Annotated in this window: 131 protein-coding genes, 6 tRNA genes and 1 other RNA gene; 48 read left to right on the top strand and 90 right to left on the bottom strand. The window is 36.0% G+C overall.

The annotated features are described in order from the left end of the window. The 9 genes from E0946_RS02040 to E0946_RS02000 form a co-directional block, all read right to left on the bottom strand. Positions 1-860: dihydrolipoyl dehydrogenase family protein (locus tag E0946_RS02040; RefSeq protein WP_133200813.1), on the bottom strand; the 860-nt coding region annotated here is incomplete at its 3' end. Between the two features lie 11 nt (positions 861-871). Next, a complete protein-coding gene (gene rpoN / locus E0946_RS02035; RefSeq protein ID WP_133200796.1) occupies positions 872-2,329 on the bottom strand; it encodes an RNA polymerase factor sigma-54 in 1,458 nt (485 codons plus the stop codon). After that, a complete protein-coding gene (gene lptB / locus E0946_RS02030) occupies positions 2,326-3,075 on the bottom strand; it encodes an LPS export ABC transporter ATP-binding protein (protein ID WP_133200795.1) in 750 nt (249 codons plus the stop codon). The genes rpoN and lptB overlap by 4 nt, the downstream gene beginning before the upstream one ends. 32 nt (positions 3,076-3,107) lie before the next feature. Continuing rightward, the gene (locus E0946_RS02025; protein WP_133200794.1) at positions 3,108-4,190 is read right to left on the bottom strand and encodes a hypothetical protein; all 1,083 of its coding nucleotides are present in this window, start codon (positions 4,188-4,190) and stop codon (positions 3,108-3,110) included. Further along, complete coding sequence (gene lptC / locus E0946_RS02020) at positions 4,162-4,734, bottom strand: LPS export ABC transporter periplasmic protein LptC (RefSeq protein ID WP_133200793.1); 573 nt, start codon at positions 4,732-4,734, stop codon at positions 4,162-4,164. Before lptC ends, E0946_RS02025 begins: the two co-directional genes overlap by 29 nt. After that, positions 4,694-5,251 carry a KdsC family phosphatase gene (locus tag E0946_RS02015; protein WP_133200792.1) on the bottom strand — a complete coding sequence of 186 codons (558 nt, stop codon included), beginning with the start codon at positions 5,249-5,251 and terminating at the stop codon, positions 4,694-4,696. The genes lptC and E0946_RS02015 overlap by 41 nt, the downstream gene beginning before the upstream one ends. Beyond that, positions 5,248-6,051, bottom strand: a complete 804-nt coding sequence (gene kdsA / locus E0946_RS02010) for a 3-deoxy-8-phosphooctulonate synthase (RefSeq protein WP_133200791.1) — start codon at positions 6,049-6,051, stop codon at positions 5,248-5,250. The genes E0946_RS02015 and kdsA overlap by 4 nt, the downstream gene beginning before the upstream one ends. An 8-nt stretch (positions 6,052-6,059) precedes the next feature. Beyond that, a complete protein-coding gene (gene metK, locus E0946_RS02005; RefSeq protein WP_133200790.1) occupies positions 6,060-7,232 on the bottom strand; it encodes a methionine adenosyltransferase in 1,173 nt (390 codons plus the stop codon). A gap of 168 nt (positions 7,233-7,400) precedes the next feature. After that, positions 7,401-7,476: transfer RNA gene (locus E0946_RS02000), tRNA-Lys, on the bottom strand. Positions 7,477-8,061: 585 nt separating this feature from the next. Between E0946_RS02000 and E0946_RS01995 the strand changes: the two genes are divergently transcribed. From E0946_RS01995 to E0946_RS01975, 5 genes are all read left to right on the top strand, one after another. Further along, positions 8,062-9,138: a YihY/virulence factor BrkB family protein gene (locus tag E0946_RS01995; RefSeq protein ID WP_165942055.1), complete on the top strand. Its 1,077-nt coding sequence runs from the start codon at positions 8,062-8,064 to the stop codon at positions 9,136-9,138. Continuing rightward, the gene (purH, locus tag E0946_RS01990) at positions 9,135-10,682 is read left to right on the top strand and encodes a bifunctional phosphoribosylaminoimidazolecarboxamide formyltransferase/IMP cyclohydrolase (protein WP_133200788.1); all 1,548 of its coding nucleotides are present in this window, start codon (positions 9,135-9,137) and stop codon (positions 10,680-10,682) included. Before E0946_RS01995 ends, purH begins: the two co-directional genes overlap by 4 nt. Positions 10,683-10,730: 48 nt before the next feature. Further along, positions 10,731-10,825: transfer RNA gene (locus E0946_RS01985), tRNA-Ser, on the top strand. Positions 10,826-10,877: 52 nt separating this feature from the next. After that, entirely contained in the window at positions 10,878-12,584 is a 1,707-nt protein-coding gene (sppA, locus tag E0946_RS01980) for a signal peptide peptidase SppA (RefSeq protein WP_133200787.1), read from the top strand. A 6-nt stretch (positions 12,585-12,590) separates the two neighbouring features. After that, positions 12,591-14,147, top strand: coding sequence for an Rne/Rng family ribonuclease (locus E0946_RS01975; protein WP_133200786.1), 1,557 nt, complete (start codon positions 12,591-12,593; stop codon positions 14,145-14,147). A 22-nt stretch (positions 14,148-14,169) separates the two neighbouring features. On the opposite strand, the gene E0946_RS01970 is transcribed toward E0946_RS01975, so the two are convergent. The 5 genes from E0946_RS01970 to efp form a co-directional block, all read right to left on the bottom strand. Continuing rightward, positions 14,170-18,342 carry a S8 family serine peptidase gene (locus tag E0946_RS01970; protein WP_133200785.1) on the bottom strand — a complete coding sequence of 1,391 codons (4,173 nt, stop codon included), beginning with the start codon at positions 18,340-18,342 and terminating at the stop codon, positions 14,170-14,172. 11 nt (positions 18,343-18,353) lie between these two features. Continuing rightward, a complete protein-coding gene (locus E0946_RS01965) occupies positions 18,354-19,262 on the bottom strand; it encodes a PorV/PorQ family protein (protein ID WP_207930809.1) in 909 nt (302 codons plus the stop codon). An 11-nt stretch (positions 19,263-19,273) separates the two neighbouring features. After that, a complete protein-coding gene (locus E0946_RS01960; protein ID WP_133200783.1) occupies positions 19,274-22,381 on the bottom strand; it encodes an immune inhibitor A domain-containing protein in 3,108 nt (1,035 codons plus the stop codon). Between the two features lie 174 nt (positions 22,382-22,555). After that, entirely contained in the window at positions 22,556-22,765 is a 210-nt protein-coding gene (locus tag E0946_RS01955) for a hypothetical protein (protein ID WP_133200782.1), read from the bottom strand. A gap of 44 nt (positions 22,766-22,809) precedes the next feature. Further along, entirely contained in the window at positions 22,810-23,373 is a 564-nt protein-coding gene (efp, locus tag E0946_RS01950) for an elongation factor P (protein WP_133200781.1), read from the bottom strand. Positions 23,374-23,823: 450 nt separating this feature from the next. Between efp and E0946_RS01945 the strand changes: the two genes are divergently transcribed. The 18 genes from E0946_RS01945 (at position 23,824) to E0946_RS01860 (ending at position 39,552) form a co-directional block, all read left to right on the top strand. Continuing rightward, positions 23,824-24,945, top strand: coding sequence for a hypothetical protein (locus E0946_RS01945; RefSeq protein WP_133200780.1), 1,122 nt, complete (start codon positions 23,824-23,826; stop codon positions 24,943-24,945). A 264-nt stretch (positions 24,946-25,209) separates the two neighbouring features. After that, positions 25,210-26,550: a ribosome biogenesis GTPase Der gene (gene der, locus E0946_RS01940; RefSeq protein ID WP_133200779.1), complete on the top strand. Its 1,341-nt coding sequence runs from the start codon at positions 25,210-25,212 to the stop codon at positions 26,548-26,550. Next, entirely contained in the window at positions 26,547-27,203 is a 657-nt protein-coding gene (gene plsY, locus E0946_RS01935; RefSeq protein WP_133200778.1) for a glycerol-3-phosphate 1-O-acyltransferase PlsY, read from the top strand. Before der ends, plsY begins: the two co-directional genes overlap by 4 nt. A gap of 3 nt (positions 27,204-27,206) precedes the next feature. After that, positions 27,207-28,577, top strand: a complete 1,371-nt coding sequence (purF, locus tag E0946_RS01930; RefSeq protein ID WP_133200777.1) for an amidophosphoribosyltransferase — start codon at positions 27,207-27,209, stop codon at positions 28,575-28,577. Continuing rightward, positions 28,574-29,539, top strand: coding sequence for a D-glycero-beta-D-manno-heptose-7-phosphate kinase (gene rfaE1 / locus E0946_RS01925; protein ID WP_133200776.1), 966 nt, complete (start codon positions 28,574-28,576; stop codon positions 29,537-29,539). Before purF ends, rfaE1 begins: the two co-directional genes overlap by 4 nt. Then, positions 29,532-30,047 (top strand): D-glycero-beta-D-manno-heptose 1-phosphate adenylyltransferase, encoded by a 516-nt coding sequence (rfaE2, locus tag E0946_RS01920; RefSeq protein WP_133200812.1) that lies wholly within the window; start codon positions 29,532-29,534, stop codon positions 30,045-30,047. The genes rfaE1 and rfaE2 overlap by 8 nt, the downstream gene beginning before the upstream one ends. Beyond that, positions 30,040-30,462, top strand: a complete 423-nt coding sequence (locus tag E0946_RS01915; protein WP_133200775.1) for a SoxR reducing system RseC family protein — start codon at positions 30,040-30,042, stop codon at positions 30,460-30,462. Before rfaE2 ends, E0946_RS01915 begins: the two co-directional genes overlap by 8 nt. Then, positions 30,459-30,818, top strand: a complete 360-nt coding sequence (folB, locus tag E0946_RS01910) for a dihydroneopterin aldolase (RefSeq protein ID WP_133200774.1) — start codon at positions 30,459-30,461, stop codon at positions 30,816-30,818. The genes E0946_RS01915 and folB overlap by 4 nt, the downstream gene beginning before the upstream one ends. After that, the gene (folK, locus tag E0946_RS01905) at positions 30,815-31,282 is read left to right on the top strand and encodes a 2-amino-4-hydroxy-6-hydroxymethyldihydropteridine diphosphokinase (RefSeq protein WP_133200773.1); all 468 of its coding nucleotides are present in this window, start codon (positions 30,815-30,817) and stop codon (positions 31,280-31,282) included. Before folB ends, folK begins: the two co-directional genes overlap by 4 nt. Before the next feature lie 3 nt (positions 31,283-31,285). Continuing rightward, entirely contained in the window at positions 31,286-32,314 is a 1,029-nt protein-coding gene (locus E0946_RS01900) for a bifunctional UDP-N-acetylglucosamine diphosphorylase/glucosamine-1-phosphate N-acetyltransferase GlmU (RefSeq protein WP_133200772.1), read from the top strand. Beyond that, on the top strand, positions 32,307-32,810 hold the full coding sequence (locus E0946_RS01895; protein ID WP_133200771.1) for an HIT family protein: 504 nt from the start codon (positions 32,307-32,309) through the stop codon (positions 32,808-32,810). The genes E0946_RS01900 and E0946_RS01895 overlap by 8 nt, the downstream gene beginning before the upstream one ends. A gap of 10 nt (positions 32,811-32,820) precedes the next feature. Further along, complete coding sequence (locus E0946_RS01890) at positions 32,821-33,261, top strand: LytR C-terminal domain-containing protein (RefSeq protein WP_133200770.1); 441 nt, start codon at positions 32,821-32,823, stop codon at positions 33,259-33,261. Between the two features lie 13 nt (positions 33,262-33,274). Continuing rightward, positions 33,275-33,628, top strand: a complete 354-nt coding sequence (gene rsfS / locus E0946_RS01885; protein WP_243713704.1) for a ribosome silencing factor — start codon at positions 33,275-33,277, stop codon at positions 33,626-33,628. Beyond that, positions 33,625-35,277, top strand: a complete 1,653-nt coding sequence (gene argS, locus E0946_RS01880; protein WP_133200768.1) for an arginine--tRNA ligase — start codon at positions 33,625-33,627, stop codon at positions 35,275-35,277. Before rsfS ends, argS begins: the two co-directional genes overlap by 4 nt. A gap of 7 nt (positions 35,278-35,284) precedes the next feature. Further along, complete coding sequence (rimI, locus tag E0946_RS01875) at positions 35,285-35,737, top strand: ribosomal protein S18-alanine N-acetyltransferase (protein ID WP_133200767.1); 453 nt, start codon at positions 35,285-35,287, stop codon at positions 35,735-35,737. Then, positions 35,712-37,322 carry an L-aspartate oxidase gene (nadB, locus tag E0946_RS01870; RefSeq protein WP_133200766.1) on the top strand — a complete coding sequence of 537 codons (1,611 nt, stop codon included), beginning with the start codon at positions 35,712-35,714 and terminating at the stop codon, positions 37,320-37,322. The genes rimI and nadB overlap by 26 nt, the downstream gene beginning before the upstream one ends. 9 nt (positions 37,323-37,331) lie before the next feature. Beyond that, positions 37,332-37,964 (top strand): dTMP kinase, encoded by a 633-nt coding sequence (gene tmk, locus E0946_RS01865; protein WP_243713702.1) that lies wholly within the window; start codon positions 37,332-37,334, stop codon positions 37,962-37,964. After that, positions 37,954-39,552, top strand: coding sequence for a S41 family peptidase (locus E0946_RS01860; RefSeq protein WP_133200764.1), 1,599 nt, complete (start codon positions 37,954-37,956; stop codon positions 39,550-39,552). Before tmk ends, E0946_RS01860 begins: the two co-directional genes overlap by 11 nt. Before the next feature lie 121 nt (positions 39,553-39,673). Here E0946_RS01860 and E0946_RS01855 read toward each other — a convergent pair whose 3' ends face one another. Continuing rightward, the gene (locus tag E0946_RS01855; protein WP_133200763.1) at positions 39,674-40,321 is read right to left on the bottom strand and encodes a DUF2238 domain-containing protein; all 648 of its coding nucleotides are present in this window, start codon (positions 40,319-40,321) and stop codon (positions 39,674-39,676) included. A 720-nt stretch (positions 40,322-41,041) separates the two neighbouring features. Continuing rightward, the gene (locus E0946_RS01850; RefSeq protein WP_133200762.1) at positions 41,042-43,522 is read right to left on the bottom strand and encodes a hypothetical protein; all 2,481 of its coding nucleotides are present in this window, start codon (positions 43,520-43,522) and stop codon (positions 41,042-41,044) included. A 415-nt stretch (positions 43,523-43,937) separates the two neighbouring features. Here E0946_RS01850 and E0946_RS01845 point away from each other — a divergent pair, with 415 nt between their 5' ends. The 4 genes from E0946_RS01845 to E0946_RS01830 are packed head-to-tail and all read left to right on the top strand — an operon-like array spanning position 43,938 to position 48,769. Continuing rightward, positions 43,938-45,206 carry a M18 family aminopeptidase gene (locus E0946_RS01845; RefSeq protein ID WP_133200761.1) on the top strand — a complete coding sequence of 423 codons (1,269 nt, stop codon included), beginning with the start codon at positions 43,938-43,940 and terminating at the stop codon, positions 45,204-45,206. 19 nt (positions 45,207-45,225) lie between these two features. Beyond that, entirely contained in the window at positions 45,226-46,476 is a 1,251-nt protein-coding gene (locus E0946_RS01840; RefSeq protein WP_133200760.1) for a DUF1015 domain-containing protein, read from the top strand. After that, complete coding sequence (rimO, locus tag E0946_RS01835) at positions 46,473-47,780, top strand: 30S ribosomal protein S12 methylthiotransferase RimO (RefSeq protein WP_133200759.1); 1,308 nt, start codon at positions 46,473-46,475, stop codon at positions 47,778-47,780. The genes E0946_RS01840 and rimO overlap by 4 nt, the downstream gene beginning before the upstream one ends. Then, entirely contained in the window at positions 47,777-48,769 is a 993-nt protein-coding gene (locus E0946_RS01830) for a tryptophan--tRNA ligase (RefSeq protein WP_133200758.1), read from the top strand. Before rimO ends, E0946_RS01830 begins: the two co-directional genes overlap by 4 nt. A 45-nt stretch (positions 48,770-48,814) precedes the next feature. Here E0946_RS01830 and E0946_RS01825 read toward each other — a convergent pair whose 3' ends face one another. The 12 genes from E0946_RS01825 to E0946_RS01775 form a co-directional block, all read right to left on the bottom strand. Continuing rightward, a complete protein-coding gene (locus tag E0946_RS01825) occupies positions 48,815-50,515 on the bottom strand; it encodes a Na/Pi cotransporter family protein (RefSeq protein WP_133200757.1) in 1,701 nt (566 codons plus the stop codon). Between the two features lie 62 nt (positions 50,516-50,577). After that, positions 50,578-51,228: a BUD32 family EKC/KEOPS complex subunit gene (locus E0946_RS01820; RefSeq protein ID WP_133200756.1), complete on the bottom strand. Its 651-nt coding sequence runs from the start codon at positions 51,226-51,228 to the stop codon at positions 50,578-50,580. Continuing rightward, positions 51,225-52,049, bottom strand: coding sequence for an SMP-30/gluconolactonase/LRE family protein (locus E0946_RS01815; RefSeq protein ID WP_165942054.1), 825 nt, complete (start codon positions 52,047-52,049; stop codon positions 51,225-51,227). The genes E0946_RS01820 and E0946_RS01815 overlap by 4 nt, the downstream gene beginning before the upstream one ends. Positions 52,050-52,057: 8 nt before the next feature. After that, positions 52,058-53,440: a cysteine--tRNA ligase gene (cysS, locus tag E0946_RS01810; protein WP_133200754.1), complete on the bottom strand. Its 1,383-nt coding sequence runs from the start codon at positions 53,438-53,440 to the stop codon at positions 52,058-52,060. Positions 53,441-53,449: 9 nt separating this feature from the next. Next, on the bottom strand, positions 53,450-57,319 hold the full coding sequence (gene porU, locus E0946_RS01805; protein ID WP_133200753.1) for a type IX secretion system sortase PorU: 3,870 nt from the start codon (positions 57,317-57,319) through the stop codon (positions 53,450-53,452). Further along, positions 57,316-57,471, bottom strand: coding sequence for a hypothetical protein (locus E0946_RS07205; RefSeq protein ID WP_165942053.1), 156 nt, complete (start codon positions 57,469-57,471; stop codon positions 57,316-57,318). The genes porU and E0946_RS07205 overlap by 4 nt, the downstream gene beginning before the upstream one ends. A gap of 14 nt (positions 57,472-57,485) precedes the next feature. Beyond that, positions 57,486-57,950: a 23S rRNA (pseudouridine(1915)-N(3))-methyltransferase RlmH gene (locus E0946_RS01800; protein ID WP_133200752.1), complete on the bottom strand. Its 465-nt coding sequence runs from the start codon at positions 57,948-57,950 to the stop codon at positions 57,486-57,488. Continuing rightward, positions 57,947-58,849 (bottom strand): phosphate acyltransferase, encoded by a 903-nt coding sequence (locus E0946_RS01795; RefSeq protein ID WP_133200751.1) that lies wholly within the window; start codon positions 58,847-58,849, stop codon positions 57,947-57,949. The genes E0946_RS01800 and E0946_RS01795 overlap by 4 nt, the downstream gene beginning before the upstream one ends. Before the next feature lie 36 nt (positions 58,850-58,885). Beyond that, on the bottom strand, positions 58,886-59,761 hold the full coding sequence (locus E0946_RS01790) for a sigma-70 family RNA polymerase sigma factor (protein WP_133200750.1): 876 nt from the start codon (positions 59,759-59,761) through the stop codon (positions 58,886-58,888). Positions 59,762-59,772: 11 nt separating this feature from the next. Next, on the bottom strand, positions 59,773-61,014 hold the full coding sequence (locus E0946_RS01785; RefSeq protein ID WP_243713698.1) for a LysM peptidoglycan-binding domain-containing protein: 1,242 nt from the start codon (positions 61,012-61,014) through the stop codon (positions 59,773-59,775). Further along, on the bottom strand, positions 60,995-61,264 hold the full coding sequence (locus E0946_RS01780) for an acylphosphatase (RefSeq protein ID WP_133200749.1): 270 nt from the start codon (positions 61,262-61,264) through the stop codon (positions 60,995-60,997). The genes E0946_RS01785 and E0946_RS01780 overlap by 20 nt, the downstream gene beginning before the upstream one ends. 247 nt (positions 61,265-61,511) lie before the next feature. Next, positions 61,512-64,409 (bottom strand): M20/M25/M40 family metallo-hydrolase, encoded by a 2,898-nt coding sequence (locus E0946_RS01775; RefSeq protein ID WP_133200748.1) that lies wholly within the window; start codon positions 64,407-64,409, stop codon positions 61,512-61,514. A 188-nt stretch (positions 64,410-64,597) separates the two neighbouring features. On the opposite strand from E0946_RS01775, the gene E0946_RS01770 reads away from it, so the two are divergent. Next, a complete protein-coding gene (locus E0946_RS01770) occupies positions 64,598-65,716 on the top strand; it encodes a PDZ domain-containing protein (protein ID WP_165942052.1) in 1,119 nt (372 codons plus the stop codon). A gap of 349 nt (positions 65,717-66,065) precedes the next feature. Next, on the top strand, positions 66,066-66,275 hold the full coding sequence (locus E0946_RS01765) for a hypothetical protein (protein ID WP_133200746.1): 210 nt from the start codon (positions 66,066-66,068) through the stop codon (positions 66,273-66,275). Between the two features lie 97 nt (positions 66,276-66,372). On the opposite strand, the gene E0946_RS01760 is transcribed toward E0946_RS01765, so the two are convergent. From E0946_RS01760 to E0946_RS07435, 27 genes are all read right to left on the bottom strand, one after another. Next, complete coding sequence (locus tag E0946_RS01760; RefSeq protein WP_133200745.1) at positions 66,373-67,431, bottom strand: glycosyltransferase family 4 protein; 1,059 nt, start codon at positions 67,429-67,431, stop codon at positions 66,373-66,375. 19 nt (positions 67,432-67,450) lie between these two features. Further along, the gene (locus E0946_RS01755) at positions 67,451-68,764 is read right to left on the bottom strand and encodes a glycosyltransferase family 4 protein (RefSeq protein ID WP_133200744.1); all 1,314 of its coding nucleotides are present in this window, start codon (positions 68,762-68,764) and stop codon (positions 67,451-67,453) included. Then, positions 68,764-69,510 carry a class I SAM-dependent methyltransferase gene (locus tag E0946_RS01750; protein ID WP_133200743.1) on the bottom strand — a complete coding sequence of 249 codons (747 nt, stop codon included), beginning with the start codon at positions 69,508-69,510 and terminating at the stop codon, positions 68,764-68,766. Before E0946_RS01750 ends, E0946_RS01755 begins: the two co-directional genes overlap by 1 nt. Further along, positions 69,511-70,977 carry an oligosaccharide flippase family protein gene (locus tag E0946_RS01745; RefSeq protein WP_133200742.1) on the bottom strand — a complete coding sequence of 489 codons (1,467 nt, stop codon included), beginning with the start codon at positions 70,975-70,977 and terminating at the stop codon, positions 69,511-69,513. 44 nt (positions 70,978-71,021) lie between these two features. Continuing rightward, positions 71,022-72,389 (bottom strand): exodeoxyribonuclease VII large subunit, encoded by a 1,368-nt coding sequence (xseA, locus tag E0946_RS01740; protein WP_133200741.1) that lies wholly within the window; start codon positions 72,387-72,389, stop codon positions 71,022-71,024. Between the two features lie 47 nt (positions 72,390-72,436). Further along, positions 72,437-75,430 carry a CapA family protein gene (locus E0946_RS01735; protein ID WP_133200740.1) on the bottom strand — a complete coding sequence of 998 codons (2,994 nt, stop codon included), beginning with the start codon at positions 75,428-75,430 and terminating at the stop codon, positions 72,437-72,439. Positions 75,431-75,486: 56 nt separating this feature from the next. Further along, positions 75,487-76,053 carry an indolepyruvate oxidoreductase subunit beta gene (locus E0946_RS01730; RefSeq protein ID WP_133200739.1) on the bottom strand — a complete coding sequence of 189 codons (567 nt, stop codon included), beginning with the start codon at positions 76,051-76,053 and terminating at the stop codon, positions 75,487-75,489. Continuing rightward, positions 76,050-77,657, bottom strand: a complete 1,608-nt coding sequence (locus tag E0946_RS01725; RefSeq protein WP_133200738.1) for a thiamine pyrophosphate-dependent enzyme — start codon at positions 77,655-77,657, stop codon at positions 76,050-76,052. Before E0946_RS01725 ends, E0946_RS01730 begins: the two co-directional genes overlap by 4 nt. 272 nt (positions 77,658-77,929) lie before the next feature. Then, positions 77,930-78,550, bottom strand: a complete 621-nt coding sequence (locus E0946_RS01720; protein WP_133200737.1) for a ribonuclease HII — start codon at positions 78,548-78,550, stop codon at positions 77,930-77,932. Then, complete coding sequence (locus E0946_RS01715) at positions 78,547-80,022, bottom strand: class I SAM-dependent DNA methyltransferase (RefSeq protein WP_133200736.1); 1,476 nt, start codon at positions 80,020-80,022, stop codon at positions 78,547-78,549. Before E0946_RS01715 ends, E0946_RS01720 begins: the two co-directional genes overlap by 4 nt. Positions 80,023-80,028: 6 nt before the next feature. Beyond that, on the bottom strand, positions 80,029-80,820 hold the full coding sequence (pyrE, locus tag E0946_RS01710; RefSeq protein ID WP_133200735.1) for an orotate phosphoribosyltransferase: 792 nt from the start codon (positions 80,818-80,820) through the stop codon (positions 80,029-80,031). A gap of 15 nt (positions 80,821-80,835) precedes the next feature. Continuing rightward, entirely contained in the window at positions 80,836-81,672 is an 837-nt protein-coding gene (locus E0946_RS01705) for a M55 family metallopeptidase (protein ID WP_133200734.1), read from the bottom strand. Between the two features lie 3 nt (positions 81,673-81,675). Continuing rightward, a complete protein-coding gene (locus E0946_RS01700) occupies positions 81,676-82,602 on the bottom strand; it encodes a pseudouridine-5'-phosphate glycosidase (RefSeq protein WP_133200733.1) in 927 nt (308 codons plus the stop codon). Positions 82,603-82,690: 88 nt separating this feature from the next. Then, a complete protein-coding gene (locus tag E0946_RS01695; RefSeq protein WP_243713697.1) occupies positions 82,691-83,203 on the bottom strand; it encodes a septal ring lytic transglycosylase RlpA family protein in 513 nt (170 codons plus the stop codon). A gap of 565 nt (positions 83,204-83,768) precedes the next feature. Continuing rightward, positions 83,769-84,419, bottom strand: a complete 651-nt coding sequence (locus E0946_RS01690) for an SdpI family protein (protein WP_133200731.1) — start codon at positions 84,417-84,419, stop codon at positions 83,769-83,771. Positions 84,420-84,463: 44 nt separating this feature from the next. After that, complete coding sequence (locus E0946_RS01685) at positions 84,464-86,368, bottom strand: SpoIIE family protein phosphatase (RefSeq protein ID WP_133200730.1); 1,905 nt, start codon at positions 86,366-86,368, stop codon at positions 84,464-84,466. Beyond that, positions 86,365-87,381, bottom strand: coding sequence for an ABC transporter substrate-binding protein (locus E0946_RS01680; RefSeq protein ID WP_207930808.1), 1,017 nt, complete (start codon positions 87,379-87,381; stop codon positions 86,365-86,367). Before E0946_RS01680 ends, E0946_RS01685 begins: the two co-directional genes overlap by 4 nt. A 166-nt stretch (positions 87,382-87,547) precedes the next feature. Continuing rightward, positions 87,548-89,164, bottom strand: coding sequence for a CTP synthase (locus E0946_RS01675; protein ID WP_133200728.1), 1,617 nt, complete (start codon positions 89,162-89,164; stop codon positions 87,548-87,550). Between the two features lie 100 nt (positions 89,165-89,264). After that, a complete protein-coding gene (locus tag E0946_RS01670) occupies positions 89,265-90,509 on the bottom strand; it encodes an aspartate aminotransferase family protein (protein ID WP_133200727.1) in 1,245 nt (414 codons plus the stop codon). A 12-nt stretch (positions 90,510-90,521) separates the two neighbouring features. Continuing rightward, the gene (locus tag E0946_RS01665; protein WP_133200726.1) at positions 90,522-91,718 is read right to left on the bottom strand and encodes an acetyl-CoA C-acetyltransferase; all 1,197 of its coding nucleotides are present in this window, start codon (positions 91,716-91,718) and stop codon (positions 90,522-90,524) included. A gap of 156 nt (positions 91,719-91,874) precedes the next feature. Then, positions 91,875-93,248 (bottom strand): phosphoglucosamine mutase, encoded by a 1,374-nt coding sequence (gene glmM / locus E0946_RS01660; RefSeq protein WP_133200725.1) that lies wholly within the window; start codon positions 93,246-93,248, stop codon positions 91,875-91,877. 6 nt (positions 93,249-93,254) lie between these two features. Next, positions 93,255-95,042 carry a peptidylprolyl isomerase gene (locus tag E0946_RS01655; RefSeq protein WP_133200724.1) on the bottom strand — a complete coding sequence of 596 codons (1,788 nt, stop codon included), beginning with the start codon at positions 95,040-95,042 and terminating at the stop codon, positions 93,255-93,257. A gap of 75 nt (positions 95,043-95,117) precedes the next feature. Then, entirely contained in the window at positions 95,118-96,206 is a 1,089-nt protein-coding gene (gene lptG / locus E0946_RS01650) for an LPS export ABC transporter permease LptG (protein WP_133200723.1), read from the bottom strand. A 9-nt stretch (positions 96,207-96,215) separates the two neighbouring features. Next, positions 96,216-97,544 carry an LptF/LptG family permease gene (locus E0946_RS01645; RefSeq protein ID WP_133200722.1) on the bottom strand — a complete coding sequence of 443 codons (1,329 nt, stop codon included), beginning with the start codon at positions 97,542-97,544 and terminating at the stop codon, positions 96,216-96,218. Then, the gene (gene ligA / locus E0946_RS01640; protein WP_133200721.1) at positions 97,541-99,529 is read right to left on the bottom strand and encodes an NAD-dependent DNA ligase LigA; all 1,989 of its coding nucleotides are present in this window, start codon (positions 99,527-99,529) and stop codon (positions 97,541-97,543) included. The genes E0946_RS01645 and ligA overlap by 4 nt, the downstream gene beginning before the upstream one ends. Then, positions 99,526-100,323 (bottom strand): nitrilase-related carbon-nitrogen hydrolase, encoded by a 798-nt coding sequence (locus E0946_RS01635; protein ID WP_133200720.1) that lies wholly within the window; start codon positions 100,321-100,323, stop codon positions 99,526-99,528. The genes ligA and E0946_RS01635 overlap by 4 nt, the downstream gene beginning before the upstream one ends. Continuing rightward, positions 100,313-100,447, bottom strand: coding sequence for a hypothetical protein (locus tag E0946_RS07435; protein ID WP_277997827.1), 135 nt, complete (start codon positions 100,445-100,447; stop codon positions 100,313-100,315). The genes E0946_RS01635 and E0946_RS07435 overlap by 11 nt, the downstream gene beginning before the upstream one ends. A gap of 604 nt (positions 100,448-101,051) precedes the next feature. On the opposite strand from E0946_RS07435, the gene trxB reads away from it, so the two are divergent. The 3 genes from trxB to E0946_RS01620 are packed head-to-tail and all read left to right on the top strand — an operon-like array spanning position 101,052 to position 105,592. After that, positions 101,052-101,996: a thioredoxin-disulfide reductase gene (gene trxB, locus E0946_RS01630; protein WP_133200719.1), complete on the top strand. Its 945-nt coding sequence runs from the start codon at positions 101,052-101,054 to the stop codon at positions 101,994-101,996. Next, positions 101,997-104,597, top strand: coding sequence for an alanine--tRNA ligase (gene alaS, locus E0946_RS01625; protein WP_133200718.1), 2,601 nt, complete (start codon positions 101,997-101,999; stop codon positions 104,595-104,597). Further along, positions 104,597-105,592, top strand: a complete 996-nt coding sequence (locus E0946_RS01620) for a glycosyltransferase family 9 protein (RefSeq protein ID WP_133200717.1) — start codon at positions 104,597-104,599, stop codon at positions 105,590-105,592. The genes alaS and E0946_RS01620 overlap by 1 nt, the downstream gene beginning before the upstream one ends. 30 nt (positions 105,593-105,622) lie before the next feature. Here the strand turns inward: E0946_RS01620 and E0946_RS01615 are convergent, their stop codons facing one another. The 29 genes from E0946_RS01615 to E0946_RS01475 form a co-directional block, all read right to left on the bottom strand. After that, positions 105,623-106,285, bottom strand: coding sequence for a hypothetical protein (locus E0946_RS01615; RefSeq protein WP_133200716.1), 663 nt, complete (start codon positions 106,283-106,285; stop codon positions 105,623-105,625). Further along, the gene (locus E0946_RS01610) at positions 106,285-106,935 is read right to left on the bottom strand and encodes a hypothetical protein (protein WP_133200715.1); all 651 of its coding nucleotides are present in this window, start codon (positions 106,933-106,935) and stop codon (positions 106,285-106,287) included. Before E0946_RS01610 ends, E0946_RS01615 begins: the two co-directional genes overlap by 1 nt. A gap of 4 nt (positions 106,936-106,939) precedes the next feature. Continuing rightward, positions 106,940-107,938, bottom strand: coding sequence for a hypothetical protein (locus E0946_RS01605; protein ID WP_133200714.1), 999 nt, complete (start codon positions 107,936-107,938; stop codon positions 106,940-106,942). A 16-nt stretch (positions 107,939-107,954) separates the two neighbouring features. Beyond that, positions 107,955-110,981: a T9SS type A sorting domain-containing protein gene (locus E0946_RS01600; RefSeq protein ID WP_243713695.1), complete on the bottom strand. Its 3,027-nt coding sequence runs from the start codon at positions 110,979-110,981 to the stop codon at positions 107,955-107,957. A 185-nt stretch (positions 110,982-111,166) separates the two neighbouring features. Next, a complete protein-coding gene (locus E0946_RS01595; protein WP_243713694.1) occupies positions 111,167-112,204 on the bottom strand; it encodes a PorV/PorQ family protein in 1,038 nt (345 codons plus the stop codon). A 173-nt stretch (positions 112,205-112,377) separates the two neighbouring features. Further along, positions 112,378-112,465 (bottom strand) — tRNA-Leu (locus tag E0946_RS01590). 99 nt (positions 112,466-112,564) lie between these two features. Beyond that, positions 112,565-113,845, bottom strand: coding sequence for an ABC transporter substrate-binding protein (locus tag E0946_RS01585; RefSeq protein ID WP_133200712.1), 1,281 nt, complete (start codon positions 113,843-113,845; stop codon positions 112,565-112,567). Positions 113,846-113,930: 85 nt separating this feature from the next. Continuing rightward, positions 113,931-114,473 carry a dihydrofolate reductase gene (locus tag E0946_RS01580; RefSeq protein WP_133200711.1) on the bottom strand — a complete coding sequence of 181 codons (543 nt, stop codon included), beginning with the start codon at positions 114,471-114,473 and terminating at the stop codon, positions 113,931-113,933. Positions 114,474-114,476: 3 nt separating this feature from the next. Continuing rightward, entirely contained in the window at positions 114,477-115,841 is a 1,365-nt protein-coding gene (locus E0946_RS01575; protein WP_133200710.1) for a UTP--glucose-1-phosphate uridylyltransferase, read from the bottom strand. Between the two features lie 20 nt (positions 115,842-115,861). After that, the gene (locus E0946_RS01570; protein ID WP_133200709.1) at positions 115,862-117,874 is read right to left on the bottom strand and encodes a urocanate hydratase; all 2,013 of its coding nucleotides are present in this window, start codon (positions 117,872-117,874) and stop codon (positions 115,862-115,864) included. Between the two features lie 631 nt (positions 117,875-118,505). Beyond that, the gene (locus E0946_RS01565) at positions 118,506-120,905 is read right to left on the bottom strand and encodes a hypothetical protein (protein ID WP_243713692.1); all 2,400 of its coding nucleotides are present in this window, start codon (positions 120,903-120,905) and stop codon (positions 118,506-118,508) included. A 33-nt stretch (positions 120,906-120,938) separates the two neighbouring features. Next, complete coding sequence (locus E0946_RS01560; RefSeq protein ID WP_133200708.1) at positions 120,939-121,847, bottom strand: bifunctional 5,10-methylenetetrahydrofolate dehydrogenase/5,10-methenyltetrahydrofolate cyclohydrolase; 909 nt, start codon at positions 121,845-121,847, stop codon at positions 120,939-120,941. Positions 121,848-121,849: 2 nt separating this feature from the next. Next, positions 121,850-122,665, bottom strand: a complete 816-nt coding sequence (locus E0946_RS01555; protein ID WP_243713690.1) for a TIGR00282 family metallophosphoesterase — start codon at positions 122,663-122,665, stop codon at positions 121,850-121,852. Continuing rightward, complete coding sequence (gene rny / locus E0946_RS01550; protein ID WP_133200707.1) at positions 122,662-124,230, bottom strand: ribonuclease Y; 1,569 nt, start codon at positions 124,228-124,230, stop codon at positions 122,662-122,664. Before rny ends, E0946_RS01555 begins: the two co-directional genes overlap by 4 nt. A 49-nt stretch (positions 124,231-124,279) precedes the next feature. After that, positions 124,280-124,452: non-coding RNA, 6S RNA (gene ssrS, locus E0946_RS01545), on the bottom strand. Positions 124,453-124,454: 2 nt separating this feature from the next. After that, entirely contained in the window at positions 124,455-124,724 is a 270-nt protein-coding gene (locus E0946_RS01540) for a cell division protein ZapA (RefSeq protein ID WP_133200706.1), read from the bottom strand. 5 nt (positions 124,725-124,729) lie between these two features. Then, positions 124,730-125,053 (bottom strand): hypothetical protein, encoded by a 324-nt coding sequence (locus tag E0946_RS01535; protein ID WP_133200705.1) that lies wholly within the window; start codon positions 125,051-125,053, stop codon positions 124,730-124,732. Positions 125,054-125,059: 6 nt separating this feature from the next. Further along, positions 125,060-127,582 carry a phenylalanine--tRNA ligase subunit beta gene (pheT, locus tag E0946_RS01530; RefSeq protein WP_133200704.1) on the bottom strand — a complete coding sequence of 841 codons (2,523 nt, stop codon included), beginning with the start codon at positions 127,580-127,582 and terminating at the stop codon, positions 125,060-125,062. Then, positions 127,579-128,613: a phenylalanine--tRNA ligase subunit alpha gene (gene pheS, locus E0946_RS01525; protein ID WP_133200807.1), complete on the bottom strand. Its 1,035-nt coding sequence runs from the start codon at positions 128,611-128,613 to the stop codon at positions 127,579-127,581. Before pheS ends, pheT begins: the two co-directional genes overlap by 4 nt. Before the next feature lie 30 nt (positions 128,614-128,643). Further along, entirely contained in the window at positions 128,644-128,997 is a 354-nt protein-coding gene (rplT, locus tag E0946_RS01520; RefSeq protein WP_133200703.1) for a 50S ribosomal protein L20, read from the bottom strand. A gap of 12 nt (positions 128,998-129,009) precedes the next feature. Beyond that, entirely contained in the window at positions 129,010-129,204 is a 195-nt protein-coding gene (gene rpmI, locus E0946_RS01515) for a 50S ribosomal protein L35 (protein ID WP_133200702.1), read from the bottom strand. A gap of 46 nt (positions 129,205-129,250) precedes the next feature. Further along, entirely contained in the window at positions 129,251-129,916 is a 666-nt protein-coding gene (infC, locus tag E0946_RS01510; RefSeq protein WP_420885479.1) for a translation initiation factor IF-3, read from the bottom strand. A 411-nt stretch (positions 129,917-130,327) separates the two neighbouring features. After that, on the bottom strand, positions 130,328-131,815 hold the full coding sequence (locus E0946_RS01505) for a hypothetical protein (protein ID WP_133200701.1): 1,488 nt from the start codon (positions 131,813-131,815) through the stop codon (positions 130,328-130,330). Between the two features lie 11 nt (positions 131,816-131,826). Continuing rightward, positions 131,827-132,381, bottom strand: coding sequence for a biopolymer transporter ExbD (locus E0946_RS01500; RefSeq protein ID WP_133200700.1), 555 nt, complete (start codon positions 132,379-132,381; stop codon positions 131,827-131,829). Then, positions 132,378-132,923: a biopolymer transporter ExbD gene (locus E0946_RS01495; protein WP_133200699.1), complete on the bottom strand. Its 546-nt coding sequence runs from the start codon at positions 132,921-132,923 to the stop codon at positions 132,378-132,380. Before E0946_RS01495 ends, E0946_RS01500 begins: the two co-directional genes overlap by 4 nt. Before the next feature lie 4 nt (positions 132,924-132,927). Beyond that, the gene (locus E0946_RS01490; protein WP_133200698.1) at positions 132,928-133,707 is read right to left on the bottom strand and encodes a MotA/TolQ/ExbB proton channel family protein; all 780 of its coding nucleotides are present in this window, start codon (positions 133,705-133,707) and stop codon (positions 132,928-132,930) included. Next, positions 133,704-134,000, bottom strand: a complete 297-nt coding sequence (locus E0946_RS01485) for a hypothetical protein (protein ID WP_133200697.1) — start codon at positions 133,998-134,000, stop codon at positions 133,704-133,706. The genes E0946_RS01490 and E0946_RS01485 overlap by 4 nt, the downstream gene beginning before the upstream one ends. A gap of 3 nt (positions 134,001-134,003) precedes the next feature. After that, positions 134,004-139,895 carry a tetratricopeptide repeat protein gene (locus tag E0946_RS01480; RefSeq protein WP_133200696.1) on the bottom strand — a complete coding sequence of 1,964 codons (5,892 nt, stop codon included), beginning with the start codon at positions 139,893-139,895 and terminating at the stop codon, positions 134,004-134,006. A gap of 117 nt (positions 139,896-140,012) precedes the next feature. Beyond that, positions 140,013-141,068 carry a YjbH domain-containing protein gene (locus E0946_RS01475; protein ID WP_133200695.1) on the bottom strand — a complete coding sequence of 352 codons (1,056 nt, stop codon included), beginning with the start codon at positions 141,066-141,068 and terminating at the stop codon, positions 140,013-140,015. A gap of 86 nt (positions 141,069-141,154) precedes the next feature. On the opposite strand from E0946_RS01475, the gene E0946_RS01470 reads away from it, so the two are divergent. The 5 genes from E0946_RS01470 to E0946_RS01450 all read left to right on the top strand — a co-directional run bounded on the left by E0946_RS01470 (position 141,155) and on the right by E0946_RS01450 (position 144,479). After that, positions 141,155-141,535: a YraN family protein gene (locus E0946_RS01470; RefSeq protein WP_133200694.1), complete on the top strand. Its 381-nt coding sequence runs from the start codon at positions 141,155-141,157 to the stop codon at positions 141,533-141,535. A gap of 338 nt (positions 141,536-141,873) precedes the next feature. After that, on the top strand, positions 141,874-142,077 hold the full coding sequence (locus tag E0946_RS01465) for a 4Fe-4S dicluster domain-containing protein (protein ID WP_133200693.1): 204 nt from the start codon (positions 141,874-141,876) through the stop codon (positions 142,075-142,077). An 8-nt stretch (positions 142,078-142,085) separates the two neighbouring features. Further along, the gene (locus tag E0946_RS01460; RefSeq protein ID WP_133200805.1) at positions 142,086-143,165 is read left to right on the top strand and encodes a 3-methyl-2-oxobutanoate dehydrogenase subunit VorB; all 1,080 of its coding nucleotides are present in this window, start codon (positions 142,086-142,088) and stop codon (positions 143,163-143,165) included. Positions 143,166-143,175: 10 nt separating this feature from the next. Beyond that, a complete protein-coding gene (locus E0946_RS01455; RefSeq protein ID WP_133200804.1) occupies positions 143,176-143,925 on the top strand; it encodes a thiamine pyrophosphate-dependent enzyme in 750 nt (249 codons plus the stop codon). Next, complete coding sequence (locus tag E0946_RS01450) at positions 143,925-144,479, top strand: 2-oxoacid:acceptor oxidoreductase family protein (protein WP_133200692.1); 555 nt, start codon at positions 143,925-143,927, stop codon at positions 144,477-144,479. Before E0946_RS01455 ends, E0946_RS01450 begins: the two co-directional genes overlap by 1 nt. Before the next feature lie 73 nt (positions 144,480-144,552). Here the strand turns inward: E0946_RS01450 and E0946_RS01445 are convergent, their stop codons facing one another. Beyond that, complete coding sequence (locus E0946_RS01445; RefSeq protein ID WP_133200691.1) at positions 144,553-146,985, bottom strand: sodium-translocating pyrophosphatase; 2,433 nt, start codon at positions 146,983-146,985, stop codon at positions 144,553-144,555. A 302-nt stretch (positions 146,986-147,287) separates the two neighbouring features. Between E0946_RS01445 and prfB the strand changes: the two genes are divergently transcribed. The 4 genes from prfB to E0946_RS01425 all read left to right on the top strand — a co-directional run bounded on the left by prfB (position 147,288) and on the right by E0946_RS01425 (position 151,682). Then, positions 147,288-148,401, top strand: a protein-coding gene (gene prfB / locus E0946_RS01440) for a peptide chain release factor 2 (protein WP_243713689.1) whose coding sequence is annotated in 2 segments (ribosomal slippage) — positions 147,288-147,359 and positions 147,361-148,401 — 1,113 coding nt in all. Because the reading frame shifts where the segments join, the coding sequence is not laid out codon by codon here. Between the two features lie 7 nt (positions 148,402-148,408). Beyond that, positions 148,409-149,152, top strand: coding sequence for an isoprenyl transferase (locus E0946_RS01435; protein ID WP_243713688.1), 744 nt, complete (start codon positions 148,409-148,411; stop codon positions 149,150-149,152). After that, positions 149,149-149,937, top strand: a complete 789-nt coding sequence (locus E0946_RS01430; RefSeq protein WP_133200689.1) for a phosphatidate cytidylyltransferase — start codon at positions 149,149-149,151, stop codon at positions 149,935-149,937. Before E0946_RS01435 ends, E0946_RS01430 begins: the two co-directional genes overlap by 4 nt. A 14-nt stretch (positions 149,938-149,951) precedes the next feature. Beyond that, entirely contained in the window at positions 149,952-151,682 is a 1,731-nt protein-coding gene (locus E0946_RS01425; RefSeq protein WP_243713686.1) for a chitobiase/beta-hexosaminidase C-terminal domain-containing protein, read from the top strand. Between the two features lie 366 nt (positions 151,683-152,048). On the opposite strand, the gene E0946_RS01420 is transcribed toward E0946_RS01425, so the two are convergent. From E0946_RS01420 to E0946_RS01400, 5 genes are all read right to left on the bottom strand, one after another. Continuing rightward, positions 152,049-154,184, bottom strand: coding sequence for an aldehyde ferredoxin oxidoreductase family protein (locus tag E0946_RS01420; protein ID WP_133200688.1), 2,136 nt, complete (start codon positions 154,182-154,184; stop codon positions 152,049-152,051). A 2-nt stretch (positions 154,185-154,186) separates the two neighbouring features. Further along, positions 154,187-154,582 carry a 4Fe-4S binding protein gene (locus E0946_RS01415; protein ID WP_133200687.1) on the bottom strand — a complete coding sequence of 132 codons (396 nt, stop codon included), beginning with the start codon at positions 154,580-154,582 and terminating at the stop codon, positions 154,187-154,189. A gap of 58 nt (positions 154,583-154,640) precedes the next feature. Next, on the bottom strand, positions 154,641-156,542 hold the full coding sequence (locus tag E0946_RS01410; protein ID WP_133200686.1) for a transketolase: 1,902 nt from the start codon (positions 156,540-156,542) through the stop codon (positions 154,641-154,643). 66 nt (positions 156,543-156,608) lie between these two features. After that, a tRNA-Ala gene (locus tag E0946_RS01405) sits at positions 156,609-156,684 on the bottom strand. Between the two features lie 361 nt (positions 156,685-157,045). Then, on the bottom strand, positions 157,046-159,169 hold the full coding sequence (locus tag E0946_RS01400) for a DOMON domain-containing protein (protein ID WP_133200685.1): 2,124 nt from the start codon (positions 159,167-159,169) through the stop codon (positions 157,046-157,048). A 473-nt stretch (positions 159,170-159,642) separates the two neighbouring features. Between E0946_RS01400 and E0946_RS01395 the strand changes: the two genes are divergently transcribed. The 7 genes from E0946_RS01395 to E0946_RS01365 all read left to right on the top strand — a co-directional run. Continuing rightward, a tRNA-Pro gene (locus E0946_RS01395) sits at positions 159,643-159,720 on the top strand. Between the two features lie 15 nt (positions 159,721-159,735). Continuing rightward, positions 159,736-159,811, top strand: a tRNA-Val gene (locus E0946_RS01390). A gap of 29 nt (positions 159,812-159,840) precedes the next feature. Next, positions 159,841-160,812 (top strand): NAD-dependent epimerase/dehydratase family protein, encoded by a 972-nt coding sequence (locus E0946_RS01385; protein WP_165942050.1) that lies wholly within the window; start codon positions 159,841-159,843, stop codon positions 160,810-160,812. Then, positions 160,809-162,749, top strand: a complete 1,941-nt coding sequence (locus tag E0946_RS01380; RefSeq protein ID WP_207930807.1) for a hypothetical protein — start codon at positions 160,809-160,811, stop codon at positions 162,747-162,749. Before E0946_RS01385 ends, E0946_RS01380 begins: the two co-directional genes overlap by 4 nt. Beyond that, positions 162,746-163,405, top strand: coding sequence for an HAD family hydrolase (locus tag E0946_RS01375; protein WP_133200683.1), 660 nt, complete (start codon positions 162,746-162,748; stop codon positions 163,403-163,405). Before E0946_RS01380 ends, E0946_RS01375 begins: the two co-directional genes overlap by 4 nt. Next, the gene (locus tag E0946_RS01370; RefSeq protein ID WP_133200682.1) at positions 163,402-164,088 is read left to right on the top strand and encodes a hypothetical protein; all 687 of its coding nucleotides are present in this window, start codon (positions 163,402-163,404) and stop codon (positions 164,086-164,088) included. The genes E0946_RS01375 and E0946_RS01370 overlap by 4 nt, the downstream gene beginning before the upstream one ends. Positions 164,089-164,537: 449 nt before the next feature. Next, a partial coding sequence (locus tag E0946_RS01365) for an autotransporter outer membrane beta-barrel domain-containing protein (RefSeq protein WP_133200681.1) occupies positions 164,538-167,427 on the top strand: 2,890 nt, incomplete at its 3' end.

The raw sequence follows: 167,427 nt of genomic DNA, 5'->3' as shown, positions 1-167,427 counted from the left end.
ATAGCATTATGTTCAGTTTCCAGTTCCATTTGATTCCAATCAAGATTACAATTAGGGATGCGTCCAACACTTAGCAATACTTTATCTACCGTAAGAGTTGAGCCATTAGAAAGAGAGAGTTGCTGTCTCTGTGCAATTTCTTTAATATTTTCCACAGCGGTAGAAGTGTAAATCTTTATCCCGGCTTTTTTTAATGCTACCGTAAGTCTTTTGGATATCTCTTCATCTTCACTGGGAAGAATACGAGGAAGAAACTCTATAATAGAGGTTTGCACTCCAAAACTATTCATTATAGAAGCAAATTCACAACCAATAACCCCACCTCCAACTATGGCTAAGGATTCAGGTAAGGTTGAAAGATTGAGCATACCAGTTGACGATAAGATATTAACTTCATCTATGGCTATATTAGGTAAGGATTTTGGAAGTGAACCTGTGGCAATGACTACATATTGTGTTTCTATTTGTTCGCCCTTAGCTGTCTGGATTAAATATTTGTCATTCTCTAAGCTAATGGTTATGGCTCTATCTTTTAAAATGGGAATATTGCGTTTTCGGAAAATAAGCTCTATTCCATTTACCAGTTGTTCTACGATAGCATTTTTTCGGTTGAATACCTGTTCATAATCCAGTTCTGGTTTATAGGAAGGGAGACCATAATTTGAAGCAGAGCTCATTTCATAGTATAGCTCTGCACTTTTAACTAAGGCTTTTGTTGGAATGCAACCGCGATTTAGACAGACACCTCCAACTCTTTCTTCTTCAATCAGGAGGCATTCAATCCCATATTGATTTAACCTTATGGCTGTTTCATATCCTCCGGGTCCTCCACCAATTATAGTAACCTTAAATTCAGACAAGAGTTTCTCCTTTACATCCTGCGTAAACGACTATTTAGAATACCCAGTTCAAATCTATATTTAGCTACAATTCTTCGGGAAATAATTAACCCTTCCTTTTTAAGAAGATTAACTAATTCCTGGTCACTAAGAGGGTGTTTCTTATCTTCATTCTCTACCATCTTGCAAATAAAAGATTTAATCTGCTGACGAGAAATGTTTTCATTGCGAGTATCAATTCCAGCCGTGCTGGAGAAAAAGTCCTTCAAAGCATAAATTCCGTAAGGAGTTTCTGCATATTTATGTTTTACCACTCTGGATATAGTGGATTCATTAACTGAAAGCTCTCGTGCTATAACAGAATAGGTTAGAGGTTGAATTATACCTGTCCCATTATAGAAAAAATCGGATTGATACTTGATGATTGCCTTAGTAACTCGTTCCAAAGTGCGGGTTCGCATATAGATGCTCTTAATGAGAAATTTAGCACTATTTATCCGTTCTCTCACGAATTTAAGAGTTTCTTTATCCAGAAAACCATGTGCCATTAACTTAAGATAATGTGGACTGATGATTATATTAGGGCTTATATGGTCATTGATAATTACCTCAAAGTCGTCATCTATTCTTTTTATGGTAATATCGGGAACTATATAGGCAGTATTAGGAGTGAGAATTCGCAAACCTGGTTTAGGGTCAAGTTTAGCTATCACATCTCGCCAGAATAAGATACAATCCTCAGAAACGCCATAATAGGAGGCTATTTTTTGAAAACGACGATGAATTAAATTTTCAAATTGGTCAGTGCATAAACCTACAAGGATACTATTCTGGCGTTCTTCTTCAGATAATTGAGCTAACAGGCATTCACTGATATTGCGAGAAGTAATACCCTTGGGAGGTAATTGTAGTACTATGTTATGTATGACCTTTGCTCTTTCTGGAGAAATACCATAAGCTCTGGCAGCTCTTTCCAAATTAAATTCGGGAGATAGGTATCCATAACTATCGCAGTTATCAAGCATTTCGGCTACAAAATCTATCTCATTATCAGGCAAGGATAGAGGATAAAGTTGTTGCATAAATTGCTCAATGCCACTTTCTTCATAAATTAATAAAGCTTCACCTTTATCTTTTTCCGGTTTAGAAGAAGAACCTTCATAGTTTTGATGATATTCATTCCATTGGTCCAAAATTTCAGTTAGTTCCTTAGCTTCACTTATGGTCTGTCCCCATTCAAATGAACTATCTGTATCATCCAGGTTTTTCTGACTTTCTTCAGGAACAAATGTCATAGGGGTCTCTTCTAAATCTTCTTCTTCTTTTTCATCACGGAGTTCCAACAATGGATTGTTAACCAGCTCTTGTTTAATATAATTTTCCAGTTCCAGGATGGGAAGAGTGAGCATTTTCAAAGATTGTAGCATCTTTGGCTTTAAAGCAAGCTCCTGTTTTTCCTGCATTGATATGTTCTGATTAAAACTATTCATTGTCGGGACTCAAAAGGATTAGTTAAAAACCTATCTCCTAAATATAATTTTTTTGCTTTTTCATCATTTATCAGCTCCCATGAGGAACCGGATACTATAATTTTTCCTTCAAATATAATATAAGCACGGTTCACTATTTTCAAAGTCTCAAATACATTGTGGTCGGTGACCATTATTCCGATATTCTTATCTCTCAATTTAGCAATAATATCCTGAATATCTGCCACGGTGATAGGGTCAACGCCAGCAAAAGGTTCATCCATAAAGATGAATGTTGGATTAGTTAGCAAAGAGCGAGTAATCTCCAGTTTACGTCTCTCACCTCCAGAAAGAGTGTAAGCTTTTTGTTTGGCAAGAGGCGTTAGATTAAGTTCTGCTAAAGCTTCTTCCAGTTTTCTTTTTTGTTCCTGTTTACTTATCTTCAAAGTCTGCAATATAGCCAGTATATTCTCTTCTACGGTAAGTTTAGAAAAAATTGAAGGTGTCTGCGCTAGGTATCCCAGACCAAGTCTGGCACGACGATACATAGGAAGATGCGTTATATCTTTATTATCCAGCAGAACTTTTCCTTCATTAGGTTTGGTTAAGCCGAGAATCATATAAAAGGTTGTAGTTTTACCAGCTCCATTAGGACCGAGAATACCAACTACTTCTCCCTGTTGCATTTCCATACTGAGGTCGTTGACTACCTTGCGTTTTCCGTATATCTTTGCCAAGTGCTGGGCTTGAATTTTGTGAATTTCCATAAATTAACCCTTAGATGAATCTATTCTGTCTGTCAAGATTTGTTTTGGAATTTGTAGATACCCTTGATGTTCATATTCATCTTCATATAATCAAGTTTATTCTCTGGAGTAAACTGAACCTCCAGATAATCACCAGTGGCTGTGTTATCAAAGTAATCGTTTTTATCTGTCTTTTGACGAATATAGCGATATTGAACTGCTCTTTCAGCATTGAAAGAACGGATTTGGTTCTCTTCAAATCCAATATCAATATAATCTGCTACCACCCAGTTAAATTTAGGTCCCATTGCTTCTTCAGAAAATTCTACTCTACAGGAATCAACGAGTTCAGCTCTATTCAATTTTCTTTCTTTAAAATATAGATAAAATTCACCCGCTTCAGCTTTTGCATAATCAGAATGGAATTCTGGCATTCCCGTGAAGACAGCTTTATCTTCTTTTAAGAAATAGAGCAGAAAATCACTGACGGTTCGGTAATCACGGGTTTGAGCCTGGACATTGAAAGTTGCCACTAATTTCCGTTCTTTTTCAAAGTATTCCATCTTATCAGCATTCACATAAAGAGTATCTTCCTGAGCTGTGATTATTCTGGGTTTCTCAATCATATAAGCATAACCTTCATTTCTATCCCAAAAAGCGTAACCACAAAATATGGAAACATTCTCTTCTTTATCATAGGCAGAGACATTTTCCCATACAGTAATTTGATTATATTTTTGGTTATAGATAGCATAATTGGAACGAAACCACCGAAAAGCACTGCCTTTTTGGTTCTCTTCAATATAGATTTTTCCACCTGCATTAAGTTCATCGGGAATGCGATAGTAGGTTAAACTATCAGCAAACAGGGTTAAAGAATCATTATTAACCTTAACATTACCATCCAGACGGGCTATCTTTTGCAGATTGAAAATAGTGGCACGATCACTGTGAAATTCAGTCTTACCATAGAAGAAATGGACTTTACCTTCAAGACGCATTACCTGTTCATCCTGAACTTTAGTTAGATATAATTTATCTGAATGAATCACTCGTAAAGGCTCTGATTTTTGTGCCCAGATAGGAAGCAGAATTAAAAGCAGAACACTACCAATTAAGAAATTCTTTTTCTTCACATAAACCTTCTGCGGAGATACTATCCATTTCAGTTGGATAAATACTTAAATTTGTTCGGAGATTTCTTCCTCGTAATATATTTCCTGCTCTGACGAGCATAACTGTGTCCGGTGCAACTATGACATCGCTATTTCGGTCCCAAATCATACGATTGGTGTAGATGCTTCCTTCAGCTGAAATTAGCTTAACATTCCCATGTGCCATGATCATATTTCTGGCTTCATCTACAATTGTGCTATCTGCTTTTAAAAAAGAAGTTCCACCCGTTTTCTTGTCCAGAGCTTGAATTTCTACTTTATATGCATTCAGAATGCGGCGGTCGTAATAACGATCTATTCTTTCCGCATTTAAAATATAAGCGATTTTATTTTGTTCGTATTCGGTAAGAGTCACATTTGTGCTCGTCTCATCTGGAATCCCACGTTTCATTGATTCCGTTTGAATATCCAGTTTACTTTTTCCACAAGCACTAAGTGCTAATAGAGAGCATAAAAGGATTAACTCAACTGATAGAATTAAGATAGGAGAGCAATGCTTGCTCATAGATTCCTTGATTGGTAAGCAGTAGTTCAATGCATTCTCTAACTGCTCCTCTTCCACCACTATGTTGGGTAATAATATCACAAAAAGCTTTAACATCTTCACAGGTATCAGCTGGACAAACAGAGATGGCAGACCTTAGCATCAAAGGAAGGTCATTAAAATCATCGCCCATCATCAGTAGATTATCAAAGTCCAATCCAAGTTCCTGAAGTAACTGATTAATTTTATCCAGCTTTTTCAAGACTCCCTGGAAAAGAAAGTCTATCTTCAGGTCCTGGCAACGACGCTCTAAAAGAGGTGAATTTCTGCCGGTAATAACAGCGGTTTTAATATCAGTATGTTTTAAAATATTAAAACCCATACCATCATGAGCATCAAAATTTTTACTTTCATTGCCAGCACTATCGTAAATAATTCTTCCATCAGTGAGCACACCATCGCAATCAAAGACCATTAGTTTAATCTTTGTCCAGTCTAAAGAAGGTTTCAAAGGTTTTTGTATATTAATAAAATTCATTCGTTATCCTTTAAATGAGCTATTTTTAAACATTCCTTAATCAGAGGAGCAAGCATATTTAACCTCAACATACTTGCCGCATCACTCAAAGCTTGTTCTGGCTCAGGATGTGTTTCTATAAAAAGTCCCTGCACTTTACCTGTAGCTATGGCTGCTTTTGCCATCATAGGTGCAAATTCTGGATTGCCACCTGATACCTTACCAGCTGAGGGTAATTGGAGAGAATGCGTTACATCATAGACCACAGGATAGCCCAAAGAGTGCATAATACTGAAGCTGCGAAAATCTACTACCAGATTATGATAGCCAAAACAAGTTCCTCGTTCAGTGAGCAGTATTTGTTGATTATTTCCGGCTTTTAGTGCAGTTTGTTGCATATCTTCAGGAGCCATAAATTGCCCCTTTTTAATATTGATGATTTTTCCTGTAGCAGCTGTAGCTTGTATAAGTTCAGTTTGACGACAGAGAAAAGCTGGAATTTGCAGGATATCACAGATCTGAGCTGCTGCTTCAACTTCAATTCTTTCATGAACATCGGTTAATACAGGAAGATGGAATTCACTCTTTATATGTTCCAGAGAGCGTAAACCTTCTTCTTCACCCGGTCCCATATAGGAATCAACTGAACTTCTATTTGCTTTTTTATAAGAAGCTTTAAATACCACGATAATGCCAGTTTCTTCTTGCAGTTGAACTAAAGTTTCTGCCACTTTATGCATAACTGTATCGTTTTCTACCACACAAGGACCTGCAATTAAGAAGAAAGCTGGTGTGGTCTTAAGCTTTTGATATAAGTCCATTATCCTGCCTATTTTAATTCTTTGACCCTTTCCCAGGTAAAGTTTTCATCATCACGACCAAAATGACCATAGGAAGCAGTAGGGAAAAATATAGGTTTTCTTAAATCAAGATACTCTATTATCCCTTTTACTGTCAAGGGAAAACTCTTACGAATAAGGGATTCCAGTTCTTTTTCACTCATCTTACCGGTTCCGAAAGTATCCACCATCAAAGATACAGGTTCGGCTTCACCAATTATAAAACTAAATTGTAGCAAACATTCTTCTGCTAAACCAGAGGCGACAATACTTTTTGCTATATGTCTTGCCATATAGGAAGCACTACGGTCAACTTTGGTGGCATCTTTACCTGAAAAGGCTCCACCTCCATGTTGTGCCCATCCACCATAAGTATCAACTATGATTTTTCTTCCAGTAAGTCCTGTATCTGCAGCAGGACCACCGTCTTCCCATTCATTCAAAGGATTAATTTTCACCTGATAATTATTAGCTTGAAAAGTGCTGCAAGTATCGTTTTCCATTTCTTCTATGGTAGGTTTAATAACCAGTTGATTTATGGCTCGTTTCATTTCTTCAAATTCTGATTTGCTGATATGTTTATGATGAGTTGAGATAACAACAGTTTCCACTGAGACGGGTTTTCTACCACAAAAACGCATACTGACCTGGGATTTAGCATCAGGTAGGAGATAGGGGATAGTTCCATTTTTGCGAAGCTCTGCCAGATTTTGTAATAGCTTATGTGCCATTGCAATTGGGGCAGGCATATAGTGTCTGGTTTGAGTGCAGGCATAACCGAACATCAAACCCTGATCACCAGCCCCTTCATTTTCTCTTAATGCTGTTTCCTGGGAATGGAGATAGTTATTGATCTCACAATTATCATCAAAACCAATGCCAGGATGGATATAGCCAATGTTTCTAATTACATTACGTACGATAGGTTCTATATCCAGACTCAAGTTACCTGGAGAAGATATTTCTCCTGAAAGAATTACTCTATTTTCAGTGCATAGCGTCTCACAAGCTACTCGCGAGCTGGGATGCTCTTTCAAATAAGCATCCAGTATAGCATCTGATATCTGGTCACAGACCTTATCTGGATGACCTTCTGACACTGATTCAGAAGTAAACACATACTCATTTTTCTCACACGGTTTGTTCTCATGTAAGGCAGTCATTCATTTCTCCTTTATTAACTTACAGAATATATTTCCTGTTTCAAGATGCAGCTATGCTTCACTTTGTTTTTATATATAAAAAAATCCGGCTGCTAAAGCCGGATAAAATGCCGCACTTTAGCACATTTTGCCGCGGAGCAAAGGGCAAATCACCGCATCTAAAAATTTTGGTACATCTCCGGGGATTCGAACCCCGGACCCACTGATTAAGAGTCAGTTGCTCTACCAGCTGAGCTAGAGATGCATTTCTATACATATAAATTTTTATAATCCCCTTTGTCAAGCAAAAAAACTCCATTTTTTGATGACCTAAACTGTAGTCTAAGAATCCGATAATTGCTTCATTTTAGGTTTCTTTGTTTGTTATTAATTCGTAAACATTAACCTTCTAATAATAGGGGAACCGATGTCCAACTTATGTCCAGCTCATGTCCAGCTCATGTCCAGCTTATGTCCGAAATGGGACATAAGTTACCTGATAACATTACATAATGTCAACTTTAAGAATTGGGAATAAGAAATAACATATATGTATAATTGGGAAAATCCTTAACTTATTGATTAGAAATAAGGTTACTAAAATAAATGAGAGAAAAAAGAGGTGACAAAAGTTTTGAATTTAATGATTTTATTCTTGTTTTTTCTTATTGACAATTAGATAATGAGCTTTGAAATTGTATTAATTGGAAAAGTCTTATGAAATTATCTATCATTATAGCTGATTGTATTGAAGCTCAAAAACTTAATAGATTTAAGTGGTTGTTGCAAAGTAATTGTGAAAAGGATATTGTTGTATGAAATCAAGATTTAGTCTATTTAAGGAATGAAAATGGAAGAGAAAGAGAAAAAAGGCTTTTTCCAAACTATCTGGTTGCTTATAATTGGTATATTCAAGACCGCAAAATATGATATAGCAGTATTCTGGAAATATATAAGTAATTCTCAATGGCGAAAACGATTATGGGCAGATTTAACTAATTTCGTCAAATCATTTTATCAAATTCTTATGAAAGAAAGAGTATTAAGAGAAGCAGGAGCGCTAACTTATATAACTATTATGGGATTTGTACCAGTAGTGGTGTTCCTTATTTTCCTTGCGCCTACTCTACCTTTCCTGGATTTAAAAGAGAAAATATTCTCTTTAATCTCAGAAAATCTTATACCAAGTGCAGCTTTACAGGTGCAGAATATAATTCAGAATATGTTGGAAAATAAAGCAGGATTCAATATCATCAACTTTATAGTTATAGCAGTTTCCTCATATTCCTTATTTATAGTTATCAGGGATTCTTTTGACCGGATACTGAGACTTGAATTCAGAACTAAACCAGGGTTAATTAGTCAAATCATAAAGTTTTTAGGTACATTGATTCTGGGATTGCTTATTATGATTGTGCTTTTATCAACCTCGTCTATTCCAATTATATCTGGAATTTTAAAACTTCCTGTATTCAAATGGTTTAGTTTTTTAATACCTTTTTTGATGCAATATATTATTTTATTACTACTATATAGTTTGATGCCTTCAGTAACAGTTAAAGCAACTTCATTGGTTAGGGGTGCTTTTTGGGCTGCAATTATATGGCTAATTGCCAGAAGTGGATTTGATTTCTATATCTATAACTTAACCACCTATCCTGAAAGGTATGGTGCAGTCTCTGCTTTACCTATCTTTTTGCTCTGGATATATGTGAACTGGGTCATTATAATGAGTGGAATGGTGATGGTTTCAGTATATGAAAACAGGAAAAATGGTAAAGAACCAACAGAGAGTCCTCAGCAGATGGTTAGAGTTACGGTTGAAATGTATACTAATAGCAAATTAAATAAGCGTATAGAAAAACTCTTAGCCACAGAGGAATTGAAGAATATAGTTCAACAAGTAGATAATGATGAGGATAAATGAATAAATATGCTTTGCTTTCCGTTTCGGACCGTCGGAACATTGAAAAACTTGCTGCTGCCTTGAATGAACTGGGTTATGCTATTTTAGCAACGAAGGGGACATCCAATTATCTGGATAATATAGGGATTAATAACATAGAAATTGCTCGGTTAACACGGTTTCCTGAGATTCTCAATGGAAGAGTGAAAACGCTTCATCCCCGTATTTTCGCTGGAATTCTGGCAGATAGAGAAAATTTAGAACATATGAAAACTCTGGAAGAACTTGGAATTGATTGTATAGATTTAGTTGCAGTAAATCTGTATCCTTTTGCTGAAACCTGGTCTCGGGAAGGAGTAACTCATTCCGAACTAATTGAAAATATTGATATTGGAGGACCTTCTTTAATCCGTGCAGCAGCAAAAAACTACAAGAGTGTAATGGTCTTAACCGATCCTCAAGATTATGAATCTGTCTTAGCATATTTGCAGAATAATAAAGAAGTTCCTTTGGAATTGAGAATTCATCTGGCTCATAAGGCATTTGAGTATGTGTCCCATTATGATACAATAATAGCAGAATATTTTAAATCGCTGGATTCTTTTAAAGAATACTCACCGAATATACCTTCATATTATAGTATATCTTGTAAGCTGGAACAGCCTTTGCGGTATGGAGAAAATCCGCATCAAATGGCTGGTTTTTATCTTTCTCATCAATCTCCATTAGAGGTTTTATCAGGTAAGGAACTATCTTTTAATAATCATCAAGATATTGATGCTACTCTTAGAGGTTTGAGATTATTTGAACAACCAGCAGTTATTATTACCAAACATTGTAATCCCTGCGGAATTGGTGTAGATTCTGATTTGGCTCTTGCCTATGAAAAAGCTTATAAAAGCGATACCGATTCTCCATATGGTGGAATCGTAGGAGTAAATCGTTCCCTGGATATAAAGACAGCTGAATTAATAAATCGGGTCTTTACAGAAATCATAATAGCACCTGATTATGATACCGGAGTCCTGGAATTTCTTAAAAAGAAAAAGAATAGGAGAGTCATTAAATATAATCCAGAACTTTTAAACAAATTTTCAGAACCCTGGGAATTGAAATGCTTAACCTATGGATGGTTGCTTCAATCCTGGGATTTGGTACAGGAAAATCCTGAAGAATGGGAAGTAGTTTCAGAACAAAAACCAGAAAAGGATGAATGGGAAGCCCTTATATTCGCCTGGAAAGTTGTCTCCTTACTTCGTTCCAATGCTATTGCCATTACAGGTAAAGACCGGGTTTATGGGTTAGGTGCAGGACAAACCAGCAGGATTGATTCCACTCATCTTGCTCTCTGGAAAGCACAACGCTATGGACATAATCTTAGTGGTGCTGTCTGTGCTTCAGATGGATTCTTTCCTTTTCGTGATTCCGTAGATGAATTACATAAGTATGGAATTAAAGCAATCATAGAGCCAGGTGGTTCTAAATCGGATAATGAAGTTATTGAAGCCTGTAATGAATATGGGATAACCTTAGTTTTAACGGGTTATCGTCATTTCAAGCATTGATTTTTATTTGACAGAAAGGATGGCAAAAAAAATTATATCACCGAAAGCGGAGATGTGTCCGAGCTGGCTGAAGGAGCACGATTGGAAATCGTGTATATGTGCACAAACGCATATCCTGGGTTCGAATCCCAGCATCTCCGCCAGAATTTTTTATAGATATCCCAATTTTTTGGTAAATAGAGAGGAGCTTTATAGATGAAAAAAAATAGTGGAATTTATATTGGATGTGGTGTCATTGTTTTAATTCTGGCAGTTGCATTTTTAGCAGGATATTTTATTGGGTTTGCTCCCCAAGGAAAAAATGTTGCCCAAGGATCCTGGCTTGTTCTGGATTTAAGTGGACAGGTTACGGATTATTCTATCCTTCAGAGTTCCAATTTCCTGGGATATAATCCCTTAAGTGTTACAGATATCTGTTATAGGATACGAAAAGCTGCAGACGATAACAAAATCAAGGGCATCCTGATTAAACCTAATTTGCTACAGACTAATTATGCTAATCTAAATGAAATAGATGCAGCATTGCAAGATTTTAAGAAGAGTCATAAACCTGTGATTGCTCATGGTGAAGTCCTTGCTCAAAAAGATTATCTTCTTTGTGCGATGGCAGATAAAATCTTTATAGACCCTTCTGCTTCTGCTGGAATTGTGCTGGAAGGTGTTGCCAGTAATGTTCTCTTTTATAAAGATGCGCTTAAGAAACTTGGCATAAAGATGCATGTAATGCAGGAAGGTGAATTTAAAGGAGCAGCAGAACCCTATACTCAAAACTCTTTAAGTCCAGGCACAGAAGAAAATTTAAGGAAAGTTCTAAAAAGTCGCTATGAACTTATACAACAAGAAATATCAAAAATGCGCAGTATGAAAATAGATACAGTGCAAAATATCTATGAAAACAGACCAGATTTAACCATTGACGCTCAAGAAGCTATAAAATATGGTTTAATTGATGAAGCTGCCACCTGGGAAGAACTCCAGAAAAAATATGATATTACAGATAAATACCAGATTTCTATCTCTGATTATAAATCTGGCACAGAAGCTTCTATTTCTTCAGACAAAATTGCCGTGGTTTATCTTAGCGGTAATATCACTCCTTCAATTAATTATAATAATCCCAATGTGATAAGTTTAAATAGTGTAGATAGGATTTTGGATAAATTAGCTGATGATAAGACAGTTAAAGCAGTCGTTTTACGAATTAATAGTCCAGGAGGTTCAGCTCTTGAATCAGAATTGATTTATCAGCGAATCAAAGCATTTGAAAAACCAGTGGTTGTATCTATGGGAGGAATGGCTGCATCTGGAGGATATTATATAAGTTGTGCCAGTGATTATATAATTGCAGATCCCCAGACAATTACAGGTTCTATAGGAGTGGTAATGGCTCTTCCCGAAGCAGAAGAGCTGGGTAATAAGATAGGTATAGAAAGTCAAACTATAAGCTATGGGAAATTTGCTGGAGCAGGTAATATTTTAGAAAAGACTGATCCTGAACTCCTGGCTTCTTTGAAAAGAGAATCTGCTAGCGTATATGCCGAATTTAAACAAAGAGTGATGGACAGTCGTAAAATTGGTGCTGATAAAATTGATTTAGTAGCAGAAGGAAGAGTCTTTTCTGCTTCTGATGCTAAAGGTAATGGTCTAATTGATGATATAGGCAATCTTCAGTTTGCAATAACTAAGGCTGCTGACTTGGCAAAAATTACTAAATATGGGGTTGAATCATATCCTAAAAAGGTTACTATATGGGATTTGTTCCGTCAAGGTAATTGGTTACAGACCAGTTCAGCTAAAGCTATAAATAAAGAATCCAATGCTATTGAACCGATAGAAGATTATCTAAAAAAGACCTTACAGACCAATCAATGGCTATATTTTTGTCCCTATAAGCTGGATTAATGAAATATGAATCAATCAAGAAGCCACAAAACAGAACATAGTTATTCTAAAAGAGATAAATACATAACCGAAATCATCGTTAATGTGCATCCTCTGGAAAAGAGAGTGGCAGTTTTAGAAGATGGTAGATTAGTAGAACTCTTTGTAGAACGTAAAGATAAACAGAATATTGTTGGAAATATTTACAAAGGTATTGTAAAGGATGTGCTTCCGGGAATGGGGGCTGCCTTTATTGATATAGGTCTGGAAAGGACAGCTTTTTTACATTATTCAGATATAGTTATGGATTTTCTTGATATTTATGAAAATGAAACTCCTCATCCCAGACTTAACCCTAAGGATTCTTCTCAGATTGGCAATCTACTTAAACCAGGTCAGGAAATTGTAGTACAGGTTCATAAAGGTCCTCTTGGTTCTAAAGGAGCAAGACTTACGGGTCAAATTTCTGTTCCGGGTAAATATTTAGTGCTCTTTCCCAATAAACATAAGATTGCTATCTCTCGTAAAATCTACAATCCGAATGAACGTTATCGTATCCGAAATATTATCAGCAACTTCAAAGATCCCAATTTTGGCTTAATAGTTAGAACGGAAGCTGAAGGTTGTGAAGAAGATGAATTACGCACCGAATATGAAGCTCTTTTAAAGACCTGGAAACTGATTGAAAAGAAAATACGCTATCATAAAGCACCGGTCTGTGTCTTTGAAGAAAATGCTCTGGAGAATTATCTGATTAGAGACCTTTTTGGCGAGAATGTTGACCGTCTGGTGATTGATGATAAAGCCTTCGCCAAAAGTATAATCCATCAAATGGAAGATATATCTCCAGAATTGATTCATAATATAGAGATATATAAAGAAGATACCCCTATCTTTGATGCCTGGGGTATTGAAAAAAAGATTGAAACCATATTCCATTCACGAATATATCTTCCCAGTGGAGGAAATATTAAGATAGAGCAAACTGAAGCTCTGGTCGCTGTAGATATTAATACTGGTAGCTTTACAGGAAAAACAAATTATGAGGAAACCATTAAAAAGACCAACCTGGAAGCTGCAGCAGAAATAGCACGTCAAATAAGACTTCGGGACTTAAGTGGTGTAATTATTATAGATTTTATTGATATGGCAAATGAACAAAATAAACAAGAAGTTCTGGAAATGCTAAGAAAAAACCTTAGAAGAGACCGAGCTAAAAACAAGGTCTATAATTTTACTGAACTGGGTCTGGTGGAAATGACACGGAAAAGAATGAGAACTTCGCTTATCGCTAATTTTTCAGATCCCTGTCCACTCTGTCATGGAAGTGGACGCATTGTTTCCAAAGACACTATGTTAATGCGTATTTATAGATGGTTAAATCGATCAGAATATTTTATTAAAGATAGGAAATTGCGTATCATTGTTCATCCTGAGTTATTAGAACATATACAGAATAATTACGAATATTTTACCGCTTACAAGGACCAAATAGAAATAGTTTCCGACCCAGAAATGCGTACTGACCAGTTTAAAGTTCTACTTTTGCCCGATTTAGAAGATATAACCGCCAAATTCAGCTAATCTGTGAGCTTAATCTTAACCTTTATTTTATGATTGCTATTTTACCCCTGGCAATATTGCCCCCCATTTCTACTACATAGAAATATATACCGGAAGAGACTAACTTTCCATCGTTGTTCTTTAAATCCCATATCCAATCTATATTATTAATTTCTGGATTAAAAGGACCTATGGCAGAACTACGAACAAGATTACCTGAACTATCATAAATTTTTATATGACCTCTCTTACCTGCAGGGAAATTAAGGATGTGACATTGTAAGTCATTAAATCTTACGGGATTGGGATAAACTACCAGATTCTTTAAATCATGATTATTACTCATATAAAAACGAGTGGTAGAATATTGTGGTATAATAGGATTACCTGCCAAATCCCTAACATTACGCACCACTATTTGATAGGGTGAGGAACCAAATTTTAATTTATGAGACAGAGAGACCTGAACCCGGTCATCTAAATGAGAAACTGATACTATACTGTTGTCCGGGTCATTGGAATGACAGATTAGAGTATAGTTATGCAATTGTTCGGGACTGGGATTGTCCGGAGCTAATGATTCGCTGAAAGTAATTTCCACCGTCTTTTGGTCATTTAAAACTACTGCTCCGGTAACCTTAGGTGGTTCAGTATCAGCAATCCAATAGAATTCATATTGATTTTCAGCCAGAGGAATATTATAAGCACTAAGCATAGTTCCCAGAGTAAGTAAAAATGGTTCACTTGTTTCAGGAAAGATCTGGCTGAATTGCAGCTGAACTCCATAGTAATAATTGATATAATTCACTGAAGAAGGATGCGACATCCCTTTATCTACTGTGTAAAGAGAAGGATTACAGATAGAGGTTGCCATTGGCTGATCAAACATTACTCGCAATCTATTAGGACCTATCATAGTAACACTTTCAATATGGGGGACAGGATAGGGAATAACGGTTTGCCAGATAGTTGGAGCACTTTCTGAAGGTGTAAAATTAGAATTATAAGCGGTAATAGCATATTGATAGGTGCAACCTTCTTCCACATTTAAATCAATATAGGAATTCCCTGTAACATTATCCAAAATATATATCTGATTGTTTTCTTCTTTTCTGTAGATTCTATAATAATCAGCACCATTGTTTATCCAACTTAATTGAACTGAGGATTCATTTAGAGGTCTGGCAATAAAATTAATGGGTGTTGGTGGTCCTGTATAGGGTGCATCTTGAGTCCATACAACGGAAATAAGGGAGTCCTTTTCAACTTCATAATTTGTTAAAAAGAACGATTGATTAGGATGATCTATATAAGCAAGAATGGAATAGGTATTGTAACTATTCCCATAAAATTGAGGCTGGAATTTACTATCTTGATATTTAACTATGTATAAATTAGGTGAGATAGCTAAAATAATTTCATCTTTCCCATCATTATCCAGGTCTGCTGCTTGAATAGCATTTTTAGAAGCCACTTGATTGAACATTATGGAGCCCATAGAAGTATAGTTATTATTGGACACATTTTTAAAACCTTCAAAATACCAAAAATTGAGGTTGGGGTCAAGTTTATCCGTATAATATCCACCTATGAAGAAATCCTGCCTTCCGTTGCCATCAAAATCGCCACTGGTAAGATAATAAGTGTTTCCAACAGGCATCTTTTGGGTCCAGGTTAGTTCTGCAAAATTATCGTTGCGAATCTCATAAATCATTACATCACCATCAGTATCAGCTACTAAGATATCCGGATAGCTATCATTATCAAAGTTCTTAACAATGATGGTAGGGACAAAAGCATTGTAAGATGTAGTTGAACTGGTATTATGCAAAGTGTTTTTGGGGACAAAGATGTTTCCTGATCGTTTATATGCCTGAATAACTCTTTCTGTGGGAAGAGTTTTAACCAATAGAAGATCATCTATACCATCATTAGAATAATCAGCTATGGTGCCTCCATCTATAGAACGGTCTTCCCAAAGGGCAATATTAGGATACGAACTATTTTGACTTTCTAAGACGGTGGCGGTGCCATATTTTAAGGTTAAAAGTTCTTGTCCAATATTGTTAGTATTTCCTGCACCAAGGAGCCAGAAAGAATCACCAAAAGAATGGCTTACTATATGTCCTCCAGCTTCAGGTTGATAAGCATAAACCGGTCCATAACCTGTTTTGGGTAAGTCCATAGCAATATATTCTTTTATACCATCACCATTATAATCATAGCTATAATTCAGGGGAACTTTTGGTCCTCCTAAAGGACTATAGATATACCCATAATTTGGTATGAGCTCATAATGTATATTCAGAAAGCCATTATACCAATCAGATAGGAAGGTTAAGTTACTTACATTAGTAGCTTTAACCTGAATGTCTATTTGCCCCTCAGGTAGAGTTTCAGGTAAAGACCATATTTGTAAAGTATCCAGCATAGCTCCATAGCTGTGATAATGAGTTCCGTTTGAAGCTATTATATCAAGTTCAGAGCGTACTGGTTCATTAAATACTGCAATAATATAATATCTTAAGTTTTGTTTATCATAACGAGTGAATTGTTGCAAGGAGTTTTCTTTCATTTGTGGAGGTGAAGGGTCATAAATAACTGTCCGGAAAAAGTTATATTTACTTCCGTTTATTGCTTCATATTGCACCCGGATAATATACTCTCCTTCAGCAAATGATTCTGGTATATAAAAATGAGCTAAAACTCCATTTTGTACAGGTTGGGTGTGGAATTTTGGATAGTTATGATGGGTTTCCACATCATACCAATCCAGAAGCGAAGGAACAGATTTGTTGGAATACATAACAGAATAGCGGAAGAAATTGTTACCCTGGACTGTGCCTATAATATCAAAGCTTTCTGTTAAACCGCTCTGGTCCAGAGGAGAGTCAATATAAACAAGCGGAGGTGCTGTGTTTTCCAGAAGCCTTTTAGCGTTTAATAAGCCATGTCCATAATATTGATCAAAGCCCGGGGCACCTAAATCATCAGTGGCAGTTAAAAGACGTGAACGAACTTCACTTGGACTGAGTCCAGGATGTAATGATAATAATAAAGCAGCTGCACCTGAAACAAAGGGTGCAGACATAGAGGTTCCGCTTTGTTCATAATACTGATTTCCCGGGTCAAGTTTATAAGTGCTCAACACCATTTCACCAGGAGCAACGAGGTCTAAATCAGGTCCATAACTGGAAAATCCAGCCAGAGTGCGTGTTCTATTGATAGCACCAACGGAGATAGCAGTGGAAAGTTTAGCTGGATAGCTTATATAAGGTCCAGGATCATTTCCTGCGGATGCTACTAAAGTTACTCCTCTGGAATAAGCATAAGCACAAGCATCTCCTATTATCGGAGAGTAATTAGGGTCACCCCAGCTCATATTGATAACATTACATCCATTATCAGCAGCATAAATTAGAGCAGCTGCAGCATCGTCATCCTGTAAATAGCCTTGACCATCAACTGTCAGGAAACCTGATCTAACTATCATCAATTTAATATTCCAGTTAACTCCACAGATTCCTACTCCATTATTTCCTACACCTCCAATAATTCCAGCTACGGCAGTGCCATGAAAGTTTTCATCTTCCACATTATTATCAGGATTAAGGTAATCTCCAATAGCGATATCAGCTAATTCAGGAGCATCAACGAAATCCCAGCCATAAATATCATCAATATATCCATTATTATCATCATCTATACCGTTATCGGGAATCTCTCTTGTGTTTACCCAGATATTAGCAGCAAGGTCAGGATGGTTAATTAAACATCCTGAATCAACAATTCCAACGACCACTGTAGAACTGCCCGTGCAATAATCCCAGGCTTGAGGATTAGAAATTATGGTATGGTATTGACGAGGGAATAGGGGGTCATTTGGTATGGTGTGAAAAGTTGATAAATAGTTTGGTTGAATATACTCAATTCCAGCAAACTTTATCTTACCTTCTTTCAAATCCTTCCAGTTTGGTTCTTGTTCAAGATTAGCAAAGAAATACTGGTTATTAGGCATTCCTTTAATTGGTCTTAAATTATATGCTCCTAAAGTGCTGAGCCAGTTGTCAAAAGAAGTTATACCAGTTTGGTCAGATTTTATATTCAGTGGCTGACTGGTTTTGAAAATAAGCTGTCCCGGAGTATATTCCAGAGCAGATAAAACAGTTAAACTGATTAAAAAGAAAAAGAGGAAGGGAATATAGCATTTTCGCATAAGTATGCCACTTAAAAGTGATAGGAAAGACCAAAAGAATGAACATTGTTCAGATGGTCAGAAAAAGAACCCCAGCCATAATCTATACTGAGGTTTTTCCAGTTCAATCCCAGACCAGCAGTAAGATTTTCTGCATCATAATTGATTTTATAACCTATTCTAAGAGCCAGGAGTCTTTGAAATAACTCAATTTCGGAACTTACTGCGGCTTTCCAATTTTCATCCACTGCTTTTATTCCACTGAGTTCAAATGTAATATCTGTATTTTGATAATTTATACTTTTACTCAAGTCCATCTCTAAACTTGGAGCAAAAAGGGTGCGCTCTTCATCCATAGCACTGGAAATGCCTAAATTACGGACAGATAAATTAAATTGTGTTCCTGCAATTGGAGTTAACCAGGTAACACCGAGGTCGGTATGTAGTCCGAGACTGGAATCAGTATCCAGTTTTTCATAAGCTATTCCCACATTCACACCAGCATATATAGAAGGGGTTAATCGCTTAGCATAATTACCAAGAAGGTCTATATCTAAGGGAGAATAATATCCTATCAACATTCCATTGTCATCGCGGAGTTCTAAGTCACCATAATCCAGGCTACGAAATGCTAATCCAAAATGACTCTTACGATTAGACCAGGAATAGTAAAGATTATCACAGGAGGTATCAGCTAACCAGATGATATGGCTTGCACCAATGCTTTTATGAGCTTCTATGGTTGACGAGGCAGGTTGACGCAGAAAAGAAGCTAATTCCGAAGAGCTACTTATTCCTCTACCAGCCTGAGAAAGTGAAATTGGATTGGTGCTAATATCCAAGAATTGATAGCCATATTTTCCTGCATTATGATGTATATCCGCATTAAGGAATACGGAAAATAGCATTATCAGTGAAAGTATTAAAGCTACTTTATGCACAGAAAACTCCTTCATTTTTCCACCGCAAATTTAATTTGTTTAGTATCTCTATATCCAGAAATCACTGCGATATAGACCCCATTATGTAACCTATCTTCGGGGAAATCTATCAATTCACGATTACGAAGATAAGCTCGGGCATAAGCTTTTTGAGAGTAGACCAGGCTTCCATTAATGTCAAAGATTTTGATTTCAATAGGGGTATCCTGACTGGTCATTACATTGAGGGTAAGTTTATTACCAAAAAGGGGTTTCAAGGGATTAGGATAAATATAAACTTCACCTGGAACAAAGAGCTCAGTGGTCTGAAACTGATTTGAGAGAAATGAATCATCACGACTGGAGTGTCTTTGCAGATTTCCATACTCTGTTAACCATCCACTGGAGAAGTTTTCCAAGACTGCATCAGGAAGTAAGGTACGATAAATAGTTCCATTATCGGAAGCCACCCAAGCATAGATATTCCCATCTGAAGCCTTACCAAAGAAAGGTAAATTACGACTACGATTACCAAAAGACACAGGAAATCCTTTTTTGACCCGAAAATTTTCTTCCCAGCATATCAATCTATTATTGCTAAAAGAACCAAGTAATTCATTCTTCCCATCATTATCTAAATCTAACACCACTGCTCCTGCGTTAGAAGCTAAGCTATCAGAAGCAGGTAAAAAGACTGATATCGGACTCATTCGGGAACCTGAATGGTCTATAATAGCGAATCCTTCATCTGAAGTAATTATCAAATCCAAACTACCATTTATGTCCCAATCGGCAATAGTTAAAGGAGCGGTAGTATGCATATTATGGATGTAGGGGAAACCGGGTAGCAAATTTAATTCATTATCAAAGACATAGATAGAATTAGTAAATTGAACAATCAGTTCACCTGCTCTATTTATGCTTTTAGGTTGCAGGGGTGCCTTGAAAATGGCTACTAAGGTGGAATCTATAGGAAGATTTAATTGTTTTTCTTCCCATTCAGTATTAATTAAATCATAATTCCAGATAGAATAAGAGCTTCCCTTTTTGTTCAAGACATAAAGGTTGTTCCTGAAAAGAATCATATTAGCGACCACGGGAAAGTCAAATTGTGTCACTTGTTGAAGCTCATCTTCTATCTTATTATAGCTAAATATATAACTTTTAGTGTTATCATTATCATTGAGGGCAAAATAAAGCTTATCTCCGTCGGAAACAGGATGGGTTGCCCAATTGCATCCAGGAAAGTTTCCTATAAATCTTTTATCACTATTACTTAGTTTATAGAGTCGGGCTAAACTTTGATATTGCATTGGAAGGTAAAATGAAGAACCATCCCAAACATAGTTTTGGGTTACCGGTTGCAATGCAAGAGGAAAACCTGGCATAAGAGTTTCATTTTTCCACATATAAAGCAAGCCATTGGGCATAGGATAGAAAATCTCAGTTTCTGAATCACCATCAAAATCTACCATACAAGCATTGATAGGATTATCACCTTCATAATTAGCATAAAGTTTCCAGCCAAAGCTAACGGAAAAATACATAACATTGCCACTATTGCTTATATCATAAACTTCAAGTGGGACACCACCATAATAGCTTTCTGCTGCTGGTAAAGAAAGCAATCCATTATGGAATCTATTGCCAAAATAATCATTGTTACCATTGCGGAAACTATCATAGGGACTGCCATATTTATAAAGACTATAATTAGCAGTATCCAGATGCTCTATTCCATCAGCTTCTTCTAAATCCACACCTTTATGAGCTGAATCAGCATTTACGCTATTCAAATCAAAATTAGGTGTGAAGTTTTGAGCTATTACATTTTCATCTATGTGCCAGATTAGCAATCCCGAACCATCCACAGGAATGTTCATCCCTGAAGGAATAGGACCTCCTAAACCTGGTAACATAAAATCCCATTCACTGCCTTTATATCTATTTTTCATAAAATTGAAATAAGGAAGAAGAGGATAATTTTCGTAATAATCTTGCTCACCTTCTGGAAGGAGAGGGAAAGAATAACTGGGAAGTCCAGTATAAGGGTCAGTGCTTCCATCGGGATTTTGTTGTCTATTCTCTATCAGGAAATATTCTCTGCTGGATATAGGGAGTTTGTATAATCTATTTGCAGAAGGATTGTGATTCAAAAAATAATCTACCGGAACATTTTCAGTATCAGTCGTAATTGTAATTACAGGTTCCCAATCTAAGTATAATCTGCACCAGGGATCAAGTTGAGCTGGAACATAACCATTTGCATTCCAGATACCCGTACCCATTAAACCCCAGTTTCCTATACCTTGGGAAGCTCCATTAGAGGAATCAGTATCAAAAAGAGAAGGTAAACCTAAAATATGTCCAAATTGATGTGCAAGAACACCATAAATGCTAAAAATATATGATTCGGCATTAGGTTCTCCTTCAGCTGGGAAATAATCCTGAAATTCATTCTCCGGTAATATCACAATGTTCTTTAAATGTACACCATCAGCTAACCAGCCTTGATAATTGTCATTATCGGGGTCAAACCAGGATTGTAGTCGCTTACGAGTTAAAAAGGTAGACCAGATTTCTCCAGTTCTTATTCCATTTATGTCTGATTCCTGTCCAGCTCCAGCATGAAAAATTATAAGTCCATCATAAAGACTGAAGTCTATTTCTGGATCAGCCATCTGTAAAAGTGTCTGAGTAAATTCATTTAAGTTTACATCAATATTATCTGCAGTATCTCTTCCATAGTAAGACATATTTTCGGGTAAAGTAAATACTGAAGGATGGAGAGTGTAATTTAGCTCATAATTTCCATGAGATGCATCAGCATAAAAATCGCTTAAATGGAGCATCCAGCGATCAAAAAAAGCATCATTATGTGCCAGATTATCGGGCCAGGAAGGATTATTTATAAAATGAACATCCTGAAATTGCACTCTAAGAACCAGAATATTATGTGGTAAGGTCTTGGAATCTAATCTATTAGGGGAGGTAAAATTTGTAGGTAATTCAATTTTTGTGGGAGTATAAGCAGCAGGTATATCCTTATATAAGGGATGAGGTGGGACCATAGCTTCTACATAAACGGATAAGGTAATAACCAGGACCAGGCATATAATTCTTATGGGTTGAAAGTGCATAGTTGGACTTCCTGCTAAAAATCTATAAAGAAAAAAAACCGCTAAAATTCAGTTAAACACTATTCTTACTTTTGATTCTTTAAAAGAAATCAATGATTTTTAGTCAACAAAAAACCCGTTCTACCATGTAGATGTAAGATAGTAACGGGTTTGCTCAAAAGGGCATTTTTTTAATTAAAGCTTTTTTCCTGCTAACAGGTCGTTCTCATTGCACTTGCAGACTCTGATATACTCATATTTTGGAGACCAAGAACCACTACCTTTTTTCTTGTTAGTTACTATTTTAAGCTTTTTTAATTCAGTGTTACAAACTGGGCAGATAACCTTTCCTTCACTGGAAGTCTCATGTGCCAGTTTTGCTGCAAAAGATTTTGCTTTTCCCATTTTTTCCTCTTTTACCCTGAAATTTAAGGGTTTATATCTTTATTTTAATTCGCTCTTTCAATATAGCTGAGAGTGCGTGTATCTATTTTAACCTTATCACCTGCTTCTATGAAGAAGGGGACGGTCAAACGTAAACCTGTTTCCGTGTAGGCAATCTTGCCACTTCCAGAAGCAGTATTACCTTTTACATTAGGTTCACATTCTGTGATAGTCTGAATAACTGTAACTGGTAATTCTATACCAAGAATTTTACCTGAGGGAGTAAGTAACAGGCTTACTTCCATATTTTCTACTAATAACTTATCTTGTTCACCAACTAAACTCGCATCAACTGGTATTTGCTCGTATGTTTCTGTGTCCATCATTATATAGAAATCACCATCTCGGTAAAGATATTCCATTTTTCTACGTTCCACACGAACTTCATTAAAAGTATCACTTTCGCGCCAGGTATTTTCTATAACTTTTCCGGTCCGAACATTTTTCAGTTTACTACGCATAAAAGCGGGACCTTTACCCGGCTTTACATGCAGAAATTCAACAACTTCCCAGAGGTCATCTTTGAATTCTATAATCATTCCATTGCGGATATCAGCCATCGTAGCCATAAATATTCCTTGTATTTATTGTTTCTGAAATATCCAAAAAATTAATCTCCCTTTATTTGACAAGGATTTTCTTTCTAATTGTAAATTATAAAAGCATTATTTGTTTATCTTCTTACCAAATCATATCTAAGCTTTTTTAAATTCTATATTTATCCCTATGTCCAGATTATTTTTTGCCTCCCCAATCCCTTGCTCTAATTGAAAAGATTATACCTAATAAATCTTAAGCTTATGTCCAATTTCGGACATAAGTTGGACATAAGCTGGACATAAGCTGGACATAAGCTACCCATCAAGGCGTAGGAAAAAAAATCCTGAATGAAGAGAAAATAAGGATAAAAAATGCATATTTTTCAGTCTAAATCGGGTAACTTTCTTAATTTCTGCTTGACGAAATATTGATTTAAGTTTAATTTATAATAAAGTTTATATAATAAAGGATGTAAAAATATGTCTATAACCTTAAAAACAGTCCAGGACAAGAAAGACCTTAAAAGATTTGTTTATCTACCCGAGAAATTAAATGCTCATAGACCAGAATGGGTGCCTCCAATTTATTCTGATGATATGCGAGTACTTGATCCCAAAAGAAATCCAGCTCACCGCTATTGTGATAGTGTCTTGCTTCTTGCTTATGATGGTGAAGAATTAATCGGAAGGATAGCGGGAATTATCAATCATAGATACAATGATTATGCAAACACGAAGACAGCTCGTTTTAGTTTCTTTGAAGCTCCAGACCGCTTGGAAGTAAGCAAAACTATGCTGGATTATGTAGAAAATTGGGCAAGAGATAAGGGAATGCAAAAGATTGTTGGTCCTCAAGGTTTTACGGAAGAAGATTCAGAAGGCTTTATTTATGAAGGTTATAATGAGACTCCCACTCTGGGATGCATCCAAAATCTACCTTATGTTAATGAGCATATGGAAAAGCTTGGTTATGGAAAAGAAGTAGACTGGTTCGTCTATAAAGTAGAAGTAAAGAAAGCAATGACAGAGACTTATGCCAGGCTTTTTGAGAGGGCAAGCCGAAATCCCAATTTTCACCTGTTGGAATTTACCAAAAAGAAACAACTTAAACCCTATGTTCGTCCTATTTTTGATTTGATGAATGAGGCTTTTATGGTTCTTTATGGTTACACTCCTCTGGATGAAGCAGAAATTCAATCTATGGCAGACCGTTATATGCCTCTTCTGGACCCTCGCTTTATAAAAGCGGTGGAAACAACAGATAAACAAATCATAGGTTTTATTGTTTCTATACCCAATATGAGTGAAGGTATCAAAAAGGCAAAAGGACGCATTATTCCTTTCGGTATTTTCTATATGATGCAATCGGCAAAGAAAAGTAAACAACTGGATAATTACCTGGGTGCAGTTAAAGAAGAATATCGGGGTAAGGGAGTGGATGTTTTGCTTGGCTATTCTCAATTAAAATCAGCCTATGAAGCTGGTTTTGAAATTATTGACTCTCATCATGTGCTGGAAGATAACATCAAAATGCGTGCTGAAAACGAAAGAGTTGGCGGAGTTATTTATAAAAAATATAGACTTTATTCAAAGCAATTATGACTTGATTTGCCATTATCAGGTGAAATTTGTTCTATAATTTAGGCACTCTTCAAGAGCGTAATACATTATTAGTTATAGTTTTAAAAAGATGAATTTTTAGACAGTGAATGGGTAAAAAATAGATTAAATGAAGAGTAAGCTTTAGCAGTATAAGAATAATAGAGAGAAATGATTTGATATTTAGAAAATGAACCAATCGTCCATTGACAAAATAGTCTTAAAGAAAAGACTGGTATCAAAAGTAAGCAGGAAGTTCACTATTTAATGAGAAAATATATAGTTTCCATCGTGGGGCGTCCAAATGTAGGTAAGTCCACACTATTTAATAGTCTATGTCGTAAGAGATCGGCTATTGTAGATGCAGAAGTGGGTGTAACTCGTGACCGTAAATATGAAGATGTTGAATGGAATGGTAAAGTCTTCAAATTGGTTGATACTGGAGGTATCGTCTTTGATGATAAAGAAGAGTTGACCAAAAAAATTCGGCATCAAGCACTTCTTGCTATAGACGAATCCGATTTAATTATATTTCTGGTAGATGCACAAACTGGAACCACAGATATAGATAAAGCCATTGCCAAATTGTTATATCCCCATAGAGATAAGGTTATGCTGGTTGCTAATAAGGTGGATAATGAAAAATATGAATGGGAACTCTATGATTTTCTACAGTTAGGTCTGGGTGAACCCTTTCCCGTTGCTGCAATTAAAGGTAGAAATATAGGAAACTTCCTGGATGAGGTTTTAAAACATATTCCTGAAACTCAATCTTTAAGCGAAACTCAAGAATCTGGACCAACCAGAATTGCCGTTGTAGGAAAACCCAATGTAGGAAAATCTTCTATCGTAAATCTTCTTTTAGGTAAAGAAAGGCAGATTGTAACAGATATTCCAGGAACTACCAGAGATTCAGTAGATAGCTATTTTCGCTATTATGGCAAAGAATATGTTCTGGTTGATACAGCTGGTCTAAGACGCAAAACTAAAGTTGATTATGGAGTGGAATATTTTAGTGTTATGCGAGCTATTGAAGCTGTTGACCGTTCTGATGTAGTGGTCCTTGTTCTTGCAGCTGATGAAGAAATCTCAGAACAAGAAGTAAAAATTGCTTCCTATGCTCGCAGGAAAATGAAAGAAATTATAGTTGTATTTAATAAATGGGATTTAGTAGAAAAGGATAACAAAACGACAGGTAAATATGTTGCAGAGCTCTATCGGAAAATGCCTTTTTTGCAATTCGCTCCAGTGCTTTTTATTTCTGCAAAAACTGGTCAAAGAATAAATCGGATAATGGAAACAGTTGTAAAGATAGAACAAGAAAGTGAAAAACGAATTCCGACCAGTGAATTAAATCGTTTTATAGAAACCGTAGTAGAAAAATATCCTCCCACGCATCGTTCCGGGAAAGAAGTTAAAATTTATTATGTGACACAAGCAGGAGTAAAACCTCCCACTTTTGTGTTTTTTTGCAAAAGACCTGCTCTGGTGACAGAAAACTATCGTCGCTATCTCAACAATCAAATCCGAGAAATGTTCTCTTTTGAAGGAGTAAGCATTAAGCTTATCTTCAAAGGAAAAACTGAAGATGAAAGGATGGCAGAATGAATTTAACCTTACTCTGGATAATCCTTTGTATTTGTGCCTATCTTATCGGCAGTATACCATTTGGCTATATAATCGGGATGATTTTCCATCATCAGGATATACGTAAAGGTGGAAGTGGAAATATCGGTGCCACTAATGCCTTAAGACTTTACGGAGCTCTTTCTGGCATTGCAGTTTTGATTTTAGATTTTCTAAAAGGTTTTATAGTTGCCTGGTTGCTATATAAAGTTGTTCCAGATAAATTTGGTTATTTGATTGGTGATAAACCATTAAATGCCTTTATTTTTAACCTTCCAGCTTTGATGGTCATTTTAGGGCATATGTATTCTGTATTTCTTGGCTTTAAAGGTGGAAAAGGAGTTTCCACTGCTCTGGGTGTGTTTATCTACATAGCTACTATCCCAATGTTATTATCTTTAGTGGTATTTTTAATCGTCGTGGCAATTACTCGCTATGTTTCTTTAGGCTCTATAGTGACAGCATTTTCCTTTTTTATCATAGATTTTCTCTGGAATATATTGGTAATTAAAGATTACACTTTTCCCTGGTTTCAGTTAACGGTGGTATTATTGATAATATATAAGCATTATCCGAATATTCTTCGGTTACTGGAACACCAGGAAACTAAAATAAGCTTTAAAAAAGGTCAATAATAAATGTGTGGAATTATCGGAATCTATGGCAATCCAGAAGCAGCTCGTATGGCAGCTCTGGGAATGTTTGCCGAACAACATAGAGGACAGGAAAGTTGTGGTTTAGCCGTTAGTGATGGTAAAGTTATTCACTTATATAAAAGTATGGGACTGGTAAAAGAAGTATTTACCGATGAAGTACTTAAAACTTTACCAGGTTATATTGCTGTCGGTCATGTTCGTTATCCAACTAAGGGTGCAGCTACCAAATTCAATACTCAACCTCATCTGGTAGAAACGCTATTTGGTCCCAGCTATGCTCTTGCCAGTAATGGAGATTTGGTTAATTATGACCAGATACGAGCCAGATTAGAAGCTGAAAATGTATATTTTAACAGCGATAATGACGGTGAACTATTAGTAAAATATCTTGCCTGGCAGATTATAGCTAAAAATAAAGATGTCGTTGAAGCTATCCGTTGTCTGATGAAAGATATCAAAGGTGCTTATTCCTGTGTGTTTTGTACCAGGAAAGAACTTTATATGTTTCGTGACCCACTTTCAATCCGACCTATGATATGGGGTAAAAATATCAATGGAGATGTAGTGGTAGCTTCGGAAAGTTGTGTTCTGGATATTTTGGATGTCAATGGAAGAAGTGAAGTTCCCGCTGCTGGAATTATTGAAGTTAATGCTGATGGAGTAAAAGTTATAGGGAATAATCCTGCTCAATACAGGCAGCAAAATCATCATAGCTATTGTGTGTTTGAGCATATCTACTTTTCTCGTCCAGATAGCTATCATTTTGGAGAAAATGTCTTTGAAGTTAGAGAAGATATAGGGCGCAAATTAGCTGAACAGGATAAAGGTCTGGAAGCTGATTGTGTTGTTCCAGTTCCTGATTCGGCAAATTTTATGGCAGTAGGTTATTCAGCAGCCAGCGGAATTCCGCTATCTTTAGGCCTTATCCGTAATCACTATATTGGCAGAACTTTTATCAAACCAGAACAAACTATCCGGGATGAGAGTGTTCGTCAGAAATTTAATGTATTGCCCAATTTCTTTAAAGGGAAAAAAGTTGTACTCGTGGATGATTCCATTGTGCGTGGAACGACGATTAGAAAGATAGTGAGAATGATAAAATTAGCAGGAGCAGAAGAGATTCATCTTAGAATAGGTAGCCCTGCTATCTGTTATTCCTGCTATTATGGCATTGATACTCCTCATAGAGAAGAACTTGCGGCTAATCGTTATTCGCTGGAAGAAATAAAAGAAAGAATTGGGGTTAATAGCTTAAAATATCTTGATATGAACTCTTTGCGAGAATGTTTAAAAGAACCAGATGAATATTGTTATGCTTGTTTTGATGGAAAATATCCTCTGGAGAAAGAATGATAGCTGAAATTATTAAAAACTTTCAAGGGGAAAGAGTTCTCGTTTTAGGTGATGTAATGTTGGACCATTATGTCTGGGGTGAAGTGGAACGTATCTCTCCTGAAGCTCCTGTTCCTGTCCTGGAAGTGCAAAAAGAAGAATTTCGTTTAGGTGGAGCTGCCAATGTGGCTCTTAATATCAAAACTCTTGGTGGAGAACCAATACTTTTAGGTGTCATTGGAAAAGATACTGCGGCAAATGACCTTATCCGACTTTTAACTGAAAAAGATATAGATACTGATAAATTGGTTATAGATTCCTCTCGTTCTACTACTTTGAAAACTCGTATTGGAGCAATCAATCAGCAAATTGTCCGTATTGACTATGAGACCAAAACAGATATTAATCTGGAGACAATGCGAAAGCTTTTAACCAATCTGGAAGGTCTGATAAATAACTGTGATGCTATGATTATAGAAGATTATAATAAGGGTTTGCTAACCGAGAAAGTAATTGAAGAAGCTCTCAGATATGCCAAAGAAAAGAATATCCCTGTAGCAGTTGACCCTAAACAGAAGAATTTTATGGCTTATAAAGGGGTGGATATCTTTAAACCCAACTATAAAGAGTTACAAACTATTAGCGGAAAGATATTTGAAAATGAAGAAGAATTCATTCAAACTGCCCGTGATTTTAAGCTGAGAATGAATATTAAAAACTTGATTGTCACGCGAGGTGCTCTGGGAATGTATGTTTTTGAAGGTAGAGGTGCACATATTCATCTTCCTACTTGTGCCCGAGAAGTATATGATGTCTCAGGTGCAGGTGACACCGTTATTAGTGTCCTGACCCTAGCTTATATTAGCGGTGCTGATATATATTCAGCAGCTGATATTGCCAATCATGCAGCTGGAGTTGTTTGTGGTATTAAGGGAACTGCCAGCATTACCAAAGAACAATTACTATCAAGTTACAATGATTAAAGATAAAATAAAAAACTGGGAAGAAGCAGCTCTTCTATGCGACAATTTTCGTTCGCAAGATAAAAAAGTAGTCTTTACCAATGGATGTTTTGATATCTTGCATTCTGGTCATATCCAGTATCTGGAACAGGCAAAGGCTCTTGGTGATATCTTAGTTCTCGGTTTAAATAGTGATGATAGTGTTCGTAGAATTAAAAGAGCACCACGTCCTATCGTATCAGAAAAGGATAGAGCTTTTGTGGTGGCTGCACTGCAATGTGTTGACTTGGTAGTTATTTTTGAGCAGGATACACCTTATGAACTTATTCGTTTGCTTAAACCAGATATTCTGGTTAAAGGTGGTGACTGGAAAACTGAAGATATAGTGGGTGCAGATATTGTGCAAGCATATGGGGGAAAAGTTCTCAGTTTACCATATCGTTCAGGTATTTCAACTACTGAATTATTCCGCAAGATTGCAGAGGCTTTTGCTGATATTACAATGAAGGATAATGGAAACTATGAATAATGAAAAAGGTCAATATCCACAGGAAGATGTGGGAACTGTCATTGAAGTAGAAGGGAAAAAAGTGCGAGTGGAAGTTGTGCGAAGTGGAGGTTGTAAAACTTGTTCAATGCAAAGCTTTTGTTTCGGACGCAACACTCCTGCAGTTTTTGATGTGGAAAGTGAACTTGAGCTAAAACCAGGAGATAGAGTTGAACTGGAAATAGCTCCTGCTTCAAGAATTATATCCTCACTACTGGTCTTCGGTTTACCCATTCTTTGTCTCTTTCTCGGATATTTGATTGGTAGTATCTGGTTGGATGAACTTGCCTCTATAGGTATTGCTTTCGCTGCCACAGCTTTAAGTTATATTATCTTAAAATTGATAGACCGTAAATTTGGGAAAAAGGTGCAAGTACGCATTGGAAGAAAATTATGATTATTAGATTGAATGATATGGTATTTTATGGATATCATGGTGTGAATGATGAGGAAAGAAAGCTGGGACAGCGTTTTATCGTTAATCTGGAAATGCAAACTCATCCTGAAACAGATTCTGTGATTAAGCGATTGGAAGATACGGTTGATTACACTAAAGTGTATGCAGAAATCCGGGAAATTATGGAATCTCGTCAATTCCTTCTCCTGGAAAATTGTGCTAATATCGTAGCAGATAAGCTTCTGACTGATTTTCCTCTGATCTGGAAATTGAAATTATGCATTCAAAAACCATCTGTTCCTATTCAAGGAATTTTAAAAAGTGTGGAAGTTGAAGTGCAAAGGACTCGTGAATGATTGCTTATCTTTGTCTGGGTTCTAATCTAAATAATCCTGAAACTCAGGTTCAGCAAGCTCTTCAAAAGCTTAGAGAGGACCCTAATATCTGCATTTTGAAAAGCTCTCCTTTAATCCAGACAAAACCAGTAGGTAATTTAAATCAACCTGATTTTTACAATCAGGTTATAGAGGTGGAAACATCTTATTCTTCGAATGAGCTTTTACAAAAAGCTTTAAATCTGGAAAATCAGATGGGACGTGTTAGATCTGAACATTGGGGTCCAAGAATAATAGATATTGACATTTTACTTTATGAAGATGAGGTAAAACATACCCAAGATTTGATTCTACCTCATCCAGAGATGACTAAGAGAAAATTTGTGTTGGAACTTTTGTGTTCTATCGCACCAGATTTGATTCATCCAGTTTTACATAAAAGTATAGCCAACCTTTTGAAAGACATAGAAAAAAAGGAAGATTAAGCAATGTCTAACTTATCAGCTATAATTCTTGCTGCGGGTAAAGGCACAAGAATGAAATCTGAACGAGCTAAAGTCACTTTTAGCTTTGCTGAAAAACCTATAATTCAGAGGGTAGTTAATACCGCCTTAAAAGCTAATTGTTCCAAAATCTTTGTGGTAGTAGGTTATCAAAAAGACAGCGTTATTGCCTGTCTGGAAGAAGACCCTCGTTTAATCTTTGTGGAACAACCTGAACAGTTAGGTACTGGTCATGCCGTTATGATGGTTGAACCAGTTTTTCAAGAAAGAGAAGATGATGTTTTTATTATCTGTGGTGATGTGCCACTTTTAAAACCAGAGACATTACAGAAACTGTATAATGAGCATTCTTCCTCTAAAGCTTCTTGTACTATTCTAACCTCTATTATGGATGATCCAGGAAGTTATGGACGTATTTTAAGAAATGCTTCTGGTGAGATAACTGGCATTGTAGAGTTTAAAGATGCAACTGAAGAACAGAGAGCTATTAAAGAATGGAATACTGGAATTTACTGTTTCCAAGCTGGTGATATGTTTGATGCACTTAAACAAACTTCCAGTGTCAATAATCAGAACGAGTATTATCTCACCGATGTGGTGTCTGTTCTTGCCAAACAAGGTAAGAAAATATCCTCCGTTATTTTAGATAATCCCATAGAAGTTGCTGGTGTTAACTCTCAAGAACAATTAGCTGAATTAGAAGATTTATTTATTGCGGAAATTCGCAAACATTGGTTGAATAATGGTGTGGTAATTCATAATCCACGAACTGTTTATATTGGCGAGGAGGTTGATATAGAACCAGATGTAGAGATTGGGCAAAACTCAATTATAAGAGGGAAAAGTGAACTAAGGAAAGGGGCTTATATTGGACCAAACTGTTACATTGAAGATACCGTTCTCTGTGATAGCAGTTTCCTGGAAGGATATAATGTCCTGATTAGTGCTCACATTCCAGAAGGGCATATTCTTGAATTTGGCGAAAGAACAATTGAAGATATTGACTATGAATAAAGAATTTTTATACTCTCCCTGGCGTTTAAATTATATTGAAGGAGAAAAAACGGATGACTGTATCCTGTGTCGTTATCAGGAAATGGATAAAGACGAGGAAAATCTAATTGTCTATCGCGGAAAACATTGCTATGTAATGTTAAATCGCTATCCATATAACAACGGTCATATAATGTTAGTGCCATATTTACATCTTAAATCTCTTCATGAGTTGCCTAAAGAGGTTATTGAGGATTTAGGCTCTCTTTGTCAGCTCAGCGAAAAGGTGTTGATTGCCGCTTATAATTGTGAAGGTATCAATGTAGGTATAAATTTAGGGAGAGCTGCTGGAGCAGGAATTGATGAACATCTCCATATTCATATGGTTCCTCGCTGGATTGGAGATAGCAATTTTATGAGTGTTATTGGAGGGCAGAGAGTGATTCCCGAAGCTTTTGAAAAAAGCTGGCAAAGATTGCATCAAGAATTTATATATCAGCTTCAATTGAAGAAGTAGGGCATTAGGTTTGACAGCAAAGCGCTCCTCAAATAAATGGTTTCCAAGTAAAAGCTTGCTCTGGGTTCTTATTGTAGTCTTGACAGGAGTTCTGATTACCTTAATATACATAAGATTCATCTCTCCTAAGAGTGATTTTCAGGACCTGGATGAGAAGAATTTACCTGCTATTAAAGTGATTATCAAAAATGGATGCGGAATAGAAAACCTGGCAACAGACTATGCTAATTATATTCGTAACAAGAATATAGAAGTAATCAGGGTTGCTGATACACCTCATCCAATTTATAATAAATCATTGATTGAAATGAAAAAAGAAGACTGGCAAGATTTGAAAAGGTTACAAAAAATGACAGGTATTCAACGCTATACTTTAGCGGTTGATTCAGAAAGTGAAGCTCCTTTTATCATCATATTAGGAGCTGATTATGATACCTTTATGAAACGCTAAAAAGGAGAAGATTTTGGCGGATAATATAAAGTTAACAGATGTCTTAAACTGGCTTAACGAAAAGCAAGCAGAACATATTGCAGTATATGATGTGGCAAATAACTGTAGTTACACAGATTTTATTGTGGTATGTAATGGTTCAGCTGATTTACACAATAAGGCCATTGCCAATCATATCTTACTGATGGCAAAAAAGAGCAAATATCAAATTTTGGGTAAAGCCGGTTTAGAATATGGTCAATGGATATTGGTGGATTTTGGAGATGTGATAGTGCACATTTTCCGCCAGGAAAAAAGAGAATATTATGATATTGACCAGCTGTTTTCAGAACTTACAGAACCAATTAAGGAAGAGAAAGATTTATGATAAAGAAACAAATTGCTGATAATGTGCTGGAAGCATTAGATAATCTGGGATTAAAACACACCAAAGAATTTTCTGTGGAAGTACCTAACAATCCAGATTTTGGTGATTATTCAACTAATGCTGCTTTAATGTTAGCAAAAGAGAATCAACTTGCTCCCAAACAGATGGCAGAAAAGCTGGCTAAAGAGCTACGCAAGAATAAGCAATTCAAAAGTGTAGAAATTGCTGGACCAGGTTTTATTAATTTCCGCATAGCTCCTTCTCTTTATCAAAAAGTGCTATGGGATATCCACAGACAAGGAAAGAATTTTGGCTCTTCAGATTATGGTAAGGGCGAAAAAGTCCTTATTGAATTTGTTAGTGCCAATCCTACAGGTCCTTTAAATATTGTTAGTGCTCGGGCAGCAGCTTTTGGTGATACTCTTTATCGTCTTATGAAAAAAGTAGGTTATGAAGCTGCTCGGGAATATTATGTAAATGATGCAGGAAACCAGGTGGATATTCTGGCTGAAAGTTTAGAACTTCGTTTAAGAGAGATTCAGGGTGAAAACATTGGAGAATTTCCTTACGAAGCTTATCATGGAGAATATGTTAAGCACTTGGCTCATAAGCTTAATGCAGCTGAAGGTGTGCGGATTTTTGTGATGCCTGAAAAAGAGCGAACTGAACATCTTAAAGAATTTGCTCTCCGCGAAATTTTGGAAATGCAGCGTCAAAGTCTGGAAAAATTTGATGTCCATTTTGATAATTGGGTCTCGGAAAGAACCTTACGCCAGGAAGGAGTGGTAGAAGAGGTGCTAAGCTATTTGACTGAAGCTAACTGCACTTATGAAAAAGATGATGCTATATGGTTCTCTTCAACTAAATTTGGTGATGATAAAGACCGCGTGTTAATGAAAAGTGATGGCTCTATCACCTATTTTGTTCCTGACCTTGCTTATCATTTAACCAAAATTCAAAGAGGATATACTAAACTAATTGATATTTTTGGACCTGACCATTATGGCTATGTACCACGTCTTAAAGCAGCATTTAGAGCTCTAAATTATGATGAGAATATGCTGGAAATCATCTTTCTTCAGCAGGTTAATCTGTATGAAAATGGGGAACGGGTAAAAATGAGTAAGCGAGCTGGGAAAATAGTGACAATGGATGATTTAATCTCTCTTGTAGGTAAAGATGCAGCTCGTTATTTCTTTATTGCTCGTAAAGCCAGTGCTCATCTAAACTTTGATTTAGACTTAGCTTTGCAAAAAAATAATGAAAATCCAGTCTATTATTGTCAATATGCACATGCACGTATTTGTTCCATTCTCAGAAAAGCTCGTCAGGAAAACATATATCCGAACTACTTTAAAAATGAACTAATTCGGAAACTTGTCCGTCCTGAAGAATTAGACCTTATCAAGAAAATGGCTGATTTCCCTGAACTTTTGATAAACATTGTAGATAAAAGAGAACCTCATCTACTGGCTAATTACACTCATGAACTTTGTGCTCTCTTTCATCATTTTTACAATCATTATCGGGTCATAAATCCCAAAAGAATAGAGCTTTCTCAAGCAAGACTTTTGCTAATTGAGACAGTGAAACATACTCTTGAGATTTGTCTGGACTTAATGGGCATCAGTGCTCCTGAAAAAATGTAAATAGAAAATGCGAGTAATTCGTCTTATGCAAGATTCGGACCTTGATGAAGTTATCCGCATTGAAAACCAGGTTTTTCATCCTCCTTGGCCCAAAGAAGCTTTTATGGAAGCTCCTTGCACTTATTCCTGGGTAATCTGTGAAGATGAAGTCTTGCAAGGATATATAGTTTATCACACGGTTCTGGATGAAGGAGTTATCCTTAATTTTGCTATTGATCCGAAATTCCAGTATCAGGGACTGGGCACTTATTTATTGAAAGAAACTTTGAATTATTTAATAGATAACGGAATCCGAATGTTTTTTCTGGATGTTCGGACTTCCAATATGGTTGCTCAAGACTTATATAAGAAATTTGATTTCCATCCCATCGGGAAAAGAAAAAATTACTATAGTGAACCGATTGAGGATGCTATCGTAATGGTGAAATACATAGATGAACGGAACAACGAAAATATATGATTATCTGGTAATTGGTAGCGGCATTGCTGGTCTAACATATGCTCTTCAAGTTTCACGCTGGGGTAAGGTTGCTATTATTACCAAGAAGAGTTTATTTGATTGTAATACCGACTATGCTCAAGGTGGGATAGCTGCTGTTCTGGACCCTCAGGATTCCTTTGAAAAACATATTGAAGATACTTATAAAGCAGGAGCTGAACTCGGGAAAAAGAAAGTTATTCAACAGATTATTATGGAAGGTCCAAAACTTATTCAATATTTGATTGACCTGGGGACAGATTTTACGCGTAAAGATGAGACCTATGATAATTGTTTGGAGAACCTTTCTCTTACAATGGAGGGTGGTCACACTTTTCGCCGTATTGCTTATGCAGAAGATTCTACTGGTCATCAAATAATGGAAACTTTAACCAAGCGTTGTCGCGAAAACCCTAATATAGACATTTATGAATATCATATTGCCATAGACCTTATAACACAGCATCACATTGTTCAGGATGATGGCTTCATTCCAGGAATTACCTGCTGGGGTGCTTATATTATGGATGATGCCACCAAAGAGATAAGCATCTTCAAAGCTCGTAAAACTATGCTTGCGACTGGAGGTGCTGCTCGCATTTACGCTCATAATACCAATCCAGATGTTGCAACTGGTGATGGGATGGCTATGGCAAGATTAGCTGGAGCACGTCTGGCTAATATGGAATTTGTCCAATTTCATCCCACCGCGTTTTGGTCTCCTACTGGTGATACTTTTCTCATTAGCGAAGCTTTGAGAGGAGAAGGTGCTATTCTACGTTTACAAGACGGGAGCACTTTTATGGAAAAGTATCATCCTCAAGGTAATTTAGCACCCAGAGATGTAGTTTCCAGAGCAATTGATGCGGAATTAAAAAAGCGCGGAGAGAAATTCTGCTATCTGGATGCCACAAGTATTCCTGCTGAAATATTACATAAGCATTTTCCCCATATTGATAGCCGATTAAAAAGTTATGGTATAGATTTTACTAAAGACCCTATTCCAGTTTTTCCCGCAGCTCATTTCTTTTGCGGAGGGGTGTTAGCTACTATTGATGGTATAACCGATATTAAGAATTTATTTGCTGCCGGAGAAGTTGCCTGTACAGGACTTCATGGTGCGAATCGTCTGGCATCTAATTCTCTACTGGAAGCTTTAGTTATTGGCTGGAGAGCAGGAAATCATCCTTCCAATCTGGAAGAAGTGACCTTCCCAGAAATTCTTCCCTGGAAACAAATGGAGGAGTTCAATGAGCACGAATGGGTGGTCATATCACATAATCGCGAGATTATTGGGACCATTATGGATGGCTATGTAGGTATCCGTCGTTCAAGGCGTTTATTAAAATATGCCTTATCTCGTATGGAAAATATATACAACGAGGTTAACAATTTCTATCAACATAATGCAGTGCGGAGAGAAGTGGTGGAAACTCGTAATATGGCAGTTATTGCCATTGCTGTTATCCGTAGTGCATTGATGCGTAAGGAAAGCCGGGGTGCACATTTTCTTATAGATGCCCCTGTGCCAAATGATGAACTTTACAAGATAGACACTATAATTTAAATGGAATTTATGAAAGGAATATTTATCACTTTTGAAGGTATTGAAGGAAGCGGAAAGAGCACGCAGACAACTTTGCTTTGTGCTGCCTTAGAAAATCTTCATTATAAGGTTTTTCGCACTCACGAACCTGGAGGTCCTCCTATTGCTGAGGAAATTAGAGAGCTCTTACTTAATACTAAGAATAAGGAAATGCTACCTGAAACAGAACTTCTTCTTTATTCTGCAAGCCGTGCTCAACATACTGGTGAATGGATTTTACCCGCTTTAAAAGATGGTAAAATTGTCGTATGTGACCGTTATTACGATTCCACCTTTGCCTATCAAGGTGCAGCAAGGTCTTTAGATATGGAGTTTATTCGGATTCTTACTGATTTTGCTACCTATCATACTAATCCAGATTTAACTTTTCTTTTGGACTTATCTGTGGAAGAAGGCAGAAAAAGAATAAAAAACCGCTATCCAGACCGTTTAGAAAGTGAAAAAGACGAGTTTCATCAATGTGTGCGTAATCAATATCTGGCTCTGGCAAGGGAATATCCAGAAAGATTCGTTGTTCTGGATGGTTCTCTGCCTAAAGAGACCATTCATAATATGGTGTTAACCAAAGTTTTAGACTATATAGGAGCTCAATGTGAATTATAAAAAACAACGCCGGGCAATTATTACCATTGTTGTTGTATGGATTCTTTCAGCAACAATGCTATTTACTGCTACCAGTCTTTTTGCTCAGAATAAATCATCTGGTAGCGATCTCTATTCTCAATTGGGTCTGTTTAGTGAGGTTCTGCAAAAGCTAAAGCAAAATTATGTAACTGAGCTTAAAGATGAGGAATTGATTAAGGCAGCCATTAATGGTATGCTCAGTTCCACTGATCCTCATACTACTTATTTTCCTAAAGAAGAGTTTGAAGAATTTACCACTTCTACTAAAGGCTCTTTTGGTGGACTGGGTATTCAGATAGATAAAATAGGGGATTATATAACAGTTATTTCACCGATTGAGGGAACTCCTGCTTATAGGATGGGTATTACTACGGGTGATAGAATTATTAAAGTAGATGATATCAGTCTTATTGGTGCAAGCACAGATGAAGCGATTAAACATATGCGAGGTGAAGTAGGGACAACAGTTACTATTACTATCAGTCGTCCTGGAGTGGAAAAACCGCTGGAATTTACACTTACTCGTGAAGTCATTAAAATAAAGAGTATTCCTTACTATTTTAAACTGGATAATGGAGCGGGATACATCCGTATCAGTCAATTTAATGAAAATACTGTCCAAGAACTTAGAACTGCTTTGAACTCTCTGGAAAATGAAGGAATAAGAGCTCTGATTATTGACTTACGCTGGAATCCAGGGGGATTATTAGACCAGGCAGTAGATACGGTTAATGAATTTATTGGACCCAATAAACTGGTAGTGGAAACTAAAGGAAGAATTCCAACTTCTAATCGTCAATATTTCACCCGTTACAACACTAAATCTCGTAATTATCCTATTATTGTGCTGGTAAATGAAGCTTCCGCAAGTGCTTCCGAAATCTTTGCTGGGTCTATGCAAGATTGGGATAAAGGATTAGTTATAGGTAAGCCTACTTTTGGCAAAGGAAGCGTGCAACAATTGATTCCTTTGATGAATGGCGGAGGTCTTAAAGTTACTACTGCCTATTATTATATTAAATCTGGTCGCTGTATCCATAAGAATATAAATGATAAGATTCTCTTAGGTAAAGAAGTAACCGAAAAAGACCAGGAAGCCGAAAAGGAAAAGAACCTACAGCAAGTGTATTATACCGTTAACAAGAGAATCGTTTATGGTGGCGGAGGTATCACTCCTGATTTTGAAGTTGATGCTGATTTAATGACCAATTTTGGTATGGAATTGCGCCGTCAAAATGCTTTCTTCAATTTTGCCGTGGATTATATGGTGGAACATCAACATAAACTGGATAAAAACTTTGTTGTGACAGACGAGCTTATGAATCGGTTTCTGAATTATGTTGAAGATAAAGGTATATCCTACACGCAGGCTGATTTGGATAGCACCGATACCTATATCCGGACTATGCTTAAATCAGAACTCATTCGTAATGTCTATGGTGATACGGAAGCATATAAAGCCAGTATCAACCTGGATAAACAACTCCAGACCGCTATCAATCTTTTAAATAAATACCAGTCTATGGATGCTCTCTTTGATTATGCTGCCACCCAGAATAAGAGATAGTTGAACTTAACTCATTTATGAAATAGCAAAAAAGAAGATATTGTCATTTCTTCATAAGCTACTGAAATTCTGCAAAATCTGACAATATCTTCTTTTTCTTTTTGACCTAAAAAAAGAAAAATTATTCTATTCCCTTTTCTTCCTTCAAGTTCACCTTTTTATTGTTCATCCTTAATAAAATTCCCAGACCTATTTTAACTGCATAAAATGCGAGAAGAGACATAGCACCATCAATTAATAAATCTTCCATCGTATCTAAAACTCCCAGACGAGTATCTTTTATTCCATATATTATCTCAAGAGAACGAGACCTTTGCATATCAGTCTTAAAAAGAGAATCTATTAAGAATTCCACAATTTCCCATAATGCTCCCGCGGTTATGGCAAAACAGAGAGTGAACCAAGCGATAAAAGAAGGGGTTAAAACTGGTTCTCCTATATCATAACCGCTCTGAGAATATATTAAAAGAAAGCCTATGCCTGCAGTAGTGAGTGATGAACCACAGTGTAATATAAATTCAAAATGAGGGATAGATGCTATTGGTGGATAGACAATGGGGAAATAAATCATTATTAACAGAATTATTTGTACGAATAGGGGGATACGGAGTTGATTTTGCTTTCCCACAGCAATGGGAACAAAGAAAAATAAAAGGGTTATGGCAGAAAGTCCTGCTAATTCCCAAGCTACACTATGAAGATGATAACCTGTACCCAGAGCTGCTAATAGAATTGCTATATGTTGCCATTGCTTTGTTCTATTATTCATATTTGTCTCATCCTTAGCCATCTCTATCATCCATCATTTTTTTTTAATTTTCTTTTTAAACAATAATCAAATTTTTGTCAAGACAATCTCCTGCAGTCTATAACTTTCAGCCTTACTTTTTCTTTATAATACCAATAATTATCTTCCATAATTATATTTTATCGTCAGTATTTTTAATATCTTTGATCATGCCTCCCTCCTTCCTTTATCTTAGCCATTTCTTGAGAAAAGTAATAGGAAAGAGCCAAGGGAGAGCTAAGAGAGAACTGTAGTAGCATGTCCTGAAAAAGATTACCTAAATCAGGTATAATGGTGAGGTGAAATAGCAAATAGTAAGATATAAAAACTTCATTAACGAGTGCAAATTACCGTATATGGATGACTGGGTTAAGCATATTATATTTAGGATAATAAAATTATAGGATAGATAACAATAATATAAACTTGCAAATATCAATTTCATCATAGGATGATAACCTAAGTCTTTTTATAAAAAAAGTGCTGCTATTCAACTTATTAAAATAGCAGCACTTAAATCTAAGAGTTTATATTTAGTAGTAGTTAATACATTACAACATAACCTTGTTTATTCTACCCTAACGGGTAATCTATCTAAACATTGCTAACTACACTGAATAATATATAGTTACGCATTCTCTGAGAGCACTTCCTGCTTTTAAAAAATAAAAGATAGGTGAATTACCAAAGGTAATTTCAACCTTATTTTTTAGGAGGAAGTGTAGAAGCATTAACTTTAGAATGTTTGTCGGTAGCTTTAATACTCCACCCTTTTACCGTGTCAAAATGCAGGACTGTAACATCCCATAAATCGCCACTATCGGATAAGTAACCATAATAATTTACTGGATTTTGCTCTCCTTTCCTGATTACTACCACACTGTTTGTGCCAATGGCATTTTCACTGTCATGATCACTGTAATAGTGCACTTGCACCAAATAATCTCCTGGAATAACAGATGGAGTGGTAATATTTTCAGGACCGTAACCATTTACATCATCAACATCAAGTGATAAGCCACTTGCAGTTTGACGATGTGCCCAATAACATCTTTCACCATTAGGGTCAGTAACCCAGAGGTCTACATCCGTTCCATAAGTATCCCAAGTTAGAGTGCAATGTAAAGCCATTAAAGGAACCTGCGAAGAGAAAGACATTGTATTTTCAGCTACCAGAGCTCCAGAAACAGCTATAACATATACTGTATGTTGAACTTCCTCGTTGGACCCGGTTAATACTATTTCTTGAGAGAAATTGCCATTATTCAAATTGAGGTCAAAAGTATGCTCGCTGTCATTATCCAGAATGAGCAATGCAGTTGTTAATTGAGGATTGGCTATTTTTCCGTTGATATTAACAATCCTGTTAGTTACCACATTAGAGATTTCATTAATGGTTACATAGAAATCTATAGGAAGCTCTATAGTATCAGTAATAAGTACATTATCATTGTTTTGATTTTGTGTTGTAAATTGATATTGTAGAGTAAGTTGATTTTGGCTTAGTTCTTTATTGATAGTAATAGGAACGCTTACCGGTAAGGTTTGTCCAGCCTCAATAGTTACATTAGAGGGATTAAAAGAGGAAGAAAAACCAACGGAAGTTACTATAGCTTGATAGCCAGTCAAACTTGTTGTTCCTGTATTAGTAACGAAGAGTTTTATAGTGGCTCTTTCTCCTGGATTGAGTTTATTATCAATAAAGTTTTCATCTTCAATTTCCCAATTATCAATAACCAGTTTACCACCAGAAGAAGCGACAGTAATACTTCTGGATTTATGATTACCCATATTATCGGAAATTTCTACAGCAATGGTATATTCCTTTTCTTCTGTGGGAGTGAAGGTTAGATCCGTGCCATTAGCTTTAAAACCTGTATAAGCACCACCTGAAACCGTCCATTGAAAATTGAGAGCCTGTCCAATTGTGCTAACGCAAGTGGTGTGTGCATGTACGGGTTGATTAACGGTTATGCAACCTTCAACGACAGTTAAATCTTCAATTATGATTGCATTCTCAGCAAGTTTCAGAAGATTTGTGGCAACTTGTGTCAAACCAGCTTGAGCGATTTGCAAGTTATCATAGACACCACGAATGAAATCTTGAGCCAGAGCAATAACCTGATACTCACTTTCAGGCAGCTGTAGTTGTAGATTTTGAGGTGCATTCATAATGATAGTAATACGAGGATTATCTTCAGGCATATCAGACCTTGAAATAATTAAAGTTTTTCCTGTTTCAATGGGAGGATTTCCGGTTTCGGAAGAATTGATGTCTACTGTAAGTGTTCCACAATCTTGAGGAGTTTCACCTTCTTCCATCATCTGATCCAGAATTTCATTATTCCATTCACCAACATTTCCACCATAAGCATCTCCCACAGCTTTAACTCCGGTTTCTCCAAGTTCCTTTGCTGTCTCAGCAGTTGCTGCCCTTTCATCATCGCTCCATAACATAACCCCAGAGCGAGTTTGCATTTTGATTGGGTCTTCATCACTTAAATTAAGATAGGCATTGGCTTTTTCCTGAGGTGTTGAACCTGGTAAATCATCATAAGGAATAGTGTAATTGCAATCTTCAGGGGAAGTGGTAGGATTCCAGTTTAAAATCATTTCACGGATTTTAGCGTCACGAGCATTATTACGTTTTTGAATGGTTTCTGCCCATCCAGAAAGTAATGGTATACCAGATTCGGGATCATTTAAAACCTGACGGATACTTTGTTTACCACTTAAAACTCTCCAGCCAGAACGAACCATTCTCCCACCAGAGACGACCGTATCCTTTGCTTTATTATAGATACCTTTTGCCACATTGGATAACAATCCTTTACTTTCTCCATAAGGTACGATGGAATCCTCTGCCCGAGCTAAAACAGCAAAATGATCGGAAATAACATTACACTGATTGTAATATTCATCTACCATACCGTCAATTTGACTGAAGTCATACCGATTTTTTGACTTATTCCCTAAATTTAAAATGGCATTTTGTATTCCAACCATTGTGCCATCATGCGATTCAAGAGTGGAAGTTAAATCTGATTGATACTGCCAGTAATTATTTAGAGAAGTTACAATGTCAGTGTTAATCGGTTGATGATCCGCATCATCTTTCTGACAAGCAGCAAAGATAAATAAAAACATACAAAATAAGATGACAAAGAAATGTTTTGTTTTCATCGTCCTCAACTCCTTAATATGTTTAAATAATTTTGTGATTAAATAGATACCGTGAGAATTGCTATACTATTATTTTTTACAATCCATAAATGAATGTAGAGTAAGATATAGACAAAATCTTAGCAGTACTATTATTCACATTATTGCCCATATAAAACTTTATTAATATATGTCAATTTAAAAAATTAGGGGAATAATCTTGAAGACTTTCTTCATCTACTGATTTCTTTAGAATTCCTTTTATTTTCAATAACCGCAGTTCTAAGGATAATGTGATTCAGGTAGCTTTAATTAAATGTTTTACTCAAAAACTGAGAGCAAAAGTTAGCAAGCTCATTACCAGATTTAATTTCTTTGACAGGTTTTAGGGTATAAAATAAGAAGGCTTTAATAAAAGAAATCTGGAGTTGAAAGGATGAATAACCAAATTTTGGATTTTCTGGACTTTCTTAATGGTTCACCCACTTCAATACAAGCGTCTCACGAAATAGTTAAAAGGCTGGAGGAAAGTGGTTTTAAAGCTTTAAAAGAAGAAGAACAATGGGCACTTCAAGTTGGTGGTAAATATTATGTTTGTCGTGATACCAGTGTTGTAGCTTTCACTTTAGGAAGCAAAAATCTTCTGGATACTGGATATAAAATTGGAGCAGCCCACATAGATAGTCCCAGTTTAAAGATAAAACCAGAAAGTCTGAAGACAGAAAATGGTATTACCCGTGTTTCCGTAGAAGTCTACGGAGGTCCTATAATCGGTTCCTGGATTGATCGTAGTTTAAGTATTGCGGGGAAAATTGCAATTAAGCAAGAAGATAATCTTAGATTTTTACCAGTAAATTTGAAACAACCCGTAGCAGTTATACCCAATGCTGCACTTCATCTTAATAGAGAGATAAATAAGGGTTTTGAATATAATAAGCAGATTCATCTGCAAGCGATATTACAGAGTAAAGAAAGTGAAAAAAATTCCTTGATGGAAGCTTTAGCTAAAGCTGCAGTAGTGTCTGTGGAAAATATTTCTGGCAGTGAACTCTTTCTTTATGATTTTGAGCCTGCAGAGATTTGTGGTTTAGACCAGAGCTTAATAATGAGTGCCAGATTGGATAATTTAGGAATGACTCATTCAATAATGAGTGCAATTCGTGAAGTAGATAATTCTGAGAGCACCTGTGTAGCCGCTTTATTTGACAATGAAGAAATCGGTTCAGAAACCAGACAGGGAGCGGATTCTTCTTTTCTGGAAAATGTATTGGAAAGAATAGCCTTAAACATAGGATTTTCTCGGGAAGAATATTTGAGGATATTAAGTAAGTCATTTCTTATCTCTGGTGATATGGCACATTCCTATCATCCATCTTATCCTGAGAAGTACGATCCAAGTTATGCTCCTGTAATGAATGGAGGACCGGTAATAAAATGGAATGCGAATTATAATTATGCTACTAATCTGGAAAGCAGTCAAAGATTTAAAAGACTCTGTGAAATAGCAGAAGTTCCCTGTCAGACCTATATTATACGCAGTGATTTATTATGTGGTAGCACCGTAGGACATATTATATCTTCTCGTCTGGGTATTCCTGTGGTTGATGTTGGTAATCCTCTCTGGGCTATGCATTCAGTTCGTGAAACAGTAGGTGTGGAAGACCACATAAATATGATAAAAGTTTTAAAAGTGTATTATCAATAAAATATATAGGAGAATCATAATGGCGACTTTCAAACCTTTCAAGGCAGTTCGTCCCTTGCCTGAATACGCATCTGAAATAGCTTCTTTGCCGTATGATGTAATGGATTCGGATGAGGCAAGAATTGAAGCACAAAAACATCCCTTGAGTTTCATTCGGGTGGAAAAACCAGAAGTAGATTTACCACCAGAAATTGACCTTTATGATCCAGCAGTTTATGCTAAAGCGCGCGAGAATCTCTATCGTTATCTGCAAGAAGGCTATATGAAACAAGATGAAAAGCCTATGTATTATGTTTATAGAGAGATTATGAATGGGAGAGAACAAAATGGCTTGGTAGGATTGGTTTCAGTGGATGAATATATGTCTGGTGTGATAAAAAGACATGAGCTGACCAGAGAAGATAAAGAACAAGACCGTATTCGTCATATAGATGCCTGTAATGCCCATTCATCCCCAGTGTTTCTAACTTATAAGCATCAAGATTCTATCAATGAAGTAGTAGAAAGAGTGAAAAAAAACCATGCCCCCGAATATGACTTCGTAGCTGATGATGGTATAAGTCACTCTCTATGGTTAATTGATAATCCAGAAGATATTGAAGTCATTCAAAAAAGTTTTGCCGCACTGGATTGTTTGTATGTAGCAGATGGACATCATCGTACCGCTTCAGCTGCTAAAGTTGGTCTATTACGTCGTCAGCAACATCCAGATTATACAGGTGAAGAAGAGTTTAATTTCTTTATGGCTGTTATTGTTCCAGATAATCAGCTCAAGATTTACGATTATAACAGAATAGTGCGTGATTTAAATAATCATACGGTAGAAACCTTTCTGCATTTAGTAGAAGACAAGTTTGAAGTGACAAAATTACCAGCTGTGAGAGTTTTTAGACCAACTCATAAGCATGAGATAGGTATGTATCTTGCCCATTCCTGGTACTGTCTTAGACCTCGTTATGGCACCTGGGATGCCAGCAATCCTGTAGCTTCTCTGGATGTTTCTATCCTACAAAATAATTTATTACATCCCATTTTAGGTATAGTGGATCCGAGAAGAGATAAACGCATAGATTTTGTAGGTGGCATAAGAGGATTGGAGGAATTGGTTAGAAGAGTCAATAGCGGAAAAGAAGCAGTAGCTTTTGTTATGTATCCCACCTCAGTAGATGAACTAATGAGGATAGCTGATGCGGGAGAAATTATGCCCCCCAAATCAACCTGGTTTGAACCCAAACTGCGTTCAGGCCTTTTTATCCATTTACTGGAATGAAATCTTATTATATAGTAAGCTTAGGCTGTTCCAAGAATCTGGTAGATAGTGAGATATTTGCTAATATTCTGGAAAAGGCAGGTTATCAACTCTGGGATGAAAGTGAACCTATAGACCTGGTTTTAGTCAATACCTGTTCCTTCATTGAATCAGCTTTAAAAGAAGGAGAACAAGTTCTTTCAGAATTGGTTGAAATGAAAAGAGAAGGTAAGATTAAAAAACTTGTAGTTACAGGTTGTTTGATGAATAGAGGTTTAGGGGAATTTGAAGAAGCTTTTCCTGAGGTTGATAGCTGGATTGGACTGAAAGATGTTGCTGCTATGGAAACTTTGCTGGGGCTTACATCTCAGGCAAAATATCAAAGAACTTCAATTGATGAAGTTTATTATCGCTATTTACTTATAAGTGATGGCTGTTCCAATCACTGCACTTATTGCACTATTCCTTCTATTCGGGGTGAGATGAAAAGCATTCCTATAGAAGTATTGGTGGAAGAAGCAAGAGAATTAGCAGATGAAGACAATAAACATTATTCCGAACTAATTGTTATTGCTCAGGATACAGCAAATTATGGTATGGACCTCTATGGCTATAAAGCTTTGCCAGAATTGCTGGAAGAGCTAATAAAACTTAATAAATATAAGTGGATTAGAGTGCTATATATGCATCCTGACCATTTTGAGACTTCCTGGCTGGAGCTCTGGGAAAAATATCCAGAGCTCTTGCCCTATTTTGAGATTCCTATTCAGCATATTTCTGACCCAATCTTAAAAGCTATGGGAAGAAAAAAAGGGTCTACTGAATTAAAAGAAATGTTTAATAAGATAAAAGATAAGCTTCCTCAATCTGTTCTTAGAACTACCTTAATGATAGGATTTCCAGGTGAATCAAGACAGGATTTTGAGTTGCTAAAGAATTTTGTTAATTCAACTCCTTTTCTTTATCTGGGAATCTTTCCTTATTCCAGAGAAGAAGGTACTCCTGCAGCCCAAATGGACCATCAAATTCTCCCCAGAACCATACGGACTCGTTATAATCAATTAGTAAAGCTGCAGCAACAATCTCTGGAAGAAATTATGGGAAGCTATATTGGTGAGATTTTGGAAGTTTTAATAGAAGATTATGCAGATGATATTGAAGAAGCTAATTATATTGGAAGAACCTGGTTTCAAGCACCTGATATAGATGGATTGACATTTGTTAAAGGAGAAAATCTGGAATTAGGTAAAATCTATCCTATAAAATTGATAGATATAATAGGAACGGATTTATTTGGAGAAGTGATTAAGGAAGGAGTAAAATGAAAGTTGCACTAACTGGAATAAAACCAACGGGTGTGCCACATATAGGAAATTATGTGGGTGCTATTCGTCCAGCTTTAGAACTGGCTAAGACTTGTAAAGCCAGATATTTTATAGCTGATTACCATGCTTTGAATGCCTGTAAAGACCCAGAGGAAATCAGAAAAATGACCCTGGAAATTGCCGCTGCCTGGTTAGCCTGTGGCTTAAACCCGGAGAAGGTGCTTTTTTATAAACAATCGCTGGTCCCACAAACTTTTGAGTTAATGGTTATTTTAATGGCATTCACTCCTAAGGGTTTGATGAATCGTGCTCATGCTTATAAAGCAATGGTGCAAGCCAATCTTGAAAGTGGAAAGGATTCTGATGACGGTGTCAATATGGGACTCTATACTTATCCCGTATTGATGGCAGCAGATATACTTTTATTTGATACGGATTATGTACCTGTTGGCAGTGATCAGTTTCAGCATATAGAAATGGCTCAGGATATTGCTCAAAGTTTTAATTATAATTATGGTAAGGAATATTTAAAGATACCTCAAGCAATTGCCAGAGAGGAAACTAAAACCCTTTTAGGATTAGATGGACGCAAGATGTCTAAAAGTTATGGAAATACTATTCCAATGTTTGCTTCGGAAGAAGAACTTTATAAGCTGGTGATGAGAATTAAAACAAACTCTCAAACAGTAGAAGAACCTAAAGACCCAGAAACCTGCACTATTTTTGCGATTTATCGTAATTTTGCCACTCCAGACCAAACGGAATCATTGCGTAGACGCTATCTCGCTGGAGGTATGAGCTGGAAAGAAGCAAAAGAAGAGCTATTTAATGTTTTGAATGCTCATCTAACACCTTTAAGAGAGAGGTATAATGAACTTATCTCTCAACCCGATGATATAAAAAGAATTCTGGAAGAAGGATCCGCCCGTGCCAGAGAATTGGCTGCTAAAAAGATAAAAGAATTGCGACAGGTTATAGGAGTAGATTAAATTGAATCACCTATTCCAAATTAATTTAAGATAATAGGAAGGGGACTAATCGTCATCTAATTCACCCTTGTTGATTTCCCAGAGTTCATCATTATGGATATTGTAAGTAAAATCGTGACTTCCAGCTTTGACCAGATTCTTTAATTTATCGGCAATTCGCTCCATGGTATCTATAAAATCAATAGTATGTAAACCATTAATGGCATCACATTCTCCACTTTGAATACAATTCATAATGTGTTCACGGAGAGAATTATGAGTCTCGTTAATTCTGCCTTCTAATTCAATAATTTTAAAGATGTAAACAGGCTTCAGCTCTTCCAGATATTCAATGCAGTATTCTAACATTTCCATAACTTTGCGATAAAGGTCACCTATCATTTTTTTCAGGTCATCAGATATGTTGTTATTATGAGAAGGAATTTCTTGATTAAGAATACGATTAGCTTCTTCAGTTAAATCACCTGCTTTTTCTATGTCATTAACAGTATGAAGTAGAGCAGGGATTTTTTGAATAATAACTTCGGAATTGGTGCGTTCATTAACCGCAACAAGATAGCGAGTAATCTCTTTTTGCAGATTATCAATAGCAGATTCAATTCTGTGGATACTTTCTTGTTTCTTGTAGTTTTTATCCTTGAATGCTTCATAAGAGGTTCTTAATTCAAGTCTAACTAAACGAAGCATCTCTCTCATTTCTTTTAAACATTGTTCAATAGCAAGGTAAGAATCATCAATCAAATGATAATCAAGAAATTTTGGTTCTCCCATAGAAATAGTCTCTTCCGGACCCTGGGGTATTATTTTTTGAGCAATTTTAACTAATAGTCCAGAAAAAGGTAGCAAAATTAAAGCATTAAAGACATTAAAGAATGTGTGAGCATTAGCAATATGACGCGCCACATTTTGATGAGCATAAACATTACCGGGTGTAATCAAATTTATAAATCTGTTAAAATAACCTAAATAAGTGAGAATGGCAAAGAATACTGAACCAAAAACATTAAAAAGAGTATGAATTAAAGCCACTCTTTTAGAAGTAGAGCTGGAAGTTAAAACTGCTAACCAAGCAGTTATAGTTGTTCCTATATTACTTCCATAAACCAGATATAAGGCTCCATCAAAAGAAATCAAATTTGTATTGGCAAGTACTAGAATAATACCTACAGCAGCAGAAGAACTCTGAACAATCATAGTAAAAATCATTCCTGCCAAAATAGCAAGCAAAGGATAATCCGCAGCTTGAGCAAGAATATTCCGAGCAAAGAGAGAATTTTTTAAGTCAATAACGGAATTACTCATTACATTTAGACCTACAAAGAGCAATCCAAAACCGAGAATGATTAAACTCCAGTATTCCATTTTACGACTTTTTTTGAAAAATAGACCGAAAACCCCAAGAATAACAAAGAAATAGGCAATGTCTCCAATATTAAAGGCAATCAGTTGTGCAGTAACAGTAGTACCAATATTTGCTCCTATTATTACGCCTACTGCTTGTTGAAGACTCATTATTCCAGCATTAACCATCCCTATGAGCATAACTGTGGTAGCAGAGCTGCTTTGAATAATAGCTGTTACACCAAGTCCTACCAGCAATCCTTTAAAAGGTGTGCCAGTAATTCTTTTCAGGATTTGACGCATCTTCTTTCCAGCTACAGCCTGAAGATTATCGCTCAACATACTTATGCCATATAGGAAAAGTGCGAGTCCGCCAACCAGGTTCAAAACATCTATAAAAGTCATTTTTTCAATTCCCTTTTCAATTGATTTAAAGAATATATGATGGCGAATTTATTTATTTGCATTTAATTGGAACTTAAGGAATTAAATAGATTGGATAGATAGTTAACATTTAGATTAAACTGTTCTTCTTCCAGATGGTGCAAGGAATGTCCAAAAGAAGAACGTCTTTGATTAAAACGCATCAAACTACGAGTTAGCGCATCCTTCCATATTTTAGCATTAAGCGGGATGTGAATTTGATAGCGAGAGATAAATTTATCTACCAAACTTCTTAATTTGTCAGAAGAGAATTCAGCACACCAGAAAAGCAGTAAGTGAGTAATGTCATCTTCTGCGACCGAGGTACGAGATTCAGAAAAGTCTATTAACCAAATTTGATTCCCGGAATAAAGAATATTGGAAGGTTGATTATCCCAATGGCAGAGATAGAGGTTATCAGTTCTCATTGCCTTATGGAAATTGCCCAAGGTATCTGCTAAAAGGTCTATTATTTCAGTTTGCGGCTGCACATTCAAGTAAGGTTTTCCTTCCACATATTCAATTTCAATCCATTTAGGTTCCTCAGAGCAAAGAAGTTTTGGGACCATTGGAAGTCCTTTTTCATACACTTTAAATTCCTTCCAATAGCTATCTGCTGAAGAAAAATACTTGATAACAGACTTATCTCTAAGTTCTATACTGGTAGTAGAAATGCGAGAAATTCTATTTATCAATCAGCCTTAAACCGTTTTATTTCATTATCCTCAAAAAGAGGGACCAGAATCTCATTGGTAGGAAGATGATAATAGATATCTGCAGGAGCTTTCAAATCTTTTTGCCAGATGATAGTGCGATTCTGTTCCTGTGGAATCATAAAGATACATTTTTCTCCCCAGGAGCTGTAATATATCCTGCCCAAATCATCAATAGCAATTCCATCCAGATTATCATAAAGTGTTTCTTTGAAAATACTAAATGTCTTAGTATCAATGTTAAAAGCAAGAATAGGAGAAGCAGGTTTAAAACAGACGATGAACATCTGACGACGAGGACCATCAAAGACTATGCCATTTGGTTTAGTCATAAGAGGAGAGATGAAACTATTTATTTCTTTGGTATGCGGATTGACGATGAATAATTTATTAGCTCCAGTATCAGTGCAATAAAGCAAACCTTCTTTATCACATTCAATATCATTTAGCATTTTTGAACCGGGTATAGTAATACTTTCTACAATCTTTGCCCCTTTTACATCTATGATCTGGATTACTGTGTTATCTGCAACATAAAGAGTGTCTGTCCTGAACTTAATTCCCCGGGGACTGGATAATCCTTCATTAATCAGGACTTCGTATTGATTAAAATCTGTAGTATAAAGGATTTTTCCATTACCCGTATTGGAAATTAAAAATCTTAAACCGGTTTCATCCCAGGCAATGCTTTCAGGATTATTTAATGAAGGTGGTTGAATCACACTGATTAGAAAATAAATAGCTATTATTATTACTATAGCTACAATCACTATAGTTATAGTCTTCTTTTTGCTTTTTACCACAATTCCTCCTAACTTTTTAAAGTCCAAATACAACCTTCAGGAGTATCTTTTATCTCAATACCTAAACTATTTAAATCGTTACGGATTTTATCTGCCAGAACCCAGTTTTTTTCTTTACGAGCCTGTTCTCTATAGTTAATTAATAATTGAATCAATTCTTGAGAGAGATCAGGAAGTGTTTCTTTTAATCTTTGGCTTAAGTTTTGGAAAAAGCCCAGGACTTTTCCTAATTTGACCAGCATAAGAGCAGCTTGTTCTCGTTCAGAACGAGTAAGACTTATATTTTTGCATTGATGAGTAAGTTCAAAAAGTACAGCTACTGCCTTTGCAGTATTCATATCATCATCCATTGCCTGGATAAAAGCTTGCTCCTGATCAGCACAAGAACCATCAGGTTGGGCTTCAATATTTAAATAGTCCACACTTTTTAAAGCTGAATAGAAGTTATTTACCGCTCGTTCTGATTCTTCTATGATTTCTTTATTAAAATCTATGGGTGAATGATAATGCTTAGAAAGGAAAAAGAAACGAATAGCCTCAGCACTGTATTGACGAAGGATGTCTCGTGTTGTGAAGAAATTATTCAGGCTCTTGCTCATTTTTTCACCTTCAATATTGAGAAAGCCATTGTATAACCAATAGTTAGCTAAAGGTTTTCCGGACATTGCCAGAGCTTGAGCAAGCTCGTTTTCATGGTGAGGAAATAAAAGGTCTATTCCTCCTCCGTGGATATCAAATGTTTCTCCCAGATATTTTCTGCTCATAACAACGCATTCAGTATGCCAGCCTGGACGTCCTTTACCCCAAGGACTTTCCCAGAAAGGTTCACCAGGTTTACTGCGTTTCCATAAAGCAAAATCAGTCGGGTGTTTTTTTAAAGTATTTTCTTCTACTCGTGCTCCTGGGATTAAATCTTCCATCTTTTTACCAGAAAGCATACCATATTCAGGAAGTGCAGTAGTATCAAAATAGACATCACCCTCAATTTCATAAGCAAAGCCTTTTTGAATCTGGAGTTGGATAGCATCAATAATATCTGGAATAACTTCTGTAGCTCTGGGTTGATAGCTCGGAGGATTAATCCCTAAGGCTGCACAATCTTCCTGAAAAGCTTGGATATACTTAACCGTAAATTCATTAAAGGGTATCCCTTCTTCTTGAGCACCAATTATTATCTTATCATCTATATCGGTAATATTTTGCACATAGATAACCTTATAACCACGGAATTCAAGATAGCGTCGTAGCACATCAAAAGTGATGAAAGCACGAGCATTTCCAATATGAAAGTAGTTATAAACCGTAGGACCGCAAGCATACATCTTAACTTCACCAGGATTTATAGGTGTAAATTCTTCCTTTTGACGCTTTAACTGATTATAAAATTGCATAGTGTACCTTTAATGATATATTACAAGTTTTTCTATTTTTTCTGCTTTTTCCTTTCCATCTTTAGCTCGGATTTTAACAAAATAGGTGTTATTAGCCAATTTATCACCTTTGTTATCTCTTCCATCCCAGGGAATAGAATTGAATCCTTGCCTGCCCATAGTTTTCATACTATAAATTTTCTTTCCGGATATAGTATATATATCAATGGTAAGTTCACAATCACGAGGAAGCATAAAAGTGAAGTTGGTGGTAGATTTCATAGGATTAGGGTAGATTAAAAATCGTTCTATATAAAGCTCTGCCACTTTTCGCACTTGGAAATGGGTGGTAGCAACAGCAGGAAGATTGAAATTATCAAAGGCAATAATCTGTAAGGAATGTACACCTTCACTTAAGCCAGATAAAGGATAGGTTAAAATGCCTTGAGTGAATGAATCTGTATCATAACGGAAATAATTTGTCACTGAAACAGGTTGTAGGGAATTATCCAAAATCAATAAGATATTATGTCCGGCACTACCTGTAACATTTATTCCATTACTATCAGAAATTCTGGCATAGAGAATAGGATCGGTTCCCACTATATCACCTGGTCTAAAATCCATACTATCCAGATAAATTTCTATATGAGGAGCATCAGGATTATTAGCTGAGACAGCCTCATCACTTAGCTGAAGAGGATAATAATAATTAGTGTAACTTTGTTTTGAGTTTGGATCCCAAAAATAGGACACAATTAAACCACTGTTTCCTGTTGTAACATCATCAGGGACGATAAAACCACTTTGATAAAAACCTGTATTAACAGTGGAACTTCCCACAAAAAGAGGAGCACCTCTATGACTGATAATAGTTTGAGGATCTAAGTTGTAAACTAACTTATTATTGAAAACCTTAACTTCAGCTATACCATTAGAGGTACTGGGAGAAAAACTTCCGGTAAAACGGACTTTTTGCCGTGCATATAAAATCCCTTGGTTTTCTTTTGTTTGATAATTATCTGGGTCAAAAATGGTTAAGATACTGTCCCGGACAGGTGGGACAATGTGAAGCAAAGGGTCGCCCAATAAAACATAGAGTGCATCATTTATAGTACTTTGAGTATAGGCAGTTTTTGCTGCCATAATGGAATATCCTAAGGGATTACGTTTGTTAGCCAAATAGTCTAATATAAAAGTAGTGAGTCCAACATTACTTCCAGCAGCACTCATTCTGGTTGCACCTAACGAGGCAATAGCTCCAAGATTATTAAGAAGCACTGTTTTTTGTCCAAGGCTTTCATATCCCCAGTAATCAAATTTAGAAACTTCACAGGAAGCAGCAATAAAGAAAGTAAGTTTGCCCGGATTATTAAACCTTCCCATATCGGTTGCACCATTGAAATAATCTTCCGCTCCGAGTTGGTCATGACCTCCATGTCCCACATATAACCAGACAAGTCTTCCCTCATTAATAGCAGCCATCATATCATCACGAGCTTTTGGTTTGTTCTGAAATTCATCATATTCATATTCCCAGCCGAAGATTTTATCAATCAAGATACTGGGATGGATGGTATTTGATAGTGTTTCTGTCTGCTGAGTATGATAATTTTCATAATAAGGTTCACTACCGTTATAAAGGTCATCTGCCACAAATACCATTGAATTTTTCCACCAACCACCAACTGGATTTTCAACATAAGAGCTAAAATTAGAGAACATAATATTAATTTCATTTAGATTAGTAACGGGATATCTACCAATAGCAAGCTCAGGATTATAAGTTTGAGTTAACATAACGAAGAAATCGTCGGAAGTTGAATTATCTCGCTGATAAACTATCATTTTATTTTTTGATTGGGCTTGGCCAGAGAAATTACGCCAATCAATAGTTCCCAAACCCAGTAAGGTTACAGAAGTAATACGAGGAGTGGGATAGTTCTGGAATACATAACTTAAAAACAATCTAATGGCTTCTGGATCTGGATGACCACTATTGAATTGATTAAAGATATCGCTTTGTCTTACAACCTTGCTTCGTTTATTAAAGTAAAGATTATATTTATCTGCTAAGGTTTGTGCCTGGTTTATAAATTCATCTGGAGTTATAATAATATTATCCACCTGTCCTGGATTAGATACCAAATCAACTGGTTCAATAAATTGAACTTTTGCAGGTAAATAATATTCTTCATTAGTAAGAATAAATTTAGTTGCTGTATTACCGGAGGCTATATAATAGTATGAACCAGCGATGTTTTTAACTGGAACAAGAGAGGCTTCATTAAAACTATTTATCTGATATACAGTAAAATTAGTGCTACTGAAAACATTATATCGGACCGGAACTTCATATTCGTTTTCTAACTGATTTACGATAGTTTGTTTGCCAGCATATTTAACAATATTGCGGGTGTATTTCACATTAATCCAATCTAAGAATATATTATCTGTTTTATCACGATGTACTCTTATTCGGATAGTATTTGCTCCAGGGACGAAATAAGGAACGGATTTTTGAAAGACATATTCATTCAAACCTTGCCAGCTAAATATATAGGAATTTGCAGAAGAAGGAATGACATTACCATTTACATAAACGCTTATATTATGAGTGGCTATATAGTTTACAGATTCTTGTCGCAATGAAAAACTTAGAATTCCATTATCATTAGTGGATAAATCTGGAAGTTCTATTGTAAAATCATAATCAGCAGTAACCTTACCTGCTAACAATGTCATATACCAATCAAAACCTATGGTTTCTCTCCTCAACTTTTCGGTTTCCAGGCGAACATTATCAACAAAGGTTGAAGTTTGTGTGTTCCAGGTTTGAAGCTCGGGCAAAGTGGCAATACGTAAAGGGTCAGTATTGAATTCTCCTCCGAAGGTCAACCAGTAAACGCAATTTCCTGAATAAGGATTGTAATAAGTGTCTTTATTAGATTGAAGAATTTGATTTTTCTCCACTCCATCTCTGGTAGTGCCATAAAATAAGATATAATCCTGGGCATCATATCTGCCATCTTCTTCTCCAATTACCTGGATTGGAATTTCCTGGAAAGGATTGCCAGGACTATTGATAGCAAAAGGTAAAAGAACGCCACTATTGCTAAAAAGTCTAAAACTACGAGGATCAATATCGGATAGGGGAAAGCCAGTTAATTGTGAGGGAGCAATTTTAAAGATACCTTCTCTATCTGTTTCAATCTTCCACCAGTAATCCGAACGAGAAAATTCTGCATATTCAACCTTAGCAGGAGTTATATATTGCCAGTTTTTAGCCTGTTCTGGATTGATTATCTGAGAAAGGAATAAGTCAGTTAAATCATCACTTTCCATTATACTTCGGAAACTTGTATTTCCGAGAATCTCTATTTTGATTATCGCTTGATCGGTTATTTCCAGATTATAATTTCCGTCGTAGGAAAAGGGATGTATTTCTAAGGGGCAAAAACCAATGCCTCTATAAGTGGTGGGATTAAGTAAATTCAGTAAGGGATTATTAGATTTACTTAATTGATAAAGCTGTTCATTGAGGGTATATTGATAAGAAGAGACATCCTTCTCCATCACCACTTCTGGAACTGGCATTATTCTCTTTTCTAATTTAACTGAATGATGACGGGAACTTAGTAAAGTCACCTGAATAGAACCTGAAGGCGGAATAGCTATCTTGGTTTCTTCATAGGCAAGCATAGGTGCACCTGGTTCCATACTGTAATTCATATTTGATGTAACCAGGTAAACGAAATCATTTTGTTTTGCAAAAGAATATTCGCCGAGGTTATATTCAACAATGATTTGTTCTTGCTTGGTTTCTAAAACCCTAAAAGAGGCATTGGCTACCTGTACAGCCAACAGAAAGCAAAGGATGAGCAGAGTGGTTTTTTTCATTGTTCTTTCTTTTGTTTAAATACTATATTTAAAATTATGATAAGGGCATAGAATACACCCATAAAAATGAAAATTCCTGCCATACCTTCAACCAGTATTCCAAGAGAATATTTGAAGTTTTCTACTACGGTGACTAAAGCGGTGAATGTCATTCTTGCCTCTCAAGTTAATAATGATAGGGTCTATTATGGTTTATCATCTCTGCTCTATAGAGCTGTTCTAATAAAATCAATCTTACCATTTCATGGGTAAAAGTCATTGCAGACAATTTAAGAGAGTAATTAGAAATTTCTTTGATACTTTGATGAGTTCCATAAGTTCCCCCTATAATGAAGACTATTTTCTTGTTTTCCGATAGGTTGGCAAGGAAATTGGCAAATTCTAATGAAGTTTGTTCTTCTCCCTGTTCATCCAGCAAAATAACATAATCATCTGAATTAATTCTTTTCAGACATTTAGAAGCTTCTTTTGCCTTTACCATATCTTGGGAATCAGCATTAAGAATACTCACTGAGGGAATCTCTTCCACTTCTATCTTCAAATATGGTTCCAGACGGGTGATATACATTTGTATTCCTTGCTGGATCCACTTTTCTTTGGTTTTTCCAATTTGTAGTATCTTTATCTTCACTCTTGCATACAGGTTAAAGCCATTGCCATACAGAGCATTTTCAATTCGCCTGGATCTGCTCGGGAAGGTATAAGAATTGGTGCTTTAGTGCCGACTATAACATGGGCAACTCTATATCCACAGTAATAAGTGAGTAACTTACCAAATATATTTCCCGCTTCTATATTAGGAACAATAAACACATCAGCATTTCCTGCTACTGGTGATACTATTCCTTTTATTTTTGCAGCTTCAAGGCTTACAGCATTATCAAAGGCTAAGGGTCCTTCCACAATACAACCAGTAATCTGGTTTCTTTTATTCATCTGTGAAATTATTGCAGCATCAATGGTTGACTGCATTTTAGGATTAACTGTTTCAACAGCAGCTAAGAGAGCTACTTTTGGCTGAGATGAACCCATACAGTGAGCGACTTCAACAGCATTTTTTACGATTGCTATCTTTTCTTCTATATTTGGAGCTATGTTTACTCCACCATCGCTTAATAATTTCACTCCCTCAGGATGCTCATAAGCAAGCACATCTGATATAACAGGACTGATACGAAGTCCCTTTTCTTTATCTAAAACACAGTGTAATAAAAGTCCTGAATCAGTTTTTCCTTTAAGAATAATATCCCCTTTCCCTTCATTAACCAATTGTACACTCATTTCAGCAGCTTTTACTAAGTCACTTCCTACATCAACTATTTCAAAACTATAGTGGTGATTAGGGTCTAACTTGTCCAACAAAGAAAGAATCATGGATTTATCGCCTACCAGTAAGCAGTCTGCCAGATTTTCTTCTTGAGCCATAATCGCTGCTTGTAGAACTGATTCCGTTTGGGCAGCTGCAATAATAACAGTGCCTCGTCTTTTAGCTTTAACGCTTGCTACCATTTCATTGAAGTTTTTAAACATATACTTGTTCCTATTCTTGCTTAGACTTTAGAGTTTTTAATAGCTATATTTTTCCAGAAATTCATCTACCAGCTTATCTTCTTCAGGTTGTAATTCAGCTAATATTTTTTTCAGAGCTTCTTTCTGGATTTGGCGCACTCTCTCTCGTGAAAGTCCCATAGTTTCAGCGATTTGGGCAAAATTGCGGGTTTCATGATTCTCATTTAAACCATAGTAGGTTCTAATGATATCAGCTTCTCGCTTGTCCAATTTCTTTATAGCATTCTCAATTTTATTTTGTAACCGTTCACGACTGTATATTTCTTGAGGGTCTACCAATCCTTCATCTTTGATTAAATCACGAGTTGTAAATTCCTGAAAATCACCATTTTGCAAAAGCTCATCGTAAGAAGTGGTCTCAACAATTTGGTCTTTTAGCTGCTCAATAGATTTTTCCGGTAGATTCATTCTTTCGCTAAGTTCTATGATGGAGGGGGTTTCTCCTGTTTCAGAATAGATTCGGTCTTCAGTGGCTTTAACGCGATGGGCGGAACTTGATTTTCCCATAGGAACGCGAATAAGAGAACTTTTTTCAGAAACTGCCTGCATAATTCTTTGTCTAATCCACCAGATGGCATAGGAGATGAGTTTTATGTCCTGGTCAGGGTCAAATTTTTCAATGGCTTTGAGTAAACCTATATTGCCCTCACTGATTAGTTCAGAAAGTGAAAGTCCTCTATTCTGGTACTGAGAAGCTATTTTTACCACAAATTTCAGATTAGCCTGCATCAATTTGTTAATGGCTTCTTGATCACCTTCTCGTGCACGCAGAGCTAATTCGTGCTCTTCTTCACGACTGAGTGTTGTAAATTTGGATATCTCTTTCAGGTAATTCTGAAGAGCTTTATCCGCAAAAACATTTTCCCTATTCATAAACTCCTATTCTATTTTTTAAAAGGAAGCACCTTACGTGGATTGATAGCATTGCCTTTGACACGATATTCAAAGTGCAGATGAGATCCAGTGGCATTGCCAGTTGCTCCCATAGTTGCTATCTGTTGACCTTGTACGACATTATCTCCTTCTCGAACTAAATTTATCTCATTATGGGCATAAACAGTCATAATAAAATCAGGATGTTCTACAATAACCACATTTCCGTAACCATTTTGTCTTCCAGCAAAGAGAACTACACCATCCATTGCAGCATAGATTGGAGTGCCAGTTTTATTGGCTATATCAATTCCTTTATGAGGTCTGCCACGTCTTAATCCAAACTCAGAGGAGACATATCCTTCTGCGGGCACTATACAGTTAGTGTTAATTTGTTCACTTTTTAATGATCCAGAACTTGAGGGTAACTTGAGTTCTTCCTCTTCCTCTTCTTCCAGAGTTCTTGGTTTTCCCACTAACCATATTTTCTGCCCCACAGAAAGTTTATCCGATTTTAGATTATTCAAAGCCTTTAATTCTTCCACTGTCATTCCATTTTCTCTGGCTATTTTATATAAAGTATCTTTTTTCTGGACAACATAGATTTTTTCAATAATTAAAGAATCCGGGTCTTCGGGAGCACTGGTTTCTATTTTGGGTGCATCTAAAGTTGTCTTTTTCTGATACAAGGAGGGATCCTTAATAAAAAGTCTATCTCCTTCTTTTATGGTATGAGATTCATTTTCAAAGTTATTCCATTTTAATAAATCTGCAAGTTTAATCTTATTATTAAGAGCGATACGATAAAGATTATCACCTTTCCGCACTTTATAGTAATAATCTTCAGGAAAGACGATAGATTCTTTATCCACTAATTCTGCCTTTTGTATTATCGGAGTGGTTGGAGAATCTTTATCCTGAATAGTGCTAAGGGAAGGTTTAGCTGGGATAATTGCTGGCACTTCAGGAGTTTTAGTTTTTTCCTCCTCTTTTATTTTAAGTACCTGACCTTCATGAATGATATTTCCCTTAAGCCCATTTAATTTCTGAATCTGTTCAATAGGTACATCATATTTTTTACTTAAGCTATAAAGGGTGTCCTTGGGTTGGACTTTATGTGTGATATATTCGGCTGATAAAATAAAAGGTAATAAAAGAAAGAGCAGGAAAAGAGTCATTTTTCCTGGTGGTCTTATATCTAAAAACTTATCTTTCTCTTCTCTATCTGATCGCTTATAGTATTTGAAAATCATTATACATTACCGTATCTTCCTGTTCTGTAATTTCGAGTTCACGAACATCTATGAATCGGTTAGCATTACGAAGTAGTTCGCAAAATCGGTTCAAGCTTTCCTGGTCTCCCGTGGCTTCTATCAAAACACTACCATCATATAGGTTTCTAACATATCCAGTAATTCCACAGCGTCTGGCACAGGTCTGAGCATAGTGTCTAAATCCTACTCCTTGAACTCTACCCCGTGCAATTATCTTCCAGGAATGCATAATCAACTCCTTTCAAAGATATAACTTTCTATTTCCCCTAAGGATATTTGTCAAGCATTCATTTCTTCTCAGGTAATTTATCTATTTGAAATACAATATATTATACCAATAGTTTCCAAATTCCATAAATATGTTTTAGCACACCTTCTATTATAATTTGCCTTTGAATAAAGAATATTGCCTTAATATCTGGTAAGCTACTCAGAAATTGGAACCTGGGATTATACTAAGGATTACCTAATATCCTTTATTTAATCATAATTACCTTTCTTATGCTATTCTTTTTGCCCTGACTTGCTTTTATACTATAGATACCGCTACTAACTGTTTTACCATTATCATCTGTGCCATCCCATTCATAGATAAGGGAATTTGGACTGTAGCCTTTATAGATAGTCTTAACCAGTTGACCTCTTAAATTATAAACTTCCACTTTAACAGGTTGGTCTGCGTTTAACCATTCTATTCGGAAAGAAGTCTTTTCTCCAAAGGGATTAGGATAATTGGCAAAGATAAGGATTTTATTGTCCCCAGTTAAATTAGTGCTTATACCAGGTTCATTAAAACAATCATGGAAGCTATATTCCAATAAGCTTTGAGCCCCAGTTTTGTTCATATTGTAAAGAGGGAAACTTAAGACTATTACTTTACCATTCTGATTAGGATTATAGATGCCCACAGTGCTTCCATTTAAAGAGCCCTGAGGAGTTTCTGAATCATAATCGGAACCGTATAAGTAAATAGCTTTAGCATAAGGAGAAGGTTCTATGCTTTCAACCTGATAAATATGTCCGTTAAAGGAACTGATAGTTTTTTCCGGGTCTACTTCCAGAGAAGGGAAATCTTCAAAACAGGGTATAGCGTATTTGAATCTGGCTGTGTTTGAATAATCCGATTCACTAATTCCAATATTCTGATAAATGAAAGTATCGGAATTAAAATAGTTGGGATAAGAAGAGTTCAAAGCAAAGGCTAAAGTAGGATGATAGACACTAAAGAAAAGATTACCTCCATAATCTATATATTTCTTCAAATCATCTTGAATGAAATAAGGATAGTCCATACTGGCAAGGTCATTACCATACCATAGGATAGATGAATAAATTCCGATGTCAGCTAAAGTCAAAGTTTTTGAGAGTTCGTTTAAATCCAGTTGATGTGTTTCAAAATTTTGCATAATATCGGCATAGAAGATATCTGTTTGTTCATCAGAAGGTTGGAAGGGATTATTACCGCTCATATTTTCTGTTTCATCTACAATGAGAATCCCTTTATTTAAAGTAACCGGGCGAGTTTTTATGGCTGAAGTAAATTCACTTCTATTGCCATCCTGGTCTATAGCGCAGAGTCGGTAGTAATAATAATTTTCAGAGCCTATCACATCTCTATCCAGAAAGCTATTTTGAGTAAGTAAACCACCAATTTGAATACCTAATTCTCCTTCAGTTTGAGAGCGATATAGATTATAGCCAGCCAGGTCTAATTCCAGATTTTCATTCCAGGATAAAGAAACTGCACGAAATATAGGTTCAACTTTAAGATTCTCAGGAGTTAGTGGAATTAAATTAGGAGTTCCCGTGGCAACTATTATAAAGCTTTCTAACCCATTAAAATCTACACTGGAGACTCCTACATAATACATTTGCCCTTCCGTCAAATTTTCCAATCTATAAGAAGTTTGGGTTGTAGAAATAGGTTCGTTCCATTGTCCTAAAACAGTTGAATAATAAAGGTTATAATGGTCTAACACAGGTTCATAAGGACTTTCCCAGGTGACAAGTAAGGAAGAACCATTTCCGGTATCCCGAACTACTAAATTTATGGGTGCTATGGGGATTTCAGAAAATCTTACAGCAGAAGCCGTGGATGCCTTAATTACTTCAGCACAGTAATCTGAATTAATATGTTGTGTCAGATCGTTGATGGTATGATAATAAGGAGAAAAATCAAATTCCGAAAAATAAAGGACATTATAACCCTTTTGCCAGAAGGAATAGCTATCACTATTAGAGGGATTTACTGAGTAATTGTAATAAACTTGTAAATCAGTATACTGTTCAATTAATTGCAGAGCATAATTGGTATAATTTTCTGAGCCATCATAGGGATTTAAGATTACTCGGAAAAAGGAAGGGTCATTATTATTGCTAATCATATCATGATTAATCATCAAACGGATATTTTCATTGTTATTACGGGCAGTTAAAGCATAATATTTAGAACCCCAAAGACCAAATTCTTCTGCAGCAAAAGTAACAAAACGGATAGAACATCTGGGTTGATAACCACTTTGCATAATAACCCGGGCAATTTCAAGAGTTCCTCCAGAACCGCTGGCATTATCATCTGCTCCGGGAGCAAATACAAATGGATTTTCACTTGGACCGTAGGTGATAGAATCGTGGTGTCCTCCTATAATTATATATTGTTCAGGATATAGAGAGCCTGGAATGGTTGCTACCACATTATACTGGTCAGTATCGTTCCAGAGGAAAGATTGTAATTGCACATCATTTATTCCGAAGCTGATAAATCTATTTTTTATCCATTCTGCGACCTGAAACCTGTTATCAGCCAGGGCAAAGCGAGTCTGAAAATCCTGCAAACACTGGATATTATAAAGAATAGAATCCGCATCTACCAAAGATATAATTTGAGCTATATCAGTTCTAAAAGTTTCTCTTTTTTCGGGTAACAACTTAATATCAGAAAATATTATCGGTTCTGGACCTAAATGAGTAAAGGGATGTTTAATTGTTTCTCGGAGTATTATCTCATCCAGGGAACTCTGAATTAGATAAGCAGAGCGCAAGTTAAGAAGTATTGTTCCTACAGATGAAGGCAAAGAAAAAGACTCCTCTGGGATTTTTGAAACTAAGTATAAATTTGGTAAAATAGAGATATCCCCAATTTTTAAGGCACCAGGGAAATCTTTTGCTTTATCTGATTCAATTATAATCGCATATTCACTATCATAATGTAGAATCTGAACACCCTGTTGAGAAAGCTGATGCATTGCTTCATAAGTAGAGAGAGAGGTGTAGCGGTTCATTATTTGCTGGACGGGAATGGCTAAAATTGAGGGTAAAGCCATCAAACTACTCGCCAGTAGTAGTGTGGCTAAAAAGATAACCCATTTTTTCATTTTTATTTCCTTGTATATATAAGATTTTACTTTAGATTATAAACTTTAGGATATGATTAGTTTTGATTATAGAAAAGTTTTTCCAGAAATCTGGCAAGGAATTTCTTAATCATAATTGTTCTTGACTTTAATAATCCGAATTTTTATCAAGATTTTAATATATGGACATTATGAAAGAGGTAAAAATTATGAAAATTAGATTAGTATCACTTGTGATAATCTCGGTATTGTTTAGCGTTTTGACGGCTGAAAATCCACAGAATATCAATCTGGAAATGAAAATGATAGGCTTATCCGATGTTCCATCCGAGGAAGAGGTATATTTTGGAGTTTATATTCAAGACCTGGATTATCCAACTGCTCAAGCACTTGGATATAATGAACTTTATGGCATTCTGATAACTAAAGTGGAAAAAGGTTCACCTGCTTGGAATATAGGGATTAGAAAGAATGATATTTTAATGGAAATTAACGGATATCCTATTTTTAATGTTAAAGAATTTGAAAGTATTAAAAAACTTTTACACCCCGGAGATGTTATATGGCTTCATATCTGGAGAGATGGAAATATATTTGATATTACAATGAAAGTACAGGGAAGAACGAAAGAGAAAAGTGATGCCAAAAAACAACCTAAAAGTAAGGAAAGTTATCCAGTTGGTTGGGGTGGTGGAAGCTGGATACCTTACTGGGTAGTTTTTCCTGTTGATGATGTCAATGAACTAATTGCTCATATAGGTGAACCGACAGGAGATAAGACCTTCGCAAATAATGCTATTAGTGAAGATGGGGTATTTATGAGTGGAGGTGGAGGTAAAATAAACATAGGAAAAGGATTTTTCCTGGGTGGGGTTGGTGCAAGCTATAGCTTTTCCGATAGTGATGCGAGCACGCATTCTAAAATTAAATATAACCTTTCCTTTGGTGGAATAACTCTGGACAAACGATATGCTTTTAATAGAAAACTGATTGGTTCTTTGGGCATTATGCTTGGCTCAGGAGGTCATCAAGTGGAATATTCTGCTCTGGCAAATACCGATTTCAATTGGCCCGAGATTTCTTCAAGTGGAAGTTTCAATGTAAAAGTCTCACGGGAATATTTTATGATTCAACCCCGGGCAGAAATGCTAATAAGACTTTTACCCTGGCTTGCTATTCAAACGGAAGTCGGGTATATGTACGGCATCCCAACTCATAGTGGATGGAAAATGCAAGCTACTACAGGAGATATTTATAGCATTGATAATTCACCAGATACACCTTTTCATAGTTTGACCATTAGCGTTGGTCCCTGGTTTGGCTTTTAAGAAAATAACCTGTCATTGGATTATATAGCTTATAATTGTGGAATGATATAACTAAATGTGAAAGTTAGGTTTATGTTTGGGGAATATTGAGCAGACGAATATTAGGATTTTTTATTATTATAATATTTTTATATAACAGAATATAGCGTGTTTTAAAGCATAAAAAATGGACATTTTATGCTGTTATTTATTGTTTTAATGGGGGAATACAGTTTCCAGACTCTTAATTGCCTATCCCTTAGCACTTTCTTATCTAAAGAGCTAAGAGAGAGGCAAGGGAGAAATAGTAAATTCTTAGAAATCCGACGCAATTTTTTAAGTTATTTATTTTCAATAGGATGTATAAGATATGCCTAAAATAGAAAATAAAGGTAATCTAAAAGAATTAAAAGTTTTGGCAAGAAATGACTCTCTAAAAATACTATGCAATATGTCCAGAAATCCAGCTACCCCGGTCTGTACTATTGGTTTTTGGAAAAGATATGACTCGCCATCTGAGGATTTAGTTTTAAAACATAAGTGCGATGAAGATTATCTTTTGCCTGAAGTTAATTTTTAAGAAGTTGGTTTTTGCGGACATAAAGATGTGTGAAATAAAATTATATAATTAATGAAATTATAATTAAAAATAATATATTTGACATATGTATATTATATTAATAGCGATTTAATAAATTCAATAGTTTTTCTTTGCGTAGCTGCAAGTTAAAGCGATTTTGTATACTTTCAGATATTTCCTTTCTATCCGCATCAGTTTCAAGGGCAGAATCTAATGCTTTTTCCAGTTCTCGGGAGTCTCTATGGTCAATGATATAGCCATATTTATCTATGATAGTGGGAATTCCTGCCACATTTGAACCTACAGGAATGCAACCCGCCAGCATAGCTTCCATAAGAGAATTGGGCATTCCTTCGGATATAGAAGGTTGAGCATAAACAGAACTTAGTTCTAAAAGGCTAATGAATTCCTTTTGAGGTAGATATGGATAGATAGTGATATTGGGTAAATGTTCAAAGTGATAGATTTTATTCAATTCAGGCAACCATTTTTTATCAATTCCCACAAAGACAAAACTCATATCTGGTCTTCTTTGAGCTATTTCAGTTAATAAATCAAAACCTTTATTATAAAAATCTTGAAAACGAGGTGTAGAACCTGCAGTTACCACCTGTCTAAGTCTCTGTTCGGATATAATTGCAGGAGGAGAAATAGATACTGCATTAAAAATGACAGAAGCAGGAGTTTTCAATCCAGGGATTAAATTGTAGATTCCATCTTTATGTCCTTCAGGTTTATAATAGGTGTTATTTGAAGAAAGAAGAGCAATATGATTGGAAATAATATGAGTACAGTTTTTTAAGGCTATTTTGGCACACCATCCACGAAATCTGGAACAGTAAACTCCCATTTCCAGTTCGGGATACTTAACAGCATCATAACCACCGATAAAGATATAACTGGGGATTTTTTTCCATTTAGATAACAAAACAAGAGGTGCTGAATGATAATCTGCAAACCAGATGAGCACTTTTTGATAGCTATGGTCAAAAATAAGCGTTATTAATGCCCTTACTATCATTTGAAAATATCTTTTTCTGGATACATCTTGTTGCAAATAGATAGTCTTAACTTCATAAGCACTTTTTAGTATTTCTTCATCTACTTTCATAAAAGAAGAATGCGTGGGAAGTAGCAAAAGCACTTTGTTTTTCATAGTATTACGCTAATTCAATTTAATCTAAGTTATTCATTTTATCTGGATTAATTTTATTTAAAGTCTGATCAAAGACTCCGGCAAGTTTACGAGTTAACTCACGACGTTCAAAGCTACGAATATAATCCCAATCTGGCATAACTGATAGTTTTTCTTCTTGCCATAGATTATATAAATTCACTAATGAGTTAGCAATATCAACAGGATTCTCATTATCCGCGATAAAAGATAGCCCACTTGGTCTAAGGATATTTGCTGCCATACCTTGCGGATTAATAACTGCCCAAATAGGTTTTCCACTTCTCATATACTCAAATATTTTTCCGGTTGAAATAGCATCACTTTTTGGTCCTGCACCAATAAATAACCAGAGAACATCTGCTTGACTCATCACTTCCGGCACTTGAGAATGATTAAGATAGGGTTGAAGTTTCACTATCTTCTCAAGGATTTGGTTATTTTCATAGCCTTTAAAAACAAAAGAGCGATAGTTCGGTCCAAATATATGAATGCTTATCTTCTCGGGATTGATTTTTCCTTGTTCAACTAAATCAATTAAAACCTTCCATACCATTGCAGGTTGACGACGTCCATATAAACTTCCTATATAAACAATCTGAAGCTTATCTTTTTCTGTCTCACGAGGTGGAAAATCTTTCTGGAAATCCTTCTCATCATAACCATTGGTGATAACGACAAAGTGTTCTGGACTCATCTCAGAATGAATGGAAAGGAAATTATCCTTAATGGCTTCATTGGCTACAATAACTTTATCAGATTTAGTCAGGACCTGATGTTCCAACTGGAGTTCATACTGTTTAAAAGATTCTGGAGGAGGATTATCCAAGCGACTTTGTCCCTGACTCCAGTCATCTCTAAAATCTGTAATAACAGGCAGATGGTAATTTTTCTTGAGCCATAAGACATTTAACATTAGAGAAAAAGGAGGACCAGAAATGAAGATGAGGTCTATTTTTTGTCGTTTCATTATGCTTGATATCTTGCGATGTAGAAAAGGTAAACTGATAATATCTTCATCAGGTTTGAATATATGATAATTTAGCCAGTTTACTACTTGAGGTAAGTTCAAGCCCCAGAAAATCTTAAATAACCAGCGGGCATCCAAAGTAAAGAAATGTTCTATCTTCTGTTCTGGGGATAATTCTTTTAAAAGACTGTAATCTTTAGGTTGCTTTATTAGTTTAGGATTAGGTGTCAAAACAATGCTATTCCAGCCAAATTCAGGTAGATAACGAGTGAATTTTACTCCTCTATGAACTCCAGAACCACCTACTGGAGGGTAATAAAAGACGATATAAAGCACTGTTTTCATTATATATTATCTTTTTTCTGATAAAGAGTATAAAGCCAGTAAGGATGAGGATGAGAAAAAATCAAGTTCATTCCGTTAACCATTCTGGTTAAAAGATTGCTCTTATGCAGAAATTCCGTGCTTCCACATTGAGGGCATTTTTGACCTTCGGAAGGCAGAAACCACTGTCCCTGTTTATGCAAAATGGATAAAAGAAACGGATGAATATTGCGTTCCATCGGTCCAAAAATGTGATATTCTAAATGTATAAAATCAGGTGTAAGAAGATTATCCAGTTTTGATAGGTCAAAAGATTGAAGATGGCTGTAAACATTCTCAGAGAAACCGCATATAGCGCAACGATAGAACTTCTTTTCCAACTGCTCTTTATAAGGAATTCCAATAATTAAATACTTTTTGCTAACTCTTTTGATTTCTTGAATGCCTTTCTGCAAGTTAATATTATCTAAATGTTCCAGCACTTCATTACAGCAAACCAGATCAAAAGAGTTATCAGGGAAAGGAATAGCATCAATGGAAGCACAGATTTTGGCACATTGCACATATTGCAAAGCGATAGCTGAAGGGTCAAGTGCTGTAACTTCATAATCTTCGGCTAATTCATTGGTAATAATACCATTGCCACATCCTACATCCAGGATAGTTTTCACATCTTCAGGAATCATTTTCTTGATACAAGCTAAACGCTCTAAAGAACGACCTTCACTATCATAATGTTTCCAGGTATGTTCAGAGTAGTAATCCATCTATTTAGTTCCCAATAGCTTCAATTTTGCTTGATTTAAAAGCTGTTTTATGTAATGAATGTCATAGGGAAGAATAGCATTTAAAGCCTTGCCACTTAAAAAATAGGCTATTATAAAAACTATTAAAGCTACTATCTGAAAAATCCAGCTCTTCCCGAATATCCAGAGCACAGAAAGACTTATCAAAGCTGAAATGGTGACAGCTAAAGCCGTTTTACCTATTGCAGGTAAGGGGAAAAGTTCAGTCAGACTGAGTTTTAGACTGTTTTTTATCCAGTAAAGATATATTGCTACTGAAATCCAGCTTACAATTACTGTAGATATAGCAGCTCCAATCATTCCTATTAACTTAACTAAAATAACGTTTAGCACCAGATTCATACTCAGGGTTATGATAGAATTAATCATTATGTACTTAGTCTTCTTCAAAGCCATAAAGATAATCCCATAAGTGGCTATCCGAAGTGGTAAATTAATGAGATACACTTGAAAAATAGGAGCTGAAGCTTTATAAGTGCTGGAATAAAGCAAAGTTATTAATGGTTCAGCAAAAATAAGTCCTAAAGCACAAAGAGGGAAAATAATAAGCGCATTCTTTCTCACTGAAGCCCGATAAATAGTATATATCTGATCTGGCTCACTGCTAATATTAGGAAGTAGGATAGCATTCACGGAATTATTAAGAATAGAAATTAGAGGAAGTTCCATTGCACCAATAGAAAAGATAGCATACGCAGCCGGAGTAAAAAATCCGGAAACGACAAATTTATCCAGCTGAACAGAAAGCATACCTATAATTGAAGCCAAACCAAGAGGTAAAGAATACTTAAATATTTCTCTATAAAAATCGGGATCAAAGGTAACCTTAGTGAAATATCTTCCCAAATTATATTGAGCATAACCCCATTGCAGCAAAGCAGAAAACATCACTCCCAGGACAATATAATGAAGATTTCTGGTGATTAAAGCGGTTCCTAAAATGAAAATAAAATCACAAGCTACACTGATTAAAGTGAAAGTAGCAGTCTTTTTGGGTTGCTTCAATCCCAGCATAATCTGAGAGTAGATTTGAGTGATGAACATAAATAGGGGATAGACAGCAAAGATAATGAGTAGTATATTCAGCTGAGGATTATGGAATATGCGAGCAATAAAGCCTCTAAGCAGAAAAATTGCCAGCCCAAATACAAAAGCCAGCAGAGTGATAAGATTGACAGTGCGAGTTATAAACTCTTTTTTGCTGTCTATATGTTCCAGCTTAGGCAGAAAATAAAGAACGCTTTGAGGGATGCCAAGCAGTAAAAGAGTGGAAAAGGTGGAATAAATTAGAAAAAGCTGACGATAAGAACCAAGCTCTACAGGAAGAAGGATGCGGGCTAAAACTATTCCGATAATAGCCTTAAAGCCAAAACGAATATATTCTGCTGTGGTTAGCATTCCTGCTTGTTTACTGCGGTCTTCGGTCATATTAAGATTTCGTTTTTAGCAGAAAAGGAATTCAAATTCATAATTTACTGTTCTAAACTGGAATTACCATTATCCAGTTCGGGATGGATATCCTGCACCTTAACCTCAGCTGAGCCATCCTTCATTCTCAAAGAGAGCTCTTCTTCAAGAGTTAGTTCTTGTACAGAAGTGACGATATGTTCACCTTTTTGTACCAGAGCATATCCCTTTTCCAGCATATGTTTTGGTGATACACTTTCCAGCTGAAGCTCAAGCATTGAAATTCTATTTTCCGTTTCCTTGAATTTCTTTGCCATCTCTGAGGGAAGAGTTAAGGTCATTTCATCCAGATTTTGCTGATATTGATGCAGTTTACTTTGTAAAAGATATTGCATAGTGTGAAAAGCTTCTCTTTGCTGCTGATTGTTTCTATGAAGCTGTTGTTGCATTAGGGACGCTAAATTAAGAAATTCTATAGAAGCCTGGTCAATTCTTTTTTTATAGTTTTGCCAGATGGCTCTGGGATGAAGAGAAGTTAAAGCTAATCTCAATTCATTAATCTGATTGCGGGTAATATATATCTTATTTTTGATGCTATTGGTCAGTCTTTCTTCTAATGCTTTGAGATAGTTAATGATATCCACCCGATTGGGGACCACTAATTCTGCTGCTGCAGAAGGAGTGGGAGCTCTTAAATCTGCTACAAAATCCGCAATAGTAAAATCTATTTCATGGCCTACAGCGGATATAATAGGAATTTCGGAATCATAGATAGCTCTGGCTAATTGTTCATCATTGAAGCAGAAAAGCTCTTCTTGAGAACCACCTCCCCGAGCAAGAATTATTACATCAACCTTCTCTTTTTCATTAAAATATTTTATACCTTGAATTAAAGTGGGAGGAGCTTCTTCACCTTGAACTAAGGCAGGAAATACAATAACTTCCACAGGATAACGGCGTCTTAAAATATTTAAGATGTCCTGTAAAGCAGCTCCTGCGGGAGAAGTGACAATTCCTATCCGCTGAGGAAATTTTGGTAGGGGCTTTTTATGTGCTTCTTCAAATAGACCTTCCGCTTGTAATTTCTTCTTTAAAAGCTCAAATTGTCTGGCTAAATCTCCCTTTCCTGCCAGTTGCATTGAGTAAACATTAAGATTGTAAGTGCTGCCTTTTTCATAAATAGTGAGCTTACCATAGCATATCACTTCCATACCTTCTTCAGGTTCAAAATCAAGATAGATATTGGAACCACGAAAGAAAGTGCAACGCAAAGTGGCATTTGCATCTTTTAAGCTAAAATATATATGACCGGAAGGATGACGAGTGTAATTACTTATTTCGCCACGCACATAAAGTGGTTCAATCTGAGATTCAATCACTTGCTTCAAATGCGAAGTTACTTCCGAGACACTGAAAACTATTAATTCATCCATAAATAGCCATCAATTAAGCTTTATAGTATTTGTCAATTATAGAGGCTTCAATGTAAAAGTAAGACTTTTTTCACCGTAGTGTTTCCACCCTGTTCCAGTCTAATAAAATACACTCCAGATGATACTCTCTTTTCCTTAAAATCTTTTCCATTCCATATTAATTGATTCTTTCTTTCCGGGAGTATGTCATTGACGAGAGTTTTAACCTTTTGTCCTCTCATATTATATACTTCCAGCTTGATTTTTCCTTTATCTTGCACCTGGAATTCTATTGTAGTCTCATCTTTAAAAGGATTGGGAAATAAGGAAAGAGGATTATTCTGGCTATATTTAGTCTCTGTTCTATAGGGGAATCTCTCATAAAGCAGTTCAATGAAACTAACGGTTATGGATTTAGGATTTTCTTGAGTTCTTATCTGCATCCAGTAATAGTTGTTTGGATTGGCAATAAAGTTATGAGGGTCAAAAGCTGTCCAGGGAGTCCATTCTATCAGACCAACCTCATCAAAAAGAGCATAAGCAATTCCAGAACTTGGGCTACTGCAAGTTAAACTGATATCATAATACCAGGCATTTGAAGGGATGTTTAATTCCTTATAATAAAAAGTCCAATCTGTAGTTCGATTGATATTGGTGGTTAGGTATTCATTTCCTATAAATCCACTTGTCCGATTTGAGTAATAGCTGATAATGATATTAGCGTTGATGGCGTTGGAAGTCTTTATCCAGCCGTGTAATGTGTATTTTTTAGTATTGTCATACCATTTACATCTTCTTTTTATGGTAGCAGTAACAGTTTGATTAGCAGAAGGGGATAATTTAGCACTTCTGACACCGTCAAAAACATCAGTTAGAGAAAATTCTGGTACCTCCCACAAGCTGCAACCTTCATCTTCAAAGTTTCCATACCAGATAGTCTCCGCTCCCAATCTATATTCCGATTCCAGACAGGGAGTTATATTATTTATCTTACTAATACTTCCAAAGCGAGGTAATTTAAAAGGAGAACTTAGATTACTCTGTCCTGAGACTGGATTTAAAAACATATTAAATGAATAAGGATGAGAGGTAGCTAAGATAGAATTATCATCCATTATCACAGAGGCAGAAATATCATTGTAATCAACCCGTAATTTAGTGTTTAATTCTGTGCTTCGCATAGCCAGGTAATCCAGGATATATTTACCCAGTTGACCTCTTGCTGGTTTAGGAATATAATTATCAATAAAAACAGGTTTAATCAGGAAGTTGGAGAATCCTTCTCTACTGGCATCAGCATAGAAAATCATTGAAGGCATAGTTTCTGGATAGTTAAGATCAAAAGCAAAATTGCCAAGAGAATGAACAATGACCTTTCCTTGATAGATCTCTATTCCTTGTATGATATGGGGATGATGAACAATAACTAAATCTGCACCTGAATCAATCGCAAAATGACGAATAGCTATATCCCACATATGAGGAACATCCGTTTTAGGACAGTAATCTTCATCTTCATTATCTTCCAGGAAAGGATTGGATTTATCATAATTGCTTCCCGGAGCTAAAGAGTATTCACTTCCCGCATGAAATTCCATTATCTTCAGGTCTGCCACATTTTGCACCGCATTAAGTTGCTGAATAATATAATAAGGTGTCATATAAGCAATACCGGGTTTATTATATCCTGCATTTAAGTAAGGTTGGGCATTGTTATATTGTCCTGTTCTATCACTACTGGCAAGAAAAGCTATATTTAGTCCATTGCGATTAATAAAAGCAGGAGTGTAGGCATCGTAGGAATTTATCCCCGCACCACTATAGATTATTCCATTCGTGGAAAGATTACCCAGCATTTGATTAAGACCTGTCCAACCATAATCCATAGTATGATTATTGGCAAGACACACCTTATCAATTCCTGCATAAACCAGACCACTCACATTAGCAGGATTTCCTCTATAGACAACACTTTTAGTGGGATGTGGAGTACCTTGATTGGTTAAAACTACTTCCAGATTAGCTACGGTAATATCTGCTGCATCACCTAATATGGATTTAGTAGGTTGGAAAATAGCATTCACTCCCTGAGTAGGAATAATTCCTCCTGGTCCTTCATAACCCCGTGCGAGCATTATATCACCGACAAAATTTATTCTCAAAGGAAGTGTATCCGGTCCAGGGTCAACATTGACCAGACAGGAAGCTAAACCCCATTTATTGGTATCATCAATCACCTTCAAAGTGGCACGATAAGGATGATTATCGGTGACTGTATAAATGTGAAAAGGATTGGGATTTTGACTGCTAAGACTATCTCCAAAATCCCATTGGTAAGTAAAAGAATAGCTATCTGGGTCTATCACTTGAGAAGAAAATTGCACTCCTACATCGCGAGTTCCTTGTTTTTCAGCTCCCTGAAAAGTAATTTGATATGAGATAGTAACGGAAGGAGGGATTCCTATATCTTCTGTGATGTTAAGAATTGAATCAATCAGAAAGTTACGATTGGAGACTCCATCCAGGTCATTAATATAGATAAGAGCATTAATCACTGGAAGATAATCAAAATAGGCATACCAGTCATCAGCAATAGGAAGTTGATAGATATTCCAGACACCACTATTAAAAGCACCTTGATAGACAGTTACCCATTCTTCAATATTTAAGGTTTGCGTTCCCGCAAAGGAATAGAAAAGGACATTGTTTCCATCGGAAAAGCCTACACCCTGGATTTTTGCACCTGTAGTAGTTTTAGCGGCAACCTGAAAAACGGCTCCCGAATCAACTACCACAGGATTTATCATTTGTAGCTTCCAGGTATTTCCATATAATCTTAAAGCCCAGGCACTATTATTATAAGTATCGGAAGAGGTTAATTCCCAGGCAGTTGGATTCTGGTCTTCATTGCTATAGGAGAGCAGATTCACATAACCACTTTCAAAGTCTTCTATGGTTTGAAAGCGGATTTCTGCAGGCAAAGAGGATATATTTAGAGAGAAAAATAAAAAAAAGAACCAGAATCTGAAAAGGCGATTACTCTGTCCTTTTCTTTTTTTCATTGTATCCTCCTAAAAAAATAAGAGGAGCACCAGTTACGATGCTCCTTATAAATTATTTATGCATTAATACCTGCGTCCAGAGCTCTAAGATTTTCTTCTACTATCCGTTCTCCCTTTCTGTTGAATATCATTTTTATGGCTTCTTTCAGTTCCTCTGGTGTGAATTCCAGATATTTTATTGCTGCTCCAAGCATAACAATATTCATAGAACGAGGTGACTTCACAGATTTAGCAATGGAATCTGCGTCAATGAGCACATTATTAGGTATTTTTCTGATTTCAGCATAAAGCTCTTCTTCATCAGGATAATCAGGAATATTCTTGAAGGGAGTTTTATTAGAAATAATCCAGCCTTCTGGTGCTAAATAGGGCAGATAGCGCAAAGCCTCCATAGGTTCAACCGCAAGAATCATATCCGCTTTGCCATAAGGAATAAGGTCACTCCAGATAATCTGATCGGAAAGACGAAGATGAGATTGCACATCCCCTCCACGTTGACTCATACCATGCACTTCTGCCTGTTTAAGATTCCAGCCTCTATTAAGTGCTGCAGCTCCAAGAACTGTAGCTATAGTCAATATCCCCTGACCTCCAACACCTGCGAGTATTATATCTTTTTTCATTCTGGAGTCTCCATTTTATTCTTTTTTCTTAAAGTCTGAATACATTCCCGGCGTGGAATAACCACGGATACACCATTATAAGCTATTTCTTCCTTATAAACTTTCACCATTTCATCCCAGTTAGGTTTGAGAGGTTTGAAAACGCGGATATGGTCAGGATTAACTCCAATGCCTTTGCATACATCTTCAATCTTTCCATAACCAGTATATTCCTGACCACCAGTCATAGCAGTAGTGGAATTATCCAAGATAACGATTACTACATTGGCATTTTCATAAACACAATCCATTAATCCAGTTAATCCAGAATGGAAGAAAGTGGAATCGCCAATAACTCCTATAGAAGGATAGAGTCCAGCATCAGCAGCTCCTTTTGCCATTGTTATGCTTGCACCCATATCTACACAGGAATTAATAGCATTGTAAGGAGGCATAAATCCGAGAGTGTAACATCCTATATCGCTGAAAACATGACCTTTCCCATAATCTTTTAGGGCTTCATTCAAAGCCAGGAAGCTATCGGAATGAGGACAGCCCACACATAAAGCTGGAGGTCTTGGACGAACCACTGATGGTACTGGCTTACCTTCTGTATCAGGAAGTCCAAGAGCTCTTGCTACCTTATTAGGATTTAATTCTCCATCTCTTTCAAGGGTGCCATCTAATCTACCATGTATGGGTTTTGTTCCTGTCCAGGAAAGTCCTTTTAAAATATCTTCTGCAAAAGGCATTCCTTCTTCCAGAACCAGCAAAGAGTCGCATTTATCATACAATTGATGAATAGCCTTTTCAGGTAGTGGATAATGCGATATTTTTAAAACGGGATAGGGGATAGGCTGGTCTATGAAATTCTCTCGCAGATAGTTATAAGCTAAACCAGTAGTAATTATTCCCACAGAGTAATCTGTTGCATCCAAAGTCAATTCATTGAAGGGAGATTCTTCTGCTTCTTTCAGAAAATCTGATTGCAGGTCAATCAAATGTTTGTATCTTCTACGTGCGATAGCAGGAAGCAGCAAAAATTGATACAAGTCTTCCGGTAATTTTAATTCTTTCTGGGGAATGGAGTTTCTTCTAATTACACCAGAACGAGAATGAGCCAGACGGGTAGTAAGCCTTAACAGGACGGGAATATGGTATTTTTCCGAGAGTTCAAAGCCAAAAAATGCCATATCATAACATTCCTGTTGATTGGAAGGTTCCAGAACGGGAATCATAGCAAACTTTCCATAAAAGCGTGAGTCCTGCTCATTTTGAGAAGAATGCATACTCGGATCATCTGCCACTGCTACAATTAAACCTCCATGAGCACCTGTGCAAGCTGAATTCATAAAGGGATCAGCTGCCACATTTAAACCCACATGCTTCATCGTTACCATTGCTCTTTTCCCGGAAAAACTCATACCCAGAGCTGCTTCTAATGCGGTTTTTTCATTAGATGACCAGTTCCGATGGACTTTCATTTCTTCTGCTTGTTTACTTTGTTGGGCATATTCAATGATTTCTGTGCTGGGAGTTCCTGGATAGCCATAAAATCCACTTATTCCGGCATCCAGAGCTCCTTGAGCTACAGCTTCATCACCCAATAGCATCATTTTTTCCATTAATGAAGCTCCTTTATCAGTATTTTATATTGTAAATTCAAAGCTTAAGATTAATAATCCTTTTATCAGAAGAGCTTTAATTAAGTCAAGGATAATATAGATATTGATTTAATAGCGTATAACTTGGAAGTATTTATTATAATTTGAAACCAAACAAAAAGGGATGGTATTCTTTTAGGTTTCTATTCCCAATCAATAATATTTATATAGATAGAGAAAAATTGAAGTTTAAATAAGGATATATATTTGAAGGTGCGGATATTAAAGTTTGTTTATTTAATCTGAGATTCCATCATTTCCGAGACGGGAGAGAAAGTTTTTCTATGGATAGAGCAGGGTCCATAAATTTTCAGGGCAGTGAGGTGTTGAGCTGTTCCATAGCCTTTGTGTTTAGCAAATCCATAAAGGGGATAGAATTCATCCATATTGCTCATTAATTTATCCCGATAGACTTTGGCAAGAATAGAAGCAGCGGCAATGGAAGCAGAGAGGGCATCACCGTGAATTATGCTTTCACTTGGGCAGAAAAGTCCATCCGGGACTTTATTTCCATCTATGAGGCATAAATCAAATGGTTGAGAAATAGCAGAAGCAGATTCAAACATACCTTTTAATGTAGCTTGCAAGATATTGTATTTATCAATATAATTTACATCCACTTCAACAATTTTATAGGCAATGGCAGACTGGATAATTTGTTCAAAAAGTTTTTCTCTTTTTGTAGCAGTGAGTTTTTTACTATCATTAATTCCCTCTATGGGGTTTTTAAAATCAAGGATAACTGCAGCTATAACCACTGGTCCAGCTAAAGAACCTCTTCCAGCTTCATCAACTCCTATGATTCTTTCTGAGTTTTTCAAAAAGACACTATCAAATTCGTATAGAGGATTCATCTTTCCTTTTGAAGCACAAAAAATAAACGAAAGAAATTATTATCCAGTTTTTCCACATTTTTCCCCAGTAGGTTATGGTTCTTTTCTGGAGAATAGATAGCTTTCAGTTTTAGTTTAGAAGCATTGCAGAGTTTTATGAGTTCAGGAGTGTAGTAGACTCTTTGCGTGTGGCGTTCCTCAAAAAGTTCATAATTATGGAGGTGTTTGCGGAAGATAATTATATGCGTGAGCTGGTGATTGGCAAAAGTATTATAATTAGAACGCTGAATGATATAGGCATCGTGGACTTTCAGATAGTTGGTGCTATCATAGAAATTGACCATACTATTCAAGAGAGTGGAGATATCAAAAATAAAGACACCCTGCGGAGCAAGTGCCTCATAGACATTATCAAGCACTGTGCTGATTTCTTCTGGATGGAGTAGATAATTGATGCTGTCAAAGATACAAAATATCAGGTCATAATCTTTTTTCGGAATAGGGTCAGTGAGGTAGGCTTGATAGAGGTTAGGTTTAATAGGTTTAGAGTCTGCAACCTGGAGCATATAAGGTGAAGCATCACAAGCATCAACCTCAAATCCTCTGGCAGCAAGCAGAGAAGAAGCATTAGCGGTGCCACATGCCAGCTCCAAAATTTTGTGCAAAGGATTTGGATTAATCTGTTTATACCACATAATTATTCCGTCTATCCATTCCTCATAATTCACATGGGACATATATATATCGTAGTAATAGGCAAAGACAGAATAGGGAAGATAACCTTTATTTCTTTCTTGAAGAGCAGAATCAATACCTTCTTTAATCCATTTGGTGGCGAGACTCAAGTTCGTAAACACATAGCCAAAATCAAAAGATTCCGTATCCAGAGAAAGATTAAGAGAAACTTTATTATTTATTAGATGGAGAACAAAATAATGACGAACACTTGCTTTGCAGACTGCTGAAACGAGGTCTTTATTTTTCGTTAGCAGGATTTCGTGGGACATAGTTCGCGTAAAACTATTAAAATCCGGATAAATAGTGGTATTCTCAGGCAAAAGGAAAGTTCCCGCTTCACTTAATAGCACTGCGATATCTCGTTTTACCAGGTCAGATATAGCCTCCAGCTTTTCTGGACAAGCGGAAGGTAGAACACTAATATCAGCCAGATAAAGGTCCTGGCTGGTGTAAATAGTTACAGCATTTTGTTTATAATATCGTGACCAGACTGCCTGAGTTTCCAGACTGGAGAAGCAGATATGAGAGAGATTTTTCTCTTTTAGATAGTTATCCATTGCTTCTATCACTTCTTCCAGTTTTCCTGAAAAGGCAAGAGAATGGACATTAGAGCGAAGCAAGGTTATTTCATCATCTTCTTTTCCAGGATAAAGATAGTGATACTGGATATCGGATTCAAAAGGGAAGAATTTCCAGAGATGTGAAAGGACGCTATGTTCTCGTCTATTAAGGGTTGTAATGGCAAGTTCAGGCATTTAAATTCAGATTTTCTTATCACTTGATCCAGGGACAGTTAAAGGAATTCCATTCTGGCAGAGAACGCAGTCATCAGCTTCCCAGGAAGGAATGTCCATTTTTAAAAGAGGAAGGAAAGGACAGCCAAAATCAATTTCTTCGGTGCTACGATCTACAATAGCTGCAACAGCAACTACTTCTATTCCCGCATTTTTTAGAGTGGTTATAACTTCTTTAACTGAGCCACCTGTAGTAATTATATCTTCCGTAATAACCGCTTTTTTGACCTTACTTAAATCAAATCCACTACGGATAGTCATCACACCTTCTATTCTTTGCGTGAATAGAAATCCCTTTTCCAGCATTCTGGCGGTCTCAAATGCCAGAACTATTCCACCATAAGCAGGTCCAACCACGGTATCAAAATCATAATCTACCAATAGGTCTGAAAGCATTTCGCAAACCCGAGCAGTATCCTGGGGATTCTGATAAAGATGTATCTTTTCCAGATAGTTAGCGCTATGGCGTCCTGAGGTTAGAAGGAAATGTCCCTCTTGCAGGACATCATTTCTCACTAAAATCCTTTTTATCTCAGGTGTATTCTGATACTCACTCAGTATAGCTCTGGCTTTTTCTTCATCTTCGCTATTTACTTGGAGTTCTAAGTCCACTTTTCCGGGGAAAACTCCAGGCATCATAGAATAGAAAATAGCATTTTTCACGAATGCTTGAATACCGTTATCAGCTAATAATCTTTGCGCTAAATCTGCTTCAAAATTATCTTCAAACTTGGCAATAGTGACCAGATTGTCTTCCATAATTTTTTCCTTTAATCACATAGGAGTGGTTTGTGCCAGGTATACCAGCACCATAATTGCCTCAAATAGTATAGCATAATCATCCGTTTGATATTCTATAGTGCGTCCATCCAATCTTTTAGTGTAGGGCATCAATTGTGCTTGGTCAGCCATAGAGCTATGATTGAATTCTATTTTAAGGGATAGAGGGGGCTCAAAAGTGAAGAGAGGGATTTCTTCTTTAGTTCGGGTAAGTGTCCGAAGCACAGAGGTTTTAGTCTGTTTATCTACCAGTTTTTGCGAGTAGTTCTTAGCGGAAAACTTAGCAACTGCCTTCTTAGTAGGAATATATTCAATCCAGGGAAGATAGAGAAGAAGTTCATCTTTTAAGGTTTCATCACCACTAACCAGTCCAACTGGAACTCCTGAATATCCAGCATAAGCAGCATTGATGAGTGCTTCATTCATTCTTTCGCCATTTATCCAGATATTGTGTATCCGGGAATTGGAATAGGTATGATCCATATTTCCACGGAGAGCACCAGTACCACTGTGATAACCTAAAAACCATACCTGATCATAAGCAGGGTCAAGATCTGGCATCATATAGCGAGGACGGGGACAGCCAGAAATTAGATTGATTCTTTCATCCAGTGCAGTTATGCTGTAATCAAGATTATCCCCTGCGCTATGAGAATCAGCAAGGGTGATTTCTTCAATTAAAGAGGCTTGTGGACTGGCAAGTATGCTCTCTATGACGGTTTGAATATGATGAAACATACAGTTTTGGATAGTTGCCCTATTTGTCTTTTCCTGTTCCCAATTAAAGGTTCCAGGAATGCCTTCCATATCAATGGAGATATAGATTCTCATAATTTAACTTCCTTTATTTATCAAAGACTTAGCCAATTCTGCTGCTAACTGGACATTGTTTTTTAACAGAGCTAAATTGGCTTTTATGGATTCACCTTTAGTTGCTTGTGCTATAAAGTCAAGTAGAAATGGAGTTAATTCTTTTCCTTTGATTCCTTTAATGTGAGCTTGCTCTATTGATTTATTGATAATAGAATCCAGCATTTCAGGTGGAAGACTGTATTCTTCTGGGATAGGATTAGCGATGAGAACTCCTTTCCCTTGAAAAGCAAGATGATTTTTCCAGAAAGTGGCAAATTGTTCAGTATCGTTCAGTCTTTCAATAGGATAATCACTGGTAGCGGTATAAAATAAGGGAAAACTATTTGTTCTCCATCCCAGAACGGGTATTGCCAGAGTTTCCAGAACTTCAAGGGTGGCAGGAATATCCAGAATAGCTTTGCATCCAGCTGATACAACTATCACAGGTATCCGGGAAAGAGCAATTAAATCACTGGAGATATCCAGACTATTTTCCCAGTTACGATGGACACCTCCAATTCCGCCAGTGGCAAAAACTTTAATTCCTGAAAGATGAGCAAGTAGCATGGTTGAAGAAACAGTAGTTCCGCCACTTCTTTTTTGAGTTATTGCCAAAGGCAGGTCGCGCATTCCTAATTTGCTGAAGATTTCTCTATTCTTTAGCATTTGTTCCAGTTCCATCTTTTTATTTTCTTCAAAACCAATATAGATAGTTCCATCTAAAACAATTATGGTGGCGGGAGTAACATCTTGACTCAGGAGTATATTTTCCAGAGTTTTCAAAATAGAAATGTTTTCCGGATAGGGAAGACCGTGAGTGAGGACAGTTGATTCCAGAGCCACTATAGGTTTGTCTTCTGTTAAAGCTTTCCTAACGGAGGGAGCAATTTTGATGGATGCTGGTAACATAAATTCCTCCATAATAAAAAATGGAATCAATCTTTACTCTAACAGCTGGGGTAAGGATTGATTCCGTGCTTTAAGCACTGCTCTTGCCTCATTCAAGAGCTAAATTTATATTTTCATTAGGTTCAGGCAAAATTGAGACCACAACTTTCATTACTCCATGTTTTAATAAGCCAAGATCTTTGGCAGCAGCATAGGATAAGTCTAAATCGCGTCCTTTAACGAAGGGTCCTCTATCGTTGACTCGGACATTGACAGTTTTGCCATTTTTAGGATTGGTAATTTGTAGAAGGGTATTAAAGGGGAGAGTTTTGTGAGCGCAAGTGTATGCATTTTGATTATAACATTCACCACTTGCTGTTTTCTTACCGTTAAATCGTTTGCTGTAATAGGAAGCTAACCAAATTTCGCCCGGTGGTGGTTCCTGTATAACAGGAGCTGTTATTCCATCCGGTGGTTCTTTAGTTAACAAAGAATCAATCAGCGCATCCTGTGAATTTCGAGCTTCCACAGCCTCTTTTGCTGTAATTTCAGTTATTGATTGCGCTATAATGGGACCACAAAATATGGACCAAACAGCAAAAACGACAGCGATGAGTTTCACTTTCTGTTGTTTCATATTGATTTCCTGTGTCTGTTTTAGTCTTAAGGAATAAATTTGAAGACTATAGATAATTGTCAAGAATTTTTTCTTTTATGATGATATAACTTATTTATAATCAAGTAATTATATGTATAACCCAGGATATTGTATACAGATTATTTTATTTATTAATCTATCTATTACAATTATATTATGATATACGGAAATCTATCTGTAAATTGAGGCTTTTACGCAGTCAAGTCTTAATCACTTCTTAATCAAGCGTTAATATATTAACGCTTGATAAACGCTTGATTAACACTTGATAGCAGGGATAAGTAAGGGGTGACATTTAATAGAGATTCAAAATGTCAGATTAAATGTGGTCTTATGATTTGTTTTTTAACTGGAGAAAATAAGTACTGTATATCAATACAGATTCAGGATGATTTTGTAATTTATTAATTTCATTGTCCGGTAGTGTTGTCAAAAATAAAATTAGCTATTGAGAAATCTTTGCCTGTGTTTTTCTTTTTCACTACTAATCCTTAAATCACACACCTAATTTCGCTGAAATTGTTTATTATTACTTTAAATTTTTTGATAGCTTTTGATATTCAAAATAGGAATAGAAAATTGGAAATAGAGAAGCTAAAATTACAGGGATAATACAAAAAAAGAAAGCATATTTTGGTGAAAATACTCCGATTAAAGTAATGATTGCAGCGATTTTAAACAATTTTCCTCCAATTTTATGAGTTTTGTTCCAGACCTCTTCATTACTTAAAGTCCAGGGAGTTCTAATCCCAATAAACCAATTTCTCTTAGCATTTTGGATTAAGATTCCACAATAATAAAAAAGGATGCTAAAAATTGGCACTAAAAATTGGGTAAAAACAAATCTAATCTCCATATTCCACAAAATAGTTAAAATATAAAGGTAAAATAGAAACACCATCATTAATACTATAAATCCATCAAAGTATTTCCTAAATTTTTCAATATTATGCTTCAATGGGTCTATTTTTGGGATAATGATAAAAAGAAATAGAAATACTGCGGAGATTATGGGCATCAGAAACAATCCCCAAAATTTTGGCATATAACCATCAACTTCTCCTTCAGTATTCCAATGTGAGGCAACTTTTTCTGGCATTAGAGGATAAAAATAGATTCCAATAATCAGGGATATTATTACAATCACCAAACTAATTATTTCGCTTTTTCTAAGTTTCATAATTTCTATTCCTATATTTTATATTATTTTCCGCGATAAACTAATTAACTTACATTCATATACTTAACTACCAGTATAGTAATATCATCGGTTTGTCTTTCTGGGTCGGCAAAACTTTTTACAGCATCAAGAATAGCTTGAGCAGTAGATTCGGGTTCTGGATATTTTAAGTTTTTCAGTACTTTTTCCAATCTATCGGTTCCAAATAGTTTATCTTCTTGGTTAACCGCTTCTGTGATGCCATCGGTACAAAGGACAATTTCATCTCCGGATTTTAATTGAATAGTTTCGGAACTGGCATTTAAGTTTTCCAGAATACCAAGAGCTGTAGAATGAGTTTGAGCGTATTTAGTTATTTTTCCGTCTTCTGAAAGCAGGAAAAGTGGTGTATGACCTGCGTTAGAGAAAGTGCAAGTTCCAGTTTTAAGGTCAATAATTCCCAGTAACATGGTCACAAATCTATAATCTGGGTTATTTTCAATCAAGAATTTATTCATATAAGTCAGGATTTTTTCTGGTTGTTTCAATTGAGGTGCATAAGTCCTTAGTAGAGTACTGACCATTGTCATAGTTAAAGCAGCAGCCACCCCTTTTCCAACCACATCAGCAATACCGAAAAGGAAATGTTCATCATCAACAGAGAAGTAATCGTATAAATCGCCTCCAACTAAACCTGCTGGTTCCAAAATTCCGTAGGCAGAAATATTTGGTGGTAAGGTAAATGATTTTTGATTATTAGGGATAAGGTTAAGCTGAACTTCTGAAGCAAAGGTCACTTCATCCATAATCTGGTCTTTTTCTGCCGTAACTTCTTGCAGACTTTCAGCATATTTTTTCAGGGAATTTTTCAAGCGATAGAAATTTGTATTTAGAACCTGAATTTCATAGGTGTCTGAGTCGGGTAAAGTTGCAGTAGCAGGAACACCAGATTGTGATTTTTCAATAGATTGGATTAATCTTTCCAGAGGTTGATTAATGGTTCGGGTTCTGTACCATATGGCAATAGCAATGATTAAAAAAGCAAGTAGCACCCAGCCAATATAAATAAACATAAGATTGTATAAATCAGCAAAAACTTCCCTATCAGGTGCCACAGTTGCTAAAGACCAGGAATTAGTTGGAACTGGTTGATAGAACATCCAGACATTAGCGGGAATTCCTATTTTGTTTAGATGCACGAAGTCTGATTTACGATTGACGATACTCTTTCCAATAGAGCGAATTTTGGGGCTATTTAACTGTTCTGCCAGGTCAAAAATGGTATAATTCATAGCCAGAGAATCTTGAGGATGAGCCACAATAGTTCCGTTATTGGAAATCAGAAAAGCATAGCCAGTTTTTTTCACCCTTACTGAGGATACAATTTGCCTGAGATTTTCCATTGAAGTATCCAGACGCAGAACACCCTCTACATTCCCTTTTATAAACAAAGGGATAGAGTAAGAACAAACGATGGTTCCTGTCCCATCTGAATCAAACCAGGGGTCACTCCAGTAAGGTTTTTCGGTTAATTTAGGCAATAAAAACCAGTCTTTATAAGAAAAATCATCACTAATAGAGGGATTTATAAGAAAGTTTGCACCCTGCAATAAATAGGTATTACTAAAAGTATGAGATTTATTTGCATATGCTATACATACAGAGACAATTTCTGGATTGTCTGTGAGAAGCTGACGGATATGAAGATTTAAGTCTGTTTCATGATTATTGTCTTTAATCAAAAGCTCCAGGTCACGACCTAAAATTACCATTTTAGAGAGAGTTTGGTCTATGGTTTGGACATTGATTTTAGTGATATTTCCAAAACTTTCCCGGGCATTAGATTCCATAACGCTATGCATTAATCTGCCAGTAGTAAGAATAGAAATAATAAAAAGTGCGACCAGAACTACAAACATAAAGGAGATAATTTGGAAAGCAATAGTGCGTGGTTTAGTTTCTGTTTTCATTGTAGAAAGAATTCCTTATACTCAACAGGATATGCGAGCTTACCATTTCTCTTTAAAATTTCTTCTGCAAGAGCTAAATCTTCTGGATTAAGATAGCCAACTTTATCAGGATTTTCCAGGATTCGTTCCCGCATACGATTTAACATCCAATATTGATGATTATAGTTTGCGGGCAGATGATTATCACGCATATAACGAACAACCACATTAACTGTCTCATCTGGATGATTTAGAGCATAAATCCATCCTTCAATTAAAGCCTTGGTAAAGTTTTTACAGAGTTCTGGATGTTGAATATAATAGGCTCGGGAAGTGTAGGTTCCGTCATCAACCAAGTCATAACCGTAATCGGAAAGATTAAATACAACGAGATCTTCAGGTTCCATACCTGCCATCAAAATGCGGTGATATTCATTATAGGACATCACATTCATCATATCAATAGCATCATTTAGAAAGAGATTAACTGACCAATCCAGAGGTATAATTTGTGCCCGTATTTTATTATCATTAAGAAAATAGCGGATATGATCCCCAGCTTCATCTCTCCAGACTCCCACCTTTCTACCATTTAAATCCTGCAGATTCTTGATGCCAGTAGTTTTTTTTCCTACCAGCCAGGAGGAATTTTTCTGGGATATCTGAGCTAAATTGATTAAAGGGAATTCAGGATTGTTTCTTTCAACCGCTGTAATCAGGTTCATACTACAAAATTCCGTTTTACCGTTTATTAAAGCTTTATAAGGAGGATTATCAACTCCCCCTTGAATGATCTCCACATCCAGACCATACTGTTGAAAGAACCCCATTTCCTTTGCCATATAAGCACCAGCAAATTGAGCCTGGTGAAGCCATTTTATAGTATAGCGAACTTTATGTAAATGAGTAGGTGGGACAGATTTTTCTTCTTGAGAAGTTATGGTTTCTTCAGGACTTGTTTTTTTCTCACAGCTAAGACAGAAACCAGCAAAAATTAATGCTATACCTATTAACAAAGTAATAGAGCTTCTCATAAATAGATGAGTTCTACAGTAAATTTGCCTTAATAACACGGACAGACTCTTATCTTTTAATAATATTTAAATAAGTTAAGCCTTATATCTAATTCGTCAAGAATTAAAATTGACTAAAATTCCAAAAATTGTTGATAAATTTATACAGAGTTCTTTAAAGAATGATTTATACTGGAGTTGAATGACTTTGATGATATTGATAAGCAGCGCTAATAAATTCTCGGAAAAGAGGATGAGGTTTATTAGGACGAGATTTAAATTCTGGATGAAACTGGACTCCGATATAAAAAGGATGAGCAGGTAATTCTATGATTTCTACCAGAAGTCCATCAGGAGAAAAACCACTGAAGGTAAGTCCTTTAGACTCCAATTTTTCCCTGTAGGCATTATTAAATTCATAACGATGACGATGGCGTTCACTTATTAATACTTTTCCATAAGCTTTGCGAGCTAAGGTTCCTCGTTTAAGTTTACAAGAATAAGCACCCAGTCTCATAGTTCCCCCCACCATTTCAACATACTGCTGTTCTTCCATTAAATGAATTACAGGATGAGGAGTTTTAGGGTCAAATTCCGTGCTATTTGCATCTTTTAAATGACAGATATGACGGGCAAATTCAATAACCGCTACCTGCATTCCAAGACAGATTCCGAAATAGGGAATTTTATGAGTGCGAGCATATTCTGCAATAGCGATTTTTCCTTCTATGCCACGAACGCCAAAACCACCAGGAATCAAAATACCATCTACATCCTGAAGTGAACGATTAAGTAAGGCAAATTTGAAGTTTTGTTCTGAATCTATCCACTTTATCTGTAATTTTAGACGATGCCAGGCAGCTGAATGAACTAAAGCTTCTTCTACACTTTTATAGGCATCCTGATGACGGACATATTTGCCACAGATAGCAATGGTGACCTTGTCTACACAGTCTTGACTGTTAGTTAAGAATTTGTTCCAGGAACGAAGATTAAGAGGTCTGCATTCAATTTCAAAGTGCTGACAGATAAGTTTGTGCAGATTGGCATTTTTAAAGGTGATAGGACACTCATAGACACTTTTAACATCTATAGCATTAATGACATTTTCTCGTGGGACATTAGTGAAAAGGGCAATCTTATCATATATTTCTTTACCGAAGGGTTTTTCTGAACGACAGAGCAAGATTTCAGGTTGGATTCCTATTTCTCTAAGTTTATAGGCACTGTGTTGGGAAGGTTTAGTTTTCAGTTCACCAGCAGATTTAATATAAGGAACATAGGTTAGCATAATATAGAGGGTATTTTTATATCCTAAATCAAGTCTTAATTGACGCACCGCTTCAAGGAAAGGAAGACTTTCTATGTCTCCCACAGTTCCACCAATTTCCGTTATAATGATGTCATAATCAGCTTCCAGAGCACGTATTCTATGTTTTATTTCATCGGTTATATGAGGTATTACCTGAACAGTTTTTCCCTGATAAACACCTCTTCTTTCATTCTGGATAACCGTTTCATAGACTTGACCAGCAGAACTACTGGAATGACGGGTCAAAGATACATCGGTAAAACGTTCATAGTGTCCCAAATCCAGGTCTGTCTCTGCTCCATCATCAGTAACAAATATTTCGCCATGCTGAAAAGGACTCATCGTGCCCGGGTCAACATTTAAATAGGGGTCAAATTTTTGCAGGACAACTTTATAGCCCATAGATTTAAGCAATAATCCAATGGAAGCAGTAGCGATACCCTTTCCCAAAGAAGAAAGCACTCCACCTACTACGAAAATATATTTTGCCATTTATCCTCTATATAAAAATTAGAAGGAGTCGCTGGAGGCAAATTTTAAAGAAAAGAGCCATTTTTCTACCTCCAGGACACCATATTTCTTTTAATATTGGCTACACCAGTTTCTTTAATTCATCCAGCGATTCTTTAATAGTTTGAACGGTGTAGGCAAGGTCTTCATCTGTATGACGATAACAGATATAACCATGATGATAAGGTTGCAAGAAAACTCTGCGACGTATAAGCTGAGTGTAGAATTCATTACGAAGCTTTTTATAAAGACCTTCGGGGTCACGATTAAAGGTTATATAAGGCATCCAGGGTGCACCAGTAAATTGAATCGGAAGAGCAGATTCTTCTACCAATTTTTGAACTTCCGCACCAAACTTCTTTCCTTTTTCTGCAATAACCTCCAGGACCTTATCTCTTTCCAGAATTTCTATGGTCTTCAGAGCTGCTACCTGTGCATCAGAATTGGGAAAGAAGGTAGAAGAAAGGAATACATCCTTAGTTAATACATTCATTATTTCTTTCTTTCCCACCAGAGCTGCAATAGCATAGCCATTTGCCATAGCTTTCCCTATGGTTGCAAGATCAGGTGTAACTCCAAAATATTCTTGAGCACCACCCAAAGAACATCTAAATCCGCTTCTAATCTCATCAAAAATAAGCACGCAACCATATTTATCTGCCAGTTGACGCACACCTTCCAGATAGCCAGGTTTTGGCATTTCTACAGGATTTCCTAAGGGATGTCCGACAGGAGTAATAATAATTGCTGCCATATCATTAGCATTAGCTTTGAGAATATCTTCCAGATTATCCAGGTCATTATAATGAAATTCCAGGATATCTTCATAGAGTTTTTCTGGGATTCCAGTTTTCACTTCCACGCACCAATCGTGCCAGCCATGATAACCACAACGAGCAATCTTTACTTTATTAGTATAAGCTCGTGCTACTCTAATAGCAATAGTGGTAGCATCACTTCCGGTTTTAACGAAAGCTGCCATATCACAGCAAGGTATAATTTCAGTAAGCTTTTGAGCTAATTGAGTTTGAACAGGTTGAGTGAGAGAAAAACAGATGCCTTTGTTTCGGATTTGTTCAATTACTGCATTATCTACTTCTTCTTCCCGATAACCTAAAATAATAGGTCCATAAGCACATAAATAATCAATATATTCGTTCCCATCAACATCCGTAATATGTCCACCCTTACCATGATCAAAAAAGATAGGGTATTCACCTGGCACAAAATTGTAAGGTCTTCTAATACCGGCAACTCCACCAGGCACCACTTTTTGTGATTCCTCAAAGAGAGCCATACTTTTATCTAATTTTAGTTTATCTGCCATTTTATTTACTCCCTATCTTTCCCATAAAGAAGCAATGCCCATTCCACCACCAATGCAAAGAGCAGCCAAACCTTTATGTACATCCCGTTTTTGCATTTCATAGAGTAAAGAAACAATAATGCGAGCTCCACTGGCTCCGATAGGATGTCCCAGCGCAATAGCTCCACCGTTGACATTGGTGATTGATAAATCAATCTTTCCTATTCCTTCTTCTTCCAGACCCTTGAAAACTGCTAAAGACTGAGCCGCAAATGCTTCATTGAGTTCTATCAATTGTAGGTCGTTAAAGTTCCAGCCAGATTTTTTTAGCACTTTACCAATAGCTGGCACAGGACCATATCCCATATAAGCAGGATCAACACCAGCAGAAGCGTAATTAACTAAAGTTGCCATAATAGGAAGTCCTAACTCTTTTGCTTTTTCTTCACTCATAAGAAGAAGTAAAGCAGCACCATCATTGATGCCAGAAGCATTTCCTGCTGTGACCGTTCCACCATCTTTAAAAGCAGGACGGAGTTTGGACAAACTTTCAGGAGTAACACCTGGACGAGGCATTTCATCTGTGTCAATCACTAAAGGCTCACCCTTGCGTTGAGGGATTACAATAGGAACAATCTCATCTTTAAAACGACCAGATTTGATGGCAGCTTCTGCTTTATTCTGACTTTGCGCAGCGAAGATATCCTGTTCTTCCCTGGTTATGTGATATTTTTCTGCCAGATTTTCTGCCGTTAAGCCCATATGACAATCATTAAAAATATCGCTTAAGCCATCACGAATCATCAAGTCTACCAGATTACGATTTCCCATTTTACAACCCCATCTGGTATCTGGTGAAGCATAAGGTATCTGACTCATATTCTCCGTTCCGCCAGCAACAATGATATCTGCTTCTCCTGTTCCTATCATTAAAGCTCCCAAAGTTACTGATTTCATTCCGGAACCGCAAACCTTATTTACAGTATAAGCAGGAACAGTTACCGGAATTCCACTTTTAATAGAGATTTGACGAGCCACATTCTGTCCCAATCCTGCTCCGCAGACATTACCAATGATGACCTCATCAATCTGTTCACCTTTAATTCCTGTTTCAGAAAGCATAGCTTTTAGAACAGCAACTCCCAGGTCTACTGCAGAAACATCTTTGAAAGCAGCTCCAAAATTGCCAATAGCAGTTCGTTTGGCACTTACTACAACGGTCTTTCTCATTGTTTCCTCCTATTAATATTATTTTTTTACATTTTAAAATCTGCAAGGTTTTGGTCAACTCTATTTTGTCCTTTAAATTGACCTATTGACTCCAGGATGAATTTTGATTTAGGGTTAAAAGAAGTAATTACTAAGAATAGAAGAGAAAGATAATACTCAGGAATTTAATTTATTTAAAATATCCTGGCAAAGTTGTTCCGAACGCTGAAGAGAATCACTTTCTGCATAGATACGTATAACTGGTTCTGTTCCGCTTTTTCTTATATGAATCCAGTGGTCTGGGGCAATGGCTTTTACACCATCTTGAAAATCCAGTTCATACTCAGTAAGTAAGGAAGGAAGCTTTTTTAGGGCTTTATCAATTTGTTCTAAAGGTAATTCTATTTTGGCTTTGGCAATATAATAACGAGGCAGTGAATTTACAATCTCCGATAGTTTTTGGTCTGTTTCAGCAAGAAGTGCCAGAATTAAAGCCATACCAGTTAAGGCATCACGCGTATAATTAACTTCAGGACATATAATACCGCCATTTCCTTCTCCACCGATAGGAGAATGTAGTTCTTTCATCTTTTTCCCCACATAAATTTCACCTACTCTGGTGCGATGCACTTTAACTCCAAATTTATTGGCAATATAATCAGAAAGCATAGAACTGGAAAGATTAACTACTATATCTCCCGGTCTTTTAGGTAGGATAAAGAGTTCTGCTAAAGCCACTGAATATTCTTCTCCAATGCAATGTCCTGTCTCATCTACAATAGCTAAACGGTCTACATCAGGGTCAGTAGCAAAACCAAGATCTGCATTATGTAATTTAACATTTTCTTCCAGCTGATGAAGATTCTCATTTAGAGGTTCTGGTGTGTGCGCAAAAACTCCTGTAGGTTCTGAATTTATTTCTACTACTTCACAACCAAGAGCTTTAAGTAGTAAGGGAGAAGCTAAGCCTCCAGCTCCATTTACAGAATCAAGTACGACCTTAAATTTCTTAGAACGAATTTGTGCAATATTTAGATAGGGTATAGCCAGGATTCTTTGAATGTGATAGTTAATGGCTTCGGCATCTTCAGTTACTGTTCCCATATTTTGCCAGTCATTCCAGTTAATTTCTGCGTTAACAGATTCAATAAAACGGGATGCTTTTTCTGGTGAGAGAAACATTCCGTCTCCATCAACAAATTTCATTGCATTCCATTGAGGAGGATTATGAGATGCGGTAATGCTTATCCCTCCTTGAGCAGAATGTTTTTTTACATTAAGTAGAACGGTTGGAGTGGGAACTATACCTAAATCAATAACCTCGCATCCAGTGCTAATTAAACCACTGAGAATAGCATAGAGCATAGCTTTGCCTGTGGTGCGAGAATCTCTTCCTACTACGATTTTTGGGATATGATGAGAAGCAGGATTAACTGATTCTTGAGCCATAAATTGTCCAAAGTGGCTCGCATATTGCAGAGCCACTATTGGATTTAAAGTTTCACCAAAAATGCCGCGGACACCGCTGACACTGGTCATTAATTTGCTCATAGAGCTTTAATAATATCCGTATTTATAGCGGTTATCTATAATTTTTGCTTCCTTGCGAATTTGTTGCCACCAGCGATTGAAGGCAGCTTCTTCCAGTCGTTTTCTAATCTCTTCCTGTTTTTCTTTTGTGAATTGTTGCATATCTGGTTTTTCGCGTTTTTCAGCATAGATAATAAAAGGACCCTCTTTGGTGTTAACAATATCGGAATATTGACCCGTATTTAGTGCCAAAGCAGCTTTATCAAATTCTTCCAGGGTTGCATTTACTGGTGCAGGTAAACGGGAATCTTTTTTATGTCCCTTTAATTCAATGATGTCCCATCCTTCAGCAGCGGCAACATCAAAGTATTTATCTTTAGGAACTCTTTTTATAAAGTCTTCAGCCTTAGCTTTCATCAGCGCTATTTTCTTCTGTCTTTCCAGGTCATATTTTATCTGGAGTTTTTTTGCGTTAAAGTCCTCATAGTAGAATTTACGATTTTCTACCACCTGAGCTATAAGATAGGAGGGTTTACCCTGAATATTTAATTGGAATACATCAGAAACCTTTCCAGGTTTTTTCTTTACCATAAATTGATGTAAGCCACCATGCTGACCAATTCCTGGGATTTGTTGTTGGTCATGAGGCAACCAGTCACTGGTTATAACCTCCAGATTGAGTTCTTTAGCTGCGGCATCTATTCCTTTTTTAGCGATTAGTTTGCGTGCTTGCTTAGCTTTTTCGTAGAATTCTCTTTTTGTTTCATCGGAAGTGGTTACTTTTAAAAGTATATGACTGGCTTTAATCTGATCGTTGATAATTGAATCACACTTAACAATGTGCCAGCCGAAATCTGTCTTGAAAGGTTTAGAAATTTCACCAGGTTTGAGAGAGAAAGCCACTTTCTCAAATTCTGGAACCATCTGACCTCTTCCAAAGACGCCCAGAGAACCACCCTGTTTTGCTGAACTTTCATCTTCTGAGTATTGTTCAGCGATGATAGGAAAGTTTTCTGGATTAACCATACGATAGATTTCATCTATTTCCAATTTGACTTCATTGTAATCGCGTTCTGAAGGTTGGATAGGGATAGTAATATATTTAATCCGGGAAGCAGGTCCCTTTTTGAACTCGGTATCTTTGTGTTCTTCATAATATTTTTTGATTTCTGCATCGCTTACATAAACCGAATCAGCTTTGTGATAGGAGAACCAGATTGTTTTACCATATACTTTATCATTTTCTTTGATAAATTCCTGTTTCAAGCTGTCCAATGTTATTCCAGCTTCACTCATTATTTTTTGCTGGAGTTTTTTCCGGGGTAGATAGGTCTTCATATATTCATACATCTGCAGTTTAAACTGAGGATTATTATTCAAAGCTTGAAAATACTTCTTTTTGTCAAAGACACCGTTGGTTTGAAGACTTTCATTTTGCAGCAGTTCTTGAGGAATATCGTTTTCTATGGCATTCTTAATTTCAGCTTCGGTAACTTTAATGCGATGTTTTTTTATCTGCTGTTGCCATAGTATTTCATTTACCAGTTCTTCCCAAGCAGTGTTCTGAATATAGGGCATATAGCTTTCATCTATTTTCTGTCCTTGAGCTTCATAACGTTCTTTAATTTCTTGAATCTTGAGATTGTATTGCTGGGGGGTTATCTTAGTTCCATTAACTTTCCCTAAATAATTGCCACCTAAAGCCTGGATGATTTTTTCTCCTCCAAAAATACCTCCAGCACCAATGCTTAGTATAAAAGCAATAGCAATTATATAGATTATAACTTTCTGTTTCTTTACAAGTTGGTCAAGCATCTATTAACTCCTGAGGGTTAAATATTGTTTTAAAAAAGCAATTATTTTAATTAGCATTATTTATTCAAGCTTTTTTTAAATCTCGGCTTTATGCAAGAAGAACAAACCGAGTATAGTGAAGAAAATATTAGGAAACCAGGCAGCTAAAACAGGAGGAATAACACCATTATAACCAAGACTCTGGAAGACTCTAACAAAAATTAGATAGATAAAGCAGACAACTAAACCGAGAAGGAAGATTAAACCCCTACCCTTAGACCTTATGTTAGTAGTAGCGATAGGGATACAGAAGAAGATAACAATCAGATTGGTTAGAGGGAAAGAAATCTTCATATGTAAATCTACAATTTCTTTATGTGCTTTTTCACCCATTTTTTGCAAGCGGGCAATATAATCTTTTAGTTCAAAAAAGTTTAAAGAAAGAGTCTTTTTAGTAATGCGAATAAAATCTTTAGGTTGCACATCTAACAAGGGAAGGTCAGTGCTCGGATAGTATTGATATTGTGTCTGCTGTCCCTGTCCAAAATCTCTAATCTCACAATCCTGGATTATCCATTTATCATTTTGCCAGACTGCTGCAGAAGCAGTAATATGTTTAGCAATCTCTTTACTTTCAGGATTTAATTGGGCGAGGTCTATCACCCGTAAAGTATTGTTGTATCCATCAAAGAAACCAAAGTAATAGAAATCATTTTTTGTGCCCCGATAATGAACTCTGGCTTTGAGCATATTACTTTCTTCTGGTTCTCCCTTTATTTCCACATTATACACATAGTTACGAGTTTTTTCCGCCCAGGGAACTACATATTCACCAAAAAGTGCAACTATAATACTAATAATTAGTCCAACCAGGAAAAGTGGAAGCATAGTCCGATGAATACTGATTCCAGCAGCACGAATGGCTACACTTTCATTGTGTTTGGAAAGACTGTCCATCAAGAATAGACCAGTAATCAGGATAGTCACAGGAGAGGTGAGCACCAGCAGATAAGGTAAACGAAGTAGATAGTATTCTATCGCTTGTTCAACAGTGGCACCATTTCTTATCAATTTAGGCAGATTATCTATGACGTCAATAACGGTGAACACAGCAGCAAAACAGATAAAGATAACCAGATAGGTCTTGAGGAATTCACGAACGATATAACGGTCTAAAATACGCATCTTAGTTTATTAATGTATTATTTCATCTGGAGTTTCTTCAGGTTTAGCTTTACGATGAGAAAGCTTCCACTGAAGAAGGTTCAAGTTAATTAGTTGCTTTTCGTGGATAGAAAGATGGATGAGCCACAGTCCTATAATGAAGAAGATGATATTCGTTATCCACATTGAAAGAAAAGGACTCATCAAGGCTCTGTCTGCCAGTTGTTCTCCACCTGTTAAAGCTATATAATAGATTAGAAAGATAACTGAAGAAACCGAGAAAGCCATTCCAATTCCACTGGAACGAGTCATCAATCCGATAGGTACACCCATCATAACAAATATAATTATAGCAAATGCAAGGGCAAACTTCTTGTGATATTCCACCTGGAGTGAACGGAGATTTTCCAGAATTTCTTTATACTGGTCTTCTGCCATACTTTTCATAATGCTTAGACGACGAGTTTCTACACTTTTGGCATAATCATCAGGTTGTTTTTGCAATTCTTCCAATCTTTTTTGCAGATTAGTAATTTCCAGTTTTTGATTTGTAAGTTCCTGTTTTTTATTATTTATATCTGCTACTAACTGATTATAGGTCATTTCCCTATCAGAACGATAACCACTTTCACCAAAATCCATTCCCACAGCTAAATCTCTAATATTTACAGTAAAAGTCTCAAATTTAGTCACCTGATATTTCCCTTTTTCCTGTTCATTACGATTGTGCATTTCTCCATTTTGTAAAATTACCTGAAGGCTATTACCTTTATCCATTTGTACTATTCTTCCCTTTTGAGCAGTTATTATACGAGGAAAATTGGCTTGCGTTCGGTCATAAACAAGAACATTTTTTAGCTCATCATTTAAATTTTCTTCCGTGTAGATAGTATAATCAGAAATGGTGGTAAATTCCTTAGGTTTTATGATGGTCATCGGTCTATAATAGGCTATTTTAACCGTGAGATTCTTTAATTTATGATTAGTATTAGGAAGAAAATAGTGGTTAAAATAAACCATTAGCCCGGTAAAAAGTATTGCTGCGATAAAAAGAGGTCCCAGCAGGCTATAGATATTGATTCCGCTGGCTTTCATTGCTATCGTTTCACGGTCAACAGTCAATTTTCCAAAAGTAAGAATTGTTGCCACTAACACAGCCATTGGAATGGAGAGCGAGAGCATATAAGGTAAAGATAGTCCAAAAAGCTGTAATACCGTTCCAATATCCAGTCTCTTTTCAATAATAGTATTCATTAAATCTATGGCTCTATCTATGAGCAGAACAAAAGTTACCACGAGTAACGAGAGGAAAAAGGGACTGAGATGCTCTTTCAGGATGTAGCGGGACAGGATTTTCACTGTTTTATCATCTCCAGAAGTTCATCTTCAGTGATTATTTTGATTGTGGGTATTTTCTGTGCTTTTGTTAGTTTAGAACCTGGATTTTCTCCCACAATTAAATAATCCAGATTGGAGCTTACTCCACTAATGATTCTTCCACCATGACTTTGAATTAAGTCTTCCATTTCTCTTCGGGAATAATGAGGTAAAGTTCCAGTTATGAGAAAAGTTTTACCTGCCAAAGCATTAGAGGCTTGAGTTCTTCTATAAGTGAAATTTATTCCCAAAGAACGAAGCTCCTCTATCAATTTTATATTTTCAGGTAGACTGAACCAGGCTTTAATAGCTAAAGCAACTTTTTCTCCAACTTCTGGAACTTGAGAAAGACTTTCCAGACTGGCATTGCGTAGAGAATCTATATCTCCAAAATATTCAGCTAAGTATCTTGCGGTAACAGTTCCTACATATCTAATGCCCAAGGCATAAAGTACTCTATCAAAATTTCTGGTTTTAGAAGCTTCAATTGCATTTTTGAGATTCTGAGCGGATTTAGGACCAAAATGTTCCAACTGTGCCAATTTATCATAGTCCAATCGGTAGAGGTCAGCAATACCAGAGATGAGTTTATTTTCTAAGAGTTTTGCGATCAAACTTTCTCCCAATCCAGTTATATCCATAGCATCACGAGAAGCAAAATGTTCTATTCGGCGCTGAAGTTGAGCAGGACAGGCAACATTGGAACAGTAATGAATTGCACCTTCTTCATCTTTTTGTAAAGGACTTCCACAAGCAGGACACTGGGTAGGGAAACTCACTGGTTTTGCGTTAGGTTTCCGTTTATCAGGTATAACCTGAAGAATCTTGGGTATAATCTCACCTGATTTGATTAGGAGGACAGTATCTCCTTCATGAAGGTCCAATCGTCTAATTTCATCTTCATTATGTAAAGTAGCACGAGAGACAGTGCTTCCTGAAATATAAACTGGTTCCAAAATTGCCACAGGAGTTACTGCTCCAGTTCTTCCGACTTGATATTGCACTTCAATCAAGCGAGTTTCTTTCATTTCTGGCTTAAATTTATAAGCAACAGCCCATTTGGGACTTTTAGCGGTGTAGCCTAATTTCCTTTGTAAGGCAAAATCATCCACTTTAACTACGATTCCATCAATCTCAAAAGGTAATGTATAGCGTTTATTTTCCCACTCATCACAAAATTTTTGCACTTCATCATAAGAATTACAGACACATCTTTGTTTTGCAGTAGGGAAACCTAAACTATCTAACCAATTAAGAAAGTCTGATTGCCTTTGTACAGGTAAATTTTCACAATAGCCCACGCTATAGAATATAGCTCTGAGATTCCGATTTTTAACTTCTTCTGGATCTTTCAATTTTATAGAGCCAGCAGCTGCATTTCTGGGATTGGCAAAGGGTTTTTCTTCATTTGCTCTACGTTGTTCATTAAGCTTTAAAAATTCTTCTACGGGCATATATATTTCACCGCGTATCTCTATAGGATAGGTGAAATTAATCTTATGAGGAATATCTTTTAGCAATTTGACATTGTTTGTAACTACTTCTCCAACAATACCATCTCCCCGGGTGGTGCCATATTGCATAACACCATCTTCATAATATAGATTGATAGAAAAACCATCTATTTTCAATTCAGTACAAAGAGTAGGGAAGAATCCCAGATCTGTTGCCAGTTTATATATCCAATCTTTCAATTCATTAGCAGAGTATGTGTTATCCAAACTGTACATTCTTTGTTTATGAGGTATGGTTTCAGCTCCAGGGGTTAAATCACTTCCTATCTTTTCCAGTGGTGATTCTTCTCTTTCTTTTGCACTTAATTGAGCTTCCAGTTGACGAAGTCTTAAAACCAACTGGTCATATTCATAATCTGATATCTCTGGTTTTGCCAGTTTATAATAGAGTTCATTATGGTGTTCAATTTCAGCTCTAAGTTTTTGTATCTCTTTTTTCAATTCCTCATTCATAATTCATACATCTCCCTTCTCCGGTCTTTAAAAACATCATTAAGAGGATTAACTGATTTGTCCAGAGCAAGTTTTGGGTCAATAATTATTGTGCCAATTCCTTCATTTTTTTCATCCAGCTGAAGCAGAACTTCTCCTTTGGTACCTAAAATCTGACTATTTCCGGTAAATTCCATAGTTTCACCGTTATTATATTCAATACCGACACGATTGGATGTGATGGAAAACACCCGGTTTTCTAAGGAACGGGTCTTCATAGCTTGTTGACACCAGGGTAAAACAAGATTGGAAGGGTGGCAGATTATTTGTGCACCTTTAAGAGCAAGAGTTCTGGCAGATTCTGGAAATTGCCAATCAAAACAAATCATTATTCCTACCAGAATATTACCTTTAGCAGGGAAAACTTGAAATCCAGTATCTCCTGGATTAAAAAATAGCTTTTCTCTATAAAAAAGATGGGTTTTCCGATAAATATAATAACTGCCATCTGGATTTATCAGAGCTGCTGAATTATAATACCTATTTTCTGCTTTTTCTGCAAAACCATAAACTATACTGAATTCCTTTTCAGTAGAAAGTTGGCGAAATTCCTGAAAGACAAATCCTTCCGGAATGGTCTCACTAACTTTCTCAACCTCTTCCTGTTTCTGGAATACATAACCGGATAGACAGAGTTCTGGTAAAACTACTAAATCCGTCTCCATCTCTAAAAGCACAGATTTCAATTTATTAAGATTTTCTGTAACCGCTAAAAAATCAGGTTTAAACTGAACTACTGAGACCCTATAATCCATAACTTACATAATTCCTTAAAATTATATCATTATAATTAAGATTGAGGATTAAACTGCTATTGAAATCAAGTTGAAACATCGGATATTGTGGATGAATCATAATTTTAACGGTTATTACTTTCATTTATCTTCTCCTCAATTTAATTTACCTCCAAATTCTTAATTTCTATTTATCGGTCAAGTTCTTTTACTCATTTAATTAATCCTCATTAATTATGGATTTTAAGCACTACTCACTTTTGCTTAACTTAAGGTGTAGCATCAAAATATTCGGACATAAACCTAGTTTATCTATTACTAACTTTGATAGTTCTATTTATTATGTTCTTTATATTAAGTTAATGGCTCACTTATGTTGAGGTTATGATAGATTTCGGACATGAGTTGGACATGAGCTGGACATGAGTTGGACATAAGCTGGACATCTGTTGAAGATAAAGTGGAAGATATTTGAAATTTAATGATGGATAAATTACTTTCTCTAAAATAGGTGTTAGAACGGTAATGATAGTACATATTAAAATTAAATATAATTAAATAATAAACAATCTATGCATTATATTAAATATTACGATATATGATACATTATGTTTCTTTTACTTTGTTTTATCTCGTTAACTTTTATGTATTCAAAGAAATGACTATATTTAATGAGTTTGATAAAATTCTTGACTTTAATACTTAGTGTTAAAAAGGGTATAAAGTATCTTTTGGTAATGAGGTAGAAAATGCAATATGATGTAATTATAATAGGAAGTGGTCCTGCCGGTTTAGCTGCAGGAATTTATGCTGCACGCGGAGGATTAAATACTATTATCCTGGAAAGAGCTATAATTGGAGGTCAGATTACCTCTGCTCATCAGGTGGAGAATTATCCTGGCTTTCCTGATGCTATAGAAGGTTTTGAGCTTACGGAAAGAATGAGACAACAAGCGGAAAGATTTCAAGCAAAGTTTTTAGATGAAGAAGCTACGGCAATAGGAATGGAAGGTCTCTGCAAAATTGTGGAAACTCGTGAGCACAAATACCGCACAAAGGCTTTAATCTTATGCACTGGTGCCTATCCGAGAAGGCTAAATGTTCCTGGAGAACAACGCTTTACCGGAAGAGGTGTTTCCTATTGTGCCACCTGTGATGGTGCTTTGTATCGTGATAAAGTTGTAGCTGTTATAGGAGGAGGTGATTCTGCAGTAGAAGAAGGTATTTATTTAACTCACTTTGCTCGTAAGGTTTACATCATACATAGAAGAGATGAATTGAGAGCCCAAAAGATATTACAAGAACGCGCTTTCCAAAATCCCAAGATTGAATTTATTTGGAATTCAGTGGTTCAAGAGATTCATGGTTCTGATAAAATAGAAAAACTGGAGATTTTTAATCGGGTTACTCAAGAGATAAGTTTCCTACCTGTTGATGGGGTTTTTATTTATGTAGGGATTTTGCCAAACAATAAACTGCTGGAATCCAGGATTAATCTTGATGAAGCAGGTTTTGTTTACACGGATGAATTTATGCATACTAATATTCCTGGTGTTTATGCTGCAGGGGATATTCGTCATAAAGTTTTGAGACAAGTAGTCACAGCTACTAGTGATGGTGCTATAGCTGCTTTCAGTGCAGAAAAATGGATTAGGGATAATTATGAAGCTTTAGAAAAAACGGAGCAAAATTAAGTGTGGACTAGTAAAGAGATTCGTCAGACTTTTATAGATTTCTTTAGGGAAAGAGGGCATACCTTTATCCCTTCTTCTCCGGTAATTCCTTGGGATGATCCCACTTTACTTTTCGCCAATGCTGGAATGAATCAGTTTAAAAATATCTTTCTGGGATTAAAAGAACCGGAAGTTAAAAGAGCTGTTAATAGCCAAAAATGTATTCGTGCAGGAGGCAAACATAACGATTTAGAAGCTGTAGGTAAAGATGGCTATCATCATACCTTTTTTGAAATGCTGGGCAATTGGTCCTTTGGAGATTACTATAAAAAAGAAGCTATAGAATGGGCTTGGGAACTCTTAACTAATGTATTCCATTTACCTAAAGATAAACTTTTTGCCACGGTCCATAATACTGATGAGGAAAGCTATAATTTATGGAAAAATAATACCGATATAGATTCCTCTCATATATCCTATTTTGGAGATAAAGATAATTTTTGGGAAATGGGTGAGACAGGTCCCTGTGGACCTTGCACCGAAATTCACTATGACCGCGGTATAGAACATTGCATGAAAAAGAATGTACCTGGTCATAAATGTGAATTGAATGGAGATTGTAATCGTTATATTGAGTTATGGAATCTGGTTTTCATTCAATATAATAGAGAAGAAGATGGTTCACTTTCGCCTTTGAAATCTCGTTATGTAGATACTGGAGCTGGTTTTGAAAGGTTAGTGCAAATTCTCCAGAATACTTATAGTAATTATGAGACGGATTTATTTATGCCCATCATAGATAAAATCGTCCAAATGAGTGGGGTTCCTTATAATCCTGAAACTGGTATGTCTCATAGAGTGATAGCTGACCATATTCGCTGTCTTTGTTTTGCTCTTGCGGATGGAGGTTTTCCTTCTAATGAGGGAAGGGGTTATGTTCTCAGAAGGATTTTACGTAGAGCTGCTCGTCATGGAAGATTGCTGGGATTTTCTGAACCTTTTATGTTTCATTTAGTTGATTCTGTGGTAGAAATAATGAGTGAACCTTTTGCTGAATTGAAAGGTAAAGAAGCCTATATTAAGATGGTAATTAAAGCAGAAGAAGAGCGTTTTAATTCTACACTGGATAAAGGTTTGGAGAGATTTGATCAGATTTGTGCAAACTCTACGGAAAAGATTATCTCTGGTAAGGATGCCTTTCAACTCTATGATACCTATGGTTTTCCGCTTGATTTGACTATCAATCTGGCAGAAGAAAGAGGTTTTAAGGTTGATACTGCTGGTTTTGAAGAAGAGATGAAAAAACAAAGAGAACGAGCTCGGAAAAGCTCTAAATTTATCTATAAATGGGAAGATATGGATTGGATAGAATTAATGCCCTCTACTCCAACAGATTTTGTTGGATATGATAATTTTAGCATAGAAGCACATATTCAAAGATATCGGATTGATGATGAAGGCAATTTACATATACAACTTGATAAAACTCCATTTTATGCTGAATCTGGAGGACAGGTTGCAGATACAGGAAGAATTTACAATGATGATTTTGAGATGCAGGTAATAGATGTTAAACGCATAGATGATAAGTTTATTCATATTGGTCATCTGATTAAAGGTGCTATATCTTCACCTTTAGTTAAAGCAGAAATTGACCTTCAAAGAAGGAAAGATATAGCTCGGAATCATACTGCCACCCATCTTTTGCATAGAGCATTAAGAATGGTATTAGGGGAATATGTTCAACAAAAGGGTTCGTTTGTTGGTCCGGATTATCTTCGTTTTGACTTCACCCAACTGCAAGCACTAACACAAGATGAGATAAATAAGGTGGAAGATATAGTTAATGAGATAGTTAAAGAGAACAGACCTGTCCATATTGAGATTAAAGATATTGATGAAGCACGCTCTGAAGGTGCAATGGCTCTTTTTGGCGAAAAGTATGGTCAAAAAGTTAGAGTTATTAGTGTAGAAGATTTTTCTAAAGAGTTATGTGGTGGTACTCATATTTCTGCAACAGGTGAGATTGGACTTTTTAAAATACTTTCCGAAAGCTCTTCCTCAGCAGGAATCCGAAGAATAGAAGCTGTTACAGGAAGAGGTGCAGAGAAATTTGTGCGTTCTCTTCAAGAAAGGATAGCAAATCTTGCGGCTGTGCTAAATGTATCTGAGAAAATGCTGGAAACAAAATTGGAGACAATGCAAAATCTGATTAAAGAGTTGGAAGAAGAGCTTAAAAAGAAAGAGCAGAGACAAAGTTTTGCTGATGTGGATAAATTACTGGATAAAATAGTAGAATATCCCGATTTTAGTCTCCTTTGTACAACCGTTGAAACTGAACCGGAAAGATTAAGAGAACTTGGAGATTTGCTTAAAGACAGAGCCAAAGACACCATATCTCTACTTTTTACCATAGAAGGGGATAAAATTACTATTCTTTGTGTAGTGGGAAGAGATTTGGTTGATAAATTTAATGCCGGGAAAATTGTTAAAGCAGTATCTCAAGAACTCAATGGTAAAGGTGGAGGAAGAGCTGATTCTGCTATGGGAGGAGGAAAAAATCCAGAAAAGCTTTCGGAGCTTATGCCTCGTATTCCCGATATTATCAGAAGCACCTTATAATGCGTATCCTGGTTATCAGATTAAGTTCTATCGGAGATATAATCCTCACTCAATCTGTAGTAGCAGAATTGCGAGAACTTTTCCCTGAAGCTGAAATCTATTTTCTCTGTAAGCCAGAATATCAAACTTTACCGGAACTTTTTGGTTTGAATTTAAAAATAATTCCCTATTCTAAAAGCTTTTCCTGGCATATAAATCTTACCAAACAATCCTACGATTTAGTGATAGACTTGCATAATAAGTTTTCCACCTGGCTTATTCGCAATCTGGTTCGCTCTCACAAGAAGGCAATTTATAATAAACAGCATAAATTAAGAAAAAGAATTGTGAGAGGGAATCATTTTATCAGCATAGAATCCACGGTTAGATTATATTATTCCGCTTTAGAAAAACTCTTTCCGGATAAATTTAGTTCCACTTATTCTATACGCTATCCCGTGCTTCATCCTGAACTAATTCCCGAAGAGGTAGAAATTACCCCTCGCATTTATCCAGACAGAAAACTTATTGCGTTATTCCCTGGTGCAGCTCATAATACAAAAATTTGGCAAATAGATAACTGGAAGAAACTTATTGAAGATGGTCATAATGAATATGAATTTAGGATTTATGGTAATCAATCAGATTATGAATTAACCCGAAGCCTTAATGCAGTTTTTGATGATATAAAAAATCTTTGTGGGAAACTCAATCTCAGGCAATTAACTGCAGAAATAAATGCCTGCGACGCAATTATAAGTGGTGATACCGGTCCTATGCATTTAGCAGCCGCTTTAAGAAAACCTCAGATTGCTATCTTTGGAGGAACTCATCCTCGTTTAGGTTTTGCACCTTTGAATGATAAAGCTATCGTTTTAACAGCTGATTTAGCTTGCCAGCCCTGTTCTTTGCATGGAAGAAATAAATGTCCTAAAGGGACATTTGAATGTATGAAACAGATTACACCAGAGATGGTGGAAAAAGCATTGGAAAATATATTTATTGAAGATAACTGATTTAAGTTATAATCAATTTTATAATTTATATTACCACTTAAAACTAATCATTAAGAGGGGTTGGTTATCTTTGATATCCAGATATACTTGCGGATTAATTTCTTTACCGGTATAACGAAGAGCATCTATTCCACTGATTAGGTGATTTACTATGAGCACTCCCATAGTTAATTTTCCATAATCTTGAAGATCTCTTGCCTGAATTCTAAGTTGACTGTAATGACGACGGTGTTCTAAGCTATCCCAATTCCAGCTATATTCTTCTGGATAGCAATGTTCATCAATATAAGCTTGTTGCTGAACAGGGTCATTAGGATATAATTGCATAGCTTCCTCTCTAATTTTAGCATTATATCCACCAGCTTCAAAACCACTACTATTATAACGGCTCAAATTTCTATAATATTGGTCGTCATATTTTCCCGGTTCTATATGAGCAAATTTGATGGCATATTCATAGTATTTTTGTGCTTTTAGTTTTTCTTCCTCGTTAAAATAAAAAAGAGTGGATATGATTCCTGCTTCCGCTGAAAGCATTGCATAGCCATAATTATGTCCATCCTGTATTTGTGATAAACCAGGCACTACCAGAGATTTTAAAACTTTCACACCCCGACTTTCTGCAGAAAGAGAAACAGTCAGCAACAATAGCAAAAGGATTAAAAAGAAAGTTACTTTGAATTTATTAAGCATTAATACTCCAGCTGGACATTGAACATTAAACCATTATTGGAGGTAGGAGTAAAATAGATTGATAATGGCTCTTTTGCTTTTTGATTGGTAAGAGACACATCTATGACACTGACAACCCGATTTAGGAGCAAGGCTCCAACACTCAGATTTTGATAGATTTTAGCTTTTTGAGTTCTTCTGCGCAACTTTTTATAATGATTTTGATAAGTCTGGTTTTGCCAGCTCCAACCTTCTTCATCACTATAGGTATTGGCTAAAATATAAGCTTCATAGCCTTCTGGATTATAAGAATAAATTAAATAATAGTTACGGGCAAAAAGTTCCTGATAGCGGTTAAAATCGTCACTGCTTATATAATTTTGGAGATTTTGATAATAACTTGCAGGCATATTTTCTGGAGCTCCCGCATAGACTTTTGCATATTGTTTATAGGTATCAGTCAAATTATCTTTTTCTTTTTCCAGAGCAAAAAAGGAACTCCAGACCAGAATATCTGCACTGAGCATAATAGCACCCTGAGTTGTTTTCCCTAGTGCCAGTTCTCCTGTCCCTGGTAAGATAGCAGAAGTAGCAGAATATATTATTTTAGGTAATGCGGCTAAGGGCATTATTGAAAGAATCAGAAGAAGGAAGACAAGGTGTTTCATCATAGATTTAAAAGTTTACTCTTAAGGCTAAAGTAGGGGTTAGACTGTTATTGGAGACATCAGTATAATAATACATTTTAATTTTATCATTTTTGGTGATAGCTGTGCGATTAACTTGATTAGTCATAATATAGGCATCAATGGCAGAAATAAGATGATTTACAGCTAAACCAAGCGTAAAGTAATGAGAATAGTCATATTGTTTATTAGCATCTTTTCTCATATTAATATATTCCTGACGCCAGGGTGAAGCTTCAGGGCTCTTTGGAGATATAGGATGAGATAGGTCTCCATTCATAAAGTCTTCCACGGTATAATTCTGATACCAGCGTCTATTCTGGATTAATTGAGGGTCGGTGCTTCCGGTAAAAACCCAGAGCCCTTCATAAGCAGGGTCATCCATAATAAAGGTTCCGTCTCCTGAAGTGGGATCAGTGGCAAAGCGATGATACCAATCTGCCCAACCAAAGATATACTTATTATATTTACCTATATCCTCATAAAAATGCTGAGTATCGGATTGGTCTAAACGAAAGAAGGTCTCGTCATAGATATCAAAAGCATTTATATTCTTCAAAACATTTTGCACCTGAGTTTGATAGTCGCGTCTATAGCGTGTTCCGGTATAAGTGTAGGAATAATCAACTCCACCTACATTATAATTGAAGGTATGAGTGACTATCTCGCCATTAGCATATTTTTCATAATCTTTAGTTTTTTCATCGCCTTGCTTATCATAATAAATCATTCCGCCAATCATAGCGATTTCCAGGATAGGGAAGATATAGGTAATCACAGCAGAAGGTTTAGCATAAAATTGACCTGCTCCAGGTAGAACAGCAGAATAAAGCATCGCCAACCTTGCATCTTTCTTTTCAAAATTGACCTTTATTATCTCCTGCTCAGAGTCCTTCTTATTTTCCTGGAAGATTAAATCATCTATACCTTGTCCTAAAAGAGTAGACAATAACCCCAGGCAAATTATAATTAATAAAAACTTCTTCATCTTCTTCTCCTCTCAATTACTTTTGTACTGCAAATTTGATGGTCTTATGTTTATTTCCACACTGTACCTTCATAAGATATACTCCAGAAGAAAGTTTGCGACTGTCAATTATTATATCACGCTGGAGATTTCCATTTGCAGGAACAGTCTCACTTTTAATTAAATCTGCATTGATGTTATAAAGATGGAGTTTTACTGTTTGATTAAAGTTTTCAATTCTTACTCTAAAATTATCTCCTTTAACTGGATTAGGAAAAATATAGGCATTAAAAGCCTGAGCAGGAATGGATATACTGAATTCTCCATAAAGAGTGCCATTTCCTCCATTGCGGAAGCCATTCCAGCAAAGTTGTGTTTCAGAAGTAAGGATATTTTTCCCTTGAATATATATTTTTCCGCTTCCATCTGTGTAATACCAGTATAAATGGGAAGATAGTTGATGATCAGGGATTATCATCAAATGAGAATTTCCCGTTTCTCCGTTTGATAATAATGAATACTGCCACAAAATCCCATTATCAGGAGAAAATGCCAGAAATCCTCTTTCAGATAGAGGGAAATATAAAAGTGGTGATGAATTGAATTGCATTGCTATTAGGTGAGCTTCAGGTTCAATAGTGAAAGGAGATATATCATAAGGATAGCCACTTAATAAAGAACCATCAAAGGTTACAGCATAGATTTTATTCCCAGAACCCCAGAATATAGTAGGAGAAATTGAAGTTTCACCAGTGCGGTAACAGGTTAGCCCTATTTGCGTGGGATGTTCCCCAGGTCTAGCCATATATATCTGTTGCAGATATCCCTTTTCATATCTATAGATATTACCTTTATTTGACATTAAAAACAGCATTGAGGTATTTTCAGATAAGGCACAAAAAGTTACGGGTTCATAGTTGCCAAAAGGTTCTGGTAATTCAATCTCTTCACTTACGGTTAGATTAATCGTATCAATTATATATAACAGATCTGGACACAGTGCTATGAGTTTATCATCAAAGGAACCGAGTCTTTTAACATTTTGTAAAGGGATAGAATTTATTACCTGATTATTATGGATAGATGATAAAGTATTCTGGGTGGTAACAAAAATAGTATCTTCAAAAGAAATAGGAGCTGTAGTTATATGCTCTGAAAAGTTTATGGAGACACTTTCTAAATCGTCTTGCGAGAATTGTATTAATTCAAGAGTATTATTATGCACGAGTACCAATTCCTGGAATCCATTTCCATCTTGATCTGAAGTAGTTATGGGGAAATCTATAGTATGACTATTCCAGGGAAAACTGCCCATTAAGTCAAACCAGGTGTTATCTGAATACGAAAGCAGATGGATGGAATCTTCCAATATAAGGGGGATATTAAAATCACAGAAACTTGATTTTATTAAGGGAGCGCATGTTATCCTGGAATCTGAATAATCAAAGATTTGCGTGGTATCAAAATTACCAGCACATACAGTTATGGACATATCTCTGGAAGGGTTGCCCATATTATTAAGCCAGTAGAGTGATCCAATATTTTGACTATCTTTTAGAGCAGGTTTTGTATTGCTATTTAATACAGGTTTCCAGGGTTCTTGAGTCCAGTGAATAAAATAGCCATCAGAGTCAAGTAACGGTTTGTGAGCATAAAAATATTCATATTGTGTGCCAGTCCAGTACCAGGAATAGGGATAACCGATATCAGGTAGATTATCTGCTTCTATGATTTCCACTCCTCTACGAGAATATCTTGTATTTACAGAATTATTTTGATAGTTAGAAACGAAATTTCCTTCATTATCCCAGACTCCTTGATTGTAAATCACATCATTATTGATGTGCCAGACCAGAAATCCTCCTCCCATAGCAGAACCATCAGCTTTCTGAAAAGAGGGCAAAAGATAATCATATTCATAGGTAGGTCTATTATCCGGGTCTTCAATAGCTGTAGGATAGAGAATAACTCTTTTATCTTCGTTAGCAAAAACTGCAGTAGCTCCATCTCCATCAGGATCTACATTCCTGTTTTCAACCAGGATATATTCTGTGGAAGAAAGAGGAATACGCAGAATCTGAGGATGATATGAATTTCCAGACTGTTTCCAGCTACTAGCAGAAAGTAAAATAGGGTCAAAAAGTGGTATCTGTTCCAGATCTAATAATAAACCTTTAGATTTAAGATAATCCTCACAGATTAAAGTGCGAGACCAGGCTCCTGGAAGAACGGGTAATCCACCTTCCAGCATTATATATGACCCATCTTCTAAGATGTCCAATAGAACTCCAGAACCTCCACTATCCATAATATCAAAAACACCTACCATAGGTTGCCAAGTATAGACATTATAGAGATCAACCATTCCTAAAGAATGACCAAATTCATGAGCCATAACTGAATTGAGAGCACCATAACCAGAATGAATAACTGTACCCTCATAAATTTCTTCGGTAAAATCTTGAGATATAGTGGAGGGTACATTGCAGGCATAACTGATAAAAAATGAACCATCATCTACGGGGACTTCTTTTCCTTCTCCAACGCTTATAAAGAAAGAAGGTAGATCTGAAGGTGTGTCCGAAAATATATCATGTTGCCAATCTGAACCTGCGTGGATAATCATAAAATGACTATAAGCAGAAAAATCTATCTCCGGCGAAAGATTATCCGCAATGGTAAAGGCATCTCTGAAATATTCTTCCATTTTGGAAACAAAAGTTTCACTGGATGCTGATGGAGGATTATAATAGCCCATAGTATGGGGTAAGGTATAAGCTCCATTTATAGGATAGACCTCATATTCCAGATTGAAAGATCCAGCTGTTGCTGCAAGATAATAGTATCGCAAGGCTTCCAGGTTGTCCTGAAAATATTTACGATTATGAGGAGGACTTCCAATACTGTATAGATAGTTAGGATCAGGTTCAAGCTGAAACTTTCCATTACCAGTGGTATTTGGGTCATCCGGTATTTCTTCTTGAAAATCAACCAGAATTACTAATAGCTTATTATAATTATCTTTATTCTTATCTAAGGGCTTTCCTGGCTGTTTATTAAGCAATTGTATATAAGGATGAGCTTTAGGTGGATGAGTGGGATAATACTTACTCAGATTAATTTTTTCAGCATATAGTAAAGTGGAGCTTATCAGAAATAAAGATATTATACCAGCTCTTAGAATTTGTTTGAAGTTAAGCTTCCTCAGGACTATTCCTGAGGAAGCTGAAGTGGATAGTGTTCTCTTAATCAGAATTCAAAGCCTAAAGAAAATACTTTGTTATAATCTGTCAGTTCACCGGCAGTTATCATACCAAAATCAGCGGTTAGCTTATATTTTTTACTAAAGGTGTATTGAATCCCAGCGCCAAAGCTTGGACCAACAATACTTCCTGCCTGATCAGCAAAGTAGCCACCTCTCAGAGAAATTAGATTCAAATAGGTGTATTCTGCACCAAATCCATACATTGTCTCGTCAAAGTGTTCCCAACCGGTTATAAAACGTTTAAATAAAGGGTCATCATTAGCAAGTATTTTACTGGCTTCAGCAGAAACAATCAATTTATTCATAGGTGTATCCATAACTTGATAAGATGCACCCAGGCGAAAAGTCATAGGTAAGGGGTCTGATTGGGATTCATCAACATAAGTTACATTAGGTCCGATATTTTGTATCGCCAGAGCAAGGTCTAAACCTTTTACACCCAAGTCTCGATATTTGGCACCTATATCAAAGGCAAAAGTAAAAGTTTTACCTTCATCTTCAGTATTACCAGTACCAGGTCCAAGATAGCTATAAATAAGTTTAAAGTTTCCTCCCACACCTAAATGTTCTGGTATTACTTCATAACTATAACCTGCTCCTCCAGCAAAATCAAAGCTATGAAAGGTTCCCAGTTGATTTCCTTGTTCATCCGTTTGTTCCTGAGTTCCAGCATCAAGTAGGATAAATTGCACATTCACATTACCGATATCTTGGAAATAGTGGTTAAAACCTAAATATTCATAGAACATATCATCAAAACCACCACCAGCTCCTTGAAGCCAGGGTATATGAGTTCCAGCTAATTGGGTTTTACGATTAAATGCGGTTGCACCTGGATTCCACCAGGCAGCATATGCATCATCAGCTACAGCTGAATAAGCACGACCAAGGGCATTAGCTCGAGCACCAGGTTCAAAAGTGAGAAATAGCAATGCACCCTGGGAAATTGCATCCACTGTGAAGGGCAGGCTCAATAGAATCATCATTGTTGCCAGGATTAATATGGTATATTTGGACATCATACCTCCAAAAGATATCCGTCAACTCAGAGCAATAAATAACCCCGAGTTATTTTTTTTCTTTGTTATAAGTTCAGGGGGAAGAAACACCCCCAAAAAAACAGTTACACTATTTCGTTCTACAAATAATGCTATTGGTCTCAACTTTTTAGAAGTTAATCACTCCATTTTATTAATGGTGCCGAAGGCCGGAATCGAACCGGCATGGGCTAAAAGCCCGGTGGATTTTGAGTCCACTGCGTCTACCTGTTTCACCACTTCGGCATATTGAGAACTTACTTTAATTTTACTAAATGATTGTCAAGCTTATTCTGTATTCTTGCAGGATGATAGTCAAAGATTTTAGAAAGGTCGTTAACATTTTTACAATTTTCCTTTTTTCTCTTCTTCTTTGACGAGCTTTTCTAACTTAGCTGCTACTTCATCCAGTGCTTGTTGTGGAGTAAGAATTCCTGCAGTGGCTTTTTCCAGGCTTTTTTTAAGTTCATCTCGTCCTACGAACCAGGCGGGATGTTGAGGTTCAAAAACAGCATCTTCTAATTGTGCATACACATCTTTAAATTGAGGATTTTCAGCCAAGAAATCCTGGATTATCTGAGTTTGCATAGCACTTTTGCGTAAAGGCATATAGCAGGTGCGAGCACTCCATTCTGCAGTTCTTTCCGTGGAAGTGAACCATTTTATGAACTCCCAGGCAGCCTTTTCTTTTTTGGGATTACCACTTTTAAAGATTACAATATTAGTTCCGCTAATAGCGCTTTTCTTAGTTCTATAAGTAGGTAATGGTGCATAACCAACAGCAAAATTTATGGGTTGTTGTCGCATAAAAGTTATAGATACACTGGAACCTTCATACATAGCGACCTTTCCTGCGAGAAATGCATTTTGTCCATCAAGCTCTTTGGTAGATTTTGCGGTCTTATCAACATTAACCAACCCAAGTATATAATTTAAAGCCTCTAAACCGTATTGACTATTCAACACAGGACGGTTATTCTCATCCATTATTGTGCCACCAGCTTGATGGATAAGATTAACAAACTGCCATTCATTTACGGTAAAATTAGCACCATAAATATCATCTTTAGGGGAGGTGAGTATTTTACAGTATTCCCTGAATTCTTGCCAGGTAGCGGGAAAATAGTAAGGATCTAATCCTGCACGGTAGAAAGCATCTTTATTATAAAAGTAGGCACGAACGCTTTTATTGAAGGGGAACGACCATTTTTTCCCTTTATAAGTGATGGAATTCATAAATACGGGATAGAAATCATTTAAATCTTCTTCAGTGATATCAGGATCATTGGCAATTAAGCTATCAATACTGACCAACACATTATCTTCCTGATATTTTGCTGCCCAAGATTCAAAGACCTGTGCCAGGTCTGGCTGTTTACCCACTTGAAGAGCGGCGGAAAGTTTTTGAGATAAAGCGTTATAGCTACTGATAGGATTGGCGATGATTTCAATATCTTTATGAGTGTGATTGAAATCCATTATCATATCATTTAATACATCTCCTAAGGGACCACCCAAACCATGCCAGAATCTAACTTGAACTTTACCGGATTGAACGGTTTGACCGCAACCTCCAAAGAGAATAGCTATGAGTATTAAAATCGCAGAAATTTTATATATTTTCATTTCCTATATCCATCTAAAAGTTTTATTAATATCATTAGTATACCAAAGGAAAAGATATTTATTTGGCATAGAGGCTAAATAATTTCTATTCCTCAGGTAATTCAGGTTTCCAATTCCCATTTTTACGAACATATTCAGAAAAGGTTAGCATATAGCCAGTTTTACTTTTTTTCTGTTCAAAGAAAATCAGTTCCCATTCTTCCCAGTTAATTTCAGGGAACCAGGTATCACCTTCAAATTCTGCATCTATACGTGTTACATACATTTTTGAGATGAGGGTAAGGAATAATTTGAATATCTGACTTCCTCCAATAACAAAGACTTCATCCTCAGGTCTGCAATGTTCCAGACATTCACTGACGCTATGACAAACTATTGCTCCTGGAACATAAAAGTTATGGTCATGAGTAAGAATTATGTTCACCCTTTGATCTAAAGTGCTACCCAGAGACATCCAGGTATTTTTTCCCATAATCACGGTGTGATTTAAGGTCTTTTCCCGGAAATATGCCAGGTCTTCTGGTATACGCCAGGGTATATGATTTTGATATCCAATTAAACCATTACGGTCAATTGCTACAATTAAAGAGAGCTTTAGGTCAGCTAAATGCGGTATAGAATTCATCATTTTTTAATTAAAAACGATTTCACCCGTTAATATCTTGCTTTTAATATAAACTGGATGGTCAGCATAAAGACTCACTTTTCCTTCGCAGATAACATCTTCTCCAAAACTTATATCGCCAGTAATTTTTAATTCCTTACAACGAATTAGAGAAGGGACTCCATCTTTAAAATGTTCCATCATTTGGTTTATATTTCCATAATATCTTTCATCAAGCTCTATGGTAGGGACCTGTTCAATTCCCTGTTTCAGAACTATATGATACTGGTCATTTAATTCGTATAAATCAGACCAGATAGCAAGTAGGTCATTATTCTTTTTAACTGGAGAGAAACGAGTTCGGGGTACCACAACAGCACGAGAATTTTTAAAAAGACTGATAGCAGCACCCATTGCCGTTTCCAGTTGGTAGATAGGAGTCCCATCTACTACCTTAGGATTTACAATTAGTGGTAATAATATTGTCCCATCCTCAGTCAATAAATACCACTGCAATGCTTTGAGGTCTATCCAGAGATTATTAGTATTAAAATATTTATAAAGCGCAACATTTTGGAACTCAGAAAGTTCATCTTCAGGACATTGAGCAATTTCTCTTAGCATCAATTGTCCATTTTTATCTTCACATAGATGTCCCCCTTTTTTATCCATTTCGGTTCTATGGCATACTTCCATCACAAAATGAAGGTCATTTGCTGCCATATAAGAAGGAATGGCTGGATCAATTGTAGCTCCCAGGTTATCTGAATTAGACACAAAGATATAGCGGAATCCTGCATCAATCATTTTGTCCAAAAGTCCAGTGCAATATAAAGTCGTATATAAATCTCCATGTCCAGGAGGATTCCATCTTTTTTTAGGGTCAGGATTATCGTAGGGTTTTAGATTGTCTTGCCGAATGCGAGGAAATTTATTCTGCTGAAAAGTAACGGGAAGTGATTGTTTCTCCAAGTCAGGGTATTTTTGCAGATATTTTTTAGTATCATCATCAGTGTGAAAACTGTTCATAAACATTAAAGTCACATCATAACCAGTAGTAACACGTAATAATAGAATCTGACGGACGATAATATCCAGGAAATTCATATTGCCTTTAACTGGTAGAAGACTTTTTGCTGCACTTAATCCCATACTTGTTCCCAGACCACCATTCAGTTTAATCACCACTATCTGTTTTAGCATAGATTGTTTTCTATAATCATTTAGAGCTGAATATTGAAGAAGGTTGTCTTCTTTGGGAGGGTTGATTTCAGAGGAAGGAATGATACCCCTTTCTCCTTTTACCAATTGATTATAATAAATACAGAAAGTGCGAATCACACTTTCAGGGATGGACTCTGCCTTCATCATTCGGATAAACTGGTTTAACATCAATATATCCTCAGTAATTTTTATTTTTGCAGTCTTTTTTGCACAATCTCATTTACCATTTCATCATCAATATTTTCGGGCATTGTAATGTGTCCTTCCTCAGAATGAACTTCATTCCAGGTGCGGACAGTCTTCATTGCATTTTCATTGCGTGCCCAGTTTCTTCTTCCTACTCCTCCCATAACATCCCAGGATAAGCCAGATTTAATAACAGTATCTATATATTCACTGCCATCAAGAACAATTCCATTTCCGCTATTGAAAGCTTTTCCGACACCGACACCTCCACCATTGGAAAGAACTACCATAGTCAAACCACGAGCTGCATTGCCAGCAAAACAATGAGCAGCCATATCTGCCATTCTATTACTTCCATCCTTGATATTTGCTGTCTCACGGAAGGGAGAATCTGTGCCACCGGTATCATGATGGTCTCTTCCTATCATAATAGGACCAAGTTTGCCTTCTCTAATAAGCTGATTAAAGTGTAATGCAATGCGAATTCTTTCTTCTTCATCAGCATAAAGAATGCGTGCTTTAGTTCCCACTACCAGATTATTTTCTTCTGCATGGGTAATCCAGTAATGATTATCTTTATCCATAGTGTTCCTATTAGGGTCAATGATTTCAGCAGCAACCTGATCAGTTAAATGTAAATCACTATCTTTTCCACTAAGACACACCCATCTATAGGGTCCATAACCAAAATCAAAGCAAAGAGGTCCCATAATATCTTCTACATAGGAAGGAAAGATGAAACCTTCACTGGTATCTATACCATTACGAGCAATACTGTGTTCTCCAGCATCAAAAACCGAAGCCATAAAACTATTTCCATAATCCCAGAATTTTGCACCTTTATCACAAAGTCTTTTGATAACTTGGAAATGGCGTCTTAAAGAAGTATCCACGCATCTACGGAATTCTTCCGGATTAGATGCAAGCAAAGCTCTTCCTTCTTCAAAAGTTAAGCCAACTGGAGTGTAGCCACCTTCATAAACAGCGTGACAGGAGGTCTGATCAGAAAGTAATTCGGCTTTGATATTATGCGAATCAACATATTCCAGAAGGTCAACAATGTTTCCATAGTAGGCAATAGATATAGGTTCTTTAGTCTTGCGATGTTCATCTACCCACTGAAAGATTTCATCCAGATTACTGGAAACTTTCTTCACCCAGCCTTGTTTTAATCTGGTTTCTATCCGACTATAATCTACTTCAGCAATTACACCTATCCCTTTAGCAATTTCTACTGCCTTAGGTTGAGCTCCACTCATTCCACCTAAACCAGAAGATATAAAGAGCACTCCTCGCAAATCTTTTTCAGGTGGTATACCTAAATATTTTCTTCCTGCATTTAAAAGAGTGATATAGGTTCCGTGCACGATTCCTTGAGGTCCGATATACATCCATCCACCCGCAGTCATCTGTCCATAATTAGCTACACCAAGAGCGGTAAGTCTTTGAAAATCTTCAGGATTATCCCATTTTCCTATGACAATACCGTTGGTGGAAATAACTCTTGCAGCTTCTTTACGAGAAGGAAATAGACCTAAGGGATGACCGGATTGAACCACCAGAGTTTGCTCTTCTGTCATTATTTCTAAATATTTTTTGATAAGACGATATTGCATCCAATTCTGACAAACCTGTCCACTTTCACCATAGGTAACCAGCTCATAAGGATAGAGAGCAACCTCAAAATCCAAATTGTTATCAATCATCACCTGAATACCACGAGCTGGAGTGATGCCCTTATACTCGTCAATAGGGCGTCCCCAAATTCTTCCTTGAGGACGAAAACGATAGGCATAAATTCTTCCTCTGGTCAATAATTCTTCCAGAAATTCTGGTGCTAAACGAGAGTGCCATTCGGAAGGAACATAACGCAAAGCATTTTTAACTGCTAAGGTTATTTCGGATGGAGTTAAATTTAATCCTCTATGAGGAGCACGTCTATATTGAGGGTCAAAAACTGGGTCTGGTGGAAATTCTGCATCCAGTTTTACCTCAAATTTTTTACCTTGAAACATAGTTTACCTCTTTACTAAAGGTTCTGATAAAATTTTATTCTATCTGTCAGCTGATTTAGATTATATATTTTTGTTTCATTCAAAGCTTTAATCAGAATTATAACTTTATCTTTCTTCTCAATAAGTGTTTTTTGTCAAGTTAAATGCGCAGTAATATTATTGATGGGAAGTTATGCTTAGGCAAAAATTATTTTTTTTCAATATAGAAAGTAGGTTTATTTGCGTACAATTTAGTTTTGTGAGGGATAAGTAAAGAGAGAATAAGTCAGATATATGTAGGATTTACCATCTTTAATTTATTAATTTAAGTCGGAGAGAAATGCAATTCATTCAGGTGATATTTCTTAACTTATTTTATTATAATTATTAATTTTTTTCTATAATTTATCTCTTAAATTAGTCTAAGTGTATCCTGCCTCTCCCTTAGCTCTTAGATATGTAAAGTGTTAAGAGAGAAGCAAGTAGGAGCTAAGAGAGAATATTGCGTGTAACAGTCTGAAAAACAGTTAGTTAGCATTCTTATTTAGAAAAACATATCTATTTTATAAATCAGGAACTGAATTTATAGATAAAATAAACCGGCTCGTTTTTAGTAAGCAAGCCGGTTATTTAGAGGATGGGGGATATTATGTTACATTACTTCAGATAAGATTTTATTCATCATTGTTTTTACATCTGGTGTATACATATAGGACAGAGGGAATCCGAATGTGTAACAATGAGAATTTCCTGTCACACAGCGTATTCCGATAATTTGATTGTTATAAGTATTAAATTGTTCTTGAGTAGGTCCATTTGGTGTATATCCAACAGGCTTTATTCCCATTTTATAAATAGCAGTAGCATTGACATTAATTTTTGGGAAATAGGTTATAGTAGCTAAGCCTTGATAATTATTTATCAAATTCACGAAGCTTGGTTCATTTGCCGCACTATACTGAAGATTCACATTAGGATATCCATTTTGTCCGAGTGCTTGCTGGAAGAAGGGCCTAATTGTTAAAGCATTGCTCAAAATACTTGCCGGTGGAGATTCATAATATACACCCAGAAAACTAATAATAGTCTTTTGTTTAGCTAATACGAAAGCATCCAGATTTTGTGCTAATGTATTAGTTGATGAAATGATTAGATTTCCACCCGATCTAAGATATAGAGTTAAACCATCATTTTCAAGCTTTAAGTTACCTGAACTCTGGAAGTTATCATTATGATAGATAACCAGTTTATATTTTTGTAAATCCGAAGGTGCAAGATGCCTTAAACTTAGGTCTTGATGGGTATCACCTGCTTCTATATCGGTTTTTCTTTTTATGAAATCTTTTGGTCCATTATAATCAGCCAGCATTTCTTCATATTTAGCTCGGATAATAGCATCTGGTGCAACCGATGGATGATTAGGATCATCATCTATAATCAAAATACCATTACGATTTGCAATGGGAAGATTGTCTACCAGGAGGAATGTAAATACTGCCGGGATAGGGTCAACTTCACCTTGAAGGTCAACACATCTAACTTCAAATGTATGCAGTCCACTGGACAATGAGGTTAGAACTAAAGTTTGTCTTACTGGAGAATATAGAGGTAATCTTATCCAGGCTTTACCATCCTCATCCACAATGTGAGCGTTTGGATCGTTAGCAAGAGGAGGATAGTTATAGGGTTGGCCATCCAATCTCAAATCAAAATGAGTAATTTCAGAATAATAGTTTTTATCAGTAAATCTGTCCAGTAGATAGTCAATTTTTCTTTCATAAGGATCATCATTAACTACATAATCACCGGAAGCGAGTATTTTTCCATATTCACCATGCCATCCCCAACGCAACCAGACTTTAATATTATTGCTATTTATGGCAGTCAGAGTTGAATCTAAATCAACAAAGAAATGGGTGGCATAACGTTGCGTGCCTGAAGTTATGGTAAATGGCATAACTTCTGCAGAAGATTCATCATAATAATCAACATAATGATTTTGTCCCAGAGCATAACAACGTTTGTTATATATTAAAGTCTTAGGTCGGAATCCAGCTTTAACTTTAAATGAAATTGAAGAATAACCATCCGTTTCAGAAGTAACTCCTGCCATATTGTAGGTACGAGCTACTACTTTCGTTATTGATTGAGTAACCCCATTTTCAATGTCGTAACTCAAAGAAGGAGTGGTATATCTGGTTAAAAGGAATTTATTTATATTGGTATCATTGGGAGAGATAGAAGTATCATACCAATCGCTTTCACTAATAATAGTAGTACTATCAGGTTGAAGTTTTATTATTTTAAATTCAAATTTATAGGGTATAGCAGGAACAGAAGGATTAAGTTCATCTTTCATTGTAAAAGATAAACGAATTCCAGAACCGACTTCTTCACCATCGGGATTGCCTTTGGTAGTACTTAAGAAGCAGGTAGGTCTTGCGGAAGTTGATTTAAAATTTCGCCAGGCAATACTTCTTTTTGGATATGATGGATGAACTGGAGTTATACCCCCTCTATTATCAATTGCAATCACCTCAAAAGTACTTTCTTTTGTTATGGGATTGCCATTTTCATCTGCAGCAGGGAAGTTAATTACTGCATATTTTGCTGAAGTCCAGATAGTTCTCCTTGAATTGGGGTCATTTAGGGGAAGATCTTGATTTGCGTTAGGCTTATAGTGCAGCACCCAACCAGTTCCGAATCTTTCAATCACATTTTCAGGAGTAACATCACCATTTAAATCAATGTATTCATTACCAGGAGTAGATATGGGATTACCATTTTGATCTTTAACCCGATAAGCATATCCAGTAATTACTCCATCAGGATCACTCGCACTCCAGAAAATCTTTTGCTGAAAGATAAAAAGAGAATCCGCATAATGTGCCAGCAACTCAGAATCATCATAACCTTCATAAGAAGTTATTCGGATAGTAGGTTCTTGATTAGCAAATTTATGACCGGACTTACCACAACCAGTTAAGACAAGCAGAATTAAAGAAACCCATATGGTCATTATTAAGAGTCTTTTACTCTTCGTTAGCATCATACCTCCCACGGGTGTTTGGCTTATAATATTCATTTATTCAACAAAAATGTAATTAAGAAAATCGTCAATAGATTTATTAATGTTATGAGCTGTAAAACAAGCTTTAAGTAAATTTAAAAAAAGAAGGGAAGAGGTTACGGAACCAATTCCGCCAGGTACAGGAGTTATTGCAGCAGCTTTATCAAAGCAAGTATTATAATCTATATCCCCAACATAGCTTTGCTTACCATCCTTATCTGTAATCTGATTGATTCCAACATCAATCAAAACACTCTCTTCTTTAATCATATCTTCAGTAACAAAAGAAGGCCTTCCCAGAGCAGCAATGAGAATATCCGCAGAACGAGTTAGTTCTTTTATATTTTTACTTCTGCTATGACATACAGTCACTGTAGCATTGGCATAAGGTTTTTTCCAGAGTAGCATATTTGACAGTGGTTTGCCCACAATATTACTCCGCCCAATAATAACAATGTGATTTCCTTTAGTCTCTATATTATAATATCTTAAAGTGCATATAACAGCCAGAGGAGTGCAAGGAAACAACCCATCTTCTTCTAATATAATGCGTCCCAGATTGACAGGATGGAAACAATCTATATCTTTTTTAGGGTTAATGGACTCAGCTATTTTCAATTCATCAAAAGAAGGAGGTAATGGTTTTTGAATCATAATTCCATTAATTGAAGGGTCTGTATTAGCATTATCCAGTATAGTCAATAAATCTTCTTGGGTGAAATCAGCTGGATATTGATTATATAAGACTTCACAGCCTAATTTATTCCCGATATTAATGATATTTTGTACATAGTAGGAAGAAGCAGGATCCTCTCCAATCTGTATTAGAGCCATTTTAGGCTGTAAACTCTCCTGAGCGATTAAGAATTTAATTTTTGATTGAATAAGTTTAGCTAATGGCTTTCCAGATAATATTTTTTCCAAGGTTATAATTCCTCATTAAAGATGGAGTTTTTATACTCAATAGGACGTCTAATCCGCAATATCTTTTGAGCTTTATGGGTTAAATTATCCAGCTCTAAATAGACAGCATTTATCTGCGGACCAAGATCAGAAGATTCATATCTTAGAGGAAGACAATGCTTAAACTTTTCAATAATAATTTCCTTTTTTACCCCTATTACACTGTTATGGGCTCCAGTCATTCCTACATCAGTGATGTAAGCAGTTCCTTGTGGGAGTATTTCTTCATCTGCAGTTTGAATATGCGTATGTGTTCCAATAACAGCTGAGACCTTTCCATCAACAAACCAACCAAATGCACGTTTTTCGGAAGTAGATTCAGAGTGAAAATCAATCAGGATACAGGAGGAATTATAAATATAAGATGAATTAAACCAGGTTTCAAATGCTATAAAAGGTGAATTAGTTGGAGGCATAAAAAGCTGACCGCAAAGATTTATAATAGTGAGCTTGTTATCATTTTTAACTATAGTATAAGAAGGGTTTCCTGGTGCTGAAGCAGGATAATTCAAAGGTTTGATTATGGCAGGATTATTTTTAATATAATCCCAGCTTTCAGCTCTATCCCAGAGATGATTTCCACCAGTGATAGCATCTACTCCTGCATTGAACAATGCCTTAGAAGTTTTTTCAGTTAAACCTCTCCCATCAGCGAGATTTTCACCGTTAAGGATGACAAAATCTGGATTAAATTCTTCTTTTAGTTCAGCAAGATAATCGCAAACTATTCTTCTGCCTGCTTTACCGAACACATCACCAAAAAAGAGCACTTTCATCATTTTGCCATAGCAATCTGACGGGTCTCCCGGATAACTGTTACTTTTATTTGACCTGGATACTGAACTTCTTTTTCAATTTGAGCGGCAATTTCTGTGGCTAAGAGTGCTGTCTGAGCATCCTCAACCAGGGTGGGTTCTACGATAATTCGTAATTCTCTTCCTGCTTGGATAGCATAGGATTTATTTACACCTTGAACGGAATTAGCTATTTCTTCCAGTTTAGTTAAGCGCTGCATATAGGTCTCCAGCATTTCTCTGCGAGCTCCTGGACGAGCACCAGATATTGCATCTGCAGCCTGCACTAAAGCTGCATAGACGGAAATTGGTTCAACTTCTTCGTGATGGGCTTCAATAGCATTAACTATAATTTTGCTTTCTCCATTCTTGCGAGCTATATTTGCACCGATAATGGCATGAGTTCCTTCAAATTCCTGGTCTATAGCTTTGCCGATGTCATGAAGAAGACCAGCTCTACGAGCTATTTCCTGGTCTAATCCCAGTTCTGCAGCCAGCATTCCACAAATCCAGGCAGTTTCCATTGAATGCTTAAGAACATTCTGGCCATAAGAAGTGCGATAATTCAAGCGCCCGAGAATCTTAATTAAATTTGCTGAAATATTATGGATATTGTTATCCAGAACAGCTTTTTCTCCAATTTTTATAAGAGTCTCTTCCATTTCTTTGCTCGTTTTGGAGATGACTTCTTCAATTCTGCCTGGATGTATTCTCCCATCAGCAATAAGTTTTTCCAGAGAAAGGCGTGCAATTTCTCTTCTTACAGGATCAAAGCAGGAAAGAACTACAGCCTCCGGGGTATCATCAATGATTAAATCAACTCCTGAAGCTTTTTCAAAAGTACGGATATTTCGCCCTTCACGACCTATAATTCTGCCTTTCATTTCATCTGAAGGAAGTGGGACTACCGAAACCGTAGTTTCAGATACATAATCAACGGCAAGACGCTGAATAGCAGTAGAAAGAATTTCGGAAGCTTTTTTTGTGGCATCCAATTTAATCTGTTCTATAGTAGCCTTTGCATCATTTGCAGCCACCTGACGAGCTTGTGTGATTAGTTCCTCTCGCATCATTTGCAAGGCTTGTTCTCTACTCATTCCTGCAATTTCTTCCAGTTTTGCTTTCTGAGCGTTGATGAATTGTTCACATTCCTGGTATTTACGATTGATTTCTTCTTCTTTATATTTAAGTTTCTTTTCTTGTCCGAGAAGATTGTTTTCTTTTTTATCTAAGGCATCAAGGCGTTTATCCAGATTGCTAAGTCGTTCGTTATATTTTCTTTCCTGATCTCTAAGCTCTTTTTGACGCTCTTTTAGTTCATCTTCCATAACCTTTTTTTGTTTGAACCATTCATCTTTAGCTTCCAGGACAGCGGCTTTTTTTGCATTTTCAATTTCTTTATGAGCAGATTCTTTGATCTCTTCAGCTATTTTTTTTGCTTGAGAGATAATACGGAAAGAGCTGCTACGCTTTGCCAGATAAATAACAAGTGCTATTAAAAGTCCTCCAGCCACTCCGATGGCTAACCAAATAACTTTATCCCATTGCATTATATTATTCCTTTATTCAATTCAGGTGGGTTAACCCCACTGTTTATATAAATGACCCGCGAGAACCGTGTATGCTTGTCCGTTAAAGCCAAGCACTAGGTGGGCACCTACCTTATGGGTTTTATGGATCCGGGACTAGCCGGCATGCATGCCACCCATGGCTCGGTTCCCTTAAATTTATTAGCTTTTCCGCAACCCATATCACGAGTTCCGCAGGCCATAATTTATATTTCCCCTACGATTTTTTCTACCATTTGATTTACTCGTTCAAGATTTTTTTCCAGTTCCAGATTCTGTTTTCGCAGGGCAATAATCTCATCTTGCTTTCTAAGTGCAAGTAAAAGTAACAGTCTTGTAAAGTCAAGATTTTCGTAAAGTTCTCGTAGAGTATTTAATTCTTCATTAATCGTAGAGGCTATTTCTTGAGTTTGTTCCGGTTCATCAGTACGAAACCGGAATTTACGTCCAAAAATCTCTACTTCCACAGACTGCATTATTATTATTTCTTATTATCTAAATCAGGTATCAGCTGGTCTATCTGATTTATAGTAGTAGATGCAATTTCTTCTAATCCTGCCAGAGAATCCTGAAGTTCCTTATATTGCGCTTGCAGAAGCTTTACCTGATTTTCCAGTTCTTTAATTTTTAATTCAGAGCCACTATGGAACTTTTTAGTGTTTTCAATTTGTTCCATAAGCTGACGGTTTTCTTCACGAAGATTATTATTTTCCTCTTCCAGCTGTTCTAATCTTTTTCTATCAGCCGTATATTGGTCAATAAGTTTTTGTATCTTTTCCTGTAAATTTATTACATTACTTTCCATCCAGACTTACCTCATTTTTATCTGCCAGGTATTTTCCAGCATTTTTATTACCGAATCAATCACTTGTCCTACTCGTTCCTCTGTCAATGTTTTTTCATAATCCTGAAGAATTATATGTAAAGAAATACTGTGCCAGCCATCTGGGACACCTTTTCCACGGTATTCATCAAAGATTTTCACATCCTGGATTAGATAGGGTTCAACCAGTTTTATGGACTTCACAATATCTGCATAAGGAACAGAAAAATTAATTAAAAAAGAGATATCTCTTATAACCGCAGGAAACTTTGGCAGTGGGGAAAATTCAATTTTATTGGTTCTGGTGAGCTCTATCAATGTATTAACCTTAAAATCTAAGACCCATATATCCTGTTTTAAGGTGATAATATCAATATTAAATCTCTCAGCAGTCTTAGCTTTTAATCTTCCAAAGGAAGCACAGAGATGGTTATTGCAAAAATAGGCAAGATTATCTGATTCAACTAGCCAGGGATGATGAACATTTTTCGTTTCATCAATTGTTATACTTAACTGGTCTAATAACCCTTCAATTACTCCTTTGACATTATATAAATCAATAGGTTCATTCTTTACTTTCCAGTGGTCTAAATTATTCAATCCTGTCATTAGAGCGGTCAAATGTAAAGTCTCGCAATTTTTATTACCATCTTTCCAGTATAATTTGCCCATTTCCATCAATTTTAAATTGCGTTCACTATGATTAAGATTGTAGAGAAGATTATCCAGTAATTGTGGAAGCATAGTGGTACGCATAGCAGATTGATTGCTGCTTTGTGGATTGACGATTCTTATCAGCTTTTTCTCTAATTCTGCTTTATCTTCTCCTAAATATTCTAATTTGATAGGGTCAATGAAGCTTGGATTAATCATCTCATAGAACCCGGATTGACGAAAGTAATCTTCAATTTTACGTTTAATATGATGAGCATGCCAATCCATAATGGGATGAATAAGCTTTTTTTGAGGAATCTTATCAAAACCATCCAGACGTGCCAATTCTTCAATTATATCTGCTTCACGAGTTATGTCCACCCGATAAGAAGGCACCAGAAAATATAGAGCCAGTTGAGGATTTTCAAAAAAAATCTGATTATCACTGGTTTCTAAATCCAGCTCCATAGCTTGAGGCAAAAGCTTATATTCATTAATAGGTTCTTTTTGCCAGAGTCCACAAAGGATATATTGAAATCCTAAGGATTGAAGATAATTATTTATAAGAGAGGCATCCAGTTTGTAACCGATAAGTTCTTCAAAACGAGAAGGACGCACAGCAAGAAAGAGGGGTTTTTGAGGTACAGGATAAGCGTCATAAAGTTCATTACAAACTCTTCCTCCAGCAACATTAATAATAAGTTCTAAGGCTCTATTGCTTACCATTTCAAGATAAGCTGGACTGAGATGTCTTTCAAAGCGATAGGAAGAATCCGTGCTAATTTTATGCCTTAAAGAAGATTTACGTATGGTAGAAGGAGAGAAATTAGCTGATTCAAGGACAATGGTTGTAGTATGATTGCTGATGGCAGTATCTTTTCCTCCAATTATTCCTGCTAAAGCAGAAGGTCTTTGACCATCGGCAATGACGAGATCTTCTTCATCCAGAAGGTACTTATTTCCATCCAGGGCAATAAATTCCTCAGCAGCTTTTGCTCTACGAACTATTATGGCTGGATGCGGGTCTTCCTGATTTATAGGTAGTAATTTATGATAATCAAAGGCATGTAAAGGTTGACCAGTTTCCAGCATAACATAATTCGTTATGTCCACAATGTTGTTGATTGGTCTCAGACCAGATTTAATAAGAGCATTTTTTAGCCATAGGGGAGATTCTTTGACGCTTATGCCATCTATGATTCTTGCCGTATAACGAGGACATTTTTGGGGTTCCTGAAGAATCAAAGTCAAATGTAGAGAAGAATCTTCTTCGCCAGGATAGTTATTTATAGATGGCAATTTTAACCTTTTATTCAGAGAAGCAGCCAGGTCACGAGCAATTCCAATATAACCAAGGAGGTCTGGACGATTAGGAGTTATCTCCAGTTCTAAAATGTTATCTGGGAGCTCATAGATTTCATTTATTGAAATTCCCACAGGAGTTTCAGGAGGGAGTTCTATAATTCCAGAATGATTATCGGAGATTCCTAACTCTTTTTCAGAGCAAAGCATACCGGCAGATTCTACACTATGGATAATGGTTTTTTTAATCTCCATTTCTGGCAGTTTAGAACCCACTTGAGCAAAAGCGGTGATTAATCCGCTACGACAATTGGGAGCACCACATACAACCTGGAGAGGTTCTTTTCCATAATCTATTATACATACTTGAAGATGTTCAGTTCCGGGAATTTTTTCTGAATTGAGAATACGAGCGGTAACCACAGTTTCCGGTAAAGCGGAAATTTCTTGTATTGCTTCAACTTCTATTCCCGTAAAGGTTAAAGTCTGGACTAACTCCTCTAAAGTTTCAGGCAAATCAATGTATTTACTGAGCCAGCGAGTGGATACAATCATATTAATTCTCTACTGAATTGGCGAAGCATCCGAACATCATTTTCATAGAGAATCCGCATATCAGGAATGTTATATTTAAGCATAGCAATTCTCTCAATGCCTATACCAAAGGCATAACCATTATATATCTGGTCATCAATACCCATCATTTCTAAAACACTAGGGTCAACCATACCTGCTCCAGCTAATTCTAACCATCCAGAGTTTTTGCATATTCTGCATCCTTTACCCTGACAACTAACACAACTTATATCCATTTCTGCACTTGGTTCAGTGAAAGGGAAGAAATGAGGACGTATCCTGGATTTGACTTCCGGTCCAAACATAGCTTTAGCAAAAAATTGAAGAGTGTCTTTCAAATCAGCCATTGAGATGCCTTTATCCACCACCAACCCTTCTACCTGGTGAAAAACGGGAGAATGCGAAGGATCTGGTTTGTCATTACGATAACAACGTCCAGGTGAGATTATGTAGATTGGAGGAGGGTAACTTTCCATAGTTCTTACTTGTACGGTAGAGGTTTGAGTGCGCAAAAGATAACCATTATCCAAATAGAAGGTATCAGCGAGATTCCTTGAAGGATGGTCTTCGGGCGTATTTAAAGCATCAAAATTATGATATTCATCTTCAATATCTGGACCTTCTGCAATCTGGAATCCTAAACTTATAAAAATATCTTCCATTTTTCTTCGGATAATAGTTAAAGGATGTAAAGAACCTGGAGGAAAATAGACACCAGGTAAAGTCAGGTCATTAGCTTGAACAGAATCATAGGCATTAACAATTTGCAATTTTAATTCTTTTTCTTTTTCATCAATCATTCTTTCCAATTCATTACGGAGCTCATTGACCTTTTTGCCGAAAGAGGGTCTCTCTTCTTCAGGCAAATTACGTAATTGAGAATAAAGAGAGTTTACCAGACTCTTTTTCCCTAAATATTTGGCTCTAATATTCAGGATATCGTTCTGATTAAGACATTCTTTAAGGTCAATTTTTGCTTGTTCAGCTATATTCTTTAGCTGGTCATCTATCATCAACTTCTTTATCCTTTAGGGGTTGGATTACTGTGCTTCTTTTGCTATTTCAACAAGTCTGGCAAAAGCTTCGCTATCGTGCCAAGCAAGATAGGCAAGGGTCTTACGATTTATGGCAATATTGGCTTTATGCAAGCCATTTATGAACTTGCTATAAGTCATATCGTTGTTTCTACAGGCAGCATTAATACGAGTAATCCAGAGGCGACGAAACTCTCTTTTTTTCTGTTTTCTATGAGCAAAAGAGAAGATTAATCCACGCTCCACAGTTTGTCGAGCTATTCTATAAGTATTACTCCGTCTACCGTAATTTCCTCTTGCAGCTTTTAAGTATTTTTTTCTTCTTCTATGAGCTGCGACATTATTTGTTGCTCTTGGCATTTTATTCCTCCCTTAAATTCCCAGCATTCTTTTGACTCTTTTTTCATCAGCTTTACTGAGCAGGGTAACTGAACGCAGATGGCGTTTTAGCTTGGGAGATTTCTTAGTTTTAATATGAGAACTTTTGGCATGATGACGCAAAATTTTGCCCGTGCCAGTAACTTTAAACCTTTTAGCAGCAGAGCTGCTGGTTTTGATTTTAGGCATCTTTATCTCCTTAATTAATTTCTAAATCAATTGGTTTTGATGTAACTTATTTTAGGTTTTCCTTTTTAGGTTCAGCCGGGGTTGAAGAATTAGCTTTGTCTTGGGTAGTTGGGACCGTCTTTCCCTCTAAAGCAGTTTTTTCTTTCTCCATTTTTGCCAAAATACGATCAATATCTTTCTTAGGAGACATAATAATGTAAAGCATATTCCGTTCTGCTACCGGTTCTGTTTCCGGTTCTGCAATATGTCCTAAATCTGCTTTTATTCGCTCTAATACATTCAATCCAAGTTCTTGATGTGCCATCTGACGACCACGAAAACGGATGGTAAATTTGACCTTATTATGCTGTTTAAGGAATTTGATAGCATTATTCTTTTTGAAGTTGTAATCATGCTCTTCTGTATTAGGTCCCAATTTGATTTCTTTAATCTCTACTTCATGCTGTCTTTTTCGTGCTTCTTTTGCTTTTTTCTCTTTTTCAAAGTAGTACTTACTAAAATCCATTATTCTGCATACTGGTGGATCAGCATTAGGAGATATTTCTACTAAATCTAAATCTTCAGCTTCTGCACGATGCAAAGCTTCTTTTAGACTTACTATTCCAATTTGTTTTCCATCCGCACCAATCAATCTAACTTTGTTAGCCGTAATTTGTTCATTAATTCTTTCCTTGGGCACCACTTCATTTGTGCGTGCCTTTCCACGTTTAATCCGGATTATAAGAACCTCCTTTTACCGGAAAAGAAAAAAGGCGGAAGAAATCCGCCTGCTTTCTGGTATTATATATATTTTATTTTATTGAGCCTTACTTGCACTTTCGCATTAAGGCAGAAGCAAGCAGCTTCTTTCAATCCAAAATTTTAAATAAAGTGTTTTTTGTCAAATCTTTTTTATTGTGGTTAGATTCAAATAATTAAAGAATATAAAATTATAGTTTCGCACTACTCTTACTTACCTCTTTCCTGCCTTTTGCTTGCTTTATTGTATATGTTGCAGCTAAATAGGAGATAAGAAAGTGAGTAGCTTTCTTATTTATATTTATAATCAGCTTTTAATATAGTTTTTTGTATTTCTTGATAGAACTATATCATATAGGTATAGACTATACATTTTAAAAATGCTCTAACCTTGACTGAGATTCATTTTAAATTTATAAGTGGTTGGCTGACTGACATTAAATGTCCAACTTTCAATAATGGACTTAATCTCGTTCAGGAAACTTTCAGTAAAAGTGACACTATTTGGAATGATGGTAGCTTTGACTGTTCCGTCAGAAGCAATATCAAGAATTACAGTTATAGAACCACTCTGTTTTTTGATGGCTGCATTTCTTTTATAAGCCTGCTCTATCTGTCCCTTACGAGACCGAATTTGGTTAAATATGATATCTCCACCAGCAACAATAGTAGATGGTTTAACTATGGTTACAGCGGGTTCTTGAATTTTAGCAGGTTCAGAAGCTTTATAAGATTGGCTGACTATTTTTTCTGTTTCTGCACGAACATCCGGAACCGAAGTTAAAGAACCACCAGCCAAGGGTTTTAGTTTTTCTGCAGGACCAGTGTAATATTGAGCTGAACCAGAAGGTTTTACAGTGGAACCTCCTTCTGGAGCAGTTCCACTTACAACCGAAGGAACATCCCCTGCATTAAAGCGATTTATGGCATTAGGATCAAAAGAGCCACCACTGCCCAAACCAGCAGCAGCACTTGGTTGAAAAGTGCCGGAAGCATTTCCAATACCGCTTCCTCCTTTAACACCCGGTCTTGCGGTAACAAAACCAGAAAGCACAGCTGCACCAACCACAGATTGCGTGGAACCTCCAGCATAAGTACCCGAGCTTGTTCCAAGGTCCCCAAAGATACTTTGAGTGCCAGAGGGTGTTGATGAACCACCTTTTCCAGTGCTCTTACCTTTTCCAACTTGGGCATTTTTAGTAGTTTTTTCTGAGGTAGCTGGTTCTTCTGGTAAAGTAGTTAAAGGAGTTGATGGGGTTTGAGATTGAGAAATTTCTGGCTTTATTTCTCTGATTTTCTCTATTTCAGCTAATAGTTCAGAAAGAGTCTGCTCTCTAAACATTTCTGGTTTTAATTTCAAATCGTAGAAAATACTAAATGCAATTCCTGCCATCAGTGCCAAAATAACTACCACTCTGGTTGTTTTATCCATAGGAGCAAGAGGAGCAGGACGTGCCGTTTGTTTTATTACTTCCTTTTCCTGAGGAGTCAATATAATCTTAACAGGTTCAATGAATTCATATTGAATAGAATAGTCAGGATGAACCTGAATAATACCAGTCATATCTTCACGGAGTTTTAATAAAGAATCTACCAATATACCATTTTGTTTTAAGAAATTAGCATCTACGGGACTATCATATTTCCAGCAGGTTAAAGTGGAGCCTTGAGGAAGATTCAGATAATAATGTCCACCCTTTTTGATCAGTATTTTATATTTAGGAGGAAACTTGTTAGATTCATCCAGAATTTGCCAGGAAAGGTATTTACTGCTTCCTATATACCATTTATTAGTGAAGTCTTTTTCTTGCTCTATAGTATCCAGAAGCTTTCCCTTATAAAAGAGTTTTAAAGTTAAAATTTTGTTTACCATTATATCTCCCTCTACCTTCTGGTTGATAATACAGAATGTTGAAACCAATTAGCATCCAAAAGAGTAGCAAAATAGATATATTCGTAATAAGCGCTGGTGCCTAAACTAACAAATTCTGTAATATACCAGCAAGGTATGGCTCTATCTGCCTGGATAAGAAGAGTTGGAGGAGTTCTCGGATTTCCGGATTCATCTTTATCCTCCAGAATTTGTAGGGCTGTGGTTTGTAAATATTTCAATATTTCGGTTCTTTTTACGGGATCATTAGCGAATTCATTGAGTGTTCCAAAATATATCCCCTTCTCACCAATTAAGATTCTATCTGGATAGATTTGAACTACTGTTGTTCCTTTTTTCTCCAACAAATCTCGTTTTTTCATACTTACGGGAAAAGTCATCCGATTGGGTTGAGTAAATTTTTGTCCTTCCACCGTTACATTAGCCAGTAAAAAGACTAATAAAATAGTTAGAATATCAATCAGAGATATGATAGATAAGCTCCATTCATCTTTCTGTCTTTGAGGGACCAGGTGTTTAAGGTCGCGCGAATACTTTGACTGATTCATTTAACCTCCCGAGCAAAGTATCTGACCTGAGGAGCTTTATAGTGTATATTGGAGAAGTTATTTTCCCTGCAAAGGTCAATAGTCTTAATAAGAGTATCATATAAAACATCATCATAAGGAGCAACACTGATATCCTGCAAGTCCGGATATCTTTGCCGAATAGCTTTAAGCTTCTCATCTAATTTTACATAATCATAATAGCCATTAACTAAACCAACATTATCCTTTGTTTTTTCCGGTTCTCGGATTTCAAAGCCAGGGAAGGTTGTTCCTAATGAATCTTGAGAAGCCATAATAATTATGGTAATTTCGGGTATATTTTTCTGCGTTACCGAAGTGCCATTTAAAGGTCCTCCCGCTTGTTTCTCTGCTGCATTTCCATGAGTGAAATTCAATGCTATCATGGCAATTTGTGTAACCACCATCATTAGTAGAAGGAAGGGTATAATAATTAGAAACAGGTTCATCAAAGGTACCAAATCTGACACTTTAGGTGGTGAAAAATGATGCTGATCCCTTCGGGTAGAAGGAGGATGAGCCATAATATTATCCTTTTGCTAAAGAAGTGATGAAATTAATAAACTTAACACTGAATTCATCTATATCATTAATGATTTTTTGAGCTCTACTTTGTAATGCACCCTTAATCAGAGTTAAAGGTATAGCAGCAATTAATCCTAAAGCTGTTGTTCCGATAGCGGTCTTTATTCCAGCAGATAACATAAGATTTTTTTGAGTATCCAGAACGGTGGGATTACTGATAGCAGCAAAAGCATAAAGTAGACCCCAGATGGTACCTAATAATCCGAGATAAGTGCATACTTGAGCCAGAATATCAAACCAGAATAGTCCTGCATCAAGTTTATAGACTTTTTGGAGAGCCGCTTCGTCAAAGGCATTTTGAACATTAGTTGATACCTCTTCCTTAGAAGCATCCTTAGGAATTTCCTTATAGGCAGTAATTCCATTCCAAAAAATGTAGCCAAGAGTTGTATCTTTCAGTTTTTCTGTTATCTTTATTGCTTCCTCAATCTGGTTATTTTTAATGTAACCTTTTAGACTTTTATATAGATTTGGAGCATTGACTTTTTCCTTCTGATATAACTGGATATAGCGGATAAAAGCGTAAACAATACCTATGGTGAAAGTCAGTAGAATCAAATATCCGAATATACCATGAGCATTGCTATCTCTGAAGATAGAAGCAAGAGTAATCTTTTCAGTTCCTGGAGGTATATTATATGGGTTCTGAGTGGTCTGAGCTAATAAAGGACCAATACCAATAATTAATATTAATGATGCGAGTAAGATGTGCTTAAATTTCATTTTGACTCCTCTGGTTGTTTTGTTATATCTTTTTGTAATTTAATAAGATTTTTAATATTTTCTGCCTTAATAAGGTCTTTATATTTAGTATAATTATATTGTCCAGCGGGAATATAGGTATCAGTTTTTAAACGTACTATATTGATATCTGGTAACATAGTCTTAATCTGAATTTCTAATTCCTTTATTATTTCTCCATCGTTTAAAGCTGGAGATGCATTACTTTTTACCTGGGCAAAACATAAAGGCATCATAAAGATAAGCATGCAACAAATAAACCAAAAGCGGTTCATTATTTATTCTCCTGTATTTGATAGGTTAAAATTTATTTCAGCCATCATTCCCCGGAAAGGAGAATTATTCTGTATTTCAATTCGTAAGATGTTTTTACCTTTTCTAAGCACTTCTGGAGGAATTTCAATTCTTGAAGGATGCACCATAAAATGGGAAGAATCAAAATTCAGAGGCAATTTCTGTACTATTTTTGTCCCATTTATATAGATAGTAGCCATTTCTGGAGCAACTAAATCTATATAAGCATAATGCACCTCTTCATCAAGTATAAATTCAGTCTCAAAAGTAATATTATTATAGGGATGATCAGAGTTTTCTTCCACCCAAATAGGTTTAACCGATGTATCTGTCAATAATTCAGCCCTATCAAGAGGAAGGTCAAAGGTAAAAGCTTTTATGGTTTTAGTCTTTGTTTCTTTCCCAGACTCATTATCCTTAATTAAGGCGTTCCAGTTGGTGTTGGTTATTATTCTTTTAGTTCTTAAAAGACTGAATTCGTCAATCATATCAGCATTAAAAAATAAGTTGAAATTGAAGTAAAAAGAAAGCGGCTTATCAAAATTATTAGGGAAGATATATTTAATTTCATTATAACCCTGTTTCCAAGCTTGTTTGTTTATTTTAGCGGCAAAATGAATGGTAGATAGGTCACCAGTTATTAAAGTATCAACCGGTATGTAAATTAAATCAATTGGATTTTCATTTAACCATATTTCAGGATTATCAGGATATACAATGTGCAAGAAAGCAAATTCAGGAGGATATTCAAAAGTAAATTCCCGTTCCATTATTAATGCATTATGAGCGGGAATTTGAATTGAGAAAAGTTGTATACCTTTTGGCGACATAATACTTTCTATATCAGGGTTTACTTTTTTTAACTTTCCATCTGGAAGCTGTAAGTTTAAATTCCAGTTTTGGTCTAAGGGGAAGGCTATCTCATAATAATTAGGTAAACAATTTTGTTCCAGAAGTTTTAGTTCAGCTAAGTTAGTGTAGTCATTAACACATCCAGCAACATTGTAATTATTGTATATTTCCAGATAAATGCTGATTGCAGCTGTCCTCAGAGGCTCAATAAACTGTTGAGCATAAGGCATTAATTGACCGTAAACTAAATTATTATATTCTTCTTCATTATATTTTTTACGGTCTCTAAAAGGAGCCATTTCATTTGATATTTGGAAATATTTATCTAACTGTGTTTCTATGACCTCAGCTGTATGTTCATTGATTCTGGCAATTAAGCATAGGGCTTTCAAACGACGGTCTATATCCAGAAAATCTGCTTCGGGTTGTTCCAGTAGGTGAATAATTTTAGCACTTTCAGTTTCTGCTCTTTTTGTTAAAGAAGGAATACGACGAGGAGGTTGTTCAAATAAGTGTCCTCTCCATGTGGTTTTGGCAGACACAAAAATTAATTTATCGGGTGAGCTTTTTAATAAATCACTATTTTCAATAGAGTTGAGTTGACGGTCAAAATTATCCAAGTAAGCTTTTCTTGCTTGTTCAGTTTTATATTCTGTCTCTGCATAGGCAAAAGCTTCATAAGCAGCTTCATTTTTAATGGGTAAACCATCTTTTAGATATTGGGCTTCTAATTTAATAAATTCATCACGTTTCTGGAAAGCCAGGTTCCAATCTTTGTTTTTATAGGCATCATCAAACTCATGAGCTAATCTGCCTAATTTTAGTTGTGCAATAGTGAGATACCTTTCTGACTGGGTATTATCTTTCTGATAGAGTTTTCGTGCATAAAACTCAAATTTATCCTCTTCATCTCTTGCCAAATAGGTATCTGCTAAAAAAGTAAGAATATCGGTGGCTTTATTATAATTGGGGTAAAGGGTTATAAAATTGGAAAGCAGTTCCAAAGCCTTATCTTGATTTTGGTCTTCCAGGTAGATATTTACTGCCCAGAGATAGATATCCTCCAGCGGAATATTACCACTATCTACTTTTCCTGAGCGGACATCCTGATAAAGTTGGAGATAAATTTGAGCTGCATCTTCTCTTTGGGCAGGATTGGATTTCAGTTCCTCTATCATTGCTATTTTTAGATTAAATGCTTGATTACTTGAAGGATACATTGCAGTAAATTCTTCCTGCAATTGACGGGCGTAACTATGATTTTTCATCAATGAATCTGCTATATTCCAGCTTTCATAATATAAAAAGTATTTATCTTCAATACTATTTTTACTTTTAGCTAATTGCAATTTTATATCTATGGCTTTCTGATAATTACCAGCTTTCTTATAAGCTTCGGATGCTTGATATTTATAGGCATTACTTTGTTCAGGGTCGTCTGTAAAACGATTTGCTAATTCTTCCAGGTCTAAAGCCATCTTGAGGTAATCACTATTACGCTCTGCTTCTTCATAACTGTTTTGAAGTTGCAATCTAATTAAATGTTCCAGCTCTTGGCTATCGTGAGCATTTAGTGCATAATTTTTAGCCTTTTCATAATGCAATTTAGCTTCAGTATAATTAAGATTATTTTCAGCTATTTTAGCCAGATTGATATAAATGGTTCTTAGAGTGGGAGAATCCAGTTGGTCTGCATTATTAAGTAGTTGTTGATAATATTGTTGAGCGATATAAGCTTTTCCATTTTCTAAAGCTACAGCTGCAAGGTCCATCAAGATAGGAATAGCACTTTTTCTCAGACCCTCATCTTCTGTATTAATTAGATGATTATAAAATCTTAAGGCAGCAGCTTCATAGAAATTGTAAAGCTCATCCTGATTTGTTGGTAATAGCGGATCCGTTTTCAGATTAGTATGGTTAAATTCTTCTTCAAGATAATCATATATCTTCCTGGCATATCTATAGGCTAAACCTTCATTATTTAAATAGTCTGGGTTATCGGGATTAGTTTCATTATAAGAGTAAAGAGTTTGGATAGCAATATAATAATCCACTGGAGTATCTCGTTTCTCTGCCAGATAAGCATATAAATTCGTATTGGCACGTTGAACTTCTTTTTGCCAGGTAATAAAATCAGTGGAATCCTTAAAGAGTTCGTAATAATCTATATATTCCTGAAGGTGTTGATTATAAATTTGTAAGTCTGAGGCAGCGATAGAATCAATTAACCGATTGTAATATCTAATTCGAATTTGCTCATAGGCTCTTCTTATAATATCTAATTGTTTTCTTATTTCCTGGTTATCTAATTTTGCATTTTTGATGTTGTGTTCGTACCAGGATGAATGATTATTATAATTTGCCTTAATAAAATCATATTCTGCATTGCAGATGGTAGTTAAGTCGTTCCCTTCTCGTAAAACCAGTCCGGGAGTATGATAAATAGTGATAATGGAATCAATAATACTGGGATTTTGTAAATCCAGTGGAAAAACTTTAAGACGTAACTCAAGATAATCAATTGCCTGGAGTGGAGCATTTATTTCCATTTTTAAGGAAACAGCTTTATCTATTATTTCAGATTTAACTAAAGTATCAGGATGATTTATCAGTATCTCTTCAAAAAATTGTATTCCTTTAGCCGGGCTAATAAAATCAATTCCATCTAAAGCAACTAAGGCATAGGCAATGTTATCAATAGAATTATTCTTATAATCAGACGCTAAATAAGGATCTTCTATTTCTCCAATATCAACAGCCTCAATTAAATTAGTAAAATCTAAGATAGCTGACTGCAAAGAAGCTTCGTCACCTAAATTAAGCTTAACCCATCCTCTTTGATATAGAGAATGGTAGTAATAATCACTTTCTGGTTTGCTAACTAAAGTATCAAATCTACGAATAGCTTCATTATAATAGTTAATAGGTTCATCGGCATCTGAACCTATGAGAAAATAAATAGTTCCCAATCTATAAATCGCTTCATCATAAAGAGGAGAATTGGTATAGAGACCCGAATCTACTAATTCAGTATAGGCATCTATTGCTTCTTTAAAAGCTTGCTCAGTGTATTTTAAATTGCTCGGTCGGTCTTTATATGGATGAGTCTTTCTATAATTTTCAATAGCATTATCCAGAGTGGATTTAATGCTTTCACTACTTAAATAACCTATATTATATAGCACATAATCTTTCTTATAATAATTTGGGTCTATCTCCAGAACTTTTTTATAATAAGTAAGAGCTTTATCAGGGTGGTCTAAATCTATAGCATATTGTAGTTCTGCCATATGATAGTACAATAAAGCATCATTTACTAGATAGGTGCCATCAGGTTGGAGTAGTGCTTTAAATTGAGGATACTTTTCAATATAACCTTCATATCTATTTAATAAGGAAGCCTTTGCAGAAATTAAAGCATTATATTCTTCCAGCAATAAGTTTTCCTCTTTATTTTCAGCTTCTGCAAAATAGCTTTGTTCCTGATATCTTAAATCTCTATATTCTAAGATTAGGTCCATAAAATCAAGATTCTGTTCCAGAGAACTAAGGTTAGCTATTAAGAATGGATGATTTAGCGCTGAATCAGTTAGCCTTTGGAGCAGTTCCGATATATATATTTTTTGTTCGTCTTTAACTGTTTTTTGAATAAGGTTAACTACCGTTTGTTCAAGTTCTGATATTAGTTCACTATAACTTTTGCCGAAGTCATCCCAGGTGTCAATCAATTCTAATAGCTCTAATAAGATAGCATCTTCAACATTGGGGGAATTTTTATATTTAGCAATGATACGATTCATTTGATATTGTAATTTATTAAGCTTTTTGGTATATTGAACTCTTAAGTTAAATAAAGTCTCATTCCATTGAGCAAAATCTGGATTAGCTATCAACAAGTCTAAAACAGAAATTATATCTTTGTAATAGGAACAAGTGTTCTTCATTACCATTAAATGTTCCATTTCTATTGCTTTAATATCATTTGGATTTGGTGTTCTTTGTTCTTTAAGAAAGGATTCTATTTTTTGATCCAGATAGTTGTTAAATATTTGTCCCAATTTGGGGAGGTTAGCAACATTATTTTTTAATTCCTTCAGTTTTGAAACCAAATCTGTATATTGTTCATATGGTTGAATCTGTGGATTAAGAATATTTTGGAGTGGTTGGTCAAATTCATAAGGTTCAATCAATAAGTATGCGTATAACTGAGATTTTAAATCTTCAAATAAGTTCCATTCCTTAGTATAGATATATTCTATAAAATCTGGCGATATAATTTCAGTTAGTGTTTTTAAGTCATTATAAACTAAATTTAGTTCGTTCTCCATTTCTATAATTTGGTTTTCCAGAATTAGTAATTGTTCATCTGAAGGATAAAGTAAATAGCGGTCTAAATCTAGATTCCGTAATTTATCAATTATTGAAGCTTTGTGTGGTTTAAAATCATATTGATACCAATTATATATTTCTTTATATTTATTAATATACTCTGTAGTCTTGCTTAGATTGCCGTCTTCAGCGGTTAAATCTGCCCATAGAAATAAATACAGGGGATAATATTGACCTGTATTTTGTTGGCTTATGAGCAATTTTAGATACTCTTCTCCTGCTTGTTTATTTCCCAAATTTAAATAATCAATTACATTTGAATATATTATTAAATTAAAGAAAGTTTGTATGTCTTCAATATAGAGAGGATTTATTATCAAAAGACTATCCAGCGTTTTGTAATCATCTTTAAAAGAATATAATTTTTTATATGAAGCAAGGATATCTTGTAGGGGAATTCGTTTTAATTCCTCAAAATTGAAGATAAATTCATTTATAGCTTCGTCTCTATCTTCTACTAACAATTGGGGAAGATTTACAGTTAAAAAATCAAACGCTTTTTGTACTGTTAAATCAAGGTTAGATAAAGGTTCTACATTTATTAGAGAATTGTAAGAATTATTCTCAGCATAAATAAAATTTAAAGGCAGAATTATTAATATTAGTAGAATATAGAGTTTAATATTATGTGTCATAAAATTATCGGTTTATATACCGCCTCGTTTTAAATATATTATATATAAAAAAACAGGGCACATTAAATTGTGCCCTGTTTTGAAATACATTTTTTACAAAATAAGAAGTACTTTTGCTCACTTGCTTTGTTTTTGTAACTCTTGCAACCAGCTACGAATTTCTTCCATCTCCTTTTGAACCTGTTGTTGGTCTCCACGAAGATTTCTTATTTCTTCCAGTAAAGTTTGATATTCAGGAGTAAATTCTTTATAAATACTGGAAGTAACTGGAATCTGTGATTGAGTTTTAATAACTGGCTGCAATTCCACCAGTTTTACAGAATCAGTGAATAGTGTAGTTTGCTGACAATTACAGTGGCTCTCTTCAGTCTCAGATAACTGATTTGCACTGAATATAACCGGTCTTGTAGTTTTTCCTTCAGCAAATTTGTCAAAGAGATAAGTTACACCAAAGCCTATGCGATGGGTATTTTCCAAGCCATTATTTTTAGCATAATTTTCTACTGATTGAGCTGCCAGCTTGAATGTGTAATTTCCTAAAGAGTATTTTAAACCAACATTAATATTCTGTCCATCAAATTCTCCCTGAATTGACATGTTATTTACAGGAGACAGCTCAACTGAAGCAAACATACCACTAAATTTTCTTGCACGGCTTGTTTGTCCAGTGAAACGATTAGCTCCACCGCCCAGATTAAACATCCAGGAAAGTCCTCCGAAAACGGCTTGTTTGGATGCTACGACATAAGGTGAAAAATGCTCATAATCACATTTGTCTGGATTATCTGCCCAGGAATATTCCGAAGGATCATTATAATCCTGAGCTCTTTGGACATTTACGGTGGAAAAGATATTATCCATACCTACAGAAATCTGTGGAATATATAAGGTCTCAGGTATCAATTTAACCTTAGCATTCATAAAATAAATATCATCTCCCGCAAAGCCATCCAATTGTAAACGATTAAAGAGACCTACTCCTAACATTCCATAAGGTATGAATTCTTCCTCATCCACATTACGATAATAGCCTACTAATGTTAAATGAGCAGACTTGTGAGGAATAACATACGCATCAGGAGTGCGCAACAATCCCATAGTTTGAAATGGTGCTGCTTGGACCATCCCAACTATCGCAACAAGAACAAATACACTTAGTATTATTTTTTTCATTCTTCCTTCCCTCCACCTTTCGGTGATTTTTTAATCTCCTGTTCAAAATATCATTGACTTATTATTCGTCAAGTTATTTTTGATTTATGCAAAATACAGAAACCAGAAATCTTTTTCATACGGGTGAAGACCTTGCCGTTAAATATCTAATCCACAAAGGATTTAAGATCCTGGAAAGAAATTATAGAATCCAGGGCGGTGAAATAGACATTATTGCTCAGAATGAAGATACACTAATTTTCGTTGAAGTCAAAACCCGTAAAAAACACTCTATGAAAATGGCTTTAATGAATATCTCTTATACAAAACAAAAGAGAATATCATTAACTGCTGTAAGATACATTAATCAGCATCCTGAAAATGTCAAGCCAAAAATTCGTTTTGATATAATAATTGTATTTTATTATTATGAAGACAATACCTATAGTATTAAGCATCTTGAAGATGCGTTTATGCCAATTGTCTGAAATTCTGGGATAATAAAATTACTTATTTCATCTAATAAAATGCCAGTTGGTCTATTAATAATTAAATAATGTAGTTCAGCTTATAACCAAGTTTAGTCATATTCTGGACATAAGTTAGTCATAAGTAGGACATAAGCTGGTCATAATTAAATATCTATAAGTGAAGAAAAAATAATTTTACCAGAAATGATTCCTAATGTCCTAATATTTATTTAGTTATGAGTGTAAGTTGCATATCTATTCTTTAACCTTTGTTTTGAAGAAATAATTTGACAGAAAGAGCTGTTTATAAGCTTTATCACAATATTAAAATATCAATAAAATAAAGGAGTAAAGCCATGCCGAGAGTAACGGTAGACCCGTTTTATTGCAAAGGTTGTGGGCTCTGTATCATTGCTTGTCCGAAAAAAATTCTAAGATTTTCTGAGGATATCAATGATAAGGGTTATCACTATGCTGAATGTTTTAATCAGGAAGATTGTACCGCCTGTAGATTGTGTTATATAACCTGTCCGGATGTGGCGATAACAATTGAAAAGTGAGGTGAATGATGTCTAAAATATTAATGAAAGGAAATGAAGCAGTAGCTGAAGCAGCTATAAGAGCTGGTTGCAGATTATATTTTGCCTATCCCATCACGCCTCAGAGCGAATTGATAGAGTATATGGCAAAGATGATGCCTAAAGTAGGTGGAACTTTCATTCAAGCCGAAAGCGAAATTGCTGCTATAAATATGGTCTATGGTGCAGCAGGGGTAGGGAAGAGAGTGATGACTTCCTCTTCTTCTCCTGGAATATCTTTAAAGCAGGAAGGTATTTCTTATATGGCTGGAGCAGAACTTCCTGCGGTGATTGTTAATGTTCAAAGAGGTGGTCCTGGACTTGGTGATATTCAACCTGCCCAGGGTGATTATTTCCAAGCTGTTAAAGGCGGGGGACATGGTGACTATCAATTAATTGTTCTTGCTCCCAGTTCTGTTCAAGAATTTGCTGATCTGGCAGCTGATGCTTTTGATTTAGCCGATAAATATCGTAATCCCGTGATGATTTTAGCTGATGGTATGCTCGGACAGATGATGGAACCCGTAGAATTTAAACCAGCAAAAACTCAGGAAGAATTAGATGCTTTAGCAAATCAACATTTATCCTGGTGTATCTGTCCCAATGCGGATGGAGATGCAAAGCACCATCATGAGATAAATTCCCTGGAGCTTGACCCTGAAATTTTAGAAAAAAAGGTAAGCAAGCTTTATGAAAAATATGCAGAAGTAGAAAAAAACGAAGTTCGGTATGAAACCTATAATCTATCCGATGATAATGAAATCCTATGTGTTGCCTGGGGAACAGCTGCACGTGTGGTTAAATCTGCAATTAATGAGCTTGTAGCTCAGGGTAAAAGTATCGGATTAGTGCGTCCCATAACCTGCTGGCCCTATCCTTATGAAGCTATTGCCTCTGCTATAGGTCCTAAAGTGAAGAAAGTATATGTATTTGAGTTGAATTCAGGACAGATGGTAGAAGATGTAATGATTGCAGTGAATGGCAAAGTTCCAGTAGATTTCTGGGGTAAATTAGGTGGTATAGTCTTTACTCCAGCAGACATTCAAGCCAAACTTGAAGCTTGTTTTTAAGGAGGAAATGATGCAAGTTATAGCAAAAAGACCTGAAACCTTGACCGCTGAACCCTTCACCTATTGTCCAGGTTGCACTCATGGTATAGCAACTCGTCTTATTGCAGAAGCAATAGAAGAGCAGGGTTTAATTAATCTTATGGCTGGAGTTGCACCAGTTGGATGTGCTGTTTTTGCCTATAAATTCTTCAATTTTGATATGGCAGAAGCTGCTCATGGTCGTGCTCCAGCAGTTGCAACAGGTATGAAACGGGGAAGACCTAATATGCATATTTTCACCTATCAAGGTGATGGTGATTTAGCTGCTATTGGAACTGCAGAGATTGTGCACGCAGCTAATCGTGGTGAACATATCAGTGTCTTCTTTATTAATAATGCTATCTATGGAATGACTGGTGGTCAAATGGCACCTACAACCCTAGCTGGAATGAAAACTACTACCAGTCCTTATGGAAGAAATCCTGAAGATATAGGCTATCCTATCAGAATGTGTGAACTTCTGTCTTCTCTGGTTGCTCCTTATTATATTGAAAGAGTATCACTTCTTAGTCCTGGAGATATCCTTCGTGCTAAAAAGGCAGTTAATAAAGCTATTCAATATAATAAAGAAGAAAGAGGTTTCACCTTTGTTGAACTTATAAGCACCTGCCCAACAAACTGGGGATTTGATCCAGATAAAGCCAGAGAATGGGCAAAAGAAAATATGTTGCCCTATTATAAACTTGGCGTATATCGTGATAAAGGTGCGGGGGTAGAATAATGACTACAGAAATGATTTGTGCTGGATTTGGCGGACAGGGAGTTCTTACTATTGGTAGATTTCTTGCTCAAGCAGGAATGAAAGAAGGGAAGAATGTTTCCTGGCTACCCTCCTATGGTCCTGAAATGCGTGGTGGCACTGCTAATGTTTCCACCGTTATTTCAGATGGACCCATTGCATCTCCCATAGTTAGTTATCCTGATGTGTTAGTGGCTCTTAATCAGCCTTCATTGGATAAGTTCGGTCCTATGGTTCGTAAAGGTGGAGTCATTATCTATAACACAAATATGTGTCCTCGTGGTTGTAACAGAGATGATGTACAATTGATTCCCGTTCCAATGAACGATATTGCTAATGAAATTGGCTCATCTATTGTATTAAATATGCTGGCAATAGGCATTATTATTGGCAAAACTGGCCTGGTTAAGTATGAAACTATTGAAGATGAACTGAAATCGTTCTTGCAAGAAAAGAATCCCGATTTATTAGATAAGAATCTACAAGCTATTAAAAAAGGGATAGAAATAGGGAAACAATATACCTCAGTAAAATAAATTAAGCATAAAAAACAGGTGCGAGAAATATTCCTTTCGCACCTGTTTTTTTTATGAGATAACTTTCTTTTGATTAAGGAGTTTTTATTTCTGTGTTCTTTGAATCTATCCTTTGTCCAATATTATTATCTATGATGACAGGAACAGGTTCATTTTTTTGTTCCTGTGAACTTTGCTTTTCTAAGCACTGTTGCTGTTCATAAAGTGCTTTATCAATTCTGATTAGCTGGTTTTGTTGTGATATATCCACTTTTTGTTTACTGAAGGGTGGTTGAATCTTTTCCACCTTAATGGAATAATTAACAATCAGTCCTGCAAATACAATGGAGACCATACTCATAAGTTTTATAAGAATATTTAAAGAGGGACCTGTTGTATCTTTGAACGGGTCTCCAACCGTATCACCCACTACAGTAGCTTTATGAGCAGGAGAAGATTTACCTCCATAATTTCCTATTTCAATATACTTTTTTGCATTATCCCAGGCACCACCTGAATTATTTAGCATTAAAGCCATAACAAAGCCACAGGTTATAGCTCCAGTAAGCACTCCTAAAACTCCGGTTATTCCAAGCACTATACCAACTATGATGGGAGTAAGAATCCCTACTAAAGCTGGGGCTAACATCTGTTGTTGTGCTCCTTGAGTGGCAATAGTTACGCATCGGGCATATTCTGGTTTTGCTTTTCCTTCCAGAATACCAGGAATCTCTCTGAATTGTCTGCGCACTTCTGCCACCATTTTACCTGCTGCATTACTTACGGCTTTAATAGTCAGTGCGGCAAAGAATAATATTACCATCCCTCCGATGAAGACTCCTAATAAGAATTTTGGATTAAGAACATGAATTTGGTAGAAGTTTATAAAATCCATTACGGTAGCATCGTTTACATTTACTTTATCAATCAGTCCCTTACCATAATTTATATACATAAAGATATACTGTCCAGCTTTATCTCCTGCAAGCAGTAAACCATTTCGTACCTCATCAAAATAGGCAGCCAGTAAAGTCATTGCTGTTAAAGCAGCTGAACCTATGGCAAATCCTTTTCCCGTGGCAGCAGTAGTATTTCCAACACTATCCAGAGTATCAGTCATAACCCGAACTTTTTCCGGTAATTCAGCCATCTGAGCATTACCACCAGCATTATCCGCAATAGGACCGTAAGCATCCATTGCCAAAGTCACACCAAGAGTTGCCAGCATTCCAACTGCACCAAAACCAATACCATATAGACCCATTTCAATGGATTGAAAACCATGACTGCAAATAAAAGATAAAAGGATACCGATAACAATTGTAATAACAGGTGCTGCCGTAGACCTCATTCCTACAGATATTCCTTCTAAGATTACTGTAGCAGGTCCATAGTTTGCTTGTTCTGCTATTCCTCTCGTAGCCTTGAAACTATATGAAGTTGAATGTTCGGTAAAGACACCAATTAAGACACCACAAGTAAGACCTACTAAAATAGCAGTAAACACACCGAAATAATAATCTGCAGGAAGTAGCCATTTAGTTACAAAGAAAGCTGCTACAGCTATGAGAATAGAGCTTCCATAAACACCTTTATTTAATGCAAACATCAGTTCTTTAGGACCGGCATCTTCCTTAGTACTAACCATAAATATTCCAAGAATGGAAAGAAGAATACCAATTCCTGCCAATATCATTGGTGCAACCACGAAATTGATGCTTAAGTGAGCAAAATTTTCACCTAAAGATGTTACGGCACTCATTCCTAAAGCAGCAGTGGCTAATATAGAGCCTGCATAGCTTTCATAAAGGTCTGCTCCCATTCCTGCCACATCGCCTACATTATCACCTACATTATCTGCAATAGTTGCAGGATTACGAACATCATCTTCAGGGATATTTTCTTCAACTTTTCCAACCAGGTCTGCTCCAACATCTGCAGCTTTAGTGTAAATTCCACCTCCAAGACGAGCAAATAAAGCTTGAGTGGATGCACCCATACCAAAACTGAGCATTATTACTGTAATCTGTCTTAAGGAGAAAGTTTCCGGAAATAAGTTCAAAATAAAAAACCATAATGAAATATCCAGGAGCGCAAGACCAACCACGGTTAATCCTAAAACAGCACCTCCCCGGAAGGCTATTTTGAGTCCTTTATTTAAACTTTCTGAACAGGCTTGAGTGGTGCGATTAGAAGCCAGAGTTGCCATATTCATTCCTATGAAACCGGCTAAAGCACTAAAAAAACCTCCAGTCAAAAAGGCAAATGGAACTAACCAATGTAGAACATGTAGCACCTGTGCCATTATATTAAAGACTATAAATGCCAGCAGGAAGAATAGTGCCACTACTTTGTATTGTTGTTTTAAATAAGCAAAGGCACCTTCTCTCACATAGCTTGCGATTTCTACCATACGAGCATTTCCTGGATCTGCTTTTTTCACTTGATGGAAAAATATTGCAGCAAAGATTAGAGCTGTGATTGCTCCAATTGGTGCAATGTACCAGAGTGTTGGAATCATATTCATCACCTCTATTCAGTAAGTATGTAATAGAAACTTTAATCTTTTGCTTTTCTATAATAATCTGCTCCTATTGTCAATATTTTTCTGTTTAAAACTTAATGAAGCAGGGCTAATATAATTCCTATCTCATTATTTTACTGTATATTATGGAAATCGGAGAATCTAATGCTTAGAGTTCGTTATTATATCATCTTTAACTATTGAAATGGATAACATTGATATGAGATAAAGAATAATTTATTTGACAATACCAGTGTTTTAAGATTAAAGGATTAAAAGAATGGAAAAAATGAGGATAAAATAATATGGAATATATAGATTACAAAAAAGAAGTTAACTCAATGCTTTCCCAGATTTCTGAGATTCGGAGGTTACTTTGATCAGGAAGGGAAACAAAAGCAGATAAATAAATTACAAGAAAAGATGAGTCAGCCAGATTTCTGGGAAAATCCGACGGAAGCCAAGAATATAAGCCGAAAACTTAGCCAGTTAAATGAAGAATTAGAGCATATTGGAACTCTTGACCGCTTAAAAGGGGAACTTGAGACCTATCTTCAGTTATTAGAAGAAGATTTTTCTCCTGCTCTATTTGAAGAAGCAGTGCAAGAGTTGCCAGCTCAAAAGCAGTTTATAGAAAAAGCTGAAATTGAATGCTATCTGAACGATAAATATGATTATGAAGATGCCATTCTGGTTATTCATTCTGGTGCAGGGGGCACAGAAGCTCAAGATTGGGCAGAAATGTTGCTTAGAATGTATACGCGTTGGGCAGAAGAGAATGGTTTTCAATATAATATTATAGACCTTCTTCCGGGTGAAGAAGCGGGAATTAAAAGTGTCAGTATGGAAATTAAGGGTCCCTATGCTTATGGAATGCTGAAAGCCGAAATTGGAATTCATCGTTTAGTTCGTATCTCACCTTTTAATGCTCAAGGAAAAAGACAGACTTCTTTTGCTTCAGTATATGTATATCCCGAATTTGAAGAAGATATTGAAGTTGATATTGATCCTAAAGACCTTAGAATTGATACCTATCGTTCCAGTGGTGCAGGAGGACAATATGTTAATACCACTGATTCTGCTGTAAGAATCACTCATATACCTACAGGCATTGTGGTTTCTTGTCAGAATGAGCGTTCTCAGATTCAAAATAGAGAGAAGGCTATGGCAATCCTGAAATCCAGACTTTATCAATACTATGAAGAGCAAAGAGAAGCAGAAAAACAAAAGGAAGAATCTGCTAAAAGTGATATTGGCTGGGGACATCAAATTCGCTCCTATGTGTTTCAACCTTATCAAATGGTTAAAGACCATCGCACAGGTTATGAAGTAGGGACAGTGGATAAAGTTATGGATGGTGATCTGGATAATTTTATTTATGCTTGGCTGAAACAAAAAGCATTAGAAAAAGCACAATGAGGGAAGATTGAACTATAAGAAGCTATTACCCGAAGTTGATTTACAAAATCTGCCAAATCATATTGGAATCATTATGGATGGAAATGGACGCTGGGCAGCAAAAAGACACCGTCCACGCGTTTATGGACATAGAGCTGGAGCTCGTGCAGTTCGCAAAGTGGTAGAACTTGCCACGGAGATTAAACTCGGTTATTTGACTATTTATGCTTTCTCCACGGAAAACTGGAAGAGACCAGCAAATGAAGTTCAAGCTTTATTAAAACTATTAAAAGATTATCTAATTAAGGAACTACCAGAACTGAATAGAGAAAATATTAAAGTTAGAATTATAGGAACTCAGGACCGATTAGACCCTTCTTATTTAACAGAAATCCATCAACTTGCAGGAGAAACAGCGCAGAATACAGGTTTAAATCTTAATATTGCCTTTAATTATGGCGGTAGATTGGAAATTATAGAGGGAATCAAGAAACTTTTTCAGGAATCTAAAAATAATCCTGAATTGGTAGATAATTTGACTCCTCAAACCTTTGGAAATTACCTTTATACTGCAGGTCAACCTGATCCAGATTTAATTATTCGCACCAGTGGTGAATATCGTTTATCCAATTTTTTGCTCTGGCAATCTGCTTATGCGGAAATTTACATCACAGAAACACTCTGGCCCGATTTTGATAAAGTTGAATTTCTCAAAGCAATAATTGATTTTCAAGGACGGAAACGTCGTTTTGGAGGTATTGAATCAGAATGACAGAATTGCAAAAAAGAGTTCTGGTCGCAGTAATATTTATTCCCATTCTTCTGACAGTGCTGTATCTGGGTGGAGCTTATTTAGCTGTTACTTTTGCCCTAATTGTGATTCTTGGTTCTGCCGAATACATTGCAATGTTGCGGAAAGCCTCTTTTTCTGTTTCCTGGTACTGGTTAGCTATTATTTTTGCTGTGTTTGTCATTATGTCCTTTCTTACTGGATGGGAACTAATTATTGGGTGGATAATATTTTTTCTGGCAGTCCTGGAAGCATTGTTTAAATGGAATGAGCAAAAATCTATTCCTCAAATAGCTTTAGAGTTATTTGGTTTATTTTATATAGGTGTAATTCCTGCTATGTGTCTTCGTCTGGGTTTGAATTTTAGACATCCCAATCTGCTTTTATGGTTAGTAATTTCAATCTGGGTAACTGATTCTGTAGCCTATTTTATAGGAATGAGGTGGGGAAGACATCGGGGGATTTTCCCTATTAGTCCTAAAAAATCTATTGAAGGATTTATTGCGGGAATTATTGCTCCTTTTATTATTATGATTATATTATATTTTATAGGGATTATTAAGAGTTATCAAGACTTGATTTTAGTTGCTGTTGCTGCTGGCATATTTGGACAATTAGGAGACCTGGTGGAAAGTATGATAAAACGCTTTTGTGGTGTAAAAGATAGCTCTAAATTAATTCCTGGACACGGAGGTATACTGGATAGATTTGACAGTATCCTTCTGGCTGGTTCTTTTTTATATTGTTCTTTAATAATACTACAATAAGTGAGGTGAAAAAAATGATTAAAAAGATTCTATTACCTGTTTTAATGCTGGGCTTTGTATCGCTGATATTTGCTCAAGCAGTAGACCTGTTTATCTCAGAATATGTTGAAGGTAGCTCCTATAACAAAGCTATTGAAATATTCAATGGAACTGGAGCTCCCGTAGACCTTTCTCAGTATACGGTTAAACTGGCTTCCAATGGAGGTGCCTGGTCTACAACTAATAGTGTTACCCTCTCTGGAACTTTAAACAATAATGATGTGTATGTCATTGCTAATACTCAGGCAAATGCAGCTATTCAAGCAGTGGCAGATTTACTTCATAATGTTACTAATTTCAATGGGAACGATTGCATAGGTTTATTCCATGGAACAACCTTAATTGATATCATCGGTGTATATCAACAAGACCCTGGAACCGCTTGGCCTGTAGCTGGAGTTGATGGTGCTACTTTAAATCATACCTTGATTCGTAAACCGGAAGTTATTCAAGGTAACACAGATTGGATTGCCAGTGCGGGTACAAATCTGGATAATTCAGAATGGCTTGTCTATCCTCAAGATTATATTGATAATCTCGGTTCTCATACCTTCAATCCTGGCGGTTCTCAACATTGTGCCACTCCAACTTTTAATCCTCCAGGGGGTGTCTACACTGGACCTATTTCTGTAACGATTAGTACAACTACTCCGGGTGCTACTATCCATTATACTTTAGATGGGACAGATCCCACTGAATCTTCTCCAGTATATAACACAACTATATCTTTACATACTAATACCACTATCAAAGCAAGAGCTTATGCCAGTGGCTATTCTCCCAGCTATATTGCTACCGCAAACTATTTCTTTCCCATAGTAGTTAGTAATCTAACTGAATTAAGAGCTCAAACGGCAGGAGATGGAACCGTATATATGGTATCAGGAAAGGTGGTTTTAACTTTCCAGCAAAACTTTAGACATCAAAAATATGTTCAAGATTATCAGGCTGGAATTCTGATTGACGATCCTTCAGGTGTTATAACTACTACCTATAATCTGCTGGATGGAATCACAGGTCTAACGGGGACTATTGCCTATTATAATAATATGCTACAGCTAACTCCCGTAATAGATCCAGGTCCTGCCACTTCTTCTAACAATGAAATTAATGTACCTACCGTTACTATAGCTCAAATTAATGCCAATGTTGCCACTTATCAAGCTCGCTTAGTGCGCATTAGAAATGCTCATTTCTCCGAGACCGGAATCTTTGCTACGGGACAAAACTATACTTTAATTGACGATACGGGCTCAATAGTCTTCCGCACTACTTTCTATGATGTAGATTATATTGGACAGCCCATTCCGACAGGAAATTTCAATATCTGGGTGTTGGTAAATCAATTCAATCAAACTCCACAGGTAACTGCTCGGATGTTATCCGATTGGAGTGATGTTCCTGTTAACGATGCTATAGAGACACCACAAGTGGCTCAGTTAATTGGAAATTATCCTAATCCTTTCAATCCCAGTACCACCATTTCTTTTTCTACAGCCAAAAATGAACCTGTTCAAATAACTATCTTTAACCAAAAAGGTCAGATAGTGAGAACTTGGGATATTGATTCTAAAGAAGATGGTATTCAGCATCTGGTTTGGGATGGAAGGGATCAAAATGGTAATCCAGTTACCAGTGGCGTTTATTACTATCATATGAAATCAGGTAAATATTCGTCCAGTCGTAAAATGGTTTTAATGAAATAAACTTAAATCAAAAGCTGGTTCATTTAAAAACAGCTTAAAATAAAAGGTCTTGCCCATATATCTTTAGGTATAAAAAGCAAGACCTTTTTTATATTTACTTTATTATGAAAAGCTTATAACGAAACATATCATATAGATGCTTATATTTCTTTAAAATCAGCAAAAGTTTCTCTATCCTTACGCTTTCCTGCCTCTCACTTATGAAAAGAGCTAAGAAAGAGCTAAGGGAGAAAAGGGAATATACTGAAGGAGAATACTTTAATAGTTATTATAAAAATATTACTCTATGCTTTTCTTATTATAATACTTACACTTTCAGGATTTATTTTCCTTACTTATGGTAATTTCTGAAAGAACGATGGAATTTTAGAGAAAGCGTTTAACTACTTCTACTACTTCAGGAAGGTCCATTCCCAGACTTTTCAGATGTTCAATCGTGGGAATTCCTTCTTTAGTCCATCCCTTTCTTTTATAGACTGCATCTACCAGTTGTTGATACTGGTCTTCTCTATAAGCACGAAGGAGAGCCATTTTTTCTTGAGTAGACTTACCTTCGGGGTCTATTCCCTGTTTTTCCTTTAACAGTTTATCATAGCGTTCTTTACGAGAAAGATATTCTTCCTCTGTGACAGGACCAACTGCTCTATAAGGTGGAATATCATCTATGCGACGACCTTTACCCATTCTCATACAGAAAACCTTTTGAAAATTATAAACTCTTTCCGATTGGCGAATGAGTTCTTCCTTATCCAGAGGTCTTCCTGTGATAGCAGTGTAGATATCAATATAATTTTGCACATGCTCAGGAACTTTTGCTGGTTCATCAGTTTCCGCATTATTGGCAGGTTCTATATCATTCCAGGGGAGTTTACATAGACCCTGTAAGCCAAACCAGGTGCGGAACATAGGAAAATAGTGAAGAGCTTCTGCTTTATCTTCAAAAGTGGGAATCTGATTATTGACCATATCCATAAAGATTAACCAGGCTTCATCATGTTGAGGTCCTTTCAGGGCTAAGGTATAACCGCCTTGCTGAGCTAAAGATTCTTTGGACATATATTGAGAATATTCCAGACCTTTAGCTTCCATTCCTATATCCTGTAAAAGTTTTGGGTCGGCGCCATATTCACGCGCAAAAATCTCCTTCATTTTATGGACACCCTGTCCAACTATCACTCCAAAACCTTCACCTCGTCCCATTTGATGAATCAATTCAAAAACACTGTCAGCGTTTCCCCAACTTAGATCAAGACCGCCGGTTCGTTCTTTATTTAGTATTCCATATTCATAGCATTCCATAGCAAAAGCACAACTCGTACCAAAGGAAATGGTATCAATGCCATAGGTATCACAATAGAAATTGAGTTCTACCACATCTCTGGCATTCCAGATACAAAGATTTGAGCCACAACCTCCAACGGTTTCATATTCGGGTCCATCAACGGTCACTTTTTGTCCTTTATAAGGTCCGGTTCTGGGTATAAAATTATCCACTGCCTTACAACAGGAAAGAGAACAGCCAAACCAGCATCCATCAGGTAATCCCTGCGTGAATAGCTTTTTGAATTCCCAAGAAGCCAACCCTTTTGCTTCTTCCATTTGTCCATATTTGAAGTTCTTAATAGGGAGAAGGTCGTAATCATTCATTATTTCAACCAGATGAGCAGTTCCCACTTGACGCATTCTATTTTGTTTATCATCACCTTCTTCTATTTCTTTATGGAGTTTGAGTCCGGTTTTCTGCAAGGTCTCCAGGTCTACGGGATGATTAGTGTCACCTTTTAATCCGGAATATTTAACCACCAGCGCTTTAATCTTTTTATCCCGAAAGACCATTCCTGTTCCACCTCTACCTGCCTGTTTTAACCTTGCCACCTTTCTTCTTTTGTCCCAGAAAGAAAAATTCAAACAAGAGATAGGAACATATTCTGCTGCCTTTCCGCTGGAGACTACGGAAACATATTGATAGCCATTGGGATTGTCTGCAAATTCAGCAATGAGTCTTTCTGCCAGGATATGGCTATTTATCTCTTCATCTGGTGCAGAAAGTATTTGTACTATCCCTTTATCACCATCTATAAAGACAATGATTTCTTCCTCTGATTTGCCTTGGATTTCTATGGCATCCCAGCCGGAAAACTTGGCATAAGGTCCAAAGTGTCCTCCCACATTGCAATCTATAGGAATATCCGTAAGAGGTGAAATAGTCGTGACAATGGATTTTCCACTTCCTGGATAATTGGTATTTCCACAAAGAGGACCAAATGCAATGCAAATTTCGTTCTCAGGGTCATTCCATCTGGTGGTATCTTTAACTGAATGCCACATCAAATAGAGGTCAAATCCTTTTCCACCTACAAATTTATCTATCATTAAATCTGTTACAGGACGGGATTCTATTGCTTTCGTGCTAAGATTGATATATAAAGTCCTGCGATTATAACCTTTTTCTACAGGTTTTAGTTCATAAGGAAATTCAGCCAACACTTTTCGTTCTGTCATTATTAATTCTCCTGTTTTTCTTCTATTCTGATTGCTTCAGTAGGGCAACTATCCAGGCATAATCCACAGGCAATGCATTTGATTGGAATTATGCCACCAAGATAACGAAACATTGATTCATTAGGACAAGCAGCAATACACATATAACAACCTACACACAGACGATTATTAACCAAAACTACACCCTGAGCATTTACCGTTAAAGCCAGAGTTGGACAAACCTGAACGCAGGTCTCACATTGATTGCAGGCTACTATATGAGCAGATTTTTCTCGCTCTTCAATACGGATGCGAGAACGCTCCAGGTCATCTACTTTAAAATAAATACGCGCACAGCTGATTTCACAAGCATGACAGGCAATACAATCTTCATCGTAAGTATTCAGGAACTTTTTCATCCCTTGCTCCTAAATAATATCTTTTATGAAATCTTTTTGTTTAAATAAGGACTAATTGTCAATCTTTATTTATCAGTTCTTGTTTTATTCTCTCTTTTATGGATTCAGCATCCAGACCAACAGCTTTGTATAAATCGTTAGAAGTGCCACTGCTTCCATAGTTCTTAACTCCGATTTTGATTAAGCGAGCAGAAAGATTTTCTTCAGCTAAACGATCTGCAATTATAGAGCCTAAACCGCTATGGATATTGTGATCTTCTATGCTGAAGATGAGACCAGTATTTACAGCTTGAATTAAGGTATCACGGTTTATTGCCAGAGGACAAGAAACATATATTAACTGTAGATTGATTCCTTCTTCTTTTAAAGTATCCACTGCTTTTAAGGCATTTCCAATAGGAGTTCCAGTAACCATCACAGTTGCTTTATCACCTTTTCGCAAAATATCGCATTTTCCATAGTCAAAAGCGTAATTCAAATCATAAAAAGGTGTACCATCATCTTTCAGAATTATCAAAACAGCAGATCTTCCCATTGTTACTACATAGTTTCCAGGTTTGTCTATTAACCAGCGAATAAGGCGGTCAGTTTGATTAGGGTCAGCGGGAATAATCAAATGAAAACCATACCAGTTACGAACAATTCCTATATAATCAATGCATTGATGAGTTTTTCCGTCTTCTCCCACATCCAGACCTGTATGAGTTAAAACCACTTTAAGATTGGTATGATTGATATCGTTTAATCTTTGCTGATTGTAAACCTCATCCAGTCCAAACACTCCAAAATCAGACCAGAAAGTCTGGATCCCGCAAGTAGAAAGAGCTCCAGAAAGCACGGCAGTATTGTGTTCCATTATTCCACCTTGAAAGAAACGGTCAGGGGTCACTTTTTCAAAAGCTGCTGTTTTAACGCTGCTTTGCAAGTCACAATCAGTTACCACAATAGGAGTAGAATTGTTTTTATTGATTTCTGCCAAATCAGCAATTGCATTTCCCCAGGCGGATCTATTGTCAGTTGGTTTTTCATAAAGCATAGGATTACCCGATTTCAGATTACATTGAAGAGCATATTTATCCTTAGTGGGCTTTTGCTTTACTGGCTTGAATTCTGCTCTCATCATTTTATAATCTTCCAGCCGGTTGGATTGTCCAAGATAGTGTAAGGCTTCTTCTAATTGGGCTTCATTTAAAGCAGCACCGTGATATTTAGCCTGATTTTCCATAAAGGGAACTCCTTTTCCCATCACAGTATGAGCTAATATCATCAAAGGATAATCCTTATCTCTGGTCATTTGAAGGGTTGAAAGTATCTCTTGATAGTTGTGACCATCAATTTCTATAACTTTCCAGCCATCCGATTCCCAGTTAGCTTTGATATTTTGGGGCATCACGGAATGGATATTTCCACTTATCTGAAGTTCGTTATAATCTACAATAGCAGTGAGATTATTCAGTTGATATTTAATAGCGAATCTTCTTGCTTCCGAGATTTGTCCTTTTTGTTGTTCTCCATCTCCCATCAAGACATACACATTATAGGGAATATTATTTATTCTGGAAGCGAGAGCAAATCCTGCTCCAGCTGAAAGACCCTGTCCTAAATTACCTGTGCTCCATTCCACACCTTTTACATCCCTTTCTATATGACCTTCATAGATGCTGCCTGAAAGTCTGAATTGAGATATAACCTCATCCAGATTATGATATCCATTCAAAGCAAGAGCAGTATACACCGCAGGAGAAATGTGTCCATTGCTAACTACTACTCTATCTCTATCTGGTAAATCTGGATTTTGAGGATTATGATGAATAAACTGGTATAAAGTTAATAATAAATCAATGGAGGACATAGAACCACCAGGATGCCCTGAGCCAGCTAAAGTAGTCATAGTGAGTATGGCACTTCTGGCAATAATAGCCTGTTCTTGTAAGCGGGAAATCAATTCGGAATCTGTCATTTGTAAACCTCATTTAATAAAGAAAGAGCGGTTTGACTTCTTTTTAAGACAAACCGCCTCAAAATTTGGTGGAGCATAGGAGGCTCGAACTCCTGACCTCATGACTGCCAGTCATGCGCTCTCCCAACTGAGCTAATGCCCCTGGTTCTTACATATTATTCATTACCTTTATTTTTAAATATATTGATTCTGTCAAGCAGAAATTGTCCATTGTTTTAATTCATTGAGTTCGTATGGTTAAAAAAATATTTATTCTCTCCACATATCTATTTTATGTTCCCTTTATAAAAGTTAGAGTTTAAATAATTTCTAAAACCTTGAAATATTAACTATATTATAAGTATATAATCTAATGACTTATATGTAATAATTACTATAAATTTGAAATCATTGCATAAAAAACAGTGGTCTAGATAACTCTCTTGCTTTAATCTCTATATCATAAGTTTACAATGATACAAAAAAATTTGGACGGTTGTAAGCATTTAAAACAATGAACTAATTTAGATACTTAGCGATATCTTAACATAGACAGTAGAGCCAGTTTTATTAAAATTACCGAGAGGTTCATCAAAAGTTATAGGTTCATCTTGAAGCAGATTATTTTTTAGGCCGAGGTAGATAAAGTAATTGGGTTTGAATTCATAGCGGAGGTTGGAATAATAGTTAAAATTGGAATAGGAGGTAGGAGTTTCGTAAGTAGTAATGCTTCCTCCGAGGGTAAATCTGAATCTTTGCACAGGGGTAAATCTTAGAGAAGCATTGATTATAGCGTATTGGTTATCCAGATATAAAGTTAGGGGAATGCCATTTATATCTATGATATTTTCTTTAGGATAGTCATATGATACAAGATTTCCTTGGACTTGATAATACAAACTTTTTTGAGGAGTGCCAATTATCCTAAAGGTGATAGTATTCATTTGTGAGGTTTTATTTAAGGCATAAACCAGAGTTTCTCCTGTTATCCAATTTATATATAGAGAAAAATTTTTCCAGCATTTAAAATTCAAAATATTATCCATACTAAATACATTGTGTTTTTGATTGATATTATCATAAATACTATAATAACCAGGTCTAAAGGTGTAGAAAAACTTAGGTTTAAATCTTAGAGTTAACATTCCAGAAAGGTCATATTCAGTTTTTTTATCATCATCGGGATGTAATTCTTGCATTTCTGCCATTCCTAAAACAGATACTAATTGAAGAAAACCAGGGAAGGGATTAGACTGCCAGTAAGAAGATAAGGAATATCCCAGTCTATCTTTTCCATATAAATATCCAGCATCAGCAAAGATATCTTTACTTATTTTTGCAATATAAAGAGAATTTTCCCATTTGCCAGGATAATAATTAATTCCAATTTGTCCCAGGTATCCTTTTTTGAGGGAATTATCTTCTTCATTTTCATTTTTGCGGAGGCTTCCAGCAAGGGAAGTATTCAGCGAAAGTACTTTAGATAACCTATATTCATAGACACCTGAATAGACATAATTATAATATCCAGTATTAGTTCTGGCTATGAAAGCATTTCCCATAGTGAAATTCCCGATAGTTGGAATAACAGAAAGAAGCTGAAAATAGTCATCGGGATTAATTAATTCGCCTCCACTTACAATTTTTTTATCCCAAGCACCGAGAATTCCCCATCTGGTTTTTCCTAAACTTCCCGTTGCTTTATAGGCTAATTGAGGTTGAACTATATTTCGGGAATAAAAAAAGTCGGAGAAAATTCCGAAAGCATCAAGATCTTCTATAAAGAAGAAACGATTTTCATCATAATAAGGGGGATATTTTAGATTATAGATATCCTGGGCATCATCTGGAGGGACCTCTGAAAAGTCAGGGTTCATACTAAGTTTTATTTTGGTAGTGGGATTGGGATGATAAGCGATATCCAAACCAACCATATCAGGATCGTAGCTGGAGGTCTTTTCAATTAAATCATAACTTTTAACGAAATAGGGTTTAAAATCCAAATTAAATTCCCGGGTAATCTTTTGGTTTAGCTGGATTTTATGACCAGCAGTAAAGTAATCTTTCTTCTGATTAGTGTTGAAATAGGGAGAACAGTAATATTCAGTAGTGGCATATTTATAGCGGCTAAGAATTATATACCAGTTGTAGGGAAGATCAGATTTGAATCTCAATTCACCCAGAGGTATTTGCATTGTAAGTTCCCAGTTCTTATCATCATAAGAGGTTTTATAGCTATATTTGCTATCCCAATTCAAATCAACAGACATATCCTCTTTACGAATTCCATCCACCAAATTGCCATTGGGATAACCTGTGTAGTAATAGGCAAAATAAGCATAGGGAAGTGTAATCAGCTGAACACTTACATAATCAGAGAACATAGCTTCATCTCTAACTTCTACAGGACCAACCACAAATTGAGAGTCTATCGGACAAGAGAAATGTATCATAAGATTATTTCCCTGTTGCCATAACCATACTTTAGTAGGATTTTCTTCAGGTTTTTTGTCATCTGGGTCATTTCGCACGAAATTGGTTAGCATATCATCATCTTGTAGAACGGGAGTATAGGAGACAGGAACTACTAAAGCTTGGATAGATAAAGTGAGTAAAAGGTAAAATATAATAAAACAAGAATATTTCATTTCAAATTAACTACCTTTCTATCTTTATTTTTAAGAGATTAAAAAACCTTAATGGATTAAAGCAAGTTCTGTCAAGTAAAAGTTTTAAAAATAGTTTTTATTTTATTAATTCTGACATTTGAAACCTTTTTTAATTTTAAAAATATCCTCTCTCCTTATGTCCAATTTATGTCCAGCTTATGTCCAACTTATGTCCAGCTTATGTCCGAAATGGGACATAAGTTCAAGATTTATAGGACATTAGTATTTTATATGGTATGTAGATGGAGAAAATGGTTATAAACCAAGGGAAATTTTAATTAATAGGAATGAAAGAATTATAAAGAAAAGAGAAATTTATGGTTAAAGAATAAAATATTGAGGGGAATTAAGAAAGCAGACAAATAAAGTTATATAGCAATAGATGATAATTGTTTAAGTAGGGAATTTTCAGCTTGACAATTAATGAATTCAGTTTTAATTGGATAAAAATTCGGGGTGTAGCGCAGCCCGGTTAGCGCACTGGTTTTGGGAACCAGGAGTCGGAGGTTCAAATCCTCTCACCCCGACCATAATAAAAAGAATAAGGGCGCTTAGCTCAGCTGGAAGAGCGCATGCCTTACACGCATGATGTCGGGGGTTCGAGTCCCTTAGCGCCCACCATATTTTATCAATTAAGTTCTGGATGTGTAATGAGAATAGGTATAACAGGTGCTAATGGTTTTGCGGGTAGCAATTTTGCCAATTATTTTCAATCCCAAGGATATGAGGTTAGAGGTATAGTTCGTCCTCATGCAGACCTTAGTTTATTGGATCCGAATCTGGATATTCAATTCACGGATTACAATTCCCAAGATGAGTTAAAAAGAGTTCTGGAAGATGTAGATGTCCTAATTCATAATGCCGGTGCCGTAAGAACTCATACTTTTATGCAGATGATAGAAGCCAATGTAGGGACTACCAGAAGAGTGATGGAGGCATTTAATCATAGTTCTAAAGGCAAAAGATTCATCTATATAAGTTCCCAAGCTGCTTCTCATCCCTCCAGAGATATGGAATTAGCTAAGGAAGAAGACCCTTCTGCACCCGTTGATTGGTATGGAAAAAGCAAAGTTCTTGCAGAGAAAATCATTAAAACAGAATGCGTTAAAGAATGGGTTATCGTGCGACCCTGCTCTATTTATGGACCTGGTGAAAGGGATTTTTATCAGGTTTTTAAAGCTGTTCAAAAAGGGATAAATTTCCATATAGGAAGAAAACCTCAATATATGAACCTTATTTATGTTCGAGAACTGGCACAGTTTCTGGAACTCTGTCTCACTCAGAAAACTGCAGTAGGTGAAATCTTTTTTGCTTCTGATGGTGAAATTTATACACAACAGGATTTTATGCATCTTATTGCAGAAATATTAAAGGTCAAGACCTTTGAAATAGCGGTCCCTGTTCCCCTGGCTAAAACGGCTTTTTATGCAGGAGAAGCATTTGAAAGGATAACAGGCAAAACTACTCTCTTAAATAAACAAAAGATGAAAGAAATAGTTGATGTTACTTGGCTTTGCAGTATAGAAAAAGCTAAAAGATTATTGGGTTGGAATCCGCAACCCAATCTAAGAGAGCATTTAAGCGAAACAATTCAGTGGTATAAAGAGCATAACTGGCTATGAAAGTATCATTAAAATCTATTTGTTTTTTTCTATTTTTGTTTCTTGCAGGAATGTTATATGCTCAAAACACTACTGCTCATCTGGAAGGAGAAGCATTAGTACTTCCTGAATCCTGGTCTTTTCGTTACGATCCTGCTCAAGTGCTGGTTAAAATTAAAGTGGAAGCAGATAGCACTTTAAGTTTAATTAAAGTTATGGATGGAAAAGAAGAACTTACTTCTTTAATTCAAGAATTTCTTTCAAGATACAAGGCAAATCTTTTGTCTATCCCCGTTTCACCTGATACTGAAGTGAATGTAGTCATTGATTTAATTCAGGTGCCCCCTTCATATATCACTTATATGACTCATGGCAAAACAGGCAATTTAAAAGATATAGAAAAATGGATAACAGAAGAGAGAAAATCTTTAAGCTTTCATCAACCGAGCCAAGATTCCGTTTCTGCCAATGGTTTTACCTCGCTTAAAGAACCCTACCGGTCTGGATACTTTTTCTATTCCCGTTCACAATATGATGATTATCCCTCTCTTTATGGATTTAAATTACAGAATTCGCTCTACTCTTCCTCTTTTTTCCAGAACTTGACTCTCGGTTTCTTTGATTTTGAGGAAGAGATTATGGAACTCAATGGCACAGAAAAATACTATCCTTATCAAGCTACTTTAAGTGATATAGAAGTGGGAATTGGAGATTATGAACATTTATTTACCAGAGTAGCTTTAAAGAAGAATAATCTTTTTGAATATAAGGATTTATATTTAAGTTTAGATTTTCTCACTCAAACAGGATACTGGCTGGAAGAAGATGCCAGTCGCAATGCCTTAAAACTTAATCTTAGTGTCCCTATCGGGAAAACTAATCTTAATTTTAGCTGGCTTGACCAAAATTCAAAGCTTTCTATGCTCAGCCTTCGTCCAGAATTCTGGTTGCCTCAAAACTTTATCGTAAAAGACCACTATAATGTTTTATATGCAGGATTTAATTGGATTGGACCCAACCTGGCAATTTTATATGAACAAAATGATATAAAATCCGATAAATTTATTAAAAACTTGCATAATGAAGCTTTACATCTTCAAGCCTGGAAAGATTTACAGATTCAAAAAGTTGAGCTGGCGTTAAAATATGAGCATATCATCTCTGATTATAACTATGAAACAGGAGAGCCAGATTATAAAGATAGAGCAGAAATGCAATTCCGCTGGAATCGTAATCCTCTAAAATGGGATTGGAAAACTGAACTTACCGATTTTCAACAGCTTCAAGTGGCTACGGATTTTTCTTACTCTTTTAATAAGTTTAGATTTGGTGCTTTTGCTTGCGGGAATTTTAACCCATTGGAATCTTCCTTCTGGATTCCAAGTATTTATAGCGAAACAGATTCCCTCAGGAATGTCCAGATAAGAGAAATCAATAATGCTGGAGTTTATACAAGCTATTCTTTTAAAGCACCTTCTTATCTGACTCTTTCTCTTGGAAGAAGGATTGTAGAGGATATCTATCCCGAAATGGAAACGGAATTAAAAGAGAAAAAGGAGCTTTATTATGTCAGATTGGTTGCAACCCTGGATAAAATTTGGGATAAATGGGAAATCAAATGGCAACCCGCTCTAATCTGGCAAAATAATTATGCAGGATTATTTGAAGAACCGGAATTTGAAGGATGCAGCTATCTTAACCTTTTCTATCATTTACCTTATAATAATGCACTCTTTGCCGGATTTTCTCTATCTGGGCACAGTGGTTACTGGAATTCCGATCCTTCCACCTTTTTTGTAGATTCTTCTTCTATAGTAGATTTATGGGCTGGAGTTCAAATTAGCAATAGATTTGAGTTTCAAGCTACCTATAAGAACCTAATGGATACCTCCATCTATGGTGTTTATCCTGTTCCTCCTTCAATTTATGCTTCTGTTCGGTGGTTTTTTCTTAATTGAAAGAATATCAAGCTATCATCTTTGATATGGATGGAACCCTCATAGATTCTATGTATCTATGGCGAGAAGTAGATAAAGAATTTCTACAAAAAAGAGGATTTTCAGTGCCTGTTGACTTATTTCATCATCTTCCCCAGGGCAATTCTTTCATTCAAACGGCACAATATTTTAAGGACCGATTTGGATTAGCGGATAGCCCTGAAAGTATTATGCAAGAATGGAATGATATGGTAAGCTGGCATTATGAAAATGAAGTGAAACTTAAACCTGGTGCAAAAGAAGTGCTGGCGAAATTATACCAGAAAAAAATACCATTAGGTCTGGGGACAAGCAATTCTTATGATTTAGCAAAAAAGGTTTTAACTCGGAATGGAGTCTGGGATTATTTCTCTGCTGTAGTTACAGGTGATATGGAACTTCTGGGTAAACCCTATCCTGATATCTATCTGGAATGTGCCAGACAACTAAAAATCCCACCTGAATACTGTTTGGTTATTGAGGATACTCTACCTGGAATTCAGGCTGCTAAAGCAGCAGGTATGAAAGCTATAGCAATCTATGATGAAGATAGTCTGGAATTTCATCCTCAAATGCAAGTTTTGGCAGATGCCTTTGTCCATAATTTTAAAGAATTGGAGAATATTTTAAACCTATGAAACCTTTATACATAATCATTGGAGCTTATGGAAGCGGGAAAAGTGAATTCAGTATTCATCTGGCAAAAAGTCTCAATCAACCTGATAACAAAGTGGTTTTAGCTGATATGGATGTAGTCAATCCCTATTTTCGCACGCGTGAAGTACAAGAAGAATTCGCTCAAATAGGAATTAAAGTTATTGCCCCTGAAGGTGCCTTCAAACATGCCGATTTACCAATGCTTTCACCAAGTATCAAGGGCGCTATTGAAAACTATGAGGAAACCGTTATTCTGGATGTTGGAGGTGACCCTGTTGGATGTAAAATTCTGGGAAGATTTCAAACTGAAATAGAAACTCGGGGTTATCAGATGCTTTTTGTAGTTAATACCTATCGTCCTTTCACTACTAATGTAGATGAAATCTTATCTATGAAAGCACAAATGGAGGCTTCTTCCAGACTGAAAGTTACTGAATTTATATGCAATAATAACCTTATGGAATACACTACCCAAGAAGTAGTGGAAGAAGGAATAAAAATACTTAATGAATGTAGTGAAAAAACAGGTTTGCCATTTAATTATTATCTCGTGCTGGACCTTTATCAAGACCGCGTTCCTGATGGTTTAATGGGCAAAAAACGCATCATTATGAATTATACTTTCCGAAAACCCTGGGAATATTATGTGATGAAAGGAATATAAATAAGGGTACCCCTTTTTAAAAGTAAGTCATCAGTTTAGTTAAATTATAATTAATCAGTTAGTCATTGATAACTTTTTTCAAAATGCCTATTGTGTAAGGTTAAAACCGATAAATACGATAAATACAACTTAGTCATATACTATAAGGGTTTTTACTTACAACTCATATTATGTCTTGGGAAGATTTAATCTTTGTAAGCTCAGTCACTATAGTTTACACCTATAATTGTATGTAATCCATTAAATAAAGATTTTAAAGGGGAAGATAAAGACCAACATTTTCTCCTTTTTATTTGCTATTCTACCATTTATTTACATAAAATCTAGCAGAGTTCATGTATATTCCATTTTATAGATAAAAGAATATAAATGGTTTTGCCAGAATTAAATTATATTTCTTGTTTGACTTTAATTTTTCATTATATTTTATCTCTATATGGGAGGATATTATGAAAAAGATCTTTCTAATATTTATCGTCTTGTTTAGTTTTTTAAGCCTCTGGGGCGTTATTGAATCAGCCCCTGGTGGCGGTGTTTGGGATAACGGAAATTCCTGGATAGGCAACATTGTTCCTAATCCCAATGATGATGTGTTAATAACCTCCAACATCGTATTAAATGTTGATGCTTCCTGTCATAATTTCACTATTTCAAGTTCTGGATTAATCCAGAATAGTTATGGAGATCATAGACAGTTTACTATCAATGGTAATCTTTCTAATGCAGGATTTATCAAAAACAACCCTAATGGCTATTATCTTTTTGTGTATGTTAAAGGGAATGTGGAAAATTCAGGTTTTATTATAAACTATGAGTTAGCTTTTTTAGGAGAAGAAGCCCAATATTTCACAAATTCAGGTTCACTTTCACCGGCTTATCTCATTGATAATTACCCTAATAGCTCAGTGATTCTTCTTTCTGATATAAGTACCAATAATACTATTATTGATTTCAATAACGATCATTTAGTACTTCATAGTCCCTCTGGGACTTTCAATCTTTCTATGTCTGGAGGCTATCTGACTGACGCTATACTGGAAGGAGGAAATGGTGCTTCTCTTTCAATGACCGGTGGTTGTTATTTAGAAAATAGCTATGCTGATGAAATCGTCTTTAATGGAACGATTATTATTAAAGATAATGTAGTTATAGATTATCTTATAAATCAAGCCACTGTTTATAACTACTTTGGTGATAACCGCACTTTTACTATAAACCAAAGATTGGATAATTATGGAACCATTTGCAATAATCCAACTGCTTATTTACTATTTGTTAATATTGCAGGAGATGTAAATAACTATGGAACCATAAGAAGTAATAAAATCTATCTAACAGGTGCAGCCCAACATAAATTGTATCAATCCGATTCTTATCATTCTTTTAACTCCACTAATTTTATTGTTTCTGGAGAAGGAAGCACTAAAGCTTTATCCAACATTTATTTTCTTAATTGTGAGATTAACTTAAATAATACTACGATGATTCTTTACAATGAGGATAATAGTTATGGTCTCTATTTAGATAGTGGAAAACTATTATACGCAATCCTTGAAGGTGGAACTGCAAGTGTTCTAAACCTGGTAAATAATGCTTATCTTTCAAATGTTTCAATGGATAATTTCATCTGGCAAGGAACAATAATAATAGAAAATTATGTAAGCATTAATAATCTTATCAATCAAGCGACTGTTTATAACTACTCTGGTGACAATCGCATTCTTACCATAAATCAAAGATTGGATAATTATGGAACTATCTGTAATAGTCCTAATACTCACTGGCTATTCTTATCTATAGCAGGAGATGTATATAACTATGGGACCATCGTAAATTATAAAATTAATCTTATCACTCTCACTAAAGATAAAACTGGTGTTGCTGCTCATTTACTTTATCAAGATAATTCCACTCATTCTTTTAATTGTAGTTATTTTTATATATCTCCTGAGAAAGGTTGTAAGGCTTTATCTAATCTTTATTATACAAATTGTGAAATTAACCTGAATAATGGTATTATGCAGCTATATAATGGAAGTAATAGTTATGGTCTCTATATAAATAGTGGAAAACTATTAAATGCAAATCTTGATGGTGGAACTGAAAGTATTCTGAAACTGGAAAATAATGCATATCTTTCATATGTTTCAATGGATGATTTCATCTGGCAAGGAACAGTAATAATAGAAAATAATGTAAGTATTCATAATCTTATCAATCAAGCAACTGTTTATAACTACTCTGGTAATCATCGTACTCTTACTATAAATCAAAGATTGGACAATTATGGAACTATCTGTAATAGTCCTAATACTCACTGGCTATTCTTAACCATAGCAGGAGATTTATATAATTATGGAACTATATCCAATTATCAAATAGATTTCATATCTAATACCCAGCATATCTTACTTGTACAGGATGAAAATCATTCGATAGCTTGTTCTCATTTCTATATTGATTCTGTTGGGATTTCCAGAGCTTTATCCGATCTTTATTATGCCAATTGCGAGATTAATCTTAATAGTAATACTATGATGCTATATGATGAGGATAATAGTTATAGTCTCTATATAAATGGTGGAAAACTATTAAATGCAAGTCTTGATGGTGGAACTGAAAGTGTTCTAAAACTGGAAAATAATGCTTATCTTTCAAATGTCACAATGGATGATTTCATCTGGCAAGGAACAGTAATAATAGAAAATAATGTAAATATTAATAATCTTATCAACCAAGCAACTGTTTATAACTACTCTGGTAATCATCGTACTCTTACTATAAATCAAAGATTGGACAATTATGGAACTATCTGTAATAGTCCTAATACTCACTGGCTCTTCTTAACCATAGCAGGAGATTTATATAATTATAGCGGCATTTTTAACTATCGAATAACTATGAATGGCACGCAAGATCAGCATTTTCAACATATGACGGGTAGCTCTATCAATGTTAATTATTTTACTCTTGTTTCCGATGTAGGAGCTGCTTATTGGTATTTCAATGATTCTACTACTCCAGTTAATTCTTTCCCTGCTAATAGTATAAATATTAACCCTAACCAATATGGGACTTGGCAATCCAGAAATCCGGAAACAGGAGAAAACGGTAGGTGTATTATAATAAGTACTGGTGAAGCACATATTGATACCCCTACAGCTTTTACTATTTATACCGCTAATGGTATTCCCAAACTCCGCTGGAATCAGGTTTCAAATGCTCTTTTCTATCATCTTTTTGTTTCTACCACACCAGAGGGTCTTTCAACTGTTACTCCTATTACTATTTATGACACTGATTTATCAGATAATATAGTAACAGTAGATTTAGAGGGAG

Source organism: Candidatus Syntrophosphaera thermopropionivorans (assembly GCF_004353895.1).
In the GTDB taxonomy this organism is placed as follows: Bacteria; Cloacimonadota; Cloacimonadia; order Cloacimonadales; family Cloacimonadaceae; genus Syntrophosphaera; species Syntrophosphaera thermopropionivorans.
Note: the sequence above shows the minus strand (reverse complement) of the source record. Positions and strands in the feature narration are given on the sequence as shown.

Bases quoted from the DNA above. Each gene is read 5' to 3' on its own strand.
- rfaE1 (WP_133200776.1), top strand. From the start codon at position 28,574: ATGATAGCTGAAATTATTAAAAACTTTCAAGGGGAAAGAGTTCTCGTT.
- E0946_RS01540 (WP_133200706.1), bottom strand. From the start codon at position 124,724: ATGCAGTCTGTGGAAGTAGAGATTTTTGGACGTAAATTCCGGTTTCGT.
- E0946_RS01765 (WP_133200746.1), top strand. From the start codon at position 66,066: ATGCCTAAAATAGAAAATAAAGGTAATCTAAAAGAATTAAAAGTTTTG.
- E0946_RS01775 (WP_133200748.1), bottom strand. From the start codon at position 64,409: ATGAAAAAATGGGTTATCTTTTTAGCCACACTACTACTGGCGAGTAGT.
- plsY (WP_133200778.1), top strand. From the start codon at position 26,547: ATGAATTTAACCTTACTCTGGATAATCCTTTGTATTTGTGCCTATCTT.
- E0946_RS01615 (WP_133200716.1), bottom strand. From the start codon at position 106,285: ATGCTTAATAAATTCAAAGTAACTTTCTTTTTAATCCTTTTGCTATTG.
- E0946_RS01425 (WP_243713686.1), top strand. From the start codon at position 149,952: ATGATTAAAAAGATTCTATTACCTGTTTTAATGCTGGGCTTTGTATCG.
- E0946_RS01665 (WP_133200726.1), bottom strand. From the start codon at position 91,718: ATGAGAAAGACCGTTGTAGTAAGTGCCAAACGAACTGCTATTGGCAAT.
- lptC (WP_133200793.1), bottom strand. From the start codon at position 4,734: ATGAGCAAGCATTGCTCTCCTATCTTAATTCTATCAGTTGAGTTAATC.
- porU (WP_133200753.1), bottom strand. From the start codon at position 57,319: ATGAAAAAAACCACTCTGCTCATCCTTTGCTTTCTGTTGGCTGTACAG.
- E0946_RS01465 (WP_133200693.1), top strand. From the start codon at position 141,874: ATGCCGAGAGTAACGGTAGACCCGTTTTATTGCAAAGGTTGTGGGCTC.
- rpmI (WP_133200702.1), bottom strand. From the start codon at position 129,204: ATGCCTAAAATCAAAACCAGCAGCTCTGCTGCTAAAAGGTTTAAAGTT.
- E0946_RS01785 (WP_243713698.1), bottom strand. From the start codon at position 61,014: ATGATTTTCAAATACTATAAGCGATCAGATAGAGAAGAGAAAGATAAG.
- E0946_RS01455 (WP_133200804.1), top strand. From the start codon at position 143,176: ATGCAAGTTATAGCAAAAAGACCTGAAACCTTGACCGCTGAACCCTTC.
- rny (WP_133200707.1), bottom strand. From the start codon at position 124,230: ATGCAATGGGATAAAGTTATTTGGTTAGCCATCGGAGTGGCTGGAGGA.
- E0946_RS01380 (WP_207930807.1), top strand. From the start codon at position 160,809: ATGAAAGTATCATTAAAATCTATTTGTTTTTTTCTATTTTTGTTTCTT.
- E0946_RS01830 (WP_133200758.1), top strand. From the start codon at position 47,777: ATGAAAGTTGCACTAACTGGAATAAAACCAACGGGTGTGCCACATATA.
- pheT (WP_133200704.1), bottom strand. From the start codon at position 127,582: ATGATTGTATCCACTCGCTGGCTCAGTAAATACATTGATTTGCCTGAA.
- E0946_RS01790 (WP_133200750.1), bottom strand. From the start codon at position 59,761: ATGAATAGGGAAAATGTTTTTGCGGATAAAGCTCTTCAGAATTACCTG.
- trxB (WP_133200719.1), top strand. From the start codon at position 101,052: ATGCAATATGATGTAATTATAATAGGAAGTGGTCCTGCCGGTTTAGCT.
- E0946_RS01635 (WP_133200720.1), bottom strand. From the start codon at position 100,323: ATGGATTATAGGGTCTCAGTAGTTCAGTTTAAACCTGATTTTTTAGCG.
- argS (WP_133200768.1), top strand. From the start codon at position 33,625: ATGATAAAGAAACAAATTGCTGATAATGTGCTGGAAGCATTAGATAAT.
- der (WP_133200779.1), top strand. From the start codon at position 25,210: ATGAGAAAATATATAGTTTCCATCGTGGGGCGTCCAAATGTAGGTAAG.
- E0946_RS01760 (WP_133200745.1), bottom strand. From the start codon at position 67,431: ATGAAAAACAAAGTGCTTTTGCTACTTCCCACGCATTCTTCTTTTATG.
- E0946_RS01895 (WP_133200771.1), top strand. From the start codon at position 32,307: ATGAATAAAGAATTTTTATACTCTCCCTGGCGTTTAAATTATATTGAA.
- E0946_RS01705 (WP_133200734.1), bottom strand. From the start codon at position 81,672: ATGAGAATCTATATCTCCATTGATATGGAAGGCATTCCTGGAACCTTT.
- E0946_RS01745 (WP_133200742.1), bottom strand. From the start codon at position 70,977: ATGACCGAAGACCGCAGTAAACAAGCAGGAATGCTAACCACAGCAGAA.
- folB (WP_133200774.1), top strand. From the start codon at position 30,459: ATGATTATTAGATTGAATGATATGGTATTTTATGGATATCATGGTGTG.
- E0946_RS01555 (WP_243713690.1), bottom strand. From the start codon at position 122,665: ATGATGAAAGTGCTCTTTTTTGGTGATGTGTTCGGTAAAGCAGGCAGA.
- E0946_RS01915 (WP_133200775.1), top strand. From the start codon at position 30,040: ATGAATAATGAAAAAGGTCAATATCCACAGGAAGATGTGGGAACTGTC.
- E0946_RS01995 (WP_165942055.1), top strand. From the start codon at position 8,062: ATGGAAGAGAAAGAGAAAAAAGGCTTTTTCCAAACTATCTGGTTGCTT.
- E0946_RS01945 (WP_133200780.1), top strand. From the start codon at position 23,824: ATGTCTATAACCTTAAAAACAGTCCAGGACAAGAAAGACCTTAAAAGA.
- E0946_RS01675 (WP_133200728.1), bottom strand. From the start codon at position 89,164: ATGGCAAAATATATTTTCGTAGTAGGTGGAGTGCTTTCTTCTTTGGGA.
- cysS (WP_133200754.1), bottom strand. From the start codon at position 53,440: ATGCAATTTTATAATCAGTTAAAGCGTCAAAAGGAAGAATTTACACCT.
- E0946_RS07205 (WP_165942053.1), bottom strand. From the start codon at position 57,471: ATGACATTCACCGCTTTAGTCACCGTAGTAGAAAACTTCAAATATTCT.
- E0946_RS01400 (WP_133200685.1), bottom strand. From the start codon at position 159,169: ATGAAATATTCTTGTTTTATTATATTTTACCTTTTACTCACTTTATCT.
- tmk (WP_243713702.1), top strand. From the start codon at position 37,332: ATGAAAGGAATATTTATCACTTTTGAAGGTATTGAAGGAAGCGGAAAG.
- E0946_RS01410 (WP_133200686.1), bottom strand. From the start codon at position 156,542: ATGACAGATTCCGAATTGATTTCCCGCTTACAAGAACAGGCTATTATT.
- E0946_RS01955 (WP_133200782.1), bottom strand. From the start codon at position 22,765: ATGGGAAAAGCAAAATCTTTTGCAGCAAAACTGGCACATGAGACTTCC.
- E0946_RS01670 (WP_133200727.1), bottom strand. From the start codon at position 90,509: ATGGCAGATAAACTAAAATTAGATAAAAGTATGGCTCTCTTTGAGGAA.
- E0946_RS01840 (WP_133200760.1), top strand. From the start codon at position 45,226: ATGGCGACTTTCAAACCTTTCAAGGCAGTTCGTCCCTTGCCTGAATAC.
- E0946_RS01570 (WP_133200709.1), bottom strand. From the start codon at position 117,874: ATGTTTCAAGGTAAAAAATTTGAGGTAAAACTGGATGCAGAATTTCCA.
- E0946_RS01700 (WP_133200733.1), bottom strand. From the start codon at position 82,602: ATGTTACCAGCATCCATCAAAATTGCTCCCTCCGTTAGGAAAGCTTTA.
- metK (WP_133200790.1), bottom strand. From the start codon at position 7,232: ATGACTGCCTTACATGAGAACAAACCGTGTGAGAAAAATGAGTATGTG.
- E0946_RS01855 (WP_133200763.1), bottom strand. From the start codon at position 40,321: ATGAATAATAGAACAAAGCAATGGCAACATATAGCAATTCTATTAGCA.
- E0946_RS01755 (WP_133200744.1), bottom strand. From the start codon at position 68,764: ATGAAAACAGTGCTTTATATCGTCTTTTATTACCCTCCAGTAGGTGGT.
- rpoN (WP_133200796.1), bottom strand. From the start codon at position 2,329: ATGAATAGTTTTAATCAGAACATATCAATGCAGGAAAAACAGGAGCTT.
- E0946_RS01975 (WP_133200786.1), top strand. From the start codon at position 12,591: ATGAATCAATCAAGAAGCCACAAAACAGAACATAGTTATTCTAAAAGA.
- E0946_RS01420 (WP_133200688.1), bottom strand. From the start codon at position 154,184: ATGACAGAACGAAAAGTGTTGGCTGAATTTCCTTATGAACTAAAACCT.
- E0946_RS01770 (WP_165942052.1), top strand. From the start codon at position 64,598: ATGAAAATTAGATTAGTATCACTTGTGATAATCTCGGTATTGTTTAGC.
- E0946_RS01750 (WP_133200743.1), bottom strand. From the start codon at position 69,510: ATGGATTACTACTCTGAACATACCTGGAAACATTATGATAGTGAAGGT.
- E0946_RS01495 (WP_133200699.1), bottom strand. From the start codon at position 132,923: ATGGCTCATCCTCCTTCTACCCGAAGGGATCAGCATCATTTTTCACCA.
- E0946_RS01585 (WP_133200712.1), bottom strand. From the start codon at position 113,845: ATGAAAATATATAAAATTTCTGCGATTTTAATACTCATAGCTATTCTC.
- glmM (WP_133200725.1), bottom strand. From the start codon at position 93,248: ATGAGCAAATTAATGACCAGTGTCAGCGGTGTCCGCGGCATTTTTGGT.
- E0946_RS01505 (WP_133200701.1), bottom strand. From the start codon at position 131,815: ATGGTAAACAAAATTTTAACTTTAAAACTCTTTTATAAGGGAAAGCTT.
- lptG (WP_133200723.1), bottom strand. From the start codon at position 96,206: ATGCGTATTTTAGACCGTTATATCGTTCGTGAATTCCTCAAGACCTAT.
- rimO (WP_133200759.1), top strand. From the start codon at position 46,473: ATGAAATCTTATTATATAGTAAGCTTAGGCTGTTCCAAGAATCTGGTA.
- E0946_RS01970 (WP_133200785.1), bottom strand. From the start codon at position 18,342: ATGCGAAAATGCTATATTCCCTTCCTCTTTTTCTTTTTAATCAGTTTA.
- rplT (WP_133200703.1), bottom strand. From the start codon at position 128,997: ATGCCAAGAGCAACAAATAATGTCGCAGCTCATAGAAGAAGAAAAAAA.
- E0946_RS01450 (WP_133200692.1), top strand. From the start codon at position 143,925: ATGACTACAGAAATGATTTGTGCTGGATTTGGCGGACAGGGAGTTCTT.
- lptB (WP_133200795.1), bottom strand. From the start codon at position 3,075: ATGGAAATTCACAAAATTCAAGCCCAGCACTTGGCAAAGATATACGGA.
- E0946_RS01725 (WP_133200738.1), bottom strand. From the start codon at position 77,657: ATGGAAAAAATGATGCTATTGGGTGATGAAGCTGTAGCTCAAGGAGCT.
- E0946_RS01685 (WP_133200730.1), bottom strand. From the start codon at position 86,368: ATGAAAACAGAAACTAAACCACGCACTATTGCTTTCCAAATTATCTCC.
- E0946_RS01780 (WP_133200749.1), bottom strand. From the start codon at position 61,264: ATGCATTCCTGGAAGATAATTGCACGGGGTAGAGTTCAAGGAGTAGGA.
- E0946_RS01565 (WP_243713692.1), bottom strand. From the start codon at position 120,905: ATGATGCTAACGAAGAGTAAAAGACTCTTAATAATGACCATATGGGTT.
- E0946_RS07435 (WP_277997827.1), bottom strand. From the start codon at position 100,447: ATGAAAGTAATAACCGTTAAAATTATGATTCATCCACAATATCCGATG.
- E0946_RS01845 (WP_133200761.1), top strand. From the start codon at position 43,938: ATGAATAACCAAATTTTGGATTTTCTGGACTTTCTTAATGGTTCACCC.
- ligA (WP_133200721.1), bottom strand. From the start codon at position 99,529: ATGAATGAGGAATTGAAAAAAGAGATACAAAAACTTAGAGCTGAAATT.
- E0946_RS01475 (WP_133200695.1), bottom strand. From the start codon at position 141,068: ATGAAAAAAATAATACTAAGTGTATTTGTTCTTGTTGCGATAGTTGGG.
- E0946_RS01655 (WP_133200724.1), bottom strand. From the start codon at position 95,042: ATGCTTGACCAACTTGTAAAGAAACAGAAAGTTATAATCTATATAATT.
- folK (WP_133200773.1), top strand. From the start codon at position 30,815: ATGATTGCTTATCTTTGTCTGGGTTCTAATCTAAATAATCCTGAAACT.
- E0946_RS02015 (WP_133200792.1), bottom strand. From the start codon at position 5,251: ATGAATTTTATTAATATACAAAAACCTTTGAAACCTTCTTTAGACTGG.
- E0946_RS01605 (WP_133200714.1), bottom strand. From the start codon at position 107,938: ATGAAGAAGTTTTTATTAATTATAATTTGCCTGGGGTTATTGTCTACT.
- E0946_RS01690 (WP_133200731.1), bottom strand. From the start codon at position 84,419: ATGAAACTTAGAAAAAGCGAAATAATTAGTTTGGTGATTGTAATAATA.
- E0946_RS01535 (WP_133200705.1), bottom strand. From the start codon at position 125,053: ATGGAAAGTAATGTAATAAATTTACAGGAAAAGATACAAAAACTTATT.
- E0946_RS01680 (WP_207930808.1), bottom strand. From the start codon at position 87,381: ATGAGAAGCTCTATTACTTTGTTAATAGGTATAGCATTAATTTTTGCT.
- E0946_RS01715 (WP_133200736.1), bottom strand. From the start codon at position 80,022: ATGCCTGAACTTGCCATTACAACCCTTAATAGACGAGAACATAGCGTC.
- E0946_RS01500 (WP_133200700.1), bottom strand. From the start codon at position 132,381: ATGAATCAGTCAAAGTATTCGCGCGACCTTAAACACCTGGTCCCTCAA.
- E0946_RS01460 (WP_133200805.1), top strand. From the start codon at position 142,086: ATGTCTAAAATATTAATGAAAGGAAATGAAGCAGTAGCTGAAGCAGCT.
- E0946_RS01960 (WP_133200783.1), bottom strand. From the start codon at position 22,381: ATGCACTTTCAACCCATAAGAATTATATGCCTGGTCCTGGTTATTACC.
- nadB (WP_133200766.1), top strand. From the start codon at position 35,712: ATGAACGGAACAACGAAAATATATGATTATCTGGTAATTGGTAGCGGC.
- E0946_RS01795 (WP_133200751.1), bottom strand. From the start codon at position 58,849: ATGTTTAAAAACTTCAATGAAATGGTAGCAAGCGTTAAAGCTAAAAGA.
- E0946_RS01595 (WP_243713694.1), bottom strand. From the start codon at position 112,204: ATGATGTCCAAATATACCATATTAATCCTGGCAACAATGATGATTCTA.
- sppA (WP_133200787.1), top strand. From the start codon at position 10,878: ATGAAAAAAAATAGTGGAATTTATATTGGATGTGGTGTCATTGTTTTA.
- E0946_RS01385 (WP_165942050.1), top strand. From the start codon at position 159,841: ATGAGAATAGGTATAACAGGTGCTAATGGTTTTGCGGGTAGCAATTTT.
- E0946_RS01490 (WP_133200698.1), bottom strand. From the start codon at position 133,707: ATGAAATTTAAGCACATCTTACTCGCATCATTAATATTAATTATTGGT.
- E0946_RS01610 (WP_133200715.1), bottom strand. From the start codon at position 106,935: ATGATGAAACACCTTGTCTTCCTTCTTCTGATTCTTTCAATAATGCCC.
- kdsA (WP_133200791.1), bottom strand. From the start codon at position 6,051: ATGGACTTATATCAAAAGCTTAAGACCACACCAGCTTTCTTCTTAATT.
- E0946_RS01485 (WP_133200697.1), bottom strand. From the start codon at position 134,000: ATGAACCGCTTTTGGTTTATTTGTTGCATGCTTATCTTTATGATGCCT.
- E0946_RS01850 (WP_133200762.1), bottom strand. From the start codon at position 43,522: ATGAAAACAAAACATTTCTTTGTCATCTTATTTTGTATGTTTTTATTT.
- xseA (WP_133200741.1), bottom strand. From the start codon at position 72,389: ATGGATGAATTAATAGTTTTCAGTGTCTCGGAAGTAACTTCGCATTTG.
- E0946_RS01720 (WP_133200737.1), bottom strand. From the start codon at position 78,550: ATGAATCCTCTATACGAATTTGATAGTGTCTTTTTGAAAAACTCAGAA.
- pyrE (WP_133200735.1), bottom strand. From the start codon at position 80,820: ATGGAAGACAATCTGGTCACTATTGCCAAGTTTGAAGATAATTTTGAA.
- purF (WP_133200777.1), top strand. From the start codon at position 27,207: ATGTGTGGAATTATCGGAATCTATGGCAATCCAGAAGCAGCTCGTATG.
- E0946_RS01370 (WP_133200682.1), top strand. From the start codon at position 163,402: ATGAAACCTTTATACATAATCATTGGAGCTTATGGAAGCGGGAAAAGT.
- E0946_RS01900 (WP_133200772.1), top strand. From the start codon at position 31,286: ATGTCTAACTTATCAGCTATAATTCTTGCTGCGGGTAAAGGCACAAGA.
- E0946_RS01580 (WP_133200711.1), bottom strand. From the start codon at position 114,473: ATGATGAATTCTATACCGCATTTAGCTGACCTAAAGCTCTCTTTAATT.
- E0946_RS01445 (WP_133200691.1), bottom strand. From the start codon at position 146,985: ATGAATATGATTCCAACACTCTGGTACATTGCACCAATTGGAGCAATC.
- E0946_RS01480 (WP_133200696.1), bottom strand. From the start codon at position 139,895: ATGACACATAATATTAAACTCTATATTCTACTAATATTAATAATTCTG.
- rfaE2 (WP_133200812.1), top strand. From the start codon at position 29,532: ATGATTAAAGATAAAATAAAAAACTGGGAAGAAGCAGCTCTTCTATGC.
- E0946_RS01470 (WP_133200694.1), top strand. From the start codon at position 141,155: ATGCAAAATACAGAAACCAGAAATCTTTTTCATACGGGTGAAGACCTT.
- purH (WP_133200788.1), top strand. From the start codon at position 9,135: ATGAATAAATATGCTTTGCTTTCCGTTTCGGACCGTCGGAACATTGAA.
- E0946_RS01415 (WP_133200687.1), bottom strand. From the start codon at position 154,582: ATGAAAAAGTTCCTGAATACTTACGATGAAGATTGTATTGCCTGTCAT.
- E0946_RS01620 (WP_133200717.1), top strand. From the start codon at position 104,597: ATGCGTATCCTGGTTATCAGATTAAGTTCTATCGGAGATATAATCCTC.
- E0946_RS01735 (WP_133200740.1), bottom strand. From the start codon at position 75,430: ATGAAAAAAAGAAAAGGACAGAGTAATCGCCTTTTCAGATTCTGGTTC.
- E0946_RS01730 (WP_133200739.1), bottom strand. From the start codon at position 76,053: ATGAAAAAAGATATAATACTCGCAGGTGTTGGAGGTCAGGGGATATTG.
- E0946_RS01430 (WP_133200689.1), top strand. From the start codon at position 149,149: ATGACAGAATTGCAAAAAAGAGTTCTGGTCGCAGTAATATTTATTCCC.
- efp (WP_133200781.1), bottom strand. From the start codon at position 23,373: ATGGCTACGATGGCTGATATCCGCAATGGAATGATTATAGAATTCAAA.
- E0946_RS01575 (WP_133200710.1), bottom strand. From the start codon at position 115,841: ATGTTAAACCAGTTTATCCGAATGATGAAGGCAGAGTCCATCCCTGAA.
- E0946_RS01825 (WP_133200757.1), bottom strand. From the start codon at position 50,515: ATGACTTTTATAGATGTTTTGAACCTGGTTGGCGGACTCGCACTTTTC.
- rimI (WP_133200767.1), top strand. From the start codon at position 35,285: ATGCGAGTAATTCGTCTTATGCAAGATTCGGACCTTGATGAAGTTATC.